Source organism: Xanthomonas sp. NCPPB 3218 (assembly GCF_056725185.1).
Genome location: NZ_CM161516.1, coordinates 3,203,631 through 3,432,380, shown reverse-complemented (window position 1 = coordinate 3,432,380; position 228,750 = coordinate 3,203,631). Strand labels below are relative to the sequence as shown.

The 228,750-nt window shown below is 66.2% G+C and carries 195 protein-coding genes, 2 other RNA genes and 6 pseudogenes (2 of these 203 running past the window's edge); 106 read left to right on the top strand and 97 right to left on the bottom strand.

The features are described from left to right. The 5 genes from paoC to AC1PLS_RS14210 all read left to right on the top strand — a co-directional run. Positions 1-728, top strand: the final stretch of a protein-coding gene (gene paoC, locus AC1PLS_RS14230) for an aldehyde oxidoreductase molybdenum-binding subunit PaoC (RefSeq protein WP_104573633.1). The gene continues 1,480 nt to the left of window position 1, outside the view; 728 of the gene's 2,208 nt are visible here — the last part of the coding sequence; its start codon lies off the left edge, out of view; the stop codon is at positions 726-728. Beyond that, complete coding sequence (locus tag AC1PLS_RS14225; RefSeq protein WP_046343577.1) at positions 725-1,741, top strand: XdhC family protein; 1,017 nt, start codon at positions 725-727, stop codon at positions 1,739-1,741. Before paoC ends, AC1PLS_RS14225 begins: the two co-directional genes overlap by 4 nt. A gap of 737 nt (positions 1,742-2,478) precedes the next feature. After that, positions 2,479-3,087, top strand: coding sequence for a nucleotidyltransferase family protein (locus tag AC1PLS_RS14220; RefSeq protein WP_167763945.1), 609 nt, complete (start codon positions 2,479-2,481; stop codon positions 3,085-3,087). 512 nt (positions 3,088-3,599) lie between these two features. Continuing rightward, complete coding sequence (locus AC1PLS_RS14215; protein ID WP_024939372.1) at positions 3,600-3,815, top strand: hypothetical protein; 216 nt, start codon at positions 3,600-3,602, stop codon at positions 3,813-3,815. A 220-nt stretch (positions 3,816-4,035) separates the two neighbouring features. Continuing rightward, positions 4,036-5,286 (top strand): DUF819 family protein, encoded by a 1,251-nt coding sequence (locus AC1PLS_RS14210; RefSeq protein ID WP_481104501.1) that lies wholly within the window; start codon positions 4,036-4,038, stop codon positions 5,284-5,286. Positions 5,287-5,466: 180 nt separating this feature from the next. On the opposite strand, the gene AC1PLS_RS14205 is transcribed toward AC1PLS_RS14210, so the two are convergent. Both AC1PLS_RS14205 and AC1PLS_RS14200 read right to left on the bottom strand, forming a co-directional pair. Continuing rightward, positions 5,467-6,633 (bottom strand): Tle-like phospholipase domain-containing protein, encoded by a 1,167-nt coding sequence (locus AC1PLS_RS14205; protein WP_154832369.1) that lies wholly within the window; start codon positions 6,631-6,633, stop codon positions 5,467-5,469. 36 nt (positions 6,634-6,669) lie between these two features. Further along, a complete protein-coding gene (locus AC1PLS_RS14200) occupies positions 6,670-7,434 on the bottom strand; it encodes an ankyrin repeat domain-containing protein (RefSeq protein ID WP_181141036.1) in 765 nt (254 codons plus the stop codon). Between the two features lie 240 nt (positions 7,435-7,674). Here AC1PLS_RS14200 and AC1PLS_RS14195 point away from each other — a divergent pair, with 240 nt between their 5' ends. After that, complete coding sequence (locus AC1PLS_RS14195; protein WP_164738907.1) at positions 7,675-8,379, top strand: HAD family hydrolase; 705 nt, start codon at positions 7,675-7,677, stop codon at positions 8,377-8,379. A 501-nt stretch (positions 8,380-8,880) separates the two neighbouring features. Here the strand turns inward: AC1PLS_RS14195 and AC1PLS_RS14190 are convergent. Both AC1PLS_RS14190 and AC1PLS_RS14185 read right to left on the bottom strand, forming a co-directional pair. Beyond that, the gene (locus AC1PLS_RS14190) at positions 8,881-9,105 is read right to left on the bottom strand and encodes a YbdD/YjiX family protein (RefSeq protein WP_016904074.1); all 225 of its coding nucleotides are present in this window, start codon (positions 9,103-9,105) and stop codon (positions 8,881-8,883) included. Further along, positions 9,105-11,177: a carbon starvation CstA family protein gene (locus AC1PLS_RS14185; protein ID WP_054592997.1), complete on the bottom strand. Its 2,073-nt coding sequence runs from the start codon at positions 11,175-11,177 to the stop codon at positions 9,105-9,107. Before AC1PLS_RS14185 ends, AC1PLS_RS14190 begins: the two co-directional genes overlap by 1 nt. Positions 11,178-11,406: 229 nt before the next feature. Between AC1PLS_RS14185 and AC1PLS_RS14180 the strand changes: the two genes are divergently transcribed. Then, positions 11,407-12,264 (top strand): pirin family protein, encoded by an 858-nt coding sequence (locus tag AC1PLS_RS14180; RefSeq protein WP_481103796.1) that lies wholly within the window; start codon positions 11,407-11,409, stop codon positions 12,262-12,264. A gap of 33 nt (positions 12,265-12,297) precedes the next feature. Beyond that, on the top strand, positions 12,298-12,729 hold the full coding sequence (locus AC1PLS_RS14175; protein ID WP_184378788.1) for an OsmC family protein: 432 nt from the start codon (positions 12,298-12,300) through the stop codon (positions 12,727-12,729). 90 nt (positions 12,730-12,819) lie between these two features. Here AC1PLS_RS14175 and AC1PLS_RS14170 read toward each other — a convergent pair whose 3' ends face one another. From AC1PLS_RS14170 to nfi, 3 genes are all read right to left on the bottom strand, one after another. Further along, on the bottom strand, positions 12,820-13,281 hold the full coding sequence (locus AC1PLS_RS14170; RefSeq protein WP_047124809.1) for a hypothetical protein: 462 nt from the start codon (positions 13,279-13,281) through the stop codon (positions 12,820-12,822). Between the two features lie 252 nt (positions 13,282-13,533). Continuing rightward, the gene (locus AC1PLS_RS14165) at positions 13,534-14,424 is read right to left on the bottom strand and encodes a pirin family protein (protein WP_481103795.1); all 891 of its coding nucleotides are present in this window, start codon (positions 14,422-14,424) and stop codon (positions 13,534-13,536) included. 424 nt (positions 14,425-14,848) lie between these two features. Continuing rightward, positions 14,849-15,562: a deoxyribonuclease V gene (gene nfi / locus AC1PLS_RS14160; protein ID WP_054592993.1), complete on the bottom strand. Its 714-nt coding sequence runs from the start codon at positions 15,560-15,562 to the stop codon at positions 14,849-14,851. A 103-nt stretch (positions 15,563-15,665) separates the two neighbouring features. Between nfi and gpmA the strand changes: the two genes are divergently transcribed. The 4 genes from gpmA (at position 15,666) to AC1PLS_RS14140 (ending at position 20,961) form a co-directional block, all read left to right on the top strand. Then, complete coding sequence (gene gpmA / locus AC1PLS_RS14155) at positions 15,666-16,415, top strand: 2,3-diphosphoglycerate-dependent phosphoglycerate mutase (RefSeq protein WP_016904068.1); 750 nt, start codon at positions 15,666-15,668, stop codon at positions 16,413-16,415. Between the two features lie 165 nt (positions 16,416-16,580). Further along, positions 16,581-16,898, top strand: a complete 318-nt coding sequence (locus tag AC1PLS_RS14150) for a hypothetical protein (RefSeq protein ID WP_481103794.1) — start codon at positions 16,581-16,583, stop codon at positions 16,896-16,898. A 249-nt stretch (positions 16,899-17,147) separates the two neighbouring features. Next, positions 17,148-19,247: a M13 family metallopeptidase gene (locus AC1PLS_RS14145; protein ID WP_481103793.1), complete on the top strand. Its 2,100-nt coding sequence runs from the start codon at positions 17,148-17,150 to the stop codon at positions 19,245-19,247. 151 nt (positions 19,248-19,398) lie between these two features. Further along, complete coding sequence (locus AC1PLS_RS14140) at positions 19,399-20,961, top strand: phospholipase D family protein (protein ID WP_104609052.1); 1,563 nt, start codon at positions 19,399-19,401, stop codon at positions 20,959-20,961. 25 nt (positions 20,962-20,986) lie between these two features. Here AC1PLS_RS14140 and AC1PLS_RS14135 read toward each other — a convergent pair whose 3' ends face one another. The 10 genes from AC1PLS_RS14135 to AC1PLS_RS14090 all read right to left on the bottom strand — a co-directional run bounded on the left by AC1PLS_RS14135 (position 20,987) and on the right by AC1PLS_RS14090 (position 35,536). Next, positions 20,987-22,114: a protein-glutamate methylesterase/protein-glutamine glutaminase gene (locus AC1PLS_RS14135; RefSeq protein WP_026064711.1), complete on the bottom strand. Its 1,128-nt coding sequence runs from the start codon at positions 22,112-22,114 to the stop codon at positions 20,987-20,989. Then, on the bottom strand, positions 22,111-22,917 hold the full coding sequence (locus tag AC1PLS_RS14130) for a CheR family methyltransferase (protein WP_016904063.1): 807 nt from the start codon (positions 22,915-22,917) through the stop codon (positions 22,111-22,113). The genes AC1PLS_RS14135 and AC1PLS_RS14130 overlap by 4 nt, the downstream gene beginning before the upstream one ends. A gap of 1 nt (position 22,918) precedes the next feature. Then, positions 22,919-24,202: an EAL domain-containing response regulator gene (locus AC1PLS_RS14125; RefSeq protein ID WP_039519918.1), complete on the bottom strand. Its 1,284-nt coding sequence runs from the start codon at positions 24,200-24,202 to the stop codon at positions 22,919-22,921. Between the two features lie 28 nt (positions 24,203-24,230). Then, complete coding sequence (locus AC1PLS_RS14120; protein ID WP_481103792.1) at positions 24,231-24,758, bottom strand: chemotaxis protein CheW; 528 nt, start codon at positions 24,756-24,758, stop codon at positions 24,231-24,233. A 10-nt stretch (positions 24,759-24,768) separates the two neighbouring features. Next, a complete protein-coding gene (locus AC1PLS_RS14115) occupies positions 24,769-26,925 on the bottom strand; it encodes a methyl-accepting chemotaxis protein (protein ID WP_481103791.1) in 2,157 nt (718 codons plus the stop codon). 68 nt (positions 26,926-26,993) lie between these two features. After that, a complete protein-coding gene (locus AC1PLS_RS14110; protein ID WP_102581329.1) occupies positions 26,994-29,000 on the bottom strand; it encodes a chemotaxis protein CheA in 2,007 nt (668 codons plus the stop codon). 16 nt (positions 29,001-29,016) lie between these two features. Next, positions 29,017-29,346 carry an STAS domain-containing protein gene (locus AC1PLS_RS14105; RefSeq protein WP_016905011.1) on the bottom strand — a complete coding sequence of 110 codons (330 nt, stop codon included), beginning with the start codon at positions 29,344-29,346 and terminating at the stop codon, positions 29,017-29,019. 505 nt (positions 29,347-29,851) lie between these two features. After that, the gene (gene mfd, locus AC1PLS_RS14100; protein ID WP_481103790.1) at positions 29,852-33,322 is read right to left on the bottom strand and encodes a transcription-repair coupling factor; all 3,471 of its coding nucleotides are present in this window, start codon (positions 33,320-33,322) and stop codon (positions 29,852-29,854) included. 570 nt (positions 33,323-33,892) lie between these two features. Then, complete coding sequence (locus AC1PLS_RS14095; protein ID WP_039526258.1) at positions 33,893-34,435, bottom strand: GNAT family N-acetyltransferase; 543 nt, start codon at positions 34,433-34,435, stop codon at positions 33,893-33,895. A gap of 192 nt (positions 34,436-34,627) precedes the next feature. Then, complete coding sequence (locus AC1PLS_RS14090; protein WP_016902309.1) at positions 34,628-35,536, bottom strand: 23S rRNA (adenine(2030)-N(6))-methyltransferase RlmJ; 909 nt, start codon at positions 35,534-35,536, stop codon at positions 34,628-34,630. A 34-nt stretch (positions 35,537-35,570) separates the two neighbouring features. On the opposite strand from AC1PLS_RS14090, the gene creB reads away from it, so the two are divergent. Continuing rightward, a complete protein-coding gene (gene creB, locus AC1PLS_RS14085) occupies positions 35,571-36,275 on the top strand; it encodes a two-component system response regulator CreB (RefSeq protein ID WP_180971254.1) in 705 nt (234 codons plus the stop codon). Between the two features lie 48 nt (positions 36,276-36,323). After that, positions 36,324-37,772, top strand: coding sequence for a two-component system sensor histidine kinase CreC (gene creC, locus AC1PLS_RS14080; protein ID WP_481103789.1), 1,449 nt, complete (start codon positions 36,324-36,326; stop codon positions 37,770-37,772). Between the two features lie 4 nt (positions 37,773-37,776). Here the strand turns inward: creC and AC1PLS_RS14075 are convergent. Further along, a non-coding RNA gene (locus AC1PLS_RS14075) (sX9 sRNA) lies at positions 37,777-37,852 on the bottom strand. A gap of 196 nt (positions 37,853-38,048) precedes the next feature. After that, entirely contained in the window at positions 38,049-38,861 is an 813-nt protein-coding gene (locus tag AC1PLS_RS14070) for a C1 family peptidase (RefSeq protein WP_481091981.1), read from the bottom strand. A 435-nt stretch (positions 38,862-39,296) separates the two neighbouring features. On the opposite strand from AC1PLS_RS14070, the gene creD reads away from it, so the two are divergent. The 7 genes and pseudogenes from creD (at position 39,297) to AC1PLS_RS14035 (ending at position 45,868) form a co-directional block, all read left to right on the top strand. Next, positions 39,297-40,616 carry a cell envelope integrity protein CreD gene (creD, locus tag AC1PLS_RS14065; RefSeq protein WP_481103788.1) on the top strand — a complete coding sequence of 440 codons (1,320 nt, stop codon included), beginning with the start codon at positions 39,297-39,299 and terminating at the stop codon, positions 40,614-40,616. A 7-nt stretch (positions 40,617-40,623) separates the two neighbouring features. Continuing rightward, a pseudogene (locus AC1PLS_RS14060) lies at positions 40,624-41,045 on the top strand (hypothetical protein). Next, on the top strand, positions 41,042-41,692 hold the full coding sequence (locus AC1PLS_RS14055; protein ID WP_481104500.1) for a GNAT family N-acetyltransferase: 651 nt from the start codon (positions 41,042-41,044) through the stop codon (positions 41,690-41,692). Before AC1PLS_RS14060 ends, AC1PLS_RS14055 begins: the two are co-directional and overlap by 4 nt. A 46-nt stretch (positions 41,693-41,738) precedes the next feature. Further along, positions 41,739-42,623 (top strand): carbon-nitrogen hydrolase family protein, encoded by an 885-nt coding sequence (locus tag AC1PLS_RS14050; RefSeq protein WP_478202662.1) that lies wholly within the window; start codon positions 41,739-41,741, stop codon positions 42,621-42,623. 172 nt (positions 42,624-42,795) lie between these two features. Beyond that, positions 42,796-43,887 carry a DUF3616 domain-containing protein gene (locus AC1PLS_RS14045; protein WP_184608999.1) on the top strand — a complete coding sequence of 364 codons (1,092 nt, stop codon included), beginning with the start codon at positions 42,796-42,798 and terminating at the stop codon, positions 43,885-43,887. Between the two features lie 67 nt (positions 43,888-43,954). Continuing rightward, positions 43,955-45,358 carry a glutamate--tRNA ligase gene (gltX, locus tag AC1PLS_RS14040; RefSeq protein ID WP_065032529.1) on the top strand — a complete coding sequence of 468 codons (1,404 nt, stop codon included), beginning with the start codon at positions 43,955-43,957 and terminating at the stop codon, positions 45,356-45,358. A gap of 15 nt (positions 45,359-45,373) precedes the next feature. Further along, the gene (locus AC1PLS_RS14035; RefSeq protein ID WP_024939899.1) at positions 45,374-45,868 is read left to right on the top strand and encodes a transcriptional repressor; all 495 of its coding nucleotides are present in this window, start codon (positions 45,374-45,376) and stop codon (positions 45,866-45,868) included. Between the two features lie 360 nt (positions 45,869-46,228). On the opposite strand, the gene AC1PLS_RS14030 is transcribed toward AC1PLS_RS14035, so the two are convergent. Then, on the bottom strand, positions 46,229-46,849 hold the full coding sequence (locus AC1PLS_RS14030) for a TetR/AcrR family transcriptional regulator (protein WP_481103787.1): 621 nt from the start codon (positions 46,847-46,849) through the stop codon (positions 46,229-46,231). Between the two features lie 130 nt (positions 46,850-46,979). Here AC1PLS_RS14030 and AC1PLS_RS14025 point away from each other — a divergent pair, with 130 nt between their 5' ends. Genes AC1PLS_RS14025 through AC1PLS_RS14010 form a run of 4 tightly spaced genes read left to right on the top strand, consistent with a single transcriptional unit; the run spans position 46,980 to position 53,540 of the window. Further along, positions 46,980-48,206, top strand: a complete 1,227-nt coding sequence (locus tag AC1PLS_RS14025) for an efflux RND transporter periplasmic adaptor subunit (protein ID WP_102256436.1) — start codon at positions 46,980-46,982, stop codon at positions 48,204-48,206. Between the two features lie 16 nt (positions 48,207-48,222). Further along, a complete protein-coding gene (locus tag AC1PLS_RS14020; RefSeq protein ID WP_481103786.1) occupies positions 48,223-51,366 on the top strand; it encodes an efflux RND transporter permease subunit in 3,144 nt (1,047 codons plus the stop codon). Between the two features lies 1 nt (position 51,367). Next, positions 51,368-52,864, top strand: coding sequence for an efflux transporter outer membrane subunit (locus AC1PLS_RS14015; RefSeq protein ID WP_481103785.1), 1,497 nt, complete (start codon positions 51,368-51,370; stop codon positions 52,862-52,864). Beyond that, positions 52,857-53,540, top strand: coding sequence for a TetR/AcrR family transcriptional regulator (locus tag AC1PLS_RS14010; protein ID WP_481103784.1), 684 nt, complete (start codon positions 52,857-52,859; stop codon positions 53,538-53,540). The genes AC1PLS_RS14015 and AC1PLS_RS14010 overlap by 8 nt, the downstream gene beginning before the upstream one ends. A gap of 509 nt (positions 53,541-54,049) precedes the next feature. On the opposite strand, the pseudogene AC1PLS_RS14005 reads toward AC1PLS_RS14010, so the two are convergent. After that, positions 54,050-54,697, bottom strand: a pseudogene (locus AC1PLS_RS14005) (LysR substrate-binding domain-containing protein); the annotation flags it as partial. A 169-nt stretch (positions 54,698-54,866) separates the two neighbouring features. Here AC1PLS_RS14005 and AC1PLS_RS14000 point away from each other — a divergent pair. Further along, positions 54,867-55,340, top strand: coding sequence for a (R)-mandelonitrile lyase (locus AC1PLS_RS14000; protein WP_024939905.1), 474 nt, complete (start codon positions 54,867-54,869; stop codon positions 55,338-55,340). 113 nt (positions 55,341-55,453) lie between these two features. Here AC1PLS_RS14000 and AC1PLS_RS13995 read toward each other — a convergent pair whose 3' ends face one another. Further along, complete coding sequence (locus AC1PLS_RS13995; RefSeq protein ID WP_024939906.1) at positions 55,454-56,362, bottom strand: AraC family transcriptional regulator; 909 nt, start codon at positions 56,360-56,362, stop codon at positions 55,454-55,456. A gap of 233 nt (positions 56,363-56,595) precedes the next feature. Here AC1PLS_RS13995 and AC1PLS_RS13990 point away from each other — a divergent pair, with 233 nt between their 5' ends. Further along, positions 56,596-56,799 carry a hypothetical protein gene (locus tag AC1PLS_RS13990; protein ID WP_481103783.1) on the top strand — a complete coding sequence of 68 codons (204 nt, stop codon included), beginning with the start codon at positions 56,596-56,598 and terminating at the stop codon, positions 56,797-56,799. Positions 56,800-57,711: 912 nt separating this feature from the next. Here the strand turns inward: AC1PLS_RS13990 and AC1PLS_RS13985 are convergent. Next, positions 57,712-58,626, bottom strand: coding sequence for a LysR family transcriptional regulator (locus AC1PLS_RS13985; RefSeq protein WP_016902329.1), 915 nt, complete (start codon positions 58,624-58,626; stop codon positions 57,712-57,714). Positions 58,627-58,726: 100 nt separating this feature from the next. Between AC1PLS_RS13985 and AC1PLS_RS13980 the strand changes: the two genes are divergently transcribed. Continuing rightward, positions 58,727-59,938 (top strand): MFS transporter, encoded by a 1,212-nt coding sequence (locus tag AC1PLS_RS13980; RefSeq protein ID WP_184431700.1) that lies wholly within the window; start codon positions 58,727-58,729, stop codon positions 59,936-59,938. A gap of 153 nt (positions 59,939-60,091) precedes the next feature. Next, positions 60,092-61,123 carry an aldo/keto reductase gene (locus AC1PLS_RS13975; RefSeq protein ID WP_046343518.1) on the top strand — a complete coding sequence of 344 codons (1,032 nt, stop codon included), beginning with the start codon at positions 60,092-60,094 and terminating at the stop codon, positions 61,121-61,123. A gap of 7 nt (positions 61,124-61,130) precedes the next feature. On the opposite strand, the gene AC1PLS_RS13970 is transcribed toward AC1PLS_RS13975, so the two are convergent. From AC1PLS_RS13970 to AC1PLS_RS13950, 5 genes are all read right to left on the bottom strand, one after another. Next, on the bottom strand, positions 61,131-61,379 hold the full coding sequence (locus tag AC1PLS_RS13970) for a hypothetical protein (RefSeq protein ID WP_184431697.1): 249 nt from the start codon (positions 61,377-61,379) through the stop codon (positions 61,131-61,133). A gap of 74 nt (positions 61,380-61,453) precedes the next feature. Next, complete coding sequence (locus tag AC1PLS_RS13965) at positions 61,454-63,829, bottom strand: TonB-dependent receptor (RefSeq protein WP_184431695.1); 2,376 nt, start codon at positions 63,827-63,829, stop codon at positions 61,454-61,456. Positions 63,830-64,240: 411 nt separating this feature from the next. Further along, positions 64,241-65,464 (bottom strand): MFS transporter, encoded by a 1,224-nt coding sequence (locus AC1PLS_RS13960; RefSeq protein WP_481103782.1) that lies wholly within the window; start codon positions 65,462-65,464, stop codon positions 64,241-64,243. Next, positions 65,461-65,889 carry a MarR family winged helix-turn-helix transcriptional regulator gene (locus AC1PLS_RS13955; protein ID WP_184431691.1) on the bottom strand — a complete coding sequence of 143 codons (429 nt, stop codon included), beginning with the start codon at positions 65,887-65,889 and terminating at the stop codon, positions 65,461-65,463. The genes AC1PLS_RS13960 and AC1PLS_RS13955 overlap by 4 nt, the downstream gene beginning before the upstream one ends. 414 nt (positions 65,890-66,303) lie before the next feature. Then, positions 66,304-68,370 carry a TonB-dependent receptor gene (locus AC1PLS_RS13950; RefSeq protein WP_039522357.1) on the bottom strand — a complete coding sequence of 689 codons (2,067 nt, stop codon included), beginning with the start codon at positions 68,368-68,370 and terminating at the stop codon, positions 66,304-66,306. Between the two features lie 163 nt (positions 68,371-68,533). On the opposite strand from AC1PLS_RS13950, the gene AC1PLS_RS13945 reads away from it, so the two are divergent. Further along, a complete protein-coding gene (locus AC1PLS_RS13945) occupies positions 68,534-68,950 on the top strand; it encodes a MerC domain-containing protein (protein ID WP_024939915.1) in 417 nt (138 codons plus the stop codon). Positions 68,951-69,085: 135 nt separating this feature from the next. Continuing rightward, a complete protein-coding gene (locus AC1PLS_RS13940) occupies positions 69,086-69,268 on the top strand; it encodes a 30S ribosomal protein THX (protein WP_016904806.1) in 183 nt (60 codons plus the stop codon). 254 nt (positions 69,269-69,522) lie between these two features. On the opposite strand, the gene AC1PLS_RS13935 is transcribed toward AC1PLS_RS13940, so the two are convergent. Genes AC1PLS_RS13935 through AC1PLS_RS13920 form a run of 4 tightly spaced genes read right to left on the bottom strand, consistent with a single transcriptional unit; the run spans position 69,523 to position 74,244 of the window. Further along, complete coding sequence (locus AC1PLS_RS13935) at positions 69,523-70,866, bottom strand: chloride channel protein (RefSeq protein WP_102581349.1); 1,344 nt, start codon at positions 70,864-70,866, stop codon at positions 69,523-69,525. A gap of 43 nt (positions 70,867-70,909) precedes the next feature. Continuing rightward, on the bottom strand, positions 70,910-72,205 hold the full coding sequence (locus tag AC1PLS_RS13930; protein ID WP_184378741.1) for an alkaline phosphatase family protein: 1,296 nt from the start codon (positions 72,203-72,205) through the stop codon (positions 70,910-70,912). 36 nt (positions 72,206-72,241) lie between these two features. Beyond that, entirely contained in the window at positions 72,242-72,784 is a 543-nt protein-coding gene (locus AC1PLS_RS13925) for a methylated-DNA--[protein]-cysteine S-methyltransferase (protein WP_184378739.1), read from the bottom strand. After that, positions 72,781-74,244, bottom strand: a complete 1,464-nt coding sequence (locus AC1PLS_RS13920) for an AlkA N-terminal domain-containing protein (RefSeq protein WP_184378737.1) — start codon at positions 74,242-74,244, stop codon at positions 72,781-72,783. The genes AC1PLS_RS13925 and AC1PLS_RS13920 overlap by 4 nt, the downstream gene beginning before the upstream one ends. A 148-nt stretch (positions 74,245-74,392) precedes the next feature. Between AC1PLS_RS13920 and AC1PLS_RS13915 the strand changes: the two genes are divergently transcribed. From AC1PLS_RS13915 to ubiM, 6 genes are all read left to right on the top strand, one after another. Next, positions 74,393-75,565, top strand: coding sequence for a COG3904 family protein (locus AC1PLS_RS13915; RefSeq protein WP_104543380.1), 1,173 nt, complete (start codon positions 74,393-74,395; stop codon positions 75,563-75,565). 64 nt (positions 75,566-75,629) lie between these two features. Beyond that, entirely contained in the window at positions 75,630-75,878 is a 249-nt protein-coding gene (locus AC1PLS_RS13910; protein WP_054591543.1) for a hypothetical protein, read from the top strand. A gap of 148 nt (positions 75,879-76,026) precedes the next feature. Next, positions 76,027-76,536: a DUF4019 domain-containing protein gene (locus AC1PLS_RS13905; protein ID WP_104543378.1), complete on the top strand. Its 510-nt coding sequence runs from the start codon at positions 76,027-76,029 to the stop codon at positions 76,534-76,536. Between the two features lie 25 nt (positions 76,537-76,561). Next, the gene (locus AC1PLS_RS13900; RefSeq protein WP_065049842.1) at positions 76,562-76,963 is read left to right on the top strand and encodes an MAPEG family protein; all 402 of its coding nucleotides are present in this window, start codon (positions 76,562-76,564) and stop codon (positions 76,961-76,963) included. Between the two features lie 200 nt (positions 76,964-77,163). Next, positions 77,164-77,239, top strand: a non-coding RNA gene (locus tag AC1PLS_RS13895) — sX9 sRNA. A gap of 31 nt (positions 77,240-77,270) precedes the next feature. After that, positions 77,271-78,449 (top strand): 5-demethoxyubiquinol-8 5-hydroxylase UbiM, encoded by a 1,179-nt coding sequence (gene ubiM, locus AC1PLS_RS13890; protein WP_184378735.1) that lies wholly within the window; start codon positions 77,271-77,273, stop codon positions 78,447-78,449. Positions 78,450-78,659: 210 nt separating this feature from the next. On the opposite strand, the gene AC1PLS_RS13885 is transcribed toward ubiM, so the two are convergent. From AC1PLS_RS13885 to AC1PLS_RS13870, 4 genes are all read right to left on the bottom strand, one after another. Next, a complete protein-coding gene (locus AC1PLS_RS13885) occupies positions 78,660-78,980 on the bottom strand; it encodes a hypothetical protein (RefSeq protein WP_046343502.1) in 321 nt (106 codons plus the stop codon). Further along, the gene (locus AC1PLS_RS13880) at positions 78,977-79,219 is read right to left on the bottom strand and encodes an RNA-binding S4 domain-containing protein (protein WP_024939760.1); all 243 of its coding nucleotides are present in this window, start codon (positions 79,217-79,219) and stop codon (positions 78,977-78,979) included. Before AC1PLS_RS13880 ends, AC1PLS_RS13885 begins: the two co-directional genes overlap by 4 nt. Before the next feature lie 152 nt (positions 79,220-79,371). Continuing rightward, positions 79,372-80,019 carry a hypothetical protein gene (locus AC1PLS_RS13875; RefSeq protein ID WP_184378733.1) on the bottom strand — a complete coding sequence of 216 codons (648 nt, stop codon included), beginning with the start codon at positions 80,017-80,019 and terminating at the stop codon, positions 79,372-79,374. Positions 80,020-80,046: 27 nt separating this feature from the next. Continuing rightward, positions 80,047-80,472, bottom strand: a complete 426-nt coding sequence (locus AC1PLS_RS13870; protein ID WP_184378731.1) for an RNA polymerase sigma factor — start codon at positions 80,470-80,472, stop codon at positions 80,047-80,049. Positions 80,473-80,644: 172 nt separating this feature from the next. Between AC1PLS_RS13870 and AC1PLS_RS13865 the strand changes: the two genes are divergently transcribed. From AC1PLS_RS13865 to AC1PLS_RS13850, 4 genes are all read left to right on the top strand, one after another. Then, complete coding sequence (locus AC1PLS_RS13865; protein WP_184378729.1) at positions 80,645-82,579, top strand: DEAD/DEAH box helicase; 1,935 nt, start codon at positions 80,645-80,647, stop codon at positions 82,577-82,579. A gap of 273 nt (positions 82,580-82,852) precedes the next feature. Beyond that, a complete protein-coding gene (locus AC1PLS_RS13860; protein ID WP_184378728.1) occupies positions 82,853-85,258 on the top strand; it encodes a putative bifunctional diguanylate cyclase/phosphodiesterase in 2,406 nt (801 codons plus the stop codon). A 48-nt stretch (positions 85,259-85,306) separates the two neighbouring features. After that, a complete protein-coding gene (locus AC1PLS_RS13855) occupies positions 85,307-86,029 on the top strand; it encodes a pseudouridine synthase (protein WP_039522315.1) in 723 nt (240 codons plus the stop codon). Positions 86,030-86,103: 74 nt separating this feature from the next. Beyond that, positions 86,104-87,228: a GGDEF domain-containing protein gene (locus AC1PLS_RS13850; RefSeq protein ID WP_202397395.1), complete on the top strand. Its 1,125-nt coding sequence runs from the start codon at positions 86,104-86,106 to the stop codon at positions 87,226-87,228. A gap of 88 nt (positions 87,229-87,316) precedes the next feature. On the opposite strand, the gene AC1PLS_RS13845 is transcribed toward AC1PLS_RS13850, so the two are convergent. Continuing rightward, the gene (locus AC1PLS_RS13845; protein WP_024939754.1) at positions 87,317-88,264 is read right to left on the bottom strand and encodes a DMT family transporter; all 948 of its coding nucleotides are present in this window, start codon (positions 88,262-88,264) and stop codon (positions 87,317-87,319) included. Positions 88,265-88,301: 37 nt separating this feature from the next. Continuing rightward, positions 88,302-89,135, bottom strand: coding sequence for a DUF72 domain-containing protein (locus tag AC1PLS_RS13840; protein ID WP_184378726.1), 834 nt, complete (start codon positions 89,133-89,135; stop codon positions 88,302-88,304). Between the two features lie 276 nt (positions 89,136-89,411). Here AC1PLS_RS13840 and rraA point away from each other — a divergent pair, with 276 nt between their 5' ends. The 3 genes from rraA to AC1PLS_RS13825 all read left to right on the top strand — a co-directional run bounded on the left by rraA (position 89,412) and on the right by AC1PLS_RS13825 (position 93,123). Next, positions 89,412-89,912, top strand: a complete 501-nt coding sequence (gene rraA / locus AC1PLS_RS13835; protein ID WP_184378724.1) for a ribonuclease E activity regulator RraA — start codon at positions 89,412-89,414, stop codon at positions 89,910-89,912. 22 nt (positions 89,913-89,934) lie between these two features. Continuing rightward, on the top strand, positions 89,935-91,527 hold the full coding sequence (locus AC1PLS_RS13830) for a serine hydrolase (RefSeq protein WP_184378722.1): 1,593 nt from the start codon (positions 89,935-89,937) through the stop codon (positions 91,525-91,527). A 330-nt stretch (positions 91,528-91,857) separates the two neighbouring features. Then, the gene (locus AC1PLS_RS13825; protein WP_104554007.1) at positions 91,858-93,123 is read left to right on the top strand and encodes a cation:proton antiporter; all 1,266 of its coding nucleotides are present in this window, start codon (positions 91,858-91,860) and stop codon (positions 93,121-93,123) included. A gap of 62 nt (positions 93,124-93,185) precedes the next feature. Here the strand turns inward: AC1PLS_RS13825 and AC1PLS_RS13820 are convergent, their stop codons facing one another. Together AC1PLS_RS13820 and AC1PLS_RS13815 are read right to left on the bottom strand one after the other, a co-directional pair. Further along, positions 93,186-94,379, bottom strand: coding sequence for a sensor histidine kinase (locus tag AC1PLS_RS13820; RefSeq protein WP_481103781.1), 1,194 nt, complete (start codon positions 94,377-94,379; stop codon positions 93,186-93,188). Next, positions 94,376-95,065, bottom strand: a complete 690-nt coding sequence (locus tag AC1PLS_RS13815; protein ID WP_104554009.1) for a response regulator — start codon at positions 95,063-95,065, stop codon at positions 94,376-94,378. Before AC1PLS_RS13815 ends, AC1PLS_RS13820 begins: the two co-directional genes overlap by 4 nt. 106 nt (positions 95,066-95,171) lie before the next feature. Between AC1PLS_RS13815 and AC1PLS_RS13810 the strand changes: the two genes are divergently transcribed. The 6 genes from AC1PLS_RS13810 to AC1PLS_RS13785 all read left to right on the top strand — a co-directional run bounded on the left by AC1PLS_RS13810 (position 95,172) and on the right by AC1PLS_RS13785 (position 104,494). Further along, entirely contained in the window at positions 95,172-96,626 is a 1,455-nt protein-coding gene (locus tag AC1PLS_RS13810; protein WP_184431685.1) for an efflux transporter outer membrane subunit, read from the top strand. 36 nt (positions 96,627-96,662) lie between these two features. Further along, the gene (locus AC1PLS_RS13805) at positions 96,663-97,481 is read left to right on the top strand and encodes a MipA/OmpV family protein (protein ID WP_311542206.1); all 819 of its coding nucleotides are present in this window, start codon (positions 96,663-96,665) and stop codon (positions 97,479-97,481) included. A gap of 28 nt (positions 97,482-97,509) precedes the next feature. After that, the gene (locus tag AC1PLS_RS13800; protein ID WP_237474870.1) at positions 97,510-98,610 is read left to right on the top strand and encodes an efflux RND transporter periplasmic adaptor subunit; all 1,101 of its coding nucleotides are present in this window, start codon (positions 97,510-97,512) and stop codon (positions 98,608-98,610) included. Further along, entirely contained in the window at positions 98,607-101,678 is a 3,072-nt protein-coding gene (locus AC1PLS_RS13795) for an efflux RND transporter permease subunit (protein ID WP_126965929.1), read from the top strand. Before AC1PLS_RS13800 ends, AC1PLS_RS13795 begins: the two co-directional genes overlap by 4 nt. A 189-nt stretch (positions 101,679-101,867) precedes the next feature. Beyond that, on the top strand, positions 101,868-102,464 hold the full coding sequence (locus AC1PLS_RS13790) for a plasmid pRiA4b ORF-3 family protein (RefSeq protein WP_126965930.1): 597 nt from the start codon (positions 101,868-101,870) through the stop codon (positions 102,462-102,464). Between the two features lie 197 nt (positions 102,465-102,661). Then, complete coding sequence (locus tag AC1PLS_RS13785; RefSeq protein ID WP_184431683.1) at positions 102,662-104,494, top strand: ABC transporter ATP-binding protein; 1,833 nt, start codon at positions 102,662-102,664, stop codon at positions 104,492-104,494. A gap of 225 nt (positions 104,495-104,719) precedes the next feature. On the opposite strand, the gene AC1PLS_RS13780 is transcribed toward AC1PLS_RS13785, so the two are convergent. After that, the gene (locus tag AC1PLS_RS13780; RefSeq protein ID WP_184431681.1) at positions 104,720-106,525 is read right to left on the bottom strand and encodes a DUF885 domain-containing protein; all 1,806 of its coding nucleotides are present in this window, start codon (positions 106,523-106,525) and stop codon (positions 104,720-104,722) included. A gap of 97 nt (positions 106,526-106,622) precedes the next feature. On the opposite strand from AC1PLS_RS13780, the gene AC1PLS_RS13775 reads away from it, so the two are divergent. After that, a complete protein-coding gene (locus tag AC1PLS_RS13775) occupies positions 106,623-106,979 on the top strand; it encodes an aldehyde-activating protein (RefSeq protein WP_184431679.1) in 357 nt (118 codons plus the stop codon). Next, positions 106,976-107,791, top strand: coding sequence for a DUF4349 domain-containing protein (locus AC1PLS_RS13770; RefSeq protein ID WP_481103780.1), 816 nt, complete (start codon positions 106,976-106,978; stop codon positions 107,789-107,791). Before AC1PLS_RS13775 ends, AC1PLS_RS13770 begins: the two co-directional genes overlap by 4 nt. Positions 107,792-107,997: 206 nt before the next feature. Here the strand turns inward: AC1PLS_RS13770 and AC1PLS_RS13765 are convergent, their stop codons facing one another. The 4 genes from AC1PLS_RS13765 to AC1PLS_RS13750 form a co-directional block, all read right to left on the bottom strand. Continuing rightward, a complete protein-coding gene (locus tag AC1PLS_RS13765; protein WP_005994696.1) occupies positions 107,998-108,291 on the bottom strand; it encodes a hypothetical protein in 294 nt (97 codons plus the stop codon). Positions 108,292-108,372: 81 nt separating this feature from the next. After that, on the bottom strand, positions 108,373-109,806 hold the full coding sequence (locus tag AC1PLS_RS13760; RefSeq protein WP_184431675.1) for a DUF2867 domain-containing protein: 1,434 nt from the start codon (positions 109,804-109,806) through the stop codon (positions 108,373-108,375). Between the two features lie 30 nt (positions 109,807-109,836). Beyond that, positions 109,837-110,151 (bottom strand): metalloregulator ArsR/SmtB family transcription factor, encoded by a 315-nt coding sequence (locus AC1PLS_RS13755; protein ID WP_024939743.1) that lies wholly within the window; start codon positions 110,149-110,151, stop codon positions 109,837-109,839. A gap of 331 nt (positions 110,152-110,482) precedes the next feature. Beyond that, positions 110,483-111,418, bottom strand: coding sequence for a LysR substrate-binding domain-containing protein (locus tag AC1PLS_RS13750; protein WP_039522288.1), 936 nt, complete (start codon positions 111,416-111,418; stop codon positions 110,483-110,485). Positions 111,419-111,588: 170 nt separating this feature from the next. Here AC1PLS_RS13750 and AC1PLS_RS13745 point away from each other — a divergent pair, with 170 nt between their 5' ends. After that, positions 111,589-112,476: a DMT family transporter gene (locus AC1PLS_RS13745; RefSeq protein ID WP_039522286.1), complete on the top strand. Its 888-nt coding sequence runs from the start codon at positions 111,589-111,591 to the stop codon at positions 112,474-112,476. 58 nt (positions 112,477-112,534) lie between these two features. Here AC1PLS_RS13745 and AC1PLS_RS13740 read toward each other — a convergent pair whose 3' ends face one another. The 4 genes from AC1PLS_RS13740 to trxA form a co-directional block, all read right to left on the bottom strand. Next, positions 112,535-113,440, bottom strand: a complete 906-nt coding sequence (locus AC1PLS_RS13740) for a peptidylprolyl isomerase (protein ID WP_184431673.1) — start codon at positions 113,438-113,440, stop codon at positions 112,535-112,537. Positions 113,441-113,591: 151 nt separating this feature from the next. After that, positions 113,592-113,834 (bottom strand): DUF378 domain-containing protein, encoded by a 243-nt coding sequence (locus AC1PLS_RS13735; RefSeq protein ID WP_054591530.1) that lies wholly within the window; start codon positions 113,832-113,834, stop codon positions 113,592-113,594. A gap of 171 nt (positions 113,835-114,005) precedes the next feature. Next, positions 114,006-114,455: a DUF4442 domain-containing protein gene (locus tag AC1PLS_RS13730; RefSeq protein ID WP_481103779.1), complete on the bottom strand. Its 450-nt coding sequence runs from the start codon at positions 114,453-114,455 to the stop codon at positions 114,006-114,008. A gap of 120 nt (positions 114,456-114,575) precedes the next feature. Beyond that, positions 114,576-115,433 (bottom strand): thioredoxin, encoded by an 858-nt coding sequence (gene trxA / locus AC1PLS_RS13725; protein WP_104622909.1) that lies wholly within the window; start codon positions 115,431-115,433, stop codon positions 114,576-114,578. Between the two features lie 189 nt (positions 115,434-115,622). On the opposite strand from trxA, the gene AC1PLS_RS13720 reads away from it, so the two are divergent. The 7 genes from AC1PLS_RS13720 (at position 115,623) to AC1PLS_RS13690 (ending at position 123,487) form a co-directional block, all read left to right on the top strand. Continuing rightward, positions 115,623-116,234 (top strand): DUF998 domain-containing protein, encoded by a 612-nt coding sequence (locus tag AC1PLS_RS13720; protein WP_102251685.1) that lies wholly within the window; start codon positions 115,623-115,625, stop codon positions 116,232-116,234. Positions 116,235-116,306: 72 nt separating this feature from the next. Continuing rightward, positions 116,307-118,949 carry a leucine--tRNA ligase gene (gene leuS / locus AC1PLS_RS13715; RefSeq protein WP_184431671.1) on the top strand — a complete coding sequence of 881 codons (2,643 nt, stop codon included), beginning with the start codon at positions 116,307-116,309 and terminating at the stop codon, positions 118,947-118,949. Between the two features lie 224 nt (positions 118,950-119,173). After that, the gene (locus AC1PLS_RS13710) at positions 119,174-119,815 is read left to right on the top strand and encodes an LPS-assembly lipoprotein LptE (protein ID WP_024939734.1); all 642 of its coding nucleotides are present in this window, start codon (positions 119,174-119,176) and stop codon (positions 119,813-119,815) included. 185 nt (positions 119,816-120,000) lie between these two features. Next, positions 120,001-121,029, top strand: a complete 1,029-nt coding sequence (gene holA, locus AC1PLS_RS13705) for a DNA polymerase III subunit delta (protein ID WP_047126816.1) — start codon at positions 120,001-120,003, stop codon at positions 121,027-121,029. Next, positions 121,026-121,892 (top strand): nicotinate-nucleotide adenylyltransferase, encoded by an 867-nt coding sequence (gene nadD / locus AC1PLS_RS13700; RefSeq protein ID WP_184431669.1) that lies wholly within the window; start codon positions 121,026-121,028, stop codon positions 121,890-121,892. Before holA ends, nadD begins: the two co-directional genes overlap by 4 nt. A 57-nt stretch (positions 121,893-121,949) precedes the next feature. Then, positions 121,950-122,360, top strand: a complete 411-nt coding sequence (gene rsfS / locus AC1PLS_RS13695) for a ribosome silencing factor (protein WP_016903759.1) — start codon at positions 121,950-121,952, stop codon at positions 122,358-122,360. A gap of 11 nt (positions 122,361-122,371) precedes the next feature. Next, the gene (locus tag AC1PLS_RS13690; protein ID WP_184431667.1) at positions 122,372-123,487 is read left to right on the top strand and encodes a J domain-containing protein; all 1,116 of its coding nucleotides are present in this window, start codon (positions 122,372-122,374) and stop codon (positions 123,485-123,487) included. A gap of 223 nt (positions 123,488-123,710) precedes the next feature. On the opposite strand, the gene AC1PLS_RS13685 is transcribed toward AC1PLS_RS13690, so the two are convergent. Next, complete coding sequence (locus AC1PLS_RS13685; RefSeq protein WP_184431665.1) at positions 123,711-125,252, bottom strand: alkaline phosphatase PhoX; 1,542 nt, start codon at positions 125,250-125,252, stop codon at positions 123,711-123,713. A gap of 121 nt (positions 125,253-125,373) precedes the next feature. Here AC1PLS_RS13685 and rlmH point away from each other — a divergent pair, with 121 nt between their 5' ends. Beyond that, positions 125,374-125,844 carry a 23S rRNA (pseudouridine(1915)-N(3))-methyltransferase RlmH gene (gene rlmH / locus AC1PLS_RS13680; RefSeq protein WP_016903756.1) on the top strand — a complete coding sequence of 157 codons (471 nt, stop codon included), beginning with the start codon at positions 125,374-125,376 and terminating at the stop codon, positions 125,842-125,844. Positions 125,845-126,081: 237 nt separating this feature from the next. On the opposite strand, the gene AC1PLS_RS13675 is transcribed toward rlmH, so the two are convergent. The 3 genes from AC1PLS_RS13675 to AC1PLS_RS13665 form a co-directional block, all read right to left on the bottom strand. After that, the gene (locus AC1PLS_RS13675; RefSeq protein WP_054591526.1) at positions 126,082-126,753 is read right to left on the bottom strand and encodes an energy transducer TonB; all 672 of its coding nucleotides are present in this window, start codon (positions 126,751-126,753) and stop codon (positions 126,082-126,084) included. Positions 126,754-127,052: 299 nt separating this feature from the next. Beyond that, positions 127,053-130,157, bottom strand: a complete 3,105-nt coding sequence (locus tag AC1PLS_RS13670; RefSeq protein WP_104568232.1) for a TonB-dependent receptor — start codon at positions 130,155-130,157, stop codon at positions 127,053-127,055. A gap of 313 nt (positions 130,158-130,470) precedes the next feature. Then, positions 130,471-131,205, bottom strand: a complete 735-nt coding sequence (locus AC1PLS_RS13665; protein WP_016903753.1) for an SIMPL domain-containing protein — start codon at positions 131,203-131,205, stop codon at positions 130,471-130,473. 122 nt (positions 131,206-131,327) lie between these two features. On the opposite strand from AC1PLS_RS13665, the gene AC1PLS_RS13660 reads away from it, so the two are divergent. From AC1PLS_RS13660 to AC1PLS_RS13650, 3 genes are all read left to right on the top strand, one after another. Then, positions 131,328-131,900, top strand: a complete 573-nt coding sequence (locus tag AC1PLS_RS13660) for a Maf-like protein (RefSeq protein WP_184378693.1) — start codon at positions 131,328-131,330, stop codon at positions 131,898-131,900. Continuing rightward, positions 131,900-133,399 carry a ribonuclease G gene (gene rng / locus AC1PLS_RS13655; RefSeq protein ID WP_016903751.1) on the top strand — a complete coding sequence of 500 codons (1,500 nt, stop codon included), beginning with the start codon at positions 131,900-131,902 and terminating at the stop codon, positions 133,397-133,399. Before AC1PLS_RS13660 ends, rng begins: the two co-directional genes overlap by 1 nt. A 143-nt stretch (positions 133,400-133,542) precedes the next feature. Next, on the top strand, positions 133,543-137,469 hold the full coding sequence (locus AC1PLS_RS13650; protein ID WP_184378691.1) for a YhdP family protein: 3,927 nt from the start codon (positions 133,543-133,545) through the stop codon (positions 137,467-137,469). 131 nt (positions 137,470-137,600) lie between these two features. On the opposite strand, the gene AC1PLS_RS13645 is transcribed toward AC1PLS_RS13650, so the two are convergent. Next, positions 137,601-138,356, bottom strand: coding sequence for a DUF6065 family protein (locus tag AC1PLS_RS13645; protein ID WP_184378689.1), 756 nt, complete (start codon positions 138,354-138,356; stop codon positions 137,601-137,603). 99 nt (positions 138,357-138,455) lie between these two features. Here AC1PLS_RS13645 and tldD point away from each other — a divergent pair, with 99 nt between their 5' ends. Further along, on the top strand, positions 138,456-139,901 hold the full coding sequence (gene tldD, locus AC1PLS_RS13640) for a metalloprotease TldD (RefSeq protein ID WP_024940782.1): 1,446 nt from the start codon (positions 138,456-138,458) through the stop codon (positions 139,899-139,901). Between the two features lie 151 nt (positions 139,902-140,052). Here the strand turns inward: tldD and yjgA are convergent, their stop codons facing one another. Then, positions 140,053-140,634: a ribosome biogenesis factor YjgA gene (yjgA, locus tag AC1PLS_RS13635; RefSeq protein WP_039526393.1), complete on the bottom strand. Its 582-nt coding sequence runs from the start codon at positions 140,632-140,634 to the stop codon at positions 140,053-140,055. Between the two features lie 52 nt (positions 140,635-140,686). Between yjgA and pmbA the strand changes: the two genes are divergently transcribed. Beyond that, positions 140,687-142,054: a metalloprotease PmbA gene (gene pmbA / locus AC1PLS_RS13630; protein ID WP_065032483.1), complete on the top strand. Its 1,368-nt coding sequence runs from the start codon at positions 140,687-140,689 to the stop codon at positions 142,052-142,054. Between the two features lie 98 nt (positions 142,055-142,152). After that, the gene (locus AC1PLS_RS13625) at positions 142,153-142,617 is read left to right on the top strand and encodes a DUF4870 domain-containing protein (protein ID WP_184378687.1); all 465 of its coding nucleotides are present in this window, start codon (positions 142,153-142,155) and stop codon (positions 142,615-142,617) included. A gap of 70 nt (positions 142,618-142,687) precedes the next feature. Here the strand turns inward: AC1PLS_RS13625 and AC1PLS_RS13620 are convergent, their stop codons facing one another. The 5 genes from AC1PLS_RS13620 to AC1PLS_RS13600 form a co-directional block, all read right to left on the bottom strand. After that, positions 142,688-143,785: a M35 family metalloendopeptidase gene (locus AC1PLS_RS13620; RefSeq protein ID WP_104650880.1), complete on the bottom strand. Its 1,098-nt coding sequence runs from the start codon at positions 143,783-143,785 to the stop codon at positions 142,688-142,690. Positions 143,786-144,289: 504 nt separating this feature from the next. After that, positions 144,290-145,165 (bottom strand): polyprenyl synthetase family protein, encoded by an 876-nt coding sequence (locus tag AC1PLS_RS13615; RefSeq protein ID WP_065032482.1) that lies wholly within the window; start codon positions 145,163-145,165, stop codon positions 144,290-144,292. A 1-nt stretch (position 145,166) separates the two neighbouring features. After that, positions 145,167-145,430 (bottom strand): exodeoxyribonuclease VII small subunit, encoded by a 264-nt coding sequence (locus AC1PLS_RS13610; protein WP_016903977.1) that lies wholly within the window; start codon positions 145,428-145,430, stop codon positions 145,167-145,169. Between the two features lie 31 nt (positions 145,431-145,461). Continuing rightward, positions 145,462-146,757, bottom strand: a complete 1,296-nt coding sequence (gene tilS / locus AC1PLS_RS13605; RefSeq protein WP_184431661.1) for a tRNA lysidine(34) synthetase TilS — start codon at positions 146,755-146,757, stop codon at positions 145,462-145,464. A 91-nt stretch (positions 146,758-146,848) separates the two neighbouring features. Then, positions 146,849-148,555, bottom strand: a complete 1,707-nt coding sequence (locus AC1PLS_RS13600; RefSeq protein ID WP_481104499.1) for an alkaline phosphatase — start codon at positions 148,553-148,555, stop codon at positions 146,849-146,851. A 142-nt stretch (positions 148,556-148,697) separates the two neighbouring features. Between AC1PLS_RS13600 and AC1PLS_RS13595 the strand changes: the two genes are divergently transcribed. From AC1PLS_RS13595 to AC1PLS_RS13585, 3 genes are all read left to right on the top strand, one after another. Then, a complete protein-coding gene (locus tag AC1PLS_RS13595) occupies positions 148,698-150,038 on the top strand; it encodes a dicarboxylate/amino acid:cation symporter (protein WP_184431659.1) in 1,341 nt (446 codons plus the stop codon). A 9-nt stretch (positions 150,039-150,047) separates the two neighbouring features. Continuing rightward, complete coding sequence (locus AC1PLS_RS13590) at positions 150,048-150,884, top strand: class I SAM-dependent methyltransferase (protein WP_167709173.1); 837 nt, start codon at positions 150,048-150,050, stop codon at positions 150,882-150,884. A gap of 106 nt (positions 150,885-150,990) precedes the next feature. Further along, on the top strand, positions 150,991-151,482 hold the full coding sequence (locus tag AC1PLS_RS13585; protein ID WP_024939524.1) for an acyl-CoA thioesterase: 492 nt from the start codon (positions 150,991-150,993) through the stop codon (positions 151,480-151,482). Positions 151,483-151,631: 149 nt separating this feature from the next. Here AC1PLS_RS13585 and AC1PLS_RS13580 read toward each other — a convergent pair whose 3' ends face one another. Next, positions 151,632-152,381, bottom strand: coding sequence for a C40 family peptidase (locus tag AC1PLS_RS13580; RefSeq protein WP_016903983.1), 750 nt, complete (start codon positions 152,379-152,381; stop codon positions 151,632-151,634). A gap of 109 nt (positions 152,382-152,490) precedes the next feature. Further along, complete coding sequence (locus AC1PLS_RS13575; RefSeq protein WP_175430018.1) at positions 152,491-153,099, bottom strand: C40 family peptidase; 609 nt, start codon at positions 153,097-153,099, stop codon at positions 152,491-152,493. Positions 153,100-153,145: 46 nt separating this feature from the next. Here AC1PLS_RS13575 and AC1PLS_RS13570 point away from each other — a divergent pair, with 46 nt between their 5' ends. The 6 genes from AC1PLS_RS13570 (at position 153,146) to AC1PLS_RS13545 (ending at position 159,316) form a co-directional block, all read left to right on the top strand. Continuing rightward, positions 153,146-153,625 (top strand): FKBP-type peptidyl-prolyl cis-trans isomerase, encoded by a 480-nt coding sequence (locus AC1PLS_RS13570; RefSeq protein ID WP_024939526.1) that lies wholly within the window; start codon positions 153,146-153,148, stop codon positions 153,623-153,625. A 204-nt stretch (positions 153,626-153,829) separates the two neighbouring features. Continuing rightward, positions 153,830-155,074, top strand: coding sequence for a DUF418 domain-containing protein (locus tag AC1PLS_RS13565; protein ID WP_184431657.1), 1,245 nt, complete (start codon positions 153,830-153,832; stop codon positions 155,072-155,074). A 7-nt stretch (positions 155,075-155,081) separates the two neighbouring features. Beyond that, complete coding sequence (locus AC1PLS_RS13560; protein ID WP_184431655.1) at positions 155,082-156,332, top strand: NAD(P)/FAD-dependent oxidoreductase; 1,251 nt, start codon at positions 155,082-155,084, stop codon at positions 156,330-156,332. Next, positions 156,329-157,699: a glutathione-disulfide reductase gene (gene gorA / locus AC1PLS_RS13555; RefSeq protein WP_481103778.1), complete on the top strand. Its 1,371-nt coding sequence runs from the start codon at positions 156,329-156,331 to the stop codon at positions 157,697-157,699. Before AC1PLS_RS13560 ends, gorA begins: the two co-directional genes overlap by 4 nt. 470 nt (positions 157,700-158,169) lie before the next feature. Continuing rightward, the gene (locus AC1PLS_RS13550; RefSeq protein WP_184431651.1) at positions 158,170-158,577 is read left to right on the top strand and encodes an MGMT family protein; all 408 of its coding nucleotides are present in this window, start codon (positions 158,170-158,172) and stop codon (positions 158,575-158,577) included. A 40-nt stretch (positions 158,578-158,617) separates the two neighbouring features. Beyond that, positions 158,618-159,316 carry a rhomboid family intramembrane serine protease gene (locus tag AC1PLS_RS13545; protein ID WP_026064941.1) on the top strand — a complete coding sequence of 233 codons (699 nt, stop codon included), beginning with the start codon at positions 158,618-158,620 and terminating at the stop codon, positions 159,314-159,316. Between the two features lie 231 nt (positions 159,317-159,547). Here AC1PLS_RS13545 and AC1PLS_RS13540 read toward each other — a convergent pair whose 3' ends face one another. From AC1PLS_RS13540 to AC1PLS_RS13525, 4 genes and pseudogenes are all read right to left on the bottom strand, one after another. Continuing rightward, positions 159,548-161,560 (bottom strand): M13 family metallopeptidase, encoded by a 2,013-nt coding sequence (locus tag AC1PLS_RS13540; RefSeq protein ID WP_184431649.1) that lies wholly within the window; start codon positions 161,558-161,560, stop codon positions 159,548-159,550. Positions 161,561-161,731: 171 nt separating this feature from the next. Next, a complete protein-coding gene (locus tag AC1PLS_RS13535) occupies positions 161,732-162,016 on the bottom strand; it encodes a M13-type metalloendopeptidase (protein ID WP_184431647.1) in 285 nt (94 codons plus the stop codon). 105 nt (positions 162,017-162,121) lie between these two features. Further along, a pseudogene (locus AC1PLS_RS13530) lies at positions 162,122-162,373 on the bottom strand (M13-type metalloendopeptidase); the annotation flags it as partial. A gap of 167 nt (positions 162,374-162,540) precedes the next feature. Further along, a complete protein-coding gene (locus AC1PLS_RS13525; RefSeq protein WP_184432904.1) occupies positions 162,541-164,643 on the bottom strand; it encodes a M13 family metallopeptidase in 2,103 nt (700 codons plus the stop codon). 339 nt (positions 164,644-164,982) lie between these two features. On the opposite strand from AC1PLS_RS13525, the gene AC1PLS_RS13520 reads away from it, so the two are divergent. Then, the gene (locus tag AC1PLS_RS13520) at positions 164,983-166,578 is read left to right on the top strand and encodes a phytoene desaturase family protein (RefSeq protein ID WP_481103777.1); all 1,596 of its coding nucleotides are present in this window, start codon (positions 164,983-164,985) and stop codon (positions 166,576-166,578) included. 98 nt (positions 166,579-166,676) lie between these two features. Here the strand turns inward: AC1PLS_RS13520 and AC1PLS_RS13515 are convergent, their stop codons facing one another. Both AC1PLS_RS13515 and AC1PLS_RS13510 read right to left on the bottom strand, forming a co-directional pair. Then, the gene (locus tag AC1PLS_RS13515) at positions 166,677-169,766 is read right to left on the bottom strand and encodes a TonB-dependent receptor (protein ID WP_481103776.1); all 3,090 of its coding nucleotides are present in this window, start codon (positions 169,764-169,766) and stop codon (positions 166,677-166,679) included. Between the two features lie 379 nt (positions 169,767-170,145). After that, the gene (locus tag AC1PLS_RS13510) at positions 170,146-173,136 is read right to left on the bottom strand and encodes a TonB-dependent receptor plug domain-containing protein (protein WP_184431642.1); all 2,991 of its coding nucleotides are present in this window, start codon (positions 173,134-173,136) and stop codon (positions 170,146-170,148) included. Between the two features lie 339 nt (positions 173,137-173,475). Between AC1PLS_RS13510 and apbC the strand changes: the two genes are divergently transcribed. Further along, a complete protein-coding gene (apbC, locus tag AC1PLS_RS13505; protein ID WP_024939536.1) occupies positions 173,476-174,327 on the top strand; it encodes an iron-sulfur cluster carrier protein ApbC in 852 nt (283 codons plus the stop codon). Between the two features lie 96 nt (positions 174,328-174,423). Further along, positions 174,424-174,993, top strand: coding sequence for a dCTP deaminase (dcd, locus tag AC1PLS_RS13500; protein ID WP_184431640.1), 570 nt, complete (start codon positions 174,424-174,426; stop codon positions 174,991-174,993). Between the two features lie 22 nt (positions 174,994-175,015). Here the strand turns inward: dcd and AC1PLS_RS13495 are convergent, their stop codons facing one another. The 20 genes and pseudogenes from AC1PLS_RS13495 to AC1PLS_RS13400 form a co-directional block, all read right to left on the bottom strand. Beyond that, positions 175,016-175,201, bottom strand: a complete 186-nt coding sequence (locus AC1PLS_RS13495; protein WP_024939537.1) for a LiaI-LiaF-like domain-containing protein — start codon at positions 175,199-175,201, stop codon at positions 175,016-175,018. Between the two features lie 492 nt (positions 175,202-175,693). Continuing rightward, on the bottom strand, positions 175,694-175,861 hold the full coding sequence (locus tag AC1PLS_RS13490) for a LiaI-LiaF-like domain-containing protein (RefSeq protein WP_006452352.1): 168 nt from the start codon (positions 175,859-175,861) through the stop codon (positions 175,694-175,696). Positions 175,862-175,888: 27 nt separating this feature from the next. Then, on the bottom strand, positions 175,889-176,326 hold the full coding sequence (locus tag AC1PLS_RS13485; RefSeq protein WP_102596849.1) for an HIT domain-containing protein: 438 nt from the start codon (positions 176,324-176,326) through the stop codon (positions 175,889-175,891). Beyond that, the gene (locus AC1PLS_RS13480; protein WP_016905084.1) at positions 176,323-176,985 is read right to left on the bottom strand and encodes a dienelactone hydrolase family protein; all 663 of its coding nucleotides are present in this window, start codon (positions 176,983-176,985) and stop codon (positions 176,323-176,325) included. Before AC1PLS_RS13480 ends, AC1PLS_RS13485 begins: the two co-directional genes overlap by 4 nt. A gap of 104 nt (positions 176,986-177,089) precedes the next feature. Then, complete coding sequence (locus tag AC1PLS_RS13475; protein WP_184431638.1) at positions 177,090-177,602, bottom strand: phage tail protein I; 513 nt, start codon at positions 177,600-177,602, stop codon at positions 177,090-177,092. Further along, positions 177,595-178,485 carry a baseplate assembly protein gene (locus tag AC1PLS_RS13470; protein WP_184431636.1) on the bottom strand — a complete coding sequence of 297 codons (891 nt, stop codon included), beginning with the start codon at positions 178,483-178,485 and terminating at the stop codon, positions 177,595-177,597. Before AC1PLS_RS13470 ends, AC1PLS_RS13475 begins: the two co-directional genes overlap by 8 nt. Before the next feature lie 131 nt (positions 178,486-178,616). After that, positions 178,617-179,786, bottom strand: a complete 1,170-nt coding sequence (locus AC1PLS_RS13465) for a DUF3800 domain-containing protein (protein ID WP_481103775.1) — start codon at positions 179,784-179,786, stop codon at positions 178,617-178,619. Positions 179,787-179,842: 56 nt separating this feature from the next. Then, entirely contained in the window at positions 179,843-180,664 is an 822-nt protein-coding gene (locus AC1PLS_RS13460) for a competence protein CoiA (protein WP_184431632.1), read from the bottom strand. Beyond that, positions 180,661-180,969 (bottom strand): hypothetical protein, encoded by a 309-nt coding sequence (locus tag AC1PLS_RS13455; protein ID WP_184431630.1) that lies wholly within the window; start codon positions 180,967-180,969, stop codon positions 180,661-180,663. Before AC1PLS_RS13455 ends, AC1PLS_RS13460 begins: the two co-directional genes overlap by 4 nt. A gap of 107 nt (positions 180,970-181,076) precedes the next feature. Next, entirely contained in the window at positions 181,077-181,532 is a 456-nt protein-coding gene (locus AC1PLS_RS13450) for a phage virion morphogenesis protein (protein ID WP_184431628.1), read from the bottom strand. Next, positions 181,520-181,939 (bottom strand): phage tail protein, encoded by a 420-nt coding sequence (locus AC1PLS_RS13445; RefSeq protein WP_184431626.1) that lies wholly within the window; start codon positions 181,937-181,939, stop codon positions 181,520-181,522. The genes AC1PLS_RS13450 and AC1PLS_RS13445 overlap by 13 nt, the downstream gene beginning before the upstream one ends. Then, positions 181,936-182,424 carry a hypothetical protein gene (locus AC1PLS_RS13440; RefSeq protein WP_184431624.1) on the bottom strand — a complete coding sequence of 163 codons (489 nt, stop codon included), beginning with the start codon at positions 182,422-182,424 and terminating at the stop codon, positions 181,936-181,938. The genes AC1PLS_RS13445 and AC1PLS_RS13440 overlap by 4 nt, the downstream gene beginning before the upstream one ends. Next, a complete protein-coding gene (locus AC1PLS_RS13435; RefSeq protein ID WP_184431622.1) occupies positions 182,424-183,062 on the bottom strand; it encodes a glycoside hydrolase family 19 protein in 639 nt (212 codons plus the stop codon). The genes AC1PLS_RS13440 and AC1PLS_RS13435 overlap by 1 nt, the downstream gene beginning before the upstream one ends. Continuing rightward, the gene (locus AC1PLS_RS13430) at positions 183,062-183,337 is read right to left on the bottom strand and encodes a phage holin family protein (protein WP_184431619.1); all 276 of its coding nucleotides are present in this window, start codon (positions 183,335-183,337) and stop codon (positions 183,062-183,064) included. The genes AC1PLS_RS13435 and AC1PLS_RS13430 overlap by 1 nt, the downstream gene beginning before the upstream one ends. After that, the gene (locus AC1PLS_RS13425) at positions 183,330-183,686 is read right to left on the bottom strand and encodes a phage holin family protein (RefSeq protein WP_005929454.1); all 357 of its coding nucleotides are present in this window, start codon (positions 183,684-183,686) and stop codon (positions 183,330-183,332) included. The genes AC1PLS_RS13430 and AC1PLS_RS13425 overlap by 8 nt, the downstream gene beginning before the upstream one ends. Before the next feature lie 4 nt (positions 183,687-183,690). After that, positions 183,691-183,900, bottom strand: a complete 210-nt coding sequence (locus AC1PLS_RS13420; protein WP_184431617.1) for a tail protein X — start codon at positions 183,898-183,900, stop codon at positions 183,691-183,693. Continuing rightward, the gene (locus tag AC1PLS_RS13415) at positions 183,900-184,367 is read right to left on the bottom strand and encodes a head completion/stabilization protein (RefSeq protein ID WP_481103774.1); all 468 of its coding nucleotides are present in this window, start codon (positions 184,365-184,367) and stop codon (positions 183,900-183,902) included. Before AC1PLS_RS13415 ends, AC1PLS_RS13420 begins: the two co-directional genes overlap by 1 nt. 98 nt (positions 184,368-184,465) lie before the next feature. Beyond that, positions 184,466-185,181 (bottom strand): annotated as a pseudogene (gene gpM / locus AC1PLS_RS13410) (phage terminase small subunit). 3 nt (positions 185,182-185,184) lie between these two features. Next, positions 185,185-186,197, bottom strand: a pseudogene (locus AC1PLS_RS13405) (phage major capsid protein, P2 family). 58 nt (positions 186,198-186,255) lie between these two features. Next, complete coding sequence (locus AC1PLS_RS13400; RefSeq protein WP_145508574.1) at positions 186,256-187,098, bottom strand: GPO family capsid scaffolding protein; 843 nt, start codon at positions 187,096-187,098, stop codon at positions 186,256-186,258. A 142-nt stretch (positions 187,099-187,240) separates the two neighbouring features. Between AC1PLS_RS13400 and AC1PLS_RS13395 the strand changes: the two genes are divergently transcribed. The 4 genes and pseudogenes from AC1PLS_RS13395 to AC1PLS_RS13380 all read left to right on the top strand — a co-directional run bounded on the left by AC1PLS_RS13395 (position 187,241) and on the right by AC1PLS_RS13380 (position 190,910). Next, on the top strand, positions 187,241-189,004 hold the full coding sequence (locus AC1PLS_RS13395) for a terminase ATPase subunit family protein (protein WP_481104498.1): 1,764 nt from the start codon (positions 187,241-187,243) through the stop codon (positions 189,002-189,004). After that, entirely contained in the window at positions 189,004-190,026 is a 1,023-nt protein-coding gene (locus tag AC1PLS_RS13390) for a phage portal protein (protein ID WP_481103773.1), read from the top strand. The genes AC1PLS_RS13395 and AC1PLS_RS13390 overlap by 1 nt, the downstream gene beginning before the upstream one ends. 25 nt (positions 190,027-190,051) lie before the next feature. Continuing rightward, the gene (locus AC1PLS_RS13385) at positions 190,052-190,159 is read left to right on the top strand and encodes a Com family DNA-binding transcriptional regulator (protein ID WP_481103772.1); all 108 of its coding nucleotides are present in this window, start codon (positions 190,052-190,054) and stop codon (positions 190,157-190,159) included. Positions 190,160-190,213: 54 nt separating this feature from the next. Then, positions 190,214-190,910 (top strand): annotated as a pseudogene (locus AC1PLS_RS13380) (DNA-methyltransferase). Positions 190,911-190,953: 43 nt separating this feature from the next. Here AC1PLS_RS13380 and AC1PLS_RS13375 read toward each other — a convergent pair. Continuing rightward, complete coding sequence (locus tag AC1PLS_RS13375) at positions 190,954-192,924, bottom strand: ATP-dependent nuclease (RefSeq protein ID WP_184431605.1); 1,971 nt, start codon at positions 192,922-192,924, stop codon at positions 190,954-190,956. Between the two features lie 696 nt (positions 192,925-193,620). Continuing rightward, positions 193,621-194,355, bottom strand: coding sequence for a DinB/UmuC family translesion DNA polymerase (locus tag AC1PLS_RS13370; RefSeq protein WP_260300039.1), 735 nt, complete (start codon positions 194,353-194,355; stop codon positions 193,621-193,623). 203 nt (positions 194,356-194,558) lie between these two features. Between AC1PLS_RS13370 and AC1PLS_RS13365 the strand changes: the two genes are divergently transcribed. Beyond that, entirely contained in the window at positions 194,559-197,288 is a 2,730-nt protein-coding gene (locus AC1PLS_RS13365; RefSeq protein WP_260300038.1) for a pre-peptidase C-terminal domain-containing protein, read from the top strand. A 132-nt stretch (positions 197,289-197,420) separates the two neighbouring features. Then, positions 197,421-197,714, top strand: coding sequence for a hypothetical protein (locus AC1PLS_RS13360; RefSeq protein WP_260300037.1), 294 nt, complete (start codon positions 197,421-197,423; stop codon positions 197,712-197,714). Positions 197,715-197,792: 78 nt separating this feature from the next. On the opposite strand, the gene AC1PLS_RS13355 is transcribed toward AC1PLS_RS13360, so the two are convergent. After that, on the bottom strand, positions 197,793-199,544 hold the full coding sequence (locus AC1PLS_RS13355; RefSeq protein WP_260300036.1) for a recombinase family protein: 1,752 nt from the start codon (positions 199,542-199,544) through the stop codon (positions 197,793-197,795). Between the two features lie 16 nt (positions 199,545-199,560). Between AC1PLS_RS13355 and rimO the strand changes: the two genes are divergently transcribed. Beyond that, on the top strand, positions 199,561-200,931 hold the full coding sequence (rimO, locus tag AC1PLS_RS13350; RefSeq protein WP_481103771.1) for a 30S ribosomal protein S12 methylthiotransferase RimO: 1,371 nt from the start codon (positions 199,561-199,563) through the stop codon (positions 200,929-200,931). Between the two features lie 125 nt (positions 200,932-201,056). On the opposite strand, the gene greB is transcribed toward rimO, so the two are convergent. Further along, a complete protein-coding gene (gene greB / locus AC1PLS_RS13345) occupies positions 201,057-201,563 on the bottom strand; it encodes a transcription elongation factor GreB (protein WP_024939541.1) in 507 nt (168 codons plus the stop codon). A gap of 106 nt (positions 201,564-201,669) precedes the next feature. On the opposite strand from greB, the gene AC1PLS_RS13340 reads away from it, so the two are divergent. Beyond that, on the top strand, positions 201,670-203,136 hold the full coding sequence (locus tag AC1PLS_RS13340) for a rhomboid family intramembrane serine protease (RefSeq protein ID WP_184431597.1): 1,467 nt from the start codon (positions 201,670-201,672) through the stop codon (positions 203,134-203,136). A gap of 412 nt (positions 203,137-203,548) precedes the next feature. On the opposite strand, the gene AC1PLS_RS13335 is transcribed toward AC1PLS_RS13340, so the two are convergent. Continuing rightward, the gene (locus AC1PLS_RS13335) at positions 203,549-204,823 is read right to left on the bottom strand and encodes a hypothetical protein (protein WP_481104497.1); all 1,275 of its coding nucleotides are present in this window, start codon (positions 204,821-204,823) and stop codon (positions 203,549-203,551) included. A gap of 353 nt (positions 204,824-205,176) precedes the next feature. Here AC1PLS_RS13335 and nudK point away from each other — a divergent pair, with 353 nt between their 5' ends. Beyond that, positions 205,177-205,776 (top strand): GDP-mannose pyrophosphatase NudK, encoded by a 600-nt coding sequence (gene nudK, locus AC1PLS_RS13330; protein WP_047126789.1) that lies wholly within the window; start codon positions 205,177-205,179, stop codon positions 205,774-205,776. A gap of 71 nt (positions 205,777-205,847) precedes the next feature. Here nudK and AC1PLS_RS13325 read toward each other — a convergent pair whose 3' ends face one another. Continuing rightward, positions 205,848-207,353, bottom strand: coding sequence for a helicase HerA-like domain-containing protein (locus AC1PLS_RS13325; protein ID WP_481103770.1), 1,506 nt, complete (start codon positions 207,351-207,353; stop codon positions 205,848-205,850). Between the two features lie 284 nt (positions 207,354-207,637). Between AC1PLS_RS13325 and AC1PLS_RS13320 the strand changes: the two genes are divergently transcribed. Further along, the gene (locus AC1PLS_RS13320; protein WP_065032465.1) at positions 207,638-209,221 is read left to right on the top strand and encodes a transglycosylase SLT domain-containing protein; all 1,584 of its coding nucleotides are present in this window, start codon (positions 207,638-207,640) and stop codon (positions 209,219-209,221) included. Positions 209,222-209,855: 634 nt separating this feature from the next. On the opposite strand, the gene asd is transcribed toward AC1PLS_RS13320, so the two are convergent. After that, a complete protein-coding gene (gene asd, locus AC1PLS_RS13315; protein ID WP_481103769.1) occupies positions 209,856-210,704 on the bottom strand; it encodes an archaetidylserine decarboxylase in 849 nt (282 codons plus the stop codon). Then, the gene (locus AC1PLS_RS13310) at positions 210,701-211,351 is read right to left on the bottom strand and encodes an SCO family protein (protein WP_054592520.1); all 651 of its coding nucleotides are present in this window, start codon (positions 211,349-211,351) and stop codon (positions 210,701-210,703) included. The genes asd and AC1PLS_RS13310 overlap by 4 nt, the downstream gene beginning before the upstream one ends. Before the next feature lie 80 nt (positions 211,352-211,431). Between AC1PLS_RS13310 and prmB the strand changes: the two genes are divergently transcribed. The 9 genes from prmB (at position 211,432) to AC1PLS_RS13265 (ending at position 220,167) form a co-directional block, all read left to right on the top strand. Then, a complete protein-coding gene (gene prmB, locus AC1PLS_RS13305; protein WP_016903701.1) occupies positions 211,432-212,358 on the top strand; it encodes a 50S ribosomal protein L3 N(5)-glutamine methyltransferase in 927 nt (308 codons plus the stop codon). Next, the gene (locus AC1PLS_RS13300; protein ID WP_167709159.1) at positions 212,348-212,836 is read left to right on the top strand and encodes a hypothetical protein; all 489 of its coding nucleotides are present in this window, start codon (positions 212,348-212,350) and stop codon (positions 212,834-212,836) included. The genes prmB and AC1PLS_RS13300 overlap by 11 nt, the downstream gene beginning before the upstream one ends. Continuing rightward, on the top strand, positions 212,826-213,929 hold the full coding sequence (gene aroC / locus AC1PLS_RS13295; protein ID WP_102596344.1) for a chorismate synthase: 1,104 nt from the start codon (positions 212,826-212,828) through the stop codon (positions 213,927-213,929). Before AC1PLS_RS13300 ends, aroC begins: the two co-directional genes overlap by 11 nt. Next, positions 213,922-214,998 carry a 2-hydroxyacid dehydrogenase gene (locus AC1PLS_RS13290; RefSeq protein WP_481103768.1) on the top strand — a complete coding sequence of 359 codons (1,077 nt, stop codon included), beginning with the start codon at positions 213,922-213,924 and terminating at the stop codon, positions 214,996-214,998. Before aroC ends, AC1PLS_RS13290 begins: the two co-directional genes overlap by 8 nt. An 87-nt stretch (positions 214,999-215,085) precedes the next feature. Next, the gene (locus AC1PLS_RS13285) at positions 215,086-216,111 is read left to right on the top strand and encodes an aspartate-semialdehyde dehydrogenase (protein WP_039510062.1); all 1,026 of its coding nucleotides are present in this window, start codon (positions 215,086-215,088) and stop codon (positions 216,109-216,111) included. A 219-nt stretch (positions 216,112-216,330) separates the two neighbouring features. Then, positions 216,331-218,307, top strand: a complete 1,977-nt coding sequence (locus tag AC1PLS_RS13280) for a motility hub landmark protein FimV (RefSeq protein ID WP_481103767.1) — start codon at positions 216,331-216,333, stop codon at positions 218,305-218,307. After that, positions 218,304-218,690 (top strand): VOC family protein, encoded by a 387-nt coding sequence (locus AC1PLS_RS13275; protein WP_166768720.1) that lies wholly within the window; start codon positions 218,304-218,306, stop codon positions 218,688-218,690. The genes AC1PLS_RS13280 and AC1PLS_RS13275 overlap by 4 nt, the downstream gene beginning before the upstream one ends. A 38-nt stretch (positions 218,691-218,728) precedes the next feature. Then, complete coding sequence (truA, locus tag AC1PLS_RS13270; RefSeq protein WP_016903694.1) at positions 218,729-219,502, top strand: tRNA pseudouridine(38-40) synthase TruA; 774 nt, start codon at positions 218,729-218,731, stop codon at positions 219,500-219,502. Continuing rightward, a complete protein-coding gene (locus tag AC1PLS_RS13265) occupies positions 219,499-220,167 on the top strand; it encodes a phosphoribosylanthranilate isomerase (protein ID WP_016903693.1) in 669 nt (222 codons plus the stop codon). The genes truA and AC1PLS_RS13265 overlap by 4 nt, the downstream gene beginning before the upstream one ends. A gap of 155 nt (positions 220,168-220,322) precedes the next feature. Here AC1PLS_RS13265 and AC1PLS_RS13260 read toward each other — a convergent pair whose 3' ends face one another. Next, positions 220,323-221,243 (bottom strand): LysR family transcriptional regulator, encoded by a 921-nt coding sequence (locus AC1PLS_RS13260; RefSeq protein WP_184613568.1) that lies wholly within the window; start codon positions 221,241-221,243, stop codon positions 220,323-220,325. A 106-nt stretch (positions 221,244-221,349) separates the two neighbouring features. Between AC1PLS_RS13260 and trpB the strand changes: the two genes are divergently transcribed. The 8 genes from trpB to AC1PLS_RS13220 all read left to right on the top strand — a co-directional run. Beyond that, positions 221,350-222,567, top strand: a complete 1,218-nt coding sequence (gene trpB / locus AC1PLS_RS13255) for a tryptophan synthase subunit beta (RefSeq protein ID WP_039522203.1) — start codon at positions 221,350-221,352, stop codon at positions 222,565-222,567. Further along, positions 222,567-222,776, top strand: a complete 210-nt coding sequence (locus tag AC1PLS_RS13250) for a hypothetical protein (protein ID WP_016903690.1) — start codon at positions 222,567-222,569, stop codon at positions 222,774-222,776. The genes trpB and AC1PLS_RS13250 overlap by 1 nt, the downstream gene beginning before the upstream one ends. Positions 222,777-222,816: 40 nt before the next feature. Next, on the top strand, positions 222,817-223,623 hold the full coding sequence (gene trpA / locus AC1PLS_RS13245; protein WP_046343351.1) for a tryptophan synthase subunit alpha: 807 nt from the start codon (positions 222,817-222,819) through the stop codon (positions 223,621-223,623). A 207-nt stretch (positions 223,624-223,830) separates the two neighbouring features. Next, positions 223,831-224,715, top strand: a complete 885-nt coding sequence (accD, locus tag AC1PLS_RS13240) for an acetyl-CoA carboxylase, carboxyltransferase subunit beta (RefSeq protein ID WP_046343350.1) — start codon at positions 223,831-223,833, stop codon at positions 224,713-224,715. Positions 224,716-224,797: 82 nt separating this feature from the next. Next, on the top strand, positions 224,798-226,147 hold the full coding sequence (gene glmM / locus AC1PLS_RS13235) for a phosphoglucosamine mutase (protein ID WP_184378636.1): 1,350 nt from the start codon (positions 224,798-224,800) through the stop codon (positions 226,145-226,147). A 123-nt stretch (positions 226,148-226,270) separates the two neighbouring features. Continuing rightward, positions 226,271-227,209: an isopenicillin N synthase family dioxygenase gene (locus AC1PLS_RS13230; protein ID WP_184378634.1), complete on the top strand. Its 939-nt coding sequence runs from the start codon at positions 226,271-226,273 to the stop codon at positions 227,207-227,209. A gap of 200 nt (positions 227,210-227,409) precedes the next feature. Then, positions 227,410-228,102, top strand: a complete 693-nt coding sequence (locus tag AC1PLS_RS13225) for a methylamine utilization protein (RefSeq protein WP_024937987.1) — start codon at positions 227,410-227,412, stop codon at positions 228,100-228,102. Further along, a protein-coding gene (locus AC1PLS_RS13220; protein ID WP_126967753.1) for a putative bifunctional diguanylate cyclase/phosphodiesterase crosses the window boundary here: on the top strand, positions 228,099-228,750 show its start. 1,715 nt of this gene lie beyond the right edge of the window; 652 of the gene's 2,367 nt are visible here — the first part of the coding sequence; the start codon lies at positions 228,099-228,101; the stop codon falls past the right edge of the window. The genes AC1PLS_RS13225 and AC1PLS_RS13220 overlap by 4 nt, the downstream gene beginning before the upstream one ends.

The window sequence follows — 228,750 nt, the reverse complement described above, 5'->3', positions numbered from 1 at the left end:
TGCGCCTCGGCGATTCCAGCTTTCCTGCTTCGGCCGGTTCCGGCGGCCAGTGGGGTGCGAACAGTTCAACAGCCGGTGTGTATGCCGCGGCAGTGAAACTGCGCGAAGCCGTCGCCAAGCAGCTGGGGCTGGACCCGGCCAAGGCCGAATTCGCCGACAGCCATGTGCGTGCCGGCGGCAAGCGCATCGCGCTCGGTGATGCCGCGGCCAATGGCGCCCTGGTGGTGGAGGACAAGATCGAGTTCGGCGAGCTTTCCAAGACGCATCAGCTGTCGACCTTCGGCGCGCACTTTGTCGAAGTCGGCGTGGATGTCGCCACCGCCGAGGTGCGCATCCGCCGCATGCTGGCGGTGTGCGCGGCCGGACGCATCCTCAACCCCAAGTCTGCGCGCAGCCAGGTCATCGGCGGCATGACCATGGGCGCGGGTGCAGCGCTGATGGAAGAGTTGGCGGTGGACAAGCGGCTGGGCTTCTTCGTCAATCACGACCTGGCCGGTTACGAAGTGCCGGTGCATGCGGACATCCCGCATCAGGAGGTGGTTTTCCTGGAAGAAAGCGACCCGATGTCGTCGCCGATGAAGGCCAAGGGTGTGGGCGAGCTGGGCATCTGCGGCGTGGCAGCGGCGATCGCCAATGCGGTCTACAACGCCACCGGCGTGCGCGTCCGCGATTACCCGGTGACGCTGGACAAGCTGCTGCCGCATCTGCCCGAGTTACTGCGCGCGTGAGTGCGGTGGTGGCCCCGGTCACGCATGCAGCGCCGGCCGAGCCGGCGTGGCCGGCATGGCCGAGCTATGCACTGCACGATGACCTGCTGCCCACGCTGACCGCCTGGCATCGGGCGGGGCAGCGCGTGGCCATTGCCACGCTGATCGACGTGCAAGGCTCGTCGCCGCGCCCATTGGGAAGCGAGATGGCCATTAGCGCCGATGGCCGGGTGGCTGGCTACGTCTCCGGCGGCTGCGTGGAAGCGGCAGTGGCGCACGAGGCCAGCGCCGCCTTGCGCGACGGCATGCCGCGCTGGCTGGACTACGGCGAGGGCAGCCAGGTGCTGGACATCCAGCTCAGCTGCGGCGGCCGTATCGGCGTGCTGGTCTGGCCGGTCCAGGACCTGGGCGAGCATCTGGCGCGCTGGCGCAATGCGCGCCAGCACCGTCGCCCGTTCCATGTCGCGCTGGATCGGAGCACCGGCGCCGTCCGTTACCCGGTCAGCGCGCAGGACCTGCGTCCCGATGAATTCCTGCGTACGCACCGGCCGCCGCTGCGGCTGGTGCTGGTCGGTGCCGATCCTGCGCTGCTGGTGCTGGTGTCGCTGGCCAGCCAGATGGGCATCGAGGTACGCGTGCTGCGGCCGCATGGTCCCAGCGAACCACCGCCCGGCCTGGCCGCCGACCATTACGATCGCCGTGCATTGGGCGACGCGCTGCAGGACCTGCATCTGGATGCGGACACGGCGCTCTACAGCCTCGCACATGACGGCGACAGCGACCTGCAGGTCGCCTGCCGCGGGCTTGCCTCCAGGGCTGCCTGCATCGGCATCCTGGGCAGCCGCCAGAAGCGGGAAGCACGCCTGCAAGCACTGCGTGCGCTCGGCTATGACGATGCCGCGCTGGCCAGATTGCGCTTGCCGGCGGGCTGGCGCATGGGGCGCTCCTCCCCGCATACGATTGCACTGGGCATCATTGCCGAAGCCACCCAGGCGGTCGCCGATGGGCAGGCTACTGCTGCGTTGGCTGGCTAGGAACGGCCACCAAGACGGCGGCGCTCACCGCCATGCAGAGCGCGGACAGTAGTCGTAGGTGCCACTCATACTGCGATTGCTTGGCGCCATCCGCATCGGCTTGACGACCGCTCGCTACGTTCCGTTAGCCACTCCGAGCCGTGTCGCCGTGAGGTCGGAAGGGCACTTCAATCGCGCGTTTGCATTAACTTCGATACGAATTTCAATGTGCAGTCGCCAGATGGTGGATGCGTGGTTGTCGATGAAGTTTCTGGTGCTGAAAAGTATCCGTCTGGAGGGTAAGTAATTTTTGATATGCCTTTTAAGGCATGCTCTTGTGATCCGCGCTTCTGCCGGTAACTGCGCCATCCAACGCTGGCAATCAGTCGCTGCCGTCGTGATCGCAGCGCTACTGCAGCTCCGCACATTTCTTCGTCATGCTGCCGCAGCAGTGCAATGCGCAACGGTCGGGTGGTAGACGTCGGAAAGCGTCATTACCTGGATCGGAGAATGCGTTGCATTTAGTCACTCCGCGCGCACAGTTACCTCTTTAGGCTGGCGCATCCCCAATATGCACACCACGTCGCCATGACCGAATTACTTGATCACTACGACGACGTCTCTGGCGACGCAGCTCGATTGCCGTCGCCTTTTGTTGCCGGTCATCTCGGCCAGGTCCGGAGCAGTGCGCTCGTCGATGTGTGCCCGACCTTGCGTACGTCGCGCCATCGTTCGCCGCGCGCCCTGGCATCGGACGCATGAGCAGCGATCACGTTGCGCTGCTGCTCGCCGCGGGTGCAGGACGTCGGCTAGGGCGTTCCAAACAATTGCTGTTGCGCGACGGCGAACCGTTGTTGCGGCGTTTCGCACGCATCGCGCTACAGACGGCGCCGCGCCGCTGCGTGGTGGTGCTGGGCGCCGATGCCGACGCATTGAGCGAGGTCCTGCAAGGCCTGGAGGTGGAAGTGCTACGTCATGCCGACTGGGCCGCCGGCATGGGCTCCAGCCTGGCGGCGCTGCGCCAGCATGTGCAGGACGATACGTCGCTGAGGCGCAGCCTGATCCTGGGCTGCGACCAGCCCGCGCTGGATACGCCGCATCTGCGCGCCTTGCTGGAAGAAGCGGACCGGGCCGCATCCGGATGCGCCACCAGCGGGTACGCCGGTGTGCGTGGTATCCCGGCGGTGGTCACCCATGCGGCCTGGGCCGACGTGCCGCTCCACGGTGACAGCGGCCTGCGCGGCTTGTTCGCCGGCCTGGACGTGCAGAGCTTGGGCTGCGTCAGCGCCCCGGCGCTCGCGCTGGACGTGGACACGCCCGCCGACCTGGCCGCAGCGCAACAGCGTGGCTGGGTGGATGCGGATTGAGACACCGTGACGGGTGCTTGACGCGCTATCCGGCAGCCTGGGGGCTAGGTTGTCTCACGACCACAGCACGAGCGCTTCCCTGATCACCAGGATATAGCCCACCACCATCGCGGTCTTGACCGGAAACTGGAACTTCCTGAGCAGATGCATGCGACCCCTCCCCCGAGGCATCTTCAAGAGCGACGAATTCCCCCGCGCCGTCTGCGCCCGTTGACGGCCAGCCGCGACGTCTGGTCGCCGCTCGAGCGCGAATTTAGCGCCAGCTTCGATCGGTGTCACGTAAGAATTTTCCTACCTTCATGCCAGTGTCCGCCCGACGGCGTTGGCATTAGCAAAAAGACATGCTGGCTATGCCGGACGCGGGGCCCTAGGCCACTCTCCCGCGGCCCCTTGAGTAAGGGCGCGCCGGCATCCCCAACGGGACCCCGGCACTCCCATCGCTGGTGCGCTGCGCCATTGCGCGCCGCCCACTTCTGTCGTTGTACCGCTGCATCTGCCGGCCGGAGGCCCTGATGGACGAGTCCCGTTATGTTGTGCGTATTCATCCCGAACAGGGCGGTTGGTGGGTGACCCGGCCGCAGTGGTCGCCGCTGCGTTATCTGCGCGAGCAGGGCGCGCTGGAAAATGCCGAATTGATGGCCAAGCTGCATTGCATGACCACCGGTCAGCCCAGCGGCGTGGTGTTGAAGACCGCCGAAGGCGAGCGCGTGGTGCGCCGCTACGGCTGACCGAGCCGGCCGCTTGCAGGAAGCGCAAGGAAGACGCTGACGATCCTGCCCGGGCAGGGTGGCCGACCACTTGCACCCGGCAACCCTAGCGCAGTGCGCCAGCCGGCGGCCTTGCAGTCACGCCGGGAGTCGCCTGCGGATCCAGTCGACTGGACACGACCGATCGGCCATTCTTGCTGCGATCCGCACCTTGGCGGCCCTGTCGAGAATGTCGCCCCTAGTGAATGCCGCCGGTTCTGCCTTGATCCAAAACGATATCGTGGTCTTCGGCCTGATCGCCGCCACGCTGGGAGCAGTGTTCTGGACCTCCTCGCGCGAGCAGGGGGTGTGGCGACGCTTCTACGCCGTGGTGCCTGCGCTGCTGTTGTGTTACCTGCTGCCGGGCATCTACAACACCATCGGCCTGATCGACGGTGCCAATACCCGCCTGTACAACCCGATCGCGCGCGACGTGCTGTTGCCGGCCGCGCTGATCCTGCTCACGCTGAGCATCGACCTGCGCGCCATCGTGGGGCTGGGGCCCAAGCTGGTCGCCATGTACCTGGGCGCGTCACTGAGCATCATGCTGGGCGCGGTGGTGGCGTTCTGGGTGATGGGCTGGGTGCATCCGGCCACGGTGGCCGGCGATACCTGGGCCGGCATGGCCGCGCTGGCGGGCAGCTGGATCGGCGGTGGGGCCAACATGCTGGCGATGCGCGAGGTGTTTGATGTGGATGCCACCACCTTCGGGCAGTTTGCAGTGGTGGATGTGGGCGTCGGTTATGTGTGGATGGCGGCGCTGATCTTCCTGGCCGGGCGCGCGCGCAGCATCGATGCGCGCAGCGGCGCCGATACCCGCGCGCTGGATGCCCTGCAGGAGCGCATGGCGCGGTTCCAGGCCGAACACGCGCGCATTCCCAGCCTGGCCGATCTGATGGTGATCGTGGCGGTGGCGTTCGGCGGGGTCGGGCTGGCGCACGCGCTGGCCAATCCGCTGGCCGCATGGTGCAAGGCCAATCTGCGCTGGTCCAGCCAGTTCAGCCTGGACACGCCGTTCGTGTGGGTGGTGGTGCTGGCGACCAGTATCGGCCTGCTGCTGAGCTTCACCCGTGCGCGCACGCTGGAAGGGGCCGGGGCCTCCAAGGTCGGTTCACTGCTGCTGTACTTCCTGATCGCCTGTATCGGCATGCAGATGGATCTGCTGGCGCTGCTGGACCGACCCTGGCTGTTCCTGCTCGGGCTGATCTGGATCGCGGTGCATATCGGGTTGCTGTGGGGCCTGGGCCGCCTGTTGCGGGTGCCGTTCTTCTATTTCGCGATCGGCTCGCAATCCAATATCGGTGGGCCGGCCTCGGCGCCGGTGGTGGCCGCCGCATTCCACCCGGCCCTGGCGCCGGTTGGCGTGCTGCTGGGCACGATGGGCTACGCCACCGGCACGTACCTGGCCTATCTGGTCGGCATCACCTTGCGTGCGATGGCGGGAGCGGGCTGACCGACCGTCGCACGGTCGGGGGGGGGCGTCGTCGGGAAGGTGTGGCAGGACGTGCCGGGGCGCGGTATCACGCATTGCCGCAGTGCCGGCTGTACTGTCTGCATCCCTTCGACGAGCACTTGCGAGCTGTCGTCAGCCACCTCGAGGCGGGCACTGGCCAGCGCCAGTGCCCGGTCATGGTTACTGCTGAAGGCCGCGCCGCTGCGCTTCCTGCTGCGTGCTTTGCTGCGACTGCTGCTGATTGTGCTGCTGCAGCTGATCGACATTGCCGTGCGCCGGCTCGTTGGCCGCTGAGGCAGTCTGCACATGGCTACGCAGATGCGCCGGGTCGTCCATCCGGCCTTGCACCGCAATCAGGCTGTCGCCGTCGCGGTTGGGCACCAGGTGGTCGATCCGCTGCAGGCCGTCGCTGCTCGCACGCGCGGCCACGCTGGCGGCGGTGTTGAGAAACGCGGTGTCGTCACGCAGGCCCAGGCGTTCGCGCTGGCCGTCCAGGCGCACCACCGCGTCGTTGAACAACTGGCTGCCTGCACCTTGCGCCTGCCCGGGCGATTGCATCTCCTGTGCCTTCATCACCGAGTCCATGCCGTGCAGGTCCAGGCGATGCTTCAACATCATGCCCGGCACCAGGCGTCGCCCGAACGACAATGGGTCCGGTTCCGGCAGCTCGATCTGATGGCCGGCCGCATTGGGCATCGCCCACTTCAGCGGAATGCTGTCTTCCTGCAGATGGGTGAGGATCTCGTTCTTGACGTGGTAGCCGCGGATCAACTCGCTGCTGGCGTAGTCCTTGGCTGCCGAGGCATCCAGGCCCTGGCGTTCCAGCGTGCGGTCGTTGACGCCGGCGGCGTTGTAGGTCACGGCGGGGATGTCGTTGACCATCGCCGACGCGGCCGCCAGGCCGCCGCCGAGCGAATGCCCCGAGATCACCACCTGATCGCCGAACGCCTGCTTGGCCTGGCTGCCGAGCTGGATGGCAGACGCGTATTGCGCGTCGTCGAAGCCCAGGCCCTGGCCAAGATTGTGCTTCCAGTCCTTGCCTTCGTCGGTGCCGCAGAAGCCGAGTACCACCTGGCCCTGTTCGTTGCGGTAGAACGCGGCATCGAAGCCGCTCTTGGCATCGTGCAGCAGGCCGGGGTCGATGCCCGCCCGTTGCAGCGTGCTGTCGTCCATGCGCGTCCAGCCGTTGGGCAGCGGCGCAAAGGTTTCGGCGCCGCCTTCGCGTCGCTGCGAGGCAGTGGCATAGAGGTCTTGCAGCAGCGCCGGGAACTGGCGGTCTTCCGGCTGCGGTTGCTGTCCACGCATCGACTCTGCGAATGGGGTGGACGAGGAATTTGACGGGCTCATGCGCGGCTCCTTGCGTTCGTCGTGCGAAAAGCCCGCTTAGCGGCTGCTTTCCACGGGAATGTTGTGGGCGCTCAACCATGCGCGCACGTCCGACCTGGTCTGCTGGCCGGCGGCATTGAGCAGGCGGTCCGGGGTGGTGAAGAAATACGCCTGGAAGGTCTTCTGTTGCGCGTTGCGCAGCGTGGGATCCACCCCGGCCTCGAGCAATTGCAGCACTGCCGGGCTTGCCGCGCCGCTTTGTGCGGCCAGGTGCAGCACGCTGTTGCCGGTATTGTCGACGCGCTGTACATCGGCGCCTGCTTGGATCAACAACGCGGTCTGCGCATCGCGCTTGCTCTGCACGGCGCGGAACAACGGCGTCCACCCGGCGCGCGCGCTGACCACATCGACCGGCGCCTTGTGCTGCAACAGGATGTTCAGATATTCCGCATCCTTCGCCATGGCCGCCATATGCACGACCGTTTCCTGGTCCATGCCCGGCAACGACGGATCTGCGCCGGCATCGAGCAAGGCGGCCAGGGCGCGGGGTTGTTCGTTCCAGATCGCCCACTCGAGCAAGGTGACGTTCTGATCGCCGTGTGCGGCGAGATCGACTGTCGGTGCGAGTGCGCGGATTCGGGCGACATCACCGTGCGCGATGGCGTTGGCGATGTCGGTCAGGCCGGGGTCGCGGAAGGCGACGGTGTGGTCCTGCAGCGTAGCTGACATGGTGGTTTGCTCCTTGGCACCGGGCGAGGCGGTGCATGAGACCGCGAAAAACGAGGTCGCAAGAACGAGCAGGGTGGGGAATCGCGTCTGCATCGAAATCTCCTTCTCCTGATCGCATTCCTGGTGGCACTGCGGTGTGTCCTTCCGCAGCCGGGCCGATCCTACCAGCTGCCTGGACGACGCGCGGTAAGATTTTGTGACATGCCGGCGCCGCAGGTTTCGCTGGTCGAGGCCGTTTGTCGTCGTGGCGTAGGCATGGTGCCGATGCATCACGATGGGCCTCACGCGCGCATGCACTCCGCCACAGCCAACGGTCACAACGCGGCCGGCATAATGGTGCTTTGCGAGCAGATGGGTGCAATGGTCTACGAATTACTGATCAGCGATTGCGACGGCGTGCTTGTCGACAGCGAGATACTGGCCGACCGGGTGATGCGCGAGGCGCTGGCGGCCTTCGTGCCGGTCGAAGCGTTGGAGCAGTTGCTCGGCACAACGTTCGGGCAGACCACGCGCGAGGTATTGCTACGCGTGCAGGAACACTTCGCAGTAAGGCTGCCGGAGACCTTGCTGGCACAGATCCAGGCGCGCAGCGAAGCCTTGATCAAGGCCGAGGTGCAGCCGATTGCCGGCGTGCGCGACGCGTTGGAGCAGATTCCGTTGCCGCTGGCGGTGGCTTCCAACAGCCGCCGCCACAATGTGATTGCCTCGGTCGAGCGGGTAGGGCTCACCGCACGCGCGGCGGGGCACATCTTCAGTGCCGACATGGTGGAGCGGCCCAAGCCGGCGCCGGATGTCTATCTGTTGGCCGCACGCACCCTGGGCGTTGCGCCGGAGCGCTGCCTGGTGATCGAAGACAGCCCCACCGGTGCCACTGCCGCATTGGCGGCCGGCATGCAGGTGCTGGGGTTTACCGGCGCCAGCCATATTCCGCAGGGGCACGCCGATACCTTGCGTCGCATCGGTGTGCTGGCGGTGTTCGACGATATGCGCGAGCTGCCTGCGTTGTTCGAGCGGCTGGCGCAAAAACGCGCTGGCTGAGAGCTGCCGGCAGTACGTCTTGGATGCAGTGTCGATGGTGGCGAAATCGCAGCCCTCTCATTCTGCAACCGACCGGGCCAGACCGTGCAGTCGACCTGCAATGACAGAGGGGTGGTGAGACGCTGGTCAACGCACACCGATCCGACCAACGCACCTCATGCACTGCTTGCAACCACGCACACCGACTCTCTCGACGGGGCCTTGCCCGCCCACCGTCGCGGGACCTTACGCGGCATGGATGCCGCGTAAGAGCCTACAAGGACGTACTTGCGGCGTGTCCCGCGAGGGTGGGCGGGCAAGGGCCCTGCAGCCAAGCCACAGACACACGCTCTACAACTGATCCATGCGCAAAGCCGTATATCAGCCGCTCTACCTTGCGACATGTCCCGCGATGGTGAGCGGGCAAGAATCCTGCCACCAACCCCAAGCCATCAACGCAACAGGGCGCGATTCGCATCGCGCCCTGTTGCGTTCCGACTCGCCACCTATCCGATCATCCGGTCAGCAGCAGCGAAACCCGCTCTTGCCGCCGTAACGCGCGTCCTGGCGCTCGCGGAAGAAGGTGGGGTAGTCCATCACCGGTTTGTCGGGGTGTTTTTCCAGCATGTGGCGCACGTAGTTGTCGTAATCGGGAATGCCGCAGCACAGACGTGCGGTCTGGATCAGGCGCCGCCAGATGCGGCGATGCACCTGGTATTGGCTGGCGAGAACGAGTTGGGTGCCCATTACAGATCCGCCATCTGGTGTGGCTGCAAGGCCACGTACGGGGTTTCGCGGTCGCTACGCTGCGGATTGCGGCGCGCAATCACGATGGTCTTGATCGCGTAGATCAGGATCGAACCCACCACGAACAGGAACAGCACGGTCAGCCCGGTATTGACGTAGGCATTGGTGACGATCTGCTGCATCTGCGCCACCGTCTTGGCCGGCGCGGTGATGGTGTTGCTGGCGATGGCGTCCTGGTACTTGTGCGCCTGCGCCAGGAAGCCCTGCGCCGGGTTGCTGTCGAAGATCTTGATCAGCCCCGCATAGGTGGTGCAGATCAGCAGCCACACCGCCGGCACCAGGGTGACCCAGGCGTAGCGGTCGCGCTTCATCTTGAACAGCACCACCGTGCCCAGCATCAGTGCGATCCCGGCCAGCATCTGGTTGGAGATGCCGAACAACGGCCACAGGGTCTGGATGCCACCGAACGGATCGATCACGCCGGTGTACAGCAGGTAGCCCCACAACGCCACGCAACCGGCGGTGGCGATGATGTTGGCGGCCCACGATTCGGTCTTCTTCAGCGCCGGGATGAAGTTGCCCAGCAGGTCCTGCAGCATGAAGCGGCCCGCACGCGTCCCGGCGTCCACGGCGGTCAGGATGAACAGCGCTTCGAACAGGATCGCGAAGTGGTACCAGAATGCCATGGTGTCTTCGCCCGGCAGCAGCTGGTGCAGGATCTGCGCGATGCCCACCGCCAGGGTGGGCGCACCACCGGCGCGTGCCAGGATGCTGTGCTCGCCGATGTCGCGCGCCGTGGCTTCCAGCACCTCCGGCGTGATCGCAAAGCCCCATTCGGACACCTTGGCCGCCACCGCCACCGTGTCGCTGCCGACCAGCGAAGCGGGGCTGTTCATGGCGAAGTAGATGCCCGGCTCGATGATCGATGCGGCTACCAGCGCCATCACCGCCACGAACGATTCCATCAACATGCCGCCGTAGCCGATGTAGCGCATGTGGCCTTCATTGGCGAGCAGCTTGGGGGTGGTGCCCGAAGCAATCAGCGCATGGAAACCGGAAACCGCGCCGCAGGCGATGGTGATGAACAGGAACGGGAAGATGCCGCCCTTCCAGACCGGACCGTCGCCGGTGGAAGCGAACTGGGTCAGTGCCGGCATCTTCAGATCCGGCATGACCACCAGGATGCCGATCGCCAGCGCCAGGATCGTGCCGATCTTGAGGAAGGTGGACAGGTAATCGCGCGGCGCCAGCAGCAGCCATACCGGCAACACCGACGCCACGAAACCGTAGCCGATCAGCATCCAGGTGATCTGCTTGGCGGTGAAGGTGAATGCCGGGCCCCAGCTCGGATCCGCCGCGACCTTGCCGCCCAGCCAGATCGCGCCCAGCAGCAGGATCAGGCCGACCACCGAGATCTCGCCAATCTTGCCGACCCGGATGTAGCGCATGTACACGCCCATCATCAGCGCGATCGGCATCGTGGCGATGACGGTGAACATGCCCCACGGGCTTTCCGCCAGCGCCTTGACCACCACCATCGCCAGCACCGCCAGGATGATGATCATGATCAGGAAGGCGCCGAACAGGGCGATGGTGCCGGGCACCTGACCCATTTCCTCGCGTACCAGATCGCCAAGCGAGCGGCCGTTGCGGCGGCTGGACAGGAACAGCACCACGAAGTCCTGCACCGCGCCGGCGAACACCACGCCGACCACCAGCCACAGCAGGCCGGGCAGGTAGCCCATCTGTGCGGCAAGCACCGGGCCGACCAGGGGCCCGGCACCGGCGATCGCGGCGAAATGATGGCCGAACAGCACGTGCTTGTTGGTGGGCACGTAGTCCAGGCCGTCGTTGTTGGCCACCGCGGGCGTGGCGCGGGTGACGTCCAGCTGCATCACTTTGTCGGCGATGAACAGGCTGTAGAACCGGTAGGCGATCAGATAGATCGACACCGCCGCCACCACGATCCACAACGCGTTGATGTGTTCGCCGCGGCGTAGCGCCACGGTGCCCAGACAAAACGCGGCCAGCAGCGCCAGCGCGCCCCAGGCCAGCTTCGAGAACCCTTTCATGCATGCCCCTCAGGAACGATTCACCCAAGGGTCACCCTCTGCCCGCCCGGGGTCAATGGCGCCGTTCCGGGCCGGGGTAAAACTTTAGTTGTAGAGCGTCGTGGCGCCGCCTGCCGGATCGCGCGGCGGCGCCGGCGGGTTTTGGAACGATCGGTTGCGCCGGTCGCGGTTGGGCCGCGTGCCGGCTGCATCCATTATTCGAGCCAGTCATTCACGCAGGGAGAGGTCGATGAGCACCACCACCACCGCAGCGGCGCACGTGCTGCGCACCATCCGTGGCATGCCCGCCTCCGACGGTGCCGGAGTCAAGCTGACCCGCGTGATCGGCACCCAGCAGTTGCCGGACCTGGACCCGTTCCTGATGCTGGACGAATTCGGCACCGACAAGGCCGAAGACTATCTGGCCGGGTTTCCCAGCCATCCGCACCGCGGCTTCGAGACGGTGACCTACATGCTGGACGGGCGCATGCGCCACAAGGACAACCACGGCAACGAGGGCCTGCTGACCCCGGGCAGCGTGCAGTGGATGACCGCCGGGCGCGGGCTGATCCATTCGGAAATGCCCGAGCAGGAATCCGGGCGCATGCGCGGCTTTCAGCTGTGGGTGAACCTGCCGGCGCGCGACAAGATGACCGAGCCCAAATACCAGGAGTACGCACCGGAACGCATTCCGGTCGCCCAGCCGGCGCCTGGCGTCACGGTCAAGGTGATCGCTGGCGCGGTGGGCGAGGTGCGTGGCCCGATCGTGCAACCGGCCACCGAACCGGTGTACCTGGATATCGCACTGGCACCGGATGCGGCCTGGGACTATGTGCTGCCCAGTGGCCACAACGCGTTTGCCTACGCATTCGAAGGCGCAGTGACGGTGGGCGAGGGCAATGCCGCGCGTGTGCTGCCGGCGCAGGAACTGGCGGTGCTCGGTGGCGGCGAGCGCCTGACGCTGCGGGCCGGTGCAGACGGTGCGCAGCTGATCCTGGTGGCGGGCCGCCCGCTCAACGAGCCGGTGATGCGGCACGGCCCGTTCGTGATGAACACAAAGCAGGAACTGATGCAGGCCTTCGTCGATTTCCAGGAAGGCCGGTTTTGAGCCGGCGCGCTGCAGCCACCGCGGGGCCGCGGCATGAGTGACCGGCCTGTCAGTGTCAGCACCGGCGCGGTGCCGTACACCGTGAGCATCCATGATGGTCGGCATAGCTGGAGCGGCGACACCCAGCCAGCCAATGGCGGCGCCGACGCCGGGCCGGATCCGGAGTCGCAGGTGTTGGGCGCCCTGGGTGCCTGCACCGCGATCACGGTGTCGATGGTGGCCGCGCGCAAGCAGTGGCCGTTGACGGCGGTGCATGTGCATCTGCATTACACCCAGCGCGGCGCTGCGGGCACGCGGATCACGCGGCAGGTCGAGCTGGAAGGCACGCTGGACGATGCGCAGCGTGCACGCCTGCTGGAGGTGGCCGACAAGTGCCCGATCCATCGCCTGCTCACCGGCGAGGTGCGGATCGAGACGGCATTGCAGGGCGACGGCGACGCGTCAGCTGCGGTGGCGGGCGTCTGAAGCGCAGGCGAGCCGCATGCGGGTGCTCCGCCGGCTCGCCTGAAAGATCGCGTCAGGCGAGCCGGCCCTGGCGCGTCACGACCGCTTGCCTCAGCGCTGCAGTGCCAGGCTGGCCGGCTGCAGGTCCATGTTCTGCACCAGCGACTGCATCGAGGCCAGTTCCTCGCTGTTGGCGCCGTCGATCCATAGCTGCGCGTAGCGCTTCTTGCCAAGCTCGACCACGGTGACGCGGCGCGACTCCATGCCCGGCAGCTCGCGGCCGCCCAGGTCGAGCTTGTACCAGTAGAAGTCCTCCTGCTGGATCTGGCCTTTCTCCGCGCGGCGGTCGCGTGCCAGCGTCATCGCCGGGTCGCGGGTGGTCAGCATTACGCCGACCACCTGGCGACCGTCTGCGGTCATGGCTTTGCAGACCAGATAGTCCGCGCCCGCAAGCTCGCTCCACTGCAGCCCGGAGGCTGGCGGCAGCGGCGGGCAGACCGGTGAGGTTTGGGCGTGAACGGTGGCGGCGGCCAGCAACAGGCTCAGGCCGACAAGGCAGGATGCGGACTTCATTCAAGTGTTCCCCGGCGTTGGATGTCTGCGCAGGGACAGCGTCGTCGCGCGTGTCGCCGCATCAGCCCCGTGCGCTCCCCGCCCGGCTGTGCCCGCACGCAACCTGTCCCCAACCTATGGGGACATCACTACCACAGGTGTGGCTGCAAGCTCAAGCGCAATTCGCAGGCTGGGCTGCAATCGGTCGTGCACACCGGCACTTCCGTTTCGAGACCTGGGTGGGTTGCGCGGCGCTCGCGCGACAGCCTGCGGTCAGGGGTAGTTGACCGGTTTGGGGGCCGGGGTTTCCGGCAGCGGAATGAATTCCTTGTCGTCGCCGGGAATGCTGCCGAAGCGACCGGCCTGCCAGTCGTCCTTGGCCTGCTCGATGCGCTCCTTGGAGCTGGAGACGAAGTTCCACCACAGGTGGCGCGGGCCATCCAGCGGCTCGCCGCCGAGCAGCATCGCCTTGAGCGGCGTCCTGGCGCGCAGGCGTCCGCGGCTGCCGGGCGAGGGCACGATCAGGTGGCGCGTGGGCACGTCGGCGCCATCCAGCTGCGCCTCGCCTTCCAGGATGTAGAGCGCACGTTCGGCGTGGCCGGTATCCAGGTCGATCTCCGCATCCGGCTGCAGATCCAGCGCGACATTGAGCGTGCCGCTGAACACCTGCACCGGCGATTCCTCGCCATACGCACGTCCGGCGATCACGCGTAGCCAGACGCCATCGCGGTGTTGCTGCGGCAGGCTGGCGGCGGCGTGGTGATGGAAGGCGGGCGCGGTTTCTTCGGCCGAGCGCGGCAGTGCGATCCAGGTCTGCATGCCGTGCAGCGCATGCGTGCGAGCGCGCTCGGGGCCGGGCGTGCGTTCGGAGTGGGCGATACCGCGGCCGGCGGTCATCCAGTTGACGTCGCCGGGGCGGATCACCTGGTCCGAGCCCAAGGTGTCGCGGTGGCCGATCTCGCCGGCCCACAGGAAGGTGACCGTGGCCAGGCCGATATGCGGATGCGGGCGTACGTCGATGCCGTGATCCGGCTCCAGCACCGCCGGGCCCATATGGTCGACGAACACGAACGGGCCGACGCTGCGCGCCTGCAGCGTGGGCACGGCGCGGCGGACTTCCAGCCCGCCGATGTCGTGCACGCGGGGAGCGATCAAGGTGGTCATGGCGGCGGCTCGCGGTGGCTGGAGTGGTCGCCAGCTTTGCATGCGCGCACGCGGCCGGGCGAGCGCTCCACCAAGACAGATCGTCCCGGAGGCAGTGTCACGTACGAGGCGGGCGACGTGTTTTCAAGGGCGAGCGGTGCATGCCGCGCGATGGCAGTCGAGCCGCGTGCAGCGATGTGCTGCATTGATGGGAGGAATGAAATCTTTCGCGACGATGACGTGCCTTGTCGCAGCAAGCATCACCGCTCGGTTGCGAAAGAGTTCGCGCCGGTATCGCTAGCGCCGATGCGCGCCGTGCCTGAATGCCGCGCGTTGGAACGTCGTTGCATGGCGCGCTGGCGGCCAGCGCGGGCGCGCCGAGCTCGTTCGTCGCGGACGACGGCTGCAGGCACGCAGCAGGTCGATCGCGATTGACCGTCGCGCGCTAGAACAGTTGTGCGGGCGCCGTGGTGTCCATGGCGATCTCGCCGCGCCGCGAGGCCAGCCGATCGGCCAGGCGCGTGGGCTCAGGCAGGCGATAGGCGCGCAGGGTACGCAGCGTCCAGTCGAGCGCGCCCTGCATCGAGACGCGATGGCCAGGCGAGACGATCAGCGGATTGCAGCGCAGCTTGCTGCGCAACGCCCAGCCGATCTGCGTGCCGCCCAGCAGGATCGGGCTGTGGTCGCCGCGCTCGGGTCCCGGCTCGACGAAGCTGCCTGCCAGGCGTTGCTTGGCCACGCCGATGCTGGGCAAGCCGGTCACCACGCCAAAGTGCGCGGCGATGCCGAGCTTGCGCGGATGCGCGATGCCCTGGCCGTCGATGAAGACCAGATCGGGCGGGCGCGAGAGCAGTGCCAGCGCCTGCAGCAAGGCCGGCAGCTCGCGAAAACTGAGCAGCCCCGGTACGTAGGGCATCGAGGTGGGCACGCGCGCGACATGCGTTTCCAGCGGCAGCAGCGTGTCTGCATCCAGCAGCACCGCGGCTGCGCGTGTGGTCTGGCCTTCGTCTTCGAAGCCGACGTCGAAGCCGGCGAGCAGCTGCGGTGTTGCGCCGGCCTGGTCCTGCAGCACCACGCGGTGTGCCAGTTGCTGTTGCAACTGTCGCGCCTGGATGACGCTGCCATCCCAACCGGCAAAGACGGGGTCGATCGTTTGCATGGCTGCAGCATCGCGCGCCGGGCGTGGCGGTGTCGTGCACGCCTGCGATGCGCTGGCTGCCGTTACAATCGCAGGCTGATCGGCCCCCAATCGGAGAACCGTAGTGACCCGCAAACTCGTACTGCTGCGCCATGGCCAGAGCCAATGGAACCTGGACAACCGTTTCACCGGCTGGGTGGATGTGGAACTCACCGAGCAAGGCCGCCAGGAAGCCGCTGCGGCCGGCAAGCTGATGAAGGACGAAGGCCTGCAGTTCGATGTGGCGCACACCTCGGTGCTCAAGCGCGCCATCCACACGCTGCAGGGCGCGTTGAAGGAACTCGACCAGGACTGGTTGCCGGTGTCCAAGAGCTGGCGCCTCAACGAGCGCCACTACGGCGGCCTGCAGGGGCTGGACAAGGCCGAGACGGCAGCCAAGCACGGCGAAGAACAGGTCAAGATCTGGCGCCGTTCCTACGACATCCCGCCGCCGGCGATGGACGTCAACGATCCGGGGCATCCGTGTCACGACCGTCGCTACGCCACCCTGGACCGCAACGCGTTGCCGGGTACCGAGTCGCTGGCGACCACGCTGGTGCGCGTGCTGCCGTACTGGCACGACGCGATCGCACCGCAGTTGAAGGCCGGGCAGACCGTGCTGGTGACCGCGCACGGCAACTCGCTGCGCGCGCTGTACAAATACCTCAACGATGTCTCCAACGAGCAGATCCTGGAGCTCAACATCCCGACCGGCATCCCGTTGCTGTTCGAGCTGGACGACAACCTGCAGGTGCAAAGCTTCCGCTATCTGGGCGACCCGGAAGCGGCCAAGCGTGCCGCCGAAGCGGTGGCCAACCAGGGCAAGGCGAAGTAATCGCCGCATCCGCCGGCTGCGCTGCGTGCATGGCGCGCAGCGTGGCGTGGGTTTTGCAACTCGCGTTTTAACGAGGCGTGCGGGTTTGACACGCAGGCGGCGCCTGTTCGCGGATCGAACGGGTACCGCAGGACCGCATGCGTGTGTTCTTGCAGGGGAGCCATGATGTCCAGCAAGCGTAATAGGCAACAGATGAGTGCCACCTACTGCCGCGCATATTTGGTCACGTTGGGGTTGCTGTTGGCCGGTGGCGGCGCTGCGTTCGCGGTGCTGGCCTGGGGCAGCGTGTCCACTTCGGCGATCGGCGTGGCGCTGCTGATCTGCGTCATGGGTGTGGCGCTGCTGACGTTTGGTTTTTTGGGGCCGTCGCGGCAGATGGAATCCTGGGCGGAGGCAGCGTCCGGGCATGAGGTCGCGCTGGTGCTGATGGCGCTGGCGTATCCGGTGTATCTGTTGATGGCGCCGGTGTACGCACGCAAATGATGGCAGTCGATGGCGCGCTGCTGCGCCGGACTGCTGGGTGGTTCCCGCGGCGGTAGATGGCGCTGGCACGCGCGTGCCCGGCTGACGCGCAGTGTCTTGTCGGTCGTTGTGCGTTCTTCGATAAGGCGCGGCACCGGACGTCAGGGCGTTGCGGTGCCGTTGCGATGATGGTGTGGTTGGTGTGTCTGCGCTGATTGCCTACTTTTTTGACTGCGTCCGACGCGGTCGTCTGCCTTGGAGAATGGAAAGATGTTGAGCAAATTCGCGCCACTGTCGCTTGCGGTGGCCATCGCGGTGACGCTCGCGGCGTGCGGCAGTTCCGACGACAGCGCCAAGCCGGCACCGGCCGCAACGCCGGCCGCACCGACCAGGGTGGATGTGTCCAAGCTCGATGCACCGATCGTGGCCTTCGGCATCAACGATCTGGATCCGGCCATCAACGCGTGCCAGGACCTCAACGGCTTCGTCAACGCCAAGTGGCTCAAGGCCAATCCGGTGCCATCGGACCGCACCAGCTGGGGCAGTTTCGAAGTGCTGGCCGAGCGTTCGCTGACCATCCAGCACGCGCTGGTGGAGCAACTGGCGCGCGGCAACCTGTCGGCCGGCTCGGTGGATGCCAAGATCGCCGACCTGTGGCGCACCGGCTCGGACGAAGCGGCGATCGACAAGGCCGGCATCACGCCGCTGCAGCCGCAGCTGAAGGCGATCGATGCGCTGACCGATGCGCCGTCCATCGCCGCGTGGTTGCGCGACAGCTATGCCAAGGGCCAGGGCTTCGTGTTCTCGTTCGGCGCCAATGCCGACTACAAGAATTCCGAACAGATGATCGCCTACGCGGGCCAGGGCGGTCTGGGACTGCCGGAAAAGGGCTATTACACCGATCCGGCGCAGGCCAAGATCCGTGAGCAGTACGTGGCCTACATCGCGCGCGTGCTGGAATTGTCCGGCGCTGCGCCAGCGCAGGCGGCAACCCAGGCCAAGGCGGTGATGGCGTTCGAAACGCGCCTGGCCAATGCCTCGCTGTCGCGCATCGAACTGCGCGACCCGGCCAAGCGCTACAACCCGGTCGATGTGGCCGGCGCCAATGCGGTCACGCCGCATTTCGACTGGCAGGCGTTCTTCAGCGCGCTCAAGGTGCCGGCCGGGACCTTCTCGCTGAGCCAGCCGGGTTACTTCGCCGAGCTCGATGCGATGCTGGCCGACACGCCGGTGGACACCTGGAAGGCCTACCTGCGTTTCCACAGCGTGGATGAGGCAGCGCCGTATCTGGCCAAACCGTTCGAGCAGGCCAACTTCGATTTCTATGCCAAGACGCTGCGTGGCCAGCAGGACATGCTGCCGCGCTGGAAGCGCACCTTGAACGCGGTCAACGAGGCGATGGGCGAGGCCCTGGGCCAGTTGTACGTGCAGTCCGCGTTCCCGGCCGAGTCCAAGCAGCAGATGCAGCAGCTGGTGCAGAACCTCTCGGCGGCGCTCAAGGCGCGGCTGGAAAAACTCGACTGGATGAGCGCGGAAACCAAGCAGCGCGCGCTGGAAAAGTGGGCCAGCTTCACGCCCAAGATCGGCTACCCGGATCAATGGCGCGACTGGTCGGGCCTGGAAACCCGTGGCGATGGCTTCCTGGCCAACATGCAGGCCGCGCAGGCGTTCAACTACCGCTACATGCTGGACAAGATCGGCAAGCCGGTCGACAAGCGCGAGTGGCATATGACCCCGCAGACGGTCAATGCGTACTACAACGCCACGCGCAACGAGATCGTGTTTCCGGCGGCGATCCTGCAGCCGCCGTTCTTCGACCCCAAGGCCGACCCGGCGTTGAACTATGGCGGTATCGGCGCGGTGATCGGGCACGAGATGATGCATGGCTACGACGACTCGGGCAGCCAGTTCGATGCCAAGGGCAACTTCGATACCTGGTGGACCGATGCGGACCGCAAGCTGTTCACCCAGCGCACCGATCAGCTGGTGGCGCAGTTCGACGGCTATGAGGCGATTCCCGGCGTACATGTCAAAGGCAAGCTGACCCTGGGCGAGAACATCGGCGACCTGGGCGGCCTCACCGTGGCCTACGACGCGCTGCAGATGGCGTTGCAGGAACAACCCGACGCCAGCAAGAACATCGACGGTTATACCCAGGACCAGCGCTTCTTCATGAACTGGGCCACGGTGTGGCGCCGCAACTTCACCGACGGCGAACTGCGCGTGCGCCTGAACACCGATCCGCATGCGCCGGCCAATTTCCGCGCCAACGGCGCGCCGTCGAACATGCCGGCATTCGCGCAGGCATTCCAGTGCAAGCCCGGCGATGCGATGGTGCGTGGGGACAAGCAACGCGTTGCGATCTGGTGATCGGCGCAACTGCAGCACGTGCGGTTGCGACCGCGCGTGCTGCAGTTGCCGCGTTTTAGCGGCTTTGTAGAGCCTGCTTGCGGCTGCGTCTGCACATCGGGCTGCCTATGCAGCGTCTAGACTGCCGCGCTTCGAATGGCGGGGAGCGGCAGTGACAAGGCGAAAGATCTTCAAGGCGATCGCGATCGGTGTGCTGATCCTGGTGCTGGGCAGCGTGCTGTCGTTGTACGGCTACGGGCGCTTTGCCGATCGTCAGCGCGGTGCGGTGAGCCATGCGTTGCCTGCCACGGCGATTGCCACGCCGATCGATCGGGTCGTCGCGCCGCTGCAGCAGGCACATGCCGGCCAGACCGGCATGGTGATCCTGCCCGACAATGTCGACGCGTTCGCGGTGCGCGCGCTCACCGCGCGTGCGGCCGGGCGCAGCCTGGATCTGCAGTACTACATCTGGCATGCGGACTTCACCGGCAACCTGCTGCACAACGAGCTGCTGCATGCGGCCGATCGCGGCGTGCGCGTGCGCCTGCTGCTGGACGACATGAACATCCACGGCAGCGATTCGGTGCTGGCGGCGCTGGACAGCCACCCGCTGATCGAGATCCGGCTGTTCAATCCCACCCGTGCGCGCGAAGGCACGCTGATGCGCGGCGTGGAGATGGTGCTGCGCATGTTCAGCATCAATCGGCGCATGCACAACAAGGCCTGGATTGCCGATGGCCGGATGGCGGTGGTGGGCGGCCGCAATGTCGGCGACGAGTATTTCGATGCGGCGCGCGACACCAATTTCATGGACATGGATGCGGCATTGATGGGGCCGGCCGTGGGCCAGGCCGAGCAGGTCTTCGATGCGTACTGGAACAGCCCCAATGCCTTGCCGCTGGATGCGTTGGTGACCGCACGGCCGCAGGCACTGGATGCGTTGCGCGGCAGTCTGGACGCCGGCCTGGCATCGGCACGCGCGCATCCCTACGTGGAGCGGCTGCGCCAGTCGCCGAGCGTGCAGGCCCTGACACAGGGCCAGCGCCAGGTGCACTGGCTGGAGCAGGCGCGCATTGTCTCCGACCCACCGGAAAAGGCCGAAGGCGCACCACCGCAGGCGGACTGGATGACGCCAATCCTGATCGGCGAGATGGCCCGTGCGCAGCGCGAGCTGAAGGTGATCTCGCCGTACTTCGTGCCGGGCGAGGAAGGCATGCGCTGGATCGGCCAGTTGCGCCGGCGCAATGTGCGCGTCAGCGTGTTGACCAATTCGCTGGCGGCAAACGACGTGGTCGCCGTCCACAGCGGCTACGCCGGTTACCGCGTGCCTTTGCTCACCCAGGGCGTGCGCCTGTACGAGCTCAAGCCGATGGGTAAGCCGGACGGCAGCCTGTTCGGGTCCAGCGGGGCCAGCCTGCACACCAAGGCTTTCGTGGTGGACGACAGCAGCGGCTTCATCGGCTCGTTCAATCTGGATCCGCGCTCGATGAACCTCAATACCGAGATGGGCCTGCTGTTCGACGATCGCGCAGTGGCCGCGCAACTGGAACAGGTCTACAACCGCAAGATCGGTGCGCCGGTGAGTTACCGCGTGACCCTGGAGCAGGGCGAGTTGCGCTGGCACGACGATGCGGCGCAACCGCCCGAGGTGTGGTCGCAGGAGCCCGCAGCCAGTGTTTGGCGGCGTGGCGCGGCGACGGTGATGGGCTGGTTGCCGCTGGAATCGCAGTTGTAGTTCCGCTGCGCGCGCGTGCAGTGCGCTACTGCAGCTGTGTCACGATCTCGCGCGCCATCGCGCCCAGCGGCAGGATGCGGTCGGCGCCGCCGCGTTTGATCGCTTCCTTGGGCATGCCGAATACGATGCTGGTGTGCTCGTCCTGCGCCACCGTGCGCGCGCCGGCCTGACGCATTTCCAGCAGCCCGGCGGCGCCGTCGTCGCCCATGCCGGTCATGATGATGCCCAGCGCATTGCTGCCGGCCGCACGTGCGGCCGAGCGGAACAGCACATCCACCGACGGACGATGCCGGTTGACCGGCGGGCCTTCCATCACTTCGACAAAGTACTGCGCGCCACTGCGGCGCAGCAGCAGATGCTTGCCGCCGGGCGCGATCAGTGCGCGGCCCGGCATCACCCGGTCGTTGTTGGCCGCTTCCTTCACTGCGATCTGGCACAGGCCGTTGAGGCGCGCGGCGAAGGCGGCGGTGAATTTCTCCGGCATGTGCTGCACGATCACGATGCCGGGGCAGACGCGCGGCAAGGCGGTCAGCACTTCTTCCAGCGCCTGGGTACCGCCGGTGGAGGTGCCGATGGCGACGATGCGCTCGGTGGTCTGCGCCAGCGCGCGCCCGCTTTGCGCCGGCAGGATCACATCGGCGGTGTGCTTGACCTCCGCTTCCAGCGGCGCTGCGGCAACCCGCGCGGCCAGCCGTTTGACGTTGGCGCGTGCGGCGCTGCGCACCGTATTGACCAGTTCCTCGGCCGAGTCGGTGAGGAACTGCTTGAGCCCCAGCCGCGGCTTGGTCACCACGGCCACCGCACCGGCGGCCAGGGCATCCATGGTGACGCGTGCGCCTTTTTCGGTGAGCGTCGAACAGATCACCACCGGGGTGGGGCGCTCGCTCATGATCTTGCGCAGGAAGGTGATGCCGTCCATGCGCGGCATTTCCACATCCAGCACGATCACGTCCGGCCATTGCTTGCGCATCTTCTCGATCGCCAGCAACGGGTCGGCCGCGGTGGCGATGACCTCGATGTCGGCCGCGTCGTTGAGTACGCCCACCAGCACCTGGCGCACCACCGCCGAGTCGTCGACGACCATGGCCTTGATGGGACTGGGGCTGGCGGCAGGGCGGTTGAGGGCTATCGACACGGCGGATCCTTGGCTCAGGCCTTGCGGAAGATCGAGGGTGCCACCTGGACCAGATCGATGTCGAGTTCGCTCAGGCTTTCCGAATGACCGATGCAGAAATATCCGCCCGACTTGAGGTTGGACAGCACGCGCAGGATGACCTCGCGCTTGGTCTGACCGTTGAAATAGATCATCACATTGCGCAGGAAGATCGCATCGAAGCTGCCCAGCATCGGCAGGGCCGTGTTGAGGTTGGCATGCACGAACTTGACCCGGTCGCGCAGGCGGCGCTCCACCAGCAAGGTACCGTCGTACTCGCCCTGACCACGCAGGCAATAGCGCTTGAGATACGCCTGCGGAATGCCGTCGATACGTTGCAGCGCGTAGTGCCCGGTGCGCGCCTTGGCCAGCACGCGGGTGCTGATGTCGCTGCCAACCACTTCGAACGGCCGCCCCTGCAAGGCGTCGTCCAGCACCATCGCCATGCTGTAGGCCTCCTCGCCGCTGGAGCTGGCCGCGCTCCAGCAGCGGAACGGCAGGCCGCCGCGATGTTCGCCGGCCAGCTTGCGCAGCAGCTCGAAGTGCTTGGGCTCGCGGAAGAAGTAGGTCTCGTTGGTGGTCAGCAGATCGATCGCGGTCTGGATCTCGGCGCGGTCCTGGCGACTTTCCAGCAATTGCAGGTACTGCGTGTAATTGCTGAACTGGTGTTCGCGCAGGCGCTTGCCCAGGCGGCCGCACAACATGGCCTTCTTGCCGGAGGAAATACTGATGCCGGCCGCTTCGAAGATGAAGCGCTGGAAGCGGCCGAATTCCTGTTCGGTGATGGCGGTGGCCGTGCTCATGTCAGGCGACATCCGCATCGCTGGGCAGTGCGTTGCCGCACAGGCGGGCGATGCGCACGGCGTGTTCGCGCCACCATTCCGACAGCATCGGCCCGGGCATCGGCGAGCCCATCAGGTAGCCTTGCGCCAGGTCGCAGCCCAGCTCGCGCAGCAGGCGCCAGTCGTCCGGGGTTTCCACCCCTTCGGCCACGGCGGTGAGATCGAGCCGGTGCGCCAGTTCCAGCGTGGATTCGAGCACGGTGCGCTGGCTGCGGCTGCGATGGGCGGCATGCACGAAGCTGCGATCGAGCTTGAGTTCGGTGAAGGGAATGCTGGCCAGGCGCTGCAGCGAGGAAAACCCCGTGCCGTAGTCGTCGATCGACAGGCCGAAACCATGCAGGCGCAGGCGCGCCAGCATGCTCAGGGCATTGGCTGGCTCGACGATGGCGCTTTCGGTGAGTTCCAGCACCAGATCGGCAGGGCTCAGGCCGTTGTCGCTCAGCTTGCCGCATAGCTGTTCGAGAAAGCCCTGCTCGCTGAGCAGGTTGGGCGACAGGTTCAAGGCCAGGCTCAGCTCGAAGCCTTCTGCGCGCCAGTCCACCAGTTGCGCAACCGCCAGGTCGATCACCTGCTGGGTCAAGGCATGGATCAGGCCTTCGCGTTCGGCCAGCGGAATGAAGCGCTCCGGCCCGATCATGTCGCCTTGCGGGCGGCGCCAGCGCGCGAGTGCTTCCACACCGCGCAGGCGGCCATCCCTGAGATCGAGTTTGGGTTGGTAGGCCACGCGGATTTCGCCGCGGCGCATGGCCCGGTCCAGCCGCGATGCCGCCGCGCCACCGCTGGACATCAGCGGCGATATCGCCGGCTGTGCAAACGCAGGCGCGTTCGTGGCCAGCCCCGGTTCGCACTCCAGCACATTGGCCAGGTCCTGCAGATGCATCGGCTTTTCGATGCCGCCGAGCACGCGCACCCCGGCGCTGCGGCTGAGCTGCATCACCGCATCGATCAGGGCGCCGCCGCGCTGCGAGACCACCACCACCGGCACGCTGTACTTGCCGCGTGCCAGTGCATCGAGCAGCTGCACGCCGTCCATGCCCGGCATTTCCAGATCGATCAGCAGCAGCGATGGTGAAATCGCACTGCCCAGCCAGGCCAGCGCGGCGTGGCCGTCGACCGCGCCATCGACCGCGACGGCGCCGAGCTGGCGGCACAGCGCCATCGCGTGTTCGCGCTGGACCACGCTGTCGTCGACGACCAACACGGGGCCGTCCAGCGCGCAGCTGCAGGAGAGAAGGGTGGGGCGCATGGGAGTCCTTGCGTGCATGCTGGACATGTCAGGCTGCCAGCTCGGCGACAGGCAGCTGGGCGAGTGCGTCGTCGGCCAGCACCGCGTCGGCGTCGAGCAGGATCACGAAGCGCTCGCCGATCCTGGCCATCGCATGGATGCATTCGCGTGCGATGCCGGCGCCAAAACTGGGGGCGCCGGCGATGGCGTCGGGCGCGATCTCCAGCACTTCGTTCACCGCGTCCACCAACAGGCCGAGCACCTGATGCACCTCGGTATGGGCGATCTCCACGATCACGATGCAACTGCGCTTGGTGATCGCGCTGGCGTTGCGGCCGAAGCGTTGCTGCAGATCCACCACCGGCACCACCGCGCCGCGCAGGTTGATCACGCCGCGCAGGGCCGGCGGCATCATCGGCACGTCGGTGGGCGCGCGGTATTCGATGATTTCCTTGATGCCGAGGATGCCCAGGCCGAACATCTCCGTGCCCAGCAGAAAGGTCAGGTATTGCTGCGGAGCCGTCGATGACGGCGCAACGGTGCGTGTGGTGGTGATGGCTGCGCTGTGCGGTTGCATCGTCGTTTCCTCAGAAGCTGGCGAACTGCGATTCGTCGATCGCATCGGCGGTGGTCGCCACCGCGCTGATCTGGCGCACGTTGCTGCGACGCGGCGGTGCGCTGACCGCGCTGCTGCTGCCATGCGTTGCGATCCGGCGCGGGCCAGGCTTGCTGCTGGTCGACGCCGCCGCACGCGAGCCGTTTCCGAGCCGGAAGAAGCCCATCAACTGCTGCAGCTGTTCGGCCTGCGCGCTCATTTCCTCCGAGGTCGCGGCCAGCTCTTCGGCATTGGCCGCGGCCGACTGCGTGGTCTGGTTCAACTGGCCGACGGCGGTGTTGATCTGGCTAACGCCGGCAGTCTGTTCCTCGGAGGCGGCGGCGATTTCCTGCACCAGGTCGGAGGTGCGGCGGATCGAGGGCACCATCTCGCCGAGCACGCGGCCGGCGCTTTCGGCCAGGTCCACGCTGGAGCCGGCCACCTCGCCGATCTCCTGCGCGGCGATCTGGCTGCGCTCGGCCAGCTTGCGCACTTCCGCTGCGACCACCGCAAAGCCCTTGCCGTGTTCGCCGGCACGCGCGGCCTCGATGGCGGCATTGAGCGCCAGCAGATTGGTCTGGTAGGCGATGTCGTCGATGATGCCGATCTTCTTGGCGATGTCCTTCATCGCCACCACGGTGGCGCGCACGGTGTCGCCGCCGTCGGCGGCTTCGCTGGCGGCCTTGGCGGCCATGCTGTCGGTGACGCGCGCGTTCTCGGTGTTCTGCGCGATGGAGGCGGTCATCTGTTCCAGCGAGGCGCTGGTCTCTTCCACGCCGGCAGCCTGTTCGCTGGCGGCCTGGGCCAGCGCCTGCGCGGTAGCGCTGACCTGTTCGGAGGCGCTGGCCAGGTTCTCGGCGTTGCGGTTGACCTCATCGACGATCTCGGTCAGCCGGCTCATGGTGGTGTTGACGTAGCGCTGCATGTCGGCGAAGGCGCCTTCGTAGCGGCCTTCCACGGTGTGGGTGAGGTCGCCGTCGGCCATTGCGCCCATCACCTGGATTACTTCGGAAATGCTGCGCAGGTTGCCGCGCGCACGCTCCACGGTGTCGTTGATGAAGGCCTTCTTGCCCGGCAGCTGCGCCAGCGGTGCCTCGAAGTTGCCGCGGCCGAACTCGGCCACCACGCCCATCGCCAGTTTCTTGACTGCGATATGCGCGCCCACCATCTGGTTGATGCCGGTGGCCATGCTGCGGAAATCGCCGTCGAAGCGACTGCTGTCGATCACCACGTCGATGTCGCCCGCCTCGTGCTCGGCCGACATGTGGTTGATCTCGGCGATCAGGCCGGTGAGGTTGCCGCGCACCTGTTCCAGGGTTTCGTTGATGAAGCGCTTCTTGCCCGGCAGCAACGGCAGCTGCGCGGTGAAGTTGCCGCGGCCGAATTCGGCCACGCAGGCGATGGCCTGCTTCTTGACCGCGATGTGGCTGGCCACCATCGCATTGATGCCTTCGGCCATGCGGCGGAAATCGCCGCTGAAACGCTGGGTGTCGATGACCACGTCGATATCGCCGGCGTCGTGCTCGGCCGCCATGCGGTTGACCTCGGCGACCATGCCGGTGAGGTTGCCGCGGATCTGCTCGACGATCTCGTTGATGAAGGCCTTCTTGCCCGGCAGGCGTTCCAGCTCGGCGGAGAAGTTGCCGCGGCCGAACTCGGCCACGCACGCCATGGCCTGCTTCTTGACCGCGATGTGGCTGGCGACCATGCGGTTGATACCTTCGCCCATGGTGCGGAAGTCGCCGTCGAAACGCGCCACGTCGATGCGTGCATCGATCTCGCCGGCATCGTGTTCCTGCGAGACGCGATTGATCTCCTCATTGACGTGGGCGATGTTGCCTTGCACCTTGCGCAGCGCACGCAGCACCTCGCAGGCCTGCTCATCGCGCAGCTGCGGCAAGGCGACGGCGAAGTTACCGCGCGCGAAGGCATCCAGCGTAGTGGTGGCAAGCTGCAGCGAGCCGGTCGCGCTGCGGATCGTATGGAACAGCAACGCGCCGCTGGCGAGCGCGGCCAGGACGCTGGCGGCGAGCAGGGCGCCGTGCGACAGCGTCAGCGCAAAGCCGGCGACCACCACCACGACGGGCAAGGCGAGGGCGAGGGCGGCGGTGAACCACAACTGCGTGGCGATCGGGAGACGGTGTGACATGGCGGCAGCTTCCTGGGCTCAGGGAACAACGAATGACGCGGTGATGTGGGGAGTGCTGGTGTGGTGACTCAGGCCGCCAGGGCGTCCTGATTTGGATGCAATTGCTGCAGCAGGCTGGGCACATCGAGAATCAGCGCGACATCGCCGCTGCCCAGGATGCTCGAGCCACTGATGCCCTTGACCTGCGCGAAAACCTTGGACAACGGCTTGATCACGGTCTGCCATTCGCCCAGCAAGGTGTCCACGACCAGGCCGAAGCGCTGGGCGCCCTGGCGGATCACCACGATGCTTTCGCGCGCCGGGGTCCTGCCGCCAAGCGCGAACAGTTCGCGCAGGCGCACATACGGCAGCACGCTGCCACGCAGGTCGATGTAGTCGCTGGCGTAGTCGGGGGTGAACTCCACGCATTCCTCCACCACGTCCAGCGGCACCACGAACACCGACTTGCCGACGCCGACCTGGAAGCCGTTGATGATGGCCAGCGTCAGCGGCAGTCGCACCGAGATGGTGGTGCCCACGCCGGCGCTGCTGTCGATTTCCACGGTGCCGCGCAGCGCGGTGATGTTGCGCTTGACCACGTCCATGCCGACGCCGCGCCCGGACAGGTTGGTGACCTTTTCGGCGGTGGAGAACCCCGGCTCGAAGATCATCGCGAACACCTCGCGGTCGCTGAGCTGGCGGCCCGGCTCGATCAGACCGCGTTCCAGCGCCTTGGCCAGGATGCGGTCGCGGTTCAGGCCGCCGCCGTCGTCGGTGATCTGGATGACGATGCTGCCGGAGTCGTGATACGCATTGAGGCCAACGGTGCCGCGTGCGGGCTTGCCGCGCGCCACGCGCACGTCCGCCGGCTCGATGCCGTGGTCCATGGCGTTGCGCACCAGATGGGTGAGCGGGTCGCCGATCTTTTCCACCACCGACTTGTCCAGCTCGGTGTCCTCGCCGGCCACCACCAGCGCGATGTCCTTACCGAGTTCGCGCGCCACATCGTGCACCACGCGCTGGAAGCGGCTGAAGGTGCCGCCGATCTTGACCATACGCAGTTGCAGAGCGCTTTCACGCACCTCTTCCACCAGGCCGGCCAGGATCGAGGCCGATTCCAGCAACTGCGCGTCGCCGGTGCGCTGTGCGTTGGCATTGGTGCCGGCCACCGCGATGATGAGTTCGCCGACCAGATCGATCATGCGATCGAGCTTGTCGGCGTCGACGCGGATCGAGCGCGCGTCGGGGTTGCGTGCGCCGGTGTCCTGCGGCGCGCGTGCCGGCGTTGCGGCCGGCACGGCAGCCAGCGCGCCGACGACCGGCGCGGCAGCCACGACCGGCTCGCTGGCAGGCACGGCGCTGGCGTCCATCGGTGCCGGCACCGAAAGGATCTCCAGGTCGCAGTCTTCGCGCACGAACTCGAACACGTCCTCGATCGCGGCACGGTCGGCATCGCTGCGCAGCAGGATCTGGAAGCCCAGGTAATTGGCTTCCGGATCGAGCGCTTCGAAGCTCGGCAGCTGGCTGACGTCGGTGCTGATCGACTCGACCGAGCCCAGCCCGCGCAGGTTGCGGATCAGCTTGAGCGGCGAGTTGCCGTAGCGCAGCGCGTCGGCGAACAGTTTCAGCGTGATGCGCCAGTAACCGCTCTGTTTTTCCGGGGTGCTGTGCTGGATGGCGGAGGCGGTGACACCGCATGCGCTGGCCTGCAGGTAGGTCTGCAGTTGTGCCAGCAGGGGGTCGGCCTCTGCCGCCAGTGCGTCGGCATCGGCGTGAGCGGGGTCGGCGGCGGTTTCCACCAGGGCATGAATATGGTCGCAGCACACCAGCAGCAGCGCGATCAGTTCCGAGCTCAGCGTCAGCGCGTCGTCGCGCACCAGGTCCAGCACGCTTTCCACGACATGGGTGAAGCCGACCAGCTGCGGCAGATCGAACAGGCCGCCCGAGCCCTTGATGGTGTGCGCCGCACGGAAGATCGCGTTGACCGCATCCGGCGAGGACTCGCCACGCTCGGCTTCGAGCAGGTGACGTTCCATGTCTTCGAGCAGGTCCCGGCTCTCGGCCAGGAAGGTCTGCATCAGCTGGTTCATATCCATACGCGTTGCCGGTCCCTTAGTGAATGCGTTCGCCGATACCCGCAACCGCATGCGGGTACAAGGCTTCGAGCAGGCCGAGCAGTTCGATCACATCGACCACCGCGCGGCTGGAATCGGTCAGCGAAAACGGCCGGCCGTCGGCCTGGATCGCCTGCTTGGTCGCCAGCAGCAACTGCAGGCCGGTGGTGTCGATCTCGCTGACCGCGCCCAGGTCCAGGTGCAACCCGCCCGGATGCAGCAAGGCCGGCTGCAGCAGCGGCTTGAGTTCGGCAGCGCGACGGATGGTCATCTCGCCTTCCAGGGCGAGCGTCAGCGGCGCGGGTAGATCGGACAGTGGCGTGTTCATGGATGCCTCAAGCGATGCGGTGGCGCACGGATGCGTGCCTGACGCGGAAAAGGTCGCTCCGGCGCGGGGTCGCATGGGCAGCTCTGCACACGGCGATCACGTCGGTCCATGCAGGTATCGGCGCGCGGCAGGAATATTTAGGCCAAATTCACCGCGGTGACGGATTTGCGAAATCCATCACTTCCCGCGTATTAACTGCTCAGCTTTGTCGCAAGCAGACTCAGGAAGCCGGTGTCCCGGACAGTCGTGCAGGACACCGCGCTACCTTTCAGCCGACTTCTTCACTCGCTGCGTCGGGTGCATGTGCGTGACCGCAGCGGGGAACACGCATGAAACAGGCAACATGGGACCGGGCCGGCATCGTCTGCGGCGTTGGGCGTTAGTGAAAATGCCGCATCGGCTTGGATTCGCAGCGGCCCCCGCCTGCGACGCGCTCGACGCGTCCTTGCGTCCTGCACGGTCCAGCACGCTGCGTAAAGCAGGCGCAACCGCCCGGCGCGCGTTTCTACCTGGGTGCGAGCATCGTCAGCAGGCCGCGTGCGGCGTTGAAACGGTCCGCGCCCTCCGGTAGCGGCAGCTTGATGCGCAGTTTGTCCGGGCCGTCCATGGTGTAGATCTTGGGCTGCTTCTGGATCATCTGGATCACCGCGACCGGGTCGATCGCCGGTTTTGCCTCGAAGACCAGCCGGCCACCGTTCTCGCCCAGGTCCAGCTTGCGCACACCCAGCGCATTGGCCTGCAGCTTGAGCTCGGCAATCGCGAACAGGTGCTTGACCGGGTCCGGCAGCAGGCCGAAGCGGTCGATCATCTCCACCTGCAATTCGCGCAGCGCATCGGCATCGCGTGCGCTGGAGATGCGCTTGTACAGCGTCAGGCGCGTATGCACGTCGGGCAGGTAATCCTCGGGAATCAGCGCGGCCACATGCAGCTCGACCTCGGCGCCGCGGACCTCCTCGCCGGCATCCAGGTCCGGCAGCTTGCCCTGGCGGATGCTGCGCACCGCGCGTTCCAGCAGCTCGGTGTACAGGCTGAAACCGACCTCGGCCATCTGCCCGCTCTGGTCTTCGCCCAGCAACTCGCCGGCACCGCGGATCTCCAGATCGTGGGTGGCCAGGGTGAAGCCGGCGCCGAGCTCGTCCATGGAGGCGATCGCCTCCAGGCGCTTTTCCGCATCGGAGGTCATCGAGCGACGATCCGGCACCACCAGGTACGCATAGGCGCGGTGATGCGAGCGGCCGACGCGGCCGCGCAGCTGGTGCAACTGCGCCAGGCCGAAGCGGTCGGCGCGGTTGATGATGATGGTGTTGGCATTGGGGATGTCGATGCCCGATTCGATGATCGTGGTCGACAGCAGCACATTGAAGCGCTGCTTCTGGAAGTCGAGCATCACCCGCTCCAGCTCGCGCTCGGGCATCTGCCCATGCGCGATACCGATGCGCGCCTCCGGCACCAGTTCGGACAGCTCGCGCTGCATGCGCACGATGCTTTCCACATCGTTGTGCAGGAAGTACAGCTGCCCGCCGCGACTGAGCTCGCGCTGGAAGGCCTCGCGCAGCAGCGCGTTGTCCCAGGCGGTGATGAAGGTCTGCACCGCCAGCCGGTTCGGCGGCGGGGTGGCGATGATCGACAGGTCGCGCAGCCCGGCCATGGCCATATTGAGCGTGCGCGGGATGGGGGTCGCGGTGAGCGTGAGCAGATGCACGTTGGCGCGCATCGCCTTGAGCGCTTCCTTCTGCCGCACGCCGAAGCGCTGCTCTTCGTCGACCACGACCAGGCCCAGGTCCTTGAACTTGACGTCCGGCTGCAGCAGCCGGTGCGTGCCGATGATGACGTCGATCTCGCCGCTGGCGACCTTCTCCAGCTCGGCCTTGATCTCCTTGGTGCTCTTGAAGCGCGACAGCACTTCCACCTTCATCGGGTAATCGGCGAAGCGGTCGCGGAAGTTGCGGTAATGCTGCTCGGCCAGCAGCGTGGTCGGCACCAGCACGGCGACCTGCTTGCCGGCGCTGGCGGCGGCAAAGGCGGCGCGCACGGCCACCTCGGTCTTGCCGAAGCCGACGTCGCCGCAGACCACGCGGTCCATCGGCTGGCTGCTGCCCAGATCGCGCAGCGTCGCATCGATGGCCGCCAGCTGGTCGCCGGTTTCCTCGAACGGAAAGCCGGCCGCGAACGGCTCGTACATCGCCCGGTCCACCTGCAGCGCCAGGCCGGCACGCGCACGTCGGCGGGCCTGGATTTCCAGCAGTTCGGCCGCCACGTCGCGGACCTTTTCGGCCGCCTTGCGCTTGGCCTTGGTCCATTGCTCGCCGCCCAGCGAATGCAGCGGCGCGGTCTCGGCCGAGGCGCCGGAATAGCGGCTGATCAGATGCAACTGCGCCACCGGCACATACAGCCGGTCGCCCTTGGCATATTCGATTTCCAGGAACTCGCCGGGCATGCCGCCGGCGTCGAGCACGATCAGACCGCGGTAGCGGCCCACACCGTGGTCCTCGTGCACGATCGGCGCGCCTTCGGACAGCTCGCCCAGATCGCGGATGATCGCTTCCGGCTCACGTCCGACCCGGCGGCTGCGGCGCGGCTGGTTGGCGCGCTCGGGAAACAGCTGGCGCTCGGTCAGCACCGCAATCTGCGGGGCGTCCAGCGCAAAGCCGTCTTCCAGCGGCGCCACGGTGATACCGAAGCGCAGCTTGGGCGCGGCCAGGAAGGCGGGCAGGTCGGCGACGACCTCCGGCTTCAGCTGCGCGGCGGCCAGCACTTCCATCAAGGCTTCGCGCCGGCCGGCGGTATCGGCGGCCACCAGCACGCGGCCGGGGTAATGGCTCAGGAACGAGGCCAGCGCCTGACCGGCCGGGGCGTCTTTTGCCGCCACCGGCAGCGGCGGCAACGGCTGGTCGCCCAGCGCGGCGGCCTCGTCGATGCGCGGATGGTCGCTGGCCCAGACTTCGATGCGCGCCAGCTTGTTGAGCCGCTCGCGCAGTGCGTCCGGCGACTGATACAACTCGTCCGGTGTCAGCAGCGGGCGCTCCACATCGTGGCGGCGTTGCTCGTAGCGGTCCTGCGCCTGCGCCCAGAACGTGTCCGCCGCATTGGAAACGCCGGTGGCGACCAGCGGCAGCACGCGCTTGTCCAGATAATCGAACAAGGTGGCGGTCTTGCTGAAGAACATCGGCAGGTAATACTCCACCCCCGACGGCGCCAGCCCCGATTTCAGATCCTGGTACAGCGCGCTGCGCCGGGTGTCCACGTCGAAACGCTCGCGCAGGCAGGCCAGCACACGCTCCACGCTGGCATCGTCCATCGGCACTTCGCGGCCGGGCAGCAGCTTGACGGCCTCGACCTTGTCCAGCGAGCGCTGCGATTCCGGGTCGAAGGCGCGGATCGAGTCGATATCCTCGTCCAGCAACTCGATCCGCAACGGCGTGGCTTCGCCCATCGGGAACACGTCGAGCAGGCCGCCGCGCACTGCAAAATCGCCCGGGTCCATCACCTGCGGCACGTTGCGGTAGCCGGCGCTTTCCAGGCGGCGTTTTTCCGCATCCAGATCCAGCCGCTGGCCGACCTTGAGATCGAAACTACCGCCGACGATGTAGCTCAGCGGTGCCAGCTGCTGCATCAGCGTCTGCACCGGCACGATCACCACGCCACGGGTCAGTGCGGGCAGCCGATGCAGTGCGGCCAGGCGTTGGCTGATGATCTCCGGGTGCGGGCTGAACTGGTCGTAGGGCAGGGTTTCCCAATCGGGAAACGGCACCACCGGCAGCGTCGCATGCTCGCTGAGCAAGGCATGCAGATCCGCCTCGATCTGATGCGCACTCTGGTTGTCGCGGGCGATCACCAGCAGCGGGCCGGCATGCGCCTCGGCGGCGCGTGCGATCGACCAGGCCAGCGCAGTCGGCGAAGACGGAGCGCGCCAATAGGCGCGGAGCTGGCCGGACTTGGGCAGCGGCGGAGAGGGGAAGGTGGTTGGCGACGGCATCAGCCGGCAATTTTATCAGAGCACCCACCACGGCCGGTCCATCCGGCGTGAAAGCCGGCGTCGGGCCACCTGCGCCGCCTTGGTCGGATGTGCGGCGCTCTCGCCATCTACATACCGACCATCCCGACAGATCAACAACCAAAGCCAGGTGAGTCGGGGGTGCGGCGTCCTCACCGCTCGCGGGACACGCCGTGAATCCATCCGTGGAGGCTCGGTGGCGGCATCCATGCCGCCACACGGTCCCGCAATCGGTGACGACACCGCCCCAGACAGTTGGTCGGTTGTTTGAAAAGCTGGTCCGCTGCACTGGCTTTCTTGCGAAAACGAGCGGACACGTTCTTGCCTGAGACCGTGCTGCTCGCACTATGCGGACCGACCATCCCGACCGGTCCTTGCCCGCTCACCGTCGCGGGACCTTGAGCGGCATGGATGCCGCGCCAGAGCCTACAAGGACGTACTTGCGGCGTGTCCTGCGATGGTGGGCGGGCAAGGGCCTTGCAGCCAAGTCGCAAACCAACCGCTCAACGCCGCTTCACGAATCCCCAATCCCCAATCCCAAATCCCAGCCCCTCAGGCATCCAGCTCGAGAACCATCCGCACCAACTCCGGCGACTCCGGATGCGGCTGCGGCTTGAAGCCCAGCGACTCGGCCAGCTGCAGCATCGGCACATTGCTTTGCAGCACGTCGCCGAACAGGCAATCCAGGTATTTGCGCCGTGCCCACTTGACCAGCTTGCGCATCAGCTGCCGTCCCAGCCCCTGGCCGGCGACGAAGCTGCTGACCAGGATGGTGTACTCGGCCTGGCGGGTGCCCGGCACCAGCGCCGCGCGCGCCACCGCACCTACCAGGGCTTCGCCCGGGGGCAGCTGTTCGGCGGCCACCAGCACGATTTCGCTCTTGGGGTTGGGATGGGTCAGGCGCTGCACCATCTCCGGGGTGATTTCGGCGGAGGAACGCACGAAGCGCGCGCGGATTTCCTCCGGCCCCAACAGGCTGAAAGCACCCTGCAGCGGCGGACCGTCCTCGGGACGGATCGGACGGAGCAGGAGTGTGCGGCCATTGGGCAGACTGAAGTTTTCATGCCAGGGAGGCATGCGATTGCGAATGGCCATGACCGGTGTTCCTTAAAGATCGGAAGATTCTGGCACCCGCCCAGCGCACAACCGTGAATGAATCCGGTGCGCCGCTGGGGGTCGTCAGGGGGTGGCAGTGCTTCCCTGATCACTGTACCGAGCGATACCGTGATCCAGTCGTGAGTATGCAGCCGCGTTCGCCAGCGCGAACAGGCGCCCGGTACAGGCAACTCAGGCGTCCTGGCGCAGCCACTCCAGCCGGGTCGAGGCACCTGCCTCGCCCAGGTGCTGCTTCAGCACCGGCAGCGCGGGCGCCAGCACCTGGTCGAACTGCCATGGCGCATTGACGATCAGCAGCCCGCTGCCGGTGAGGCGCAGCGGCGAGTCGTCCGGGCGCACCTGCAGCTCGGCCACCAGCACCGACTTGGCCGGCAGCGTGGCCGCCTTGCGCATGAACGGCTGCAGGCTGCGGCGCAGCTTGATCGGGTACCACACCATGCAGATCGCCTGCGGCCAGCGCGCCAGCGTCTCGCGCACGCTATGGATGACCTGCGGGTACTCGGCTTCCTGCGCCTCGTAGGGCGGGTCGATCAGCACCAGCCCGCGGCCGATCTTGGTCTCGCCAGCGCGCGGCGGCACGAATGCGCGAATCGCCTCGTAGCCATCGCCGGCATGCACGCGCACGCGGCTGTCCCTGGCGAACAGGCGCTTGAGCGCCTCGGCCTCTTCCGGCTGCAACTCGCAGAACGCCATGCGGTCCTGTTCGCGCAGCGCCTGCGCCGCCAGCAACGGCGAGCCGGGGTAATGGTTGATCTGGATGCCGGCGGTGGGGCGCGCCGGCTTCTGGCCGGGCGTGGCCGGGCGGGCGACGGTGTGGTTGTCGGCCTGTACCGCGCGCAGATAGCGTTCGACCACCTCGGGCAGGGTCGACTCGGCCATCAGCCGCATCACCCCGGCATCGGCCTCGTTGGTCTTGCGGCTTTCCTCGCCGCCGAGCTGGTAGCGCCCGCGTCCGGCGTGGGTGTCGAGCACGAAGAACGGCGTGTCCTTGCGCTTGAGGGTGTCGATCAGCGCCAGCAAGGCGATGTGCTTGAGCACGTCGGCATGGTTGCCGGCATGGAAGGCGTGGCGATAGTTCATCGCGGCAGTGTACGGGCCGCGCCAGCATGCGGCTATGCTGCGCGCCATGTCCGAGTCCCCCGCCCGCGTGCTCGTCGTCGAAGACGAAGCCGCCATTGCCGATACCGTGCTGTATGCGCTGCGCAGCGAAGGCTACGCGCCCGAACACTGCCTGCTGGGCCGTGACGCATTGGCGCGCCTGCGTGCCGACCCGGCCGATGTGGTGGTGCTGGACGTGGGCCTGCCGGATATCAACGGCTTCGAGGTGTGCCGCACGCTGCGCGGGTTCAGCGACGTGCCGGTGATCTTCCTGACCGCGCGCAACGACGAGATCGACCGCGTGCTCGGCTTCGAACTGGGCGCCGACGACTACATGGCCAAGCCGTTCTCCCCGCGCGAGCTGGTGGCGCGGGTGCGCGCGCGGCTGCGTCGTCGCCATGCGGCCGCCGTGGCGGAGCCGGGCTGGCAGCCGCATGGCGCGTTTGCGATCGATCGCGAGGGCAGCCGCATCCGCTACGGCGATGCACTGCTGCCGCTGACCCGCTACGAGTACGCGCTGCTGTCGGCGCTGTTGCAGCGCCCCGGCGCGATCCTGAGCCGCGCGCAGCTGATGGACCGCGGCTGGGACGCCACTGCCGACAGCGCAGACCGCACCGTGGACACCCATATCAAGACGCTGCGCGGCAAGCTGCGCCAGGCCGGCGTGCCGGCCGACCCGATCCGCACCCACCGTGGCCTCGGCTACGCGCTGGAGCTATAGCCATGGCCGCGCGCAGGCGTCGTGGTGTTCTTCGGACCGGGGCCTGAGATGCGGCTCGGTCTCAAGCTGTTTCTGGGCTTCTTCCTGATCGTGGGGCTGGCCGCGTTCTTCGTGATGCGGGTGTTCGTCAACGAGGTCAAGCCGGGTGTGCGCCAGGCGATGGAATCCACGCTGGTGGACGCGGCCAATGTGCTGGCGGAAATGGCCAGCAGCGAGCTGGCTGCCGGCACCATCGCCAGCGGCAGCTTTGCGCGCAACGTGGCGCAGGCGCAGCGGCGCGACCCCAAGGCCTGGGTATGGCGGTTCCGCAAGAACGATGTGGCCTACCGCGTCACCGTCACCGACGCGCGTGGCGTGGTGGTGTTCGACTCGCTGGGCCGCGATGTGGGCCGCGACAACTCGCGCTGGAACGATGTCTATCGCACCTTGCGCGGCGAATACGGCGCGCGTTCCAGCCCCGAGGTCGATGGCGACCCGACCGCCACGGTGATGCATGTGGCCGCACCGATCTACGCGCCGAATGACCCAGCCAAGTTGATCGGCGTGCTGACGCTGGCGCAGCCCAATCGCAGCATCGACCCGTTCATCGAGGCCAGCCAGCGCAACATCCTGCAGCGCGGTGCCTGGCTGATCGGCATTTCCGCGCTGATCGGCATCTGGATGACCTGGTGGCTGATGCGCGGCATCGGCCGGCTCAATCGCTACGCACAGGCGGTGAGCGCCGGCGTGCCGGTGCCGCCGCCGGAGCCGCGCGGCGATGAAATCGGCGACCTCGGCCAGGCGCTGGAAAGCATGCGGCGCAAGCTGGAAGGCAAGGCCTACGTGGAGCAGTACGTGCAGTCGCTGACGCACGAGATGAAGAGCCCGCTGGCGGCAATCCGTGGCGCGTCCGAACTGTTGAGCGAGCCACTGCCGGAAGCCGACCGCCAGCACTTTGTCGCCAGCATCCGCGCGCAGGAGCTGCGCCTGACCGAAACCATCGACAAGCTGCTGGCGCTGGCCGAGGTGGAGCAGCACGGCTGGCTGCAGACGCGCGAGCGCATCGCGGTGGCTGGCCTGCTGCAGGCGGCCGTGGATGCCGTGCTGCCGCGCGCGGCAGCGGCCGGCGTGCTGCTGGAACGCGATGCCGCATCCGACACCGCGCGCGGGCAGTACGTGCTGGGCGATGGATTCCTGCTGCGCCAGGCGTTGATCAACCTGATGGAAAATGCCATCGCGTTTTCACCGCAGGGCAGCACCATTCGGCTGCGTGCGCAGGTGCTGAAGGAACAGGTGCAGCTGGTGGTAGAAGACCGTGGCAGCGGTGTGCCGGACTACGCGCTGGAGCGGGTGTTCGAGCGTTTCTATTCGCTGGCCCGCCCGCAGACCGGGCAACGCAGCTCCGGCCTTGGCCTGCCGTTCGTACGCGAAGTGGCGCGCCTGCATGGTGGCGAGGCCACGCTGGGCAACCGCGAGGGTGGCGGCGCGATCGCGACCCTGCGCCTGCCCATCGGCTAAGCGCGGCTAACAAACCGTAGTGCGCAGTCGTCAGGTTGGTGCGGACGGCGCGCAGCAACCGGAGTGGACGAGTGGTACGCGCCGATTCCGCGCGCCGTCCGCGCCCGTCCGGCGGCTGTGTAGCAGGTTTGTCGGCGGCTCTGAACCGCATTGCGTGCCGTCAGTGCACAGGCCGGCAGCCGACGGCGGCGGCATCGCGGTGGCACGCAAGCGGCATGCGCCAGGCACATGCCGCATCCGTGTCCGCCGCGCCTTACCGTGCGCAGCCGCTGTGTGTCAGTGCACCACGTCGGCCCCGATGACGTCCTTGGCGACCACCGACCAGGACAGCTTGCCAAAGCCCTTGTTGCCCCACTCGGTGCCCCAGCTGTTTTCGACGAGTAGCCCTTCGCTGTCGTAGCCCAGCGCGATCACCGCGTGCCCGCCCAGGATCGGCGTCTTGGTGTCATAGTCGACCTGGTTTGTTGGTGTGAGGTCTTCGAACCCCTGGCGGACATAGAAGCCGATGGCCACCGGCGTGGACGAGGCCAGCGCGAGTTTGATCTGTTCGATCAGGGCCCGCCCGCCATTGCCGTCGCCCGAATACAGCACGGTGTACTTGCGGTACGGCGTGCGGTTCTTGGCGGCGTTGGCGCGGTCGGCCGCGGTGGGTGGGTTCTTCCAGTTGTAGTTGCCCCACGAATAATGCTGCTCGGTGTCGATGCCTTGGGCCAGCGCGACGTCCAGCGGCGCTTCCAGCGTGGAGCCCTCATCGACGCCACCGTTGACCTGACTGTAGAGATACATCGGGGCAAAGCGGGTTTGCGCCTGCTTGTTGGCGTTGGCATACCAACCGGTCAGGGTGTGGGCGGTTGCCCATGACGCACACGACCCCACCTGGCCCTGGTCGCCCGGGGTAATTGCCCAGGCCGTCAGGTCGACCGTGGCGGGCAGGGGTTTGGCGGCGCTGGCAATGCCGAACAACGGAGTGACCGGCTGCATCAACGACGAGGGTTTCAGGCCCATCCCGTGCATTGCCGCCTGTGCGGCGGCGGAGGACAGGCTCAGGGCAGCGAGCAGGCAGAGCGTGAGCGAACGTTGCTTGGTCATGAAGGCAAACTCCAGGCGAGAGAGGAATGCAGTCGTGCGCGTTTCTGGAACCATGGCCGGCAAGCGGGCAAGCGTGTGCGACACCACCGCTGCGGCGCGCAACGTTGAATGCGGATGCCGCGGAACCACGGAACTGCAACGCCGTGATCAACGCAGACTCGAGAAAAGCAATGGCCCCGTGATGCGCAACTGCACTGGCATCGTTGCGCCTGGCGGCGAAGCGCGCGGCGGTGATGCGAAACCCTGGCGATGCAACGGAAGCGTGTCCTGGGCCTCTGTTGCATTTTTGCAGGGCAAAACCTGCATTTCCTAACGGGATCACAGTGCCGGTCGCCGAGCCTGCCGATCGCCCACTTCACATTCGCTTCAAATTCGCCTCAAACCTGCGACACCGGCGCAACGCACCCTGGCGACCTCCCAGACTGAGGAAGGTCGATGAAATCCCTGAAACTGTTGTTGCGCTTCGCCACCATTGGCGGATTGATCCTGTTGCTGCTGATTCCATTGCTGCTGATCCGCGGCACGGTGCAGGACCGTGCGCGTTACCGCGACGAGGCGGTGGAGCGGGTGGCGCAGAGCAAGGCCGGTGAGCAGCAGTTCATCGCGCCGGTGCGGGTGCTGCCGTTTACCGAGGACGTACAGGTCACCGAGCCGGACGAGCAAGGCAACCCGCGCAAGGTCTGGCGCAAGCGCGACGGCCAGTTGCTGCAGACCCCGCGCACGCTCACCCTGAGCGGCGAGCTGACCCCGTCCGAGCGCAAGATCGGCCTGTTCCGTGTGCAGGTGTATTCGTGGAAGGCCAGGCTCAAGGCCGAGTTCGACCCGTTCGACTATCCGGCCGTGGCCGGTCGCCGCTATGGCCGGCCGCATCTGGCGGTGGGCATTTCCGATGTGCGCGGCCTGGTCGGCACGCCGAGCCTGCGGGTGGACGGCCGCAGCTTGCCGCTGGAGAGCGGGGCCGGCGGCCTGGTGGGGCGCTCGGCCGGTATCCATGCCGATCTGCAGCCGCTGGGCGATGCGCTGGCCGGCACGCTGGGTGACGGCAACCTGGTGGAGATGTCGTTCGTGCTGGACGGCACCCGCAGCCTGGCGATCGCACCGATTGCCGACAACAACGACATCGCGCTGCGCTCGGCCTGGCCGCATCCGCTGTTCGGCGGGCGCTTCCTGCCGAATGCGCCGACGATCGGCGCACGCGGTTTCGATGCGAGCTGGTCGTTGTCGTCGTTGGCTACCGGCGCACAGAGCCAGCTGCAGTCCAGCCAGCCGTCGCTGGATACGCTGGAGGTGCGGCTGGTCGATCCGGTGGACGTGTATACCCAGGCCGACCGGGCCAGCAAGTACGGCATCCTGTTCGTGGTGCTGACCTTTGTGGCGTTCGTGTTGTTCGAGTTGATCAAGCGTCTGCCGATCCATCCCCTGCAATACCTGCTGGTGGGTCTGGCGCTGGCGATCTTTTTCCTGCTGCTGCTGAGCCTGTCCGAGCACATCGCGTTCTGGCAGGCGTACCTGGTCTCTGCCGCGGCATGTATCGGCCTGCAGTTCTTCTATCTGTCCGGGGTGTTGCGCAGCTGGGCGCGTGCAGCCGGGTTCTCGGCGATGCTCACGGCGTTGTACGGGGTGCTCTACAGCCTGTTGATCTCCGAAGACAACTCGCTGCTGATGGGATCGTTGCTGCTGTTCGGCATCCTGGCCAGCATCATGTGGGTGACCCGCAAGCTCGACTGGTACGAGCTTGGCAACAGCCTGCGCTGAGGCCGGCATGCGCACGCACGCACAGTTGCACCGGCGGGCGCAGCGTTTGCTGCCCGCCGGGATCGACACGGTGGCGCTGCTTCCCGCAGCGCTGCCGCAGTATTGGGACGCTTCGCCGTTGTCGGCCTTGCCCTTGCGCCGCGACGGACGCCGCGGCGTGATCGGCCTGCGGCTGCATGCAGGCACCGCGCAGGCATTGCGCCTGGGCGGCAGCGGCTTCCTGCAGGCGGCGCAGCGGCAGGACGCGGCGGCAGGCAACGCGCGTCCGCGCCGCTACGGGCCGTGGCAGCGGTTGAGCAACGCAGCTACTGGGCGCGCAGCACCGATGCACTGCTCGGTGTGCTGCTGGCCAGCGAGGCGGCGGCGGTGTGGTTGCTGTGGCAGCAGCCGGCTGCGGCGGCTCCGGGCAATGGCGGCTGGCTGCGCTGACGTACGGCGGCGCAGCTGCGCCAGGCTGGCTTACCATGGCCGGCATGAGCGGCTCCTCCCTGATCGTTGAAACGGTGCGCGGCACGCAGGTGCTGCCGCATCTGGCTGCGGTGGCGCAACTGCGCATCGCGGTGTTCCGCGCCTGGCCATACCTGTACGACGGCGACGCCGATTACGAGCGCGGCTATCTGGCCGCCTACGCGGCCTCGCCGGACAGCGTGTTCGTGCTGGCACGCGATGGCGATGCGGTGATCGGCGCCTCCACCGGGCTGCCGCTGCTCGACGACAGCGAAGCCTTCCATGCGCCGTTCCATGCGGCCGGCATCGACCCGGCCAGCGTGTTCTATTTCGGCGAATCGGTGCTGCTGCCGGACTATCGCGGGCAGGGAATCGGCCACGCATTTTTCGACCAGCGCGAGGCGCATGCGCGTGCACTGGGCCGCTTCGCGCTCACTGCGTTCTGCGCGGTGGAACGCGCAGAAGACGATCCGCGCAAGCCGGCCGACCATCGACCCAACGACGTGTTCTGGCGCAAGCGTGGCTATGCACCGCAAGCAGACATGCGCGTGCAATTGGCATGGACAGAGTTGCAACACGGCGAGATCGACCACAGTCTGCGGGTATGGACGCGGCCACTGCCGCCGTGACCGAGTCACTTCTTACGCCATCGATCAATCGCAACCAGGCCAGCAGATGAAAATTGCCGTCGCCAAATACCCGATCGGCAAACCTGCCGACTTTGCCGCGTTCGCCGCACGCCAGTCGGCGCTGGTGGGCGAGGCTGCCGCCGCTGGCGCACGCCTGCTGGTGCTGCCGGAGTATCTGTCGCTGGAGCTGGGCGCGACCTTCGGTACGCAGATTTCTGCCGGGTTGCCGGAGTCGCTGGCGGCGATCCAGGCGCTGCGCGCGCCGTGGCTGGAGCTGTTTGCCGGCCTGGCGCGCCAGCATCAGCTGCATCTGGTGGCCGGCAGCTTTCTGCTGGACCTGGGCCAGGGCCGTTACCGTAATCGCAGCGACTGGTTCACCCCCGATGGCCGGCATGGCTGGCAGGACAAGCTGCAGCTGACCGGCTTCGAAAAGGCCACCGGGCTGATCGAGCCGGGCAATGCGCTGAAGGTGTTCGACCTGGATGGCGTGCGTGCGGCGATCGCGATCTGCTACGACAGCGAGTTCCCGCTGCCGGTGCGCGCGCAGTACGAGGCCGGCGCGCGGCTGTTGATCGTGCCCAGTTGCACCGACACCGCCGCCGGGGCGATGCGGGTACGGGTCGGCTGCCTGGCGCGCGCGCTGGAAAACCGCGTGTTCGTCGCGCAATCGGTCACGGCCGGGCAAGCACCGTGGAGCCCGGCGCTGGACGTCAATACCGGCGAAGCGGCGGTGTTCGCACCGATGGATGTCGGCTTCCCCGCCGATGGCGTGCTCGCGCAGACCCAGGGCACTGCCGTGTGGGCCTATGCAGAGCTGGATTTCGCCGCCTTCGAGGCCAGTCGCGCGCAGGCGCAGGTCGCCAACGATCGCGATTGGGTCGGTCAATTGGGCGCTCACGTTGCACGTGCCAGGCTGGCGACGTTCGACTGATAGAGCGTGGTCCTCAAAGGACGATGTTCATCGTCGGGCGAGCGCAGCCGGTGTTCGCGACGGCACTGCCATACGTACGCTGCAACGTTCACGCGCCGTGCCTCAAGTGGTGACCGCGCGCTACGGTACCTCAGCTACTTTCATCCCTTGCAATACCTCCCACCAGGTTCCCATGGCCAAGAAAACCCTGATTCCGCACAGCGTCCGTCTCGAGTTCGCGCCTGGCGCGCTGGTGCACAGCAATCTGTCCGGTGCGGCCTTCACCGATGACTGGCTGTGGGTGGCCGGCGACGAGGCCTGCGCGGTGGATCGCCTGCGCAGGCTCGACCCCGTGCAGCGCGAGACGCTGCGCTTCGGCCAGGGGCAGAGCTTTGCGCTGGCCGAGTTGCTGGACCTGCCCGGCGAGGCGGCCGAGGAGGCGGATCTGGAAGGCATGGCGCTGTCGGAGGGATTCCTCTGGGTGATCGGCTCGCATGGGCTCAAGCGCAAGAATGCCAAGCGCAGTCGCGACGATGCCGAAAACGCCAAACGCCTGACCAAGCTCAAGCTCGACGCCAACCGCCGCCTGCTGGCCTGCCTACCGATCGAGCGCGATGCCGACGGCACCCCGCGCCTGGTGCGCGAAGCCGCTGACGGCCGTCGCGCGCTGCGGCTCAAGGGCGATGCCAAACACAACCAGCTCACCGAGCTGCTGGCCGACGACCCGCACTTCGGCCCGTTCCTGAAGATCCCCGGCAAGGACAACGGCTTCGATATCGAAGGCATCGTGGTGGACGGCGAGCGCCTGCTACTGGGCCTGCGCGGGCCGGTGCTGCGCGGCTGGTCGGCGCTGCTGGAGATCCGGGTGCAGGCGCATGGCGAGCACCTGCGCCTCGCGCCGCTGGACGAGGACGGCACGCTGCTGCGCAAGCACTTCCTGCAATTGGGCGGGCTGGGCATCCGCGACCTGCATTATTCCGGCGACGACCTGTACCTGCTGGCGGGCCCGACCATGGTGCTGAACGGCGAAATCCGCCTGTTCAAATGGCCGGGCGCGCGTGCAGTGCTGGCCGCCAACCAGGCGCCGGTGCGCTTTCAGCACGCGCTGCTGGAATCGGCGGTGTTGCCGCACGGCACCGACAGCGACCGCGCCGAGGCGATCTGCAATCTTCCCAGCCACCTGGCCGGCGACACGCCCAGCTGGCTGGTGCTGTACGACGCGCCCGGCCCGGCGCGCAGTGGCGGCGATGACGTGGTCTACGGCGACCTGTTACGCAACCGCTGAGCCGCGCGCGGGCAGGTCTGCGCTGGTCAAGGTAAAATCGGCCGACTCCCGTTTTGCCGAGCGCTCCATGACCTGCCGCACCCGTTTTGCCCCCAGCCCCACCGGTTACCTGCACATCGGCGGCGCCCGCACCGCCCTGTATTGCTGGCTGGAGGCACGCCGCCGCGGCGGGCAGTTCGTGCTGCGCATCGAAGACACCGACCGTGAGCGCAGCACCCAGGCCGCGATCGACGCCATCCTGGAGGCGATGGAATGGCTGGGCCTGGGTTACGACGAGGGCCCGATCTACCAGACCCAGCGCGTCGCCCGCTACCAGGAGGTCGCCGAGCAGCTGCTGGCCCAGGGCAAGGCCTATTACGCCTACGAAACCCGCGAGGAACTCGACGCCATGCGCGAGGCCGCGATGGCCAGGCAGGAAAAGCCGCGCTACAACGGCGCCGCCCGCGAGCAGAACCTGCCGTACCGCGACGACCCCAACCGGGTCATCCGCTTCAAGAATCCGGTCGGCGGCACAGTGGTGTTCGACGACCTGATCAAGGGCGTCATCGAGATCGCCAACAGCGAGCTCGACGACATGGTGATCTTCCGCCCGGACGGCTTCCCCACCTACAACTTCGCGGTGGTGGTGGACGACTGGGACATGGGCATCACCGAGGTGATCCGCGGCGACGACCACATCAACAACACGCCGCGCCAGATCAACATCTATGAGGCGCTGGGCGCCCCGGTGCCGAAGTTCGCGCACATGCCGATGATCCTGGACGAGCAGGGCGCCAAGCTGTCCAAGCGCACCGGCGCGGCCGACGTGATGCAGTACAAGGACGCCGGCTATCTGCCGCATGCGCTGATCAACTACCTGGCCCGTCTGGGCTGGTCGCACGGCGACCAGGAGTTGTTCAGTCGGCAGGAACTGCTCGACCTGTTCGACGTGAAGAACGTCAATTCCAAGGCCGCGCGGCTGGACATGGCCAAGCTGGGCTGGGTCAACCAGCACTACCTCAAGACCGACGACCCGGCCAGCATCGCCCCGCAGCTGGAATACCAGCTCGCCAGGCTGGGCATCGATGTCGCCGCCGGCCCGGCCGCCGCCGATGTGGTGGTGGCGCTGCGCGAGCGCGTGCAGACCTTGAAGGAAATGGCCGAAAAAGCCGTGGTCTGGTACCAGCCGCTGGAAACCTACGACGAGGCGGCGGTGATGAAGCACCTCAAGCTGGGCGCAGAAGTGCCGCTGGGCAAGGCGCGCGAACTGCTGGCGGCACAGAGCGAATGGAGCGTGGAGACCGTCTCGGCCGCGTTGCACGACGCGGCCGCCGCGCTGGAGCTGGGCATGGGCAAGGTGGCCCAGCCGCTGCGCGTGGCCATCACCGGCACCCAGGTCAGCCCGGACATTTCGCAGACGGTGTACCTGGCCGGACGCGAGGGCGCCTTGAAACGCATCGATGCGGCACTCATCAAGATAGGGGCGGGCTGACCGCCGGAGCCTGTGATGAAAACCAACGAACACGCCTGCACTGCACCGCATCACCATGTCGACGACGCCAACGGCTTCGTGCGCGCGGTGGAGCGCGCCTGCAGCGAGCGCGGCCTGCGGCTGACGCCGATCCGCGCCAATGTGCTGCGGCTGATCGCCGACGCCGGCAAACCGGTCAAGGCCTACGAACTGCTGGACTGGGTGCGCGAAGGCAAGGGCGTTGGCGCCGACGCTCCGCCCACGGTGTACCGCGCGCTGGATTTCCTGATGGCCAACGGCTTCGTGCACAAGCTCGAGTCGGTCAACGCCTTCGTCGCCTGCCACCACCCCAACAGCGCCCAGCACTCGGTGCCGTTCTTGATCTGCGACCGCTGTCATAGCGCGGTGGAACTGGAAGACCGCGAGGTGGTGGCGCAACTGGAAGCGCGCGCCAAGGCGCTGGGCTTCCAGCCGCAGGCGCAGACGCTGGAAGTACACGGCCTGTGCGCCAAGTGCGCGGTGGCCGAGTAAGCATCGCAAGGCAAACGCAGGGCGGTTCAGTTGAAGCGGCTAACAAACCCTCGCGGGCACCTTGCGGCATGGATGCCGCGCAAACGCTTGCAGGGACGTACTTGCAGCGTGTGCCGCGACTTTAGGCGGGCAAGGGCCCTGCAGCCAGGCAGCAGATCAGCTGGCGTGACGTAGTTCGGTTAGCCGCTTTATAAGTTGCCGGCAGTGCGCAGACGCAGCCATCTGCTGCAGACAACTGCGCTGTTGTTGTCACAGCAACCAAGCTTCGAGCAGTACGCGCTTGCACGAGTGCCATGCACGCGCATCAGCGGGGTCGCCAGCGACTCATCGCTTATCCAAGCTATCAGACACCACCGCACATCACGCCGCGGCGTCGGTCTTGCATCCATAGCCCGCCAGAAACAGGGCGACTGCGCGCTGCGTCGCTTCGCGCAGATACTCGGGCGAGGGGTTCTTCAGCGCGCCGAACAGGCAGGGCATCAAGGTTTCCGCCTCCAGCAGCCCGCCGAACTGCCTTGACGCGATCAGGACGTCGGCGCAGCGGATCACGCCGCGATCCATCTGCGTCTGCAGGTAATCGGCCATGCGTTGCACGCCTTCTTCCGGACCGGAGTTGAAGAACAGCGCGCCCACGTCCGACCGCCCCGACACGCCGATGATGGTCTGCCAGATGGTGATCGAGCTGGGCGCGCACAGGAAACCGAGGATGTCCTCGCCGAAGCGCTGCAAGGTCTCGGCGACCGGGCCGTTGCTCTGCGAAAGCGCGTCCAGCAGCGGGTCGATGTAGCGGTCGGACATGTCCTTGGCAAACGCCACGAACAACTCCTCCTTGGACGGGAAATAGCCGTAGAGCGTGCGCTTGGAGCCGCCGACGCGGGCGGCGATCTGCGACATCGAGGCGCCTTCGAAGCCCAGTTCGAGGAACACCTCGCTGGCCGCCTGCACGATGGCGTCTCGTTTTTCTTCGGTTCTGACCCGCATCCACTGACTCCCTTGGGCACTTAAGTATACCGACTGGGCAGGAATGCTTGACGGCCACGGATGCGCTTATTAGGATACCGAACCGTACCGTTTAGATTTAACCATCCTGCGTCCCGTCGGAGACCTCCTCGTGCGTCCTCATGCTTCGTTTCGCCTGCCCCTGCTCGCTGCTGCCGTTGCTGCCACCGTCCTGCTCAGTGCCTGCGGCAGCCCGCCGGGCGGCCCGCCGCCGGAGGAGGGCATGCCCGAAATGGGCGTGCTGACCGTAAAGCCGCAGCCGGTGACGCTGACTACCGAACTGCCTGGACGCACGGTTCCCTACCTGATCGCCGAAGTTCGCCCGCAGGTGGGCGGCATCGTGCAATCGCGCCAGTTCACTGAGGGCGGCGACGTCAAGGCCGGGCAGACGCTGTACCAGATCGATCCGGCGACCTACCGCGCCAGCTATGCCAGCGCCCAGGCCACCCTGGCCAAGGCGCAGGCCAACCTGCGCACCGCCAGACTCAAGGCCGAGCGCTACACCGAACTGGTGCAGATCAAGGCCATTAGCCAGCAGGATGGCGACGACACCGCCGCCGCGCTGGGCCAGGCCGAGGCCGACGTGGCAGCCGGTAAGGCCAGCGTGGAAACCGCGCGCATCAACCTGGCCTTCGCGCGCCTGGACGCGCCGATCTCCGGCCGCATCGGCCGCTCCAGCGTCACCCCGGGCGCCTTGGTGACCGCCAACCAGGCCACCGCACTGACCACCATCCAGCAATTGGACCCGATCTACATCGACGTCACCCAGCCCAGCGCGGCCTTGCTCCGCCTGAAGCAGGCGATGGCGCGCGGCGAGCTGGAGAAGGCCGGCGACGACGCGGCCAAGGTGTCGCTGCTGTTGGAAGACGGCAGCACCTATCCGCTGCAGGGCCACCTGGCGTTCTCCGATGTCACCGTCGACCAGAACACCGGCTCGATCACCTTGCGCGCGGTGTTCCCGAACCCGAATGCGGAGTTGTTGCCGGGCATGTATGTGCGCGCGGTGCTGCAGGAAGGCATCAAGGAGCAGGGCGTGCTGGTGCCGCAGCAGGCGGTCTCGCGCAACGGCGCCGGCAAGCCGACCGCGTTCGTGGTCGGCGCCGACCACAAGCTGCACCTGCGCGTGCTGGAAACCGACCGCGAAGTCGGCGACCAATGGCTGGTGCGCAGCGGTCTGAAGGCCGGCGAGCAACTGGTGGTCGAAGGCGTCTCGCGCGCCCGCGACGGCATCGAGGTCAAGACCGTGCCGTGGCAGCCCAAGGGCACGCCGGCTGCCGGTGCCGGCAATGCAGCCGCTGGCACTCCTTCCGCCCCGACCGCACCGCGTGCGGCCAACTGAGGCGGGATCACACGTCATGGCACGCTTCTTTATCGATCGTCCGATCTTCGCCTGGGTGTTGGCCATCATCGTGATGCTGGCCGGCATCCTGTCCATCGCCACCTTGCCGATTGCGCAATACCCCAGCATCGCGCCGCCGGCCGTCGCCATCACCGCCAACTATCCGGGCGCCTCGGCGCAGACCCTGGAAGACACCGTCACCCAGGTCATCGAGCAGAAGATGAAGGGGCTGGACCACCTCAGCTATATGGCCTCCACCAGCGAATCCAGCGGTGCGGTGACCATCACGCTGACCTTCGACAACGGCACCGATCCGGACACCGCGCAGGTGCAGGTGCAGAACAAGTTGTCGCTGGCCACGCCGTTGCTGCCGCAGGAAGTGCAGCAGCAGGGCGTGACGGTGACCAAGTCGGCCACCAACTTCCTCAACGTGCTGGCCTTCACTTCCGAAGACGGCAGCATGAGCGATTCGGACCTGTCCGATTACGTGGCGGCCAACGTGCAGGAAACCATCAGCCGCGTCGAAGGCGTGGGCGACACCACCTTGTTCGGCTCGCAGTACGCGATGCGGGTATGGATGGACCCGAACAAGTTGAACAACTTCAGCCTGACTCCGGTGGATGTGCGCACCGCGATCCAGGCGCAAAACGCGCAGGTTTCCGCCGGCCAGCTGGGCGCGTTGCCGGCGGTGCCCAACCAGCAACTCAATGCCACCATCACCGCGCAGACCCGGCTGAAGACCGCCGAGGAGTTCGAGAACATTTTGCTGCGCACGCAGTCCGATGGCTCGCAGGTGCGCCTGCGTGATGTGGCACGCATCGAGCTGGGCAGCGAGAGCTACAACACGGTGGGCCGCTACAACGGCAAGCCGGCCGCCGGTCTGGCGATCAAGCTGGCCACCGGCGCCAATGCGCTGGATACGGTGCGCGCGATCGACAAGAGCCTGGAGGAGCAGGAGAAATTCTTCCCGCCCGGCATGAAGGTGCAAAAGCCGTACGACACCACGCCGTTCGTGCGCATCTCCATCGAGCAGGTGGTGCATACGCTGATCGAAGCGGTGGTGCTGGTGTTTCTGGTGATGTACCTGTTCCTGCAGAATTTCCGCGCGACCTTGATCCCGACCATCGCGGTGCCGGTGGTGTTGCTCGGCACCTTCGGCGTGCTGGCGGCGTTCGGTTTTACCATCAACACGCTGACCATGTTCGCGATGGTGCTGGCGATCGGCCTGCTGGTGGACGATGCCATCGTGGTGGTGGAAAACGTCGAACGCGTGATGGGCGAGGAGCAGTTGTCGCCCAAGGACGCCACGCGCAAGTCGATGGACCAGATCTCCGGCGCGCTGGTCGGCGTGGCCCTGGTGCTGGCCGCGGTGTTCGTGCCGATGGCGTTCTTCGGCGGTTCCACCGGCGTGATCTACCGGCAGTTCTCGATCACGATCGTCTCGGCCATGACCTTGTCGGTGCTGGTGGCGATGATCCTGACCCCGGCCCTGTGCGCCACCCTGCTCAAGCCGGTGGAGAAGGGCCATGGTCTGGCGACCACCGGGTTCTTCGGCTGGTTCAACCGCATGTTCGATCGCGGCAACAACGGCTATCAGGGCGTGGTGCGGCACATGCTGGGCAAGGGCTGGCGCTACATGCTGGCCTACGCGGTGTTGCTGGCGTTGGTGGTGTTCGGCTTCATGAAGCTGCCGGTGGGCTTCCTGCCGGACGAGGACCAGGGCACGCTGTTCGTGCTGGTGCAGTTGCCGCCCGGTGCCACCGATGCGCGCACCGGCGAGGTGCTCAAGCAGGTGGAGCATCACTTCCTGGTCGATCAGAAGGACTCGGTTGCCGGCATTTTCGCGGTCTCCGGTTTCAGCTTTGCCGGTACCGGCCAGAACGTGGGCTTTGCCTTCGTCAAGTTACGCCCGTGGGACGAGCGCACCGGCAAGGGTCAGAGCGTCACCGACGTGGCGGGCAAGGCCGGTGCGTTCTTCAGCACCATTCGCGATGCCAAGGTGTTTGCGTTCGCACCGCCGGCGGTGTCGGAGCTGGGCAATGCGACCGGCTTCGACCTGATGCTGCAGGACCGCGCCAACCTCGGCCACGAGGCCTTGATGCAGGCGCGTAACCAGCTGCTGGCTGAGCTGTCGCAGGACAAGCGGCTGGTGGCGGTGCGCCCGAACGGGCAGGAAGACACGCCCGAGTTCAAGCTGGAAATCGATTCGCACAAGGCGCAGGCCATGGGCGTGTCGATCGCGGATATCAACAACACCTTCTCCAGCGCCTGGGGCAGTACCTACGTCAACGACTTCATCGACAAGGGCCGCGTCAAGAAGGTGATGCTGCAGGCCGATGCGGTGTACCGCATGAATCCGCAGGACATCGACCGCTGGTTCGTGCGCAACAGCGCCGGCACGATGGTGCCGTTCAACGCTTTCGCCACTGCCAGCTGGAGTTCGGGCTCGCCGCGTCTGGAGCGCTACAACAGCGTGCCGTCGGTGGAGATCCTGGGCATGGCGATGCCGGGTGCCGCCTCCAGCGGCGAGGCGATGCAGATCGTCGAAGCGGCGGCGGCCAAGTTGCCGCCGGGCATCGGCTACGAGTGGACCGGGTTGTCGCGGCAGGAGAAATCCTCGACCGGCCAGACCGGCCTGTTGTACGGGTTGTCGATCCTGATCGTGTTCCTGTGTCTGGCCGCGTTGTACGAAAGCTGGGCGATTCCGTTCTCGGTGATCCTGGTGGTGCCGCTGGGCGTGTTTGGCACGCTGCTGGGCGCAATGCTGACCTGGAAAATGAACGATGTGTACTTCCAGGTGGGCCTGCTCACCACGATTGGCCTGGCATCGAAGAACGCGATCCTGATCGTGGAATTTGCCAAGGAGCTGCATGAAAGCGGCAAGAGCCTGGTCGCAGCGGCACTGGAAGCGGCGCGCATGCGCTTGCGGCCGATCCTGATGACATCGCTGGCCTTCATCCTGGGCGTGGTGCCGCTGGTGCTCGGCAGTGGTGCCGGTGCAGGCGCGCAGCATGCCTTGGGCACCGCGGTGATCGGCGGCATGTTGTCCGGCACGATCCTGGCGATCTTCTTCGTGCCGTTGTTCTTCGTGCTCATCAGCGGCTTGTTCAAGCGTCGCGCACAGCCCACTTCGCCCGCACCGCAACCGGCAGGACACTGAGATGACACCGATCCGCATGACATTGACCGCGATCGCGGTGGCCGGCGTGCTGTCCGGATGCACGCTGATGCCGCGCTATGCACGGCCCGACGCACCGGTGCCCGAGCGCTTTGCCGGCACCGAGCTCTCGACGGCATCCACTACCACCGATACGGCCAGCCCCGCGCAGGCGATCGATATCGCCAACATCGGCTGGCGGCAGGTGTTCACCGACCCGGCGCTACAGCAGGTGATCGCGCTGGCACTGGAGAACAATCGCGACCTGCGTGTGGCCGCGCTCAACATCGAGGTGGCACGTGCGCAGTACCGGGTGGAGCGCGCTGCGCTGCTGCCCGCCGTGCAGGGCACCGGCACCGCCAACAACGCGCGTACGCCGTCGGAGCTGGCCATTCCGGGCCAGCCGCAGGTGTTCCGGACCTACAGCGCCAATATCGGCGTCAGTGCGTACGAGCTGGATCTGTTCGGACGTGTGCGTAGTCTCAAGGAACAGGCGCTGCAGCAGTTCCTGTCCACCGCCGAGGCACGCCGCAGCACCCATATCAGTCTGGTGGCCGAAGTGGCAACCGCCTATCTGACGCTGGCGGCCGATCAGCAGTTGCTGCAGCTGGCGCAGTCCACCTTGAGCAGCCAGGGCGACAGTTATCGCCTGCAACAACGCAGTTTCGAGCTGGGCGTAGCCTCGCAGCTCAGCTTGCGCCAGGCGCAGACCACGGTGGAAACCGCACGCGTGGATGTGGAGCGCTATACCGCGCAGGTGGCGCAGGACCGCAATGCATTGGTGCTGCTGGTCGGCACGCAGGTGCCGGCGGAGCTGTTGCCGCAGGCCTTGCCCGACGGCGCCAGCGTGGACGGCAACGTGCTGGCCAGCGTGCCGGCCGGGCTGCCGTCGCAGTTGCTGCAGCGCCGCCCGGACATCCTGGAGGCCGAGCGCAACCTGCGTGCGGCCAACGCCAACATCGGTGCGGCGCGCGCGGCGTTCTTCCCGAGCATTAGCCTGACCGCATCGACCGGCTCGTCCAGCAGCAGCCTGTCCAACCTGTTCGATTCCGGCACCCGCGCTTGGAGCTTCGTGCCCACGCTGACGCTGCCGATCTTCAACGCCGGGCGTAACCGCGCCAACCTGGACATGGCCAAGGCCAACCGCGATATCGAAGTGGCGCAGTACGAAAAGGCGATCCAGAGCGCATTCCGCGAGGTCTCCGATGCGCTCGCGCAACGCGAGACCCTGGGCCGGCAATTGCAGGCGCAACAGGCCCTGGTCGATGCCACTGCCGACAGTTACCGGCTGTCGCAGGCGCGCTTCGAACGCGGCGTGGACAGCTACCTGCAGGCGCTGGATGCGCAGCGCGCGCTGTACAGCGCGCAGCAGAACTTGATCACCACGCAGCTGTCGCGCTTCACCAATCTGGCGACGTTCTACAAGGCGATGGGCGGCGGTTGGCTGCAATCGGCCGACCCGGCAGTGGCCACGACGGCGACGGGGCAGCCACGTGGATGACGCCGCTGCCGAGGTCCCGGCGCCCAGGCGCGCACCGCACGACAAGCGTGGCGCGATCCTGCGCGCGGCAGCCGAGCTATTTCCACGCCAGGGCTTCGACAAGACCAGCATGGACAGCATCGCCGAGCGCGCAATGGTGTCCAAGGCCACGGTGTATGCGCACTTCGCGTCCAAGGAGGTGCTGTTCCGCACCACCCTGGAGGCGCTGGCGCACCAGTCGCCCAATCCCTGGGAGGCGCTGTTGAACATGCGCGGCCCGTTGCCCGTGCGTCTGCTCGCCATCGCCGACGCGGTCGTGCGCATGGCGGCCAGCAATGCGCTGGGCGATGCCGCCTACGGCCTGGTGCGGCCGCCGGCACTGCCCAGCCAGATACGCGAGGAGATGTGGACGCTGGGCTTCGAGCGCTACGACACCACGATGCGTGCGGTGTTGGCGCGCGAAGTGGAGCAGGGCAGCCTGGTCATCGACAATCTGCCGGATGCCTCGGTGCATTTCTTCGGATTGATGACCGGGATGCCGGCCAACGCGGCACTGCATGGCAGCACGTTGCCAGCACCGGCCGCCACGCAGCACGGGTATGTCGCCAGTGCGGTGGCGCTGTTTCTGCGCGCGTATCGGCCGCAACCGCCGGTGGTGACAGCGGAAGGCAAGCGCGAGGTACCGAGCGGGTTCTAGCTGCGGCGGCAGGCAGCGCAATGGGCGTTACCGAGAAGGCCTGGTCGCGCGCAAGCACGCTCCTACACGGGCGTGTCAGCGCGCCAGGTTGTGCCGCAACGCATCGATTACCCCCTTCAACCCGGCCGCAAACCGACGCTGTCGTAGGAGCGTGCCCGCGCGCGACGGGGCGTTACCGAGAAGGCCTGGTCGCGCGCAGGCACGCTCCTACACAAGCGTGTCACCGCACCAGGTCAAGCCGCAATGCGTCGATCACCCCTTCAAACCCGCCGCAAACCGACGCTGTCGTAGGAGCGCGCCCGCGCGCGATGGGGCGTTACCGAGAAGGTCTGGTCGCGCGCAGGCAGGCTCCTACACGAGCGTGTCACCGCAACGGATCGTGTCGCAATGCGTCGATCATCTCTTCAAACCCGTCCGCAAGCCGACGCTGTCGTAGGAGCGTGCCCGCGCGCGATGGGGCGTTACCGAGAAGACCTGGTCGCGCGCAGGCACGCTCCTACACGGGTGTGTCAGCGCGTCAGATCGTGCCGCAACGCATCGATCACTACCTTGAGTGCGCGCGAGGATTGGCGGCGGCTGGGGTAATAGGCGTGAGCCATCGAACGGCTCGCACCAGTCCTCCAGCACGCGGCGTAGCCGGCCGACGGCGATGTGCCCTAGCGCCATGGTTTCCGGCAAGAACGCGGGTCCGCCGCCGGCCAACGCGGCACGCAGGATGGCGCTGCTGCCGTTGAAGGTCCATGGCCGTCCACGCGCACCTTAACCTCGCGGCCGTCCTTTTCGAAATCCCAGGGCAGCAGGCCACCATGGGTGGGCAGGCGCAAGCCGATGCAGTTGTGCCGGGCCAGCTCGGCCGGCGCGGCGGGGATGGTGTGGTGCACGAAGTAGTCCGGCACCGTCACCACCGCCATGCGCTGCATCGGGCTGATCGGCACCGCGATCATGTCCTTGGCGACCTGGTCGCCCAGCCGGATGCCGATGTCGTAGCGCTCGGCAACGATGTCGGCCAGCCCGTAATCGACGGTGACCTCGATCTTGAGGTCGGGATAGTCGGGCAGTACGTTCGACAACCCCGGCCAGATATAGGCATCGGCGGCGTGGCCGGCGGTGGTGATACGGATGGTGCCGGCCGGCTTGTCGCGGAAGTCGGTGAGCGCGCATGCCATTCATGCCGCTGCATCATGCGCGATGGTGCGTGATGGCTTCAAATCCGAGATGTCATTGCCGCATTGATGCGCTGTGTTTCTAGGTGCATGCGCGGTTGCCCGGGTAATGCCGGCGCACACGCGCGCTACAGTGCAGGCACTTGGATCGAGGAGCACTGCCATGAATCTGTTCGCAACTGCGATGTCGCTGTCGATGATGGCTGCCGTCACGCCCGGTGGTGAAGAGCAACAGGCGATCAGGGTGAGCAAGGCCGGTGGCGCCGCATCTGCGGCCGGCCCGGCCGACTATTTCACCGGCAAGGTGCGCATCGATGCGCCCTTCCAGGCCGACGCGCCGGCGCGGGTGGGCGGCGCCACGGTGACTTTCGAACCTGGCGCGCGCACCGCCTGGCACACCCACCCACTGGGGCAGACGCTGATCGTCACCGCCGGTGCCGGGCGCGTGCAGGAATGGGGCAAGCCGGCGCAGCAGATCCGCCCGGGCGACATCGTGTGGATTCCGCCGGGCGTCAAGCACTGGCACGGTGCCAACGCCACGGTGGCGATGTCGCATATCGCCATCGCCGAAGCGCAGGACGGCTCGCCGGTGACGTGGCTGGAGCAGGTCAGCGAGGCGCAGTACGCGGCCGAATGACACGGCGCTCAACGGTGACGTGGTGCGGTCTGCCGCGTCATCGTAGGTGATGCATGTCGCTTAGTGCAGGAGCGCGTGACTAGGCTCCGCTGCGTCACTGCGCACGAATGAGCTTACGCCGCTTGTGTCGCAGCCTGTGCCCCGGCTCGCAACCGTTGTGCGTCACGTGCGGGCGGCGCGCCAAGAATGCGTGCGTAGTCGCGACTGAATTGCGAGGCGCTTTCGTAACCGACGCGGAAGCCGGCATCGGCGGCATTCAGCGTTTCGGCCAGCATCAGCCGGCGCGCTTCGTGCACGCGCAGATGCGAGCGATATTCCAGCGGCGTCATCGAGGTGACCGCCTTGAAATGCGCATGAAAGGTGGAGCGGCTCATTGCCGACAGATCGGCGATCTGCTCGATGCGGAAGCGCTGTGCGTAGTGCTCGCGCAGCCAGACAATGGCTTTGGAAATCTGGTTGAGCCGGCTGTCGGCGATGGCCATCTGGCGGACCACCGCATTGGCCGGATCGGCCATCAGGCGATAGAGCACTTCGCGCAGGACCAGCGGCGCCAGCGCGGCGATCTCCTGCGGTTGATCGAGCAGACGCGCCAGCCGCACTGCAGCGTCCTGCAATGGCGGGGTGCTGTGGTTGAGCAACAAGCCGGCCTGCGCCGCATCGCGTTGCGGCTCCACCAGCTCCGGGTGGCTGACGGCCAGGTCGCTCAGCACGGCGGTGTCCAGATCCAGGCAGAAACACAGATACGGCTGCGCGGCGCTGGCCTCGATCACCGAACCGACGATCGGCAGATCCACCGAGGCCACCAGATACATCTGCGGGTGATAGAGATACGCCGCCGCGCCCAGCATCGCCTGCTTGCGGCCTTGCGCCACCAGGCACAACATCGGCGTGTAGACCGTGGGCACCGACACGGTGGGCGAGGCGCTGCGCATGATCTGCAGCCCGGCAATCCGGGTGGCGTGCATGCCGTCGCCAGGAGCATGGCGCAGCAGGATGTCGGTCATCTCGGTCAAGGCGGACATGCAGGACTCGGCGGTGGCACCAGGCGGCTCGGCCGCGATGCCGTCGATCGTACAAGACCCACTGTCATGGAGCCCACATGCCGACCGCAGCAGCGGCAAAGGCAGCGCCGGGTGGCACCGGCACCGGCGGGCAGGCCCGCGCGCCCGACGCCCGACAATCGCAGGCCAGACACGATCCTGCGCTCACACACGCGCCGTATCATGGGTGTCCGTTCCCGTGACCACCCCGTCCCATGCCCGCAAAACGTTCGACCATCGCCGCACCGGCAAGCCCGGCCGACTGGAAGGCGCTCGAGGCCGCCGCCACGGCCGAACTTGCGCGCCGCACGGCGCAAGCGCATCGGCAGATCCTGGGATTGTTGAACACGCATGGGCATCTGCTCAGCGAAGCGCAGCGGCGTGGATTGCACCGGCGCTTGCTGCGTGCAGGGCGCTAAACGAGGGCGCTAGGGCGCCAGCGACATCCTTGACGCTAGAGCGACGGTGCCAACGTGCCGGTCGCACGCGCTTTATTGATTGGTGAGTCGAGTGCGCGGTGCCCTCACCACTTGCGGGACACGCCGTGAATCCGTCCGTGTAGATTCCTTGGCGGCCTCCATGCCGCCAAGGGTCCCGCAACCGGCAGGGACACCTCACCAAAAAGGTGGTCCGCGCTCGCATAAGAGCTGCTTGTCGCGCGAAGTGCATTCGTCGTTGATTGTGGGGTCGCGCAGGTGCATCGCTATCCAAATGCACGTGACACGCTGCGCTTGCCCATGCGCACCGACCATCCCGACTGGTTGTCGTTAGAGATGCATCGGGCGGTGAGCTGGCACATCGGCATCAAACAACGCGCATCTGGCACTGCTTTTAATCGTGCACACCGACCATCCAGGCAGGTCCTTGCCCGCCTACCGTCGCGGGACCTTACGCGGCATGGATGCCGCGTAAGAGCCTACAGGGACGTACTTGCGGCGTGTCCCGCGATGGTGGGCGGGCAAGGGCCCTGCAGCCAAGCTACAGATCGCCCGCTTTACAGCTAAGCTATCCGCTACGCCGTAGATCGTCCACTCTGCCTTGCGGCGTGTGCTGCGAGGGTGGGGGGCAAGGGCCCTGCAGCAAGGCGGCAGATCGCCTTCCTTACAACTGATCTCTCCGCAAACCCCCATATCGGGCTCTCCGGCTTGCAACGTGCTCCGCGGTGGTGAGCGGGCAGGGGCCCTGCAGCAAACTCGCAGATCGCCGGCTACCACTGATCCGACAGCGCGACTCGACCGAATCCAGCCACTAATCAACCAAGATGTTGATTAGCAGCCACGCATCGATCCACGTCCAGCAAGGACCGGCAAACGCAAGCAACGCGCTCGCGTTCAACCGCCAAGCTCCCACGGCGGCACTTCGCCCAGGCGTTCCTGCAGAAAATCCACGAATGCACGCACACGCGGTGGCTGCAGCTGGCGCGCCGGCATCACCGCGTTGATCTGCGAGGTTGGCGGCGGGTAATCGGGGAGTACCTCGACCAACCGGCCGTTGCGCAGCTCCTCGGCGATATGCCAGTACGAATGCAGCGCGATGCCTTGGCCGGCGACGGCCGCATCGCGGATCAACTCACCGAAATTGCTCTCGAAGCGGCTCTGCATGCGCACGCGCACCAGGCCGCCCTCCGGTGTTTGCAACTGCCAGACATCTTGGCGGCCGTCGCGGCCCATCAGCAGCACGCCGGCATGCCCAGCCAGGTCGTCCGGCGTGCGCGGGGTGCCATGGCGCTGCAGATAGTCGGGCGAGGCGGCGAGGGTGCGGCGGTTGTCGGCGATGCGCCGCGCTACCAGCCCGGAGTCGTCCAGCGGGCCGATGCGGATCGCCAGATCGAAGCCTTGCTTGACCAGGTCCACCAGGTCGTCGCTCAGGTGCGCACTGATGTGCACGCGCGGATGACGGGCCTGAAATTCCGGTAGCAACGGCGACACGTACTGCCGCCCGAACGAGGCCGACATGGTCATGCGCAGGATGCCGCCGACCGCGTGTGCGCTCTCGCGCAGATCGTCGGCCAGCGCATCCAGATCCTGCACCAGCACGCGGCCGCGCTCGGCCAGGCGCTGGCCTTCGGGGGTCGGGTGCAGCCGACGCGTGGTCCGGTGCAGCAGGCGCACGCCCAGGTCGCGCTCCAGCCGCTTCAGGCGCTGGCTGGCGACCGCTACCGACAAATCCAGGCTGCGCGCGCCGGCAGTGATCGAGCCGGAGTCGAGCACGCGCAGGAACAGCGCGATATCGCCGAGGCGGTCCATGCGATTCTCAATGATTGCTTGATAGTGAATCAGGATAACAGGGGTTTTTGCTTAGGACGCTGGAGCGCAGGCTGTGGGTTGTCTCCCCTGGTCCATGCCCATGTCCGCTTCCGCGCGTTCTTCCCGTTTTCCGCCAGCGCTGCTGGCGCTGACCATCGGTGCCTTCGGCATCGGCACCACCGAGTTCGTGATCATGGGCCTGCTGCAGCAGGTGGCCACCGACCTGGGCGTGTCGCTCAGCGCTGCCGGCCTGCTGATCAGCGGCTATGCGCTGGGGGTGTTTGTCGGGGCGCCGGTGCTGACCCTGGCCAGTGCGAAGCTGCCGCGCAAGGCGGTGCTGGTCGGCTTGATGGCGATCTTCACCCTGGGCAACGTGGCCTGCGCGCTGGCGCCGGACTACACCAGCCTGATGGTTGCGCGCGTGCTGACCTCGCTGGCGCACGGCACCTTCTTCGGCGTGGGCGCGGTGGTGGCCACCTCGCTGGTCCCGGCCGAGCGCCGTGCCTCGGCGATCTCGCTGATGTTTGCCGGGCTGACCGTGGCCACCCTGCTGGGCGTGCCGGCCGGCGCCTGGCTGGGTCTGCAGCTGGGCTGGCGGGCGACGTTTTGGGCGGTTGCGGTCGTCGGCGTGCTGGCCACGGCCGCGGTGGCACTGTGGGTACCGGCGAACGCAGGCGCGGCCGTGCCGGTGTCGTGGCGCCAGGAAGTGGCGGTGCTGGGACGCGGGCAGGTGCTGCTGGCCCTGGCGATCACGGTGGTGGGCTATGCCGGCGTATTCGCGGTATTCACCTATATCCAGCCGTTGCTGGTGGACGTGAGCGGTTTCGCGCAGACGGCGGTCTCGCCGGTGTTGCTGGTCTTCGGCGTCGGCATGATCGTGGGCAATCTGCTGGGCGGGCGTCTGGCCGACCGGCGTCCCACCGCCGCGTTGCTGGGCAGCCTGGCGGCATTGGTGGTGGTGCTCGCCGCGATGGGCCTGGTCCTGCACAACAAGACCGCGATGGTGGTGTTCGTCGGGCTGCTGGGCGTGGCCGCCTTCGCCACCGTGGCGCCGCTGCAGTTGCGCGTGCTCGAGCATGCACGCGGTGCCGGCCAGAACCTGGCTTCCAGTCTCAATATCGCCGCGTTCAATCTGGGCAATGCGCTGGGCGCCTGGCTGGGCGGCGTGGTGATCGCCACCCATGCCGGCCTGGTCGCCACGCCCTGGGTCGCCGCGCTGTTGAGCGCGCTCGGCCTGGGCATCGCGTTGTGGAGCGTGCAACTGCAACGCCGGCGTACCGCCGCGCCGGGCGTGTGTGCGCCGGCAGGTTGATTCGTTTCTTAGGCATGAGGGCAGTGACCGCGCAACCGGCAGCCCTGCGCGATCGCACGGGTGGTCGGCGAGCGGAGCCTGGCGCCTGGCATCGCGCATGGCCGTATCGATCGGCAGCGCGCGGATTTTCCTTCGGTTTCAAGGAGCATTGCGATGGAGACACGTTTTCTCGGCCGTTCCGGTTTCAAGGTCCCGGTGCTCGGTCTGGGGGCCGGTACCTTTGGCGGCAAGGGGCCGCTGTTTTCTGCATGGGGCGATACCGATGTGGCGCAGGCGCAGCGCATGATCGATCTGTGCCTGGAGGCGGGCCTGAACCTGTTTGACACCGCCGATGTGTATTCGGACGGCGCCTCTGAAGAGATCCTCGGCCAGGCGCTGCAGGGCCGCCGCGATCAGGTGATCCTCTCGACCAAGACCGGCCTGCGCCTGGGCGATGGGCCCAACGATGCCGGTGCCTCGCGCTTCCGCCTGTTGCGCGCGGTGGATGCCTCGTTGCGGCGCCTGCGCACCGACTATATCGATCTGCTGCAACTGCATGCCTTCGATGCGATGACGCCGGTGGAAGAAACCCTGTCCACGCTGGATGGGCTGGTCCGCGCCGGCAAGGTGCGCTACCTGGGTGCGTCCAATTACGCCGGCTGGCAGCTGATGAAGTCGTTGGCGGTGGCCGATGCGCAGGGCTGGAGCCGCTTTGTCGCCAATCAGACCTATTACTCGCTGGCCGGGCGCGACTACGAATGGGAGCTGATGCCGCTGGGCATCGACCAGGGCGTGGGCGCGGTGGTGTGGAGTCCGCTGGGCTGGGGGCGCCTGACCGGCAAGCTGCGCCGCGGCCAGGCATTGCCCGAACACAGTCGCCTGCATGCCACCGCTGCCGCCGGGCCGGCGATCAGTGACGAGCGCCTGTTCGACATCGTCGATGTGCTCGACGCGATTGCCGACGAGACAGGCCGCAGCGTGCCGCAGATCGCCATCAACTGGCTGCTGCAACGGCCCACCGTGAGCACGGTGCTGATCGGCGCACGTGACGAAGCGCAGCTGCGCCAGAACCTGGGCGCGGTGGGCTGGTCGCTGACGGACGCGCAACGCGCGCGCCTGGATGCGGTGAGCGCGGTGGAGCCACCGTATCCGTACTACCCGTACTGGCGCGGGCACTTTGCCGAACGCAGCCCGCTGCCGGTGTGATGCCGCATCACAATGGCCGTGCCGTGCGCGGAACTATCTCGGGATAGGGCACCTCGATGTCTCGAAAGAGCCGGAAGAGCGCATCCGGGTTGAATGGCGGATGCGACAGGGCGTCGATCGGCTCCCGGTGCGCGGTTGCGCAGCCGATGCCGGCGGTGAGAAAGCGCAGCGGTCGCATGGCCGCGAAGACGTAGCAGCTGGACCACTGCCACAGGCAGGCATGCGCCGCGCCTGCGTTCCCGCGTTGCGCGTCCAAGGACGTGGCCGCGCGCTCGGACGTGGACCGCGCGACAGCCGTGGACTGCCGCGCGGGATGACGTCTTGGCTTGCCTACCAGCGATACGCCACCGACATCTGGTACTGCCGTCCGGCGATCGGCCGGCCCATGAACACGCCGCCGGTCGCTGCACCCGGGACACGCACATTGCCTTCAGTCAGGCCCAGCGTGTCGGTGACGTTGCTGCCGCTGGCGGTCACTTCCCAGTGCTCGCCCACATGCAGGTTGGCGCCAAGGTCGAGCATGTCGTAGGACGGCAGCCGCTGGCTGTTGGCCAGGTCCGCAAAGCGATCGCCGATGTAGGAATAGGTGGCAAACACCTTGAGGTCGCCGAACGGCAGCATCCAGTAGTAGCTGGGCGTGATGCGGAACTGGCGCTTTGGCTGGCGCATCACCTGGTTGCCGGTGAACTCGCGGTAGTTGCGGTACTTGGCATCCAGCCACACCCCGGTGCCAGCCAGCTCGAAGCCGCCGAACGGGCGGATGGCGCCTTCCACCTCCAGCCCGCGCGCACGCGAGTCGCCAACGGTGGTGAAGTTTTCACCATTGGCCAGGAACGCCTGGAACGGCGAGTTCTTGAAGGTGTTGTAGAACGCGGTCAGGTACAGGTCGTAGCTGCTGGCACCGGACTTGAGCCCGAGTTCGTACTGATCCACTTCCTGCACGCGATTCTGGCCATCGCGCAGATTGTCGAAGCCGGGGAACTTCACCCCTGAATTGACGCGTGCGAACAGGCTGTTGTGGGTATCGAGCGTGAAGTTCAGCCCCGCCGTCCAGGAGAACGCCTCATCGTCCTGGTCGATGCGGCGCGTGCTGGCCAGGGCGAGCGAGGTGGCGTTGTCGTACAGCGTGTCCGGGTTGCCGTCCAGATCGACGGTGGCGGTGTCGTGCACATCGCCGGTGACGCTCTGGCGTTCGTAGCGGGCGCCCAGGTCCAGGCGCAGCCGCGCGTTGAGCTCCCATTCGTCGGCGACGAAGGCGGCGATGTTCTCGCCATCGTAGTTGGCGCGCAGGTTGAAGAACGCGGTGCTGGTGAAACCCTGGCGCGTGGCCTGTTGGCCGTTGTCCAGCGCCAGATCGATCCGGCGCGCATTGTTCTGCGCGGTAAGCAGCATGGTGTTGCCCAGGTACCAGGTGTCGGCCGAGGAGTACTTGGCATAGTACGCACCCACGGTGAGCGTGTTGCCCGTAAACAATTCGCGGCTCAGGCGCAAATCGTTGGTGACCGAATTCAGGCGCTTGTCCACCGACCACCAGCCGGCTTCCAGCACTTGCTGATTCGGATCGACGACGCCGCCGCCATTGGTGAAGCTACCGCTGCCGGTAGTGCCGTAACTGGCGATGAAATCGCTCAATCGCACCGGCGCATCGCCGGTGAACAACGCATAGGTCGGCGCGCTGCCGCTCATCACGTTGAAGCGGTCGGCAATGGTCCAGTCGCCGGTCTCCCAGTTCAGTTCGCCGCCGAACACATCGATGTTGACGCCGCGGCCGTCGGCCAGATCGCGGCGGATGGTCTGTCCATCCGGCCCGACCAGCAGATCGACATTGCGGAAGTCGCGGCCGAGCAGGGTGCCGGTTTGCGCATTCAGGCCGGGGAAGCTAGACAGGTCGTTGCCGTTGTTGCGCGACAGCAGCGGAATGGCGGTATAGAAGGCATTGTTGTCGTCGGTATGCCGCGCGTAGAACGACAGCTCACCACTGTCCCAGCGCTTGCTCAAGGTGGCGCTGAATTGGCCACCCTTGTCGGCGGAAAACTGCGGGTCGCGCACGCCGTCGGTTTCGCGAAAGAAACCGCCCACGCTGTAGTACCAGCCATTGCCCATCGGCCCGCTGTTGAAGACATCGATGCGGCGCAGCGCGTTGTTGCCGCCGGTCAGGCGTACGCTGCCTTCGGGCTCGTCCTGGCCTTTTTTCTGGATGAAGTTGACCGTCAGGCCCGGTTGACCGTTGGAGAAGATCGGGCTGGAGCCGCCACGCAACACCTCCATGCGCTCGACCGTGTCGTCGACGCGAAACAGCGTGGAATTTTCCAGGAACGACAGGGTCGGCGGCGGGAACAGCGGCGAGCCATCCAGTTGCATGGTCACGAACGGCGCATCGCCTTCGGATGGCATGCCGCGCACGAAGATATTGGCGCCGGTGCCGCCGCCGCTGGGCTCGGCCCATACGCCGGGTACGATCTTCAGCAGGTCCGCAGTGCTCTGCGGCACCGCCTGCTGGATCTGCTCCGGGCTGGCGGTGGTGATCGAGAAGCTGGCATCGCGCTTGGCCAGGCCCTTGAAGCGCGCGGTGCCGCTGACGATCACTGCATCCAGCGTGGTGGCCTCGCTGCGCGGCTCGGCGGTGGACGTCTGCGCGTGCGCGGCAGGCGCAAGTAGGGCGCCGATGGCAAGGGACAGGGCATAGCGGGGCATCGATGCGGTCATGAAAGCTCTCCTGGGATGACGTCGCAGCTGGCGGCAATGCGCGCGTCGTACACGCGCCGCCAAAGGGTGACCGGCAGCACGTCACAGTGGCCGGTCGCGCAACGCAGCGACACACGTCGCGCTGTTGTTCTAACGGAGTTGCCGGCAAAAGCTGTTGTGCGCTGCGGCACTCGGCGCAGGCGACGTGCTCGCCATCGATCAATGTGGCAAGGCGCCGGACCGCGCGTGCGCAGTGCACGTGTGTCGCTATCGGACCGCGTGTGGGTCGTTTCAACGCGCACCATAGCGGCAGCCGATGCGAACCATCGTCGCGGCACGATGGCCCTTGCGCATGCGCTGCCAGGCACCGTGCGATGGCGCAGCGATGTCGCTGCACGCAAGCCGATAGGCAGGCGCGCGCTTGCGCCTGCTTTACGCTGCTGCGCGTACCGGCGCGGCTTCGCGGATTGGCAGGTTGATCAGTGCGGCGATCACTGCCAGCAGCATGTCGGCGTACCACATCCAGCTGTAATCGCCGAAGCGCTCCAGCGCCAGCCCGCCCAGCCACGCCCCGAAGAAGCCGCCGATCTGGTGCGACAACAAGGTCAGGCCGAACAAGGTGCCCAGGTAGCGCGGGCCGAACAGTTTGCCGATCAAGCCCGCCGTCGGCGGCACCGTGCCCAGCCAGGTAAAGCCCAGCGCTGCAGCGAACAGGTAGAAGGTCAGCGGCGTCGGCGGCGCGATCAGGTACAAGCCGATCAGCACCGCACGGCTGGCATACAAGGCGCACAGCAGCCACTTCATGCGGATGCGTTCGCCGAGCTTGCCGGCGACCAGGCTGCCGGCCACGTTGAACAGGCCGATCAACGCGATCGACACCGCCGACACGCTGGCGGGCAGGCCACAGAGCGCGATCTCGCCGGGCAGGTGCGTGACCAGAAACGCGATATGCACGCCGCAAGTGAAAAAGCCCAGATGCAGGCACCAGTAACTGCGATCGCGCAGGGCAACCTGCAGTTGCGCACGCAGGCCGATGTCGTCGTCTGCGATGGGCGTGTGCGTGCCCGGCGGCGGCGATCTGCGTCGCAGCGGCCAGGCCAGCGGCAAGGTCAGCAAGGAGATCATCGCCAGCCCGGTCATCGCCCTGGCCCAACCGGCGGCGCCGATCATCAGCTGCACCAGTGGCGCAAACACGAACTGGCCGAGCGAGCCGCCGGCATTGATCAGCCCGGCCGCGAACGAGCGCCGCTCCGGCGCCAGACGTCCGGCAGTGGCACCGATCAGCACCGAAAAACTGCCGGCGCCCGCACCGGCGGCAGCCAGGATGCCCAGCGAGACGATCAGGCCCCACTCGCTGGCCAGCCACGGGCTCAGTCCCAGGCCCAGCGACAACAGCACGCCGCCAAACAGCAGCACCGGCAGTGGCCCGCGCGCATCGGCGATCGCGCCGAATACCGGCTGCACCGCACCCCAGACCAGTTGCCCCACCGCCAGCGCGAAGCTGATCGACGCGATGCCGATCCCGGTCTGGCGATGGATCGGCTCCACGAACAGGCCGGTGGTCTGGCGTGCGCCCATCGTCAGCATCAGCATGGCCGAGGCGGTGAGCAGCAATCCCCACTGCGCGCTGGTGCGGGCGCTCGCAGAGGTATTCATGGCGCTGCCTCCGCGTCCAGGGCCGCATCCAGTTGCATCAAGGTGGCGTGCAACTGCGCGGTGGAAGCGCTGCCGAACAGCGTTTCCAGCTGCGTCTGTGCGCGTTGCCAATGCGGCAGGGCGCGCACCAGCAGCCCGCGCCCACTGCGGCTCAGTACCACCAGTTTCTGGCGCGCATCCTCGCCGCGACGTGCCTGCACCCAGCCCGCCGCCAGCAGCGGCTTGAGATTGCGGGTCAGCGTGGTGCGATCCATGCCCAGCGAGTGCGCCAACGCGCCCAACGGCTGTGCGCTGACCAGCCGGCGCAGGATCGAGTATTCGTTGAGGCTCAGGCCCACCTGTGCCAGGGCATGGTCGTACAGCTGCGAGGTGCGCCGTGCGGCACGGCGTAGCTGGAAGCAGGTGCAGGGGCCGGTCCCGGACATGGCGATGCTCCACGAGGATGCTCGCACTTTGCGTGCATATGCACCTATTGGCAAGCGCGTGGCGAACTTGGGGCGCTTGTCCGTCGACGTACGCTCGGTCGAGTCTGCAAGGCAATCGCATACCGCTCAACCCGCGCCAATGTCGGCGCTGGCACATGCGTTGGTGTGCACCGGCAGCCTTGCTATCGGCCGACGCCGGCAAGCGGCCTCGGTGTGATCGGTCAGCGGGGCGTCGAGCCAGCCCGTGCAATGCAGCGCATCGGCTCGCCGCTGCGAGTGGCATTGCAGCGCAGGGCTGTCATCGCCGCGCCAATGCGCGCAGCATTGCAGTACGCCAAGGCCGGCAGCCCCCCGCCGGACATGACGAGGCCGCCCGAAGGCGGCCTCGCTTATGACGGCGGGAGAGAGGTACCGTCAGAAGAACAGGCGCACGCCGAACGAGGCGCTGCGGCCGGGAAGCATCACGTCGTCCTTGAGGAAGGAGGTGTGCACGCGTGCGTCCTGGTTGGTCAGGTTGTTGCCGTCCAGGAACACTTCCCACGCGTTGCTGCCGCGGTCCACGTGGTAGGCAAGATGCGCATCGACGAAGGTATAGCCGTCGGTCGGGGTTTCGTTCACCGCCACCTTGTCCTGCTTCATGGTGCGGGTGGCGCCGAGCGAGGCGCGCCATGCATCGGCGTTCCAGCGCATCTGCGCGCCGACGCGGCCCGGTGCGATGCGCGGCAGGTTGCCGCCATCCTTCAGGCGCGCACGCACGGTGTCGCCGAACACGCGCAGATCCCACGCGCCGGTGTCGTTGTCGGCCAGATGGAAGGTGGCCTCGCCCTCGAAACCGTGGAACACCGCATCGTTCTGCGTCCACTGGCGGATCGGCAGAAAGTCGTTGTCTTCTTCGTTGAACCATTGGCCGCCGGTATCGACGATGTAGACAAAGTCGTTGTAGCGGTTGTAGTACGCGGCGATCTTGGCATCCACCCATGCGTTCTGGAAGTTCAGGCCCAGCTCGGCCTGGTTGGCCTTTTCGGTCTTCAGATCCGCATCGCCGATCTCGTAGGCGAGGGTGGCGATGTGGGGGCCGTTGGCGAACAGCTCTTCCTCGGCCGGTGCGCGTTCGGCGTGGTCGAGGTTGGCGGTCAGGCGCCATTGTTCGTTGAAACGGAAGCCGCCGCTGGCCGAGAAGCTGGTCGGGGTGAAGTCGCGGTCCACGCCGATGTCGGTGCGGTACTTGACCTTGTCCACGCGCGCGCCGACTTCGGCGGTGACGCGCTCCCAGCTGTTGCGCGCGACGCCGAACACGCCGAGCGAGCGGGTGTCGGTCTTGGGCACGAAGGATTCCTCGCCGATCGCCTGGAAGGTGGTGTCGCTGCCCTGCAGGCCGAACGCGGTCTGCCAGCCGCCGCCGAAGGTGAAGGAGGCTTCCACGCGGCCTTCGTTGGCGCGCTTGGTGAACACGGTGCCGACTTCGGCGCCTTCGAACTCGGTGTGCGCGTAATCGGTGTGGCCGAAGCTGTAGCGCAGCGCGCTGCCTTCGCCCCAGGGATCGGTCAGCCCGCCCTTGAGGTCGTAGCGGTCCTGCTGCAGCTTCAAGGACACCCCGCGCTCGCCGATCGTCGGGTCGCCCGGCTCGCCGGGGTTGCCGTAGTTGTCACGGAAGCGCGAGGCCGACAGGCCGACGAAACCCCAGTCGCCGGACAGCGAGGCGCCGACCGAGCCGACCTTGGAGTCGATCCAGCTGTTGAGCTGGCGCCCCTGCGGGGTGTCGTAATCGTTCTGGTTGCGGTACACGCCGTCGGCATGGATCGACAGGCCGCTGCCATTGCCGGCATCGACGCGGAACATGTCGGTGTTGCCGTCCTTGTCGCCACCGTCGAAGCGCACTTCGGCGCGGCCGCTGAAGCCGTCCACCGGGGTTTCGGCAATGCGCCCGTCGACCACGTTGACCACGCCGCCGATCGCGCCGGAGCCGTACAGCAGCGTGGACGGGCCCTTGAGCACCTCGATCTGGTTGGCCAGGAACGGCTCGATCGCCGGCGAGTGGTCCTGGCTGACCGTGGACACGTCCTGGGTCGACAGGCCATCGCGCAGCACCGCCACGCGCGGGCCGTCCAGGCCACGGATGATCGGCCGGCCGACGCCGGGGCCGAAGTTGGAACTCTGCACGCCGGGCAGGCTGGCCACGGTCTCGCCCAGGCTGGAGCTGCGTACCTCGTCCAGACGCTCGCCGGCCAGTACCTCGACCGGGCGGCTCAACTCGCCGGCCGCATCGCGCAACGGGCTGGCGGTGACGACGACCTTGTCCAGGTCCTTGATATGGCGGCCACTGGAAGCGGTGGCGTCATGGCGCGTGTCCGAGCTGGGCGGGGTCTGCGGGTCGGCGGCTGCCGGTGCGTCCTCGGCCAGGGCCAGGGCGGGCGTCAGCAGGCTGGTCAACGCCAGCGAGAGCGTGGAGCGGCGGAACGAGAAAGCGAGGCGAGGGTGCATGGCGGGCCGGACTCTGTGATTGTTACTGTATATCAATGATAAGGCGCAGCTTGGCTGCTGTGCCGACGGCAGGACCCGCTCACCTGCGCGATGCAGCGGTGCGGGTCTGGAACAAGGAAGATGTTATATTATTCCACGTCGCCGCGAGCCCCTGCTGGAAGTCATGCCTCTACCGTCCCTTCGCCATGTGCTCGACCGCTTCGGTGCGACCGGTTCGCTGCTATGCGCCGTGCATTGCGCGGTGCTGCCGCTGGTGCTGGCCCTGGCCCCGTCGTTGGGCCTGTCGTTCTGGCTGGGCGATGGGGTCGAACTGGCCATTGTGGTGTTCGTGACGCTGCTGGGGCTGTTCAGCCTGGTGCTGGGCTATCGCCGCCACAAGGCGCTGCACGCGCTGGCACTGTTGCTGCCGGGCTTGTTGCTGCTGTGGGCCGGCCTGCTCTACGACCCCTTGCACCACGCGGTGGTGCCGCATGCAGTGGTGATGACGCTCGGCGGCGCGCTGGTCGGCATCGCCCACTTGGTCAATCTGCGTCTGAACCACGGGCATGCCCACGTCCACGACGCCAGCTGCGCGCACTAGCCCGGGCTGCGCGGGCAGGGCCTACGTGGTAGGCTTGCCGGCCTTGCGCGAGGGCGCCGCCGGCGTAAACCTCGCCAGACCCGTGTTCAGCGCGGGGATTTTGTATTCAGTATTCACATTCAGGAGTCGACGAACATGGGTAAGGGTGACCGCAAGACCGCCAAGGGCAAGCGCTACAATTCCAGCTACGGCAATTCGCGTTCGCACGCGGTGAGCAAGGTTGTCGTGGGTGCAGCTGCCCCGGTTGCCAAGAAGGGCGTGGTCAAGGCGCCGGCCAAGAAGGCTGTCGCCAAGAAGACCGTTGCCAAGGCCGGCTGATCCCTAGCCCGCTTCGCGACACCAAAACGCGGCGCTTGCGCCGCGTTTTTTATGTCCGGCATCGGCGCAGACGCGCGCTGCAGCGCTCGCCCTAGCAGCCATTCCGCTACCGGCCTGCGTCGAAGCGGCGACCTGCGCGCCGCTGGCGTCGGTTCGCGCATGGTGGAACAGCCCGTCCGGAGTGCGCGGCGGTCATGGCCGGCAGCTGCACACTGCGGTCGGTCGACCCTGCTCCGCTCTCCCGTCTGTGATGTTCAGTGCGTCGTCGCCGTAGCCGGCGAGGTGCGGGACGGCATCGGCGCCAGCAACTGTTCGGCCAGGCCGCGATAGATCGGCGTCTTGCACACCAGCCCGGACATTGCGCGCGCGATCAGCACGGTAGCCAGGATCGGCAACAGCATCTGGCTGGTGTCGGTCAGTTCCAGCGAGATCACCGCCGAGGTCAACGGCGCCTGGGTCACGCCGGTCAGATACGCGCACATGCCCAGCAGCACGAAGGTGCGCGGGTCCACGCCCGGCATCAGCACCGACAGGTTGTGGCCGATGCCGGCGCCCACCGCCAGCGCCGGCGAGAACAGCCCGCCCGGAATGCCGGCCAGGTAGGAGACCAGATTGGCCAGCAGCTTCATCAGCCCGAATTCGTGGCCGACCACTGCATGGCCCTGCACCAGGCTGCGCGCCTGCTCGTAGCCGGTGCCGAACGCGCCTTGCCCGAACACCAGCGCCAGCCCGACCAAGGCCACCCCGCACAGCGCGGCCAGCAGCACCGGATGGCGCTGGCGCAGCGTTGCCAGCCAGCGCGGTTTGCCGCTGACGCTGGCCAGCACCAGGCGCGCGAAGATGCCGCCAAGCAGGCCGGCCACGCTGCCGCATAGCGCGATCGCCAGCCAGGCCTGGCCCAGCGGCAAGGCCACCGCCACCTTGCCGAAGTAGGTGTAGTTGCCCAACAGGCCCAGCGACACCACGCCACCGACGATCACCGCGGTCAGCAAGGTGCCGGAGAAGCGGTGCTCGAAGCGCCCGCTCAATTCCTCGATCGCAAACACCACCCCTGCCAGCGGCGTGTTGAACGCCGCGGCGATACCGGCCGCGCCGCCGGCAAGCAGGAAATGCGAGAGCTCGCGCGGATCGCGAAACCCGAACCAGCGCCCGAACACATGCATCAGGCTGGCGCCGACATGCACGGTGGGGCCTTCGCGTCCGACCGAGGCGCCACCGAGCAGCGACAAGGTGGTCAGGGCAAGCTTGCCGATCGACACGCGCAGCGACAGATTGGTCTGGCGAAATGCCGCGTCGTCATGCTCCAGCGCCGCGATGACCTGCGGGATGCCGCTGCCACGCGTGGGCCGCATCGCGCCGGAGGTGAGCCAGGCCAGCAGGGCGAAGATGCCCGGCGTCAGCAGCAGTGCCCACCAGATCGAATGCGCGGTGATGCGCTGGAACAACTGGAAGGCGGCGTCGCTGGCCTTGGCGAACACGATCGCCACCAGTGCTACTGCAATTGCGCCACCCCAGAGTGCGGCGCGACGACGCCAGCCTTGGCTGGACAACAACGGCCGCAGCCGAAGCCGGCGCGGCGAGGGATCAGGAGCAGACATGGCGCCATTGTCGCATCCGCGCCGCGCGGCCGCGACGCGTCACTCAGCGGGTGACGGCCGGCGGCACGCGCAGGGCCGGAAGCAGCGTGCCGGGATTTCCATCATTGGGCGCGGCGGGAATGCCCAGCAGCCGGGTCATCAGCGCATACACATCGACGTTGTCGAAACCCGGCAAGCTCTTGCCCTGCGCCAGATCCGGGCCCTGCGCCAGGAACACCGCGCGCATCGACGGCAGCGCCGGATCGAAACCGTGCGAGCCGCGCATCTGATCGCGCGGGCGCTTGGCCAGCTTGTCCGGGAACAGTGCATCCCAGCCTTCGTGCATCTGGCACACGATCGGCGGAATGCGCGGATGCGTGCCGTAGTGCCAGCGTGCCGGCAGCTCCTTCTTGCGCCAGCAGTCGTACTGCGCATGCGCACCGAGCAGGCCGGCTTCGGCGCGGGCCTGCTGTCCCGGCAATGGCGCAAAGCCGATTACCTGCCCGTCGGTCACGGCAGTGGCGATGTCCGGGCGCGCCATGTCTTCCACGCTGATCGCATGCCCGGGCGCCACCTCGGCCATGCCGTGGTCGGAGACCACGACGATATTGGTGCGCTCGCGCGTGCCGTCGCGCTGCATGCCGGCCAGCAGCCGGCCGATCGCGCCATCCACCGCACGCACGTTGTCGGCGTATTCGCGCGACTCCGGGCCGTGGTCGTGGCCGGCTTCGTCCACGTGTTCGAAATACAGCGTGACCAGGCGGTTGCGGTCGGCGCCGGAGGCGGCCAGCCAGCCCCGCACTTCGTCCACGCGCGCGTCCAGGCTGGTGCCTTCTTCGTAATGGCGCCAACGCGTGGGGCGCACGCCGCCGATCGCCGCCTCGCTGCCCGGCCACGACCAGGTTGCGGCATGCAGGCCGTGCGTTTCCGCGCCCACCCACAGCGGCTCGCCGCCCCACCAGCGCGCATCGCCGACGGCATCCTGCTTGCTCAGCCAGAAGCCGCCCAGCGTCGCATCGCGCATGCTGTTGTGCACGATGCCGTGGTGGTCCGGGCGCAGGCCGGTGACCAGCGTGTAGTGATTGGGAAAGGTCAGCGACGGGTACGACGGCGTCATCCAGCGCGCACGTACGCCGTCGTGCGCGAGTTGCGACAGAGTCGGTGTGATGCCGCGATCGAGCATGTCCGCGCGCAGCCCGTCGATGGAGATCAGCAGCACGCTGTGCGGTACATCGCTGTGCGGTGCGCCGGCCGACGCGGGCGCCGCCGGGGCGGGCGTTGGCGTACTGCGCGAAGGGGCGTGAGAACTGCAGGCTGCGAGCAGTGCGAGCGCGGCAAACACAAAACGTCGATCGATCATCGCGCCAGTTTACGGCCTGGCAATGACGTCGCGAAGTCAGCGCGTGCCGGCGGCGGATGCGGCGAACAGATCGTCGGCCGCTGCGCCCTGGCGCGGCGACCAGCCTTCCAGCTGCAACAAGGCCTGCTTGGTCGGCAGGCCGCCGCCGAAGCCGGTCAGCGCACCATTGGCGCCGATCACGCGGTGGCAGGGCAGCACGATCGGCAATGGATTGCGCCCATTGGCAGCGCCGACCGCGCGGCTGGCGGCGGGGCGTCCCACCGCATGCGCGAGTTGCGCATAGCTCCAGGTCTGCCCGAACGGAATCTGCGCCAGCGTATGCCAGACCTGCAGCTGGAACGGCGTGCCGGTCGGGGCCAATGGCAAATCGAAGCTGCGCCGCCCGCCATACAGATAGTCGAGCAATTGCTCGCGCGCCTCGCGCACCAGCGGCGCATCGGGGTCGTGCTGCCAACGCGCGCGGCCGAGCGCGTCGTAGCGGTTCTGCGCGAACAGGATGTGGTGCACGCCGACAGCATCGGCGGCCACGCTGAGCGCGCCGATCGGCGAGGGAAAGGTGTCGTAATACAACGTGCTCATGAGCGGGTATCCTTGCGATCGACAGCGAGATGCCACAGGTGCAATACAGCGTAGGCGCGCCACGGCCGCCAGGCCTGCGAGCGCGCTTCGGTGGCACGCTCGCTCAGGCGCTCGGGCGTGCCGAGCACCTGCTGCAGGATCAGGTCGCCGGCCGGAAACGCGTCCGGATGCGACAGCGCACGCATGGCGACGTAGTGCGCGGTCCACGGCCCGATGCCGGGCAACGCGGTGCAGGCGGCGACGAACTCGGACAGGCGCTGGCCGGCGCCGAAATGCAGCTGCCCTTGCGCGCAGGCCGAGGCTAATGCACGCAGCGTGGCGGCGCGCGCCCGCGGCAGGCCGAGTTGTTCCAGCGGCGCCTCGGCCAGCTGTGCCGGGGTCGGAAAGATGCGGTCCAGGCCGGGCGGCATTTCCAGATGATGGCCGCCATGCCGGTCGACCAGCCGCGCCGCCAGCGTTGCCGCGCCGGCCACGCTGATCTGCTGGCCCAGCACGGCGCGCACGGCCACTTCGAAGCCGTCCCAGCCGCCCGGCACGCGCAGCCCGGGGCGGCGCGCGATCGCCTCGGCCAGCAGCGGCTCGGTCGCCAGCGTGGCGTGCACCGCCTGCAGGTCTGCATCCAGATCGAACAGGCGGCGCACCCGCCGCACGATCTGCGGAATCTGGCGCGGGTCGGTCGCGCCGATGCGCAGCAGCAACTCCGCACGCTGCGGCGCCGCGCTGACCTCGATCAGCGTTGCGTTGCCCGGCGTGCCGATCACGCGCCGGTAGCCGCTGGCGTCGACCTGCTCGATGCCGGGAATCGCGCGGCGTTGCAGGAATGCCAGCATCGCCGGCAGATCCAGCGGCGGGCGGTAGCCCAGGCGCAGTGTCAACTCGCCACCCGGGACCTCGGCACGCTGCTTGCGCAGCGCCGATGGCGGCATCCCGCAGCCTTCCAGGAACGCGGCATTGAAGCGACGCAGGCTGTTGAAGCCGGCCGCCAGCGCGACCTCGGTGACCGGCAATGCGGTCTCGGTCAGCAGTTGCTTGGCCAGCAGCAGCCGGCGCGTGCCGTGCACCTGGATCGGGGTGGCACCGAGCTGCTGCACGAACTGCCGCTGCAGCTGGCGTGCGCTCAGGCCCACTGCGTCGGCCAGGGTCTGCACCGGCTGCTCCTGCAGGGCACCGTCGGCAATCATCGCCAGTGCGCGTTGCACGCTCTCTTCGCCCAGATGCTGCTGCGCCTGCGGCGACAGCTCGGGGCGGCAGCGCAGGCAGGGCCGGTAGCCGGCGGCACTGGCTGCCGCCGCGCTGGGGTAATAGCTGATGTTGCCCGGCTTGGGCGGCGGCGCTGGGCAGACCGGCCGGCAGTAGATACCGGTGCTGCGCACTGCGGTAAAGAACAGCCCGTCGAAGCGTGCATCGCGCGCCAGGCGGGCGCGGTCGCATTGGAGTAGGTCGGGAGTGGCGGTCTGCATGGCGCCAGTCTATGCGCTCGCCCCGGCCCGGGCTGGCCGTTTTCGGACAGGGTTGCACCGGGCCGCCGCGTTCATGGCAGGGTCAAACGCTTCGCCCATTCAGCCATAGACTGAGGGTGATCTCCGTCGCGGTCCGTTGCCTAACATCATGCTGAAACTGCTCTGCCTGTCCCTTTCATGCGTGCTGGCGCTGGCGGCCTGCGACCGCATCAGTACCTCGGCCGATGCCGCCGCGACGCAGCAGAGCGGCGCGGGGCAGGGCGATGGCGACCATATGGTGTCGGTGGATACACCCGAGCCGGTGGCGCCGCCGCCGCGGCCGCGTGCACAGGCCGGCGAAGCCAGCTGGCCGCAGGCGGAGCTGGACGCGGGCAAGGCCTGGATCAGTTGCGCCACCGATTACAGCAGCGAAGCCGGCGACGGCACGCTGCTGCCGGCGCTGGACCGCGCCAGCGTGGAGGCGGCGCTGGCGCCGTGTCGCGACACCGGCCTGCTGCGGGTGCGCTACGCCGGCAAGATCAACGCCGGCTTTGCTGCGTTGGTGTGGCGGCTGGCCGCGGTGGCCGAGCAACTGCGGCTGCCGCATCGCATCCTGGACCTGGATTCCAGTGGCGGGCAGGTGGAAGCGGCGATTCGCGCCGGCGATGTCATCGGCGAATCCAACTGGACCATCTGGGTGCGCGAAGGCTCGATCTGCCACAGCGCCTGCGTGTTCGTGCTGGCCGCCGGCGACAACCGGCTGGTGGCCGGCAAGGTCGGCATCCACCGCATGATGCGGATCAGTTCCAAGGCCACCTCGCGCGCGGAACTCAATCGCGAATTGCGCGAGGTCTACGGCAACGTCAAGGATTATCTGGAGCGCAACGGCGTGGCGGTGGCGGTGGCCGACCTGATGATGACCGTGCCCAACCGCAGCCTGCGCCTGCTGACGATGGACGAGCTGCGCGAGTACGGGCTGGATGGCACCAACGCGGTGCAGGACGACCTGGAGCGCATCCGCCAGATGCGCAAGTGCGGCGACGCCTTCGTGCGCCGCAAGGACGCGTTTCTGGTTGCCTTCGACCAGAAGTGCAAGGGCGAGGGCGCCGATCTGGAGGCGGTCAACGCCTGCGGCCTGGCCTTGAAGCAGCGCTTCGGCTTCCCGGATGCGGCCTGCCCGGAAGAAAGCCCGCTGGCCGAAACCGATGCCGCCGCGCTGCCGGCCACCGCCGCAGCGCAGGCCGCGCCGGCGGCCGACGCGGAGGCAGGAGCGCCAACTGCGGCACCGGCCGCAGAGTCGGCTGCCGAGCCCGCAACGGACCCCACCCAGGGCGAGGGCTGAGCTTCACACCCACCGCACTGCCGGCTGCCTATGGTCGCGGCATACCACGGAGCCGGGGGGCGACATGCTTGGAAAGACGAAAGGCGTTGCGCTGGCATACCTGCCATCGGCGCTGCTGGTGCTGGCCGGATTTGGCGTGGCCGAACTGCTGCAGGTGATCGCTGCGGCCAGCCATGTGCAGTGGCCGGCGACGCTGGCGGTGTGGCTGAGCCTGGCGGCCCTGATCGCGGCCATCGCGCGCGCACTGTGGGTCAGTTGGCGACTGTGGCGGCCGCGTGGTGTCGCGGCGGTTCCGCCCGGCGGCGACATCTGATTTTTGAGTCAAGGCGTGCGTTCCCGGCACCCGGCTCGCGTCGCTTGCACACTCACCTCACCATGCAGCGCAGGTCTTAAACTGCCGCACCCGTCGCGAACCCCGCGGCGGTTCCCATCCGTTTGCTACGCACAAGGTCATCTGCCCCATGCTCCGTCCTCGTCTGCTTGCCGCACTGCTGTTGGCTCCCTCGCTGGTCCTGGCGCAACAGCCGCAGACGGCTGCACGTCCGGCCGCCGCTCCCCAGGCGGCGCCCACGGCCAGCCCGGCGCAGCAGGCGCAGCTGACCAAACAGAACACCGAGATGACCCAGGCGGCATTGCGGGTGGCGCAGATGGTCGACGCCAACCAGGTGGCCTCGCTGTGGGATGGCGCCTCCAGCGTCGCCAAGACCGCGGTCAAGCGCGATGTCTTCGTGAGCCAGATCGGCGCCGAACGTGCGCGGCTGGGGGCGGTGGTCGGACGCGGGCAGGGCTCGGTGACACGGGTCAAATACGCTGCCGGCGCGCAGGTGCCCGAAGGCCTGTACGTCAACGTCAGCTTCCCGACCCGGTTTGCCAAGGCCCAGCAGCCGGTGCGCGAGCTGGTGTCGTTCCGCCTGGACGAGGACAAGACCTGGCGTCTCGCCGGTTACAGCCTGCGCGCGTCGATCAAGTGATCTTGCAGCTCATCGGGAGACCCGCGTGGAACTGACCATCGAACTACAGATGCTGGGCTGGGCCATGGTGCTCGGTCTGGTGCAACTGCTGGCCGCCTCGGCCAGCATGACCGCCCAGCGCGGGACCAAATGGAATGCCAGTGCCCGCGATGGCGACCCCAAGCCCCTGACCGGCGTCGCGGCGCGGCTGGATCGCGCCTTCCGCAATTATCAGGAGACCTTCCCGATCTTCGCTGCTGCGGTACTGGCGGTGAGCGTTGCCGGGCGTACCAATGCAGACACCGCACTGGGCGTGCAGCTGTACCTGTGGGCGCGCGTGGCTTACGTGCCGGCGTATGCGGCAGGCATTCCTTACCTGCGCAGCGCAATCTGGGTGGTGTCGTTCTGGGGCATCGTCAAGCTGGTGCGGGCGTTGCTGGGCTGGTGACGCAGGCCGGGCTGCGTGCGCTAGCCTGTGGTTATTGGCTGAGAAAACGCAGCGACAAGCTGCACGCCCGTGACTGCGGTGGTTCGCCTGCTCGGTCGCTGCTTGATCCTGATCAAGGCCGGCCAGCACCACTGCCATTAAACTGAGAGCCGCTACCAAGACGGCTGCGCTTACCGCCATGCGTGCGTGCTCGATGCGGCAGGTGCCACGCGGACATGCCGGTTGCTCTGCGCCGACCGCATCCAGCTGACCATTGCATGCGAGGTCTTGTTAGCTCCTCTGGGTCTTGGTGGTGAAGGAGCGTGGCATGCAATCGGTGGATGTCGCAGTCATTGGTGCCGGGCCGGTCGGCCTGAGTTTTGCGCGGTCGTTGGCCGGCAGTGGCCTGTCGGTGCTGGTGGTCGACCAGCAGCCGCGCGCGCAGCTGGCCGAGCCGGCCTTCGACGGACGCGAAATCGCGCTGACCCATGCCTCGCGTGCACTGCTGGAGCAACTGGGCATCTGGCCGCAGTTTCCCGCCGATGCGATCTCGCCACTGCGCGACGCCCGCGTCATGGACGGACATTCGCACTTCGCGCTGACCTTCGCCGCCTCCGCGCGTGGTGCCGGCGATCTGGGCTGGCTGGTTCCCAATCATCTGATCCGTCGCGCGGCCTGGCAGGCGGTGCAGGCGCAAGCTGCGTTGGAGGTGCGCTGTGCCTGCACGCTGCAGGCCGTGCAGCAGCAGCGCGACCGCGTGGTGCTGCAGTTATCCGATGGGGAAACGGTGGCGGCGCGGCTGCTGGTGGCGGCCGACAGTCGCTTTTCCAGCACCCGGCGCCTGCTCGGCATTGGTGCGCAGCTGCGTGATTTCGGCAAGACCATGCTGGTGTGCCGGATGCGGCATGCGCTGCCGCACCGGCATGCCGCCTGGGAGTGGTTTGGCTACGGCAAGACGCTGGCGTTGTTGCCGCTGCAGGGCAATTGCGCCGGTGCGGTGCTGACCCTGCCGCCGCGACAGGTGGAGGCCTTGCTGGCGATGGAGGCGGCTGACTTCAGTGCGGCAGTGACCGAGGCGTTCGAGCATCGGCTCGGGCCGATGCAGCAGGACGGCAGCCGGCATGCCTATCCGCTGGTGGCGGCCTATGCGCAACGCTTTATCGCCGAGCGTGCCGCGTTGATCGGTGATGCGGCGGTGGGCATGCACCCGGTCACCGCGCACGGCTTTAATTTCGGATTGCAGAGCCAGGCGCGCCTGGCCGAGCGTGTGCGCGCCGCTGCCGCCGCTGGGCGCGACATCGGGGCTGCGGCCCTGCTGCAGGGCTACGAGCGGGCGCACCGGCTGGCGACGCGGCCGCTGTATGAAGCGACCAACGCATTGGCCGCGCTGTATACCGACGACCGTGCGCCGGCCCGCCTGCTGCGACGTGGTGCCTTGCGTGCGGCGCATGCGGTGGCGCCGTTCAAGCAGGCGATTGCGGCGCATCTGACCCAGCGCAGCGTCTGACGTATCGAAGTGGGAGCAGGGAGGCACAGTGCGTGCAGCGCTGCGCTGTGGTCCTCACGCGCAGTGGCTTGTAACGGTGTTCGACATGCGGGCGGGCAATGCGGTCAGCGGCCCGTTCGCGGGTGCTCGTTCGGCAATCGATGGGCTCGATCAGGCCGGATTTGCATGAGGTCGGCTTTCGTCACACGCGCCGCATCGGGCACGCAGCCATCAGGCCGGCGTGTTGACCCGCGCAAGAATCGCATCGATCGCGCTGCGCGCATCGCCGCTGCGCAAGGCGTCTTCCAGCAGTGGAATGACCCAGGCGCAGCCGGCCTTGGTCACGTCTGCGCGCCAGCCGCCGGGCCAGGCTTCCAGCTCGTGCAAGGCCAGCATGCTGCAACCGCCGCGCTCGGCGTGACCGCCACGGATCGACTGCTCGAACCAGAACGGCGTGGGTGAATCGACGTCGATCGAGAAAATATAGACATCGTGGTCCGGGTCTTCAGCCGAGGGCGCGTTGTTGCGCCAGCTGACCTGCACCACGCTCATTCTGCCGGCTCCGCATCGGGGTCCAGCGCCAGCACGCGGATCTCCACATCGTCCAGTTGCACGCACTGGCCGGGGCGGATCTTGGCGGTCTTGCGCAATTCCTGCACGCCATCGACGCTGACCGCGCCGCTGGCGACGATCGCCTTGCCCTGCCCACCGCTGTCGGCAATACCCGCCAGCTTGAGCAACTGGTTGAGTTCGATGTACTCGCCGTCCAGGTCGAATTCCAGAAATTGCATGGTGCGCTCGGTGACAGGAAGACGGCGATTATCCGCCTGTCGCAGCCGGCAACACCACCGTGCCGAACGCAGCCCCGGCAGGTGGAGTCGTGCGCGACGCAGGCGCGCCAGCGGCGGACACGACGCCGGAGACGCGGTGCGGGGCGGCACGCTTATTCGCGTCGAAAGCGTGCAATCTCGTCCAGCATGCTTTCGGCGCGCACGACGCCAGGCCCGGCATGCGCGTTGTCGATGCGCTCCAGCCACGGATGGCGTTTGCGCTGCAGCCGTCGATAGCCGAGCCAGGTGCCGATACCGCCGAATACACCCACCAACAGATTGAGCATCAGCCAGTCGTGCGGCAGGGTCAGGCCGGTCAGCCCGCGCCAGCCGGCGTCGGCCACGGCCACCCACAGCACCCAGAACGCCACGCCCAGCCACGGGGCCACCCGCGTGCGCCAGCGCCGCAGCTGCGCGAGCGCGCGCTGCGTCGGCAGCAGCGGTCCGGCAAAGTCCAGTTGCGCCAGCAGCTGCAGCTGCCGTAGTGCGGAGATCGCCAGTGCAATGCTCCACAGCTGCAGCAGCACGCCGCCGATGATGGCCGCAGCCTGATCGGTGTGGGCAAGCCAGCTGCGCGCGATCACGACGTGCAGCGCCACGGCGCACAGCAATTGCGCGGATTGGCTCAGCCACAGCGGGCGCAGGCTGGTGCGCGCCGCGTGGCCACGCACCTGGCCGACGATGTGGCCGATCTGCGTGCTGTGCTGATCCAGGCGGTGTTCCATCGCGTGCCAGGCGCGTTGCATGTCGTCGAGTTCCATCGAATGTTCCTTGGGCGAAGTGGGTGGTCAGAGTTCGGCGCGGATGCGCGCCTTGAGGCGGCTGAGTTTCGTGGCGACATTGGTCTCGCTGATGCCGAGCACCTCGCCGATCTCGCGGTAGCTGTGCGCATCCAGGTACAGCAGCATCAAGGCGCGTTCCAGCGGCGGCAGGTGGGCGATGAAGCCGTGGAGTGCGGCGACCTGCTGCGCGCGGCTGCGGCCGCGCAGATCGCTGATCGCCACGTTCAAGGCGATGCGGTACATCCAGGTGGAAAAGCGCCGGCCGGCGTCGTAGCCGGGGAACGCGCGCCATAACTGCACGGTGATGTCTTGCGCCAGCTCGGCGCGGTCGTCCGGGTTCCAGCAATAGCTGGTCGCGACCTTCAGGACGATGCCGCGGTGCTGCTGCAGCAGAGCGTTGAAGCGGGTGTGCAGGTCTGTTTCCAGGGACATGGCTCCGGCCGGGTGGGTGGATGACAAGGGTCGAGGAGATGATTCGCCGCAGCGGGCAAATCCTCACAAGCTGAACGGACTGTCACGGAAATTTCGACAGCAGGGGGCCTGAGGGCGCACACTATGCTGCTTTGCGCCTGCCGGCTCCGTGCGGCGCCTCCGGAGTTACCCAATGACCCAAGAATCTCCCGCGCCGCTGCTGTTTGCAGACCTCGGCCTCTCAGACGCTGTGATGAAGGCGGTTGCCGCCGTCGGCTATGAGTCGCCGTCGCCGATCCAGGCCGCCACCATCCCCGCGCTGCTGGCCGGCCGCGACGTGCTCGGCCAGGCGCAGACCGGCACCGGCAAGACCGCCGCGTTCGCGCTGCCGGTGCTGTCCAATGCCGACCTCAACCAGCTCAAGCCGCAGGCGCTGGTGCTGGCCCCAACCCGCGAGCTGGCCATTCAGGTCGCCGAGGCGTTCCAGAAATATGCCGAAGCCATTCCCGGCTTCCGCGTGCTGCCGGTCTACGGCGGCCAGCCCTATGCCCAGCAGCTGAGCGCGCTTAAGCGCGGCGTGCATGTGGTGGTCGGCACCCCCGGCCGCGTGATCGATCACCTGGACCGCGGCACGCTGGACCTGTCCCAGCTCAAGACGCTGGTGCTGGACGAAGCCGACGAAATGCTGCGCATGGGCTTCATCGACGACGTCGAAGCGGTGCTGAAGAAGTTGCCGGAGAAGCGCCAGGTGGCGCTGTTCTCGGCGACCATGCCGCCGGCGATCCGCCGCATCGCGCAGACCTATCTGAAGGACCCGGCCGAAGTCACCATCGCGGCCAAGACCACCACCTCGGCCAATATCCGCCAGCGCTACTGGTGGGTGAGCGGCCTGCACAAGCTGGACGCACTGACCCGCATTCTCGAGGTCGAGCCGTTCGACGGCATGATCATCTTCGCGCGCACCAAGGCTGCCACCGAAGAGCTGGCGCAGAAGCTGCAGGCACGCGGCATGGCCGCGGCGGCCATCAACGGCGACATGCAGCAGGCCGCCCGCGAGAAGACCATTGCCCAGCTCAAGGACGGCAAGCTCGACATCCTGGTCGCCACCGACGTGGCTGCGCGCGGCCTGGACGTGGAGCGCGTCAGCCATGTGCTGAACTACGACATCCCGTACGACACCGAGAGCTACGTGCACCGCATCGGCCGTACCGGCCGTGCCGGCCGCAACGGTGATGCGATCCTGTTCGTCACCCCGCGCGAGAAGGGCATGCTGCGCGCGATCGAGCGCGCCACCCGCCAGCCGATCGAAGAAATGCAGCTGCCGAGCGTGGATGCGGTCAACGACACCCGCGTGGCACGTTTCATGACCCGCATCACCGAGACCCTGGCCGGCGGCCAGATCGAGATGTATCGCGATCTGCTGCAGCGCTACGAGAGCGAGAACAACGTACCGGCGATCGATATCGCTGCAGCATTGGCCAAGTTGCTGCAGGGCGATGCGCCGTTCCTGCTGACCCCGCCGGTGCGCGGTGCACGCGAGGAATTTGCACCGCGCGAGCGCAACGATCGCGGCGACCGCAACGATCGCGGCGAGCGTCCGCGCTTCGAGCCGAAGTTCGAGCGTGGCCCGCGTGCCGATGGCGAGCGTGCGGCACGCCCGCCGCGTGCGGAACGTCCGGCGTTCGCCAGCGATGGCGCGGGCGCCGAGCGTCCGCGTCGCGATCCGGTTGCCCCGCGTGGCGAGCCGGAGTTCGGCATGGAGAGCTACCGCATCGAAGTGGGCCACACCCACGGCGTGAAGCCGGCCAACATCGTCGGCGCGATCGCCAACGAAGCCGGCCTGGAAAGCCGCTATATCGGCCGTATCGACATCCAGGACGATTATTCGATCCTGGACCTGCCGGCCGACATGCCGCGCGAACTGCTGACGCACCTGAAGAAGGTCTGGGTGTCCGGCCAGCAGCTCAACATGCGCAAGCTGGAAGAAGGCGAGGCGGCCGCGTCGCCGTCCAAGCCGCGCTTCCCGCGCAGCGGCAAGCCGTCCGGTCGCCCGAATGGCCCGAACCGTCCGATGGACCGCGCCGGCGCGCCGCATCGCAAGGGCCCGCCCAAGCCCCGCGGCGAGTAAGCACCGCTGACAACCCAGCGGCGTGCGGCTGCCCGGCCGATCCGGCCGGTCGCCGCAGTCGCTATGCTTATCGATGCATAGCGGTGTACGCGCGTCATGCGCCGGCACCGCAGCGATTGTCGGCAGTACCCTGTTAGCCATGCTAAGTTCCGCGCCGACCGTGGCCGGGCGGGCGCAGCCATACAGACTGCGCCGTTGCGGCCGCTACTGCCTTCAGGCGCCCACTGGGCGCCTGAATCGCATTGGGCAGCAGCAGGGGGGGCGAGGATGACAATGGCGCAGATGGCGGGCGGCACGAGCGGTGGGCGGACCATGCACCTGATGCGCGGCTGGCTGACGCTTCCCTTGGCCTTGTTGATCGGCATGGCCGTCAGCATGGCGGTGCTCTCGGCGCTGGTGATCGAGATTCAGTCCGGGGCAATGGCCTGGATCGTCGGCCAGAGCCACTGGTCCAATGCCCAGCAGGAGTCGGTGTACTGGCTGGAGCGCTACCTGGGCAGCGGCGATCCGGCCGACCTGCAGGCCGCCTGTCGGGCGCTGGAAGTGCCGCTCGGCGACCGCGCGGCACGCGAGGCGGTCGAGCAGCCGGTGATCGACTGGGCTGCGGTCCATGCCGGGCTGGCCGCCGGCCGCAATGCCCGTGAGGACATGCCGCAGATGGTGCGGCTGTATCGCTACGGCCATGTCTTTCCGTATCTGGGCGACGCCATCGCGATGTGGAAACACACCGACGCCGACCTGCTGCAGCTGAGCACCCTGGCCGACCGGGCCGCCTCCGTGCAGGCCGCCAGCCGCCCGGATCCGCGCGCGCTGCAGGCCCTGCGCGACGAGCTGCACCTGCTCGACGGCCGCATGCGCGGCGATACCGCGCAGTTCCAGTCGCTGCTGGTCCGCTGCGCGCGGCTGCTGCACGATGTGATGGTGGTCTGCAGCCTGGCGACCCTGTTGCTGGTGCTGATCACCTGCGTGCTGGCGATGCGCCGCATCCGCAATTATCTGCTCTCGCACGAAGGCCGCTTCCGCACCGCGTTTCAGCAGGCGGCGCTGGGCATGGTCAAGTTCGACCTGCGCGGCCGCGTGCTCGATGCCAATGCCGCGATGGCCAACATCCTGCGCTACCGGCCGGAGGAACTGCAGGCCTGCACGCTGGCCGAGGTGCTGCATCCGGACCATATCGCACTGGACAGCCGCGGCCTGATCGACTGGCCGACACTGCTGCAGTCCGGCGAGCGGCGCTTGCTGCGCGCCGACGGCGGGGTGATGTGGGGGCGCTGGAGCGCGTCGCTGGTGGAGCCCGGCCCGGAGGAGCCGACCCTGGTGCTGGCAGTGATCGAAGACGTCTCGCATGCGCACGAACTGGCCGATGAAGTCGCCTTCCATGCGCGCCACGATGCCTTGACCGGCCTGATCAACCGCCGCGAGATCGAACGCCGGCTGCTGCGCCTGATCGAGCCGCCGCAATCGCTGCAGCTCTGCCACGCGCTGTGCTTCGTCGACCTGGATCACTTCAAGCTGGTCAACGACACCTTCGGGCATGCGGTGGGCGACAAGTTCCTGTGCCACTTCGCCGACGTGATCACCATGCAGTTGCGCCCCGGCGACTGGCTGGGGCGGCTGGGCGGCGACGAGTTCGCGATCCTGCTGGCCAATACCGATCTGGCGCAGGCGCAGACCTTGCTGGAGCGCATGCATGCGGTGCTGGGTCAGCCGTGGAGCCACCAGGGCGGACGGCCGCTGACGCCGAGCTGCAGCTTCGGCGTGGTGGAAATCCGCCAGGGCGCCAGCGACGTCAATGCCTTGATGACCGCCGCCGATCTGGCCTGCCATGCGGCCAAGGAAGAAGGGCGCAACCGCATTCGCTGCTTCGGCGAAAACGATCTGGCGCTGGCGCGGCGGCGCCACGACGGCGGCTGGATCAGCGCGGTGCAGCAGGCGATCGCCGAGGACCGGTTGCTGCTGTATGCGCAGAAGATCCAGGTGTTGAGCGATCCGGAACGCCTGCAGTACGAAGTGCTGGTGCGCATGCGCGCGCGCGACGGGCGGGTGCTGAGCCCAGGCGAATTCCTGCCTGCGGTTGAGCGCTACGGCCTGGGGCGCATGGTCGACGTGCATGTGCTGGAAACGCTGTGCGCGCAGCTGGCGGCCAGTCCGATGCATGTGGCCACGCTGGATCTGTGCCACGTCAATCTGTCTGCGCAGTCGATCGCGCAACCGGATTTTCTCGATTTCGTGTGGTCCTTGTTCGAGCGCTACCCGAGCCTGGTGCCCAAGCTGTGCATGGAGATCACCGAGACCGCCGTCATCGGCGATCTGGAGCACGCGCAGCGCTTCGTGCAGAGCGTGCGTGCGCGCGGCTGCCATGTGGCGCTGGACGATTTCGGCAACGGCCTGGCCTCGTTCGGCTATCTCAAGCAGTTCACCGTGGATGTCCTCAAGATCGATTGCGGCTTCGTGCGCAACTACGCGCACGACGCGGTGGACCGCGCGGCAGTGCACTCGATCGCGCAGGTGGGCCTTGCGCTGGGGATCGAAGTGGTGGCCGAGGGCGTTGAGTCGGAGGCGGACATTCCCGGCCTGCGCGAGGCCGGTGTCGGCCAGGTGCAGGGTTTCAGCCTGCATCGTCCATGCCCGCTGGACGAGCTGCTGCATGCCGGGCAGCCGCTGCTGGCGCTGTCCTGATCGCAGATTGGTGCACGCGCGTCGCTCCAAATCGCCGATAATCGGCCGATGACGACCCGACTCAACAAATACATCGCCGAAACCGGCTTCTGCTCCCGCCGCGAGGCCGATCGCCTGATCGGCGAACGCCGGGTCACCGTCAATGGCGTGGTTGCCGGCACCGGTGCGGTGGTGGGCGAGGACGACACCGTGCTGGTGGACGGCCAGCCGCTGCGCACGCGCGCCGCCAGCAAGCCAGGTGGCCGCAAGCATGTCTACATCGCGCTCAACAAACCGGTGGGCATCACCTGCACCACCGAAAGTTCGGTCAAGGGCAACATCGTCGAATTCGTCGGCCACGAGCAGCGCATCTTTCCGGTCGGCAGGCTCGACAAGGAGTCAGAAGGTCTGATCCTGATGACCAGCAACGGCAACATCGTCAACGAGATCCTGCGCGCGGAAAATCGCCACCAGAAGGAATATCTGGTGGCGGTCAACAAGCCGGTCACCGACGAATTCCTGCGCGGCATGGCGCGTGGCGTGCGCATCCACAACGAGACCACGTTGCCGTGCCGCACCGCGCGCATCGCCAAGTTCGGCTTCCGCATCGTGCTGGAGCAGGGCTTGAACCGGCAGATCCGCCTGATGTCCGCCGAATTCGGCTACCGCGTGACCCAGCTGCGCCGGGTGCGCATCGACAACATCAAGCTGGCCGCGCTCAAGCCCGGGCAGTGGCGCAACCTCAGCGATGCGGAGTTGCGTGGACTGCTGCCGCAACGCACCGACTGGTGAGCGTTTCTCGCGCGTTGGACTGAACCGCAACAGCACGGTGCATCGGCTGCGCAGGCGCAACCCGATGGCCGTGCATGACCGGCTCGGTCATACTTCCGCCGCCGACAGCCAGCTGGGGAGCGGGCAGAGTGATCAAACCGACATTGCCGGACAACGAAGCCGAGCGGCTTGCAGCGCTGCGTCAGTACGAAGTGCTGGATTCGCCGCCCGAGCGTGCCTTCGACGACCTCACCATGATTGCGTCCACGCTGTGCGAGACGCAGATGGCGGCGGTGGTGCTGGTGGACGAACAGCGGCAATGGTTCAAGTCCGCACATGGCGCGCCGCGCAGCGAGGCATCGCGCGACATCTCGTTCTGCGCGCATGCGATCCTGCGCCCGGATGAAGTGATGATGGTCGACGACACCTTGCTCGACCCGCGCTTCCACGACAATCCGATGGTGACCGGCAGCGCGGCGGTACGCTTCTATGCCGGCGCGCCGTTGGTGACCAGCGAGGGCATGGCGCTGGGCTCGCTCTGCGTCTTCGACCAGACCCCGGCGCATCTGCGCGAAGAACAGCGTGCCGCCTTGCAGGCATTGTCGCGGCAGGCCGCGCATCTGCTGGAACTGCGCCTGGCCGGCAAGCGCCTGCGCCAGCAACTGCACGAGCGCGAATGGTACGAGCAGCAGCTGGCCGGCTATTACGCGCAGATGGACGCGCTGAATGCCGATCTGGTCGAGCAGACCCGCACCGATCCGCTGACCGGCTTGCCCAATCGACGCGCGTTTTCAGTGGCCTTGGCCGCGGCCATGGAACAGACGCGTGCGGCAGGCCAGCCGTTGTCGGTGGCGTTGCTGGACGTGGACCACTTCAAGACCGTCAACGACGTGCATGGGCACGACCAGGGCGATGTGGTGCTGCGCGAACTGTCGGCGTTGCTGCGTGCGCATGTGGCCGGTGCCGGCACCATTGCGCGTTATGGCGGCGAGGAGTTCGTGCTGCTGCTGCCCAACGTGGATCTGCTGCAGGCGCGCGTGCAGTGCGAATACCTGCGCCAGAGCGTGGCGGTGATGACGATCGCGCTGCCGGTGACGGTGAGTATCGGCGTGGCCACGCTGCATCCGCAGGAAAGCGTGGACGCGGTGATCAAGCGCGCCGACCAGGCTCTGTATGCGGCCAAGCGTGGCGGGCGCGACCAGGTGGTGGCGTTGGGGTAGGTGGCGTGCGCACGCGGGTGCGTCATCGATAAGGTCGGTCGCGGCCTGGGCCGCTGCGACGGTGGCGTTTGTTGGTTGCGCCGTGCGGTCAGTCGACGATGTTCTTCGCCTCGGCAGTGCCGAGCAGCTCCGGATGCACGATCTTGCGCCGGCGTTCCAGCACCGGATGCAGGAACACCGCGCCGAGAATGATCGCCACGCCGAGATAGAACTGCAGGGTCAGCTCGCGTTGCTCGCCGAGCAGGGCGATCGCCAGCACGATGGCGTAGACCGGTTCCAGGTTGGTCACCAGCTGCACCGAGTAGGCGCTGAGATGGCGCAGTGCCACCAGGGCCAGCGCAAACGGCAGCAGCGTACAGGCCAGCGACAGCACCAGCAGCAGGACGCCGTCGTGCAGGCTGGGGATGATCATCAGGTCGCCATGCAGCGACGGCAGCAACAACGGCATGGCCGGCGCCAGCACCGTCAGGGTCAACGTGCCGGCACCGAGCTCCAGTGCGGTGACGGTGAGCGGGTCGGCATGCGCGACCATGCGCTTGTTGAGCGAGCCGAACAGGCCGACGAACACCGCCGAAATCGCGCCGACCACCACGCCGGCACGCATGCCATCCGGCACCCCGCCGACCACCAGCGCCACGCCGGGCAGCACTGCCAGGCCGAACAGCAGTTCGCGCGGGCGGAAGGGGCGTTGCGTCACCCATGGCTCGATCACGGCGGTGAACACCGGCGCCAGTGCAATGCAGGTCGCCGCCACCGAGGCATTGGCCAGCTTGATCGCGCCGTAGAAGGTCAGCCAGTGCAGGGCCACCAGGGCGCCGATGCCGCAATAGCCCAGCACCACGCGTCCGGACAACCCGCGCAGTCCGCGCCACACCCGCGGCAACAGCGCCAGCGCCACCACCACGATCAACATGCGCCACCACACCAACGGCAACGCGGGCAGCGTGATCAGCTTGCCCAGGATCGCGGTGATGCCCCAGAGCAGGACGCAGAAATGGATTTGCAGTTGCGCCTTGCGCAGGTCGGTCGTGGGCATGCGCCATTGTCGCCGAAGACGCGACGCAACGCCCCTGTCAGCGCGCCCCCAACGCCTGCAGCAACGCCATCGCCGCGGCCGGATTGCGCTCCTTGGCAGCACTGATGAAAAACACGAACACCTCGCGCGGCGTGGCTGCGGGGTGCGTCGATGCGTCGACATGCGGCAGGTCCGCCACATCGTCGCCGCGCCGCCAGGCCTGGATGCGCTCGGCCCAGCGCGCCAGTGCCGGCGCCGGGTAGCCGGCATGCAGGCGCGCCTGGCTGCGCATCAGCCGCGCATAGACAAAGTCGGTGGACAGATCGGCAAAGGACGGATGCTCGTCCGAATCGGTGAACACCGTGGCCACCCCATGCCGGCGCACCAATGCCAGCAGCGCGGCATCCACTGCCTCGTGGTCGCGGATTTCCAGCACATGGCGCAGCACGCGCTTGCCGGCACGTTTGGGCAGCAACGACAGGAAGGCGTCCAGGTCGTCGGCCTGCAGCCGATGCCCTTGTTCGAACTGCCACACCAGCGGCCCCAGCGTGTCGCCGAGCTCGACAATGCCGCCGATGAAGTCGTCCACCTGCGCCTGGGTGCCGGCCAGTCTGCGCGACTGGGTGATGCGGCGCGGTGCCTTGGCCGAGAAGACGAACCCGGGCGGCACCTGGTCGCGCCACTTCGCGTAGGTGGCCGGTTTCTGCGTCCCGTAATACGTGCCGTTGATCTCGATGGCGGTGACGTGGCGGCTTGCGTATTCCAGCTCGCGGCGCTGCACCAGCCCTTGCGGATAGAACATCCCCTCCCGCCATGGCGCATACACCCAGCCGCCGATACCGACGTGGATGCCATCGAGCGCGGGCGGGGTGGCGGCGAACAGATCGGTCATGACAGATTCCACGTTGGCGTGAGCGCGCGCCTGGCATGTTCGCAGACGCACAGATGTGGCAAGCCGCCCAGATGATAGCCCTGCCGGCTCCGCAGCAAAGCGGCGGCTGCCAAACCGCTTGCGCACTGCCAGGCAGGCGCGGCCGTTGGCGCGCGGCGGCATGCAGCTTTGTGCACTCGATGCAGGCACCACCCGGCCAGCCGGCGGGGCGATCAGCGCTTACGCGGACGCGGCCATGCCGCTACCATCGGAGATCGCCACTTTCGGACCGCAGCGATGACCTGGACCACGCCCGATCTGTGTGACCGCTTTCCCGAGGTGAGCATCGCCGAACCGCTGTTCCGCTCCTATGGCGGACGTGCGGCATTCTCCGGGCCGATCGTCACCGTGCGCTGTTTCGAGGACAACTCGCGGGTGCGCGAGCTGGCCTCCACGCCTGGCGACGGCCGCGTGCTGGTGGTGGACGGGCAGGGTTCGTTGAAGCACGCGCTGCTGGGCGACCAGATCGCGATGCAGGCGGTCGCCAACGGCTGGGCCGGCGTGTTGATCCATGGCTGCGTGCGCGATGTGGAGATCCTGGCCACGCTGCCGCTGGGCGTGCTGGCGCTGGGCGCCTGCCCGCGCCGCACCGAGCGCCGCGATCTGGGTGATGTGGATGTGCCGGTGAATTTTGCCGGCGTGGCCTTCGTGCCCGGCCATTGGCTGTATGCCGATGGCAACGGCGTGTTGGTGGCACTGCTGCCGCTGTCGCTGGACAGTGCCGGCGGATCGACCTGAGCGAATGAGAGGACGTGCGACAGTGACCGTGAACCGATGGCTGAGTGGAGGCGTGCTGATGCTGGCAAGCTTGGTGACGACGCAGGCGGCCGAGCTTCCCGCCGGCATGCAGCAGTTCGACGCGCAGATGGAACGCGTGCGCAAGCAGTTCGATGTGCCCGGCATTGCGGTGGCCATCGTCAAGGATGGGCAGGTGGTGCTGGAGCGCGGCTACGGCGTGCGCGAGATCGGCAAGCCTGCGCCGGTGCAGGCCGACACGCTGTTTGCGATCGCCTCCAACACCAAGGCCTTCACTGCCGCATCGCTGTCGATCCTGGCCGACGAGGGCAAGCTCTCGCTCGACGACAAGGTCATCGACCACCTGCCGTGGTTCCGCATGTCCGACCCGTACGTCAGCGGCGAGATGCGTGTGCGCGATCTGCTCGCGCACCGCAGCGGCCTGAGCCTGGGCGCGGGCGATCTGTTGTTCTGGCCGACCACCAGCTACAGCACCGACGAAGTGGTGCAGCGCCTGTCCAAGGTGCCGCTGAAGGGCGGTTTCCGCGATCGCTACGCCTACGACAATATCCTGTATGCGGTGGCGCAGAAGGTGATCGAGCAGGTCTCCGGGCAGACCTATGCGGCGTTTCTGCAGCAATGCATCTTCGCCCCGGTGGGCATGCGCGGTACGCGCTTCAATGCCGACCATCTGCAACCGGGTGACAACGCGGCCGTGGGCCATGCCAAGTACGACTTCACCGAGCTGCGCACGGTCGCGCCGCTGACCTGGTCCAACAACTCCGGTGCCGGCGGCATCTATTCCAGCGCGCACGACATGGCGTTGTGGATGAAGGTGCAACTGGCCGGCGGCGTCCTGCCCGATGGCACGCCGCTGTTCAGTGCCAAACGGCAGCAGGAGATGTGGTCGATGATCACGCCGATTGCGATTGCCGACCCGGCCGTGCCGGAGCTGGCGGCGGCACGCCCCAATTTTGCCGGCTACGGTGAGGGCTGGAGCCTGAGCGACTACCGCGGCCATCGGCTGGTATGGCACACCGGCGGCTGGCCGGGCATGGTGTCGCGGCTGACGCTGGTGCCCGACCAGCAGCTGGGCGTGGTGGTGCTGACCAATCAGGAGATCGGTGCGGCCTTCAATGCGGTGACGTTGCAGGTGCTGGATGCATTCCTGCAGGTGCCGGCCACCGATTGGACCGCCGCCTATGCCAAGGCGGTGGCCAAGGCCGATGGCGATGCGGACACCAGCTGGAAGAAGCATCAGGACGCACGCGTGGCGCGCTCCACGCCGTCGCTGCCGCTGCGCAGCTATGCGGCGACCTATCGCGACCCGTGGTACGGCGACGTGGTGATCCGTCAGGACGGCAAGCGCCTGCGTCTGCAGTTTTCCAAGACCGCGCAATTGATCGGCACGCTGGAGCATTGGCAGCACGACAGCTTCATCGTGCGCTGGGACGATCGCAGCCTGAATGCCGATGCCTTCGTCAATTTCGCGCTGACCCCGGATGGTGCGGTGCGCGAGATGCGGATGGAGGCGATCTCGCCGCTGACCGATTTCAGCTTCGATTTCCAGGACCTGGTGTTGACGCCGGTGGCAGCGGAGCAAACGGGACACAAGTGACACATCACTCGTCCTGCAAGCGGGGCACGGTCACTGCACGGAGCGTCTAGTGGCCAGCGGCCAATGTAGTATCGGGGTGGCGTCCACGCCATCCCCAACCGGTTGCAGGGCTTTCGGGTGTCATCTGCGCCGCAATGCGCGCTGCAGCATGCATTGATCACGGCGCGTGCCGGCTACCGGGCTCGGCGGGCATGCGTCACGTGGTCGGGCCTGCCGCTGCAGGCGGGTGTGCCGACGCCCGCCGGCGCGTTGGCGCCAGCTGCACGATGCTATCGCCGGCCGGCACGGCTCGTTATGATCCGCGCACTTCTCAGGGATGTTGCCCAACGCATGACCACTCCGCAGATGTCGGTGTATTTCTTCTTGCAGGCTGCGGTGATCCTGCTGATCTGTCGTCTGGTGGGATTGCTGGCCAAGCGGGTGGGGCAGCCGCAGGTAGTCGGCGAGATGATTGCCGGCGTGGCGTTGGGTCCGTCGCTGTTCGGCATATTACTGCCGGATGTGCAGGCGGCGCTGTTTCCCAAGCAGACGCTGGACGTGCTGTATGTGCTGGCCCAGTTCGGCGTGGGCCTGTACATGTTCCTGGTCGGCACCGACTTCCGCAGCGATCATTTCCGCGCACGCTATCGCAGTGCGATGAGCGTGTCGCTGGCCGGGATCGCGGTGCCGTTCGCATTGGCCTTCGCGATGTGTCCGTGGCTGATCAACGTGGAGGGCTTGTTCTCGGAAAAAGCCAAGTTGATGGAGGCTTCGCTGTTCCTGGGCGCGGCCATCGCGATCACCGCCTTCCCGATGCTGGCGCGCATCATCCACGAGCGCGGGCTGACCAATAGCCCGTTGGGCACGCTGGCGCTCACTGCAGGTGCGTTCGACGATGCGGCGGCCTGGTGCATTCTTGCCGTGGTGCTGGCCAGCTTCGGCGGCAGCTGGGGCAGCGCCTATCTGGCCATCGGCGGCGGCGTTGCGTATGCGGCGTTCATGATCTTTGTCGGCCGGCATCTGCTGCGTCGTCTCGAGCGTTACGTGGTGCAGGACCAACCGCTGAGCAATGGCGTGTTGGCAGTCATCCTGATGCTGTTCTGCCTCAGCGCCTGGGCGATGGATGCGATCGGCATCCATGCAGTCTTCGGCGGCTTCCTGCTCGGCGTCTGCCTGCCCAGGGGCGCGTTGACCGAGAAGTTGCGCGAGATGATGCAGCCGTTCGTGGTGGTGTTCCTGCTGCCGATGTTCTTCACCTATTCCGGCTTGAAGACGCAGCTGAGCGTGCTGCTGCAGCCGCAGATCATGCTGGCCGGCGTGGCGATTCTGGCCGCATCGTTCATCGGCAAGGGACTGGCCTGCTGGGCCGCCGCACGCATCACCGGCGAGAACAACCGCGATGCGATGGCGATCGGCTCGCTGATGAATGCACGCGGTTTGATGGAACTGATCATCATCAACATCGGGTTGCAGGCCGGCGTGATCGAACAAGGCCTGTTCTCGGTGCTGGTGCTGATGGCGATCCTCTCCACGCTGATGGCCACGCCGCTGTTCAACTGGATCATGCGTCGCCATGCCGATGTGACCGCTGCGGTGCCGAGCCTGCAGCAGCGTTGATGCTCGCAGCGGCCTGGCATGCCAGGCAGCCGCAAACGCTGCGGCGCAACCGCGCGAACGCCTCAGCGCGACAACGGCAGTTGCACGCTGGCCAGCAACCCGCCGCCGACGCGATTGCCCAGGATCAAGCAGCCATCGTGCGCCTGGCAGATGGCCGAGGCGATCGCCAGGCCCAGGCCGCTGCCACCGGAATGGCGCGCGCGTGAACTGTCCGCGCGCCAGAAGCGGTCCAGCAGGTGCGGCAGCTGCGCAGGCTCCACGCCGGGGCCGCGGTCGCCGAGCGTGACCAGCACATGCGCACCATCGCGGCGCAGCTCGATATCCAGCACCTTGCCTGCGGCGGCGTAGCGCAGTGCGTTGTCGATCAGGATGGAAAACACCTGGCCCAGGCGATGGCGGTCGGCGCAGACGCGTAGCCCGGAAGGTGCCGGCGCGGTGACCGTCGTCTGCAACGCGCGGATTGTCGGGCCTGCCCATTCCACCCGCTCGGCAATCAGCTCATGCAGATCGAAACTGTCCGGCTCCAGCACCAGCTGGCCGGCACGCGCCAGCGACACCAGATGCAGGTCGCCGATCAGCCGATTGATCTGTTCCAGCTGGCGATGGACCAGGCGCAATTGCTCGGGATCGCGCGGGAAGACCTCGTCCAGCATGCCCTGTACGCGGCCCATCGCTGCGTTGAGCGGGGTGCGCAGTTCGTGTGCCAGCATTGCGCTGGACTCGCGCAGTTCGCGTTCGTACTGCTGCAGTTTGCCGCCCATGGCGTTGAAGTCGTCCGCCAGCGCCGTGAGCTCGTCCGGTGCGCCTGCCACCACCTGCGCGCGTGCGCCGAAGTCGCCATCGCTGACCCGATGCGCGGCCCTGGCCACCTGGGAAAATTGCCGCGACAACGGACGCGATGCAAGCAGCCCGCAGACCAGGATCACCGGGATGGAGAGGGCGACCATGGCCCACAGCGTCCACCAGTCAGGGTTGGCCAGCCCGGGCAGAAAATTTTCCACATCGTAGTACTGCTGCAGCAGTTGCCACAGGCGTGCCTCGTTGGCGACCGGCTGTTCGCGCAGTTGTTCGATTTCGGTGCGGGCCGCCGCCGGCAGCTTGCCCAGGATCAGGCTGTCGCGCAGGTTGAAGTAGCACCACATGCCGAAGGCGATCACCACCACGGTCACCACTGCCAGTGCGCTCATCCGCACACCCACCCACATCCACAGCGGCGCTTGCCGGCGCCAGGCGTTGAAGCGCCGCAGGGCATTCATTGGAAGCGGTATCCCACCGCGCGCACGGTGACCAGCACGCCGGTGATGCCGTGCACCTCCAGCTTGCGGCGCAGGTTGTGGATGTGCGAATCCACCACCCGTTCCAGTGCATCGCTGTCGGGCAGGCAGGCGTCGAGCAGTTCGCTGCGGGTGAATGCCTTGAACGGCGTCTTGAGCAGGATGGCGAGCAGGTTGAATTCGGTCGGGGTCAGGTCCAGTGCCAGCTGAGCCCCGGCCGGGTCCTGCACGGTGGCCACCACTGCAGCCAGGTCCACACTCAGGCGGCCATGCCGCAGCGGCTCGCCCGGCGCACGCACCGCCACGCTTCGGCGCAGCACTGCATGGACGCGCGCCACCACTTCCTTGGGGCTGTACGGCTTGACCACGTAGTCGTCGGCACCATAGCGCAGTGCGCCCAGCTTCTCCGGCTCGTCGCCGATGGCGGTGACCATGATGACCGGCGTATCGCTGGCGCGGCGGATCGCCGACAGCACTTCGATACCGCTGAGCTTGGGCAGCATCACATCCAGCAGCACCAAATCCGGCGCCCACTGACGATGCAGGTGAATCGCCCGCTCGCCGTCTCCGGCGATGGCAACGTCGAAGCCGTCGCGACGCAGATAGGCGTCCAGGATGCTGGCGCTGTCTGCATCGTCTTCCACCAGCAGAACCTTTTTGCCTGTCATGGCGTGGTGCCCTGTCGTCTCGATCAAATCTGGATAATTCCCGAAAACAACCTGGACGCTGCAGGTCGAGGATGTCGGTCGAGATTGGCTCGTGTGCTCCGACATCATGATTCCACAAATGACCGCGCCTCGTTGTTTCCGCGCCCTGCGTAATGCGGCAATCGCCATGTTGCTGGGCGGCTGTTCATTGACGCCGACTTACCAGCGATCGGCGGTGACCGTGCCGGGCACCTTCGGCAGCCAGCAGGCGGTGGCCGCTGTGGGACCGAGCGAGCCGGTGGGGATCGAGCTGAATCTGCAGGAACACGCGTTTGTGCAGGCGTTCGCACCGGATCGCGATCTGCGGCCGTTGCTGCAACGCGCGCTTGCGCACAACAGCGACTTCCGTCGCGCCGCCTTGCAGGTGGAGCAGGCACGGGCGCAGTACCGCATCGAGCGCGCCGCGCGCGTGCCAAGCATCGGCGTGGGTGCACAACAGGTGCGGCAGCGCTTCGACGATCCGGCCCTGAACGCGCGCTACGGGCAGGATCTGGTCGTTGCCAACGCCGGCATCGGCAATCTCGAGCTGGACTTCTTCGGCAAGCTGCAGGCCATGTCCGAGGCGGCGCGGCAGCGCTATCTGGCCAGCACCCATGGGCGCGATGCGGCCCGGGGCGCGCTGGTTGCCGAGGTGCTGCGCGCCTACACCATCGAACGCGCAAGCAGCCAGGCGCTGCAGCAGCTGCAAGCAGCCGATGCCGACAGTGCTGCGCTGCTGGCCATCGCACAGCGGCAGTACCGGATTGGGCTGATCGCGCGCGACCAGCGCGATGGCCAGCAGCGTCAGGCCGATCAGGCCCATGCCGCGGCCTTGCAGGGCGCCGACGACCACGCTGCGGCATTGCGCGCGCTGCAACTGCTGGTTGGCTACGACAGCTTGCCGGTGCCGGGCGACCTGCAGCGCCTGATTGCCGCAGATACACCCAGCACGGCGTGGCGTGCGCTGGATTCCTCGTTGTTGCTGCAACGCCCGGACATCCAGCAGGCGGAGCTGGAACTGCGCGCGGCAAACGCCGACATCGGCGCCGCACGCGCCGCGTTCTTTCCATCGATCACCCTGAGCAGCAGCGTGGGCACTGCCAGCGATGGCTTGAACGGGCTGTTTTCCGCCGGCCACGGCATGTGGAGCTTCAGCCCGCAATTGAACCTGCCGTTGTTCGACGGAGGCCGCAACCGCTCCAATCTCGCCCTGGCGCAGCTGCGCCAGCGCGCCGATGTCGCGGCCTACGAACAGGCGATCCAGTCCGCCTTCCGCGAGGTCGCCGATGCGCTCGACGCGCACGCCACCCTGGCCGACTCCGAACCGCGTGCACGGGCGCAGGCCGAACGTGAGCAATCGCGCATGACACGGCTCAGCAGGCGCGTGGACGCAGGCCTGGAAGATCGCACCACGCTGCTGACCGAGCGCCTGCGCGCCACGCAGGTGCAACTGGATTACCTGACCACCGCACGCCAACGCCTGTTGAGCCGGATTGCCCTGTTTCAGGCGTTCTACGGCGTTTGCCTGCCATCCCTTTCCTGATCGCTGACGGAGATTTTCATGGCCATCCTGTTTTCCATGCAGCTGCCTCGTGACACCACACTGCGTGCCTGGCCGTTCGTTGCCAGCCTGCTGCTGCCATGCCTTGCGCATGCGCAGACCGATCTGACCGGCAGCTCGCGGCTGTTGGGTGACCACACCGATCTCACCGCGGGCGCGGCAGCGGTTGCGGCACCGCGGTATGCCGGCGCCGAGCGCGCGCGCGTGCAGGCCAACCCGGTGCTGGTGGTCCAGCGCGGCATGCTGTTCTTCGACACCGCGCGTGGTGCGGGTCTGCAGTTCCAGAGCGATTCCGGCTTCTATCTGTCGCAGTCGCTGTATTACGACCTGGGCCGCCTGCAACGCGACAGCGACTGGCGTCCGGGTTCGCGCGTGCTGGCCGGCATGGGCGATGTACCGGGGTCTCTCACCGCACGCACACTGGTGATGCAGCGGATCACGCCGTACATGAACGTCAACGCGGAAGCCGAATTCGCGCTCAAGCAGGACGCACGGCGCAACCGCTATCGCGCCGGCGTGGAGTTCACCCTGCTGCATGGCGCCAGCGACACGGTGACGCTGGATCTGGATGTGCATGCCGGCGATCGTCGCTTCAACCAGGCCTACTTCGGGGTCACCGACGCGCAGGCGGCGCGGACGCGCTGGCAGGCCTTCCATACCGGTTCCGGCGTGTATGCCGCCGCGGTGGGCAGCAGCTGGACGCATGCGCTGGGCGATCACTGGGCCACCACCGTGAGCGTGACCGGCACCCGCTATGCGGACAACGCCACGGACAGCCCGCTGGTTGCACGCCGCAGTTTTGTCGGCGGCACGGTTGCAGTGACCTACAGCCGCTGAGCGGCACATGGCAGGGGATAGCGTGATGATGGATGTTCTTCGCACCATGGTGTGTTGCGGTCTGTTGCTGGTGCTGGCCGGCTGCAGCCGGCCGGATGCGCCGGCGGCCGAGACCCCGCGGGCGGTCAAGCTGGAGCGCTTCGGCTCCGGCCGCGATGGGTGGCTGCAGGTGCCGGCAGTGGCGCGTCAGCAACAACGGGCCGAGTTGGCGTTCGAGAGCGGCGGACGCATCGCCGCCGTGCTGGTGGATGTGGGCGACCGCGTACAGAAAGGGCAGGTGCTGGCACGCCTGGATGCCGAGCCGCTGCAATTGCGCCAGCAGCAGGCCGACGCGAACCTGCGCGCGGCGATGGCGCAGTCCGGCGAGCGGCAGCTGCAACTGCGCCAGCAGCACGCCATGTTCGACGATGGTGCCAGTTCGGCGGCGACGCTGACCGCCGCCCGCGCGGCGGCGGATGCGGCAACCGCGCAACTGCAGGTGGCAAAGGCCGACCTGGCGCTGGCGCGGCGTGCATCGCGTCTTGGTGAGCTGCGCGCACCCTTCGATGGCGCCGTGGTCGCACGCCTGCAGCAACCGCAGGCCGATGTGGGGGCGGGGCAGGCAGTGTTGCAGCTGGAAGGGCAGGCGCATCTGCAATTGCTCGCCAATCTGCCGCCTGTTGCTGCCGCCGGGCTGACGCCTGGGCAGACCGTGCAGGCCACGCTGGCCGACGAGCCTGCGGTGCCGCTGACATTGCGCCTGCGCAGCCTGTCCAGCCGGCTGGATAACGGTGCCACTGCGCTGGCGATTCTGGAGGTGGTGCGCGCGCCGCACGCGATGCGCAGTGGCGACAGTGTGTTGCTGCAGTTGCCCGCGCAGGCTGCGAGCACGCCCAGCGTGCCGCTGTCTGCGGTACTGCCCAGGCTCAATCGCCAACGGGCCAGCGTGTTCGTGTATCAGCCGGCACAGCGGATCGTGCGCGAGCGCGCAGTCGAGCTCGGGTCGATCGTCGGCGGCCGCATCCAGGTCCGGCGCGGGCTGCAGGCCGGCGATCAGGTGGTCAGCGCAGGCGTGGGCTTCTTGATCGATGGCCAGCCGGTGGCGCCGTTGCAGATGCAGACGCAGCTGAGCGGAGGGCAGGCGCCATGATGCTGACCCGGATGGCGATGAGGTCGAGCCGGCTGACCTTGTTCGCGGCAGTGATGATCCTGCTCGGCGGCATCGTGGCGTTCGTCGGTTTTCCCTCGCAGGAAGAACCCTCGGTCACCGTGCGCGACACCATTGTGTCGGTGGCGTTTCCGGGCATGCCCAGCGAGCAGGTGGAAACCCTGTTGGCGCGCCCCCTCGAAGAGCGCCTGCGCGAACTGGCCGGCATCAAGCGCATCGTGAGCACGGTGCGGCCAGGCAGCGCGATCGTGCAGCTGACCGCTTACGACGATGTGCAGGATCTGCCGGCGTTGTGGCAGCGCGTGCGCGCCAAGGCCGCCGAGGCGGGTGCGCAACTGCCTGCGGGCACGCAGGGACCGTTGGTCGACGATGACTTCGGACGGGTGTCGGTGGCCTCGATCGCAGTCACCGCACCGGGCTATTCGATGAGCGAGATGCGTGGGCCGCTGCGGCGCCTGCGCGAGCAGCTTTATACCCTGCCTGGGGTGGAGCAGGTGGCGTTGTACGGGCTGCAGGACGAGCGCGTGTATGTGGCGTTCGATCGCGCGCGGCTGCTGGCGACCGGACTGAGCCCTGCCAGCGTGATGGCGCAGTTGCGCTCGCAGAATGTGGTGGCCTCCGGCGGGCTGGCGACGGTGTCCGGGCTGGCGATGACGGTTGCGACTTCCGGGGAGATACGCTCACCTGCCCAGTTGCGGGACCTGTTGCTGACCTTGCCGACACCCAATGCCAATGGCGTGCGCGAAGTGGCGTTGGGCGAGCTGGCGCAGGTACAGGTGATGCCTGCCGATCCGCCGGAAAGCGCTGCCGTCTACCAGGGCCAGCCGGCGGTGGTGGTGTCGGTCTCGATGAAGCCCGGCAGCAATATCGCCGACTTCGGCAAAACGCTGCGCGCCAAGCTGGGCCAGACCGCGCAGGAATTGCCCGCAGGTTTTGCGCAGCACGTGGTCACCTTCCAGGCCGACGTGGTCGAGCGCGAGATGGGCAAGATGCACCACGTCATGGGCGAGACCATCGTCATCGTCATGGCGGTAGTGATGCTGTTCCTGGGCTGGCGCACCGGCCTGATCGTCGGCGCGATCGTGCCGTTGACCATCTTCGCCTCGCTGATCGTCATGCGCGTGCTGAGCGTGGAGCTGCAGACGGTGTCGATCGCGGCGATCATCCTGGCGCTCGGCCTGCTGGTGGACAACGGTATTGTCATTGCCGAAGACATCGAACGCCGCCTGGTTGCCGGAGAACAGCGCCGTCAGGCCTGCATCGACGCCGGCCGCTCCCTGGCCACCCCGTTGCTGACCTCATCGTTGGTGATCGTGCTGGCGTTCTCGCCGTTCTTCTTCGGCCAGACCAGCACCAACGAATATCTGCGCTCGCTGGCTACCGTGCTTGGCGTGACCTTGCTGGGCTCGTGGCTGCTCAGCATCACGGTGACGCCGCTGCTGTGCATGTATTTCGCCAAGGCACATGTCGCACACGGCAGCGAACAGGAGCCGTCGCGCTTTTATCGTGGCTACCGCCGCCTCATCGAGCGCGTGCTGATGCACAAGGCGCTGTTTATCGCCGGCATGGTGGCGATGTTGGCGGCGGCGGTCGCGGTGCTGGTGTCGATCCCCTACGATTTTCTGCCCAAGTCCGATCGTCTGCAGTTCCAGATGCCGGTGACCTTGCAGGCAGGCAGCGATACGCGTGAAACCCTGCGCACGGTGCGCGCGCTGAGCCGCTGGTTGGCCGATCGGCGCGCCAACCCGGAGGTGGTGGACAGCATCGGCTATGTCGCCGATGGCGGCCCGCGCATCGTGCTGGGCCTCAATCCTCCCCTACCGGCGGCCAACATGGCGTACTTTACCGTGAGCGTGCGCCCAGGCACCGATCTCGATGCAGTGATAGCGCGGGCACGTGCGCATGTCCGCAGCCACTTCCCCACCGTGCGCGCCGAGCCGAAGCGGTTTTCGCTGGGCGCGACCGAAGCCGGGATGGCGGTGTATCGCGTGGTCGGCCCCGACGAGACAGTACTGCGCAGCAGCGCCGCTGCGATTGCAAAGGCGCTGCGCGCGTTGCCGGGCACCGTGGATGTGCAGGACGACTGGCAGGCGCGCATTCCGCGCTACGTGGTGCAGGTGGACCAGCTCAGGGCGCGGCGTGCCGGGGTGAGCAGCGAGGACATTGCGCAGGCGCTACAGGCGCGCTACAGCGGCGTGGATGCCTCGTTGTTGCGCGACGATGGCAGCTCGGTGGCCGTGGTCTGGCGTGGCAGTGCGCAGGAACGCGCCGCCGACGGCACACCTGGCGACACCCTGGTGTACCCGCAAGCCGGCGGTGCGCCGGTGCCGCTGGCGGCGGTCGCCACGGTGCTGCACGACAGCGAGCCGTCGGCGATCCAGCGGCGCAACCTGAGCCGTGCGATCACCGTGACCGCACGCAACCCGCAGTTGACCGCGACCGAGATCGTCGAGCGCCTGTCGGTGCCGATGGCCGCGCTCAAGCTGCCACCCGGTTATCGGCTGGAGATCGGTGGCGAGCTGGAGGATTCTGCCGAGGCCAACCAGGCCCTGCTCCAATACATGCCGCACGCACTGGGCGCGATCCTGCTGCTGTTCGTGTGGCAGTTCAACTCGTTCCGCAAGCTACTGATCGTGCTGTCGGCAGTCCCGTTCGTGCTGATCGGTGCGGCACTGGCCCTGGTGATCACCGGCTATCCGTTCGGTTTCATGGCGACCTTCGGCTTGCTGGCGCTGGCCGGCATCATCGTCAACAACGCGGTGCTGCTGCTGGAACGCATCGAAGCCGAGCTTGCCGATGGCCTGCCACGCCGCGAGGCGGTGATCGCCGCAGCGGTCAAGCGGCTGCGCCCGATCGTGATGACCAAGCTCACCTGCATCGTCGGCTTGATTCCGCTGATGCTGTTTGCCGGGCCGCTGTGGACCGGAATGGCCATCACCATGATCGGTGGCCTGGCGCTGGGCACGCTGGTGACGCTGGGCTTGATCCCGATCCTGTATGACCTGTTGTTCGGCCTGCGACTGCCGGCGCGTGCAGCGGGTGTGGCGTAAATCCGGGCGGGCGAGGGCGGCGGCGCAATGATGCTGGCGTGACGGTGGGCGGCATCGTCGATGCATGATCGCGCGACATGCCGCATATCGCATATCGCACACCGCATGGCGCAGCGCTGACGGAGCGGGGCCATGCAGGCGCGGGCCGCTGCCGCCATACTGGCGACTGAGAGACACGACCAAGACCCGATGAGCAAAGCCAAGAAGAAAGTTGCACAGCAGGCGGTACCCACGCCTGCGCCGGTATATCAGCTGCATGTTTCATTGGTGGACAGCGCGCCGTTGATCTGGCGCCGCGTGCTGGTGGCCGGAGCGCTGCGCCTGGCCACGCTGCATCGTGTATTGCAACCGCTGATGGGCTGGAGCGGTGCGCATCCGTACGAATTCGACCTGGGCGGCGGCCGCTACGGCGAATCCGGGCTGGATGTGCCGGAGCGGCCACGGCTCAAGCATGCTGCCCGGGTCAGCATCGAAAGCGCGGTGGGCGAGCTGGAGCGTTTCGACTATTTCTACGGTGCCGGCGCGGGTTGGCAGCACCGCGTCCAGGTCGAGGCGATCCTGCCGCCGGACGCGAGCCTGCGCGCGGCCCGTTGCGTGGACGGCGCCAATGCCTGCCCGCCGGAGAGCAGCGAAGGAATCGACAGCTACCAGGCCTTGCTGCGGATCATCGCCGACCCAGAGCATGCGCAACATGTGCAGGAGCTGGCCACCCTGGGCGGGCGCTTCGATCCGGGCCATTTCGATCTGGCCGAGGTCAACCGCCTGCTCGCACGTGTCCGCGAGTGAGCGCGACTGACGCCGCATGACCTGCAGTGACGCCCAGGCCATGCATGGCTTGGGCAAGCGAAATCGATCCGGTTGCCTGTTACGCGCATCGCAGCCTGCCGTGCAGGTGATGCTGCAGGAGCTCGACGCCAGCGCCACTGCAGCTTGACGCGCGATCAGCTAGCCTGATCTCCCGGTTTTTCCCGAAAGTGTCTGCGATGTTCCGCTGGTTCGAATCCCTGATCGATGTCTTCCCGCCGATCGAGCGGGAAATGCCGCCGCATAGCGTGTGGCGGTTCTATCTGCATTATCTGCGGCCGTTGTGGCCGATCCTGTTGGCCACGCTGATCGCCGGGCTGCTGCTGGCCCTGGTGGAAGTGGCGATGTTCGACTTCCTCGGGCGCATCGTCGACATGCTGGCCGAGCGGCCGGGAGCGGACTTCTTCCGCCGGCATGCCGGCGAATTGCTCTGGATGGCGGCGATCACACTGGTGGCGCGCCCGCTGTTCACCGGGCTGCACAATCTGCTGGTCAACCAGGCGATCGTTCCGGGCCTGAGCAACCGCTCGCGCTGGCTGATGCACAACTACGTGGTACGGCAGAGCCTGGGCTTCTTCAACAACGATTTCGCCGGTCGGATCGCCAACCGGGTGATGCAGACCGGGACCTCGCTGCGCGAATCGGCGGTGCAGATGGTCGATGCGCTCTGGTACATCGTGGTCTATACCGGCAGCGCGCTGTGGTTGTTTGCGCAGGCCGACCCCTGGCTGATGCTGCCGCTGCTGATCTGGCTGGTGGTGTATGTCGCGCTGATGGCGTTCTTCGTGCCGCGCATGAAGGCGCGCGCGTGGATCGCGTCGGATGCACGCTCCAAGGCCACTGGGCGCATCGTCGACGGCTACACCAATATTTCCACGCTCAAGCTGTTCGCCCATGCCGGTCGCGAACAGGCCTATGTGCGCGATGCGATCGACGAGCTGGCGGTGAAGCATCGCGGGCAGACGCGCGTGACCACCACGATGGATACCGCCATTGCGGTGGCCAATGGCTTCCTGATCGTGGGCACCTGCGGGCTGGCGTTGTGGCTGTGGAGCCGCGGCCAGATCAGCGTCGGCGCGATCACGCTGGCCACCGGCCTGGTGATCCGCATCCACAACATGTCCGGCTGGATCATGTGGACGGTCAACGGCATCTTCGAAGACATCGGCAGCGTGCAGGACGGCATGCAGACCATCTCGCAGCCGGTGCTGGTGCAGGACGCGCCCGACGCCGTGCCGCTGCAGGTGACGCACGGCCAGGTGCAGTTCGAGCACATCCATTTCCATTACGGCAAGCGCGGCGGGGTGATCGCCGGGCTGGACCTGCAGGTGCGTGCCGGCGAGAAGATCGGCCTGGTCGGGCCGTCGGGCGCGGGCAAGTCGACCCTGGTCAACGTGCTGCTGCGGCTGTACGACCTGGAGCAGGGGCGCATCCTCATCGACGGGCAGGACATCGCCCAGGTCACCCAGGAAAGCCTGCGCGGGCAGATCGGCCTGGTCACCCAGGACACTTCGCTCCTGCATCGTTCGATCCGCGACAACCTGCTGTATGGCAGGCCGCAGGCCAGCGACGCGCAGATGCTGGAAGCGGTGCGCAAGGCGCGCGCGGAAGGCTTCATCGACACGCTGGTCGATGGCGAAGGCCGGCGCGGATTCGATGCCTATGTGGGCGAACGCGGGGTCAAGCTGTCGGGCGGTCAGCGGCAGCGCATCGCCATTGCGCGCGTGCTGCTGAAGGATGCGCCGATCCTGATCCTGGACGAGGCCACCTCGGCGCTGGACTCGGAAGTGGAAGCGGCGATCCAGGACAGCCTGGACGCGTTGATGGGTAACAAGACCGTCATTGCGATTGCGCACCGCCTCTCCACCATCGCGCGCATGGACCGGCTGGTGGTGATGGATGCCGGACGCATCGTCGAGACCGGCACGCATGCGCAACTGATCGCGCAGGGCGGGCTGTATGCACGCCTGTGGGCGCGGCAGACCGGCGGATTTGTTGCGGCGGATGGGTGAGGCGAACGATGCTTGAGTGCTCGATGCGAGCGGTCGCAGGCGGGCGTAGTAACTTCGAGATCTAGCCCCTCTCCCGCATACGGGAGAGGGATGGGGTGAGGGTATGGGGCGAAGCCACGCGCTGGCCGGCCATACGAGGCTTCGCCCGTACCCTCATCCGCCCCTGCGGGACACCTTCTCCCGAGGGGCGAAGAGTGCTTGTTCTCCCGGTAGGAGAAGGATCAATCACTCGATCGGCTGGTCCAGCATCAACTCGCGTGCAAAGCGCACCGGTGGGGCGCCGTAGGACAGCATCTGGTCGTGGTACGCCTTCAGGTTGAAGTCCTTGCCCAGCTTGTCCTGCACCGCCTTGCGCGTGTCCAGATGTTCCTGCACGCCGACGAAGTAGGTCGGCAGCTGCGCGGACGACAGCTGCGCACGCACCCACTTGCCCGCCGCTTCGCTTTCCTGCTGGAAGGTGTCGTGGGTCATCAGGTGCATCGCCTTGTCGCGTTCCCAGCCATCCACATGTACGCCCTGATCGAGGATGGCGTTGGCGATGGTGCGCAGGTAGAACTTGAGCTGCACCAGATGGAACAGCGGGTCGTTATCCAGATAGCCCTGTTCCTGCATCATGCGTTCGGTGTAGACCGCCCAGCCTTCGGCGAACATGCCCGAGCGCAGCACCGCGCGCAGCGTGGAGGGGAACTTGGCCGAATGCCAGCCTTCCAGGTAATGGCCCGGGGTGCCTTCGTGGATGCTGAGCAGGTGGATCATGCGGCTGTTGTACTCGCGCAGGAACGAATCGACCTGCTTGTCGTTCCAGTCGTCGGGAATCGGCGAGACCGCATAGAAGGTCTTGAGATTCTTGTCGAGCGGGCCCGGCGAATCGCAGTACGCCACCGCCACGCCGCGCTGAAATTCCGGCATCAGGATGATGTCCACCGGCGAATCGGGCAGCGTCATCAAACCCTTCTGGCGCACGAACTCGGTGGACTGCGCCAGTGCGGCCTTGGCGTCGTCGACCACCTTGTCGCGTGCCGGCTTGTCGGCATAGGCCAGTTCCAGCGCCGCCTCGATCGCGGCCTGCTGCTGGTCGTCATTGGGCGTCTCGGGCAGTTTGGGTGCGCCGGGCTTGTCCTTGAGTACCGTGCGGGCAATGCCGTACATCTCGCTGCGGACGCGCTTGAGCTCGGACTCGGCGCGCTGCTTGATCTCGGCGCGCGACAACGACGACAGCAGCGCGAATTTCAGCTTCTGGTCGTAGATCTGCGCACCGACGCGGAAATCGCCCTTGGCATTGGGCACCAGCACGGTATCCAGCCAGGTCTGCTGCTCGGCCACGGCCTTGCGCAGATCGTCGATGGCGGCCTGCGCGCGGGCCGCTTCGATCGGGCCGAGCTGGCCGATATTGGGCGCGATGAAGGTATCGACGATGCTGAGGATGCCCTTGTTCTGCTTGGCCACCGTTTCGGCATGGATCTTCGGCACGCGGGCCGGGTCCAGGTTGGCGCGCGCCTGCGCAAAGATGCCGGGAATCTTCTCCATGCGCTGCGTGGCGGAGCTCAGGCGCTCGGACAGCGGCGCGAAGTCGCGCGCCATCAGGCCATACAGCGCGCTGCCGGCCAGGCCGTTGTAGACCTGCGGGTCCCAGGCCCAGCTCTGCAGCACCTCGGTGTTCCAGATCTCCGATTGCAGCTGGTTGCGCAAAATGGCCGCATCGACCTGGTTCTCGCGCGACAGCTTGGCCACCTCGATGGCATCCAGCTCACTCAATAGCTTCTTGCCGGCCTCCAGGCTGCGCTGGCGGCCGGCGCTGCTCAGATCGTCGATCTGCGTGTCGAAGCGGTGATCGCCGGTCTGAGTGGCGGTAACCGGCGACAGCTGCATCCAGGTGTCGAGCGCGCGCTTGGACAGCGCCGCAAAGCGCGCATCCGGCGTCTGCGCAGCCTGCGTCGCGGCATCGGGGCTGCCGGCGCGCGGCGATTCGGGCTGCTGCTGGCAGGCGCTCAGGCCGGCGAGCAGGGCGAGGACAAGCAGACGTTGACGCATGGTGGATTCCAATGGAAGCAATCCGCCAGCATAGGCATGTGCGCGCTTGTCCGCATCCGCCATTGGTTTAGAGTGGCCGCTTTCAAGGAGGATCACCATGCACGACGCCGACATCTGTCATTGCGGACGCATCGCGTTCGACCCGCACACCGATGCGCCGATCACCAAGGCGTACGAGCGCACGTGTGCGTCATGCCGTCGCCGTGGCGGCCTGCTGCGGCCCGGCATGCGCGCGCCATTGCGCCTGCAGGCGGCGCCCAAGATGCCGGGAATCCATCGCTTCAACCGGCAGCATGCCAATCACCACCACTTCCCGCAGCGCGGCAGTGCGCGCTTCAGCACGGGCGTGCGTTGCAGGGCCGGCGAGGCCAGTGTGGCGGTCAAGCTGCGCGGTGTGTCCGCGCCGGGTCTGGCCGTACAGAGCATGCACGTCGCCGATGGAGCCAGCCGATGAGGCGCCGGATGCAGTGGTACGCGGTCGGCTTGTTGCTGGGCTGGGCGCTGAGCGGATGTGCCAGGCCGTCGGGCGAGATGGCGGCAGACGGCGGCGCGCCGGCGCCGGCACCGGCACCGGCACCGCCCGCCGTGCAAGGCAATGCGCTGGCGTATGAGCACGATGTACGCATCGAACTGCCGGCCGATCAGATCGATCAACGCATCGCCGCGGTACGCACTGCCTGCCAGTCGGCGCAGTTCGGCGACTGCGCGCTGCTGGCGGTGGAACAAACCGGTGGGCGCGACCCCAGCGGCAGCGTCAGCGTGCGGTTAGATCCGGACGGCATCGAGCCGATGGTGCAACTGGCCGGCCAGCATGGCGATGTCGCCGCGCGCAGCACGCGTGCCGAGGATCTGGCGCAGCAGATCGCCGATACCGGGCTGGCACAGGCGCGCCTGCAGAAAGAACATGCGCGCCTGCTCGAACTGCAGCAGCGCCGCGACCTGGCCGTGACCGATCTGCTGGCCCTGTCCAAGCGGCTTGCCGAGATCGAGGCCGAAGCGCAGCAGACCCAGCAGGACGCCGCGCAGCAGCAACGGCGCGTGCGCACGCAGTTGCTGACGCTCAATTTCCGCGGCACCGGTGGCGAGCAGGGCAGGGGCGAGATTGCCGAGGCGGCAGCCGAATTCGGCCAGGTCTTCGCATCCAGCGTGGCCTTCGTGATCCGCGCAGTGGCAGCGTTGCTGCCGGTGGTGGTGCTGGGGGTGATCGTCGGCTGGCTACTGCTGCAGGCATGGCGCTGGCGTGCGCGGCGACGCCGGATGTCCTGACCCACTGCGTAGCTGGTCGGCGATGCCGCATCAGCTGCGCATGTTTTTGGGAAGGGCGATTACTTCACGCAGCTACTCGACGCGTTGCGCGGTAGCACGTAGATCCTGGTTGCGCTGCTTGTACGCGATCGCGGTACAGCGCATGGTGTGCAACATCTCCAGACACCGACTGCGCGCAAGCGCAGCGCAGTCGGTACGCAGCCGGCTCAGCCTTCGTCGAATTCGTACTCGACAAACACGTCCAGCTGCAGGGCCAGCTCCTGCACGGCGTCGCGCACCTTCTGCGCAGTGGCATCGTTGCCGGCTTCCACTTCGAACTCGTGGCTGCCCGGACCTTCGTCGTCGGACAGGCCGGCCGAGCTGGAATCGTCGTCGTCCAGGTGCGGCATCAGGTCGTCGACTTCTTCCACGTGCTCGATGCCTTCGATGCTCTGCAGCAGGTTGGCGATGGCACGCGCGTCGTCGTCGGTGCCGGTGATACGCATGCGAAGAGTCGGCATGGGAAAGCTTCCTTGGATTGGGGACCCAAAGACTAGGCAGCCGTCAGGCAAGATCGGGTGATGGCCGCGTGCGCTGGCCGCTCACGGGCGCCGCGCGGTTGCCTGTGATGCGGTGGTCTCCAGTACCGGCACCAGCAGGGCCTGGGCGGCAGTGCGCAGTAGCGCCGGTGCGATGTAGCGATGGTGCACGCCGTCCACCAGGGCCATGTAAACGCGGCCAAACCTGTTGCGGCAGGCCACGCGCGTCTCCAGGCTGAGCTCCACGCTGCCATCCTCCAGCACTTCCACGCCCACGCTGCTGCGGAAGACCAGGTGGCGGTCGTCGGCGCCCAGCAATACCTGCACGCGTCGATCCAGTGGCGCGTTGTCTTGCGCAAGTACCGGGAATCGCCCTGCGAACAGGCAGTCGCGCTGTGCCGACAGCAACGAAGACACCGGGCAGCCCAGCGGAGAAGTTCGCAACTGCAGCGGCGCCACCAGCGCATTGCGCAGCCGCATCAACCAGGTCACGCCGCGCGGCGCGCGCTCGGTGAACCCCTCCAGCAGCAACGCCATCAAGGTGTGCGCACCGCGTTGACGCAACTCATGCGGCTGCAGGCGCAGACGTACGCTGTCCTGATGATCGAAGCCCTGCAGGTGCCGGGTCAGTAGCGAGCCGGGCTTGGGCTCGGCATGCACGCTGACCTGCGCCAGCTGCGGTGCCATTGCAACGAACCCCACCGGTCGACGCAGCCGGCTCACTGCCTGGCGCAGCCTGCCGCTGAGCGCGCGCAGCCGGCCGCACCATGCAGACCTGCTGCTGCCTGGCGATGCGGCCAACGACAGGCGTACGGTGGGGATCTGCAGCGCGCGTGCCTGCGCCGAGGCCAGTAGCCCGATCACCGCCTCCGGCAGCGTTTCGGTGAGCGTGGCGATATCGGCGGTGCCGGACAGCACGCGTGCGCGCACCGCATCGCTCAACGCGCCGCCGGCCTCGTCGCTGTGGCAGGACAGTGCGAAAAATGCCGGGTGTGCGGCTTGCGCTTTGAGCGGTGCGAACTGATGCCAGGTGCCGCCGCCAAAGCGCACGGTGAATAGGCAGTCGGCCGGTAGATCGATATGCCGCAACGCCGCCAGAAAGTGCTGTGGATCCTGTTCGATCTGCTCCATCGAGGCGGTGCAGAAGCGCAGTTGCGCGCCGCTGCTGCCGGTGATGGCGGTGAACATGCGATGGCCGGCGTGGCGATGGAACGGGTGGCCGTTGGCGCCCACCGCAAACGAGAACAGGGCAGTCGATTCGCCGTGCGCAAAGTCGGTGCCGGCCAGGCGTGCCGATGGCTCGTCCAGCGCATCGTGAAAACTGGGATGCGCGCGCTGGCGGCGGCAGGCCTGTTCGATCAACGGGTTGCCTGCGCCCACGCCCAGCTGTGCGATCAGCGTGACCTCCACTGGCAGACCGCCGCTGTAGGACTCCAGACGGACTGACGGAAAACCTGCCTGTGCATCGGCAGGGCGTTGCTGGGGCGTGCTGAACATCGGCATGAGTCCTTTGCGGCCGGAGGAGGGTCAGGAGGTCTTCTTGGTCAAGGCGCGCGCCTTGCGCTTGAGCGGCGCCGAGGCCGGGCAGACTTCGAAGGCAAAGCTGCTGAGCGTGTTGACCATGTTGTCCGGGGTGAGCCGGTAGACCACGAACTGGCCGCGCCGTTCGCTGGATACCAGCCCGGCGCTTTCCAGCACCGACAGATGCCGCGAGATGGCTGGCGCGCTCATTTCGAACAACTGCCCGATCTGGCCGGCGGTGAGTTCTTGGTCTGCCAGGCACGCCAGCATCTTGCGGCGGGGCTGGGAGGCAAGGGCTTCGAAGATGCGGTCGATGGACATAAGGAATTAGGCAATTAACGAATTAGCTAATTAATTGATTTTATGGCGGCCGATATCAAGCGTCTTTTCGGCGCGGCGCTGCCCGGCGGTGGTCGGGCGCGGCTGGCGGCTGTCGCCGACGTTGCCGTGATGGGGGATGTCCAGGCCTCTGGCGCGCGGGATCTGCCCGCAGGGCAGGTCGCAGCCGATCGGTGCTGAAGGTTTTTGCGGTTGGCGGCCTGCAGCCCAGGCATGCCAGATCAGTCCGGCAGCATCGGCTCAGGCACCGCGCTCAAGTCCTCCAGGCAGGCAGGGCCCAGCATGCAAGGTCGCAGTGATGCAAGCAGCCACCTCAGGCCGCAGGCAGTGCCAGCAGCTCTGCCGGCAATGCCGGCATCGGGGTGCGCTCGTCCAGCGCCTCGCGCTTGAGCCAATCGATAAACGCCATTGCCGCAGGGCCGGGGACGCGGTGACTGGGGTGCACGATGTAGTAGGCGTAGCGTGCCTTGAGGGTGGGGCCGGGCAGGCGCACCAGCTCGTAACGCTGCAGATACGGTTGGGCGATGTGCTTGCGCGCCAGGACCGCGCCCAGGCCATAGACGGCAGCGCGCATCGCGTCGGTGCTGTCGTTGAAGGTATGCATCGGCGGCAGCGTGGTGCCGCGCACCTGGGCGGCACGGAACCAGTCGCGCCAGCCCTGCGGCGACATGTCGGTGAGCAGCGGCAATTGCGCGATCTGCGCCGGCGTGCGTAGCGCAGCGACCTCCGGCAGTGACGGCGAGGCCACCGGAAACAGTTCGTCGTCCATCAGATGATGCGAGGTCAACCCGGGCCAGGCACCCTGGCCATAGCGGATGCCGAGATCCGGGCCGCCTTCTTCGAAGCGCGAAAACGCCGCGTCCGATTGCAGATCCATGCGGATATGCGGATGCGCGCGACAGAAGCGCGGCAGCCGCGGCAACAGCCAGCAGTACGACAGCGAGCGCAAGGTGGTCACGCGCAGCGGGATGGCGTCTTCGCGCGGATGCAGGTTGCCGGCCACCGAAGCGATCTCGGCCAACGCAGCGGTGGCGGCGTCGGCCAGCTGGCGGCCTTCGGCGGTGAGCTTGACCCCGCGCGGCAGGCGCTGGAACAGGGTCACGCCGAGCAGCGCTTCGAGCTTGCGCACATGGTGGCTGACCGCGCTGGCGGTCAGATGCAGTTCTTCGGCGGCATGCGCGAAGTTCTGGTGGCGCGCGGCGGCGGCGAACACGCCCAGCGCGGGCAGCAGGGTGGGGCGCAGGTTCATCGAGGCATGAGTGAGATTTGTGGCTCGCCTCGATACTACGCGCTTGTCGCGCCTGCGGTTGCAACCGATGCTGCAGTACCCCATCGCGATGATCGTGCCATGCCCGTCTGCTTGCCTGATGTTGTCTCTTGCGGTTTCAGCACATCACGGCAGCGTGCGCAGGTGCGGCCATGAGCGCGCAGCCGGCGACGCAGCCAGCGGTTGCGGCACGCGAATGGCGCACCCCGCTGGAGCTGGGGTTTCTCGGCATCGTCTGGGGTTGCTCGTTCCTGTTCATGCGCGTGGCCGCACCCAGGTTCGGCACCGTGGCGCTGGTGGAAATCCGCCTGGCGCTCGGTGCATTGGTGCTGTTGCCGTTCCTGTGGCTGGCGCGCGAACGCTTCCCGCTGCGTCGCTGGCCGATGCTGGCGGCGATCGGCGTGCTCAACTCCGCGTTGCCGTTCCTGCTGTTCGCCTGGGGCGCGCAACACGCACCGGCCGCGATCGGTGCGATCTGCAATGCGATGACGGTGCTGTTCACCGCATTGATCGCCTTCCTGTTCTTCGGCGAGAAGATCGGCACGCGTCGCGCGCTGGCCTTGCTGATCGGTTTCATCGGCGTGCTGGTGCTGGCCACCGGCAAGTCGGCCGGGTTGAGCGTGGGGCCGGCGGCACTGGCGGGCGCCACCGCGTCGCTGCTGTACGGCATCGGCTACAACCTGGTGAAGCGCCACATGGGCGATTTGCCGCCGGCCGCATCGGCAGCGTCCACGTTGGGTTGCAGCGCGCTGCTGCTGGCACCGCTGGCCTGGTTGCAGTGGCCGACCACGCCGGTGCCGGCAGTGGCCTGGGCCTGCGCCACCGCGCTGGGCGTGGTGTGCACCGGGTTGGCGTTCCTGATGTATTACCGCCTGATCCAGCGCATCGGCCCGGCACGCGCCTCCACGGTGACCTATCTGGTGCCGGTGTTCGGCGCGCTGCTGGCATGGTCGCTGCTGGGCGAGCCGCTGACCTGGACCATGCTGGTGGCCGCGGTGCTGATCCTGGGCAGCGTCGCCTTCAGCCAGCGCGCCCGCTAGTCACGCGCGCGCCGCTTTACGATTCCCGATTCCCGATTCCCGATTCCCGATTCCCGACTCAGCCAGCCGGCGGCGTCCGCACCGGCAACGGCACATTGCACAGATCGATATGCCCGGCCGGGCGCTTGTAGAAATCGTCCTTGCGATTGCGGCGCGCCTCGGCCACATCGCGGAAGGTCTGGCTGTCGGTGCGCAGCAACTGCAGTGGCGTGCGTTCGGGCATGGGCACCTCGCTGGCCAGGCGAATGGCGCGGATCGGCGAGCGCTGCGCGGGGTCTTCGTAGAAACCCATCGGGTCCGGTCCGCGCGGGATCACGCTGAGCAACTCCATGCCCTTGACCACGCGGCCGACCACGGTGATGTTGCGGTCCAGCTGGCGCGGCGATTGCCCGGTGACCACATACAGCTCGGCGCCGATGCTGCTGTCTTCGTCGTTGTTGCGGCCGGCGCCCAGGGTGCCGTAGCAATGCGCCAGCCAGGTCTTGCCGCTGGTGCTGTCGCGCCCAACCGGGAAGCCGTCGACAAAGCCCACCTGCGCCGCCCAGCCATCGCTGTCGGGCAGGCGCTGGAAATCCAGGCCCTGCGACGGGCGCTCGAATTCGGCCGGCAGGTGCGTCTTCGCCGAGCCCAGTGACTTGGCCTTGGCCGGCGTCTCGCCATCCGGGTCGCCGAACTGCACCACGAAGTTGTCCTGCGAACGGTAGATGCTGAGCCCGTCCCAGAAGCGCTCGTGCGCCAGGGTGCGGATGTTGCCCACGTGCGCGGGCGCAAACTGCGGCGCCAGCTCGATGATCACCCGTCCGCCATCCAGTTCCAGGTACAGCGTGCGCTCGGGGTCGAGCACGCGCCAGGCGCTGGCCGGCGAGGCATCCAGGATCTGCTGCGGGCTGCGATAGGCCGCGTTGGCGGCAGCGGGTAACACCAGGGCAAGCAGGCAGGCGGAAGCAACAGTGCGCAGAAGCATGAAGGCAGCCAGCGGGAGGGATGCCCGATTCTTGCCGACCACGCGCCCGGACGCAAAGCGCCTGGACGCAACGTGCATAAACGCATAGCAGGACGCCGGCGGAATGCGCCGGCGTCGTGCTGTCACGCGCATGCCTGCCGCGGCTGTGCGCTTACGGGGTGTTGCGCACGTGCGGGCTGGTGTGGTGAACGTTGGCGTCATGGTCGTTACGGAACAGCGGGACCAGCTGCCACAACGCAGAGATGCCGACCAGCGTGTAGACCACACGCGACAGCAGGGCATCCTGGCCGCCGAACAGCGTGGCGACCAGATCGAACTGGAACAGACCGACCAGGCCCCAGTTCAAGCCGCCGACGATAAGAAGCACCAGGGTGATGACGTTGAGCGTTTTCATGAAGACAGACCGTGTGGGTTGGGAGACCCCAGAGTCCGCATGCCGCGCGCAACACCTCGTGAGCGTGCGCGAGGGCATGACGGGCTTGCGCACGCCACGATCACGTCCAGCCGACGCGCGTGAAACTGATGCAGTGTGTTGGCCATCCGGCCGCACGCCGACGGCGCAGTGTCAGCGTGCCGGTTTGCGCTTGACGTACAACTGCTTGCGCACGCGCGCCACCACCTCGCCCTGGCGGTTGTGCACCACGTTTTCGAACCAGCGCAGGTGTTTTTCGCCATTGGCGGTGGCGGCGCGCAACTCGGCCAGCACACTGTCGTCGATGACGAACTCGGCGCTCACCGTGCCGCGCCCGGGTTTGACGAACTCGATGCTGCCGGCCTTGTCCCATACGTAGTAGTCGCGCCCCAGGTTCTGCATGGTCAGCAGGATCCAGAACGGGTCGGTCATCGCGAACAGGCTGCCGCCAAAATGGGTGCCGACGTAATTGCGATTCCACGGCCGCTGGCGTAGCTCCACGCGTGCGTAGCGGTAGTCGGGAGACAACGCGGTGACGTGGATCCCGGCGAACAGGTACGGCGGCCACAGGTTGATACCGAGCTTGAACAGTGAAGCACGCATGCGGCCAGGGTCCATGGCGGGGCGGGCCTGCAGCATACCATTCGCATGCGTATGGAGGTTGTGGCGGTGACGGCAGCGCCCGGCCGGCCTGCAGACCGGGCGCCGTGGTGCCGACGGTGCTTAGAACACCAGCGACGACATCTTGCGGCGGTAGCGGCCGACCAGGTCTTCGTCCTCGATCACCCGGAACGCATCGATCAGGCTACGCCGCGGCAGGTTGTCGTCGAAGGTGCGGTCCTGCCGCAGCATTTCCAGGAACTGCTCCAGCGCGGCCTCGTCGTGGCCGTCGAGCAGGTGGCGCACGCCGAGCAGATGGCGCGCGCGCAGGTCGGCGCCGTTGGCGGCAACGGCGGCCTGCAGCGCGTCGGCATCCGGCGCGTCCTTGAGCACATTGGCAAAGCTCAGCCGGGCCTTGGCGCGCACCGCACGGTCGTCGGTGGCCAGGTTGGCGGGCAGGGCGTCGATCAACTGCTCGGCCTCGGCGGTGTCGCCGGTCTTGAGCAGCGCCAGTGCCAGGTCCAGCTTGAGCTCGTCCTTGTCCGGCTCGGCGGCGATCGCCTCACGCAGCGCGGCGACCTGGTCCTGCGGCTCGAGCGGGGCCGGCGGCAGTGCTTCGGCGACCTGCGGCTCGGCCGGCAGCACGCCGTGCTGGGTCAGGAATTCGCGCACCTGGCCTTCCGGCATCGCGCCCGGGAAGCCATCGACCAGCTCGCCGCCCTTGACCAGGAACACCGTCGGCACCGAGCGGATCTGGAACGCGGCGGCGATCTGTTGCTCCTTGTCCACATCGACCTTGGCCAGCTCGAAGGCGCCGTTGTAGTCGGCGGCGAGCTTTTCAAGGATCGGCGTCAACGACTTGCAGGGGCCGCACCAGGTGGCCCAGAAGTCCACCAGCACCGGTGTCGTCAACGATTTCTGCAGGACCTCGGTCTCGAAGGTGTCGGTGGTGGCATCGAATACGTGCGGCTTGTCGGACATGGGCTTCCAGAAGTGATTGCGGCAACAGTGGGAGGTAATGGTGGCAAACCGGGCCGACACAAGGCTGTCCGGCCCGGGCGCACGGCGCGTGGCCGGCCGTCACGCCGGCAGGGGTTCACGCCACGCGCGCCCGGCACGACAATGCCGCGTCCTGGTGGCGCAGCCTGCGCCCCGCGTTGGAGCAAGGCAATGACACGCATCGATGGCACCCAGCGCTACCTGGGCCTGATCGCCGCAACCGTCTTCGTGCTGGCGGTGGCCGGCTTCGGCGTGGCGCTGCCCGGTTACCTGCAGGCCAGCCATCCGGTTGCGCTGCTCGGTGCCAACGGGGTGCCGCATGCGCTGGGCTTCAACCTGCTGGCGTTCGTGCTGGTCGGTGCGCTCGGCATGGCCACCGGGGTCAGCCTGCTGGCGCGCATGCCGGCCAGGTCCAGCTGGAGCCTGCGCGTGGGCGGGCAGTTGATCGTGCTGGCCGGGCTGGCCTTTCTCGGCATGGGCGCCTTGCCCCTGGACCCCACCGATCTGGACGGGCGCGCCAGCCAGGCCCATGCCACCGCCTGGCTGCTGTGGGCGGTGGCGTTCGTACCGGGCATGTTGCTGCTCGCCGCCGCGCTGCTCAACCAGCCCGGCACCCGCGCACTGGCATGGCTGAGCCTGGGCGCGGGGCTGCTGGTGGCGGTGCTGGCGTTCGGCCCGCCGGGCCTGCTGCGGCAGGCGATCGCCCAGCGCCTGGCGTTCCTGGCCTGGGTCGGCTGGCTCGCGGTGGCGGCCTGGCGCTGGCCGGCCAGACCCGCCACCTGAGGCAAGCGTTTGGAGCACCTGCTGCACTGCGGTACCCTGTGCCGCTTTGCACCGCCCGAGCATCCGCTCCCAATGTCCACCGTCGAACCGAACGCCTACGACCCGCAGCAGGTCGAAACCTCCGCCCAGCAGTTCTGGGATGCCACCCACGCCTTCCAGGTCGACGAAACTTCGGACAAGCCGAAGTTCTATTGCCTGTCGATGCTGCCGTACCCGTCCGGTGCGCTGCACATGGGCCATGTGCGCAACTACACCATCTCCGATGTGGTCAGCCGCTACAAGCGCATGACCGGCCACAACGTGATGCAGCCGATGGGCTGGGATGCGTTCGGATTGCCGGCGGAAAACGCGGCGATCAAGAACAAGACCGCGCCGGCCAAGTGGACCTACGCCAACATCGACCACATGCGTGGCCAGCTCAAGTCGCTGGGCTATGCGATCGACTGGTCGCGCGAGTTCGCCACCTGTACGCCCGAGTACTACGTGCACGAGCAGCGCATGTTCACCCGGCTGATGCGCAAGGGCCTGGCCTATCGCCGCAACGCGGTGGTGAACTGGGACCCGATCGATCAGACCGTGCTGGCCAACGAGCAGGTCATCGACGGCCGCGGCTGGCGCTCCGGCGCGCTGGTGGAAAAACGCGAGATCCCGCAGTGGTTCCTGCGTATCACCGACTACGCGCAGGAACTGCTCGACGGCCTGGATCAGCTGGACGGCTGGCCGGATTCGGTCAAGACCATGCAGCGCAACTGGATCGGCCGCTCTGAAGGGCTGGAGATCCAGTTCGATGTGCGCGACACCGACGGCGCACCGCTGGACCCGCTGCGCGTGTTCACCACCCGCCCGGACACGCTGATGGGCGTGACCTTCGTGTCGATCGCCGCCGAGCATCCGTTGGCGTTGCATGCGGCCAAATCCAATCCGGAGCTGGCCGCGCTGCTGGAAACGCTCAAGCACGGCGGCGTCTCCGAAGCCGAGCTGGAAACCCAGGAAAAACGCGGCATGGCCACCGGCCTGACCGCGGTGCATCCGATCAGCGGCGAGCAGGTGCCGGTGTGGGTGGCCAACTTCGTGCTTATGGGCTACGGCACCGGCGCGGTGATGGCGGTTCCCGGCCACGACCAGCGTGATTTCGAGTTCGCCAACAAGTACAGGCTGCCGATCGTGCAGGTGGTCAGGCTGCGCGAGCCGCGCAACGACGACGAGCAGAGCTGGGACGCCAGCCAGTGGCGCGACTGGTACACCGACAAGAGCCGCCCGCTGGAGCTGATCAATTCGGCCGAGTTCGACGGCCTGGATTTCGGCGGCGCCTTCGAGGCACTGGCCGAGCGTTTCGAGCGTAAGGGCCAGGGCCAGCGCCGGGTCAATTACCGCCTGCGCGACTGGGGCGTGAGCCGTCAGCGCTATTGGGGCTGCCCGATCCCGGTGATCTATTGCGCCAAGTGCGGCGCGGTGCCGGTGCCGGAAGACCAGTTGCCGGTGGTGCTGCCCGAGAACGTGGAATTTGCCGGCACCGGCTCGCCGATCAAGACCGACCCGACCTGGCGCCAGACCACCTGCCCGGACTGCGGCGGCCCGGCCGAGCGCGAGACCGACACCTTCGACACCTTCATGGAGTCGAGCTGGTACGTGGCGCGCTACACCAGCCCCAACGCACGCGACATGGTCGATCGCCGCGCCAACTACTGGATGCCGGCCGACCTGTACGTGGGCGGCATCGAGCACGCGATCCTGCACCTGATGTACTTCCGCTTCTATCACAAGCTCATGCGCGACGCGCGGCTGGTGGACAGCGACGAGCCGGTGACCAACCTGCTCACCCAGGGCATGGTCATCGCCGACACCTTCTATCGCGATGCCGATAACGGCGGCAAGGATTGGATCAATCCGGCCGACGTGGAAATCCAGCGCGACGAGCGCGGCCGCGTCACCGGCGCGGTGCTGATCGCCGACGGCCAGCCGGTGCACATCGGCGGCACCGAGAAGATGTCCAAGTCCAAGAACAACGGCGTGGACCCGCAGTCGATGGTGGCCAAGTACGGCGCCGACACGGTGCGGCTGTTCTCGATGTTCGCCGCCCCGCCGGAGCAGTCGCTGGAATGGAACGAGGCCGGCGTCGATGGCATGGCGCGCTTCATGCGCCGGCTGTGGGTGCAGGTGCACAAGCATGTGGGCGAGGGCGCCGCCGCCGCACTGGACGCCGCCGCGCTGAGCGCCGAGCAGAAGGCGATCCGCCGCAAGACCCACGAAACCATCGGCAAGGTCAGCGACGACTATGGCCGCCGCCACAGCTTCAACACCGCGATCGCCGCGGTGATGGAACTGTCCAACGCGCTGGCCAAGTTCGACGATGCCAGTGCGCAGGGCCGGGCGGTGCGCCAGGAAGCCCTGGAGGCGATGGTGCTGCTGCTCAACCCGATCACCCCGCACGCCAGCCACACCCTGTGGCAGGTGCTGGGCCACGGCGAGACGCTGCTGGAAGATGTCGCGTTTCCGCAGGTCGATGCCGCCGCGCTGGTGCGCGACGCGCTGACCCTGGCGGTGCAGGTCAACGGCAAGTTGCGCGGCACCATCGAGGTGGCCGCCGATGTCGGACGCGAGCAGATCGAGGCGCTGGCCCAGGCCGAGCCGAACGCGGCCAAGTTCCTGGAAGGGCTGAGCGTGCGCAAGATCATCATCGTGCCCGGCAAGATCGTGAATATCGTGGCGGGCTGATCGTTGCCGATCGCCGGTCCGGGCAGTGTCGCGGACCGGTGTGGCGACGCGCAGATGAGATTGCCGCAGTGGCGTGTGGTCATTCATTTCACCGGCGCGTGGCGACGCGTTTGTCATTCCCGGGCGCCGCGTTTTTCGCGGCGCCCTCTCAAGCCCCGTTCACGCGGTGTCGGGCAGGCTAGCCGCCTGTTGCCGCCGCCGGGGCGCTCATCCAGACTGTGCCCATGATTCGATTTCCTACTGCCTTCGCTGCGTCCCTCGTGCTGGTCTCGAGCCTCACCGCCTGCGGCTTCCATCTGCGCAATTCGCTGGCGCTGCCGCCGGACACGCCCGCGGTGAAGGTGCAGTCCGCGGTGCAGTACAGCGAGCTGGCCAAGTTGCTGCGGCGTGGCCTCAAGGCCGCCGGCGCCACCCTGGCCGACGAAGATGCCAAGACCGGCTTTGCGCAGGTGCAGGTGTTGTCCGAGCGTTGGGGCGATCTGCCGATCGCCATCGACAGCCAGGGCCGCGCGCAGGAATACAGCCTGCGCTATGCGGCCATCTTCACCGTCACCACCGCCAACGGCTCGGTGCTGGTGCCGCAGCAGGTGATCGAGCTGTCGCGCGACTACGTGTCGCCACCGGTGGATGCCACCGGCACTGCGACCGAGCGCGAGATCCTCGCCAACGAACTGCGTAAGGACATGTCGGCATCGATCCTGCGTCGCATCGACAGCGTCGTGCGCGCGCGTGTGGAGCGCGGCGAGACGCTGGAAAGCACGCCCAGCGCGCCGCTGCAGCCGGCCACCACACCGCCGGTGCAGCCGTCCACGCCGGAATCGAGTGTGCCGGCCTCGCTGCCGCCCGCGTCTTCGTCGAATAACTGAGCAACTGGTGATCGTCCCGTCCGCGCATCTGCCGGGCAACCGCGCACGCTGTGCGGAGGTGGCGTGCGCCAGGCGCATGTCGCGCTTGCTGCGCGGCGAGCATGCCCCGACGATCGCTGCCGACGCCGTCTTGTGCGTGACGGTGCAGTGGCGCGTGCCTTCGTAGTGATGGAACTTACCTAGTCATGGAACTTCGCCCAGAACAGCTCGCCGGCCAGTCCAATCAGCCGCTGCAGCCGGTCTACCTGATCGCCGGTCCGGAGACCTTGCGCGTGCTGGAGGCGGCCGATGCGGTGCGCGCACGCGCGCGCGCCGAAGGCATCAGCGAGCGCGAGGTCTTCGATGCCGATGGCCGGGAGTTCGATTGGAACCAGCTGGATGCGACCTTCAACGCGCCCAGCCTGTTCAGTCCGCGCCGGCTGGTGGAAGTGCGCCTGCCCAGCGGCAAGCCGGGCAAGGACGGCGCCGAGGTCATCACCCGCTTCTGCGCCAACCCGCCGCCGGATGTGGTGCTGTTGATCACCGCCAACGACTGGAGCAAGGCGCACCAGGGCAAATGGGCCGATGCGATCGGCCGCATCGGCACCATTTCGGTGGCCTGGGCGATCAAGCCGCACGAGCTGTCGGACTGGATCGAGCGCCGCCTGCGCAGCCACGGCCTGCGTGCCGACGCGGCGGCCGTGCAGCGCCTGAGCGAGCGGGTGGAAGGCAACCTGCTGGCCGCCGCGCAGGAAATCGACAAGCTGGTGTTGCTGGCCGATGGCAAGGTGCTGGACCTGGAGGCGATGGAGTCGCTGGTCGCCGATGCCGCGCGCTACGACGTGTTCCGCCTGGCCGAAACCACGTTCTCCGGGCAGCCGGCCGCAGCGATCCGCATGCTCGCCGGCCTACGCGCCGAAGGCGAGGCGGTGGCCGCGCTGATGCCGATCCTGATCAAGGAACTGCTGCGCACTGCGTCCTTGGCCAAGGTGCAGGCCAACGGCGGCAACCTCGCTGCCGAAATGAAGGCACAGGGCCTGTGGGAATCACGCCAGGCGCCGTTCAAGCGCGCGCTGCAACGGCACCCCGAACCACGCCGCTGGGAGCGCTTCGTCGCCGAAGCCTCGCGGGTCGACCGCATGGCCAAGGGCCGCGCCGACGGCGACCCCTGGGTCGGCCTGGAACGCCTGCTGGTGGCCGTGGCCGAATCCCGCGCGGTGAGATTGCTGGCGTGAAAGCCGGCGATGCCGCCAACGGCGACGCGCGACCCGCCTCCCCAAGCCGCGCAACCCCCGACCAGGCCGCAGCTGCGACCCCCTCTAGCAGCGCAGCCCATACCTCGCCGCCCACCAACTCCCACCCGGCAGCGCCGAACCCACGCTCTTCCGATTCCCGAATCCCGATTCCCGAATCCCGGCTCCATCCCGAATCCCAGCTCCACCTGTACTACGGCGGCACCTTCGATCCGGTCCACCTGGGCCACCTCGCCATCGCCTGCGCCGCGCGCGACGAACTGGGCGCGCTGGTGCACCTGGTACCGGCCGCCGATCCGCCGCACCGTCCCGCACCCGGCGCCACCGCAGCGCAGCGCGCGCGCATGCTGGAGCTGGCACTGGCCGACACCCCCGGGCTGGCGCTGGACAGCCGCGAGCTGCAACGCGCCAGCCGCGACCATGCGCCGTCCTACACCGTCGACACCTTGCGCGCGCTGCGCGCCGAGCTCGGCCCCACGACACCGATCGCCTGGCTGCTCGGTGCCGATGCCTTCGTCGGACTGAGCAGCTGGCATCAGTGGGGAGATTTGTTCGAACTGGCGCATTTCGTCATTGCCGCGCGTCCGGGCACGCCGCTGGACCTGGCCGCCGCGCCGCAGCTCGCCGCGGCAGTGCATGGCCGCTGGGCCGCCCAGGCGGGCGAGCTGGGCATCTCGCCCGCAGGCCGCCTGTGGTCGCTGCAGCAGCCGTTGCGCGGTGAATCGGCCAGCGCGGTGCGCTCGCGCATCACCGCCGGCGGCGACTGGCAGGCGCTGCTGCCGGCATCGGTGGCGGCATTTATCGCGCACGAAGGCCTCTACGGCTGCGCCCCGCCGACTAGCTGAACACGCAGCCGGCCGGACCGGCCTATAATTCGCGCCAATTCCATCGAGTTGCCCGCTTTGACCACCCAAGCCCAAGTCATCAAGACCTCCATCCCGAATCCGCCGCCGTCCGTGCCGGCCCTGCTGGCCACCGTGCGCGAGGCCGTGGAGGAGCTGAAAGCCAAGGACGTGGTCGAGATCGATGTGCGCGGCAAGTCCAGCGTCTGCGATTACATGGTGGTCGCCTCAGGTACCTCGACCCGCCACGTGAAGTCGATCGCCGAAGAAGTGGTCAAGTTCGCCAAGCGCCTGGACGTGATGCCGCTGGGCGTGGAAGGCGAGCGCGAGGCGGAGTGGGTGCTGGTGGACCTGGGCGACGTGGTGGTGCATGTGATGCTGCCGCGCGTGCGCGAGTTCTACGCGCTGGAGCGTCTGTGGACGGTGGGCGACCAGCGTCCGGACGATGCGGAAGCCGATCCCGAAGAGTGAGTGAGCCGGGCATGCCACGCAATGCCCGACCCCAGACCGATGCGCCTGCCTCGCAGGCGCTGCAACAGCTGCGCAGCCAGGGCGCACACGCCTCCGGCGCGCCGCTGTCGCCGGCACGCAAACGCTTCGACCGATTGCTGCGCGACCTGGAACGGCATCGTGCTGACCTGCAGGCCTGGCAGCTTGCACTGTCGCAGTGGCGCGAGCGTTACCACGCCGAATTGCAGCCCTTGCTCGACCACCGCCGCGCGGCCGACATCGCCCTGGTCGAAGAGCTCGACCGTGCGTATGCCACGGTCAAACTGGGCAAGGCCGACCGCGCTTTCCTGTCCGAGTTGCTGTGCGATATCGCCGCCCCGCTGATCGAGGCCGGCCATGAGTCATTGCGCCCAATCTACGACCGCTACAGCGCAGCCGGTTACGACCAGGAAGTCGCCGAATCCGATGCGCTGATGAAGCAGATCCTCGGCCAGGCCTACGGGCTGGATGCCGACGAGCTGGATGGCATCGATTCGCCCGAACAGCTCTACGAGCGCGTCAGCGAGCGCCTGCAGCAGGAGCGTGCGCAGCAACAGCAACGCCACACGCAACGGCGCAAGCGTGCCGAGCACAAGGCAGTGGTGGAGAATGCCGAGCCGCCTCCGTTGCGCGAGCTGTATCGCAAGCTGGCCGGCAGTCTGCATCCGGATCGCGCCAAGGGCGCCGACGACCATGCCGCGCGCACCATCCTGATGCAGCGGCTCAACGCGGCCTACAAGGCCGGCGATCTGCTGGGTCTGCTCGAACTGCAGGCCGAGATCGGTCTGATGGACGCTCAAGGCGTGGATGCGATGAGCGCCGCGCGCCTGCAGGACTACAACCGCGAGCTGGATCGGCAGTGCAGGCAGCTGCAGCAGCAGGTGCAGCAGCAGTCGGACGACTTTTGCGCCGAATACGGGCTGGAGCTGCCGTCGCGCCCCAAGCCGGAGCGACTGGGCCGTTTGATGGCCCAACTCAAGCGCGAAGTCGAAGACGACCTGCTGGACGCGCGCCGTGGCCTGCGCGAGCTGGAAGACCCGCAATCGTTCAAGCGCTGGTTGAAGCGGCAGCGCGCCATGGCGGGCGCGCCCGACGCGCCCTGGTTCTGATCCCGGCCTTTATGGTGGTTGTCGGCTTGCACATCCGCCACCGCGGCTGCGCGCGCGCGCGGCGCGCAGCCTTGGCTGGACACACTGCCCGCCCTGCAATCGGGGCGCGTGCATGCGTGGCGTTGTGCCGGCGGCCGGAGCGACGCTGCCGAACGGAGGCCGGTCCGTTCGGCAGCGCTGGCCGTTGCCCTATGCCTAAGACAGCCAGCTCAGGGCCGCAGGCTCACAACGGCCCGCGCTCCCACGGGCCGGTGATCGCTAGCGTGATGCCCGGGGTCTGGATGTTGACGAACAGGGTGCGCGCCAGCGGATCCCAGCAGGCGCCGCAGAACTCGGTATCGCGGTAGTCGCCCTCGGCAATGGTCTTGCCGGCATCGGCGATCTGCTGCGAGGTGAGCTGCACATTGTTCTTGGCCAGATAGAACGATTCGCCGCCGCGGGTCAGCCCGAGCAGCCGCGCGCCGGGGCCGTATTCGTCCGGGCTTTCGCCGCCGTCTTCGCACAGCACCACGCCGCCGCGCGCGCTGACGGTGACGTTGTCCGGGTTGTGCGCGGCCAGCTGATTGCCGCTGACGAACAGGGCGCTCAGGCGCTGGGTGAACAGGTCCAGCACCCACACCGCGCCGTTGCCGTAGCCGCGCCGGCCCTGCGCATCCACGCCGGTGCTGGTGTCGACGATGAAGAGCTTGCCGTAGCTGTACCAGATGCCTTCGCCACGGCTCATGCGCAGCGCACCGTCTGCCCAGGCCTGCGCAAACGGCCCGCTCAGGGTGTCGTTGGCGCCGATGTCGGCAAAGCCGGCCGGCGCGGCGATGCTGTCCAGATCCGGCTCTTCGATGTCCACCCATTCCAGCTGGAACTGCTGGCCGATGCTGGCGACGGTGAGATCGGCATTGCGCCGCCCGCGCACGCGGGCGGCCTGCAGCCGGCCGCCGTTTTCCAGCGAGCCATTGCGCCCACGGCGGTCGTTGGGGATGAAGCGGTACAGACCGGCCTTGTTGCGGTCGTCTTCGGTGAGATAGACGATGCCGGTACGCGGATCGATCGCCACCGCCTCGTGGCTGAAGCGGCCCAGCCCGAGCAGCGGCCGGCCGGTGGTGCGCTGGCTGTCCGGGTCCACTTCGAACACATAGCCGTGCTTGCGGCCGGTGCTGGATACCGCGTTGGTCTTGATCTCCTCGCAGCTCAGCCAGGTGCCCCACGGGGTCGGGCCGCCGGCGCAGTTGACCAGGGTGCCGCCCAGGCTGGGCTCCAGGCTGCCCCAGCCGCGGCGGCCGTAACTCAGTGTGGTGGTGCCGCCGCCGGCGGATTGGGTGCCGCTGACGATGCCGGTGTCGTACATCGCCGGCGCGTGGAATGGCGTGGTCGCACCGCGTTCGTGGTTGCGGATCAGCACGTATTCCAGGCCGCGCAGCGGATCGCTGCCCGGACGCCAGTCGGGCCGACGCAGGCCGACCACGGCCATGCCGTCATGGCGGTCGGGGCAGGGCTGGCCATCGTCCATGCGGTCGCCGCTCCAGCCGAACGAGCGGTAGCTGAAACCGCGCGGCAGCTGCAGCAGCGGCAGTCCGGTGCTCTGGTCGGCGACCGGCGCGAGCGGGCCGTACCGGCTGGGCACCGGGGCAAGTTGCAGCGGCGGCGAGGAACTGTTGGCGGCCTGGGCCTGGCGCGACTGCAGCGCACTCAAACTGCCTAGCGCACCGGCGGCCATCACGGCAGCGCTGCCCTTGAGCACCTGGCGGCGGGCGGGATCGAAAATCGGCATCGAACGACTCCTGCGGGCTGGGTAGTGCGCCGACCCTAGAAGCTCGCTGTAACCGCACCATGACACCGCTGTGATCGCCCCGGTTCCGATGCCCAAGCTGTGACGCGGATATCATGTGGTCATGAAATGCCGACTTATCGCTACCGGCGAGCGCGCACCGGCCTGGGTGGCGCAGGGCTTTGCCGAATATCAGAAACGTCTCTCGCACTGGATGCCGCTGGAGCTGGTCGAGATCGAGCCCGGCCTGCGTGGCAAGGGCCGCGATGCACAACGCGCCATCGACGACGAAGGCCGCCGTGTGCTCGCCGCGCTGCCCAAGAACGCCTACGTGGTTGCGCTGGATATCCCGGGCCGCCCGCTCAGTTCGGAACAGCTGGCCCAGCGCATGGAGCACTGGCGCGGGCAGGGCCGCGATCTGGCGTTCCTGATCGGCGGCCCCGAAGGCCACGCCGCCGAGGTGCTGAAAACCGCCAGCGAAAGCTGGTCGATCGGCCCGCTGACCCTGCCGCACATGCTGGTGCGCCTGATCGTCGCCGAGCAGCTGTACCGCGCTGCGGCGATGCTGGCCAATCATCCGTACCACCGCGCCTAAGCGGCATCGCGACGGCAGTATTCCGCGCGTCGCCGCTGCGCTTTCGAGATGGGTGTGCGGGCGAGTAGACGCGCGCATCTTCAACCCGATCCGCGAGACCGCACGTCGTCGCGTGCACGCAAGGCGCACTGCAACGATGCTCATGCAACAGCTGAAACCGTGGTCTTGCAGCAGCCGGCTGCGCAACGCCGGACCATGCGGCGACCGGGCATCCGGGTCGCCGCAGGTGATGACGCATCAGTTCAACGAAAAACTCACCGGCACCAGGCCGTAGGCCTGCACGGCCTGGCCGTTCTGCATCGCCGGCTGGAAGCGCCAGTTGCGCAGCACCTGGCTACGTGCCGCCAGATCGAGCGCGCGATGACCGCTGCTGGTCTGCACGCTGACTTCGGCCGGGCGCCCATCGGTGCCGACCAACACGCGCAGCAGCACCGTGCCCTGCTGCCCGGCACGCAGTGCCGCCACCGGGTAACTCGGCGCCGGTGAGCTCAGGTACTGCAACTGGCCTGCCTCGACCGGGCCGCTGGGCGCGGCAATCGCCGGCGCGCTGTCAGACGCCGCCTCCGAGACCGCAGGTAAGGCGAACGTTGCGTTGTCGACCACCGCGGGCTCACTGATCACCGGGGTCTGCACCTGCACCGGCACCGTGGTCGGCGGTGTATGCGTTGCCTTCGGCTTGAACTTCACCTCGATCGGAAACACCGGTGGCGGCGGCGTCTCGATGGTGATGGGCATGACCCAGCGTTCTTTCGGTGTGGGCTGCTGCGGAACCGCCCGGTACGAGAGCGGTATCAACAACAACCCGCCGGCGAGCAGATGCAAGGCCACCGCCGTGCTCATCGCCAGAACGCGCGAGGTGTCGATGCCGGTGGATCGGGAAGAAACCTGCGATTGCGTGCGAACCATCATCCACCTCCTCAACGGAACTGCGGAAAGGACCAGCGCGACCCGGACGCACTACACCATCCGGTAGCGTAGGTTTACCTCAGCGCGCGCGGCTGCACAAGCGCGGCGCGTGTCTGCGAAGGCGTTGCACATCGCGAAGGATGCCGGAGCGATTCCGCAACCATGTCGATATCGATCGCTGGCCGGCTTTTTAAGGCAAACGAAGAGGACTTCTAGGCAAACGCCCAGCCGGAGCTGGGCGTTTGCGGTAGAAAAGCCCAGCCCGTTATGGGCTGGGGAAACGACGCTGACGGGAGAGTGCGTCAGTAGTCGTACGACACCGAGAACATCGCGTAGCGCGGCTGGGTGAAGAACGCGCCCATGTTGTAGGTGTTGGACAGGGTGAACGGGCTGTCTTCCCAGGTGGAATCGACCTGCAGCGGCTTGCGCTCGTTGAAGATGTTGAAGGCCTGCAGGGTCATGGCGAGCTTGTTGTCGGCGAACGCCGGGCGATAGGTCAGGCCCAGGTCGACGATCTTGGTCCACGGCAGCCGGCCGGCATCGCCCGGACGCGACGGCCGGCCGTTGCAGGTGTGGTAAGAGGAGCCATAGCCCACCGGATCGCCAGCATCGGAATCTTCGCTGATGCCGTTGATGCTGACATACCCCAGGCAGGACTTCGGCGTGCCTGACAGCACGCGGATATTGCCTGCGATCAGCCATTCGGGCGCGATCTGGTAAGAGCCGTAGATCTTGATCTGATGGCGACGATCGTTGGCCAGGTAGCCACCCGAGTACCACATCAGCGCAGCGGCATCCCAGTCCTGGGTCTTGGAGACATCGGTCTGGCCGATATCGGATTTGATCTGGCCTTCGGTATTGCCGAAATTACGCGACCAGGTGTAATCGATGCGACCTTCCCACTTGCCGTCGAACGGATGCTGCAGGAACAGGTCCACTGCCAGATAGGTGCGCTTGGCTTCCTTGTCGAAGCCCCAATCCGAGGGCGACATCGACACCGAGGTGCGGCCGGACCCATCGAGGTTGGCCAGGCTGAAGGAGTTGGTTTCGCCGGGATTGAAGATGATGCAGCCGGGTACGTTGACGGTGCTCGGGTCGATACCCGATGCAGTCAATTTGGTGCGCATCCGGTCGGCATCGCAGACGTCGTCGATGGTGGCGCCGAGCGTGCGGTAGGTGGCCTTGGCACCGGTGACCCAACTCTCGCCCAGGGTCTTGTCGAAGCCGAGCATGAACTCGTCCTGGTACATCGACTTCAGGTCGGTGGCGGCGATGCCGGCGGCATCCGGTGCCTGACCGCATTCCAGATTGGAGGAGACGACGTTGCCCGAACAGGAGAATCCGGCGGATGGATCGACCGCGACCGGCGTCAGCCCGGTCGGGCTGCCCTGCGCATCAATGCCGGTGTAGGTGAAGTATTCGCGCGTAAACGTGGACGGTGATGCGCCACGGATGGCCACGCTGTTAGGCAACGCCAGGTAGTAGCGACCGGCGTTGCCGTAGACCTTGAGCGAGGAGTCGCCGAACACGTCCCAGCTCAGCCCCAAGCGCGGCGCCCACTGATCGCCACTGGTCACGTAAGGCACGCCCGCGTCGTTGAAGTTGGTGAACTTGTCGTTGCGGATACCCAGCGTCAGCAGCATCTTGTCGTTGACCTGCCATTTGTCTTCAAGGAAGTAGGCCTTTTGCTCGACCGACATACTGGTCGCGGTATTGAACACGGAGCGATAGGCGTAGTAGCCATTGCCACCGGCCGGACCCACGCCCAGTGCAGCGCTGATGGGCGAGGTGGGGCGCGAAGAGCGTCCATAGATCCAGCGGAAGCCCGGGCCGGTGGTGATGACACCTTCGTTATTGGCGTTGAAATACATGTTGTCCACACCTGCAGTGAGGGTGTGACTGCCCAACACATATTCCAGGTCGATGCGCAGACCGCGCGTCTTGTTTTCACCATCGCGCGCCTGGCTGGAGGTCTGGTTGTTGCGGATCTCGCTGCCACCGGTGATGGCCGGGTCCTGCAGATTGGTGTTAGTCAGCAGCGGTGCGGTGCTGGGGTTGTTGCGGAAATCGGTCTGACGGCTCTTGCCGTAGGTGGCGCTCAAGGTGAGATCGTCGGTGATGTAGCTGGTGTACTTGCCGATGTAATAGCGGTCGTTGACCTTGACCGTATCGGCGAATGCGCCGTTGGCGTCGCCGTTGACGCCCTGGTATCCGTTGAAATCGCTGTAAGCACCGCCATCGCGCGAATTATTCTTGACGCCGGTCAGTTCGAGGATGTTGCTGTCATTGATGTTCCAGTCGATCTTTGCGTAGACCTTCGGCTCATCGGTGCGGTAATTGTTGCGGCCGATCACCGGGTCGTCCCTGCGTGCGGTGGAAACGCCTTCGGTGCGTTCCTGCTCTGCGGCGACAAAGACGAACAGGCGGTCTTCGATCAGCGGGCCGCCGCCATAAACGCTATAGACCGTATTCCAAAAGGTGTCGTCCTTTCGGCTACGGTAAAGAGTGCCGGGCAGGCTGTCGTCGCTGTATTCATAGCCGGTAGGTGGGGCGGCATCCGGGTAGAAGACATTTTTGTAGTCGCTGGACAGCGACTTCGGACGCCATAGCACCTGTGCGCCGAAGTGCCATTCGTTGGTGCCGCGCTTGCCGACCTGGCTGAGCACGCCGCCTGCGGAGCGGCCATACCGGGCGCTGTAGCCCCCGGTATAGGTTTCCTGCTGGTCGATAGCGCCGAACGGCAAGGTGACACCACCGATGTTGGAAAGCGGGTTGGAGCTGAGATAGCCGTTAAGGTAATAGGCGTTTTCGGTCACGCCGGCGCCGCCGAAGGAAATCGCATTGCCGAAATAGCCGCTGCCCTGCACGGCCCCTGGCGACAGCAGTGCAATGGCTTCGCCAGAGCGCGCCAGCGGCAAACGCTGCAACTGTTCGGCAGTAATCACGGTGCGCGAGGCGGTGGCGGACACATCCACCGGCGAGATGTTCTTGCCGGTCACGGTGATCGTGCCCAGGGTGGCGGTGTCGCCCGCGGCACCGCCGCCGAAGGACACATCGGTGCCTGCGCCGACGCGCAGGGCGATGTTCTTGCGCGTCTCTACAGATTGTCCGTCGCGTTGCAAGGTGACCGTATAAGTGCCGACCGGAAGATTGCCGATCGCGTAGCGCCCGTTGGCATCGACGATCGCGGTTCGGGCAAAACCGGTATCGCTTTGTGCCGTGACGGTTGCACCGGCGGCAGCGGGTGCACTGCCGTAAATACCCGCAGTGGTGCTTTGTGCGGCGGCAGTGCCCGACGCCAGCACGCCGACGGCGCCGCTCAGCGCAATCGCAAGCACGCTGATGCGGGCATAGCGCGCCCGCGATGCTGGGTGGAGGGTGCGCTTTGAAGCAACGTTGCCGGACATCGTCTCTCTCCAGAGGAGCGCCATCACGAATATGACGGTGCGCTGACAACCGATGCTAGAGAGCTGTAGAGGTTGCTTAAAGAATGTTTTCTCTAAATTTCATGTTTTTTTAAGCACAAATATACAAATTCGCCTATTCATGCTGGCCGGACGTGACTTTGGGCACTTGTAAGTCACCACGTTATAAGTTTTAAACGAAACTTGATTGCCGGTATGAAAGGCGATGAGGCACCGCTTTGCGATGGGCTGCGGAAACGACACTGCCCTCCGAAGAGGGCAGTGAGCGGCGCGCGGCAGGACGAGATTTGCCTCTTCAGCGGCCCAACTCGAACGTCACGTCCAGGTTGATCGACAAGGTGCTCTCGCCCGGGGCGACCTGGGTGTCCATCTCGGCCTTGGCCGAGCGCATCGAGGCGGCCATCATCATCGGACGCACGCCGCCGCCACTGCGGCCTTCGGAGATGCTGACGATGCGGCGTACCTTCAGGCCGAGCGACTTGGCATAGGTGTCGGCGCGGGCCTGGGCCTTCTTCAGCGCGGCCACGCGGGCCTCGTCGTAGGCCGGTTCGGGCTGGTCGACCGAGAAGCTGGGGCCGTTGATGTCGTTGGCGCCCTGGGCGACCAATGCATCCAGCACCTTGCCCAGGCGCGAGATGTCGCGGACCTTGAGGCTGACCGTGTTGCTGGCCTGGTAGCCGTTGATCTTGGGCGCTTCGTTTTCCTTGTAGGTGTACTGCGGGCTGAGGTTGATGCCGGTGGTCTGCACGTCCTTGTCGGCGATGCCGGCGGCCTTGATCGCGGCCATGACCTTGCTCATCTGGTCGGCGTTCTGGCGCATGGCGGCGTTGCCGTCGGCGGCCTGGGTGACCACGCCGGCCGACAGCGTGGCGATGTCCGGTATGCGCTTGGCGTCCGCTTCGGCCGACACGTTGAGCAGGGTGCCGTCGTTGGGAATGGTGTAGCTCGGAGCGGTCTGGGCGTGGGCGGTCATGGCGGTTCCGGCAGCGATGGACAGGGCCAGCAACAACGGTTTGAGGGTGGTACGCATGAGATCTCCTTGTCTGTAGGGGAAGCGTGTTGCCGGTTCGATGAACATGTTGTGAGTCGAACGCGCCCACTGCCGCCCGGATCGGCAAGCGGGCGGGGAGGGGCAACAGGTATGCTGGACGGATGCTCTATCTCGCCTCCCGGTCGCCGCGCCGGCAAGAACTGCTGCAACGCTTGGATGTGCCTTTCCAGACCCTGCAACTGGACGTGCCCGAACTGCGCGCGCCCGACGAATCGCCTGCGCAATACGTGCAGCGCGTGGCGCTGGACAAGGCGCGTGCCGGCCTGGCGCAGGTGCAGGCCAGCGACCCCGATGCGATCGTGCTCGGCTCCGATACCGAGGTGGTGCTGGGCGAGCGGGTATTCGGCAAGCCGGTCGATGCGGACGATGCGATCGCCATGCTGAGCCTGCTGTCCGGGCGTACCCACCAGGTACTCACGGCCGTGGTTCTAGTCTGCGCGCAACGCGCCCCGGTGCAGACGCTGGTGGTGTCGGAGGTGACCTTCGCGCCACTCGATGCTGCGCAGATCGCCGCGTACGTGGCGTGCGGCGAGCCGATGGGCAAGGCCGGCGCGTATGCGATCCAAGGCCGCGCCGAACGTTTTATCAGCCATCTGTCCGGCAGCTATTCCGGCGTGATGGGATTGCCGCTGTTTCACACCTCGCAGTTGCTCACAGCCCTCGGAGCGCATTGATGTCGGAAGAGATCTTGGTCAACGTCACCCCGCGCGAAACCCGCGTCGCGGTGATCGAGAACGGCATGCTGCAGGAGCTGCATATCGAGCGCGGCTGGCGCCGGGGCGTGGTCGGCAATATCTACAAGGGCAAGGTGCAACGGGTGATGCCGGGCATGCAGGCGGCATTTGTCGAGCTGGGCCTGGAGCGCGCCGCGTTCCTGCACGCCAACGACGTGGTGCGCCCGGCGCCGGCACCGGCCAGCGTGGTCGATACCGAGGAGACCCCGATCCCGCCGCCGCCGGCGGCTGCGGTGCCGATCGTGGAACTGCTGCGCGACGGCCAGGAGATCGTGGTGCAGGTGGTCAAGGACCCGATCGGCACCAAGGGCGCGCGGCTGACCACGCAGATCAGTATTCCTTCGCGCTACCTGGTGCTGCTGCCGCAATCCAAGATCGTCGGGGTGTCGGCGCGGATCGAGGACGAGGCCGAGCGGTTGCGTCTGAAGACCATCGTCAGCGAGGTCTCGGCCCAGCACGGCGGCTTTGGCTACATCATCCGCACCAACGCCGAAGGCCAGCCGGCCGAGGCGCTGGCCGAGGACATCGCCTACCTGTCGCGGGTCTGGAACGTGGTCGAGCGGCGCGGCCGCGAGGCGCCGCCGTGCAGCATCATCTACGAAGACCTGAGCCTGCCGTTGCGTGCGGTGCGCGATCTGATCCGCCGCGACGTGGAAAAGGTCAAGGTCGACTCCAACGAGACCTTCGTGCAGTTGCAGGCCTTCGTGGCCAAGTACATGCCGGTGCTGGCCGAGCGGCTGGAGCTGTATACCGGCGACCGGCCGATCTTCGACCTGTACGGGGTCGAGGACGAGATCGGGCGCGCGCTGAACAAGCAGGTGCCGCTCAAGTCCGGCGGCTACCTGGTGATCGACCAGACCGAGGCGATGACCACCATCGACGTCAACACCGGTTCGTTCGTCGGCCAGCGCAATCTCGAGGAGACCGTGTTCCGCACCAACCTGGAGGCCGCGCAGGCGGTGGCGCGGCAGCTGCGGCTGCGCAATCTGGGCGGCATCATCATCATCGACTTCATCGACATGGACGATGCCGAACACCGCCGCCAGGTGCTGCGCACGCTGGAGAAAGCGCTGGCGCGCGATCACGCCAAGACCACCGTGTACGAATTCTCGCCGCTGGGCCTGGTCGAGATGACCCGCAAGCGCACCGTCGAGAGCCTGGAGCGGCAGCTGTCGGAAACCTGCGGCCAGTGCAGCGGGCGCGGCACCATCAAGACCGCCGAAACGGTGACCTACGAGATCTTCCGCGAGATCACCCGCGCGGTGCGCCAGTTCGATGCGGCGCGGCTGCTGGTGATCGCCTCGTCGAAGGTGGTCGCCCGCATCACCGACGAAGAGTCGGCCGCGGTGGCCGAGCTGGAGGAATTCCTCGGCAAGAGCATCCGCTTCCAGTCCGACGACCAGTATCTGCAGGAGCAGTTCGATGTGGTGCTGCTGTGAGTCCGGGATTGGGGAGTCGGGATTCGGGATTGGTCAACGCCGGCTCTGGTAGCGTGGCTTGGTCCGATAATGGCGCTTGACGGCACCGTGCGCGGCTTTGCTTTGACCAATCCCCAATCTCCAATGCCCAATCCCCGCCCCTGATGCCCACCCCGCTGCGCCGCCGTCTCCGTCTGTTTCGCCGCTATGCGATCACTGCCACCGCGCTTGCGCTGGTGGCGATCGCGTTGCTGGTGGGTGCGGCCAGCCAGGCGTTGCCGTTGGCCGAGCAGCGGCCGCAGCAGATCGCCGCATGGCTGAGCGAACGCGCCGGCCAGCCGATCGCGTTCGATCGCCTGCAGACCGAATGGACCCGGCGCGGGCCGTTGCTGCGACTGGATGGCTTGCGGATCGGCCCACATGGCGATGTACGCGTGGGCCAGGCCGAAATCCTGCTGGCGATGTACGCCGGCCTGTTGCCCGGCCATTCGCTGACCGAGGTGCGTCTGCGTGGCCTGGCGCTGACGCTGCAACGTAGCGACGATGGCGTCTGGTCGGTGCAGGGTCTGCCGGCCGGGCGGCGTTCGGACCCGCTGGAAGCGTTGCGCCGGCTCGGCGAGATCCAGGTGGCCGAGGCGCGCCTGCGCGTGGCCGCGCCGTCGATCGGCGTGGACACCACGCTGCCGCGCATCGACCTGCGCCTGCGCGTCAACGGCTCGACGGTGAAGGTCGGCAGCCGCGCCTGGATCGACCTGCAGCGCGCACCGCTGACCACGGTGATCGCGTTCGATCGCGACAGCGGCGACGGCAGCGCCTATGCACAAGCCGACCCGGCCGATCTGGCCGCCTGGGCGGCGTTGCTGCAGTTCGGCGGCATGCGCGTGGATGGCGGCGGCGGACGCCTGCAGGCCTGGGCGCAGTTGCGCGCGCGCCGGATCACCGCAGTCACTGTGGATGCCGATCTGCAACAGCTGCGATTGTCCGGCGCGGCATTGCCCGAGCAGACCGCACGCCGCACGTTGGTGTGGGAGCGGCTGCAGGCGCGCGCGCGCTGGCAGACCATCGACGGCGGCTGGCGCATGGATGCGCCGCTGCTGCGCTTGGGCCAGGCGGCCAGGCTGCAGCGGCTGGACGGGCTGAGCGTTGCCGGCGGGCGCCGTTATGCGGTGGTGGGCAACCACCTCGATGTCTCGGGCCTGATCGCGGCGGCCGCCTTGAGCGAGCAACTGTCGCCTGGCCTGCGGCGCTGGCTGAGCCTGTCCCGGCCGCAGTTGCGCCTGGCCGATCTGCAGATCGCCGGCGAGCAGGGCGGAGCGGTGCGCGCGCAGGGCCGGATCGAGGAACTGGGCTTTCTGCCGGTGGGCAACGCGCCGGGCATCAGCGGCCTGCGCGGCCGGATCGATGGCGACGCGCAGGCGATCCAGCTCGATCCCGCAGCGGATGCCACGCTGCGCTTCGACTGGCCGACCGGTTTCGGGGTGGTGCACGAGTTGCAGCTGGCCGGCAGCATCGTGGGCTGGCGCGACGGCGCCGGCTGGCAGGTCGCCACGCCGGCGTTGCGCGTGCAGGCCAAGGACTATGGCGCCAGCGTGCGCGGCGGGCTGTGGTTCCAGAACGATGGCAGCCGCCCGCGCATCCAGCTGGCCACACAACTGGACGATGTCGCCCTGCCGGTGGCGCGCAAGTTCTGGATCCGCTCCAAGATGAGCAAGGCGGCCATCGACTGGCTGGACACGGCGGTTGCCGGTGGCGTGATCACCGGCGGCACCGGCCTGGTCAGCGGCGATCTGGACGACTGGCCGTTCGACAACAACGACGGCCGGTTCGAGGCGTTCGGCCAGATCCGCGACGGCGTGATCCCGTTCAATCCGGACTGGCCGGCGATGGAGCAGGTGCAGGCCGATCTGCGCTTCATCGGCAACGGATTTTCCCTGCAGGGCAAGGGCGAGCTGGCCGGTGCGCCGATCGCGTCGCTGGAGGCGGGCATTCCCAGCTTCGCCACCTCCGAGCTGTACGTGCGCGCCTCCACCCGGGCCGATGCCGCGCAGCTGCTGGGCATGCTGCGCAAGAGCCCGCTGGAGCAGCGCTATGGCGATACCTTGCGCAACCTCACGGTGTCCGGCCCGGCAGCGGTGAGCTTCGACCTGCTGCGTCCCCTGCGCACCGGCGGTGTGGGCGGCCATCTGCAAGGCACGGTCGCGCTGCAGGGCGCCAGGCTGGGCGATGCACGCTGGAACCTGGCTTTCGACCAGGTCAGCGGACAGGCCGAGTACCGCGACAGCGGCTTTGCCGCCGAGCGCCTGAGCGTGCAGCACCAGGGCCGCGGCGGCGAGTTGTCGTTGCGTGCCGGTGGCTTCGTGCAGGACCCCAAGCAGGCCTTCGAGGCGCGCTTTGGCGCCACCCTGGATGCGAAAGAGCTGTTCGACCGCGCGCCGCAGATGGAATGGTTGCGCCCCTACGTGCATGGCAGCGCACCGTGGCAGGTGGGCGTGGACGTGCCGCTGACCTCGCCGGGGCAGGCCGACGCGCAGGCGTTGCTGACACTGCGCTCGCAGCTGGTCGGCACCACCCTGGATCTGCCCGCACCCTTGGACAAGGCGGCCACGCAGCCATTGGACACGCAGGTCAGGGTGGCCTTGCCGGTGGGCGATGGCGACATCGACGTGGCCTTCGGCAAGCTGGTTGCGCTCAAGGCCAGCAGCCAGGGCAACCAGACCGGCGTGCGCGTGGTCATGGGTACCGACACGGTCACCGAGCGGCCGCCCGCCAACGGCCTGGTGGTCACCGGCCGCACTGCCTCGCTGGATGCGATCGACTGGATCAGCCTGGCGCGCGGCAGCACCGAGCCGGACATGCCGCCGCTGCCGGGCCAGCCGGCAGCACCGAAGCAGGACGCCGTGCCATTGCAGCAGGTGGATGTGCAGGCCGACCGGTTGCTGATGATCGGCGGCGTGTTCCCGCAGACGCGCCTGCGCTTGCGGCCGACCCGTGACGCGGTGGCGGTGACCCTGGACGGCCCGTCGCTGGCCGGCCAGCTCAGCGTGCCCAATGCCGATGGCGCTGCAGTGCAGGGCAAGCTGAGCACGGTGCACTGGCAGCCGGTGGCCGCACCGGCCGAGCCGGCCGCGCCCGAGCCGGGCGATCCGTTGGCCGGTGCCTTGCCGGAACCGGCGCGCCGCGCGGTGGCCGAGTTCGACCCGGTCTCGATCCCGCCGCTGTCGCTGGACATCGACGACCTGCAGGTCGGCAAGATGACCCTGGGCACGGCCACCCTGCGCAGCAGCCGGCTGACCGACGGCATGCAGGTGGACCAACTGCAACTGCGCTCCAACGACCAGAACATCGGCCTGACCGGTGCCTGGCGCGGCAAGGGCGACTCCGCCAGCACCCGGCTGTCGGCACGGGTGGACAGCCGCAATCTCGGCAACCTGCTGCAGAACCTCACCCTGGGCGGCCAGCTGCGCGGGGGCGAAGGCCAGCTGGAACTCAATGCCGGCTGGCAGGGCTCGCCGACCGGGTTTGCGCTCGGTTCGCTGGATGGCGATCTCAAGATCGACGTGCGCAACGGCCAGCTGCTGGAAGTGGACCCCGGCGCCGGTCGCGTGCTCGGCCTGCTCAGCGTGGCGCAGCTGCCGCGCCGGCTGATGTTCGACTTCCGCGATTTCTTCTCAAAGGGGCTGGCCTTCAACAAGCTGGACGGCCAGGTGCGCTTCGGCGAGGGCTTCGCGCGCACCGATGCGATCCGCATCGAAGGCCCGGCCGCCGACATCGCCATCCGGGGGCAGACCGACCTGCGCGCGCAGACCTTCGACCAGACCGTGGACGTGAACCCCAAGGCCGGCAATCTGCTCACCGTGGTTGGCGCGGTGGCCGGCGGCCCGGTCGGAGCGGCGGTGGGCGCGGCCGCCAATGCGGTGCTCGGCAAACCGCTCGGGGCGATCGGCGCCAAGACCTATCACGTCACCGGGCCGTGGAAGGATCCGCAGGTGGACGTGGTGGAGCGCGAAGTGCGCGAGCGGGCGCCCGGCAAGCCGCCGGCAGAAGGCGCGCCCACGGCAACGCCAGGCGCGCCCGGTCGGTCGCCACGCTGACGCGTCCGGTTGCGGGCGCGCTGGCGAGTGTTGCTGCTGAGTCGTCGCGGGCGCTCAGGCCTTGCGGCAAGTCGATCGAACGCGGCACCCGCGTCAGCGGGCACGTCCGGTGCGCCGATGCAGCGATGCACTCAGTCGAGCGGACTGTCGCCGTCGCTGTCGGCGCGCACGAACATCGGCAGACGCAGGCGCGAACGGTGGCCCTGCACCGGCGCCTGATCGGCACCGGCGACGCCACGGAAATAGCCGCGTTGCCATTTCTCGCGCGCGGCGACCGACTGCGCATCCGGCAGTTCCTGCAGAAACTGCGTGCGGCTGCGGGTCCAGTCGGCATGCTGCTGCGCCAGTTGCGGCGCCTCGGACAAGGGCTTCCACTGCGGCTGCACCCGTTCGATCAGCTGGCGCGGCAGCGGGAACAGATGGCAGAACGGCTCGCCGGCCTCGAAGCGCACTTGCCCGGGCCGGGTGAACTTCCAGTTCATGGTGAAGGTGTACGGGCTCCAGTCGGTTTCGACCATGCCGCTCAGCGCGCCGATACCGTCCTTGGGCCGGTTCAATGGCCCGGTGACAAACAGATCCATGCCGGCATCGGTGCGAAACAGGCAGGGCACGTGGAAGGTCAGCACGCCGTAGCCGAAGTGACTGATGGCCGGTGACGCGGCGCCGGCATCGGCGCTGATCCGGATCGCATCCAGGCTGTCGCGCCCGTCCCAGCTGGCCTCGAAACCGGCCTGGCACAGCAGCTCCCAGCCATGCGCATTGGCGATCGCCAGCGGCAGGCAGCGGTAGGCATAGCGCTGGTCGGTGGCGTCCATCCAGTCGCGCTCGTGCGGGGCGGGGCGGATGTCCAGCGTATGGCCATCCAGGACGTGGGCAGTGAGCTTCATGCGCGGGTGTCGGCGTGGCGATGGGCCCGCGATGATAGCCGTGCCGCATGTTCAGCCGAACGACTTGTCTCCCCGGCGCGCGGGCCCCATCCTGACTGCATGACCGATAACGCTCTCACTCTGGCCGAAACCCGGCTGTTGCTTCCTTCCGGCCTGGACACCGGCCATCTCGACCGCACCTTCGGCGCCCTGCTGGGCCCGGGCATCGACTTCGGCGACCTGTACTTCCAGCATTCGCGACGCGAGAGCTGGAGCGTGGAAGACGGCATCGTCAAGGACGGTGCGCATTCCATCGAACAGGGCGTGGGTGTGCGCGCGATTGCCGGCGAGAAGACCGGCTTCGCCTATTCCGATGACATCCAGCGCGATGCCTTGCTGGAGGCGGCGCAGTCCGCACGCGCAATCTCGCGCGAGGGTGGTGCGCAATCCACCCGCTCGCTGGTGCGCGGCAACGGCCGTGCGCTGTACCCGGCCACCGACCCGATCGACGACATGGACAGCGCGACCAAGGTCGATCTGCTGCGCCGTATCGACCAATACGTGCGCGCCGCCGACCCGCGCGTCAAGCAGGTGATGGTGAGCCTGTCCGGCGGGGTGGACACGGTGCTGATCGCGCGCAGCGACGGCGTGCTCGCCGCCGACGTGCGCCCGCTGGTGCGCCTGAACGTGCAGGTGATCGTCGAGCAGGGCGGGCGGCGCGAGTCCGGTTACTCCGGCGGTGGCGGCCGTTACGGCTATGCCGAACTGTTCGCAGATGGCCGCCCGGAAGGCTTCGCCCGCGAAGCGCTGCGTCAGGCGCTGGTCAATCTGGATGCGATTCCGGCTCCGGCCGGCGTGATGCCCGTGGTGCTCGGCCCGGGCTGGCCCGGCGTGCTGCTACACGAGGCGGTGGGGCATGGCCTGGAAGGCGATTTCAACCGCAAGGGCACCAGCGTCTACGCCGGCCGCATCGGCGAGCGCGTGGCCTCGCCGGGCGTGACCATCGTCGATGACGGCACCCTGGATGGCCGCCGCGGCTCGCTCAATATCGACGACGAGGGCACGTCCACCCAGTGCACCACGCTGATCGAAGATGGCGTGCTGGTCGGCTACATGCAGGACACCCACAACGCGCGCCTGATGGGCGTGGCGCCGACCGGCAACGGCCGGCGCGAATCGTTCGCGCACCTGACCATGCCGCGCATGACCAATACCTACATGCGCGCCGGCCAGCACGATCCGCAGGAAATGATCCGCTCGGTGAAAAAGGGCATTTACGCGGTCAACTTCGGCGGCGGCCAGGTCGACATCACCAGTGGCAAGTACGTGTTCTCGGCCACCGAGGCCTACCTGATCGAAGACGGCAAGGTCACCGCGCCGGTCAAGGGCGCCACGCTGATCGGCAACGGCCCGGAGACCATGCAGAAGGTGCGCATGATCGGCAACGACCTGGCGCTGGACGAAGGCGTGGGCGTGTGCGGCAAGGACGGGCAGAGCGTGCCGGTCGGCGTCGGTCAGCCGTCGCTGCTGATCGACGGCATCACCGTTGGTGGAACGCAGGCCTGAGATGCGGGGATTCGGGAATCGGGATTCGGGATTCGCAACAGCGGGGACTGCGGGGTGTGGTGGGTTCCGCTTGGGTGGATCCGGGAGCCGGGATCTGGGATTGGAAACGGCCGGGATGGCCGTTGCGGGGCTGGATGGATCGGGCGGAGCCTTATTCGTCGGCGTCCGACGCCGATTCGTCGTCTTCCAATCCCGATTCCCCACTCTCCAATCCCTGCTCCTGAGACAGCTCGCGCAGCACCTGGAACAGCTCGCGGTAGGCGCGCGGCGGTTTGTTCTTGGCCCGCTCGTGGATGGCGTTGCGCACCAGCTGGCGCAGTTGTTGACGGTCGGCGGCCGGGTAGGTTTCCAGCAGTTCGGCCAGCGCCACGTCGCCTTCGGCGAGCAGGCGCTCGCGCCAGCGCTCGACGCGGTGGATCGCGGCCACTTCGCGGCGCGCGGTATCGCTGTTGGCATCCAGCGCATCGCGGATCGCGGCCAGCGTTTCGTCGTCCTCGCGGCGCATGTGCTTGGCCAGAAACGCCAGCTGGCGCTTGTGCGCGATATGCGAGGTGATGCGCTTGCTCTCCTCGATATGCGGGATCAGCGATTCGGGCACCGGCAACTTGGCCAGCTGCGCCGGAGTGAGCGCCACCAGCTTTTCGCCCAGGTCGAAGATTTCCAGCGCCTCGCGCCGCTGCTGGCTGCGGCTGGCGCCGCGGAATTCACCGGTGTCTTCGTCGCGTCCGCGCATTGCCATCCATCCGAAACAAGAAGTTATTCATCATTGAGACTAGGATAAAGCATTGAACGCACTCTCCTCCGAAACACGTGTTCAGGACGACAGCCTGCAGCGCCTGGATGCGCTCACCGACATCGCGCAGCGCCTGCTCGAGCGCGCCCGTGCCGCCGGCGCCACCCAGGCCGAAGTGAGCTGCAGCGAGGAGCGCGGGCTGGACGTCAACGTGCGCCTGGGTGATGTGGAGACGGTGGAATCCACCCGCGACCGCGGCATTGCGGTCACCGTGTACTTCGGCAAGCGCAAGGGCAGCGCCAGTACCGCCGATCTGCAGGATTCCAGCCTGGAATCGACCGTTGCCCAGGCCTGCGCGATCGCCCGTTACACCGAGGACGATGTCGCTGCCGGCCTGGCCGATCCGGAACTGATGGCGCGCGACTTCCCCGAGCTGGACAGCTGGCACCCCTGGGCGCTGGACGCCGACACCGCGGTGGACCTGGCGCTGGCCTGCGAGAGCGCCGGGCGCGATGCCGATGCGCGGATCAGCAACTCCGACGGAGCCTCGGCCAGCACCGGGCTCAGCCTGTCGGTCTACGCCAACTCGCATGGTTTCATCGGCCGCGAGCGCGGCACCCATCATTCGATCAGCTGTGCGCTGATTGCCGGCCAGGGCGACGGCATGCAGCGCGATGGCTGGTACAGCAGCGCGCTGGCACGCGAAGACCTGGAGGCGCCGGAAGCGATCGGCCGCCATGCCGCCGAACGCACCCTGGCGCGGCTGCAGCCACGCTCGCTGCCGACCGGCCAGCTGCCGGTGCTGTTCGCGCCGGAAGTGGCGCGCTCGCTGGTCGGGCATCTGCTCGGCGCGGTCTCCGGCGGCGCGCTGTATCGCCGCGCCAGCTTCCTGCTCGACAGTGTCGGCAGCAAACTGTTTCCGGACTGGTTCAACATCGAAGAACTGCCGCACCTGCGCCGCGGCCTGCGCTCGGCCGCCTTCGATGGCGAAGGCGTGGCGACGCGGCGTTCGGCATTGATCAGCGACGGCGTGCTGCAGCGCTATGTGCTGGGCAGCTACTCCGCACGCAAGCTGGGCCTGCAGACCACCGCCAACGCCGGCGGCGTGCACAACCTGCAGGTCACCGCCAACGCCGGCGACCTGGCTTCGCTGGTTGCCGGCATGTCGCGCGGCCTGCTGGTCACCGAGCTGATGGGTAACGGCGTCAATCCGGTGACCGGCGATTATTCGCGCGGCGCCGGTGGCTTCTGGATCGAGAACGGCGTGATCGCCTATCCGGTCGACGGCCTGACCATCGCCGGCAATCTGCGCGAGATGTTCGCCGGCATCGAGGCGGTCGGCAGCGATGTCGATCCGCGCTCGCACGTCAAGATCGGCTCGGTGCTGGTCAACCGCATGACGGTGGCAGGCGATAGCTGAGCGCGGCTGAGCAGGGCTGCTGCGCCAACTGCACAGCGCCCGGCGCGCGCGCGTCTTGCCGCTCTGCCTGGCGGCAACCGCCGTGCACCGGCGAGACCATGTCTTCCCGCACTGGTGGCTGGCTGAATCGTTGTTATAGTCCGCCGCAACACAACCATGCATGGGGAGACATGATGAGCGAATTCGAGTCACACGCCGTACCGCCGCCGCCGCCGATCGGGACCAGCACACCGTCGGAGGAGCGCACCCTGGCGCTGGCCGCGCACTTGCTCGGCATCCTGACGTCCTTCATCGGCGCGCTGGTGATCTGGCTGATCAGCAAGGACGCCAGTCCGTCCAAGCCGTTTGCCACCGATCAGGCCAAGGAAGCGTTGAACTTCCAGATCACCGTGATCATTGCCTATGTGGCTGCAGTGATCCTGACCATCGTGTCGTTCGGCATCCTGTTCTTCGTGCCGACGCTGGTGTGGATCGCCAACCTGGTGCTGTGCATCCTGGCCGCGGTCAAGGCCAACAACGGCGAACACTACCGTTATCCGTTCACGCTGCGCCTGATCAAGTAATCCGGCGCGGTGGAAATGACAAAGGCCCGGCAGCGATGCCGGGCCTTTGTCGTTTCAGACGATGACGCGATCAGTTCTGCGCCGGGGTGTTCTCGGCGAAGTACTCGTGGCTGTCGGCATTGGTGATCGCCTGGGCCGGGTTGCTGATCGCCAGGCTGCGCGCGCCGGACTGGCCGTAGACACGGTCCTGGGTGCCGGCGACGACCGTGAAGTGGCTGGTCTCGTGCACCAGCGTGCCGGCCTTGGAGTCGGTGCCGGTTGTCGACGCACTCCAGAACGCATTGCAGACATGGATCTCGTACGGCTGGTTCGGATAGACGTAGGCGAAGGCGTCCGCCAGATCCGCTTCGCAGCTGCAATTGATCGTCAGCTGGCCGTTGTTCTGGTCCAGCGCGTTGTCGATGTTGACGAAGTTCGAGCTGACCCGGCTGTAGCGCGAGGCGTTGTAGGCGCCGAACCAGGTGGTGTAGCGCGCACCGGTGCTGCCGGCATTGAGGTAGTTGCGCGCGTTCTGCGAGTAAGTACGCGCGGCAGTGACGGCACTGGCGGCCTGATTGGTGCGGGTGGTGCTGCAGTTGAGGTAGTTGATGCCATTAACCACGGCGGTCGGACCGATTGCGAGCTGGCGCTGCACGCCGCGACGCGCGCCGTCCAGCCAGACCGTGAGCGGCGTACTGGTGGCCACGGCCGGCTGGCCGTTGGCCGCCTTCATCAGACTGCCGTCGGACAGCGAGGCATATTGCAGCGACGAACGGACCTGGATGGTGTAGTTGCCACTGGTCGACAGATCGTAGGCGCCGGCCAGATCGACCTCGCCCTTGACGCTCTGGCCCGGCTTGAGGATGGTGAAGTCCGCCGCCTTGGGCAGGCCACGCTTGACCAGGCGTCCGGTGTAGCTCACCGGCACACCATCGCGGCTCACTTCCAGGATGCCGTTGTCCAGCGTCTGCAGCGGCAGTTGATAGGTCGGCACGCGTGCGATCTGGCTGCCGTTGTTGGTGACGGTCACCGCGATCTTGCCCTGGTGTCGCCCGGCCTGATCGGCGACCGGCGCCAGTTCGATGGTCAACGGGACCGGGCCGCGCACGGACTGCGCCTGCGCCGAACCGAGCACGCCAACAACGGCCAACGTACCTGCTGCAAACGATGCGAGAAAAACGTTCTTCACCAGTGACTCTCCATGTGGTCGGGGGATGTCCGCGGACGCGGGCAGGTCAACCTAGGCAGAGCGAGCAGACGCAACAAGAGAACCGATTGATGTGGTTTTTGGCCTGCCGGTAGTCAGGCAATGACAAATGCGGACACCGATGGCGACAATTCAGCCTGGAAGTGTGAATTATTCCGCACTTTATTGCTGCCTTGCCGAAGTTTTCATGTGAAAAATGTATGGAAGGAGAAGTTACGTTCTGTGACGCAGCGCAGCGCTTGCAGGGCGGTGTGCTGCAGCCGCACCGTGCGCTGGCGCACGGTATGCGCAAAGGCCGGTGCGAGCGCCTGATTGCTGCGGGCTGCTGAAGTCGAACGCGCTGCCGTAGTCGCCGTGCGTGGTGGCGTTGAAGCCGGCTGCGCGGCCGCTCGCCCTTGCGCATCGGCGGAGCCTGTGCATGTCGCCAGGCATCGGCGCACGAGGCGCCCGGCGCGCCTGTGCGGCAGCTCAAACGAACGCGGAGCGCTAGTGCGCGCGGTCCACCGCAAACCGGCCCAGCGTCGCCAGCGTGTCGCCGGGCGCACCGTAGGGCTGCAGGATGTCGTGCATGCGGGTAGCCAGTTCGGCCAGCTTGGCCTTGGCGCCGTCCATTCCGAGCAGGGCCGGATAGGTGGACTTGGCTTGCGCGGCGTCCTTGCCGGCGGTCTTGCCCAGCTGCGCCGAGCTCGATTCCACATCCAGAATGTCGTCGCGGACCTGGAACGCCAGGCCCAGCGCATCGGCAAACGCATCCAGGCGTTGCTGGTCGTCGGCTGCGGCAGCGCCTGTGAGCGCGCCCATGCGCACCGCGGCGCGGATCAGCGCGCCGGTCTTGAGGGCGTGCATGCGCTCGAGATCGCGCAGCGATTGCAACTGGCCGGTGGCATCGATATCCAGCGCCTGGCCGCCGCACATGCCGGCAGCGCCTGCGGCGGTGGCCAGACTCTGCAGCCAGCCGACCCGCAGCTCCGCGCTGACCGGAGCCGCAGCCAGCAGCTCGAAGGCGCGCGTCTGCAGCGCGTCGCCGGCCAGGATCGCCGTGGCTTCGTCGAAGGCGATGTGCACGGTGGGCTGGCCACGGCGCAAGGCGTCGTCGTCCATTGCCGGCAAGTCGTCGTGCACCAGCGAATAGGCGTGGATCAGCTCCACCGCCACCGCGGGCGTGTCCAGGCGGTCCTCGTCGGCGCCGAACAGTGCGCCGGTCGCATACACCAGCAGCGGGCGCATGCGCTTGCCGCCGCCCAGCACCGCGTGCCGCATCGCGGCGTGCAGTCGCTGCGGCGCCAGGGTGGGACTTGGCAGACTGGCCTCCAGGCTGCGTTCTGTGCGGCCGATCCAGTGCTCGAACAACGCCGAACTCACCTCAGCCGCCGTCCTGCGACGGCGCCTGGAAGTCTTCGGCCAGATCGGGGCGCGCGGGGTCGGTCAGCATGCGCACGCGCAGTTCGGCCTGTTCCAGTGCCTGCTGGCAGTCGCGGTACAGGCCGATGCCGCGCTCGTAGGCGGTGAGCGACTGCTCCAGGCTCTGGTCGCCGACTTCCATCTTCTGCACCAGTTGCTCGAGTTCTTCCAGCGACTGTTCGAAGCGGGCGACCGGGGATGTTTCGTTCAAGGATTTTTTGACCATCGTCAAAGTGTGCGGCGCGCAGGCAGGCGGGTCAATTCGCGTTGGCGTGGTCGCGCCATCGCAAGGATGCGCCATGCGCGCTTAGCCAGTCGCTCAATGCCGCCGAGACGATGCGGTCGCCGGCTGCCAGCACCTGACCGTCGGCCCACAGGACCGGCAGGCGTGCGCGTTGCCAGGGCGGTAGATCCAGCGCCTGCAGCAGGTGCTTGAGCCGATGCGAATGCGCGCGCTGCGGCAACACGATGCGTTCGCCACCCTGGCGTGCGCGCACCAGCAGCGGTTGCCCGAAGCGCAGGCCGGGTGCGCCGTGCAACTGCAGTTGCGCGCCATCCGGCAGTGGCAGCGGGGACGTGCCATCCCAGCAGGCCTGCCATGACGCCGGCCACGCGCTGTGCGGACGCAGCAGGTACAGGCACTGGCGCCAGCGGCGTACCTGCACCTGTTGCCAGGCAAAGCAGGCCTGCCGATCCGGCGCGCCGTCGTCGACTTCCTGCTCCAGGGCGGCAACGCCGTGCGCAGGCAGCGGTGGCGCCTGCGCTGCCGCCACCCAGGCGCGCAGCAGCCGCGGCCGACGTGTTGCCGGCTGCGCACGCAAGGCCTGCAGATCCAGTGCGCCGGCGGCGGTCAGCAGGCCGGGCAGCAGCGCGGTGTCCTCCTGCAGCAGCAGGTCGCTGGCATCGGCGCTCAGCTGCGCGCTGCGCGCCAGTGCCTCGGCGGCCTGCGGCCAACGCTGCTGCAATACGGGCATCAGCTGGGTACGCAGGAAGTTGCGGTCGTGGCGGGCGTCGGCGTTGCTGGGGTCTTCGATCCACTGCAGGCGATGTGCCTGCGCATACGCCAGCACCTCGGCGCGCGCATGCGCCAGCAGGGGACGCCACAGCATGCCGGCGGCGAAGGGACGCTGCGCGCGCATCGCGGCCAAGCCGTCCGGGCCGGAAGCGCGCAATGCGCGCAGCAGGAAGGTTTCGGCCTGATCGTCGCGATGGTGCGCCAGCGCCAGCCATTCGCCGGGCGCCAGTGCCGCGGCAAACGCGGCATGGCGTGCATGGCGTGCCGCCGCTTCCAGCCCCAGGCCGCTGTCGCGCGCGACCTGCACGTGCGCAATTTGCAGGGGGACTTGCAAGGCATCGCACTGGCGCTGGCAATGCGCGGCCCAGGCGTCGGCATCGGCATGCAGGCCGTGATGCACATGCACCGCACGCAGCCCCGTGTCGCGACAACGCGGCGTCGCTGCCAGCAGGTGCAGCAAGACGCTCGAATCCACGCCGCCGCTGTAGGCGACCAGCACCGGGCCGGGCGGCGCCGCGGGTGGCAGCAATCCGGTCATCGATGCAGATGGCGTGCTGCGACGCTGCATCCGCACGCGGGCGGCGGGGCATGCCGCGCCGCCACCGTCCGCGCTGCGCGCAGCCTGCCCATCAGCGTTTGGCCGCAGTCTCGAACGTGGCCGACTGCGGCAACTCCACCGGCACGCCGGTGCTGTCGCAGGTACCGGCCTTGCACAGGCGCTCGCGCAGGCGCGGGGTGGCCTGCACGATGACGTGGTAGATCACGTTCTCTTCCAGCGTGCCGCGGAAGGCTGCGCTGCCCGGGCCGGTGGCCCAGATGCCGACGTCTTCGCCGCCATGGCTTTCGGACTTGGTCGGCACCAGCGATTCCTGCATGTAGCTGGGCGCCTCGGTGTCGACATGGGTCAGGTCCGGGCGGCCGGCGGCCGGCTCGCTGTTGCTGGGTTCGTGCGGGTACTTCTTGGGGCCGGCCGGCTGCGCGTTGCTGGCGCCGGTGTAGCCAGGGCCGTTGGCGTAGCTCAGCGTGGTGTAGGGCTGGCCGGCCAGGTCGGTGGCCAGCTGGCTGCGGTCGCCTTCTTCGCCGCCGGTGCCGCGCACCTTGCCCAGGATCGGGTTGCCGCGCACCGGGTAGCCGACGAAGTTGAGCGTATGCGAATGGTCGGCGGTGACGATGATCAGCGTGTCCGGCGGCGCGGTCTGCACGGCGGTGCGTACTGCATCGGACAGCGAGACGGTTTCGTCGAGCGCGCGGTAGGCATTGCCGGCGTGGTTGGCGTGATCGATGCGGCCGCCTTCGACCATCAGCACGAAGCCGTTCGGGTCGCGCGACAGCGACTGGATCGCGGTACGGGTCATCTCGGTCAGGCTGGGCTCGCCCTGAGCGGTGCGATTGCGGTCGTGGTCGAACTGCATGTGATCCGGCTCGAACAGGCCAAGCAATGCGGGCGCGCCGGCGGCCGCCTGCAACTGTTGTTCGTTCCAGACGTAGGCGCCCTGCGGGTGCGCCTGCTTCCACTCGGCGACCAGATCGCGGCCGTCCAGGCGCAGGCCGACCTTGTCGTCGTATTCCGGATCGCGCTCCTGCACGGTCTGGAACTGGCTGCGTCCGCCGCCCAGCACCACCTGCGGGCCACGCCCGAAGCGCGCGCTGGACAGCAACTGCTGGGCGATGTCCTGGCAGCCGGCAGTGCGCGCGGACTCGGGCAGGTCGGTGTCGTTTTCCCAGTTGCGGTCCGGCGAATGCGCATAGGTCGCCGCCGGGGTGGCGTGGGTGAGGCGGGTGGTGGTGACGATGCCGGTGGCCATGCCGGCGCTGTCGGCCAGCTGCAGCCAGCTCAACAGGCCCTTGCCCAGGCTGTCGGCGCAGTCGCTGCGGTTGCCGCTGCTGACGCCGATCGCGCCCATATGCGTTTTCACCCCGGTGGTGATCGCGGTCATGGTGCCGGCCGAATCCGGCGTCTGCGAATCGGTGTTGTAGGTCTTGCTGAAGGCGGTGGCCGGAAATTGTTCCCAGGACAGCAGGTTCTCCTCGCCCGGCCCGCCCTTGCGCTGGCCATCCAGGATGCGTGCTGCCGCCACCGTGGTCAGGCTCATGCCATCGCCCAGGAACAGGATCACATTGCGCGCGCGCCCGGCCATGGCGCCGTTACCGGCTGCGCGCGCGGCACCCGAGCGGTACCACCATTGCGGCGTCTCGCCGGCGGGATGCACCACCTGCGGTACCTCCACACGCACGGCGGTGGGCGCGGATGCGCTGGTGCCGGCGCTGGGCGCGCAGGCGGCGACACACACGGTGGTCAGGGCGGCGAGGGCAGGCAGGCGGTAACGCATCGGCATCGAACTCGTGACTGAATCAGCGCGCATTATGCCGGGATGCCTGGTGTCACACAGATGACACGCCGCTGTTCCAGTCGTGGCCTCGCGGGCGACGCGGGCCTGGGCTATGGTGCATGCACTCTCCCCCCGGATGATTCGACGCATGACATTGGTCTCGGCCTGGTTGCGCATTCCGTTCTGGCAACGCGTGGTGGCCGGCTTCGTGCTCGGCGCAATCGCCGGCGCTGCCATGGGCCCGGCCGCCGATGTGTGGTTCGGCCCGCTCGGCGATCTGTACGTCACCCTGATCAAGATGATCGCGATCCCGCTGGTGTTCTTTGCGGTGATCAATGCGATCTCCTCGCTGCACGGGCAAAAATCCGTCGCCGCGCTCGGTGGGCGTACCTTCCTGTGGTTCGTCATCACCGCCGCACTGGCGGTGGGCGTGGGCCTGGCAGTGGGCACGTTGATGCAACCCGGCGCCGGCCATTTCAGCCTGAGCGTGGATTCGGCCTGGAAACCGCGCGATGTGCCCAGCCCGATCAAGGTGCTGCTGGACGTGGTGCCCTCCAACCCGTTCTACGCACTGACCGGCATCGGCACCAAGACCAATGCGGCCGGCGAAACGGTGCTGGCGGCCGGGCGCGGATCGATCCTGCCGGTGATCTTCTTCGCCGCGCTGCTGGGCTTTGCGATGGTCAAGCTCGGCGAGCGCGTGGCCGAGGCACGCAAGCTCACCGCGCAGTTGAGCGACATCATGATCCAGGTCACCCGCTTCGTGCTGGAGATGACCCCGCTCGGCACCTTCGGGCTGATCGCCAGCCTGGTCGGTAGCTATGGCTTCGAGAAACTGCTGCCGTTCGGCAACTTCGTGCTGGCGCTGTATGTGGCCTGCGCGATCCATATCGTGGTGGTCTACAGCAGCCTGTTGTTGCTGCATGGATTGAACCCTTGGAAGTTCTTCCGCGGCGCGGCGCCGGGCATGCAGGTGGCCTTCGTCAGTTCATCGAGCTTTGCCGCGATGCCGGTGGCGATGCGCTCGATCACGCATAACCTGGGCGTCAGCAAGGACTACGCCGCGTTTGCGGTGCCGCTGGGTGCCAGCATCAAGATGGATGGCTGCGGTGCGATCTTCCCGGCCCTGTGCGCGGTCTTCATCGCGCAGTACACCGGCGTGCCGCTGACCGCGAATCAATACTTCGTGGTGTTGATCGCCTCGGTGCTGGGCAGCTTCGGCACCGCCGGCGTGCCCGGCACCGCGGTGATCATGGCCACGGTGGTGTTGAGCGCGGCCAATCTGCCGCTGGAAGTGATCGGCTACCTGTACGCGATCGACCGCATCCTTGACATGATGCGCACCATGACCAACGTGACCGGGCAGATGTTGGTGCCGGTGCTGGTGGCCAAGGAAACCGGCCTGCTCGACAAGGCGGTCTATGAGTCGGCCTCGACCAACGTAGGCCTGGAAGATCCGCTGAGCGATCGCGCGCCGACGCAGCGCTGACCGCCGCCGATGCGCGCTGGATTTCCCACGCTGCGCGATCGCCTGCAGCAGTTGCCCGAGCTGCACAGCGTCGACGGCGTGTTGGTGCAGCGGTCGTTGGCCGACGATCCGTTCGAACAGCAGTACCTACAGGTTCGGCGCAAGGAAGGCCGGCTCTACACCGATGCACAGGTGCGCAGCCTGCCGCGTCCCGGCGGCAAACTCGGCGCCAGTCTGGAATGGCAGGTGCGTGCGCTGTCCAGCGCCTTGCTGGTCCAACATCTGCGCGCGCAGGCAGGCGAGGGCGCCATAGCCGAACTGGGCTGCGGCAACGGCTGGCTGTCGCAGCTGCTGGCGCAGTCGCTGCAACGCGACGTCTGCGGCATCGACGTCAACCGCACCGAGCTGACCCAGGCCGCGCGCGTGTTCGGCCACGACCAGCGCCTTAGTTTCATCGCCGCCGATATCCAGACCCTGGCGCTGCCGCGCGATCTGTTCGACGTCATCGTGGTCCCGGCCTGCATCCAGTATTTCGCCGACCCTGCGGAACTGGTCGTGCGCCTGCTCGCCCAACTACGCGACGGCGGCGAGCTGCACATCCTCGACAGCCCGCTGTATGCGGATGCGCAAGCCGCCAACGCAAGCGCCGCGCGCAGCCTGCGCTACTTCACCGAACTGGGCGTTCCGGCGCTGGCCGCGCACTACCACCAGCATACTTACGCCAGCTTCGACCGCTTTGTGGTGCAGCGACTGTTCGACCCGCGACGCCCGGGGGCGCGCCTACGAAGAATGCTCAGGATGAAACAACCCCACTTTCCGTGGCTGTGCCTGCGCAGGCAGGACAACCTGGATGCGCTGCGTTCCTGAGTGAAGCATCGGCATTGCCGGACCCGGTGTCAGGCGTTTGCCTCGGGCGCGCTGACGTCCCACCCGCATGGCACACTGCCAGCTCATCCATTGACGGGGGCGGGCGGTGATTGGCCAACAGCGTGATCTGACATTTCGTTTTCTGGCCGAGCCCAGCGACGTCAACTTCGGCGGCAAGGTGCATGGCGGCGTGGTGATGAAGTGGATCGACCAGGTCGGCTTTGCCGCAGCCAGTGGCTGGAGCGGGCATTACTGCGTCACCGTGGCGGTGGGCGGCATCCGCTTCGTGGCGCCGGTGCGGATCGGCGATCTGGTCGCGGTGTCGGCCAAGCTGGTCTACACCGGGCGCACCAGCATGCACTTCGCCATCGATGTGCGAGCGCGCAGCCCGATGGGCGGCGACTCGCGGCTCTGCACGCATTGCATCATCGTGTTCGTGGCGATGGACCCGGATGGTGTCACGCCGGTGGAAGTGCCTTCCTGGCGGCCGGGCACGCCCGAGGATCAGCGCCTGGCCGAATACGCGCTCAAGGTGATGGAACTGAGCAAGGGCATCGAGGACACCATGGCGCATTACCAGGCCGATGCCGCGCGCTGATCGGGGTGGCGAGGTGTGTGGTGCTGCGTACGTGATCTAGATGCGTGCGCGGCGACGGTAGGGAGCTTCCGCGCAAAGACCGTCCACCACGCAAAAGGCCGCGGAATCTCCGCGGCCTTTCCGTCATGCAGTGGATCAGCTGCTCGGGATCACAGCACCCGACGTGCCTGGATGAACTTCTCGCTCCAGTAACCGCTGGCCAGCGAATCCACGCGCACGTCCTTGCCGCGGCTGGGCGCGTGCAGGAACTTGCCATCGCCGACCACCAGGCCCACGTGGTCGATGCGACCACGCCTGCCGAAGAACACCAGATCGCCTGCCTTGAGCGCGTTGGGGTCCTTGATCAGTTCAGCAGACTCGTCGCGCGCGATGTCGCGCGAGACGCGCGGCAGGTCGATACCCAGGGCGGTCTTGAACACATAGCCGACCAGGCCGCTGCAGTCGAAACCTTCGGTGGACTCGCCGCCCCAGACGTACGGGGTGCCGAGCAGGGCCATGGCGCGTTGCAGGATCACCTGCACACGGCTGTCGGCCACGGCGTTCTGGGCAGCATTGGCTGCGCTCTGGGAGACGTCGTAATTGGCCAGCAGGCGGCTGAGGTCACCGGCGAACATCGCCGAGCGGTCCATCAGCGGAATGGCGTCGTTGGCGGCCAGGTGCGGAAGCAGGGCGGCCAGTGTTGCGGTGGCAGCGGCGTCGGCGCGGCTGCGGGTTGCGGCTTTCTCGGCGGCGACGGCGCTGTCTGGCGTGGTCGTCTGCGGAGCGGATGCGGTGCCGTTGGCGGTCTGGGCCAGGGCGGGTAGGGCTGCGAGCCAAAGAGCGGTGGCGCATAGCAGGCGGAGCGGTTTCCGGGGCGGAAGCGGTGCGGCGCCAGTGTTGATCTGTTCGTCGTTCGTCACGCGGGAATCACAATTCTGCTGTCGATGCGGGATGATGCCTTGGTGAAAGAATCGTTACGTTCAAAAAAGGTTAAATTTCCGTTTTATGAAATGTGATGGACATCACATATCAGGGTAAAACCCGTTTTGAACCTGAATAATGGTCACGCCAGTAGGCGCCATCCAGGAAATCCAAGCGGACGGTACCGCCGGTATTCGGAGCATGTACGAAACGGCCTTCACCGACATAAATGCCGACATGGGTCACGTTGCCGCTGGAGCCGAAGAACACCAGGTCGCCGGTGGTCAACTGCTCCGGCGGGATGCGCGGGCCCTGCACTGCGGCCAGCTCCCGCGAGGTGCGTGGCAGCGACAGCGCCAGCACATCCTTGTAGACATAGGTGACCAGCCCGCTGCAGTCGAAGCCGGTTTCCGGCGTATTGCCGCCGAAGCGGTACGGCGTGCCGACCAGGCCCAGCGCACGCATCAGGATGTTGTTGGCGGCAGCCGGGTTGGACGGCGGCACCTGTGGCCAGACACGCGGTGCCGGTGGCGGGGTGGCGGCCGGTCGACGGACCGGCGCCTGTGCGCAACCGCCCAGCAGCACGAGCAGGCCCAGCAACGAACTGGCCGCGGCGCGGCGGGCGCGGGCGGCGAAAACTGGCGTGATATGCATGGAGCCGGGATAATGGGCGGTTCGAAAGGTCGCCATGATGGCGGCGCACCCGGCGGCCGACAAGCCGTCCTCCACCGTCTGCCACCGGGCAGCCTATCCAGAGCCAGGCATGAAGATCGAAAAAGACAGCGTCGTCCGCTTCCACTACACCGTTTCCGAGCTCGGCCAGGAGCCGATCGAGAGCTCCAAGGAGCGTGACCCGTTGGCGATCATGATCGGCCACGGCAACATCATTCCGGGCCTGGAAGCGGCAATGATGGACAAGGAAGCCGGCGACAGCTTCGGCGTGGACGTCAAGGCCACCGAAGCGTACGGCGAATACCGCGAAGGCCTGAGCCAGCGCGTGCCCAAGAAGCACTTCGGCGCCACCAAGCTGGTCCCGGGCACCCAGGTGGTGCTGCAGACCAACTTCGGCCCGCGCGCAGTGACGGTGCAGAAGGTCGGCATGAGCGTGGTCGACGTCGATCTCAATCACCCGATGGCCGGCAAGGACCTGCACTTCGACGTGGAGATCATCGAGGTGCGTGAAGCCACCCAGGAAGAGCGCGATCACGGGCATGTGCATGGCGAAGGCGGCCATCACCACTGAGCGCAGTCGTCACGCCTGTGTGGCAGACGGACTGATGCGGGCTATCTGCAGGATCGGCATGCACCGCACGGTGATGCCGGCTTGCACGCGCCGATCGTGTCCGTGTGACCAGCGTTGGCTGGATGTGTTTCCGCGGCCCGCCATCTCGGCGGGCTGTTTGCATGTTGCGCGCCGCGATCGCCGCGCAGCGCTGCCCGAGCTGAGATGACACCGCGCGATCCTTTGCTGCCCATCGCAATCAGCGAGCGAATCGCGGTGCTCGACGTGCTGCGCGGTTTTGCGCTGCTGGGCATCCTGCTGATGAATATCGAAGCCTTCGTCGGTCCGCTCGATCTGGCGGTCACCGGCGTGGAGCCGCATTGGCACGGCGCCGACCGGGTTGCCGATGCGCTGGTGTACCTGCTGGTGCAGGGCAAGTTCTATACGCTGTTCTCGCTGCTGTTCGGCATGGGCTTTGCGGTGATGGCGCAACGTGCCGCGCAGGCCGGGCGTGGGTTGTTCGGCACCTATCTGCGCCGTACCGTCGGGCTGCTGGTGATCGGCCTACTGCATGCGCTGCTGCTGTGGTCCGGCGATGTGCTGGTGACCTACGCGTTGCTGGCCTTGTTGCTGCTGGCCACGCGCTCGGTGCCGACGGTGACGCTGCCGTGGTTTGCCGCGCTGGTCTACTGTTGCGCGCCCGCGTTGACGCTGCTGTACGGCGTCGCAGGCACCTTGATGCAGCTCGATCCGGCGGCTGCCGTGGAATGGAAGGCCGCGATGGCCGATGCGGCGCAACAGGCGGCAGCGAACGTGCAGGCGCAGCGCGCCGCCTTCGGGAGCGGCAGCTATGCGCAGGCCACGCTGCAGCGCTGGCACGACCTGCAGCACGCGATGACCGGGCTCAGCATCAATGGCCCGGCGATGCTCGGCATGTTCCTGCTGGGTAGCTGGTTTGTGCGCAGTGGCGCGATCGCCGCGCCCGAGCGCTTCCCGCGCCTGTTTCGGGCCCTGCGCTACGTGGTGCTGCCGCTCGGGCTGGGCGTGATGGGGGTGAGTTACGCGCTGGAGCCGTGGATTGATCCGGCGCGGCTGGATCTGCGCCTGTCGGGTGCATTCGCGTTGTCGCTGATTGCCGGCCCGCTGATGAGCCTGGGCTATGCGGCCTGGGTGGTGCGCCTGGCGCCGCGCCTGGCCTGGCTTGCGCCCGCCGGGCGCATGGCGCTGAGCAACTACCTGCTGCAGTCGCTGGTGTGCACGTGGATCTTCTACGGCTACGGGCTGGGCTATTTCGAGCAGCTGCCGCGCGTATGGCAGCTGCCGTTCGCGCTGGCGCTGTTTGCGCTGCAGGTGGTGCTGAGCCAGCTGTGGTTGCGCTGGTTCCGCCTCGGGCCGATGGAATGGCTATGGCGCAGCGTGACCTATCTGCGTGTGCCGCCGATGCGTCGCAGCGACGCGCGCGTGGGGTAGTGCGCACATGAGCGCCGCGCCTGTCGATGTGGTGGTGGTCGGTGCCGGCGCCATTGGGCTGGCGACTGCGCTGGCACTGGTCGAAGCGGGCCGGCAGGTGCACGTGCTCGATGCCGGTGCGGTGGGGGCGGCGACGTCGTACGGCAACTGCGGCACCATCACGCCGAGCCATGCGCCGCCGCTGGCAGCGCCGGGCATGATCGCGCAGGCGCTGAAGTGGATGCTGACGCCGGACGCGCCGCTGTATATCCGGCCACGTCTGGACCCGGCGCTGTGGCGCTGGTTGCTGCAGTTCGCGCAGCGCTGCAATACGCGTCACTGGCAGGCCAGCGCGCAGGCGCGCGCGGCGTTGCTGGGCGATGCGCGGCAACGCTTCGACGACTGGGTCGAGCGCTATGCGCTGGACTGCGAATTTCGCAGCGATGGGCTGGACTACGTGTTTGCCGATGCGCGCCGCTTTGCGCACTATCGCCACGAGTGCGGCGTGCTTGCGCAGTGGGGTATCCAGGCCGAAATGATCGACGGTGCCGACTACGTGCGGCAGGATCCGGCATTCCGCGCCGGCATTGCCGGTGCGATCCATTTCCCCGGCGATGCGCATCTGCGCCCGGAGCGTTACACCGCAGAACTGGCAAGAGTGCTGCGTGCGCGTGGTGCGGTGATCCAGGCGCAGTGCCGCGTCGATGCGGTGGTGCCGGACGCACGTGGCGCGTGCGTGCACACCGCGCGCGGGCGACTGCAGGCGCGCGAGGTGGTCATCGCAACCGGCCCATGGTCGCCGCTGCTGGCGGCGCAACTGGGATTGCGTCTGCCGGTGCAGGCCGGCAAGGGTTATTCGATCACCTATAGCGCCCCGGCGCTGATGCCGCGTCGCCCGGTGGTGCTGAAGGACCGTTGGGTGTTCGTGGTGCCATGGCGCGATCGTCTGCGTATCGGTAGCACGATGGAATTCTCCGGGCACGACACCCACCTCAACCCCACGCGCCTTGCGGCACTGGAGCGCGCAGCGTCCGATTATCTGGACGCGCCGGCCGGTCCGGCCGTGATCGAGCGCTGGTATGGATGGCGGCCGATGACCTGGGACGACGTGCCGGTGCTGGGCGCGGTGCCGGGCCGTCCTCACGTCTGGCTTGCAGCCGGACATGGCATGCTCGGCATCAGCATGAGCACTGCAAGCGGACAACTGATGGCCGACCTGATCACGGGCCGCGCACCTGCGCTGGACCCGCATCCCTACCGGGCGGAGCGCTTCGCATGAGTGCCCGGTACGACTACGACGTGGTGATCCTGGGAGGCGGCTCCGGTGGACTGGCCGCTGCGTTTCGCGCGGCCAAGCACGGCGCGCGCGTGGCGATGATGGAGCCGAACGAATTGGGCGGCACCTGCGTCAATCTCGGCTGCGTGCCGAAGAAGGCGATGTGGCTGGCGGCCGATCTGGCCGGCAAGATCGAGTTGGCCGGGGCGATGGGTTTCGATGTGCCGCGACCGACCCTGGCGTGGCAGGAACTGGTCACCCACCGGCAGGGCTACATCGGCAACATCCACGCCAGTTATCGGCGCCGCCTCGACGAAGATGGCGTGGTCATGATTCCGCAGCGCGGTGTGTTGCAGGATCGCCATACCATCATGGGCGGCGACGGCGTGCCGGTGACCGCCGAGCACATCGTGATCGCCACCGGTGCGCACCCGCTGCGCCCGGGCATCGAAGGTGCCGAGCACGGTGAGGTGTCCGACGATTTCTTCAATCTCTGTCATGCGCCCGCGCAGGTGGCGATCATCGGCGGCGGCTATATCGCAGTGGAGATCGCCGGCCTGCTGCAGGCGCTGGGCAGCCGGGTGCATCTGTTCGTGCAGGGCGAACGGTTGCTGGAGCGCTTCGATGCCGAGCTGACCCTGCAACTGGCCGACAACCTGCGGCACCTGGGCGTGCGCCTGCATTTCGGGTTTTCCACCACCGGCCTGGAGCGCGATGCAGAAGGCAGGCTGCGCGTGCATGGTCATCCCGCGCACCCCAGCGAGCAGGGCAACGACGTCTTCGACAAGGTGTTTTTCGCCACCGGCCGGCGCGCCAACACGGCGGGGCTGGGTCTGGAAGAGGTCGGGGTGCGCCTGGGCGACAAGGGCGAGGTGGTGGTGGACGAAGGCCAGACCACCAGCGTGCCGAACATCCATGCCATCGGCGATGTCGGCGGCAAGGTCGGACTGACGCCAGTGGCAATCGCGGCGGGACGCAAGTTGATGGATCGCCTGTTCGGCAAGCAGCCGGATGCGCGCATGGACTACGAAGGCGTGCCGAGCGTGGTGTTCTCGCATCCGCCGCTCGGGCAGGTCGGACTGACCGAGGAGCAGGCGCGCGCGCGGCATGGCAGCGCGGTGCGCGTCTACCGCAGCAACTTCCGCCCGATGTTGCACGCGCTGGCCGACGCGCCGCAGCGCAGCCTGTTCAAGCTGGTCTGTGTGGGCGAACAGGAGCGCGTGGTCGGCGTGCATCTGCTGGGCGAGAGCGCCGACGAAATGCTGCAGGGCTTTGCGGTGGCAGTGAAGATGGGTGCGACCAAGCGCGACTTCGACGAGACCGTGGCGATCCATCCCACTTCGTCGGAAGAGATCGTGTTGATGCACTGATGCACTGATGCATTGGTGCGGCAGTTGTGACCGGGCCGACGAGGGCATCAGCGCCCTGCCGGATGCAGGGACTGACATTAGCCACTGTGTTTCACAACTTGCGGTAGCCCTGCGCAACACCGCATACCACTTCTGCGCCCGACGTAGGTGCACTTGATGCAGGCCAGGACCCTGGGAGCGAACGGACCAAAGCCCCTCTCCCCTTGGGAGGGGGGGGAGGGTCCGGCACATTCGATGCATCACTCAGCTGCCGATCTGCCGTCCCAGCCGGCCATGCCTTATCCGGCCTTGCATGGAAGTTGACCGCTCTGCTTGTCCGCCGCGCCTCGTGCCGCCCGAACCCTCACCTCAATCCCGCTTCGCGCTGTCGGCCAAGGCGCGTCAAGACACGCGCACCGGCAGCGCGCAAACACTGCCTCCTCGCTCGGACGGAAGAGGGATTTCAATCCCATAGCTGGCATCCTTGCGCGATGTCCAAGCCCCGCAAACCAACGGCGCGTCGATCCACCGATCCATCTGCGCGCGCCGCCTCCAACGCCGAGCTGCTCTCCGGCGAACAGGCGCGGCTGCGCATTCTTGCGGCGATTCGGGCAATACCTTCCGGCCAGGTTGCCGGCTATGGCGAGGTCGCACTGCGCGCCGGCCTGCCCGGGCGGGCGCGGCTGGTGGCCCGGGTGCTCAGCGGCAACGATGATCCGCAGCTGCCGTGGCACCGGGTGCTGCGCAGCGATGGCCGGATCGCGTTGCCGGAAGGCTCGTCCGGCTACCGTGAGCAATGCCGGCGACTGCGTGCCGAAGGCGTGGTGGTCGAGCAGGGCCGGGTGCGCCGTGCCAGCGCCGCGCAGCGGTTGGATGCCGCCGTGTGGGGACCTTCATAAGCCTGCCGTTATGATGGTTGGCATTCCGAAGGATGCCGTCATGCCCCAACTGCCGCCCGTCACCAAAGCGTTGTTGATCGCCAATATTGGCTTGTTCCTGCTGCAATGGGCACTGGGCGACCTGGGCGCCGGCGTGCTGCCCTCCGACGCGGCGCTGTCCTCGTTGATGCTGTGGCCGATTTCCAATGGCTTCGATGCGTTCTCGCCCGGCGCCAGCTTCATGCCGTGGCAGTTGCTGACCTATGCGTTCCTGCATGGCGGTTTCAACCATCTGTTCTTCAACATGCTGGCGCTTTTCATGTTCGGCGCGGCCCTGGAGCAGACCTGGGGGCAGAAGCGCTTTCTGACCTATTACCTGGTGTGCGTGGCCGGTGCCGGCGTGTGTCAGTTGCTGATGGCCTGGTTCACCCAGAGCGGGGCGCCGGTGGTGGGTGCATCGGGTGGTGTGTTCGGCCTGTTGCTGGCCTACGGCATGCTGTTTCCCAATCAGCGGGTGATGCTGCTGTTTCCGCCGATCCCGATGAAGGCGCGCACCTTCGTGATCGTGTTCGGTGCGATCGAACTGTTCCTGGGTGCGACCGGCTGGCAGCCGGGCGTGGCCCACTTTGCGCATCTGGGCGGCATGCTGTTTGGCTGGCTGATGATCCGTTATTGGCGCGGGCAGTCGCCGTTTGGCGGCAGCGGCGGCAGGAAGGGTGGTGGCAAGGGGCGCAAGCCGCCGCTGCGTGTGGTGCGTTGAATGCGTGTGATGCGTTGAAATAGTCGCGGCGTGGCGGATCCACACTGATCCGTAGGAGCGGCCCTGGCCGCGATGGGGCGTTACCGGTAAGGCTTCATCGCGGCCGGGGCCGCTCCTACCAAGCGTTGGGATGGATGGACTGCCAGACACAAAAAAAGAGCGCGGAGTCCGCGCTCTTTTTTTATTGCCTGCCACTGCGTGTTGATTGCCAGTGACTTCCTGGCGCTTGACTCAGCGCCAGATCTTCAATTGCTCGGCATCCACGCGCTGCATCGGCTGGCCGGCCTTGCAGCTGAATGCCGCACCGAACTCCGGCAGGTTGGACAGCGGGCCGTTGGTGCGCCACTGGCCCGGCGCCCGGATGTCGGCGCTGGCACGCTGCACCGCTTCGTTCGGCGACAGCTGTTGGGCCCACAAACCGGCCCAGGCGGTGAAGAATGCCTGCTTGTCAGCCTCGGTGGCCGCTGGCTGTGCCTTGCTGAAGGCCTGCCAGGCCAGTTCGACGCCGGCCAGGTCGGCCAGGTTTTCTTCGGCGGTCTGCGCACCGTTGACCTTGACGTTGGGCACGCCCGGGTAGGGGTAGGCACCAAACTGGCTGGCCACCTTGCCGGTCAGCATGGTCCAGCTGCTCTTCTCGGCCGGCGTCCACCAGCTGCGCAACTCGCCCTTGGCATCCACCAGCGAGCCCTTGGCGTCGATGGCACGGGTCATTTCGTGGGCGACCAGCGCGCCGTAAGCGCCGTACTGCGCGGCCGGGGTGCTGCCGGCGGTGAGCACCGGCGACTGCAGCACGGCGGCGGTGATGATCAGGCGATTCTGTGCGATGTCGTAGGCCACTGCCGGCTGTTGCGGCAACACGTCCCAGCGACGGTCGGCGTTGCCCTTGCCGATGCGCTTCATCTCCTCACGGTGACGCCAGGTCGAGGCGATCAGCATGTTGCCGCCGAAGCTGCCGCGGCCCATCGGCTGCACGGTGTAATCCAGATCGCGACGCGGTGCGCCGACTTCGATCTTCATCGCCGCCAGCTTGGCCTTGGCTTCGGCGATCACTTCACCGTTGCCCCAGCCGGTGCGCTCCAGCGCGGCCAGCTGCGCGTCGCGTACCTGGTCGGCGATCGCTTCGGCCTGGCGGCGCGTGTCGCTGCTCAGGTAACGCGCCACGTATTCGCGGCCGAGCATCGGGCCGGCGGCGATATTGATCGCGTCCAGCACCTGCTGCCAGCGCTGCGGCGGCAGCGCATCGCCACGCAGCAGACGGCCGCGGAACTGGTACTCGGCATCGTGGAAGCTCTTGGACAGGTACGGCGCCATCGCGTCGCCCACGCGCCAGCGCAAATAGGCCTTCCACTGGTCCGGCTTGATGCTGACGATCATGCTGTCGAGCTGCTTGAACATGGCCGGGTCGGCCATCGACACCAGGTCGTCCTTGACGCCCTGCGCCTCCAGGAAGTCGGCCAGACGCAGATTCTTGTACTGCTTGGTCAGCTCCTTGGTGGCGATCGGGGCGTAGTTGTTGAACGGGTTGTTGATGCCCTGCACCGACTGCGCACTGCGCGCCAGCGCGGTCTCGATCTGCAGCACCGAGGCGGCATCGGCGTCGAGCCTGTCGGCCGGGGTGCCGGTCAGCGCCAGGATCTGCTTGACGTAGGCGCGATAGCGGCCCATCAGCGCCTGGGTGTCGGCGTCGGTGCGGGTGTAGAACGCCGGGTCCGGCAGGCCCATGCCGCCCTGCATGAAATACCCGATGTGGCGATCCAGCGCCTTCAGGTCCACGTCCGGGCCGAAATTGAAGCCGACCGGGATGCCGACCTGATGCAGTGCTGCGATGGAAGCGGGCACATCCTTGGCCTTCTTGATCGCGTCGATGCGCGACAGCAAGGGGGCGATGGGGTTGGAGCCGTCCTTCTCGACGGAGGCCTCGTCCAGGCCGCTGGCCCAGAAGTCGCCGAGCAATTTCTGCACGTTGCCCTGCGGCGCCTTCATCGACGCATCCAGCAACTCGCGTTGCTGCTGCAGTGCGCGCTCGGACAGCTGGCCCAGCGCGGTGACGGCACCGGCCTGCGGCACCGGGTTGGCCTTGAGCCAGCCGGCATTGGCGTAATCGTAGAAATCGGTGCAGGCCGCCGACACGGCCGGGGCCTTGGGAGCGGCCTTCTTCTTGCGAGCGGCGTCGGCGTCGGGGGCGGACAGCAGCGTGATCAGGCTGAAGCCAAGAGCGAGGGCAAGCGGACGAATGGTGGGCATCGAGAAGAAGGGTGGCCAGATTGAAGTCGGCGGAGTTTAGCAAGGCTGCGCCCCGTACAGGCGGGCGCGAGCTGCTGCCGGTCTTCGGTGCCGGCCGCTTGCATGAATGCGACAGGCCCGCAAGCGCGGGCCTGTGCATATTGCGATCGAGCTGAAAGCGCTTGCAGCCGCCTACCAGATCACCACGCGGTCTTTTTCGGCACGCACCATCGGAGTACCTGCCTTGCATGGGAAAGCCTGTACGAAGGACGGCATGTTCGAGGGGACGGCATTGGCACGCAGGCTGCTGGGCGCATGCGGGCCCGGGGCCAGATAGACCAGTTGCTGCTGCTCGCGGATCTGTTCGCGCCAGTTGCGCGCAAAGCCCGGGAAGAAGCGTCGTTCCGGGCGACACCCATTGATCGTCAGCGCGTGTTCGGGGTGGGGCTGGATGCAGTGACGGCGATGGCGATGCATGTGGCCGGCCGTGATTTCCCCGCGGACGCAACAGTAAAACCGAAGGAAAAAAAACGGGCGACGATCTTTCGATCGCCGCCCGCCCGAACTACCGCGCTTGCGCAATTACCAGATCACGACCTGCTGATCGCCCTGACGCACCATCGCATCGCCGGCCTTGCACGAGAACGCGGCGGCAAACGCCGGCATGTTCGACGGCGCACCGATGGCGCGGAAGTTGGCCGGGGCATGCGGATCGGTCTTCAGGCGCACCACCAGTTCTTCCGGAGTGAAGTTGCGGCGCCACACTGTTGCCCAGTTGAGGAAGAAGCGCTGGTCACGGGTGATGCCGTCGGTCTTGGGGTCGTCCTTGCCGGACCCATTGATCGTCAGCGCGTGTTCGGGGTGGGGCTGGATGCAGTGACGGCGATGGCGATGCATGTGGCCGGCCGTGATTTCCCCCGGACGCAACAGAAAAACCGAAGGAAAAAAAACGGGCGACGATCTTTCGATCGCCGCCCGCCCGAACTACCGCGCTTGCGCAATTACCAGATCACGACCTGCTGATCGCCCTGACGCACCATCGCATCGCCGGCCTTGCACGAGAACGCGGCGGCAAACGCCGGCATGTTCGACGGCGCACCGATGGCGCGGAAGTTGGCCGGGGCATGCGGATCGGTCTTCAGGCGCACCACCAGTTCTTCCGGAGTGAAGTTGCGGCGCCACACTGTTGCCCAGTTGAGGAAGAAGCGTTGGTCACGGGTGATGCCGTCGGTCTTGGGATCGTCCTTGCCGGCGGTGGCGGTCTTCATCGCGTCGTAGGCGGTGTTGAGGCCGCCCAGGTCGGCGATATTTTCGCCCAGGGTCAGGTCACCCTTGACCTTGTCACCGGCCGGGGTGCGATAGCCGTCGAACTGCGCGACCAGCTTGCCGGTGCGCGCCTTGAACGCGTCCAGATCCTTCTGCGTCCACCAACCCGGATCGGCGATGAAGTTGCCATCGGCACCGAAGCGGCTGCCCTGGTCGTCGTAGCCGTGGGTCATCTCATGCCCGATCACCGCACCGATGCCGCCGTAGTTCATTTCCTCCGGCGCATTCGGGTCGAAGAACGGCGGCTGCAGGATCGCGGCCGGGAACACGATCTCGTTCTGCAACGGGTTGTAGTAAGCGTTGACCGTCTGCGGGCTCATGCCCCATTCGGTCTTGTCCACCGGCTTGCCGATCTTGGACAGGTTCCACTTGTAGTTGTACTCGGACGCGGCCATCACGTTGCCCAGGTAGCTGTCGCGACTGGTGTTCAAGCCGTTCCACTCGCGCCACTTTTCCGGGTAGCCGATTTTGGGCGTGAAGCTTTCCCATTTGGCGATCGCCTTGGTCTTGGTCTCCGGGCTCATCCAGTCCAGCTTTTCGATGCGGGCCTTCAGCGCGGTGCGCAGGTTGGTCACCAGGGTTTCCATCTTGGCCTTGGAGTCGGCGGGGAAGGCAACCTTGACGTACATCTGGCCCAGCGCTTCGCCGGTCTGGCCATTGATGGTCGCCAGCACACGCTTCCAGCGCGGCTTGATCTGCTTCTGCCCGCGCAGGGTCTGGTTGTAGAACGCGAAGTTCTCATCGACGAACGGCTGGCTGAGGAACGGCGAGGCACCATCGACGGTGTGGAAGCGCAGGTAGGCGCGCCAGATCGCCGGATCGGTGTCGGCGATCATCTTGCTCACTTCCTGGTGGAAGGCCGGGATCGCCAGCGAGAACATCTCCGGCGTGGCCACGCCCTGCGACTTGAAGAACTCGGTCCACGACCAGTTGGGGGTCAGCTTGTCGGCATCGGCCGGCGAGATCGGGTTGTAGGCCAGCGAGGCATCGCGCGACATCTGGGTGCTGGTCTTGGAGACCTTGGCCAGACGGGTCTCGAACGCGACCACCTGCTTGGCCTGCGCGGCGGCATCGGCCGCGGCCACGCCGGACAGTTCCAGCACCTTGGCCACGTGCGCCTGGTAGGCCTCCAGCTTGGCCTTGTTGGCGGCGCTGGTGTAGTACTCCGGATCCGGCAGACCCAGGCCGCCCTGCATGGCATAGGCGATGTTCTGGCTGGATTTCTTGAAGTCGGCCTCGGCGCCGAAGCTGAAGAGCTCGTTGTTACCCTTGGCGGCGCTGCTGCGCAGATAGTCGACCAGCTTGGCCTGGTCGTTGATGGCGTCGATCGCGGCCAGTTCCGGCTTCAGCGGCTCGATGCCCTGGGCGTTGATCTTGGCCTCGTCCATGCCGGTGGACCACAGGTCGCCGACGATCTTTTCCACGCCGGTGGCGCTGGTGTCGGCCGCGGCCTGTTCAACCAACTGCTGCTGGATCGCATTGGAACGCTCGTCGAGCATCTCGAACGCGCCCCAGCTGGTGCGATCGCTCGGCACCGGGTTGGCGGCCAGGAACTTGGCGTTGGCGTACGCATTCAAATCCGTGCAGGCGTTGCCGTTGGTATCCAGGTCGGCGGCGGTGAACTGGTTCACGGCCGGCAGCTTGCTCTGGTCCAGGGTCAGCGCCTTGGGAGCCGCCGGGGTGGTTGTGGCGGTATCGGCCGCGGGCGCGGCCGACGCGGCGTCTTCGGATTTCTTGCAACCGCTCAGCGCGGCGGCCACGGCCAGGGACAGGGTCAACAAATGAGGTGTACGAATCACAAAGGGCTCCAGGAGCAGATGTGGGAAGCCCCGTCGCCGGGGCTGTGGCCGGCACTCTACGCCTCGCCAGCCGGATGGCATGGTGTCGAAGGTCATGGGTGCGGCATGTGTAGGTGAACCGGCCCGACGGTGTCCGGATGGGCGGCAGTCCTGCGCAGGGCACCAGCGCAGTGGCGGCCCGGTGTTTTCGCGTCCTGTGCGCTGTGGCTTGAGGCTGTGCCTACCTGGTCTGGCAGTCTGTGTCGTTGCGCGGGCGGCGGTCGAGAGGGGCGAGTACCTGAATGCTCCTGCTGTGCAAGCAGTGCTATATACAAGCGCATGCCTACCGCCTCCGAACCGTTGGATGCCCTGATCATCGGCGCTGGCCATAATGGCCTGGTCTGCGCCGCCTACCTGGCCAAAGCCGGCAAGCGGGTAGTGGTGCTGGAAGCGCGCGACGTCGTTGGCGGCGCAGCGGTCACCGAAGAATTCCATCCGGGGTTTCGCAACTCGGTGGCGGCGTACACGGTGTCGTTGCTGCAACCCAAGGTCATCGCCGATCTTGACCTGGAGCGACATGGGCTGCGCGTGGTGGCGCGCCGCATCAACAACTTTCTGCCATTGCCCACTGGCGAGTACCTGCTGGCCGGCGCGGGGCGTACTGCCTTGGAAGTCGGCAGGTTCTCCGCGCGCGATGCCGCTGCATTGCCTGCCTATGAAGCGCGCCTGGAGCAACTGGCCGATGTCTTGCGTGCGCTGGCATTGCAGCCACCGCCGGATGTCAGCGATGGTGGATGGCTGCGCGCGTTGCCGCAGCTATGGCGCGCGGGCAAGCTGGGGCTGCAGCTGCAGGAGCTACCGCTCGCGTTGCGGCAGGAGCTGCTCGACCTATTCACGATTTCGGCCGCCGAGTATCTGGATCGCTGGTTCGAAAGCGCACCGATCAAGGCGCTATTCGGTTTCGACGGCATCGTCGGCAATTACGCCAGCCCCTACACGCCGGGCACCGCCTACGTGTTGCTGCATCACGTGTTCGGGCAAAGCAATGGCGTCAAAGGCGCCTGGGGGCACGCCATCGGCGGCATGGGCGCGATCACCCAGGCGATGGCTGCCAGTGCGCGCGACTCTGGCGTGACGATTCGCACCGGCTGCGCAGTGGAGCGCGTGCTGGTGGAGCAGGGGCGTGCGGTCGGTGTCATCACCGCTCAAGGAGAGACGCTGCGTGCGCGTGCAGTGGTGGCCAATGTCAATCCGAAGCTGCTGTATCAGCGCTTGATGCAGCCGGACGATGTCCCCGCGGCGACACGCGAGCGCATGGCGCATTACCGCTGCGGATCGGGCACCTTCCGCATGAATGTCGCGCTCTCGCGGCTGCCGGATTTCACCGCCTTGCCGGGCACGGGCGATCATCTGACTGCCGGCATCATCCTGGCGCCCAGCCTGGATTACATGGACCGTGCCTGGCAGGACGCGCGCGCTTCGGGATGGTCACGCGAACCGGTGGTCGAGTTGCTGATTCCCAGCACGCTGGACGACACGCTGGCACCGCCCGGGCAACACGTGGCCAGCCTGTTCTGCCAGCACGTGGCACCGCAGCTGCCGGATGGCCGGCATTGGGACGATCATCGTGAGCAAGTCGCCGATCTGATGATCGCGACGGTCGAGCGCTACGCTCCCGGATTCGCGGCCTCGGTACTGGGCCGGCAGATCCTCAGCCCGCTCGATCTGGAACGCATCTTCGGGCTGACCGGCGGCGACATCTTCCACGGCGCCCTCAGCCTCAATCAACTTTTCAGCGCACGCCCGATGCTGGGGCAGGGCGCCTATCGCGGCGCGATTGCCGGGCTGTATCTATGCGGGTCCGGCACGCACCCCGGTGGCGGAGTGACCGGAGCGCCTGGGCATAATGCGGCGCGGGTGATTCTTCAAGGCTGAGGCAGGCCGCATAAAAAAAGCCCCGGACGAACCGGGGCCTGGAGCAAGTACTGATGACGCGCCGAAGACGTCGTGACGTCTCCGGTCGTCTTGCCGCATCAGAAATCGTAAGAGGCGGTCAGGCGGACATAGCGTGGCGGGTTGTAGTTGTAAGGCTGCAGACCCAGGCGGTAGGTGTTGGAGACATTGAAGGGAACATCGCCCTCGTAGACGCCATCGACACGATTGACCGCGCGGTCGTTGAGGACATTGAAGATCTGCATGCCGAAGGCCAGCTTGTGATCGGCGAACGCCGGGCGGTACGTCAAGCCCAAATCGAGGTTCTTGATCCACGGCGTCCGGCCTGCATCGCCAGGAGACGAGGGTTGGAGGCCGCAGTAGTGGTACGAGGAGCCGTAGCCGATCGGATCATAGTCGACCTCGTCCGCATTCGGGCCGCCATAGAAGCCCAGGCAACTGATCGGCGTGCCCGACATCACACGCAGGGTGGCGGAGGCCATCCATTCCGGGTTGATCTGATAGGCACCGAACGCCTTGATCTGGTGGCGCCGATCGTTAGCCAAGCTGCCACCGGCGTAGTACATCAGTTCGGCCGAGTCCCAATCCTGCGTCTTGGACACGTCGGCCTGGCCGAGGTCGGACTTCACCTGACCTTCGGTATTGCCGTAGCTGTGCGACCAGGTGTAGTCGACGCGGCCATACCACTTCTCGTCGAACGGGTGTTCGAGGAACAGATCGACCGACACATAGCTGCGCTTGGCCTTGTCGGTGAAGCCCCAGTCGGACTGCGACATGGAGACTTGGGTATAGCCGGATCCATCGGCATTGGCGAGGTTGTAGGTGTTGGTCTTGCCCGGGTTGAACATCACGCAGCCGGGGATGTCTACCGCATCCGGGTTGGCACCGCTGGCTTCCAGCTTGTCGGCGATACGTCCGGTGTCGCAAACATCGTCAATGGCGGCCTGCAATTTGCGGTACGTGACCTTTGCACCCGAGTTCCAGCTTTCGCCCAGCGTCTTCTCAAAGCCCAGGATGAACTCATCCTGATACTGCGACTTCAGATCGGTTGGTGCAAAGGCGTTCGGATCCGGGGCCTGGCCGTATTCGCCATTGCTCGACACCGGGCCGGGGCCGATCGGCCGCAGGCCAGTCGGTTCGCCATTGGCATCGATGCCGGTATAGGCAAAATATTCATCGGTATAGGTCGAGGCAGATGCGCCGCGGATTGCCACCTGGTTAGGCAACGCCAGGTAGTAGCGTCCTAAATTGGCGAAAATTTTCAGCGAGGAGTCGCCAAACACGTCCCAGCTGGCGCCCAAGCGTGGTGCCCACTGGTCGCCGCTATCGACATAGGGCACATGATCGCTGTTGAAATTGGTGAATTTGTCATTGCGGATACCCAGCGTCAGCAACCAGTGATCATTGACCTGCCAGCGGTCTTCCAGGTAATAGGCCTTCTGTTCCACCGCCATGCTGGTGGTGGTGGTGAAGATGCGTTGTTGAGCATAGTAGCCGTCGGTACCCGGGCCGGTGGCGCCAACGCCCAGCGTGCCGCGGACTGGCGAAACTTCGTCACCCGCACTGCCGTAGATCCACTGATAACCAGGGCCGGTCGTGCGCACGCCTTCGTCGTAGGCGTTGAAGTACATGTTGTCCACGCCAGCGGTCAGATCGTGGTCGCCCAGCCGGTAGTTCAATTCCAGACGCAGATTGCGCGTCTTGTTGATCGGGTCATCCGCTTTGGAGCGATTGGTCGCCTGATTGTTGGAAATAGGCGTGCCACCGGTGATGGCCGGATTTTGCAGATTCAGGCCGGCGATGAAGGGCAGCGGGGATACCAGCGGGTTGAACTGCTGGTTGTGCTGTGTGCTGCGGCCCCAGGTGGCGTTGACCGTCAGGTCGTCAGTGATGTAGCCGGTGTACTTGAAGATGTCGTAGGTGTCTTTGATCTTGTAAGTATCGGCGTAGAGGCCGGACGGACCACCATCGGATCGTGTGTCGTAATCATAGTTGCTGTAGGCGCCGGCACGACGATCGGTATTTTCTATGCGGGTGTATTCGAGAATGTTGTTGTCGTTGATGTTCCAGTCGATCTTTCCGTAGAACTTCGGCGAGCTGTAATCGTAATGATTACGGCCTTGCGCAGTAGCGGCGGTCGCTGTGTTGGTCACTGCACCGTCGGTCTTGTCGGTTTCGCCCGCCACGAAGATAAACAGTTTGTCTTCAATCAGCGGGCCACCAGCATAAGCGCTGTACACCGTGCGGCTTTGCACGTCGCCCTTGCCGCTACGATAGATCGTGCCCGGCAGCTCTGGATCTTCGTACTTGTAGCGCGGATTGGAGTTGAGTGTGTTGCTTGGGTACCAGACATCGCCGACCGAACTCGATAGGTTCTTCGGCTCCCACACCGCTTGCGCGCCGAAATGCCATTCGTTGGTGCCGCGCTTGCCGACCTGACTGATCACGCCGCCGGTCGAACGACCATAGCGTGAGCTATAGCCGCCGGTATAGGTTTCCTGCTGGTCGATGGCGCCATAGGGCAGGCTGACGCCGCCCAGGTTGCTCAGCGGATTGCTGACGTTGAAGCCGTTGATGTAATACGCGTTTTCGGTAACGCCCGAGCCGCCGAAAGACACGACGGAGCGCGAACCGTTGTTGAATGCGCCGGCACCCGAGACAGCACCGGGAGCAAGCAGCGCAATCGCTTCTGCACTGCGTCCCAGCGGCAGGGTTGCCAGCTGTTCGGACGTGATCACCGATCGCGAGCTTGTGGAGCTGACGTCGATCTTCGGTGCATTGGCGGCAGTGACCGTGATCGCGCCGAGCGTGGTTGCATCGGTGCTGCCGCTGGCAGCTGCGCCAGCAAACGACACCTCGGTGCCGGATCCCACGCGCAGCTGCACGTTCTTGCGGGTGTCGACGACCTGATCGCCACGCTTCAAGGTGACGGTGTAAGCGCCGACCGGCAACGAGCCGAGGTTGTAACGGCCGTTGACGTCGATGGTGATCGTCCGGCTGAGACCGGTGTCGCTTTGAACGACGATGGTGCTGCCGGCTTCCGAGGGAGCGCTACCGTAGATGCTGCCGGTGGTGCTTTGTGCGTAGACCGCGCCATTGGCGAGACAGGCGCCGAGCACAACAGCCAGAGCGGTGCGCTTGAGGGCATGGCGACGAATTTGATTGCTCATTCCTAACCTTTCAGCTGGGTATCGGGAGAAGTGGCGGTCACCGGAGAGTCAGATGGCCTTAACCCGAACGTAATGAATGTGTGGTCTGAGTCGCAAGCGGTTTGAATGATTCGTTAATGAAAAGGGCGAGATCCGCATCAAATATGCGGATCTGCGCACAAATTGCAGGGCATGCGAACAATCGCGGACGTGTGCGGCACGAGTATTCATTTTTGTCAGTGCGTGCGATGCGGCATGACATTGCGCCGATTAACCGAACGCTACATGGCGCCGCGCTCATCTTGAGAGTGTCGCGTCCGGAGTTACTGGTTTCATATGAAACATGAAGTCAAAAAAGACCCCGTCGAACGGGGTCTTTTCGATGCATCGTCAACAGCGCTCAGAACCTGACAGTCGTACCCAGGTAGAAGAACCGGCCGATGTTGTCGTACAGCGCGGAGGTGAAGTCCGAGCCGAAGTAGTTGCGCGGCGGATCCTTGTCGAAGGCGTTGTCGATGCCGAGGTAGACGTCGATCTTCGAGCCGGGGAACTGATAGCCGAACTGGAAGTTATGGTAGGTGTACGAGCCGTTCTTGATCGGGCTGGCCGAGCCCGGATTGCTGTTGTAGCTCTCCGGCGTCACGCGCAGGTTGCCGTCCACATAGTTCATGTCCCACGAGGCACGCCATTCGTTCCAGTTGTACTTGGTCTGGAACTGCGCGCGCCAGCGCGGATCGGTCACGTAGGTCACGTACTCGTCGTATTCGGCCGGGAAGTCCTGGAACACCCATTCGCGCGACTGGATCAGGCGCGTGCCGACAAGGCGCAGCACGGTGTTGCCTTCGCCGAGCTGGAAGCGGTAGTCCATTTCCAGATCCACGCCCACACGCCGCGAGCGTGACAGGTTTTCGTTGAGCGCCTGCCAGCCGATGATGCTGTGCTCGGGATAGATGCGGCCCTGCGGGTCGGTGAATCCACCCAGCGGGGCGCGCTGCACGAAGCCGCAGAAGCTGTTGTTGATGCCGCCTGGGTTGTCCACGCAGCGCGTGGCATTGGTCTCTGCGGTCACGGTGCCGATCGCATCCTGCAGGTCGATGCGCCAGTAGTCGATCGACATGCCGAAGCCCTCGAAGAACTCCGGCTGCCACACCAGGCCATAGGACAGGCTGCGCGCGCGCTCCGGCTTCAGTTCCGGGTTGCCGCCGCTCACGCCGGGGCGGGTGGAGGTGAAGGTATCGATCCAGCCCACCGGCACGCCCAGCGCACTGCAGTTGGCCTGGCGCAATGCCACATCGCCTGCGGTGCCGGGGCGGTTGGTGTTGGTCGGCAGGTAGTTGCAAGGGTCGTTGATGGTCGCGAAGTTTTCGCTCTGCGAGTCGTACAGCTCACCGATGCTGGGCGCGCGCACTGCCTGTGCCACGGTGCCGCGCAGACGCAGCGACGGGATGATGGTCCAGTCCAGGCCTACGTTCCAGGTCTTGGTCGAGCCGATGCTGTCGTAGTCCGAATAGCGTCCTGCCACATCCAGCGCCAACCGGTCCACGCCCGGCAGGCCAGCAAGCAACGGAATGGTGCTCTCGACGAAGACTTCCTTGACGGTATATTCGCCACCGCTGTTGGGGATGGCGTTGAGGAAGGTCGCGCCCGAGGCCGCCAGCGGATCGGTGATTTCCTCGCTCTGCTCCTTGCGGTATTCCACGCCACCGGCAAATCCGATGTCGCCGGCCGGCAGCGACAGCAGGTTGCTGTTGGCCACCGATGCGCTGAACACGGTCTGCTGGATCTTGGCCTGCGAGCGCGCGGTGGTATTGAACCATGCGGCTGCTTCCGGGGTCACCGCGCCGTTGCCGAACACACTGAACGGCACGCAGCCTTCGCGCGCCAGCGCCGAATAGACGCGGTTGGTGTGCGGATTGATCGCGTTCGGATCCAGCGTGGTGCGGCAGACGATGTTGCCGCTGGCATCGCGTGCGGCATCGATACCGGCTTGCCAGCGCTCGTTGATGCGGTTGTTGAGATTCAAGCGGTCGACCGTGGTCTTGCCGTAGTTGGCGGACACGTCGTAGCTCCAGTTATCGGTGAAGTTGCCCTCGGCACCGAGCACTGCGCGATAGGTCTTGCGTTCGATGTTCTCGCCGCGACGGCCGGCATCGACGTTGAAGCGGTTCATCAGGATCTGCGTGGCACCGCGCGAATCCATCAGCGCACCGAGTTCGGGGCTGACATACGGATTCTGGCGGCGCACGCGCAGCGAACTGTCGAAGGCCGGCTGGCCGAAGAATTCCGAATCGGTCTCGCTGTACTTGCCTTCGAAGAACAGGCGATGGTTCTCGCTGACCTCGAAGTTGATCATGGTATTGACGCTCTTGCGATCGAAGCCGGGCTGCAGGTCGGCGACCGCATTCAGATCGACGAAGTCGCAGTCCACGCAGGAGGTGTTGCTGACCACCGTGCCGTTGTAGCGGTTGCGGCGGAAGCTGCCGTCCTGGTTGAACAGGTAGCGGTTGCCATAGCTGGCCGGGTTGCGGAAATCGAAGGTACCCAGGTTGAAGGTGCCGCCGTAGGACGTGGAATGATTGCCGCCCGGGCCGCTGAGCACGTTCTGCGGATTGCGCTCGCTCGGCGGTTGGCTCTGATCGAACGCGGGGTTCGGAACCGACACCAGGTACTCGCGGCCGATGGCGCGGTTGCCGCGACCGAAGCGGTCCTGCTTGCTGTATTCGCCCGACACCGCGATGTTGCCACGGCCGTCCGCAAAGTCGCTGCCTGCCGAGAAGCTGGCGAATGAGCGGTTGTAGTTGCCCTCATCGGCCAGACCGGTCTGCGCGCGCGTCTCGAATCCGGTGAAGGTCTTCTTGAGGATGAAGTTGACCACGCCGGCTACTGCGTCGGCACCGTAGACGGCCGAGGCACCACCGGTGATGACTTCGACGCGTTCCACCCATTCCACCGGAATCGTGTTGACGTCCACCGCAGTCGAGCCCGGGCTGGAACCCACGTGGCGACGGCCGTTGACCAGTACCAGGGTGCGGTCGGTGCCCATGCCGCGCAGGTCGAGCAAGCCCAGCCCGGCGGTACCGATGAAGCGGGTGGAATTGCCCAGCGTGTAGCTCGGTGCCAGCGCCGGCATGCGCGCCATCAGGTCGCTGATGGTGGTCGCGCCGGTGGCGCGGATTTCCTCGGCACTGATTGCGGTGACCGGCGAGGGCGTGACAAAGCCGGTACGCGCAATGCGCGAGCCGGTGACAGTGACCTTGTCCAGATCGGTGGTGCCGGGTGCGAGCCCGTTTTCTGACTGCGCGGCAGCGTGGCCGGCAGAAGCGGCCAGCACCACAAACAACGCGGTGCTCAAACGATGACGCGGGGTGTGTTGCGAAAGACGGCTCGACATGACCTTGCGGATTCCTCGCTGGGATTTTGCGAAACAGCTGTGCTCGCTGAGCGCTGGCTGAACTGAATCCCGAACGTAACAATTCCTTAATCATGTGTCCACATTTGTGAAATTTGTCGCCATTTGACACATAAGTAAGCGAGCAGCGCCGATGTCTGGTGACAGCTTGAAACGCATCTGCCTGTGGCCGAGCCGGTAAACTGCCGGTCTTCCCATGCGCTGCGCCTGGCGATGCAGCCATCGCTGTGTTGGCAGCGCACGACGAATCAGGCAGGCAAAGACGACGATGGTGCAATACGCTTCAAGCAAGGCGATCGACCCCTCCCGGAGCGCACGCGCATGAGCGGCGAGCGCAGAATCCCCGCGCACGCGGTGCAGGGCGCGCTGGCGCCGCATCCGCGCATCCGCAATGTGATCGCGGTGGGCTCCGGCAAGGGTGGGGTGGGCAAGTCCACCACTGCGGTGAACCTGGCGCTGGCCTTGCGTCAGCAGGGCGCGCGCGTCGGCGTACTGGACGCGGACATCTACGGGCCGAGCGTGCCGGCGATGCTGGGCCTGAGCGGGCGGCCGGACAGCCCGGACAACAAGTCGATCGAGCCCTTGCGCGCGTTCGGAATCGAAGCGATGTCGATCGGCTTGCTGGTCGATCAGGACACGCCGATGATCTGGCGCGGGCCGATGGCGACCTCGGCATTGACCCAGCTGTTCAACGACACCTTGTGGGACGACCTGGATTACCTGCTGATCGACCTGCCGCCAGGCACCGGCGACATCCAGCTGACCTTGTCCCAGAAGATCCCGGTGGCCGGCGCGGTCATCGTCACCACGCCGCAGGACATCGCCACGCTGGATGCGCGCAAGGCCTTGAAGATGTTCGAAAAGGTCGAGGTGCCGGTGCTCGGGATCGTCGAGAATATGGCGGTGCACACCTGCAGCCAGTGCGGCCACCGCGAGCACCTGTTCGGCGAAGGCGGCGGCGAGCGCATGGCCGCCCAGTACGGGGTGCCCTTGCTGGGGTCGTTGCCGCTGGCGATCGCGATCCGCGAGCAGGGCGATGCCGGCCAGCCGATCGTGGTGGCCGCGCCGGAGTCGGCGGCAGCGCAGGCCTATCTGGCCGCTGCCGCGCGCCTGTCCGAGGAGCTGGGCAAGCGGCCGCGCGCCAGCATCCCGATTTCGGCGTCGCTGCTGTAGCGCGCAGGCCGGCGCTGGTGCCGGCCGCTTGCTAGAATTCGCTGCCTTTCGCGCGGGCCGCTCGGCCTGTCGCCTTCCGTCTTCAAGGAACACCGCATGAGCATCAAGAGCGACCGCTGGATCAAGCGCATGGCCGAACAGCACGCGATGATCGAGCCGTTCGAACCCGGCCAGATCAAGCACGATGCCGCCGGCCAGCGCATCGTCAGCTTCGGCACTTCCAGCTACGGGTACGACGTGCGCTGCTCGCGCGAGTTCAAGATCTTCACCAACATCAACTCGACCATCGTCGACCCGAAGCACTTCGATCCGGGCAGCTTTGTCGATATCGAATCGGATGTGTGCATCATCCCGCCCAACAGCTTCGCGCTGGCACGCACGGTGGAATACTTCCGCATCCCGCGCGACACCCTGGTGGTGTGCCTGGGCAAGAGCACCTACGCGCGCTGCGGCATCATCGTCAACGTGACCCCGCTGGAGCCGGAGTGGGAAGGCCACGTCACGCTGGAATTCAGCAACACCACGCCGCTGCCGGCGCGCATCTACGCCAACGAAGGCGTGGCGCAGATGCTGTTCTTCCAGTCCGACGAAGTCTGCGAGATCTCGTACAAGGACCGCGGCGGCAAGTACCAGGGCCAGACCGGCGTGACCCTGCCGCGCACCTGATGCAGTGGAGCAGCCGCGGCCTTCAGCAGGTCGCGGTGGCCCGCTCGCGGTAGCGCAGCAGTTGGCGCACGCCGGCGGCGATCAGCAACGCCGGCCACCAGGTCGACACCAGGTTGCCCAGGTCGATACGGGCCAGCCCGAGGTTGTCCAGCAGAAACAGCGTGCCCAGCGTGATCAGGAACAGGGCGGGAATCAGGCGATAGTGCATGGCGATGTCCTCGGTAGGTGTGCGCCCATGCTGCGCGCAACACGCCCACCGATCAGGTGCCGGAAGTCAACTCTTGCGGATGACAAACGTCATGTCGGCCAGGTCATGGCTGCATTGGGGGCCGTGTCGTGTTCGCTGGCAGTCCCAGGGATACAGAAGCCCTGGCTTTCTGCGGGCGGGGGTGCAGTCGGCTAGCGCATGAGGCTTCGCACGTCCCCTGATCCGCCCTTCGGGGCACCTTCTCCCGATGGGAGAAGGGATGTCGGCGCTCTGACCCGGCGCTGGGGCTGATCGACTGCTGGAATCGCTCCATTCCATATTCATGGGCGCTAGCGCCCATCACGCGCACGGGCGAGAGCCGCGCGTCAAGGCGCGTTGCCGCATCCAATCAGTGACAGGTCAGCAGCTACGGCCGGACAGTTCGGGAACCAACTGCGCCAAAAGCGCGCTCTTACGATTCCCCAATCCCGATTCCCGATTCCCGATTCCCGGCTATTTGCCCCGCCCAAACAACATCCCCACACCGCAGGCGACCAGCGCCGCCGGCCACCACGTGGCGATCAGCCGGCCAAGACTGACATTGGTCCAGCCCAGGTTGTTGGCCAGGAACAGCAGGCCGACGAGGATCAGGATCAGCGCGGCGACGACATTGGATTTCATGCGGACAGGTGGTTGTGAGACGGGCGCCTATCGTAGCCGCTGCGCCCACGCAGCGACATGCTGGTGCAGCGCGTCGGCCTCGAAGCGCTGCGCGCTGCCGCTGCCCCAGACCGGGCCAGGCCAGGCCGCATCGCCCGGATGCCGGCCGACCAGATGCACGTGCAGCTGCCGCACGATGTTGCCCAGCGCGCCGATATTGAGCTTGGCGACCCCGGGCTCGACCCGCAGCAACTGCGAGAGCTGATTGATCTCGGCCAGCAACAGACGCTGCTGGCCGCCATCCAGATCGATCCACTCGCTGACATCGGCCACGCGCGGCACCAGCACCAGCCACGGGAAGCGGCTGTCGTCCATCAGCCGCACCTGTGACAGCGGTCCGTCGGCGACGAACACGCTGTCTGCGGCCAGCCGCGCATCGAGCTGGAAGCCGCTCGCCCCGGACATGCCGGCTGCAGTCCCGCTCATCCCAGATGCGCTTCGAAAAAGCCCAGAGTGCGCTCCAGGGCGCGCTCGGCGCTGTCGGCGTCGTAGTGGGTGGGGTCGATGCTGCGATTGAAGGCGTGGCCGGTCGGATACACGAAAGTTTCCATCTGCGGCAGCTTCTCGCGGTGGGCCTGGATCGCCTCGGGCGGAATGCTGGTGTCCTGCTCGCCGAAGTGGAACATCACCGGCGCCTTCGGGGTTTCGTCCAGCAACTGGGTATTGCGGCCGCCGTAGTAGCTCACCGAGGGCAGGCCCAGGCGGATCGCCGACAGCAGCGCCACCGAGCCGCCCCAGCAATAGCCCACGGTGCCGACCTTGCCGGCGCGGCCGAGCAGGGTGGCGGCGGATTTGACCACCTCCACCGCGCGCTCCAGGCCGACCGCATTGGCCAGTGCCAGGCCGCGCTGCAGGCTTTCCTGGTCGTAGGGCAGCTGCACGTCCTTCTCTTCCAGGTCGAAGAAGGCCGGCGCCAGCACTTCGTAGCCGCGTGCGGCGTAATCGTCGGCCACCGCGCGGATATGTTCGTTGACGCCGAAGATCTCCTGGATCACCACCAGGCCGCCGCGCGGGCTGGAGGTCGGGGTGGCGTGCCAGGCGGCGACCTGGCCGTCGGGGGTGTCGAGCGTGGTCCAGTGACCCATGGGAACTCCTGCTGCGGTAGGGGGAAGGCGCGCATTATCGACCGGATCGGCGGCGCTGCAGGTGAGGGTCTCGCTAAGATGACCTTGCCTGCCCGCAGCGCGGTTCAGAGCGCTGCCCGCACGCCGCTATAATTGCTCCACTCAGGCCCCAGGCCCTGCACGAAGCCGAAGTGCGAGCGGACCGGTTTGGTGCGCTCAACCTCGGCGATGACCTCATCGACGAACCGGGCGCTCGCAGCTCTGCCATCGGAGCCGTTGAGCGTGAGCGTCAGCTCGAAGGTGTGCGGCTGGCCGTGTGGCTGCTGCTGCCACCACTCGCGGATGGTCACCGCACCCCCGAACGAGGCCACCACCATGCGGACGCTGTTGGCGGTGCCTTTTCGGCGCTGGATTGCCATGGCGCTGCGCAGGCGCGAGCGCTTGACCGCATCGCTCCAGTCGGCCTTCCAGTCGTCCACCGATAGCGTCCAGGCCAGCCAAGGCAGATGGCCGGCGGGGCATGTGTCCGGATTCCACAGGTCTGGATATGGCAACGGGATCGCTTCCAGGCGCGCCGCAACGGCGGCCAGGGCGCGCTCCATGGGCGTTGTGTTGGGCGGCAGCGGGGAATTACTCATCGATGCCGGCGTGCACAATGTCGATCGCGGTGCAGTAGGCGGCCTGCGTGCGGCTGATCCGGATGTCCGCTGCAGGCGAGTCCAGCTCCACGCGCTGCACACCATCGGCGAACAGCTTGGCCTTGATGGCTGACTCCGGGACATCACGGCCGATGCGGTGTGCCTCATCCAGATACGCCCGCAGGCTGCGCAGCGCCTCACGGATGACCACCGCCGAGTCCGGGCCAGCGTAGGTGTAGACGCGCCCACGAATGGCATACGGGACGATCTGGGCGCTCTGGACCGTGACGCTGTCGGTCAGCGGGCGCACGTCATCGTTGGTGAGAATCGAAGCGACCTGGTCCAACAACGCCTGTGGAGCCATGCCATCTCCGGTGCGCGACTGGATGGTTACCAGTACTTGCCCGGGTGCGGGGCTGGTGGCACTGGCGTCCATGACATCGGCGGCCGCGCTGAGCGCGTGGTAGATGTACGCGCCCTCGGGGCCGGCAACGCTGAAGCCCTCGGGCGCCAGCTGGATCCGGCGGCGGAAGTCCACGTCCGACTCGTGGGTTGGTGCAATGCCGTTCTCCGGCTGCCCCGGATCGAGTACTAGCCGCGCCACTCCGAATAGCGCGCCGAGGTGATCGAGGTTGCTGCCGGTGGCGAAGGCCAGCATGGTCTGCTGGGCCTTGTCGTTGGCGCGTTGGCGGAGCAGCAGCTCGCGAGCTGCAAACAGCTGCAGCAGCTTGTGGACCGGGTCGGCTTCCGTGAGCGCGGAGAATTCCGGCAGCAGCTTGCGAAACTGGGCTAGCGCCTCAGCGAAAATCGTCTCGAAGTCCAGCGCCTCTATAAGGTCGGGAGCTCGGAGCCTGGATAGATCTACCGCCGTGAAGGAGGCCATAGCGCATGAGGAGGGAGGGAGTCGTTATAGACTCCCCTCGTTGCGCTAATCGGCCAATGCGCTTGTCTAGTAAAACCTAAAATTACATGCAGCGATTGGTGCGGTCCCGGCAGATTGCATGCTGATACAAATCACTCAAGGCTCATTTCCCGAACTTTAACTCGGTGCCGTTCGATATCCTCGGCCGCCGCACGCAACTGTTCCTGCGATAAATCTCCATAGCTGGCGACATCGGACATGAAGCCGTTAAAACGTTTTTCCATTCCGTCCATGCTGATTCCATCTATCAAAGACCTGCGGAATATTTTTCTTGCTAGCTGATATAGCTCTCGCGGAAGTTGATCGGTCACCATTCGCTGCGCCATCCAGAGATAGATGTCAACGATCTGAAGTCCAATTGAGTTGCTGCTATCCATAACAGCTATCTCTCTGGCCGGGTAGCCTCTTCCAAGAAGTTCGTCAACGTCCATGTGCTTGTATAGTGGATGATTCAGAATAGCCTGCCTGTCCTTGAGTGGCGCATGCTGCATGCCCTGCTTTATAAGTCCTTGCACCCTGTGGGTTTCAATCTGAGCTTTGTTGAACTCATTTTGTCGATCGACAATGATTGAAGATGCATCTTTTAGTCCCTTGCTTCTGAGTCTTCTAGCTAGAGCGCTCACGACGAACTGGAAGCCAACAGCATTAGGAGAGACGATTTTTTTATCTGGATAGCCAAAATCCAGCTCCATTGGATTCTTTATCCCGTATGAAAGGGCGTCCAATATTATCTCTATGCTTCTGTGATCCAAGCCGCTATTTGATGCTCTTGCTTTTATTTCTGTAAGTAGTTCGACGATATCCGCTTCGCGCCTGTCAATATTACGGTCCGTGCACAAGCTCCACGATTTGCGAAGTAGGTCTTCGTCCAAGATGTAGGCTAGCTTATGGATTATCACAAATCGCATGGGCGTCCAATAGCTTTCCCATCTGACTGCGGGATTTAGTCCGGCATCAAAAACAGCATCAAAGAAAAGAACTCTGGCATGCGTCCTTTTTTCTATAAAATAATAATCAAAATCAAAGCTCATCTTGTCTTGAAGCTTGAGAAGTAGATCTGAGATTTTTACTATTCCAGATGTGCGCAGATCCTTGGCGTGAAATTCAGTTGATTTAATCGTTTGAAGCATCCTCTTATGAAGATCAACTCCGATCGCGTCGACATTCATTCTGCTTGATAAAACGCCATAGCCTAGCCTCGGCTGATCCTTATTAAAGAGATCATTGCCCGTGTTTCCAGTCTCATCGATATGAAAGAACATTGATTTCGCTTCCTTGTGGGTATTTTTAAAATTAATAATGGAGATGGATTTTCAATTCAGAAGCAAACATCGGAAGCTGAATCTTTTGAGGACAGTTCAGATATAAAATTAGATTTGCTCACTAATCTAACGCATGGGATCTTGCCGATTGGATACTTTTCAAGGCGGTAAACAAATTTATCGCCGAAATCGATGTAGACGGGGCGCGTAGCGGCGAGCCAAGTGCTATGAGGGCGCAGCCAAGAGTACTGGTGATGGCCGATGTATGCTTCTTCGAACATCTCTTGATCGTGAGGCAAGAAGAAGATACGCCCCATGTCTGAGTCTGGAAGCCTCTTTCTGTCTTCCTGAATTAGAGAGCGTTTAAAGTACATTCCGCAACTTGTCCCCCAATGACTTGGATGTTCAACTGGATACCAAACTAGATCCTTTGCCCAATCAAGCGTGGGGTCCGGGAGAATATGATGCACCTTGAAGTTCTTGGCGAACTTGGTGCCGTCTATAATCCAGACTAAATTCTGATAAAAATCTTCGCGTGACTGCCGCTCGGCGTCAGTCATTGCAGAATGCTGGATTTCAACATAAATCCCCGATTGCGTCCTCACGTCACAGCGGTGTATCTCTCCATCAGGAGCCTTGTGATTTATCTCGCGGCATTCCAGGGGCCAATTGGCTTGCCAATCTAAATGCCATTGAGTCATGCCCTCCCACCAAGGGTCGCAGTCGAGACGCCCTTTGTGTGCCCAATGGTGAATAAGCTTCGGGCCGCATTTGGCGATCATTGCAGACCCGCAGGTTGGGCATTCACCCTTTGCTCCAGCAATAGGAGGTGATCGCACGCCACCCACAAGCGCTAATCGAATTGAGTTGCGTGTCATCGAAGTGCAACCAGGAATGTGGCAATACCAGCAATTGCGGTGCCAAGCACTCCCAAAAATAAGCGCAATGCGAAACGCTTCGCGGTCAATTTCTGATGACGGCGTATCGCTTTTTTGTCTTCTTCTTCGCGTGTCTCCATCCGAGCGATGGCATCTTCGGAAACATCTAGTCCTCTTCGCTCAAGCTCAGCTTGGGCGATGGGCAATGCTTGCTCGTTAAAATGGCCTTTTGCCCAACGCTTCAGCAAGTCGTCGTCACCGATAAGACGCAGCGAACCCCTGATCGTTTCGTCAGATATTTCCATCGAAAGGCACCCCCGAGTTCCCCGTCTCGTGAGTCTAATTCGCCTAAACCTCTATGCACAATGCCGCTTAAAGCTTGAGTTCGCTTGTCGCTAGTGCGCAGCACGAACTAGCGATGCTCGGACAGATGATTAATCAGAAAATCCAGAATCATCTTGTAGTCTGACTGATTGAAGCCCAACAGCAAACGCTTGTTGTATCGCGCTCGTGGTCCGCCAGGCCGCACCTGTTCGGTAAGCCCCTCTTGGTGCACACGCGCGATGCGCGATACGCGCCCCAAAAATCCCACGCTCACCTGGTTAGCACTGGCGCTGACCTTGAAGTACTTGGCCTGCCGTAGCTTGGCGAACATCGTCTTGCGCTTGACTCTGCCCACCTTGTCCCGAAGTTGCTGCTTGCGTGGTGCGTAGGGAGTGCCATCCGGTGCCTGCTGCTTGCCGATGCGCTGGCTCTGCGAGCGCCGCAGCTCCGTTCCGATCTGCCGGGCCAGCGTGCGGCGTTCACTGGGCTGCAGGCGAGCCAGCAACGGCGCGGCCCAGTTCTCCAGCGCGGTCAGCTCATCCATGTGGGATCGATCACGGGTTCGGGTGCATGGGACATGTCGTAGCCGCCGCCTTCCTTCGCTTTGACCACGACGCGCTCGGTCAGCGGCAATTTGATCGACAGATCCACCGCATCGTTGGCAAGGATGTCGGCCTCGAACGTGATCTCACCCCGACGCGACGTATTGGACAGCAGCTCGGACTGATTGCCCTGCACCCATTCCAGCAGCGGCAGGATCACGCTATCCGGATGGCTGGCGTAATCGGTCAGGATCAGGTTGAGCGTGTACTGGTACTCGAACGATAGCCCCGGCTGGAACGTGCTGACCAGGCTGCCTGCATCGATAAACACCAGCAGCCGGTCGGCATCGCGTGCTAGGTCCGGCAGGGCCGCGACCAGATGCGCGCGCAGGTTGGCGGGCTTGATCATGGCGCCGGCTCCGTTGCGTGCAGGTCGATCCAGTTCTGCAACGCGCTCAGCTGCGCGGCGGTGGCGTGGCAGCTGGTGTAGTTGTCGGCGACGGTACCGGCAATGCCAGAGAGCGTAATGCCGGCGGCCGGCGCATCAGGATCTCCGGCGGGCGGCCCGGCAGGGTTGCCCGTGGCGGCGGCGTCGTGCAGCCGCACAAAGCCAGCAGGGATAGCGCAAGCAGCGTCTGCTTTCTGGGTGACATAGATCGGGATCTCGCGGGTGATGGTGGCGCCGGCTTCGCGCACGATCTGCACGCGGTCGACGTACTCGACAACGGTTTTTGTGGAAGCCCTTTCACTGTCGCGCTCGGCGATGGCGGCAGTCTTTGCGTCTAGCGCTTGCTTGCGCTCTGTGCGAGCAGTGCTGACGCGCCGCTCCTGCCACACGCAGCCACCGACAAGCAGTGCAATCAGCGCCAGCAGGATGATCAGGCGCGTGACCATCAGCTGACACCCAGGATCTGCAGGGCACGCTGCGTGCGCGTGACACGATCGCTGTGGCCTTCGGGCAAACGCTTGGCGCGCACGTTGCCCAAGTTGATCTTGCGGCCCAAGCCGAGCACATCGCTGGCATCGGCCAGCACGTTGAGGCCGTTGTCGTGCCAGTACGCCGCCGCACCCAGTGCGCTCGGCTCAATCTGCAGCAGCAGATCCGGCTGCTCTTCCACCGGCAAGCCGATCAGCACGCCGATGCGGCGGTAGTTGCCCCGGAAGGTGTGCTGCATCGGACCACGGCCCCGATAGCGGTGACCGTCGCCGCTGGCGGCGTCGCCGTTGCCCAGGCGGTCGGCATAGACGAAGTTGGCAAGGCCCACCGGATTGCGCAGGAACTTGGGCGCTTGCGCGGGCGTGATGCGTGCGCCGAACACTTCCAACAGCCGAGCGCTGATGGTGTAGGTCAGCCCCTCTTCCATGCGTGACAGGCTCAGGCTTTCGTGGCCGACCTGGCCGAGCCAGTGCGCGGCGCGGCGCTTGGTGGTGATGCCGAAGCGGTTGGCGGCGGCAAGCAGTGGGCCGTGCCAGCGCTGTGCGCGTTGGGCCGAGCACTGCATGATTGAGGCGAGCTGGGTATCGGTGAACATCAATCGACCTTCAGGATGCGCGCCACGTTGCCCTGGGCGCGGTAGGTAAGCACCGCCAGCACGATCGACGTGCCCAGGTGCCAAAGACTGACTTGCGAGCCGGCGCCGGCCAGCAGGATGTGCAGTGCCTGGCCGCCAGTGCTGGCGATCAGCAACCACGCGCACCAGCCCGCGCCGCGTCGATGGCGCGCATCGACCGGGCGGTGGTAGGTAAGCAGGCGGACGCAGATGGCGAGCGAGGCCATCAACGTCAGGACGGTGACCAGGCTATGCACTGGGCGGACCTCCACGACGTAGGAAGGAAAAGTCGAACGACTTGCTCTTTTCGATCAGGCCCAGCGTGACGGTGATCGCGCACGCCGCGCTGGCGAAGGCGGCCACGCCACTGGACTTGATCGGCAACCAACGCAGGATTTCCGGCGCCAGCTGGTAGCCGGCGATCACGCTCACCGGGAAATAGATCAGCCGCGCCAGCAGTGGTTGCTTGGCGGCGGACACCACGAACAACGCGCCGCCGGCGAAGGCGCCAATCAGCGCATCGCCGTCGATGCCAGGCAGCACGGAGGCAAGGCCCACACCGGTGGCGATCAAAAAGCCGCTCGATACGGAGGTGGGTTCGGTCATTAGATCAGTCCCATAGCTGCACAAGCGGCGTCATCGCCGCTGTGGTGGTGGTTACCTCGGGCAACTCCACTGGCGTGCCATGCGGCGGCACGGCGCCCAGTTCGGCCAGGCCGGGATTGAGGAGGTAGGTGCGCTCGACCAGGCCGGCCGTGCTGCCCAGGTGGCGCCAGCACAGCAGGTCGACGGTGTCGCCTTGCATGGCGTGCACGCGCATCAGATGAGCTCCACCGTGCTGCGCGGCAGGTTCTGCAGGTCGCGCACGGCCCAGCGCTGGTCGCGGCGTAGCTCGGTGATGCTCGGTGACAGGTCATCGGCGCGCTGGTTGGCACTGTCGGTCGCGTCGAAGCTGCGATAACGCTCTGCCACCTCGACCGCCGTGGCACACGCGACGGCGCGCAGGTACAGCTGGACGCGGCGCGAGACGCCGTCGACGGTGGTGCTGGGTACATCGGCCAACGCGGCCCAGCCGGCGGCCTGCTGCGTCTGCGCCCAGGCCTGCAACTCATCGTTGACCGCCAGCATGGCGGCGACGATGGCGTGGCGCAGGCGTGCATCGGTGACCGTGCCATCCAGTCGCATGCTCACCCGCACGCTGGTCGGGGCGATCGCCGGCCAGAACGGTGCGTTGGCGATCGCATCAGGCGTGGCGCTCGTGGTGCCAGTGGCAGTGAATCCGCTCATGGATGGCTCGGAAGAGATCGCCGGTGGTCGGGGCGTCACCGCAGCGATGGAGTGCTGTGGATCAGCCCCGAGCCGGCGAGGGTTGCGGGGACGCTCGGTTATGCGCTGGCGCTCGCAGGCTCAGCGCTGAACTTCTTCAAGAGGCGCTCGGCGCGCTCCAGATCCTTCTTGCCGCCGCAGCTGCCGTGCAGGGCGATGGCGCGCTGCAGGTCGGCCACAGCGGCAGCGGCGATCGGCTGCGCCTGGTCGGCAGGCGTCTCATCGGTGATGCCCGCCAGGGACGCGCGGGCCAGTGCCAGGTGCAACTTGGCGCGCACTTCGTCGGGCATGTCCTGCTCGGCGGTCAGCGTGGCGGTATCGGCCAGCACGGCCGCATCGAACGGCTGGCCGGTTTTCTGGGCCGACAATGCTGCTTCGGCGATCTCTTCAGCCAGCACGCAGCCCACCGTGCGGGTGAAGCGGTCGGGCATTTGCAGCTGGTGCTTGAGCACATAGGCGCCCAGCTCCAGCGCGCATAGTCGCCGGCATCAATGCGCCACACCATGCACGTGGTGACGATCTCATCCTGCGCACCCTGGCCACCGGCCAGCACGCCGGCGAGATACGGCACATAGGCCGGCAGCAGCTGCACCTTGAGCGCGGCCTTGCCCTGGTCGGACTGGATCTGCCTCAAGCGCAGGCGATCGCTCTGCAGCTGCGCCATGTGCTGCTCGTAGGCGGTGGCGCCGGCCATCAGCTGGTGCGGGGCACGCTGGGCGGCCTCCAGCTCGGCGAGCACGCGGCTGTGGTGACGCTTGGCGGGACTGTCGGCCATGGCTTAGGCCTCGATCTCGATGTGCTCGACCACGCAACCCAGGCCGTAGTCTTCGACCACGTAGGCATCGTTGGAGGACTCGTAGTTCTCGATGCGATCGCGTTCCGGCGCTTCCTTGATGTGACGGCGCCGGCCGCCGGTCTGGTAGTAGATCGACAGGTTTGCCAGCGAAGTGACCATCAATGCGCCGTCTGGCAGGTACGGCACCTCGGCGACCTGCAGGCCGCCCACGCGGCGCTGGCTCAAGATCAAGTCGGTCGCAATTTCTCGCTGGCCGGCTGGTCCTTGTTGACCATCGGGAAATACTTGTCGTGCATCAGGTCGCGGCCCAGCACCACCACCAGGCTCGGATCCTTGCGGTGCCACGGGTCCAGCAGATTGCTCACGGCGTCATACACCAGCGCGTCGAGGTTGCCGTAGTCGGCACCGGCACCGCCGATAACGACCTTGCCGGCCGTCTTGCCGCTCGCCAGCACGCGCTGGGGGGCGTTGGTGCGGTACTGCTGCAGCCAACCGATGTTGACGTCTTCCAGCAGCGGGAAGGCGGCGCGGTCGGTGTCGGCAGCAGCGTGCGTGCCGTTGAAGCCGATCTGCAGACGGTCCAGCGCCTGACGCTTGACGATGGCATCGCGCAGGCGTGCCTGGAAGTCGGGGAACTTGGCCCAGGTATCGAGCAGCGCATACGGGATGGCGGTGTCGAAGTCGGTCTTCTTGGCGACGTACTCGTTCTTGTCGAGCGTGGCCATGTTGCGCGGAGTGCGGGTCTTGCCGGCACCGGTATCGGTACGGCTGGCGATGCTGCCGGTGACGCCGATGCCCACCTTCTGGCCGGACAGTTCGTCCACCGGGATGATGTTGACCTTGGACAGGAATTCGCTCGATTCCTGCATACGCGTTTCCAGCTTCTGCTGCACGGTCGGATCGACGGCGAACGAGTGGAAGGCGGAGTTGATGCCGTTGAGCTTGGCGATCTGCTCGGCGAACTGGTTGAACTGCAGGCGGGTGGCGTTTTGCATGATGGCTCCGAAGGGTGTGGCGCTGCGGCGTGTGTGTGGTGTGCGAAGGGCGGAGGGATCAGCAGTCGGTCAGCACGGCCGCACCGCTGCCGGTGACCACAGGGCGTGCGGGCTGCGTGGGATCGGGCTGCTGCGACAGCGACTCGCGCAGCTGCGCCAGGTCGTTCGCCAGCTGCTCGTGCTTGGTCTTCTGCTCGGCGTGTTCGGCCTGCAGGCGGTTGAAGCGTTCGTCCTGGCCGCGCACGTGCTCGGCGATCTCTTCGACGCCCTGGCCGAGGTCGGCGAACTGTTCGGCGGTGATGCTGGTGGCGTCCTCGCTCTTGAGCGCGGTGCGGATCCGGCTGAGCAGATTGGCGACCGGGCCTTCGCTGACTTCGCTGAATTCCAGCGCCGTTTCCTCGGCAACGGTGAACAGGTTGCCCGGTGACTGCTTGCGATCGGCCAGTGGGTTGGCGTCCGGGTTCTGGCTGGCAAAGCTGAGCATGGAGGTACCCAGACTGGCCGGCGAATCGGTCACGGCCAGGCCAACCAGATACGCCTTGCCGGTGTTGGCGAACTTCTCCTGCACCTCGATGCTGGTGTAGAGCTTCTGTTTGGACTTGTTGATGGTGATCAGGTCGGCGGTCGGCTCGATCTGGGCGAACAGCGCCAGACGCTTGGTGCCGTCGATCTCCACCTCTTCGGCCTTGACGGCGGTGACATCGCCATACGCACGGAACGGCGAGTCCGGCAGCAGGCTGCGCATGTGCTCGATCCAGATGCGGGCGTTGTAGGTCTCGCGGTTGTAGGTGGCGGCCATGTCATCGATCCAGCTGCGCTGAATCGTGCGGCCATCGGTGGTGGCGCCTTCGACGGCCACGCGGAACCAGTTGGAACGAAACTTCTTGGCCTTGGCCGACATGGGTGTCCTCTGCGCTGGATGCGTTTGCGATGACCCATGGTCAAGCGCGACGCATAGCGCAGCAACGCAATCACCGTGTAAATCAGGCGATTACGCGTCGTTCAACTGTCCGGATTAAGAGGTGGGCCGCACCCTGGTCGGCATGCAAAGCGTTGCCACCCAGCTCCCGATGGACACCCGCAGACAGGCCAAGTTCCTGTACTGGATGGGATGGCGCGTGACCGAAATTGCGCAGGCCATCGGCGAGAACGAGAAGACTGTACACAGCTGGAAGTCGCGTGACGAGTGGGATCGCGCAGACAACGTTGAGCGCATCGGTGGTGCACTGGAAGCGCGCCTGGTCGTGCTGATCATGAAGCCGGAAAAGTCCGGCGGCGACTACAAGGAAATTGATCTGCTGCACCGGCAGCTGGAGCGCCAGGCGCGCATCCAGCGCTATCAGGGCGGAGGCAACGAAGCCGACCTGAATCCAGCTGTCGCCAATCGCAATGCTGCGCCCAAGAAGAAGCCCAAGCGCAACGACTTCACCGAGGAACAGATCGAGCAGCTGACCACGGCATTCGTCGACGGCTGCTTCGACTATCAGCGCGATTGGTACCGGGCAGGCAACGAGCGCACCCGCATCATCCTCAAGTCGCGCCAGATCGGTGCCACGTTCTACTTCGCCCGCGAGGCGCTGATCGATGCGCTCACCACCGGGCGCAATCAGATCTTCCTCAGTGCGTCCAAGGCGCAGGCGCACTTGTTCCGCGGCTACATGCAGCAGTTCGTGCGCGAGACGATCGACGAGACGCTTTCCGGCGGCGACAGCATCATGTTTCCCAACGGCGCCGAGCTGTTCTTCCTGGGCACCAATGCGCGCACCGCCCAGGGCTACCACGGCAATTTCTACTTCGACGAATTCTTCTGGACCTACGGGTTCAACGAATTGAACAAGGTCGCCAGCGGCATGGCGATGCACATGAAGTGGCGCAAGACCTACTTCAGCACGCCATCGAGCATGGCCCACGAGGCCTACACGTTCTGGACCGGAGAGCGCCGCAACAAGGGCAAGCCGGCCGCGCAGCGGATCCAGATCGATGTCTCGCACGATGCGCTCGCCGGCGGTCGCCGCTGCCAGGACCGCGCGTGGCGGCAGATCGTCAACATCCTCGATGCCCAGCGCCGTGGCTGCGACCTGTTCGACATCGACGAGCTCCGCGAGGAATACAGCCCGGACGCCTTCGCCAACCTGTTGATGTGCGAGTTCGTCGACGATGGCGCCAGCATCTTCCCGCTGGCGATGCTGCAGCCGTGCATGGTCGACAGCTGGGTCGAGTGGGGTGAGGACTACAAACCGTTCGCCGCGCGCCCCTACGGCGATCGCGCGGTGTGGATCGGCTACGACCCGGCCGAGACCGGTGACACCGCCGGCCTGGTCGTGGTGGCGCCGCCGCAGCTGCCCGGCGGCAAGTTCCGCTTGCTGGAGCGGATCCAGTTCCGGGGCATGGACTTTGCCAAGCAGGCGGCCGAGATCGAGCGCATCACGCGCCGCTACTGGGTGACCTACATCGGCATCGACACCACCGGCATGGGTAGCGGTGTGGCGCAGCTGGTGAAGCAGTTCTTCCCGAATCTGGTCACCTTCAGCTACTCGCCGGAGGTCAAGACGCGCCTGGTGCTCAAGGCGTTCGACGTGATCCACAACGGGCGGCTGGAGTTCGACGCCGGCTGGACCGATGTGGCGCAGTCGTTGATGGCCATCCGCAAGACGATGACGGCCAGCGGCCGCCAGTCCACCTTCACCGCTGGCCGCTCGGAAGAGACCGGCCACGCGGACCTGGCGTGGGCACTGTTCCACGCGCTGCAGAACGAACCGCTGGAAGGGCGCACCGCGCGCAACTCCGGCTTCATGGAGATCTCTTGATGTTGACCGATCAGCTGTCCGCCACCGCGCCTGCAGCGCCAGCCGTGCCCGCACGCACCGAGGCGTTCACCTTTGGTGACCCGACGCCGGTGCTCGATGGGCGCGGCGTGCTGGACTATCTGGAGTGCTGGCAGAACGGGCGCTGGTATGAGCCGCCGGTGGCGCTGGATGGCCTGTCCAAGACCACCCGCAGCAATCCGTTCCTGCAGTCCGGGCTGATCTTCAAGCGCAACATGCTGGCGCGGACCTTCAGGCCTCATCGGCTGCTGTCGCGCGAGGCCTTCGAGCAGCTGTCGCTGGACTGGATCACCCTGGGCAATGGCTACCTTGAGCGTCGCCGCAACCGCATGGGCGGTGCGCTGTCGCTGGCTGCGCCGCTGTCCAAGTACATGCGGCGCGGTATCACCGAGGGCGAGTACTTCCAGGTGCGCACCTGGCACGACGAGCACGTGTTCGAGCCGGGCAGCGTGTTCCAGCTGCGCGAAGCCGATGTCGATCAAGAACTCTACGGCCTGCCCGAGTGGATGCCGGCGATGCAGTCGGCGCTTCTCAACGAGTCGGCCACGCTGTTTCGGCGCAAGTACTACAACAACGGCTCGCATGCCGGTTTCATCCTGTACCTGACCGACCCGCAGCAGAGCCAGGAAGATGTGGATGCGCTGCGCAACGCCATGAAGGGCGCCAAGGGTCCGGGCAACTTCCGCAACCTGTTCCTGTACTCGCCAGGCGGCAACAAGGATGGCTTGAAGCTGATCCCGGTCAGCGAAGTGGCGGCCAAGGATGAGTTCAGCGGCATCAAGGGCATCACTCGCGACGACATGCTGGCCGCGCTGCGGATCCCGCCGCAGCTCATGGGCATCGTGCCGCAGAACGCTGGCGGCTTCGGGTCGATCCGTGAGACCGCTGCCGTGTGGGCCGCCAACGAGCTGGAGCCGCTGCAGGCGCGCATGCTGAAGATCAACGACTGGGTGGGCGATGAGGTAATCTCGTTCACCCAATACGCACCGCCAGCGACCGCGTAATCCTTTCCCACCGCAAGACCACGCAATGCTCAAGAACCTCCGTTGTGGCGAATGCGCCCGCCTGCTGTGCAAGGCCGGCGCCTTCGACGAAATCCAGATCAAGTGCCCGCGCTGCGGCACGTCAATCACCTGAAGGCCGAGAGCCTCACCTCCGATCGCCGCGAGCGAATCCAAGAAGGCTCTCACCATGAAAAACCAGCTCCTGCAGGGCGATGCCCTGACCATCCTGCCCACGCTCGAAGCGAATTCGTTCGACGCACCGATCACTGATCCGCCTTACGCGAGTGGCGGCCTGACCGCCGCTGCCCGTGCCCGGCCGCCGTCGACCAAGTACTGCCGAGATGGCGGGCACGCTGACTTCGTTGGCGACGAGCGCGACCAGCGCTCGCACCTGAAATGGATGCACCTGTGGTTATCCGAATGCGCGCGCGTGCTCAAGGATGGAGCCCCGGTGCTGCTGTTCACCGACTGGCGGCAGCTGCCGCTGACCACCGACGCGCTGCAGATCGCGGGCTTCACCTGGCGCGGCATCACCGTCTGGGACAAGACCGAAGGCGTGCGCCCGCAGCTGGGTCGCTTCCGCAATCAGGCCGAATACATCGTGTGGGGCAGCAAGGGCAATATGCCGCTGGACCGCCGAGCGCCGGTGCTGCCTGGTGTCATCCGTGAGTCGGTGCGAAAGGCTGACAAGCACCATCTCACTGGTAAGCCCACCGAATTAATGCGGCAGCTGGTACATCTGTGAATCAGGTGGAAGAATTTTAGACCCCTTCGCGGGAAGCGGAACAACATTGATTGCCGCGAAAATCGAGGGCTATCATTCTGTCGGTATCGAATTAACGAGTCACTACTCATGGGTTTCGCAGGCGCGATTAAATAATTAGGGGGAGATTTTGGCCGCCTATCCCTGGGCGGCCAAAATAAAGATCAAATAAGAGGAGCTGGCGTCGGCGGTGTCTTTGGCAGCACCCCTTTGTACTTGAGCTCATCTTGCTCGCCGTTATTGCGAGCCCAATTATCTACCTCTCCGCGAAGAATTTGCATAAAGCTGGCTTCATTAAGGGCAGTCGGATAGGCCGATATCTGCTCGGAAGACTGTAGTTCGATCATCAATTCCCGAATTTTTTTCCTTAGATCCTCAGAGCCTTTAACGGCTAAATATGTGTTGAGTGGTTTATCTCTATCCCCCTCTTCTCGTGAAAGGCGCCGCTCAAAATCCGGAATGCTTACGCGATGTCTAACAGTGACTCCGGCTGCAATCGATTTTTGAACTGCTTCCCATATCTTGCTATTCTCTGACCACATTCCATTCTTGTTGCCCTTTTTGGTAAAGGGCGAATCGGTATCGTGAAGCACTCCAAAGCTAATTTTGAAATGAGTTAACACCTTTATCAGTGGGGCAATCAGGGCTTTCCCTCGCGCACGTATTGGTGTTAATTGGTGTGCTATCACATCATTTACTTCAGTGGCTGCAGCAATAAATGCGGCATGCTCTGTGTCTCCCTCTACTATAACTGGGTATGATCCGAAGAAAACCTCGGAGAAGCTTGGGTCCATCTGTTGTAGCGCTTGTAAGCGTTGTTTTTCATCGCCTACAAAAGCTACAGAGTCTGATTTATAAGTTTTTGTGACTAAGCATCCCGCCGCATCGGGACTTCTGTCAAAACGAACGATCGTGGTGTGGTCCTCAAACGGGTTCACAAAATATGGGGAGTGTGTCGTGAGCATCACTTGCCAGTCCGGACTAAGCGCTAATTCGTAAAGGTAACGCTGAGCGGCACGTGCAGCCATGGGATGTAACGCGTTTTCAGGTTCATCAATCAATAGTAAATACCCAGGGAATGCAACGTCGCCCTCGTCTTTTGGTATAGGGGCGCCCTCCGAGTGGGCAGCTAAAAGAGCTTTAATCTCGTCAATTTTTTCTTGTGCATTAATAACTGGCTCCCCCTTTGCTGATTTTGCCTTTGGCTTTAAGAGGGCTGTCAAATCCTTTTCAAGATTTTTTTGATATTCGTTTCGCGTTGCGGTGTCGCGTTCCATTTCGTTTCGTACCTGAAGAATTGCCCAGAATAGAGCTCTTCTTGCGCCAGTCCCTTGCTGCGCTGCACTAGTTCGGGTAGTTCCATCTAGCACACTCAGTTGAGACCCGCTTTTAAGCATTTCGATAAATTTCAGCGGGGGGGATGAAGGATTTAAGTCAAGATTGACGCCCAGCTGTGGGAAAACCCCTTTGAAACCCGTTGTTACCTTCCCAGCAATTCCCTGAAAGTGTTCCATATGTTCCTGAGCAGCAGCAGTCACCGTCTTCTGAATACTGCTGACAGCTTGGGCAAGTTTGGACTCTGGGTCTTTGGCTGAGCGTTCGAGTTCTTTTGCCAGCGGACCCAAGGCAAGATTCAAGAGTTGGTCCTGCTCTGTAGCAGCGTCATCTAGAGAGTTGATCCGTATGGGCTCGGGCAACCTCGATCCGAATACTGTGTCTAGACCTGCTGCTTTCTCGTCCGGATCCCAGTCACCATTCGGCGAATCCAACGCCGGGTTCCATGTCTGACGTTGCATCTTGTATTCCGGCGGACTCCATCGCCAACGGCTTTTTACAACGAGATAGCCGTTGATCTCGCTTTTCCACTTCGCAGGCACATTTCCGATTCCTTCAGGAATGTGGACCGACAGTACAACCTCAGATGGTTGGTCATCTGTAGCATGCTGATGTCGGTCGGTGGATTTAAAAGTGCGCTTTGCCTTCGCCAATTCGTATGAATTAAGAATGGTCGATTTTCCGGCGTTATTTCGCCCCACTAAACAAACTATGTCGTCTAGTTCAACCGTCGCGCCGTCATTACCAATGCATCCGATATTTTTTACTTCAATGCTAAGGAGCTTTGAACGCTTTTCCATACGCGGTCCCCTTTAGTAAAAGCACTCCTTGCCCATCTGGAGTGTGATGATCGAGCCTACCAAGTGTAAGTGCCCCTTAGCGCGCTTTCAGTGGCCGAATCCGCATGAGGTTGCTTGTGCACCGGTCAGAGTTAGCCCGATTGCGGCCAGTCCTCATTGCTATTGCCGTAGCGCAGCTGACCCTTTGTGATGCAGAGTGTCTCCATTGGCGCGCGCAATCGTCGCCCCGCCACGCCTGCGGGCTTCGTGCACGGTTTTCGCTGCACACCCGCAGGGTGGGCCTAGGGCGCGCTGCTGTTACCGATCCGTACGATTCAAGGGGGCCTCTCTTCCCTGCAGATCCCTGCGCGCTTGGGGCGCTTTGCGGGTGGGTACGGCTGCTTTCCTCGGCTTGACCGCCGGGCGCATTTCGGCAAATGACCATCGGAACGAGGTAATCGGTAATCTGAGACCTGAAGCAGGGTCTAAGCAAATGATTTAAATAGGAAATTATAGATTACCTTTTGGGGTGATTTAAGGTAATTGTCCTCCCGCAAAAAAGTTATGTCATTGAATTTAAAGGGTATTTTTGGGGAGCTTGATTACCTCCCTAAAAGGTAATCCCGTTACCTCTAGATTACCCTTTAATTACCTTTGATATTGTTATGTAAGTGTTTGATAAATATATGGATATGTGTATTTGTGAGGACGGGTTACCTAAATTACCTCCTCCCGATGGTCATCCCAAAATTTGCCTATTAGGGGCCTGGAACGGGGTTCCGGCCACCGCACTTGCCTATACGCTCGAGCACACGCGCATCGACCGCCCATCTCTCGTGGATGGCCATGCCTGCAGGCTGCCGTGGGAATGGAATCAGTCCGAGCCGCCTGAGTCAGGCTTGCTGGCGCGCGATCAGCACGTGGCGCGGGGAAGACCTGCCAGTGAGGTGGTGAAGCGTCCAAACAAGAGCTTTTGCCGCGAAGCCCATGCTGGAGAGTTCTGCCACCCGCTTGCACCGAGCCCGGCCGTACCCGCCTGAAGCGCCGATTGGTAGCGTCCAAGGCGCTCATCAGCTTCTCGTCTCCGATGCGAGCCGTAGTGAACAGGTCGCCCTGCAGGTCTTCAGGCTTGGCCAGATCCATCCAGGCACACGCCGGCCTTTTGTAGGCGAAGCCCTCGCGCATGAAGCCCTGGATCAGCCGACGTACCGTCGTGAGCACGATGCGGCTATCAGAAGTGGCAGAGGCGAGTGGGGCGGTGCGTGATGGGTTGTGCTGCGGTACGCCGGGCTTGAACGAATCCGTTTCGGCAAAGATGCCAATCGCGCTCGAAGTCAATCCGCGAGCGCGCAGCTTCTCGGTGGCATGCATGGCTAAGGTGGCCAGCGCCTCTGACGTATCTTGAGGGTCGCTTACCCATGTCCCGAACGACCGGCTGACCGTGATTTGCAAGGCGATACCGCCCCTCTGTTTCAGGACTTTGATGGCTCAGAATAATCTGACACCCTTAGGCGCGCTTTTCCTATGGGGTCAGAAAATTCCTAGGAGCACACTTCCATGAGGGGGCGCTAGATTCAGTAGAGCTTGCAAGTACATCTCGGCCGAACTGCGCGGTTTAAGAAAGATTTTAAGGCTTATTCACTAGCGATCCCGGAATGGCGATCCTCGCAAAAGCGTGGGCGCCTTCCAGGATCCTATCAAGGATTATTCAAAGGGAATTTTATAATATGAGATGTATCTCGTATCAAAAGGCGCTTCTCCTCTCCGTCGCAGTTGGTGCGCTGTTGGTTGCACCAACCACGCTTGCTTTCAGCGTTCCACAACATCTGCAAATTACAATGGAGTCGGCAGGCACGATTCAGGCCCTGATTTATGGAAAAAGCCAGGTAATGAGCCTGGCGGCCATCGAGCAGATTCAGGAAGGTAATGAAACAACCGATGACATTCTCAAGCGGAATGCGGCACTGTTTCATCCGGAATGGCACTTCACCAACGAGCAATTCGCAGCAGCTTCCGCCTCGATCCTTCGTGATAAGGCCGAGATCATTGCAAACTTGCCCAAGGCCGGCAGCAATTTGCCTGGCGACCCTGCGTTGGCAAGAAAGCGCCTCGGACGTGCGCTGCATACCATTCAAGATTTTTATTCCCATGGTAATTATGTAGAACAGGGCAATTCCGCCATCAAAGCAGAACTCGGGGTATCAGTTCTGCCGAATCCAAGTGCCGCCGCCGATCAGTGCCTAGATCCGAACACGCTGATGAATGGCACGGGATCGAGTGTTACCACGGCTTACTTCGTTGGGGAACTCACGGACTTCCTGCCGGGCTTTCCGGGTGCACGAGGTTGCAGGACTGACCTCATGCCCAAGAACAAGTGCTTCCACGGTAACTACACGCCTACCTGCCAGGGCATCAACAAGGATCTCGATGCCGCCGGCGCGGCTGAGGAAGGGGTCGCCATGAACCCTAATCACCCCGAAGCGCGCCGCCTAGCGGTGGAAGCAAGCAAAGTATTCTTGAAGAATCTGGTGGCCGATCTGGCCGGGAACGACCGCGCGCTTGCAGCTTTGTTTGACGTGAAAGGCTCGCTGGGCTTCTTGATCGATACCACCACCAGCATGAGCCCGAGCATTGCTGGCGTCACCTCCACGGTCGAAAAAATCATCGCCGATGTCCAACAGGACTCCGATCTCGCCCCTGATAGCTATGTTCTGACGACGTTTGGCGACCCCTACGTCGACGCCCCCGTGTTCACCAGCGATCCCCAGGAGCTTCTCGGCGCGCTGCGGTCCATCTCGCTGCATGGTGGCGGAACGGATTGCCCCGAACTGACCAACACCGGCCTGCTTGCCGCCTTGAACGCATCGTCGCCGATGTCGCAGTTGTACGTGTTCACCGATGCCACATCCAAGGATCAGCAGAAGCAGAGCGAAGCGATCGCGGTCGCTCGGGCTAAGGGTATCAAGGTGACCTACGCGTTGACCGGAAGCTGCTCCCCCATAGATCCGTCCTACATCCGAGTCGCCAACGAAACGGGTGGGCAGGTTTTCCGGTTGACGCCCTCTCAGATGCCACGCACCGCCCCGTTGATCGTATCGCGCTTGGGAAGCGGCTTGCAGTCGATTGCCATCAAGACCGGAGTGGCGGCCACCAGCAGCCCAGGGACGGAGATCGCGGTCGATTCGGGCATGCGTGTCCTGTCGATCAGCGTGACCACACCGGCCAATAACTCAGGCGCGTCATACGCGGTCCAGATCCGTAAGCCCAACGGCGCGTTGCTGCAGGCAACAGATATTGGCGCTTCCATCAACGCCATCGAATCGGGCACGATCGCAGTCCAGCAAGCGCCCGAGCCAGGAATTTGGCGGGTGCATGTCTCCGGCTCCGGGCCATATGAGCTGGCGGCTTCCGGTAAAAGCAACGTGGAGCTTCTGAAGTTTGGATTTGTTCAGGGCAGCGGAGATATCCACGGCGGCTATAGTCCGATCGCGGGCCAACCGCGTGCGGGGGAAAACGCCCTAGCAGAGGCCAAGCTCGTAGGTGCTACCAATGGCGTTACCTGGAACCTGATCAACGAGTCCGGTAGCGATCTCGGCGCGGTCTCGCTCACCAGCAACTTTGTGCATGATGGGGACCGGTCTGCGGTCATGGGGCTGATCTCCCCGCCCAATGTTCCTTTCCGGCTGGTCGCAACGGGTCTGGACAGCACGGGAACGCGTTTCACCCGCGTCCACCCCACGCTGTTCAAAGGACAGTCCATCGAGCTAGAAACCGTAGAGGTCCTTTCGCAGGACGCGGTGAGGGGCGAGGTTACCAAGGTCCCGTTCAGGATCAAGAACCACGGGGCGGCCGCTACGTTTGCCCTCTCTTCCAGTGCAACCGGCAACGTCACTGCTGCGACGAGCGTGAGCGAGATTGCGGTCGCCGCGGGGGGCGAGGCGACCTTCGAAGTTGCCGCGCAGGTTCCTGCCGCCGTCCCGGAGGGCACCAGTGTGGAGGTGACCGTTTCGGCCACCAGCAAGACCGACACAAAGATCTCCAATACGGCTTCTGCAACCTTGGACGTGGTGGAGAGCATTCCGCTGCTGACCGACGACCAGAGGGTCGCGTTGGCCGGCGTAGAAGGCGAATCTAAGCTGTACCGGATGATCGTGCCCGCTGGCGCCAAAGCGCTTAGCTTCATCACCTTCGGTGGCACTGGCGATGTCTCTGTCTACGCCAGCCAGTCCACGCGGCCAACGCCAACGGACTACCAGCAGAAGTCGACGCGGCCAGGCAATTCCGAAACGGTCCGGTTTATGGCGCCTGCCCCTGGGACATACTATGTTCTTGTCACGGGCGCCAAAGCGTTCTCAACCACCCTGATGGCGACGTGGTCCAACTGAGTGACATAGGTGCCGACTGGAGCCAGATATGGCTCCAGTCGTATTCAACAATTCTGCATCAATCGGGCTGTGCTAATGGTTGCGTCTTCGTTTGACGTCGTTGCTGGCCAGTTGGCACTTGCATCCTGGTTTATGGCGTTCGCCCTGGTGCTGCTGGGTTGGGCCCGCAGGATTCGGGGGCATCTTGGGCGCGCGATCAAATACAGTGCCATAGGAAGCTTGGTTTTCGGGCTGGCACTGGCGTACTTGCTGCCGTCGTCCGGCTACATCTTGAAATTCACGTTGATGCTTGCGCTCTCGATCTGCATGGGCGTTGCGGGGCTGAAATATGGGCCTCGTAGGAGCGTATGGGGTGGTTTGCTAGCAGCAATCCTCGGCTACATCGCCGTGGCGTTCCAATATGTGCTGATGGAAATGGCCAGGTGATTTCCTGTGCACTAACGTGCAATACCCGCGAGCGTAAGCGTGCTTGGAATGCAACAGCATCGACAGCAGTAGCGCGTCTCAGACCACTATGTCTGACGTGTGATGGCCGGAGCGGAGCTCAACCCCGCTCAGCGTGACACCGGCCCGGGAGGCCTCACTCTGGGACGCTGCCTCCGCAACCACAGGGGGCAGCGGGATTTGTACCGTTTCGATCTCCTCGCCGGCCTTCCAACCTCCGGTTTGCCGATCAATGTGCAGGAGTCGGGCGCCGCCACGCTTCGCCATGAGCAAGAGGTCGATGGTGCCTTTCCACGACCGCGATTGTTCGGGCTTTCTGCCTCGATGGAACACCACGATTCGGTCGAAAGTGTCGGCTACCAGTTGGCGGGCCTTGATGCGCGCGTCATGGTCAAGTGCCTCGACTCCTTCGACTAGGCCTGCCCACGCCTTTGCGGCGGCTGGTTCTGGGGATAGGGCGACAGCTGCCAGCTCGTGCTCCAGTGCTTCCACCCGCCTCTGCTGCTCTGCCAATTCGAACTCAAGCTCACGGGCGCGGCGCAAGAATGCGGCCGGGGCCTGACCAGCATCGGAAGCCAGCAGGGCATCGGTGATCTTATCTATGCGGGCCGTGGTATCCGAGACCTGTACACGAGCGATAGTCAGCTGGCCGGCAATACCGTCGGCGCGATTCCCGGAATCGAGAAGCCTAGACAGATTCATTTGGTCTGCGCAGAACGTCACCAGGGCATGCTCTATCGGGACTACGCTACAGCTGCCGGCGACCGGGCAGCCTCCTCCCTGAGAGTTACTCACGCAGATCAGGCGCCGGTGTCCGTTCTGGGGGCGTCCATCCTCCCGGCGGCCACGGGTCATCAAATTCTGAGACACCATAGCTGCCCCGCAGTACCCGCAGAATGCAATCCGCATCCCGGTGATAAGTCCAGGAATTTCACCGGTGCCCTTACGGCGTGAACGTTGTGCCGTCAGGTGCTGCAGGTCGGCGAACTCTACAGGTGAAAGCAGGGGAGGGTAGTAGCCAGCCAGTCGGTACTCCTGCCCGTCGACCTCCAGCACCTTTTCTCCGATCAAGGCCCTATTTCGCACGATTCGGTATAGCTGCTGGGAAGGGTTGCCGCCGTTTGTGATCTGCAAACCCATGTCAGCCAGGGTTCTCATGATCCGAACAGCACCGTGCCCCTCGCGGAACATGCTTACTGCAGTGCACACCGCTTCCCCGCGCTCCGGCACAATTTCAAAGGCTTGGCCCACTAAGCGGAGCCAATGCGGATCTTTGCCGTTGCGCACGAGTCCGTGCCACGTGCCGGCTATCCAGCCCTGGCACTGCCGATGAATCGCTGCTCGCACCCGTTTGCTTTTGGTATCTGATTCCTCGTGGGCACGGATCATGACCAGGAGGCTGTACACCAGATCCATCGGCTGGGCCTTGAGTCCCTCGCGGTTGTACTCTCGTCCGTCGCTAGCGGTTACGACGGTGATGCCGGCGTTGATGATCTGCGCTAGTTGCGCTTGAGCTTGGATAGGCTCCGCGCGACTGAGGCGGTCCAGCCCTTCGACCACCAACACGGATCCTGCAGGGATCCGCGCGTCATCGATCGCCTGCAGGAACAAGCCTAGGGCGCCACGTGTGACGTGGCGCTGGTGATAGGCCGATAGTCCTGCGTCCTGCATTGAAAGCTCTGAGTCCAGCGTCATGCCGTGCTCGGCCGCCCAGCGTTTCGCATATTCCATTTGTCGATCGGCGCTGCTGCCGGAGGCCTGCTTCGGGTCGCTGAACCGCAAGTAGCTGTAAACTTTGGCCTTTATAGCCATAGAGCCAGGTGTCGCTGTGTCGGAAAGCAGGAGTATAGGGTTTATATCGTTGGGCTGCCCGAAGGCGCTCGTCGACTCCGAACGCATCCTCACCCAGTTGCGCGTGGAGGGCTACGACATCGTGCCCAGTTACGACGCTGCCGACGTGGTGGTGGTCAATACCTGCGGCTTCATCGACTCGGCGGTGACCGAGTCGCTGGATGCGATCGGCGAGGCGATGAACGCCAACGGCAAGGTGATCGTCACCGGCTGCCTGGGCAAGCGCCCGGAACAGATCCGCGAGGCCTACCCGCAGGTGCTGGCGGTGTCCGGCCCGCAGGACTACCAGAGCGTGATGGAGGCGGTGCACGCCGCATTGCCGCCGCGTCACGACCCGTTCGTGGATCTGGTGCCCGACTACGGCATCAAGCTGACCCCGCGCCATTACGCGTATCTGAAGATCTCCGAAGGCTGCAACCACCGTTGCAGCTTCTGCATCATTCCCTCGATGCGCGGCGATCTGGCCTCGCGTCCTGTCGATGAGGTGCTGCGCGAAGCCGAACGCCTGGTGCGTGGCGGAGTCAAGGAATTGCTGGTGGTCTCGCAGGACACCTCGGCCTACGGCGTGGACCTGAAATATGCCGAGCGCTCGTGGCGCGATCGCATGTACCAGACCCGCATGAAGGCGCTGTGCGAAGGCCTGTCGGAGCTGGGCGTGTGGACGCGGCTGCACTACGTGTATCCGTACCCGCACGTGGACGATGTGATTCCGCTGATGGCCGAAGGCAAGCTGCTGCCGTACCTGGACATCCCGTTCCAGCACGCCAGCCCGCGCATCCTCAAGCTGATGAAGCGGCCCGGTGCGGTGGAAAAAACCCTCGAGCGCGTGCAGCGCTGGAAGGCGATGTGCCCGGAGATCACGGTGCGCTCCACCTTCATCGTCGGCTTCCCCGGCGAGACCGATGCCGAATTCGAATCCATGCTCGACTTCCTGGATCAGGCCCAGCTCGATCGCGTCGGCGCGTTTGCGTATTCGCCGGTGGAGGGTGCCAGCGCCAACGCGTTGCCGGATCCGGTGCCGGAAGAGCTCAAGCAGGAGCGTCTGGCGCGCTTCATGGCCAGGCAGGCGGAGATTTCCGCCGCGCGGCTGGAGGCCAAGATCGGCAGCGTGCAGCAATGCCTGGTCGACCTGATCGAGGACGATATCGCGGTGGCGCGCTCACGCGCGGACGCCCCGGAAATCGACGGCCTGGTACATATCCAGAACGGCGGCGAGCGCGGCTTGAAGGTCGGCGACCTGATCGATGTGGAAATCACCGACAGTGACGAGCACGATCTGTTCGGCGATGCATTGCCGGCCAATGTCGCAATCCAGCAGGGACGTCCGTTGAATCTGCAGATGGTGTAACTGGACGCTGGTTCTTGCACATCTATCCGTAGGAGCGCGCTTGCGCGCGAGGAGGCCTTATCGATAACGCCCCATCGCGCACAAGTGCGCTCCTACACGCAGGTCAGCAGAGTGCGGTCACTCGCCTACTGGGTAGCGTAATCCACCGACACCACCACGAAGGTGTGCTTGCCCGACGGCAACTGCGCTTCGAACTCGTCGTCCACGCGTTTTTTCAGCAGCGCGCGCGCCAAGGGCGAGTCGATGCTGATCCAGCCGCGTCCGGCGTCGGTTTCGTCCGGGCCGACGATGCGGTAGTGCAGCAGCTCGCCGCTGTCGGCGTCCTCCAGTTCGACCTGTGCCCCGAAGAACACCGCGCGCGGATCGGTCGGTGCGGTATCTACCACGCGCAGCGCTTCCAGCCGTTTGCTCAGATAACGCACGCGGCGGTCGATCTCGCCCAGCTGCTTCTTGCGATAGGTGTACTCGGCGTTCTCCGAGCGGTCGCCTTCTGCCGCGGCGGCGGCCAGCGCACGCACCACCTCCGGCCGACGCACGCGCCAGAGCTCTTCCAGCTCGGCCTTGAGCCGGGCGTGGCCGTCGGGCGTGATCAGTGCGGTGCTTTTTTCGGCGGGTGGGCGCCAGCGGCTCATGGGCGGTGTATCGGACAGCGGGGCCGCGATGCTAGCGCGCATGGCCGGCTTGCGCATCTGCCGTCGCACGGCGAAGCTTTGCGTTTTCTGGGACACGGACGTTGTCATGTTGCTGATGCCGCTGCACAAACCCTGGTCGCGCCAGAACATTCCCTGGGTGACCCTGCTGCTGGTGTTGGTCAATGTGGTGGTGTACCTGGGCTATCAGCGCAAGGACGACGCGCTGGTCGAAAACGCGGTGCGCTACTACGTCGAGTCCGGCCTCGGTGCAGTGGAGGCGCAAGCCCACGAGCGCTATCTGCAGCAGACCGACGACACCAGGTTGCGCGCTGCGCGCCAGGCCAGGCTGGGCAGCGTGCCTGCGCGGCAACGCCTTGCGTATCTGGCGCAGCTGACGATGCACGACCTGGCCTTTACAGAGGCATTGCGCAGCGGCGCATTGTTCAAGGACGAGCAGCGTCTGCGCGAATGGCGCACATTGCGCGCGCCCTACGATGCGCGCCTGTCCAAGGTGTTCACGCTGCGGCATCTGCAGCGTAGCTCCGAGTGGTCACCTGCGAGGATGCTGACGGCCACCTTCCTGCATGGCAGCTTCGATCATTTGCTGGGCAACATGCTGTTTCTGCTGGCGCTGGGTACCTTGCTGGAAGGCGCGATTGGCAGCGGCTGGTTTCTGCTGCTGTATCTGCTCGGCGGGTTCGGCGCCAGCGCGGCCAGCTTGTGGTGGCGCTGGGGCGCGCCGGGCGGCGGCCTGGGCGCCTCCGGTGCGATCGCTGCCTTGATGGGCGCGTTCTGCGTAGTCTGGGGCAGGCGCAAGGTGCGCTTCTTCTATTGGTTCTTTGTGGTATTCGATTACGTACGCGGGCCGGCGATCCTGCTGCTGCCGCTGTGGCTGGGCTGGGAGCTGTACAGCTTGCTATGGAGCGACAACGGCAGCGTCGCCTTTGAGGCACACGCCGGTGGGCTGGTCAGTGGCGCGCTGCTCGGTGTCGTACTGGTGCTGTTGCGGCGCACGCGCCCGTCCTTCATGCAGGAGAGCGAGGCAGTGCTGGTGGACGATCGCTGGGAGCGCGCGCAGCGGCATCTGGGGCGCATGGAGAACGTGGAAGCCGAGCGGCTGTTGGCGGAGCTGGCCAGCGAGCAACCGCATAACCTGGACGTGGCGCTGGCGCGCTACCGCACCGCGCGCAATGCCGGTCGCAACCAGGACAGCGTGCAGCATGCGCAAACGCTGTTGCAGCTGCACACGCACCACGTCGAGCAGACGCGCATCCAGCTGACAATCGCCGCTGAACTGAGCAAGGCCGGAATCGAGTACGCGCCATCGGCACGCATGGCGCTGATCGGCGCATGTCTGCGCACGGGATTGTTGGCCGATGCCGAACGTCTGTTGAAGGAAGGCGAGTCGGGGATGCCGCGCGCCGAGCTGGCGCACCACTGGTTCGTACTGGCTCTGCGGCACGGCGAGCTGCAGGACGGCGCGCAGCGTAAGCGCTTGCTGCGTCAGCTGCTGGAGCAGTTTCCCGAGCAGGCACAGGCCAGCAAGGCACGCTTTTTGCTCGAGAACGGGTGAGTGGTTTCTGCTTGATCCGTGCTGCCAACGCAAGCGGTGAGGGCGCCGTACTCGACTTACCGGAGCTTTTGATCTGGCATTTGACTGCACTTGAAAGACATTGCTACGCGAGGTCCGGGTTGCTGTTGTTTCTTCTGCCTCGAGCAGAATTGTCTAGCGCGGATGGATCAATTGCAGAGCAGTCGATCTTCGACCTTGCTGCAGGGTCCTTACCCGCCCACCATCGCGGGACACGCCGCAAGTACGTCCTTGTAGGCTCTTACGCGGCATCCATGCCGCGTAAGGTCCCGCGACGGTGAGCGGGCAAGGACCAGTCGAGATGGTCGGTATGTAGGGTTGCGAGCAGTACGCGTCGCGCGACGGACCGATGGTGGAGCATCTGGTCTGCGCCTTAGAAAGTTTTGTTGGCTGCTCAAGCTGGTTGAATCGCCACCGCTTTCAGCGCGGCTTCCAGCTTCGCGCGCAGTGCATCGTCGTCGCATTGAGCCAGTGCGTTTTGCAGCACTGCACGCGCCTGCTCATCGCGGCCGAACCGTTCGCCCAACAGTAGGCCGGCATCCAGCGACCAGGCCGGCATCATCCGATCGCGCGGCCATGCGGCGATTGCCGCAAGCAAGCCGTCGGTCGCCAGCTGGAATTGCCCGGCCATCTTGGCGCGCTCGGCCAGCAAGGTGGCGTGCTCTGGCGTCAGCGGGGTAAACGTGGAGTCGCCGTCCAGCGCTTCGCGCTGCAATGCGAGCGCGCGACGCTCCTGTTTTTCCTGCAGCAGGCGGTTGATGTACTGGCGGGTGTGCTCGCGCAGTTCGTCGTTGCGATGGTGTTGACGCAGCAGGCGCTGATACAGCTCGTGCACCGCCAGGCTTACCGCACGCGAACGTACCGCCCCGCGCAGCGCCTGGAATGCCTCGTCGGAATGTCCGTCGCGCAGATATTGTTCGGCTTCGTCGAGCAGGCGTTGATCCGGGTCTTCGCGCTCGAACGCGGCATCGCCGCTGGGCACGTAGCCGAGGTCTTCGTGGTACTGGTAGACCAGATATCCCATCAGGTGGAAGCTGGCAAACAGGCTCCAGATCGAGGCGATCACCATCGTCGCCTCGCGCACGATCGGCGGCAGATACTTCACCGCAATGAAGATCGCCGCAGTGGCGCTGCCCTGGATCACGTACAGCAAACCGTATGCGGCCAGATACGGCCAACCGATGCGCACTGCCATGTCGATCGACACGGCAGGATTGAGGGCGCGGCGCAGGCTGCCGTCGATGGCCAGCGCAATCATCATGCCCGGCAGTAGCAGCTGGACTGCCAGATAGGCGATGGTCAGGCCAGGCTTGCCCGCCAGCACGCCCGCCGCACCAATGACGATGCCCAGCGCAAGCGCCAGCAGGACCAGCCGCAGCACCGCGCTGTCGAAGCTGTTGTAGCCCAGCCGGGGCGCGTCGGCTTGCCCGTCGGCAGTATGGCGCAGGATGTCGAAGGCATAGGTGTAGGTCGCCATGCCCAGCACGCCGGCGACCACCAGTTTCAGGATGCCGGGCAGCACCAGCAGCGCGCTGCACAGCGTCAGCGCGATCAATGCGTACAGCGCCGAGCCGCGCAGCGGATAGGTGGCAATGGCGGGAATGCGGGTCCAGAACGGTGCCGGCGCGGCCTGCGCGGCAACCTTGCGTGCGCGAAAACGGTCTTCCATGACGCTCCCCAGGCGTGTGATGTGACCGGATTGTGCGGTGGTGCGTGCCGTCACGCAATTGGGGGATGGACGCCGACTACCCTGGATCGCCAGCGACCGGGGACATGTCGCGGGCATGGTCCGGATACTGCTGGCCAGGCCGTGCATCAGTGCCGGCATTGCATCGAAGCTCGCTGTGTCCGATAGCATCGGACGCGCAGCGACAGACCGCCGATGCGTTGCGTGCGTGATCTGTCTGACGCACCGGGAGAGCGGTAGGTAAAATAATGGCCCGCCGCAATCGCGGCCAGTACGAGCGACCGGGCGCGCCGCGACCCTGGCATTGCTGTCGCTCGCATCACAAGGAGTGTCGCTTGAATCCTTCTGCCACTGGCAACCCGCAGGTCCGCATTCGCAGCATCGATGTGCTCTCGGACAATTGGTATGTGCTGCGCAAGGTCACGTTCGATTTCCAGCGCAAGGACGGCCGCTGGCAGACCCTGTCACGTGAAGCCTACGATCGTGGCAATGGCGCCACCATTCTGCTGTATAGCCGCGCCAAGCAGACGGTGATGCTCACCCGCCAGTTCCGCCTGCCCACGCTGCTCAACGGCAATCCCGACGGCATGCTGATCGAAGCCTGCGCCGGCCTGCTCGACCAGGACGATGCGCTGACCTGCATCCGCAAGGAAACCGAAGAAGAAACCGGCTACCGCATCGACAACGTGCGCAAGGTGTTCGAGGCCTTCATGAGCCCTGGCTCGGTCACCGAACGCCTGTACTTCTTCGTCGGCGAATACTTCGACGGCGACAAGGTCAGCGAGGGCGGCGGACTCGAAGAAGACGGCGAAGAGATCGAGGTGCTCGAGCTGTCCCTTGATACAGCGCTGGCGATGATCGGCTCGGGCGAGATCGCCGATGCCAAGACCATCATGCTGTTGCAGTACGCCAAGTTGCATAGCGTGTTGGGGTAAGTCCACGCCAACACGCGGTAGCTCTTCAGGGCGACGGTGTCATCGAGACGTGTCAGCGGCGGTCAAGCTGATCAACGCTTCCCACCAAAAATGCTGCCGAAGATGCCGCGCACGATCTGCTGGCCGATCTTGCTGCCGATGGTGCGCGAGGTCTGCTTTGCCATCGTTTCCAGCATGCCCTGACGGCGGCCGGTGCCGAGCACGGCATCCTTGACGGCTTTTCCGAAACCGCTGTCCTGCGTTTCCTCGTCCTCGCGGGTGCGTGCCGGCGGTGCGGCGTTGTGTTCGGCGACCTGTTCGACGCGGCGCGCCAGCAGCTCGGCAGCCGATTCGCGGTTAATCGCGGTGTCGTAGCGGGTGCCGACCGGGCTGGCCGCGCGCACCTGCGCGCGTTCGGTCTCGCTGATGGCGCCCATGCGGCAGCGCGGCGGGGCGATGAGCGTTTGCTGCACCGGTGCCGGCACGCCCTTGCCTTGCAGCGGCGACACCAGCGCCTCGCCGGTGCCCAGGCTGGAGATCGCCGTGGCCACATCGAGCTTGGGATTGGCCACGAAGGTCTGCGCCGCAGTCTTGACCGCCTTCTGGTCGCGCGGGGTGAACGCGCGCAGGGCATGCTGCACGCGGTTGCCGAGCTGGCCGAGGATGTTGTCCGGAATGTCGTCGGGAAACTGCGAGCAGAAATACACGCCCACGCCCTTGGAGCGGATCAGCCGGACCACCTGCTCGATCCGCTGCACCAGCGCAGCCGGCGCATCGTCGAACAGCAGATGCGCTTCGTCGAAGACGAACACCAGCTTGGGGTGTTCCAGGTCGCCCACCTCGGGCAGACGCTCGAACAGTTCCGACAGCAGCCACAGCAGGAAGGTGGAATACAGCTTCGGCTTGAGCACCAATTGATTGGCCGCCAGGATGCCGATCACGCCACGGCCGTCAGCAGACACGCGCATCAGGTCAGCCAGCTCCAGCGCCGGCTCGCCGAAGAAGTGCTCGCCGCCGTCCTGCGCCAGCCGCAGCAGAGCGCGCTGGATCGCGGCCACCGACTGGCTGGAGACCAGCCCGTAACTGGTGGACAGTTCCTTGCGTTCTTCCACCACCAATCCAAGCAGCGCGCGCAGGTCATCCAGGTCCAGCAACAGCAGGCCACGGTCGTCGGCCAGCTTGAACACGATGTCGAGCACGCCGGACTGGGTGTCGTTGAGTTCCAGAATGCGCGCGAGCAGGGCAGGGCCCATCTCGCTGACGGTGGTGCGCACCGGGTGGCCGAGCTGACCGTACAGATCCCAGAACACCACCGGGCTGGCGGCCGGCGCGTAGTCGGCGATGCCGATCTCCGTGGCGCGCTGCAGCACGCCGGCGGCGCCGTCGCCTGCCACCGCCAGCCCGGCGACATCGCCTTTCACGTCGGCCAGGAACACCGGGACACCCATGCGCGAGAAGCCTTCGGCCAGGGTCATCAAGGTCACGGTCTTGCCGGTGCCGGTGGCGCCGGCCACCAGTCCGTGGCGATTGCCGAAGCGTCCTTCCAGCACGACCGGGATGTCGTCGGTGACGCCTTTGCCGAGCAGGAACGAGGCCATAGCGCAGATCCGGTGGGAAATGCCGGATTCTAGCGGGCAATCCGGCCGCGCAAACCGGGCGGGGCTTGACCCCGGATTTCGACCGCGCTGTCCGGCTGCCGGCGGCCGACAGGCAGTGCAACAATGCAGCCTGTGTGCCAGCCGCTTGCCGCCCTTCTTCAAGGCATTCCAGGCCCGCTGCGCCACCACCAAGCTAACGGCCCACTGACCCTGCCGGCCCCGCCGCCTTGCCCCGGTGTCGCCCCGGCGGCTACCCTGCCTGCCTTTCCGCTGTACTGCCTACGATGCCGCTCGCTCATTTTGGTTTGCGCCCATGGCCGGTTCTGGTCGTGGTGGCGCTGATGTCTGTCGTCCCCGCTGCCCACGCCATTTCCAAACGCGACACGGAGAAGGCCGCCGTGCTCGATGCCCGCATGGCCGCCGCCGAAAAGCGTTACCGCGATGCGCTGGTGCTGGTGAACAACTCCGACCCCAAGGGCACCGCCGAAGGCGATGCCGCGTTGGAGGACATGGAAGATGTCATCGACGCCTGCATCAAGCAGCGCGGCTGCCTGGTCGCCAATCAGCTGGCCACCTACAAGCGCCTGCTGAAGGCGCGCGCCGATGCCGAAGCGCCGGCCGCCGAAGATCCGCAGGACGACGACACCCTGCTGCAGGCCGACCCGGACCACCTCGGCCCGGCGGCGAACGGCGTGCCCGAGGCGGCGCGTGCCGCCACGCTGCTCAACGACCAGCGCCACGATTTCGACAAGATGGTGCAGTACAACCCTGCCGTGCAGGCCGGCATCCGCCGCTGGCTGACCGACATGCGCCCGGCGCTGCTGACCAGCTACGAGAACTACAGCAACCTGCGCGGGGTGATGTGGCCGGAATGGCAGAAGCGCGGCCTGCCCGAGGCGCTGCTGTTCGGCATCATGGCCAAGGAATCCAACGGCAAGGTGCACGCCAGTTCGCGTGCCGGCGCGGCCGGGTTGATGCAGTTCATGCCGGCCACCGGGCGTCGCTTCGGGCTGGGCCCGGACGGCACCGGCTTCGACACGCGCTTCGATGCACGCAGCGCCGCCGAAGCCAGCGCCGCCTACCTCAACGAGCGCATGGCCGGGCTCAACCGCAACATTGAACTGGCGCTGGCCGCCTACAACGGTGGCGAAGGCCGTGCCGCGCGCGTGTTCTCGCAGAGCGGCGGGCGCGGGTTCTGGGAGCAGGATGTCTACAACCAGTTCCCGGCCGAAACCAAGGACTACGTGCCGATGGTGATCGCTGCGGCATGGATCTTCCTGCACCCGCGCCAGTACGGTGTGGACTTCGCCAAGCTCGACGCGCAGCCGGCCACGCTGAAGCTGGCCAAGTCGACCACCATCTACGAACTCACCATCTGCCTGGGCAGCATGGGCACGCGCGACGGTTACATGCGTGCGTTGCGCAACCTCAACCCGCGCTATGAATCCGATGGCTGGATCCCGGCCGGCACCGTCATCAACGCCACCAACCGCATCGTCAGCCTGTACACGCGCTACTGCGTGAACGGCCCGCGCGCGGACCTGGCACGCACGCTGATCACCGCCGATCTCAACAGCGCGATCGTGCGCAGCAGCAGCGCCCCCGAGTACGTGCCCAGCGTGGCGGTGGGCGATGTCAGCCCGATGGCCGGCGTGCCGACCACCGTGGCCACCGGCCAGCCGGCGATCGCCAAGCCCAAGGCCAAGCAGGCGCGCAGCTACACCATCGCCAGGGGCGACACGCTCGGCCGCGTCGCGCAGAAGTACCAGTGCGAGGTCAAGGAGCTGGCCAAAGCCAATGGCCTGAAGGCACCGTCGTATGCGCTCAAGCCAGGGCAGAGCATCAAGCTGGCCGGCTGCGATCGCTGAGCAGCGCTTGCAGTACCGCGTGGGTTAGAGCATCGGCCAGCTGCTTCGGCAAGCTGCGCCGGGCCGCGCTCCGTTAGAAGCGGTAGGCCGCCGCGTAGGAGCGGACCCGGCCGCGACGAAGCAGTCCGGGTAGTTCCGGCACAGGCAAGGCAGTTCCGAATCGGAGGCTGGAGTCAGAAAGGCCCAAGCGCCCCAGCCTCACTGAGCATGCCACGTCGCGGTCGGGCCCGCTCCTACGCCCGCATCGTTCTTGTGGGAGCCGGACTGGGCATCGGTCTTGTAGCGAGCTGGTCTGGCGGCGATGACACCTTCGCGGCGGCGTTTTCGTCGCAGACCCATGCTCCTGCATCGGAGTAGGCCATCGAATTGATCAGCGGAGATCGTCGGCCAGCGTAGGCAGGCGCACCGCATCGGGGCACTGCGCCGAGCTGCGCCGTTGTAGGAGCGGACCTGGCCGCGACGAACCAGTCCGGGTAGTTCCAACGTAGGCGAGACGCTCTGCATCGAAAGCTGGGAGGGCGACATGCGCCTGCGCATTGAACGTCGTCGAGGAGGCCTGTCGCGGTCAGGCCCGCTCCTACGAGGGCGTCGCTGTTGCATTACCGAAGCGAACAGCGCAGGCGCGCGGCGGTGATCAGCCCACCTGGCGACGGGCGAGCGCTTGCCCCAGGCGCACCGATGTCTCCGCGGCAAGTCCGCCATCGAGCTTTGCGACACCGGGCGGCAGCAGCACGATCACGGTCGAGCCGTAATTGAAGCGCGCCATCTCCGCAAACTTCTCCAGCACGATGCTCTTGCCGCGATAGTCTTTGCGCGTGATGCGGTCGCCGTAGCGCGGGATCTCCACGCCGCTCCATACCGTTTCCACGCCCGACACCAGCAGCGCGCCCACCATCACCGAGACCATCGGGCCGAAGTCGGTGTCGAAGTGGCAGACCAGGCGCTCGTTGCGCGCGAACAGCCGCGGCACATTGCGCACCGCATCCGGGCCGACGCTGAACAGGCGGCCGGGTACGTGCACAGTCTCGCGCAGGGTGCCGGTCCACGGCATATGCACGCGGTGGTAGTCCTTGGGCGAGAGGTAGACGGTGGCGAACAGGCCGTCGTTGAACGGCTGCGCCGCTTCGGCGTCGCCGAGCAATTCGGCGGCAGTGAACGACTGCCCCTTGGCCTGGAAAATGCGGCCGTTCTCGATCGGGCCGAGCTGGCTGATGCGCCCGTCGGCGGGCATCAGCAGCGCCGCAGGATCGGCGTCGGGCACGCGTGCGCCCGGCTTCAAGGCGCGGGTGAAGAATGCATTGAAGGTGGGATAGGCGCGCGGGTCCGGTTCCAGTGCCTCGCCCAGGTCCACGCCGAACTTGCGCGTGACCGTGTCGATCAACCATTGCTTGGTGGACGGCGTATCGGAATAGGCCAGCGCGCGCGCCAGCGAGGACAGCAACCGGTGCGGCAGCACGTAGGTCAGGGAAGTGACGAGACTCACGGAGCGGTTACCTTGGTCAGTTGCTGGAGGTCGGCGGCGATCGCCTTGGGGTCGAGCGGGGGACGGATCAGCCCGGCCAGGCGGCCCTGCGGATCGAGCACGGCGATGCCGGCCGAGTGATCCATGCTGTAGTCGTTGGGATTGTCCGCAAAGCCCTTGCCCGGCACTTTCTGGAACACAAAGCCCAGCGCGGTGGCGAAGCGCTGCAGCGCCGGCACCTCGGCGGTGGCGGCCAGGGTGTCCTTGTGGAAGGCATGCGCATACTCGCCCAGGCGCGCCGGCGGGTCGCGCTGCGGGTCCACCGACACGAACAGCACGCGCGGGCGCAGGCCATCGGGGATGCTTTCCCACTGCTGCTGCGCCACCGCCAGATCGGTCAGCGTGGTCGGGCAGACGTCCGGGCAGAAGGTGAAGCCCAGGAACACCAGCGTCCAATGTCCCTGCAGCTCACCGGGTACCAGCTGGGTGCCGTCGGACTGGCGCAGGCTGAACTGCGGCAGCGTGCGTGGCTGCGGATAAAAGGTGATGGTGCGGGTGGGCGGCCAGGGCGAGCTGGGCGCGGCGCCAAGAAACTTCTGGCCCAGCAACAGCCCCAGGCCGGCGGCCAGCGCCACCAGCAGCACGATGCCGGTATTGCGATTGAACATGGCGGTTTCCAGTGCAACGGACGCTCATGATACCGATCCGACCTCTATAATCGTGGGCCGATTCCTCTTTAGTTGTTGCCATGACTGCCGCCGCGGCCGACGAACTGCACACCATCATCGACCTGATCCGCTACGGCACCAGCCGTTTCAATGCAGCCGGTCTGACCTTCGGCCATAGCTACGACAATGCGCTGGACGAGGCCACCCAACTGGTCCTGCACAGCCTGCATCTGCCGCACGATCTGGGCCCGGCCTATGGTCAGGCGCGCCTGCTGCGCTCGGAAAAGGAGCAGGTGCTGGGCCTGTTCGAGCGCCGCATCAACGAGCGCGTGCCGGCGGCGTACCTGACCGGCGAGGCCTGGTTCGCCGGGCTGAGCTTCAAGAGCGATGCGCGTGCGCTGGTGCCGCGTTCGCCGATCGCCGAGCTGATCGAGGCCGGCTTCGAACCCTGGCTGGGCGGACGCGAAGTCACCCGCGCGCTGGACCTGTGCACCGGTTCGGGCTGCATCGCGATCGCCATGGGCCACTACAACCCGCAGTGGGACGTGGACGGCGTTGACATCAGCGACGACGCGCTGGCACTGGCCGCCGAAAACAAGGCGCGCCTGCATGCCGACAATGTCACCCTGCTCAAGTCGGACCTGTTCGCCGGGCTGGGTGGCCGCCAGTACGACCTGATCGTCACCAATCCGCCGTATGTCACCAACGACGAAACCGACGCGCTGCCGCAGGAGTATTCCTACGAGCCGGAGCTGGGTCTGCGTGCGGGCGACGACGGCCTGGATCTGGTGCTGAAGATCCTGCGCGATGCGCCGCAGCATCTCAGCGAAGACGGTCTGCTGATCTGCGAAGTGGGCGAGTCCGAGCAGCACCTGATCAAGCTGCTGCCGGAAGTGGATCTGGCCTGGGTCGAGTTCAAGGTGGGGCAGATGGGCATCTTCGCGGTCGAATGCCGCGAGCTGATCGCGCACGGCGCGCGCATCGCCGAGCTGGCCAGTGCGCGCTGAGTCGTCCATCGCGCGTCCGCAGCTGAGCGATCTGCTGTTGCTGGTGCCGGTGTCCATCTTCGGTGTCGGCATTCCGCTCAGTTTGATCGACGTGGTGTACCGCCTGTTCGACCCGATGTACGGCGGTCCCTTGCCAGAGCGCTTGTTGAGGGCGGGGGCGGAGATCGGCTTCGGCCTGATGGCGTTTTTCGGCCTGGTGTCGGCGTGGATCGTGGTGGTCAGTTCGGATGCGGCCTTGCGTGCGCATCGGCGCCGCACGCTCATTGTGGCACTCGGCCTGCTGGTCGGAACTGGCGTTGCGCTGCACCTGCTCGCCGATTGGCTGCTGAGTGGGCGCATTAAGCTGGATGTCTTTGCGCTGGTGTTCAGCGGCCTGTTGGCGGTGGCACCGATGCTGGTGGCGGCACGTCACCTGCCGCGCATCCTGCGCGCCACGCCACCTGCTGCAATGTTGAGAGGATGCCGTCATGGGCAGTAACAGTTTCGGCCGCCTGTTGACGGTCACCACCTTCGGCGAGTCGCACGGGCCGGCGATCGGCTGCGTGGTCGACGGTTGCCCGCCGGGCCTGGAGATCGCGCCGGAAGAATTCACCCACGATCTGCAGCGGCGTGCATCCGGTAAGAGCCGGCATACCTCGGCGCGCCGCGAAGCCGACGAGATCGAGATCCTGTCCGGCGTCTACGAAGGCCGCACCACCGGCACGCCGATCGGCCTGCTGATCCGCAACACCGATCAGCGTAGCAAGGACTACAGCAACATCGCCCAGCAGTTCCGTCCCGGGCACGCCGACTACACCTATTGGCAGAAGTACGGCATCCGCGATCCGCGCGGCGGCGGGCGTTCGTCCGCGCGCGAGACCACCATGCGTGTGGCCGCCGGGGTGATCGCCAAGAAGTGGCTCAAGCAGCGCTACGGCGTGCTGGTGCGCGGATTTCTATCGCAGCTGGGCGAGATCCGCCCGACCGGTTTCGACTGGAATGCGGTCGAGGACAACCCGTTTTTCTGGCCGCATGCCGAGCAGGTGCCGGAGCTGGAGACCTACATGGACGCGCTGCGCAAGTCCGGCGATTCGGTCGGCGCGCGCGTGGACGTGGTGGCCGGTGGCGTGCCCGCGGGCTGGGGCGAGCCGATCTACGGCAAGCTCGATGCCGAACTGGCCGCGGCCTTGATGAGCATCAATGCGGTCAAGGGCGTGGAGATCGGCGACGGTTTCGCCAGCGCCGCGCAGAAGGGCACCGAACACCGCGACCTGATCACCCCGGAAGGCTTTCTCAGCAATCATGCCGGCGGCATCCTGGGCGGCATTTCCACCGGCCAGGCGATCACCGCCTCGATGGTGCTCAAGCCGACCTCCAGCCTGCGCCTGCCTGGCGCGACCGTGGACGCGGACGGCGCGGTGGTCGATGTGATCACCACCGGCCGCCACGATCCCTGCGTCGGTATCCGCGCTACCCCGATCGCCGAGGCGATGATGGCGCTGGTGTTGATGGACCAGGCCTTGCGTCATCGCGCCCAGTGCGGCGATGTCGGCGAGGTGACGCCACGCATTCCCGGTCAGGCCGATGTCTGAGTCGCCCCGCGCCAAGGTGTGGGTCAGCCAGCCGCTGTTCGACGATGTCGTCGCGCAGTTGGGCGAGCATTTCGAGCTGACCACCACCGCGCGCGTCACCGCGTATTCGCCGGCCGAGCTGGCTGCGCGGCTGGCATCGCTGGACGGTGCGCTGATCACCCTCAACGAGCGTATCGGCACGGCGGAAATCGCCTCTGCACCGCAGCTGCGCGCGATCGCCAACGTCGGCGTGGGCTACAACAACCTGGATCTGGATGCGCTCAGCGCTGCCGGCATCCTGGCCAGCAACACCCCGGATGTACTGACCGAGACCACGGCCGATCTCGGCTTTGCCTTGCTGATGGCCACCGCACGCCGCATCACCGAAGCCGAGCGCTGGCTGCGCGACGGGCAGTGGGGGCAGTGGTCGTTCAAGACCATGCTCGGTGCCGATCTCCACGGCAGCACGCTGGGCATCCTGGGCATGGGCCGGATCGGGCAGGGCATCGCCCGCCGCGGCGCGCATGGCTTCGGCATGCGCGTGCTGTACCACAACCGCAGCCAGCTGCCGGCCACCACCGAACAGGCGCTCGGCGCGCAGTACGTGGACCTCGACACGTTGCTGGCGCAGTCCGATCACCTGGTGCTGGTGCTGCCGTACACCAGGGACTCGCACCACATCATCGATGCCGCGGCGCTGGGCAAGCTGCGCCCCACCGCCACGCTGGTGAACATCGCGCGCGGCGGCCTGGTCGATGAAATCGCGCTGGCCGATGCGCTCGCCAACGGGCGCCTGGCCGGTGCCGGCCTGGATGTCTACGAAGGCGAGCCGTCCGTCCGTCCCGAGCTGCTGGCCCTGCGCAACGTCGTGCTCACCCCGCATATCGGCAGCGCCAGCCTGGCCACGCGCCGCGCGATGGTGCAGCTGGCGGTGGACAACCTGATTGCCGCGCTGGGCAAAGGCCCCAATGCCGGCCATCCGCCGAGCGCGCTGAATGCCGATGCGGTGGTTGCTGCCAAACAGGGCGGCGCGCGCGCTGGCGAAGCGACCAGCACCGGCACCGGCAAAACCGTCACGACCAAACGATAGGGAACCTCCGCGGCCAGCTTTGGAGGTTCCCCGAACCCACTGCGCAAGCGCGTTCCCCCTCTTTTCTTATTCGATAAAGACAATCTCATGAGCAACGAAAACCGTCGTTTCAACGTCGCGGTCGTGGGCGCCACCGGCGCTGTCGGCGAGACCATGCTGAGCATCCTGGCTGAGCGCAACTTCCCGGTCGCCACCCTGTACGCGCTGGCCTCGGCGCGCTCGGCCGGCGGGCAGGTGGAGTTCAATGGCGGCAAGGTCGATGTGCTGGACCTGGCCGACTTCGACCCCACCGGCGTGGACATCGCGCTGTTCTCCGCAGGCGGCAGCGTGTCCAAGGAGTACGGCCCCAAGTTCGCCGCCGCCGGCGCGGTGGTGATCGATAATTCCTCCGCGTTCCGCTACGACGACGACGTGCCGCTGGTGGTGTCGGAGGTCAATCCCGAAGCGCTGAAGCAGCGCCCGCGCGGCATCGTCGCCAACCCCAATTGCTCGACCATGCAGATGCTGGTCGCGCTCGGCCCGATCCACCGCAAGTACGGCATCGAGCGCATCAATGTGGCGACCTACCAGTCGGTCTCCGGCGGCGGGCGTTCGGCGATGGAAGAGCTGGGCAAGCAGACCAGCGAGCTGCTGAGCTTCCAGCAGATCGACCCGCAGCGTTTCCCGGTGCAGATCGCCTTCAACCTGATTCCGCACATCGACGACTTCCAGGACAACGGCTACACCAAGGAAGAGATGAAGCTGGTCTGGGAGACCCGCAAGATCCTGGGCGACGACTCCATCCAGGTGAATCCCACCGCGGTGCGCGTGCCGGTGTTCTACGGTCACTCCGAAGCGGTGGCGATCGAAACCCGCGACAAGATCAGCGTCGAAGACGCGCGCGCGCTGCTGGCCGCATCGCCCGGCGTGGAAGTGGTGGACGAGCGCAAGCCTGGCGGCTACCCGACGCCGGTCACGCATGCCTCCGGCAAGGACGCGGTGTTCGTCGGCCGTATCCGTGAGGACCTGTCGCATCCGCGCGGCCTGAATCTGTGGATCGTCTCGGACAACATCCGCAAGGGCGCCGCGCTCAATGCCGTGCAGCTGGCCGAGCTGGTCGCACAGGAAGGCTGAGCACGGGAGTTTGTAGGAGCGCGCTGGCGCGCGATGAAGCTCTCCCAGTGAAGCCTCATCGCGCACAAGTGCGCTCCTACCCATGCACTGTCGATGGCCTGCAGCATGGATGTCGCATCGCGGCATCGCGTCCGCAGCTGCGCTCTGCATCGGGTCGCCGACTTTTTCGCTCATGCAGCGGCTATATTGATGCCCATGAAACATAGGGGCGGGGGCGCGATGCGTCCGATACAAGGGATAGGTGCGCTGCTGCTGATGGCCTGCAGCGGCGCTGCCATGGCGTTGGGCTTGGGCGATATCCGGGTGCTGTCCAGGCCCGGGCAGCCGTTGGTGGCCGAGATTCCGGTCATCTCCAACGAGCCGGGCGAACTCGACAACGCACGTGTGGCGCTGGCATCGGCCACCACGTTTGCACGGGTCGGCCTGGAGCGCCCGCAGGGCCTGGTCAGCAACCTGCAGTTTCAGTTCGCGCAGGACGCGCGCGGGCGTGCGGTGATCCGTGTGACCAGCAGCCAGGCAGTGGAGCAGCCGGCGATCAACTTCCTGATCGAGGTGGAGTGGGGCCAGGGCCGGCTGGTGCGCGAGTATTCCGCACTGGTCGATGCGCCCAACACCGCCGCGGCGATCGCCGAGCCAGGCATCGAGGCGCCGCGCGCCGGGGCCAGCAACGCCATCGCACGCGCGCCGGCCGCCGCGCCCGCAGCCGCCGCCGAACGCGCCGGACAGGCCGCCGACGCGGCGGCGCCTGGCGCACGTTCCAGCACGCGCGCTGCCGCGCCGGTGCCGGCCGGCGATGCGTTGCCGGCGGTGCGCTCGGGCCAGACCTTGTCGGAGATCGCTGCCGCGGTGGCCCGTTCCAGCGGGCATTCGCTCGACCAGACCATGCTGGCGCTGCTGCGTACCAACCCGGACGCCTTCATTGGCGGCAACATCAATCGATTGAAGCAGGGCGCAGTGCTGCGCACCCCGCAGGAGGATGCGCTGGCGCAGGTCGGCGCCGCCGAGGCGGCGGTGATGGTGCGCGAGCAGGCCGCGCAGTGGCGGCAGGCGCGCTCGGCGATTCCGCAGCCGGCCGAGGCCGGCGCTGCGGCCGCAACGCCCGCGCCTGCCGCAGCGGCGGCGTCGGCGTCGGCGGGTGCCGGCGCGCGGCTCGAGATCGCCCCTGCAGTGGCGAGTCAGACCAACACCGCCGGCGCCACGTCCGGCACCAGTGCCGAAGGCGAGGGCGACATGGCGGCCAACCAACAGTTACAACAGGCCAGGGAAGACATCGCCACCCGCGATGCGGAATTGCAGGATCTGCGCACCCGCGTGGCCGATCTGGAAAAGCTCAAGCAGCAACAACAGGCCTTGATCGCCATGAAGGACACCGACCTGGCGGCCGCGCAGAAGCGGCTGTCGGAGACGCCGGCTGCGGCACAGCAGGGCAGCGGGTTTCCGCTGTGGCTGATCGGTGGCCTGGTGTTGATCGTCGCGGCGGTCGTCGCCTGGCTGGCGGCGCGCCGGCGCAAACCCTCGCCGCTGCCGCCTTTGCCGCGGCGTCAGTTCGATTTCGTGCCGGTCGGTGCCGCGGCAGACGCCGCCGAACCGCAGGACGATGCGCAGGCCACCGTGCCCAGCGAGCACGATGTGCTGCACGACCCCGAATTCGAACAAGCCGATCTGCGCGAAGAAGAACGCGCCCAGCAGACGCAGCAACCGCTGTCCGATGTGCTGCGCCGCGAGCCGCTGTTGTCCGAGCCTGCCGCCGCGCCGCCGGCGGTCGCCAGCGATGACTGGCGCTCGCTGCGCGCAACGCCGCCAGCGCCTCCGGTAGAGCAGCCGGCGTTCGTCGCGCCCGAGGACGCGATGCCGGAGCCGCCGAGGTCCGCGCACGCGCAGCCGGAAGACGGCCAGGTACCGCAAGGTGATGTTGCGCATGCCAGCAGCGATCTGCCGCCGGGCGTGCCGTCCGCGTCGGTCGCCACGCAGGACCGCCTGGATGTCGATCCGGCCCCCATCGCGCCGGCCGCTACGCCCAGCGCGGTGAACAGCAGGGAATTCGTCTCGGCAGGGCGCGATCGTCTGGAGCTGGCCGTGGCCTACATGGACCTTGGCGACAGGGACACCGCGCGTGGCCTGTTGCTGGAAGTCGCGGCAACCGGCGACGAGGCCAGCCGCGCCGAGGCCGCCGAACTGCTGGAACGCCTGGCATGAGCCCGGCGCTGGACAGCATGGCCGCCGCACGCGAGCGCCGCATCGATTACGTGGAATTCGCCTCGCTCGATCTGGAGGCCAGCCGCGCCTTTTTCGAAGCCGTGTTCGGCTGGCAGTTTCAGGCCTATGGCCCGGATTATCTGGCCTTCAACGACGGTCGTCTGGACGGCGGTTTCTATCGCGCCACCGCTGCAGCGCCGGCAGACGCTGGCCCATTGGTCGTGCTGTATGCCGACGCGCTGGAGCCCATGGCCGAGCGCGTTCGCGCGGCCGGTGGCGAGATCGTCAAGCCGGTGTTCGGCTTTCCCGGCGGCAGCCGCTTTCATTTCCGCGAGCCGGGCGGTAACACGCTGGCAGTGTGGTCCGAGCGCACGGTCGGCTAGTCCGCGCGCTCCATCGATTCGATAACAGGCAGGTTCCGATGCGTTACGCGCTGGGCGTGGAGTACGACGGCAGCGAGTTCCAGGGCTGGCAGCAGTTGGGGGAACATGGCGGGCCGAGCGTACAGGCCAGCCTGCAGGCGGCGCTGTCCTCGGTGGCCGATGCCCCGGTGCAGGTGGTGTGCGCGGGCCGCACCGATGCCGGCGTGCACGGCGAATGCCAGGTGGTGCATTTCGACAGCGATGCGCGCCGCGAGCCGCGTGGCTGGATGCTGGGCACCACCGCGCGCCTGCCGCCCTCGATCGCGGTGCGCTGGTGCGTGCCGGCCGCCGCCGACTTCCATGCGCGGTTTTCCGCACGCGCACGCCGCTACCGGTATCGCCTGCTGAATCGGCAGATACGCCCGGCGCTGTATCGCCAGACCTTGAGCTGGGAACGGCGCCCGCTGGATGCCGATGCCATGCACGCAGCCGCGCAGGCCTTGTTGGGCGAGAACGACTTCAGCGCATTTCGCAGTGTGCAGTGCCAGGCCCTGCATGCACGCCGCAACCTGCAGGCCATCAGCGTGCAACGCATCGGCGAGGTGGTGGAGGTGCAGGTCCAGGCCAATGCATTCCTTCATCACATGGTGCGGAATATTGTTGGCTCGCTGATCCTGATCGGAACCGGGGAACAACCGGGCGACTGGATCGCGACGTTGCTGGCCGGCCGCGACCGCACGGTGGCCGGGCCGACAGCGCCGCCACAAGGTCTGGTCTTCGTCGGGCCGCTGTATCCCGCAGAGTGGCATCTGCCCGCTGAGGTAACCCAATGAATCGATCGCTGTACCGCACCCGTATCAAGTTCTGTGGCATGACTCGCGCCGGTGATATCCGACTGGCCGGCGAGCTGGGTGTGGACGCGGTAGGTTTCATCTTTGCGCATGGCAGCCCGCGCCGCGTGGCGCCAGCCGAGGCGCGCGCGATGCGCCAGGCCACTGCGCCGATGGTCGATGTGGTGGCGCTGTTCCGCAATAATTCCAAGGAAGAAGTGCGCGAAGTGGTGCGCACCGTACGCCCGACCTTGCTGCAGTTCCATGGCGAGGAAGACGACGCGTTCTGCCGCAGCTTCAACCTGCCGTATCTGAAGGCGGTGCCGATGGGCAGCGGCGGGATGAATGGCGAGGACGCCAACGCGCGAACCTTGCAGCTCGCCTTTCCCAATACCGCCGGTTTCCTGTTCGACAGCCATGCGCCCGGTGCAGGCGGCGGTACCGGCAAGACCTTCGATTGGTCGCGCCTGCCGACCGGCCTGCATCGCCCGTTTCTGCTGGCCGGTGGCATCACCGCCGACAATGTGTTCGACGCGATCGTGGCAACGCTGCCGTGGGGCGTGGACGTGTCCAGCGGCGTGGAGCTGGCGCCCGGGATCAAGGACGGCCACATGATGCGCAAGTTCGTCGAAGAAGTGCGCCGGGCCGATTGTCACGAGATGGGGTGAGTTGGGGAATCGGGAATCGGGAATCGGGAATCGGGATTGGGGATTGGGGAATCGGAGTAGGCAGTCTGCTTCGTTGTTTTAATTGCCCTAGATTTTTCGTGTCCTCCAATGATTGATTGCTTAGTCGTAGTCTCTCCGATCACTGAGCGTTCCAATCAGACGCTTGCGGCATCCGTGGTGCGCTGCTGATCTTCTGAAAGTGCGCTGCGCAACCAGCCGGCGAGCTGGTCGATGCGCGGGTCCGGGTTGCGCCTTGCGGCGCACAGCACCCAGCGGCCGCGGGTTGGCGTGAAGCCCCAGGGCGCCAGCAGGCGTCCGGCGGCCAGGTCCGCGGCAACCAGCGGTTGCGGTGCGATCGCCACGCCCAGGCCGGCGGCGGCAGCTTCGAGCAGGTAGACCAGATGTTCGAATTCAGTGCCGAAGCGCAGCGCTTCGGCTGCCACGCCGTGGCTTTGCGCCCATTCCGGCCAGGCCTGCGGGCGCGAGCGGGTATGCAGCAAGGCGTGATCGAGCAGGGCGGCAGGCGCTCTGCCAGCGAGCTGCGTTGCCGATGCCAACTGCGGACTCAGCACCGGACCAATCCACTCCACCCCCAGCTCGTGCACCTGCCAGTCGCCTGGCCAGGGCGGGGTGTCCAGCAGCAGTGCCGCATCCAGGCCGTCCAGATCCGGGCCGGGCGCCTGCTCGTTGGCCGACAGGTGCAGGCGCACCTGCGGCAGATCCCGCTGCAGCCGGCCCAGCCGCGGGATGACCCAGCGCGCCAGCAGGCTGCCCGAGCAGCCCAGCACCAGCGGCGTCTCGCTGCTGGGGCGGCGCAATGCCGCCCAGGTGTCGCCGATCAGCGCAAAGCCCTCACCGGTCGCATCGCGCAGCCGGGCGCCGGCAGGCGTCAGCACCAGGCCGCGACCCTGGCGGGTGAACAGCGCCGCGCCCAGGGCCTGTTCCAGCGAGCGCACGTGCCGGCTGATGGCGCCATGGGTCACGTGCAACTCCTGCGCGGCCCGGCTGACGCTCTGCAGACGCGCGGCGGATTCGAACGCGCGCAGCGCTGCAAGCGGGGGAAGCAGGGTGCTCATATGTGAGTCCAGGTCACAGGTTGCGGCAATCTTATCGATTTATCGCGCGCCGTGGCTGCGCTACAGTAATGCTTCTTGTATGACCGCATCGCTGCAGAGGATTCCCATGTCGGCCCAGCCCATCAGTGACTTTCACGCCTATCCGGACGCTGCCGGCCACTTCGGCAAGTTCGGCGGCCGGTTCGTCGCCGAGACCTTGATCGGCCCGTTGCAGGAACTGGCTGCCGCCTACGACCAGGCGCGCCAGGATCCGGCCTTCATTGCCGAGTACGACAAGGATCTCAAGCATTACGTCGGCCGGCCCAGCCCGATCTACCACGCCGAGCGCCTGAGCCGCGAAGTGGGCGGCGCGCAGATCCTGCTCAAGCGCGAGGACCTGAACCATACCGGCGCGCACAAGATCAACAACACCATCGGCCAGGCCCTGCTGGCCAGCCGCATGGGCAAGACCCGCATCATCGCCGAGACCGGCGCCGGCCAGCATGGCGTGGCCAGTGCCACGGTCGCCGCGCGGCTGGGCCTGGAGTGCGTGGTCTACATGGGTGCCACTGACATCGAGCGGCAGAAGATCAACGTCTACCGCATGAAGTTGCTGGGCGCCACGGTGATCCCGGTGACCTCCGGCTCGGCCACGCTCAAGGACGCGCTCAACGAGGCGATGCGCGACTGGGTCACCAACGTGCAGGACACCTTCTACATCATCGGCACCGTGGCCGGCCCGGATCCGTATCCGCGCATGGTGCGTGACTTCAATGCGATTGTCGGCCGCGAAGCGCGCGTGCAGATGCTGGAGGACTTCGGCCGCCTGCCGGATGCGATCAGCGCCTGCGTCGGCGGCGGCAGCAATGCGATCGGCCTGTTCCATGCCTTCCTCAACGACCCGGGCGTCAAGATCTACGGCGCCGAAGCGGCCGGCGACGGCATCGCCAGCGGCCGTCATGCGGCGTCGATCGCGGCCGGGCGCCCCGGTGTGCTGCATGGCAACCGTACCTATGTGATCTGCGACGACGACGGCCAGATCACCGAAACCCATTCGATCTCCGCCGGCCTGGATTACCCGGGCGTGGGCCCGGAACATTCGTTCCTGTCCGACAGCGGCCGCGCGGTCTATCAGGGCATCACCGACGACGAAGCGATGGCGGCCTTCCATCTGCTGGCGCATACCGAAGGCATCCTGGCCGCGCTCGAATCCAGCCACGCGGTGGCGCAGTCGATCAAGCTCGCGCGCGAGATGCCCAAGGACGCGTTGATCCTGTGCAACCTGTCCGGCCGCGGCGACAAGGACGTGCACACCATCGCTGCGCGCGAAGGCGTGCAGGTCTGATGCCACTGCGGCGCGTCACCGTGACCGCGCTGGCCGACCAACCGGGCGAGCAGGAGCTGCTGTTCGCCTGGCTCGACCGCTGGGCGCCGCAGATCCGCAGCTGCTCGGAAAACAGCGGCTGCGGCTGCTGCCTGGACAGTTTCGACCTCGAGGTCGAGGCCCAGGCATTGACCGAACTGCCGCCTGCCATGTACCAGGACATCCATTGAAGCGGTCGCACCGCCTCTAACTTTCTTGCAAGGTCTTTCAATGCGTCGTATCGACGAAACCTTCCAGCGCCTGCGCGCCGATGGCCGCAAGGCGCTCATCCCCTTCATCACCGCCGGCGACCCGTCGCTGGAAGCCACCGTACCGGTCATGCACGCGCTGGTACGTGCCGGTGCCGACGTCATCGAGCTGGGCGTGCCGTTCTCCGACCCGATGGCCGACGGCCCCACCATCCAGCGCAGCTCCGAGCGTGCGCTGGGCCGTGGTGCCGGCTTGGCCTACGTGCTGGAGGCGGTGCACGAATTCCGCCGCGAAGACGCCGCCACGCCGGTGGTGTTGATGGGCTACCTCAACCCGATCGAGATCCACGGCACCCGGCGCTTCGCCGAAGCCGCCGTCGCTGCCGGTGTGGATGGCCTGCTCCTGGTCGATCTGCCACCCGAAGAAGCGGCCGAGACCCGCACCATCTTCACCGAGGTCGGCCTGGCCCTGATCGCGCTGGCCTCGCCGACCACCAGCGAGCAGCGCCTGGACATGCTGTGCAGCAGTGCCCAGGGGTATCTGTATTACGTCAGCTTCGCCGGCGTCACCGGCGCCTCGAATCTGCTCGACACCCATGCCGCCAGCGACCGCCTGCGCCAGCTGCGCCGGCGTGCCGGCGCTCCGGTGGTGGCCGGCTTCGGCATCAAGGACGCCGCCAGCGCCGCCGCGATGGCCGTCGACGCCGAAGGGGTGGTGGTTGGTAGCGCCCTGGTCGCTGCGCTGGCCGAAGCCACCGACGTCCGCAGCGCCCGCGAACGCGCCGAAGCCTTCCTGGCCCCACTGCGCCAGGCGCTCGACCAGGCCTGAAGCCAACGCCGCTCTCTGCTCCGGGGGAGACGGCGCGGCCTGCGCGCCATCTGGCGCGCCTGCCTTCAAGCGCCGGCGCGGCAGGCGCTGGCCGGGCCATGCAGGCCCCGCATTTAGCCTCCGCGCTACCTCGGCTTTCCCGCGGCGCGTTAGACTGTCGCCCCTCTGCGGCCCACATGGCCGCCCTGCATGGATTGTCATACACGCATGAGCTGGCTCAGCAAATTGATGCCCTCCGGCATCCGCACCGAGAACACCCCGGCCAAGAAGCGCAGCGTCCCCGAGGGCCTGTGGGAGAAGTGCAGCAACTGCGGCAGCGCGCTGTACGGCCCCGAGCTCGAGGAAAACCTCGAGGTGTGTCCCAAGTGCGACCACCATATGGCGATCCGCGCGCGCGCGCGCCTGAACTCGCTGTTCGATCCCGACACCGCAACCACCGAGATCGCCGCCCAGCTGGGCCCGGTCGACGTGCTCAAGTTCAAGGACCAGAAGCGCTACGGCGAGCGCATCAAGGCCAGCCAGAAGAGCAGCGGCGAGTACGACGCACTGATCGCCATGCGCGGCACGCTCAAGGGCAATCCGCTGGTCGCCGCCGCCTTCGACTTCGCCTTCATGGGCGGCTCGATGGGCTCGGTGGTCGGCGAGCGCTTCGCACGCGCGGCCGAAGTGGCGCTGGAAGTCGGCTGCCCGTTCGTGTGCTTTTCCGCCAGCGGCGGGGCGCGCATGCAGGAGGGCCTGTTCTCGCTGATGCAGATGGCAAAGACCTCCGCCGCGCTCGGTCGCCTGCGCGAAGCCGGTCTGCCGTACATCTCGGTGCTGACCCATCCCACCACCGGTGGCGTGTCGGCCTCGTTCGCGATGCTGGGCGATATCAATATCGCCGAGCCGCATGCCCTGATCGGCTTCGCCGGCCCGCGCGTGATCGAGCAGACCGTGCGCGAGACCCTGCCGGAAGGCTTCCAGCGTTCGGAGTTCCTGCTCGACCACGGTGCCATCGACCAGATCTGCGACCGCCGCGACATGCGCGACCGCATCGCCGATCTGACCGCGATGATGATGCGCCAGCCGCATCCGCAGGACGCGGCCGCATGAGGCCAGTGGTTGCGCGCATGCGCGACACCGTCGCACGCGCCGCTGCGCGTGCGTCCACCCGTAGGCAGGAACACCGTAACGCATGAGCAGTCGCAAGTATTTTGGAACCGACGGTATCCGCGGTCGGGTCGGGCAGGGCGTGATCTCGGCCGATTTCGTGCTGCGGTTGGGCAATGCGCTCGGTCGGGTGCTCACCCAGGGCCGCAGCAAGCGCCCGCTGGTGCTGATCGGCAAGGACACCCGGATTTCCGGCTATATGTTCGAAGCCGCGTTGGAAGCCGGCCTGGTCGCCGCCGGCGCCGACGTGCAGCTGATCGGCCCGATGCCGACCCCGGCCATCGCCTTCCTGACCAACACCCTGCGCGCCGACGCCGGCGTGGTGATCAGCGCCTCGCACAACCCGCACTACGACAACGGCATCAAGTTCTTTTCCGCCGAAGGCGAGAAGCTCGACGACGCCACCGAAGCGGCGATCGAGGCCGCGCTGGACGAGCCGTTCCACACCGTGGAATCGGAGCGCCTGGGCAAGGCGATCCGTACCCGCGATGCGATCGGCCGTTACATCGAATTCTGCAAGGCCAGCGTGGCGCGCGGGTTCACCCTGCACGGCCTGAAGATGGTGCTGGACTGCGCGCATGGCGCGACCTATCACATCGCGCCGATGCTGTTCCGCGAACTCGGCGCGGACGTGGTCGTCATCGGTGCCGCACCGGACGGGCTCAATATCAACGCCGGTGTCGGCTCCACGCATATCGACAACCTCGCCGCCAAGGTGCGCGAGAGCGGTGCGCAGCTCGGCATCGCCTTCGATGGCGATGGCGACCGCGTGCTGATGGCCGACGACCAGGGCAACCCGGTCGATGGCGACGATCTGCTCTACGTGCTCGCGCGCTCCTGGCAGGCCAGCGGCCGGCTCACCGGCACCGTGGTCGGCACCTTGATGACCAACTACGGTCTGGAACAGGCGCTGGCCACATTGAACATCCCGTTCCAGCGCGCCAAGGTCGGCGACCGCTACGTGCACCAGGCCCTGGTCGAGGGCGGCGGCACGCTGGGCGGCGAAACCTCCGGCCACCTGCTGTGCCTGGATCGCGCCACCACCGGCGATGGCATCGTCAGTGCGCTGCAGGTGCTCGAGGCACTGGGGCGCGACGGGCAGAGCCTGCGCGAGGCCCTGGGCAGCCTGAGCAAGGTGCCGCAGAAGACCGTCAATGTGCGGCTGGGAGGCGGGGCGGCCAAGGCAATCGTGGAGGCGGCCGGCGTGCAGCAGGCGCTGCAGCAGGCGCAGGCCGCCGTGCAGGGCCGTGGGCGCGCGTTCCTGCGTCCGTCCGGCACCGAGCCGGTGGTGCGCGTGACCGTGGAAGCCGACGACGCCGGCCTGATGCAGGACACGCTCGACCGTCTTTCCGGAGCCGTGCGTGACGCGGCGTGAGTCGCTGATCATTGGTGTGTGCGTGGTCTTTGCCAAGGCCGCGACGTTCTACCTGTTGTATCGCCTGCTGTCCTGAGCGGCAGGCCTTCCTTTCGACTTCCGACCTCAACTGCAGATATCCGTATGAGCGCCCGCATCCCGACCCTGGACATCACCCGTTTCGACAGCGACCGCGACGCCTTCGTCGCCGAGCTCGGCGCGGCCTATCGGCAATGGGGCTTTGCCGGCATCCGCAACCACGGCATCGCGCAGGCGGACATCGACGCGGCGTATGACGTGTTCAAGGCGTTCTTTGCACTGCCCGAAGAGGTCAAGCGTCGCTATCACGTGGAAGGCAGCGGCGGTGCGCGCGGCTATACCGCGTTCGGCGTGGAGACCGCCAAGGATTCCAAGCATTTCGATCTGAAGGAGTTCTGGCATATCGGTCGCGAGATCGCGGACGATTCGCCGTACCGCGCGGTGATGGCGCCGAACCTGTGGCCCGAAGAGGTGCCTGGTTTCCGTGAGCGCGGCTACCGGCTGTACCAGCAGCTGGACCAGCTGGGCTCGCGTGTGCTGTCGGCATTGGCGCTGCATATCGGCCTGCCGCAGGACTACTTTGTCGACAAGACCAACAACGGCAACTCGATCCTGCGGCCGATCCACTACCCGCCGATCACCAGCGACGACATCCCCAACGTGCGCGCCGGTGCGCACGGCGACATCAATTTCATCACCCTGCTGGTCGGCGCCAGCGCGGCCGGGCTGGAAGTGCGCTCAAACGATGGCGAGTGGGTGCCGTTCACTGCCGACGCCGACACCATCGTGGTCAACATCGGCGACATGCTGCAGCGCCTGACCAACCACGTGTATCCGTCCACCATCCATCGCGTGGTCAATCCGCCGGGCGAACAGGCGCGCAAGCCGCGCTATTCGGTGCCGTTCTTCCTGCACCCCAATCCGGATTTCCTGATCGACGTGCTGCCTTCGTGCATCACCGCCGACAATCCGTGCCGCTACCTCGAGCCGATTACCGCGCACGGTTTTCTGGAAGAACGTCTGCGTGAGATCAAGCTGAAGTAATCCGTTCGCAGCCGCGATAGCGCGGCCAGCGGCTGCGCTCGCAGCATCGGCGATGACCTCCGCCACAGTTTGATTCATAAAATTCTGCTGGCGGCCGGTTAAAGCTTGCATTCACCTCAGCCGATAACCCAGTCTGATCGCTAGCGCGACGTCGGATTCGCCTGGCGCCCGCTGCCGATTGCACTAGGCTTGGGGGGCGCATGCAGACGCAGTGGTTCAAACGGATCGGCCCGGTTTTGGGGTTGCTGGCGTACTGCGCCGCAAGCTGTGCGTGGGCGACGCCGCTCAGCGTGACCGTCGTCGATGCCAACGGCATGTTGGTCGATGCGGTAGTGAGTCTGGAGCCGGCACGTCCGGTGGCCGCCGGTGGGGCGCCCAGGACCGTCGAGATGGACCAGGTCAACTCGCAGTTCGTACCTGCGGTGCTGGCGGTGCGCACCGGTACCCTGGTGCGGTTTCCCAACAACGACCAGATTCGCCATCAGGTCTATTCGTTCTCTGCCGCAAAGCGTTTTGAGTTGCCGCTGTTCCAGGGCAGCACTGCCGCGCCGGTGCGCTTCGACCAGGCTGGTCTGGTGACGGTGGGCTGCAATATCCACGACTGGATGCTGGGCTATATCGTGGTGCTGGACACGCCGTATTTCGGCAAGACCGGCAGCGACGGTCGCGTGCAGCTGGACGCGCCGGCAGGCAACTACACCTTGCGGGTCTGGCATCCGCGCATCAAGGGCGCCGCACTCGCAGAGCCGGTGGCGCTTGCGCGCGAGGCCGTGCAACGGCGCGTGACCTTGCAGACCACCGGCGCCGCACCGGCGGTGGCACCTCCGGATGCGCGCGTGCGCGCGCTGCAGGACAAGTTCCGCCGCGCCGACCCGCAGAAGCCCAAGCCATGAAGGCCATGCGCCTGCATACCCGCATCGCGGCGTTTCTGGTGCTGGTCGTGCTCGCCACGCAGGCGTTGACTTTCATCGCGGTGCAGGTCGCCACCGAGCGCAGCGTCAAGGCGCAGCTCGGCGAAGAGCTACAGATCGGCGAGCGCGTCTGGCAACGCATCAATCTGCGCCGCGACGAACAACTGCTGCAGTCGGCCTCGGTGCTGGCCGACGACTTCGGTTTCCGCGCGGCCGTGGCCAGCGGCGATGTGCCGACCATGCAATCGGCATTGCGCAACCACGCCGCGCGCATGTCGGCGCAGACCGCGCTGCTGCTGGCGCCGGATGGCGAATTTTTGACCGGGCTTGCCGATCTGCCGCAAACCGAACAGCTGCGCGCAGTGCAGACCCTGCTGCAGCAGGCGCAGCGCGATGGGCGTGCGGTGGGCGTGGTCGCACTGGACCGACGCATCGTGCGGCTGGCGGTGGTGCAGGTACTGGCACCGAGCCGGGTGGGCTGGATCGCGATCGGCAACGAATCCGGCGACGGTCTCGCGCAGGATTTCCGTTCCACCACCGGGCTGGATGCGACCTTCTTCACCGATGGTCCGCCGGTGCGGGTACTGGCGTCCACGCTGGAGCCGGCCGCGCGCGCCGAGTTCGCGCAGC

Excerpts from the sequence above, each read along its gene's own strand:
- AC1PLS_RS13905 (WP_104543378.1), top strand. The coding sequence starts at position 76,027 with ATGCTCCGTCCTCGTCTGCTTGCCGCACTGCTGTTGGCTCCCTCGCTG.
- AC1PLS_RS13875 (WP_184378733.1), bottom strand. The coding sequence starts at position 80,019 with ATGGAACTCGACGACATGCAACGCGCCTGGCACGCGATGGAACACCGC.
- rraA (WP_184378724.1), top strand. The coding sequence starts at position 89,412 with ATGACCTGGACCACGCCCGATCTGTGTGACCGCTTTCCCGAGGTGAGC.
- AC1PLS_RS13935 (WP_102581349.1), bottom strand. The coding sequence starts at position 70,866 with ATGTCTGCTCCTGATCCCTCGCCGCGCCGGCTTCGGCTGCGGCCGTTG.
- AC1PLS_RS13770 (WP_481103780.1), top strand. The coding sequence starts at position 106,976 with ATGAGGCGCCGGATGCAGTGGTACGCGGTCGGCTTGTTGCTGGGCTGG.
- AC1PLS_RS13645 (WP_184378689.1), bottom strand. The coding sequence starts at position 138,356 with ATGAAGCTCACTGCCCACGTCCTGGATGGCCATACGCTGGACATCCGC.
- AC1PLS_RS13450 (WP_184431628.1), bottom strand. The coding sequence starts at position 181,532 with ATGGATGAGCTGACCGCGCTGGAGAACTGGGCCGCGCCGTTGCTGGCT.
- creC (WP_481103789.1), top strand. The coding sequence starts at position 36,324 with ATGCGGCTCGGTCTCAAGCTGTTTCTGGGCTTCTTCCTGATCGTGGGG.
- AC1PLS_RS13880 (WP_024939760.1), bottom strand. The coding sequence starts at position 79,219 with ATGCAATTTCTGGAATTCGACCTGGACGGCGAGTACATCGAACTCAAC.
- AC1PLS_RS13440 (WP_184431624.1), bottom strand. The coding sequence starts at position 182,424 with ATGGTCACGCGCCTGATCATCCTGCTGGCGCTGATTGCACTGCTTGTC.
- AC1PLS_RS13375 (WP_184431605.1), bottom strand. The coding sequence starts at position 192,924 with ATGGAAAAGCGTTCAAAGCTCCTTAGCATTGAAGTAAAAAATATCGGA.
- AC1PLS_RS13595 (WP_184431659.1), top strand. The coding sequence starts at position 148,698 with ATGACATTGGTCTCGGCCTGGTTGCGCATTCCGTTCTGGCAACGCGTG.
- AC1PLS_RS13985 (WP_016902329.1), bottom strand. The coding sequence starts at position 58,626 with ATGGACCGCCTCGGCGATATCGCGCTGTTCCTGCGCGTGCTCGACTCC.
- AC1PLS_RS13340 (WP_184431597.1), top strand. The coding sequence starts at position 201,670 with ATGTTGCTGATGCCGCTGCACAAACCCTGGTCGCGCCAGAACATTCCC.
- AC1PLS_RS13720 (WP_102251685.1), top strand. The coding sequence starts at position 115,623 with ATGACACGCATCGATGGCACCCAGCGCTACCTGGGCCTGATCGCCGCA.
- AC1PLS_RS13945 (WP_024939915.1), top strand. The coding sequence starts at position 68,534 with ATGCCTCTACCGTCCCTTCGCCATGTGCTCGACCGCTTCGGTGCGACC.
- AC1PLS_RS13395 (WP_481104498.1), top strand. The coding sequence starts at position 187,241 with ATGCAAAGCGTTGCCACCCAGCTCCCGATGGACACCCGCAGACAGGCC.
- AC1PLS_RS13775 (WP_184431679.1), top strand. The coding sequence starts at position 106,623 with ATGCACGACGCCGACATCTGTCATTGCGGACGCATCGCGTTCGACCCG.
- AC1PLS_RS13420 (WP_184431617.1), bottom strand. The coding sequence starts at position 183,900 with ATGCGCGTGCACGCCATGCAAGGCGACACCGTCGACCTGCTGTGCTGG.
- AC1PLS_RS13740 (WP_184431673.1), bottom strand. The coding sequence starts at position 113,440 with ATGCTTCTGCGCACTGTTGCTTCCGCCTGCCTGCTTGCCCTGGTGTTA.
- AC1PLS_RS13785 (WP_184431683.1), top strand. The coding sequence starts at position 102,662 with ATGTTCCGCTGGTTCGAATCCCTGATCGATGTCTTCCCGCCGATCGAG.
- truA (WP_016903694.1), top strand. The coding sequence starts at position 218,729 with ATGCGTTACGCGCTGGGCGTGGAGTACGACGGCAGCGAGTTCCAGGGC.
- AC1PLS_RS14015 (WP_481103785.1), top strand. The coding sequence starts at position 51,368 with ATGACACCGATCCGCATGACATTGACCGCGATCGCGGTGGCCGGCGTG.
- AC1PLS_RS13925 (WP_184378739.1), bottom strand. The coding sequence starts at position 72,784 with ATGAGCACGTTGTATTACGACACCTTTCCCTCGCCGATCGGCGCGCTC.
- AC1PLS_RS13250 (WP_016903690.1), top strand. The coding sequence starts at position 222,567 with ATGCCACTGCGGCGCGTCACCGTGACCGCGCTGGCCGACCAACCGGGC.
- AC1PLS_RS13560 (WP_184431655.1), top strand. The coding sequence starts at position 155,082 with ATGAGCGCCGCGCCTGTCGATGTGGTGGTGGTCGGTGCCGGCGCCATT.
- AC1PLS_RS13675 (WP_054591526.1), bottom strand. The coding sequence starts at position 126,753 with ATGATGGTTCGCACGCAATCGCAGGTTTCTTCCCGATCCACCGGCATC.
- AC1PLS_RS13940 (WP_016904806.1), top strand. The coding sequence starts at position 69,086 with ATGGGTAAGGGTGACCGCAAGACCGCCAAGGGCAAGCGCTACAATTCC.
- AC1PLS_RS13285 (WP_039510062.1), top strand. The coding sequence starts at position 215,086 with ATGAGCAACGAAAACCGTCGTTTCAACGTCGCGGTCGTGGGCGCCACC.
- AC1PLS_RS13365 (WP_260300038.1), top strand. The coding sequence starts at position 194,559 with ATGGCGATCCTCGCAAAAGCGTGGGCGCCTTCCAGGATCCTATCAAGG.
- AC1PLS_RS13810 (WP_184431685.1), top strand. The coding sequence starts at position 95,172 with ATGATTCCACAAATGACCGCGCCTCGTTGTTTCCGCGCCCTGCGTAAT.
- AC1PLS_RS14090 (WP_016902309.1), bottom strand. The coding sequence starts at position 35,536 with ATGAACTATCGCCACGCCTTCCATGCCGGCAACCATGCCGACGTGCTC.
- gltX (WP_065032529.1), top strand. The coding sequence starts at position 43,955 with ATGACCTGCCGCACCCGTTTTGCCCCCAGCCCCACCGGTTACCTGCAC.
- AC1PLS_RS13280 (WP_481103767.1), top strand. The coding sequence starts at position 216,331 with ATGCGTCCGATACAAGGGATAGGTGCGCTGCTGCTGATGGCCTGCAGC.
- AC1PLS_RS13310 (WP_054592520.1), bottom strand. The coding sequence starts at position 211,351 with ATGTTCAATCGCAATACCGGCATCGTGCTGCTGGTGGCGCTGGCCGCC.
- AC1PLS_RS13510 (WP_184431642.1), bottom strand. The coding sequence starts at position 173,136 with ATGTCGAGCCGTCTTTCGCAACACACCCCGCGTCATCGTTTGAGCACC.
- AC1PLS_RS13855 (WP_039522315.1), top strand. The coding sequence starts at position 85,307 with ATGACGACCCGACTCAACAAATACATCGCCGAAACCGGCTTCTGCTCC.
- greB (WP_024939541.1), bottom strand. The coding sequence starts at position 201,563 with ATGAGCCGCTGGCGCCCACCCGCCGAAAAAAGCACCGCACTGATCACG.
- mfd (WP_481103790.1), bottom strand. The coding sequence starts at position 33,322 with ATGCCGTCGCCAACCACCTTCCCCTCTCCGCCGCTGCCCAAGTCCGGC.
- AC1PLS_RS13865 (WP_184378729.1), top strand. The coding sequence starts at position 80,645 with ATGACCCAAGAATCTCCCGCGCCGCTGCTGTTTGCAGACCTCGGCCTC.
- AC1PLS_RS13535 (WP_184431647.1), bottom strand. The coding sequence starts at position 162,016 with ATGCATCGCCATCGCCGTCACTGCATCCAGCCCCACCCCGAACACGCG.
- yjgA (WP_039526393.1), bottom strand. The coding sequence starts at position 140,634 with ATGCGCGGACGCGACGAAGACACCGGTGAATTCCGCGGCGCCAGCCGC.
- AC1PLS_RS14125 (WP_039519918.1), bottom strand. The coding sequence starts at position 24,202 with ATGCGCCCCACCCTTCTCTCCTGCAGCTGCGCGCTGGACGGCCCCGTG.
- AC1PLS_RS13290 (WP_481103768.1), top strand. The coding sequence starts at position 213,922 with ATGTCTGAGTCGCCCCGCGCCAAGGTGTGGGTCAGCCAGCCGCTGTTC.
- AC1PLS_RS13710 (WP_024939734.1), top strand. The coding sequence starts at position 119,174 with ATGATTCGATTTCCTACTGCCTTCGCTGCGTCCCTCGTGCTGGTCTCG.
- gorA (WP_481103778.1), top strand. The coding sequence starts at position 156,329 with ATGAGTGCCCGGTACGACTACGACGTGGTGATCCTGGGAGGCGGCTCC.
- creD (WP_481103788.1), top strand. The coding sequence starts at position 39,297 with ATGAAATCCCTGAAACTGTTGTTGCGCTTCGCCACCATTGGCGGATTG.
- AC1PLS_RS13815 (WP_104554009.1), bottom strand. The coding sequence starts at position 95,065 with ATGACAGGCAAAAAGGTTCTGCTGGTGGAAGACGATGCAGACAGCGCC.
- AC1PLS_RS14000 (WP_024939905.1), top strand. The coding sequence starts at position 54,867 with ATGAATCTGTTCGCAACTGCGATGTCGCTGTCGATGATGGCTGCCGTC.
- AC1PLS_RS14030 (WP_481103787.1), bottom strand. The coding sequence starts at position 46,849 with ATGCGGGTCAGAACCGAAGAAAAACGAGACGCCATCGTGCAGGCGGCC.
- AC1PLS_RS13600 (WP_481104499.1), bottom strand. The coding sequence starts at position 148,555 with ATGCCGATGCGTTACCGCCTGCCTGCCCTCGCCGCCCTGACCACCGTG.
- AC1PLS_RS13335 (WP_481104497.1), bottom strand. The coding sequence starts at position 204,823 with ATGGAAGACCGTTTTCGCGCACGCAAGGTTGCCGCGCAGGCCGCGCCG.
- AC1PLS_RS13325 (WP_481103770.1), bottom strand. The coding sequence starts at position 207,353 with ATGGCCTCGTTCCTGCTCGGCAAAGGCGTCACCGACGACATCCCGGTC.
- AC1PLS_RS13745 (WP_039522286.1), top strand. The coding sequence starts at position 111,589 with ATGAGCGCGCAGCCGGCGACGCAGCCAGCGGTTGCGGCACGCGAATGG.
- AC1PLS_RS13665 (WP_016903753.1), bottom strand. The coding sequence starts at position 131,205 with ATGCGTACCACCCTCAAACCGTTGTTGCTGGCCCTGTCCATCGCTGCC.
- AC1PLS_RS13230 (WP_184378634.1), top strand. The coding sequence starts at position 226,271 with ATGAGCGCCCGCATCCCGACCCTGGACATCACCCGTTTCGACAGCGAC.
- AC1PLS_RS13730 (WP_481103779.1), bottom strand. The coding sequence starts at position 114,455 with ATGCGTGCTTCACTGTTCAAGCTCGGTATCAACCTGTGGCCGCCGTAC.
- AC1PLS_RS13870 (WP_184378731.1), bottom strand. The coding sequence starts at position 80,472 with ATGTCCCTGGAAACAGACCTGCACACCCGCTTCAACGCTCTGCTGCAG.
- AC1PLS_RS13820 (WP_481103781.1), bottom strand. The coding sequence starts at position 94,379 with ATGAATGCCCTGCGGCGCTTCAACGCCTGGCGCCGGCAAGCGCCGCTG.
- AC1PLS_RS13590 (WP_167709173.1), top strand. The coding sequence starts at position 150,048 with ATGCGCGCTGGATTTCCCACGCTGCGCGATCGCCTGCAGCAGTTGCCC.
- AC1PLS_RS13965 (WP_184431695.1), bottom strand. The coding sequence starts at position 63,829 with ATGACCGCATCGATGCCCCGCTATGCCCTGTCCCTTGCCATCGGCGCC.
- AC1PLS_RS14205 (WP_154832369.1), bottom strand. The coding sequence starts at position 6,633 with ATGAGCCCGTCAAATTCCTCGTCCACCCCATTCGCAGAGTCGATGCGT.
- AC1PLS_RS13840 (WP_184378726.1), bottom strand. The coding sequence starts at position 89,135 with ATGACCGATCTGTTCGCCGCCACCCCGCCCGCGCTCGATGGCATCCAC.
- AC1PLS_RS13765 (WP_005994696.1), bottom strand. The coding sequence starts at position 108,291 with ATGCCGACTCTTCGCATGCGTATCACCGGCACCGACGACGACGCGCGT.
- AC1PLS_RS13690 (WP_184431667.1), top strand. The coding sequence starts at position 122,372 with ATGCCACGCAATGCCCGACCCCAGACCGATGCGCCTGCCTCGCAGGCG.
- AC1PLS_RS13445 (WP_184431626.1), bottom strand. The coding sequence starts at position 181,939 with ATGATCAAGCCCGCCAACCTGCGCGCGCATCTGGTCGCGGCCCTGCCG.
- AC1PLS_RS13920 (WP_184378737.1), bottom strand. The coding sequence starts at position 74,244 with ATGCAGACCGCCACTCCCGACCTACTCCAATGCGACCGCGCCCGCCTG.
- AC1PLS_RS13625 (WP_184378687.1), top strand. The coding sequence starts at position 142,153 with ATGTCTTCCCGCACTGGTGGCTGGCTGAATCGTTGTTATAGTCCGCCG.
- AC1PLS_RS14150 (WP_481103794.1), top strand. The coding sequence starts at position 16,581 with ATGTCCAGCAAGCGTAATAGGCAACAGATGAGTGCCACCTACTGCCGC.
- AC1PLS_RS13660 (WP_184378693.1), top strand. The coding sequence starts at position 131,328 with ATGCTCTATCTCGCCTCCCGGTCGCCGCGCCGGCAAGAACTGCTGCAA.
- AC1PLS_RS13685 (WP_184431665.1), bottom strand. The coding sequence starts at position 125,252 with ATGCCGATTTTCGATCCCGCCCGCCGCCAGGTGCTCAAGGGCAGCGCT.
- AC1PLS_RS13455 (WP_184431630.1), bottom strand. The coding sequence starts at position 180,969 with ATGGAAATATCTGACGAAACGATCAGGGGTTCGCTGCGTCTTATCGGT.
- AC1PLS_RS14095 (WP_039526258.1), bottom strand. The coding sequence starts at position 34,435 with ATGGCCATTCGCAATCGCATGCCTCCCTGGCATGAAAACTTCAGTCTG.
- AC1PLS_RS13990 (WP_481103783.1), top strand. The coding sequence starts at position 56,596 with ATGCCCGCAAAACGTTCGACCATCGCCGCACCGGCAAGCCCGGCCGAC.
- AC1PLS_RS13550 (WP_184431651.1), top strand. The coding sequence starts at position 158,170 with ATGTCCAAGCCCCGCAAACCAACGGCGCGTCGATCCACCGATCCATCT.
- AC1PLS_RS14195 (WP_164738907.1), top strand. The coding sequence starts at position 7,675 with ATGGTGCTTTGCGAGCAGATGGGTGCAATGGTCTACGAATTACTGATC.
- AC1PLS_RS13610 (WP_016903977.1), bottom strand. The coding sequence starts at position 145,430 with ATGGTCAAAAAATCCTTGAACGAAACATCCCCGGTCGCCCGCTTCGAA.
- AC1PLS_RS13760 (WP_184431675.1), bottom strand. The coding sequence starts at position 109,806 with ATGTTCAGCACGCCCCAGCAACGCCCTGCCGATGCACAGGCAGGTTTT.
- AC1PLS_RS13805 (WP_311542206.1), top strand. The coding sequence starts at position 96,663 with ATGCAGCTGCCTCGTGACACCACACTGCGTGCCTGGCCGTTCGTTGCC.
- AC1PLS_RS13495 (WP_024939537.1), bottom strand. The coding sequence starts at position 175,201 with ATGCACTATCGCCTGATTCCCGCCCTGTTCCTGATCACGCTGGGCACG.
- trpB (WP_039522203.1), top strand. The coding sequence starts at position 221,350 with ATGTCGGCCCAGCCCATCAGTGACTTTCACGCCTATCCGGACGCTGCC.
- AC1PLS_RS14115 (WP_481103791.1), bottom strand. The coding sequence starts at position 26,925 with ATGTCACACCGTCTCCCGATCGCCACGCAGTTGTGGTTCACCGCCGCC.
- trpA (WP_046343351.1), top strand. The coding sequence starts at position 222,817 with ATGCGTCGTATCGACGAAACCTTCCAGCGCCTGCGCGCCGATGGCCGC.
- accD (WP_046343350.1), top strand. The coding sequence starts at position 223,831 with ATGAGCTGGCTCAGCAAATTGATGCCCTCCGGCATCCGCACCGAGAAC.
- AC1PLS_RS13435 (WP_184431622.1), bottom strand. The coding sequence starts at position 183,062 with ATGTTCACCGATACCCAGCTCGCCTCAATCATGCAGTGCTCGGCCCAA.
- AC1PLS_RS13750 (WP_039522288.1), bottom strand. The coding sequence starts at position 111,418 with ATGAACCTGCGCCCCACCCTGCTGCCCGCGCTGGGCGTGTTCGCCGCC.
- AC1PLS_RS14020 (WP_481103786.1), top strand. The coding sequence starts at position 48,223 with ATGGCACGCTTCTTTATCGATCGTCCGATCTTCGCCTGGGTGTTGGCC.
- AC1PLS_RS13860 (WP_184378728.1), top strand. The coding sequence starts at position 82,853 with ATGGCGCAGATGGCGGGCGGCACGAGCGGTGGGCGGACCATGCACCTG.
- AC1PLS_RS14035 (WP_024939899.1), top strand. The coding sequence starts at position 45,374 with ATGAAAACCAACGAACACGCCTGCACTGCACCGCATCACCATGTCGAC.
- AC1PLS_RS13480 (WP_016905084.1), bottom strand. The coding sequence starts at position 176,985 with ATGGGTCACTGGACCACGCTCGACACCCCCGACGGCCAGGTCGCCGCC.
- AC1PLS_RS14165 (WP_481103795.1), bottom strand. The coding sequence starts at position 14,424 with ATGACCACCTTGATCGCTCCCCGCGTGCACGACATCGGCGGGCTGGAA.
- rng (WP_016903751.1), top strand. The coding sequence starts at position 131,900 with ATGTCGGAAGAGATCTTGGTCAACGTCACCCCGCGCGAAACCCGCGTC.
- AC1PLS_RS13800 (WP_237474870.1), top strand. The coding sequence starts at position 97,510 with ATGGATGTTCTTCGCACCATGGTGTGTTGCGGTCTGTTGCTGGTGCTG.
- AC1PLS_RS13930 (WP_184378741.1), bottom strand. The coding sequence starts at position 72,205 with ATGATCGATCGACGTTTTGTGTTTGCCGCGCTCGCACTGCTCGCAGCC.
- AC1PLS_RS13995 (WP_024939906.1), bottom strand. The coding sequence starts at position 56,362 with ATGTCCGCCTTGACCGAGATGACCGACATCCTGCTGCGCCATGCTCCT.
- AC1PLS_RS14190 (WP_016904074.1), bottom strand. The coding sequence starts at position 9,105 with ATGGGCACCCAACTCGTTCTCGCCAGCCAATACCAGGTGCATCGCCGC.
- prmB (WP_016903701.1), top strand. The coding sequence starts at position 211,432 with ATGACTGCCGCCGCGGCCGACGAACTGCACACCATCATCGACCTGATC.
- AC1PLS_RS13520 (WP_481103777.1), top strand. The coding sequence starts at position 164,983 with ATGCCTACCGCCTCCGAACCGTTGGATGCCCTGATCATCGGCGCTGGC.
- AC1PLS_RS13915 (WP_104543380.1), top strand. The coding sequence starts at position 74,393 with ATGCTGAAACTGCTCTGCCTGTCCCTTTCATGCGTGCTGGCGCTGGCG.
- AC1PLS_RS13960 (WP_481103782.1), bottom strand. The coding sequence starts at position 65,464 with ATGAATACCTCTGCGAGCGCCCGCACCAGCGCGCAGTGGGGATTGCTG.
- AC1PLS_RS13650 (WP_184378691.1), top strand. The coding sequence starts at position 133,543 with ATGCCCACCCCGCTGCGCCGCCGTCTCCGTCTGTTTCGCCGCTATGCG.
- AC1PLS_RS13355 (WP_260300036.1), bottom strand. The coding sequence starts at position 199,544 with ATGGCTATAAAGGCCAAAGTTTACAGCTACTTGCGGTTCAGCGACCCG.
- AC1PLS_RS13910 (WP_054591543.1), top strand. The coding sequence starts at position 75,630 with ATGCTTGGAAAGACGAAAGGCGTTGCGCTGGCATACCTGCCATCGGCG.
- AC1PLS_RS14220 (WP_167763945.1), top strand. The coding sequence starts at position 2,479 with ATGAGCAGCGATCACGTTGCGCTGCTGCTCGCCGCGGGTGCAGGACGT.
- AC1PLS_RS13955 (WP_184431691.1), bottom strand. The coding sequence starts at position 65,889 with ATGTCCGGGACCGGCCCCTGCACCTGCTTCCAGCTACGCCGTGCCGCA.
- AC1PLS_RS13545 (WP_026064941.1), top strand. The coding sequence starts at position 158,618 with ATGCCCCAACTGCCGCCCGTCACCAAAGCGTTGTTGATCGCCAATATT.
- AC1PLS_RS13425 (WP_005929454.1), bottom strand. The coding sequence starts at position 183,686 with ATGACCGAACCCACCTCCGTATCGAGCGGCTTTTTGATCGCCACCGGT.
- AC1PLS_RS13465 (WP_481103775.1), bottom strand. The coding sequence starts at position 179,786 with ATGTTCTTTCATATCGATGAGACTGGAAACACGGGCAATGATCTCTTT.
- AC1PLS_RS13850 (WP_202397395.1), top strand. The coding sequence starts at position 86,104 with ATGACCGGCTCGGTCATACTTCCGCCGCCGACAGCCAGCTGGGGAGCG.
- trxA (WP_104622909.1), bottom strand. The coding sequence starts at position 115,433 with ATGTCCGACAAGCCGCACGTATTCGATGCCACCACCGACACCTTCGAG.
- AC1PLS_RS13790 (WP_126965930.1), top strand. The coding sequence starts at position 101,868 with ATGAGCAAAGCCAAGAAGAAAGTTGCACAGCAGGCGGTACCCACGCCT.
- AC1PLS_RS13795 (WP_126965929.1), top strand. The coding sequence starts at position 98,607 with ATGATGCTGACCCGGATGGCGATGAGGTCGAGCCGGCTGACCTTGTTC.
- AC1PLS_RS13415 (WP_481103774.1), bottom strand. The coding sequence starts at position 184,367 with ATGAGCGGATTCACTGCCACTGGCACCACGAGCGCCACGCCTGATGCG.
- nfi (WP_054592993.1), bottom strand. The coding sequence starts at position 15,562 with ATGCAAACGATCGACCCCGTCTTTGCCGGTTGGGATGGCAGCGTCATC.
- AC1PLS_RS14215 (WP_024939372.1), top strand. The coding sequence starts at position 3,600 with ATGGACGAGTCCCGTTATGTTGTGCGTATTCATCCCGAACAGGGCGGT.
- rlmH (WP_016903756.1), top strand. The coding sequence starts at position 125,374 with ATGAAATGCCGACTTATCGCTACCGGCGAGCGCGCACCGGCCTGGGTG.
- AC1PLS_RS13260 (WP_184613568.1), bottom strand. The coding sequence starts at position 221,243 with ATGAGCACCCTGCTTCCCCCGCTTGCAGCGCTGCGCGCGTTCGAATCC.
- AC1PLS_RS13460 (WP_184431632.1), bottom strand. The coding sequence starts at position 180,664 with ATGACACGCAACTCAATTCGATTAGCGCTTGTGGGTGGCGTGCGATCA.
- AC1PLS_RS14185 (WP_054592997.1), bottom strand. The coding sequence starts at position 11,177 with ATGAAAGGGTTCTCGAAGCTGGCCTGGGGCGCGCTGGCGCTGCTGGCC.
- AC1PLS_RS13975 (WP_046343518.1), top strand. The coding sequence starts at position 60,092 with ATGGAGACACGTTTTCTCGGCCGTTCCGGTTTCAAGGTCCCGGTGCTC.
- AC1PLS_RS14050 (WP_478202662.1), top strand. The coding sequence starts at position 41,739 with ATGAAAATTGCCGTCGCCAAATACCCGATCGGCAAACCTGCCGACTTT.
- AC1PLS_RS14130 (WP_016904063.1), bottom strand. The coding sequence starts at position 22,917 with ATGAGCACGGCCACCGCCATCACCGAACAGGAATTCGGCCGCTTCCAG.
- AC1PLS_RS14045 (WP_184608999.1), top strand. The coding sequence starts at position 42,796 with ATGGCCAAGAAAACCCTGATTCCGCACAGCGTCCGTCTCGAGTTCGCG.
- AC1PLS_RS13565 (WP_184431657.1), top strand. The coding sequence starts at position 153,830 with ATGACACCGCGCGATCCTTTGCTGCCCATCGCAATCAGCGAGCGAATC.
- apbC (WP_024939536.1), top strand. The coding sequence starts at position 173,476 with ATGAGCGGCGAGCGCAGAATCCCCGCGCACGCGGTGCAGGGCGCGCTG.
- AC1PLS_RS13225 (WP_024937987.1), top strand. The coding sequence starts at position 227,410 with ATGCAGACGCAGTGGTTCAAACGGATCGGCCCGGTTTTGGGGTTGCTG.
- AC1PLS_RS13265 (WP_016903693.1), top strand. The coding sequence starts at position 219,499 with ATGAATCGATCGCTGTACCGCACCCGTATCAAGTTCTGTGGCATGACT.
- AC1PLS_RS14110 (WP_102581329.1), bottom strand. The coding sequence starts at position 29,000 with ATGGATATGAACCAGCTGATGCAGACCTTCCTGGCCGAGAGCCGGGAC.
- AC1PLS_RS13475 (WP_184431638.1), bottom strand. The coding sequence starts at position 177,602 with ATGAGTAATTCCCCGCTGCCGCCCAACACAACGCCCATGGAGCGCGCC.
- AC1PLS_RS13885 (WP_046343502.1), bottom strand. The coding sequence starts at position 78,980 with ATGAGCGTGGTGCAGGTCAGCTGGCGCAACAACGCGCCCTCGGCTGAA.
- tilS (WP_184431661.1), bottom strand. The coding sequence starts at position 146,757 with ATGACCGGATTGCTGCCACCCGCGGCGCCGCCCGGCCCGGTGCTGGTC.
- AC1PLS_RS13320 (WP_065032465.1), top strand. The coding sequence starts at position 207,638 with ATGCCGCTCGCTCATTTTGGTTTGCGCCCATGGCCGGTTCTGGTCGTG.
- AC1PLS_RS13825 (WP_104554007.1), top strand. The coding sequence starts at position 91,858 with ATGACCACTCCGCAGATGTCGGTGTATTTCTTCTTGCAGGCTGCGGTG.
- AC1PLS_RS13360 (WP_260300037.1), top strand. The coding sequence starts at position 197,421 with ATGGCGTTCGCCCTGGTGCTGCTGGGTTGGGCCCGCAGGATTCGGGGG.
- AC1PLS_RS13385 (WP_481103772.1), top strand. The coding sequence starts at position 190,052 with ATGCTCAAGAACCTCCGTTGTGGCGAATGCGCCCGCCTGCTGTGCAAG.
- AC1PLS_RS14180 (WP_481103796.1), top strand. The coding sequence starts at position 11,407 with ATGAGCACCACCACCACCGCAGCGGCGCACGTGCTGCGCACCATCCGT.
- tldD (WP_024940782.1), top strand. The coding sequence starts at position 138,456 with ATGACCGATAACGCTCTCACTCTGGCCGAAACCCGGCTGTTGCTTCCT.
- AC1PLS_RS13670 (WP_104568232.1), bottom strand. The coding sequence starts at position 130,157 with ATGTCCGGCAACGTTGCTTCAAAGCGCACCCTCCACCCAGCATCGCGG.
- holA (WP_047126816.1), top strand. The coding sequence starts at position 120,001 with ATGGAACTTCGCCCAGAACAGCTCGCCGGCCAGTCCAATCAGCCGCTG.
- AC1PLS_RS13570 (WP_024939526.1), top strand. The coding sequence starts at position 153,146 with ATGAAGATCGAAAAAGACAGCGTCGTCCGCTTCCACTACACCGTTTCC.
- AC1PLS_RS13390 (WP_481103773.1), top strand. The coding sequence starts at position 189,004 with ATGTTGACCGATCAGCTGTCCGCCACCGCGCCTGCAGCGCCAGCCGTG.
- AC1PLS_RS13515 (WP_481103776.1), bottom strand. The coding sequence starts at position 169,766 with ATGAGCAATCAAATTCGTCGCCATGCCCTCAAGCGCACCGCTCTGGCT.
- AC1PLS_RS14175 (WP_184378788.1), top strand. The coding sequence starts at position 12,298 with ATGAGTGACCGGCCTGTCAGTGTCAGCACCGGCGCGGTGCCGTACACC.
- ubiM (WP_184378735.1), top strand. The coding sequence starts at position 77,271 with ATGCAATCGGTGGATGTCGCAGTCATTGGTGCCGGGCCGGTCGGCCTG.
- creB (WP_180971254.1), top strand. The coding sequence starts at position 35,571 with ATGCTGCGCGCCATGTCCGAGTCCCCCGCCCGCGTGCTCGTCGTCGAA.
- AC1PLS_RS14105 (WP_016905011.1), bottom strand. The coding sequence starts at position 29,346 with ATGAACACGCCACTGTCCGATCTACCCGCGCCGCTGACGCTCGCCCTG.
- AC1PLS_RS14070 (WP_481091981.1), bottom strand. The coding sequence starts at position 38,861 with ATGACCAAGCAACGTTCGCTCACGCTCTGCCTGCTCGCTGCCCTGAGC.
- AC1PLS_RS13950 (WP_039522357.1), bottom strand. The coding sequence starts at position 68,370 with ATGCACCCTCGCCTCGCTTTCTCGTTCCGCCGCTCCACGCTCTCGCTG.
- AC1PLS_RS13755 (WP_024939743.1), bottom strand. The coding sequence starts at position 110,151 with ATGTCCATCGACCGCATCTTCGAAGCCCTTGCCTCCCAGCCCCGCCGC.
- AC1PLS_RS14145 (WP_481103793.1), top strand. The coding sequence starts at position 17,148 with ATGTTGAGCAAATTCGCGCCACTGTCGCTTGCGGTGGCCATCGCGGTG.
- AC1PLS_RS13485 (WP_102596849.1), bottom strand. The coding sequence starts at position 176,326 with ATGAGCGGGACTGCAGCCGGCATGTCCGGGGCGAGCGGCTTCCAGCTC.
- dcd (WP_184431640.1), top strand. The coding sequence starts at position 174,424 with ATGAGCATCAAGAGCGACCGCTGGATCAAGCGCATGGCCGAACAGCAC.
- AC1PLS_RS13400 (WP_145508574.1), bottom strand. The coding sequence starts at position 187,098 with ATGTCGGCCAAGGCCAAGAAGTTTCGTTCCAACTGGTTCCGCGTGGCC.
- AC1PLS_RS13780 (WP_184431681.1), bottom strand. The coding sequence starts at position 106,525 with ATGCGTCAACGTCTGCTTGTCCTCGCCCTGCTCGCCGGCCTGAGCGCC.
- AC1PLS_RS13540 (WP_184431649.1), bottom strand. The coding sequence starts at position 161,560 with ATGCCCACCATTCGTCCGCTTGCCCTCGCTCTTGGCTTCAGCCTGATC.
- AC1PLS_RS13980 (WP_184431700.1), top strand. The coding sequence starts at position 58,727 with ATGTCCGCTTCCGCGCGTTCTTCCCGTTTTCCGCCAGCGCTGCTGGCG.
- AC1PLS_RS14200 (WP_181141036.1), bottom strand. The coding sequence starts at position 7,434 with ATGCAGACGCGATTCCCCACCCTGCTCGTTCTTGCGACCTCGTTTTTC.
- AC1PLS_RS13470 (WP_184431636.1), bottom strand. The coding sequence starts at position 178,485 with ATGGCCTCCTTCACGGCGGTAGATCTATCCAGGCTCCGAGCTCCCGAC.
- AC1PLS_RS13490 (WP_006452352.1), bottom strand. The coding sequence starts at position 175,861 with ATGAAATCCAATGTCGTCGCCGCGCTGATCCTGATCCTCGTCGGCCTG.
- leuS (WP_184431671.1), top strand. The coding sequence starts at position 116,307 with ATGTCCACCGTCGAACCGAACGCCTACGACCCGCAGCAGGTCGAAACC.
- AC1PLS_RS13275 (WP_166768720.1), top strand. The coding sequence starts at position 218,304 with ATGAGCCCGGCGCTGGACAGCATGGCCGCCGCACGCGAGCGCCGCATC.
- AC1PLS_RS14120 (WP_481103792.1), bottom strand. The coding sequence starts at position 24,758 with ATGCAACCGCACAGCGCAGCCATCACCACCACACGCACCGTTGCGCCG.
- AC1PLS_RS14170 (WP_047124809.1), bottom strand. The coding sequence starts at position 13,281 with ATGAAGTCCGCATCCTGCCTTGTCGGCCTGAGCCTGTTGCTGGCCGCC.
- aroC (WP_102596344.1), top strand. The coding sequence starts at position 212,826 with ATGGGCAGTAACAGTTTCGGCCGCCTGTTGACGGTCACCACCTTCGGC.
- glmM (WP_184378636.1), top strand. The coding sequence starts at position 224,798 with ATGAGCAGTCGCAAGTATTTTGGAACCGACGGTATCCGCGGTCGGGTC.
- AC1PLS_RS13735 (WP_054591530.1), bottom strand. The coding sequence starts at position 113,834 with ATGAAAACGCTCAACGTCATCACCCTGGTGCTTCTTATCGTCGGCGGC.
- AC1PLS_RS13845 (WP_024939754.1), bottom strand. The coding sequence starts at position 88,264 with ATGCCCACGACCGACCTGCGCAAGGCGCAACTGCAAATCCATTTCTGC.